Here is a 230,686-nt window from a genome sequence, read left to right as displayed (position 1 = left end):
GACATTCTTGGTCACGGACTAACCGGTCCCGATCCGAAGGAGCGTTATGCGCCAACCGAGCGGGCGGAGTTTGTGGGGGAGGTGCTCGATAGTCTGGGGCTGGAGCGCGCGACGATTGTCGGCAATTCTCTTGGCGGACTTGCCGCATGGCGGTTTGCCCATGACCACCCTGAGCGCGCTGTTGCGTTGATTCTGATTTCGCCGGGCGTCTTTTCGTTGAATGGCGTTAGTGACGAACCGGCGGAGATTCCGGCTGCGATGAAGGCGTATCTGATGACTGCGCCAGAAGCGGGGGTCGCAGCCAGCGCCGGTATTATTTATGGCGATGATTCCAAAATCACGCCGGAGCGCCTGAAAACCATGCGCGATATGATGCGCCGGCGCGGCAATGGAAAAGCGATGATTCGGTCGCTTGAAGAATTTACATTGCCAGACCCGACGACGCTCTTGCACGCCATCGCAACGCCAACGCTGATTGAGTGGGGCGAAGCAGACATTGTGATTCCCGTAGACCAGGGGCAACGCATGCAATCTGCGATGCCGAATGCCGTGTTGGTCACCTATCCCGGTGTCGGTCACGCAGCACAGGAAGAGGCGCCGGAAGCAACAGTCTCGGATGCGCTGGACTTTCTGAACGGACTTGAAGAATCGCGTGACGGAGCAACTGAGTAGATGAGCGCTCCGACACCTTTCTATCGCGCTTACGTTCTGTTTGCGTTGGTCGTCGTCTACACGTTCAATTTCATCGACCGGCAGATTGTCGGCATTCTCGCCGTGCCCATCAAAGCCGAGTTGGCGCTTTCTGACACGCAACTCAGTCTTATGGGCGGGCTGGCTTTTGCGCTCTTCTATACATTTCTTGGCATACCCATAGCCATGCTTGCGGACCGTTCCAACCGGACATGGATTATGACCGGTGCACTGGCCGTCTGGAGCGCCATGACCGCTGCTTGCGGCTTTGCGCAAAATTTCATGCAGCTTTTCCTTGCGCGGCTTGGTGTCGGGATCGGCGAAGCGGGCGGTGTAGCGCCAGCCTATTCGTTGATCTCCGACTATTTTCCTCAGGAAAAACGCGCCCGAGCGCTAAGCATCTATTCCTTCGGCATACCAATCGGTTCGGCGCTCGGCATTTTACTCGGGGGCGTTCTTACGAGTTACCTAGGGTGGCGTGAAGCATTTATGATAGTCGGTCTCGCTGGGCTTGCCATCGTGCCGGTGTTCAGGCTGACCATGCGTGAGCCGGTCCGGGGCGGCCTTGACCGGGTGCGTGCGCCCGCCGCGCCGGCGTCTTTTTCAGACGTATTGCGCACGGTTATTCGCAAGCCAAGTTTTTGGGGCTTGTCGCTCGGTGCGGCGAGTTCCTCAATGATGGGTTACGGGCTGATCTTCTGGTTGCCATCGTTTTTTGTGCGCAGCTATGGGGAGGCATTGCCGCAATTTTTCGCCTGGTTGCCAGAGTTCCTTGTGCCGGAGGACCCGAGCCCATTGCTTTATGCGTCGTATTTCTACGCTGCAATTCTGCTGGTCGGAGGCCTCGCAGGAATCTGGTTTGGCGGCGTTATGGCGGATCGCTTTGGCAAGGATAAAAAGGCGGCATATGCTTTCGTTCCCGCCTGTGCTTTTCTGTTGACCATACCCTTCTTTTTGACGGGAGTGACGGCGACATCATTGTGGGTCGCGTTTCCGGCATTTTTGATGATTCAAGCACTGAGTCTGGTTTGGCTCGGGCCAGTGCTCTCTGCCTTCCAACATTTGGCGCCCCCAATATGCGCGCAACGGCGTCCGCAATTTTTCTCTTCGTCAACAATCTTGTCGGGATAGGTCTAGGCAATCTTGCGATTGGTGCGATTTCTGACGGACTGAATGCGCAATATGGTGACGAAAGCCTGCGTTACGCGATCCTGTCAGGCACAGTGTTTTACGTCTTGGCGGCGGTGCTGCTTTTCGTCACCGCGCCACGGTTGAAGAAAGACTGGGTCGAGTAGGCGAGGGGGAGCGTTAAATGCGCGTCGGCGCGGACTGATTTTCAGTCGATCTGCGCGATAGGGACATATAGTTTTGCAATAGTCCCGCAGCCCTTTTTGCTTTCAAGCGCCCACTGCAAATTTTCATCAAACGCTTGCTTCTCGACGATGGAAAGGCCGACGCCTTTGCCGGTATCCGTTTCGCATGCCTGCGCGCCGCGAACATAGCGATCCTTTACCATTTCAAGTTCGTCTTCCGTCATGCCGGGTCCGGTATCATGGACTTCCAGGCAAAGAACGTCTCCTCTTCGTCTGGCGCCGATCAGAACCCGACCGCCTTCTCCATATTTGATCGCGTTGGAAACAAAATTCGTCATGATGCGCAGCACCGGAAAAGGCCGGCTCTCTATTTTTTGCGATGTGGGGGCGATGATGAGCTTTACGCCTTGGTTTTGAGCATCCGCTGCAAACATCGTCTCCAGCGCGGAGAAGAATTTCTCCACGTCAATGATTTCCGGTTGGTTTGTATCGAAACCGTGGCCGGCTTCATCATCTTCGATCGCGCTTTCGAGCGCTGCTTCCACCAGTTCTTCTATGTAGTTGAGAGATTGTTCAATCTCAGTAACGCGTTCGCCAGAATTCTTTTGCGAAATCACGTCACCCATGGCGGCGCGCAGCGCGTAAAGCGGTTGGCGCAAATCATGTGTCGTATCGACGAGAAGTCGGTTGTTGGTTTCGGCAAGTGTTTGCGCCAGGTGGTATTTCTGTTCCAGGCGCGCCAGCCTGTTGTGTAATTGCAGATTGGTGTCCAGAACCGCGATGCGATCCTGGTTTAGCGTCTCCCTGTCCCGCTGCAGGTCCACCACGATGAAAACGCTGGCCATTCCCATCATCAAGGCGTCGAAGACCATGGCGACGCGCATCGTGTCGAGAGATTGTAGCCTGGTGATGTCGATATTGATCCAGTGAACCACGGTCATTGTTACGGACGCAGTCAGTATGCCTAGCCAGCCAATGACAAAAAACAGAGTCCGGCGCCCGTATTTTTTATAGGCGGCGACGCCGATTGAGACGAATATGACAATGCTTACGGTTGTTGTGAGAACACCCAGTTTCTTCGCCGCTGACGCTCCAATAATAACGGCGGAAACGACAACCAAAATTTGCGTGACGACCACGCCGATAAGTAATTTATCAATCAGCGGGTGAATGGTTTTGGTGTTCAAATAGACTCTGGTGAACAGAGCGGCGAGGACTGGTAGTGCGCAGCCGATCGGCAAGGAAGACAGGTTATTCCATTCGGGATAGTTCGGCCAAAGATATTGGAAGGCATAGCCGTCGCGCTGGAAAATAAAAAGGAGGACGCCGCCCGCATAAAACGCATAGGCGACAAAAGTGGCGTTTGCCCAAAACATTCTTCCCGCGATGCTGGCGATGATGAACATCGCCATGACGCCGTAAAACAGAAAATCAATTACAATGCGTTGGTTTGATGTGCCGGCGAAGCTGAGCGGCGTCTCAAGGGAGAGTGGTAAGACCGTGTTGCCCTCTGATGTATAGCGAATGTAAAAAGCGCCCTGCGAATTTCCCGCCAGGGTAAATGGCGCAACCGGTTCGTGATAAGCGACCGGCCGGGAACCGAATGTAGAATCCCTTTTCTGGTCCAGGGATAGGTCGACGCCCGAGGGGGTCACGACAGCGACCATGATTTCCGGCATAAAGTTGGTATGCATGACGAGCATACGGTCTTGCGGCGATGCGCTGGTGTTTTCGAACGGCACCTTCAGCCAGATTCCCTTGGTGTAATAGTTGAAATCTGGTTCTGAAGTTTTGATGGCTTCGAATTGACTCTGGATTTCTGGCGAGAGGATTTGTTCTATGGTGAGAGGCGCGTCCTTTTCCAGATAAGCTGAAACATATTCATTGATGCTGCCTGACGGCTTGTTGTTTTCGATCAGCAGAGCGTCGTTTGCACGGGCTTCGGTCGGTGCTGCATAGAGTGGGTGGGTTGGCGCGCCGAACAGGCAGGTTCCCAAAGCCGCCAAAAATATGTAAAGACGCTTCAGCATGGCCAATGGGTGGAGGGCTGAGCATTTTGACGTATTCTGTCGTAATCGCTGATGATCATATGCTTGTGCGGCAAAGCATAAGGCATATCCTTGAATCCGCTAAGACGTTCAACATTGTCGGGGAGGCCGATAATGGGGTGTCAGCGGTGACTCTTGTCAAGTCGCTTCAGCCATATTTGCTGGTTCTCGATGTGGTGATGCCTCAGGCTACCGGTGTCGAGGTGATTGAAGAGACGCGTCGGTGGAGTGCAGACACCAAGATTGCGGTCATTACGGGCATGAGTTCGAACAGCATGCTTCAACATGTTTACGAAAGCGGAGTAGAAGGAATTTTCCTCAAAGCCGGCGATACGTCCGGTTGGGTTGAGGATTTTGTCGCAATTTGCGAAGGCGAGCGCCGGGTTAACGAGTCCGTGCTGCAGCTATTAGACAAAAATGGCGGTCAGAACGCGCTCACAGGGCGCGAACGCCAGATTCTTTTTGGCATTGCGCGAGGCGAAACAAATGCACGTATTGCGGACCGTCTCGGCATTAGCGCCAATACAGTGGATAAGCACCGCACCAGCATCATGCGCAAGCTGGGCGTGCATTCCGCCGCGGAATTGCTAGCCCGTGCGCTGCGCGACGGCCTGCTCGAAGGCGCCAATCAGAACTAGCGCCGGCCTGAGGGTTTCACTCATAAGTTGAAATGTGATTGTGACATTGTCACGCTATTTGGTTGGGTGACGGTTCATATGGTGTGATTCCACCATTGAGAGCTTGCCCGCATCCCCGCAATTTGCCCGCGCTGCTTGGGAATACCCCACGCAGAGCTGATGCTTCTTGGGGAGAGCGTTCATGAACACGACTGTCAACACCGCCCGCCGTTGCGCCGTTCGGCGCGCTCTACTTGCTTCAACTGGCGTTGCAGCCCTTTCGCAAGTTATGACGGGCGCATATGCGCAGACAGTCGTTGAGGAAACAGCAGTCGAACTGACGCGCCGTTCCGATACGCGAACCCTAACAGATGTAACGTTGGATGTTCAGGAATCGACAAACCTCCTGGGCGTCACGCCAGATATAATCGCAATTGGCGTTGATGGTGATTACGGCAATGACCGCCTTACGCTAACCGGGGCGGGCGATGTTCGCGGGCTTGTCGAAAAGAACAATTATTTCGGACTGCTGGATGGTCTCACCGAGCTGGTTTCGTATTTTACGGACGCCGACAATATCACAGAGATCAGCGTGTTCGGCGTTGAAGGCGGTTATGGCGCGAACACACTCAAACTTGAGGGCGATCTGGTTGTTGATGCGGCGTCCTCCGTTATTCAGGATGGTGTTGATCTCCTGACATCCGCAGATGCTGGCGATACGCCGACGCCATTTTCGCTTCGCGCTGGCGCAGCAGCAAATGCGCTTGGGTTCACCAGCACGCGCGGCAGGTCAACAACAACAAATTCCGGCGAGCTGATCGTTGGGTCGCTCTCTGAGTTTGCCAGAACAAATTTCAACATTGATGTTGCGGGACTAGACGTCATCTCATCGCTTCGGACCAGCGATGCCTTGTCGATCGGGTTGGCGGGTGACCGATACACGGACAGGTTGACGAATGACCTGGGCGGCGTGGTGACTACTGATGCGACTGCAGAAATCACCCTAACCGGCATCGCTCTGCAAGGGGTGAAACTCGGCGCCGTACCTGATGCGTCACAAGCGACGGCGACGAGCACCGCAATGGATGGCGGGCAAGGCAATGATATTTTGGTCAACCAAGGCGCATTGATCGCGAATGCGACGTCAAAATTGGTTGAGACCGACATCGCCATTGTCGTGAAGGAGCTTTCTCCACCTAGCAGCTTGCTGCCGGACGCAGAGGAAAACTCATTCTCTCTTGCTGTCGCGACGGGCATGGATGGCGGACTCGGCGCCGATCAAGTGACGAATAATGGCGCAATCGATCTGAGCGCGTTTGCGGACTTCAATCAGGTCGGGATCGGCCTTTCTGATGGCGGCATCAGCAGCGATGCAATTGTCACGGTCATTGATCATTTCGGTGCTGAAGAAAGCGAAGAAAATCTGCGCGAAGGCGCAATTGCAGAAGTCGTCGGACTGCGCGGCGATGCGCGCGGGGTCGCTGGCGGCGGCGCCGACAAATTGAACAACACTGGTAGAATCACCGGCGTCGCCACGGCAGACAGCGATGTGGTCAGTATTTCTGTCGGCGTTCCACTCAGCGAGCAATTCGACGCTAAAAAAGTCGGTGGCGCTTCTAAGGCGCTTACCGCAGCGCATGTGGCGCTGAGTGTTTTTGGGATTGGCCTGCTCGACTATAGCAGCGACGCAGCGGCTTTCGCCGACGGCGTTCGTGGCGGCGCTGGCAATGACGATATCGACAATAGCGGCGAAATCGATGTGACCGCGAACTCAACGTCTAACACCGTTGGCGTTTCGGTTTCCGGTCTTGATGCGGGCGCGGATTCAGGCGACGGGCCGGACGAACCGCTCAGCATTAACGCCACCGTGCTGAACGCGTCCGCAAACGCGGTATCACATAGCGTTGGCCTGGCGGGCGGAGACGAAGACGACGCAATTGATAATGATGGGTCGGTGACGAGCCGCGCCGATGCTCGTGCGGGCAATGTGGAAGTCACAGCGAGTCTCGCCATCGAAGAGAAGGCGTTGCAGATCGAAGTTCCCATAATTTTCTCGCAGACGAGCGCCACAGCCCAGGCCGACGGTATTGACGCCGGCGACGGTTTTGACACGGTCAACAACAATGGGGATTTGACCAGCATTGCGGATGCGACCGCGACCAGCGCGGACGTGACCGTTGGAGTTAGCATCGTATCCGGCGGCGGCGGCATTAATGCTGCGATAATTGACAAAGACATTGTCGCAACATCTGCAGCGACAGGCATTCGCGACGGTCTTGGGACTGATACCGTCAACAATGCGGGCGATATTACTGCGACGGCGACGTCCACTGCGGGTTCGAGTTCGGTTGGCGTCGATCTGGCGGTCAACACGACGGGCATATCTGTGGCGAGCGGGCTTGCGAATGCGGCGCAAACCGCCACCTCGCGCGCCTTCGGCGTCGAGCGGATTCTTGATGACCGTGATTCCGATGCGAGCTTTACGAGCACCGGTGAAATAGACGCGACGGCGACGGCGATTTCGACCCGGACTGGGGTGTCGGTTGATCTCGCATACGCAAATACGGGTTTGAGCATCGCAGCGCCGATCATCAGCGCAAACAACACCGCCGATGCCGACGCAGGCGCATTGATCAGCTTTGAAGCCGATGATGTGTTTTCCGGCCTGGCCGATATGACGGCGACGGCCGACGCAACGGCGACCTCAACCGGCGTTGGGGTAAGCGGCGCAGTCAGCCTGGTTGGCGTGGGCGCCGGCGTTAGCGCGCTCAAATCCTCCACCATCTCAGATGCTGACGCTACATTGCTCAGCTTCGGTACGGGGGCGGATACGGTCGCAAATGGCAGCATCTTGCTCGCGGACGCCGATGCGGTCAGCCGCGCGACGGATGTAAGCGTAGGCGTTGGCGGGACAACCAAAGGGCTCGCCATAGGCGGCGCTCTGGTCGAAAGCACAACGGATGCAATCGCGAAAGCGACAACCATCGCCACCGGTGATGATGACGATGTGGTCGTCAATGAACATGCCGCGCTGTGGGCCGGCGAGGGAGCGGGCGACGGTATCGGCGAAATCAAGGCCGATGCATTTGCGGATGCGAACTCTACCGGCGTTGGCGTCGCCGTGTCCGCTGTCGTCGGGACGCCGGAAAATCCCGGCGTTGGCGTTGGTCTTGCCGCGGCCTTGTCCCGCGCGGGCGTGCTTGGTGACGCGGACGCAGTCGCTGTAGATCTTGGTGCTGGCGAAGACCATTTAACAAACACCGACAAATTATCCGCTATTGCCGAGGGCAAGGCGCGCAATGAAACGGTCAATGTCGCCCTTAGCGGATCGATGGTTGGAGCGGCTGTCAGCGGTGCAATTGCTGACACCTCCGTTGATGCTGACGCCAATGCGACGGGCGCGGAAGGCGGCGCCGATGCGGATGAGCTTTACAACAGCGGGGCACTAGTCAGCGATGCGACCGCAGACGCCAATACGGTCGGCGTTGCCGCTAGCGGAAGCATCGCCGCAGGCTTTGCAGCAGGGGCGGCGGCATTGCTCGCCGATACGACAGCTGATGCGATGGCGCTCGGCATGAACGGCGGCGAAGGCGAGGATACGGTCGAAAATTCGGGCGAAATGACCGTCGACTCCGATGCAGACGCCGCAAATGCTTCGATCGCGGTCAACATCAACGCGACGCCCTCCGGCCTATCTGTCGGGGCGGCCGTGGTCAGCGCGCGCACTAATGCATATAGCGACGCTGTTGGTCTCAGCGGCGATGCGGAGGGCCTGACCGAGGATGATGAACCCACGCTGCTGGCAAGCGAGAATGACACGGTCAGAAATAGCGACGGTTCGCTAACGGTTACATCGCGCGCAGACGCATCGACGGTGAGTGTCGGTGTCAATGGTCAGTATTTTGGGCTTGGCGCCGTTGCAATTGTCGCGGACACAATTTCGGACTCCTCGGCGATCGGTATGTTTGGCGGCTCCGGCGCAGACTTGCTCTTTAACGAGGCGACGATCACCACCACGGCGAACGCTTTCGCCAATGGCCCGTCTGTTGCGATCAACCCTATTGGCGCAAATATCGGCAATGTAAACACCGAAGCGAGCGCATTTAGTTTTGGGCTCGATGGCGGCGTTGGCGATGACAATCTGTTCAATACGGGTTCGATCACGTCGAATGCAAATTCCACCGTTTCCGGCGAACTGGTCCAGGTTACGCTTATCGGCGGCACGCTTGGCGATCTTTCGACCAAATCAAACAGCACAGCATTTGGTCTGTTCGGCGGCGAGGGACATGATGGGCTCTTAAGCACGGGCGTGATCAACACGGCGTCTACAGCCACCGTCACGGGCACGTCAGTAGCGGTCGACCTTGTCGGCGCTTCATTCGCTGATGTCACGACGCAGGCGACGGCAATCGCGGCGGGACTTTCCGGGGGCGCAGGCGCGAATATTTTCGACGTGGCGGGAACAATCAACGCCACGGCGACGGCGAATGCGCGTTCAACAAATGTAGCGGTGGTTCTGGCCGGCGCCGCTTTTGCTGACTCTGCAGACGCTTCCACAAAGGGAACTGCTAAAAGCTATGGCTATCTTGGCGGCGACGACGCGGATACCGGCGTCTTAGGTGGGGCGGCTACGGTCAAGTCTTTTGCCGATGCCCGCAATGACGGGGCGAGCGCGTCCGTGGCCGGTGCGTCATTCACCAAGACAGCGCCTGAAGCGATTGCGTTCGCGAGCGTATTTGGCGGCGGCGACGGAGATGACAATGCAACACATAGCGGCATTGGCAATGTAACCGCGGATGCTGACACGATTGCGGGTGGCACGGCAGTGTCTTTGATTGGCGCTTCCAGCGCGAATGCAGATCCGCACGCGAAAGCGACGGCATACGGTCTGAGCGGCGATGGCGGTATTGATACGCTATTAAACACCGGATCCTTGACCACCACCGCTGACGCCGATGTAGATGTTGGCCGCTACAGGGTCACGCTTGCCGGCGCCAGTATTGGTTCTGTTTCAAGCACGAGCGAGGCAACGGCGGCAGGCATTGCGGGCGGCGCTGACACCGATAGTCTTTCCAATGCAGGAACACTGACGAGCAACGCATATGCGAAGCTCGATAGCGACGGCGTTGACGTTAGTTTCGTTGGCGCCAATGTCGACACAGCTTCTGGAGATCAGCTGGCGACAGCAAGCGCGAGAGGCATTCGCGGCGGAGGGGGCGGCGACGTTCTTTCAAACGCTGGCTCCATCGTGAGCAATACCGTGATCACCGGCAGCGCCGGACAGGTGGGCGTTACTGTTGCCGGTGCGGGGCTTGTTGATGCGAAGACCATTCTAGATGCGGCTTCAATCGGACTTGATGGCGAAGCTGACGGCGACACAATCACCAATAATGGCGCGATCACCTCTACCTCCACGGTAAATGGCGACAATACCAACACTTCTGTGGTGCTTGCCGGTGCGTCCAAGGGCGATACGAGCGCAAATTCTAAGGCCCGTTCGCTGCTTATTGAGGGCGGCGCGGGTGATGATAATATTTTCAACAACAACGCCGGGACCAGCACCGCGACTTCGAAAGGCAGCGCCTTTAATGTCGAAGTTACGGTGGGCGGCGCGCTGCTGGGCAAGGCGGAAAGCATTACGTCCGCGGAAGCCAATGGGTTGAGCGGCGGCGATGGCGATGACTATGTTTCCAATGCCGCCGCGCTGGATTTGAACGCTACGGCGACAGGCAAAGTAGGGCGGACCAGCGTCGCTGTGGCCGGCTCCGATGGCGGCGCCTCGCTTGAATCCGACGTCGTTGCGAGCGCCATTGGCGTTTCTGGGGGCGAAGGGGACGACGGGTTAGAAAACAACGCGCTTGTGGATATTGACCTGTCTTCAAAGACAACCGCGAATTCCGCGAGCCGGGTGATTGCGGGGGCGTCCAAGGTCAATGCGGGGCTGTATTCGACGATTGACGGCATCGGCCTGGATGGCGGCGAAGACGATGATGAGATCGTCAACGGCTTACTCGGCGACCTCGACATTCGCGGCGCCGCGACCATCGAAGCAAACAGCAGTAGCTTCAACATTGCGGGCGTCTCTGCCGTCAACGGCCTAATGCGCAGCCGCGGCAACGGCACAGGAATCGCCGGCGGCGCGGGCGATGATGACCTCTATAATTTCGGCGAAATCTATTTGAACATAGACGGCATTGCTTCGGCGAGCGGATCGACTTTCACGCTTGCGGGCAGCGCAGTGAGTGGCGGTGACGTCAAAGGGACGACAAATGTCTTCGCGATGGATGGCGGCGATGGCGATGACATGTTGTTCAATGCGGGCACGATCTATGCGCGATCAGATGCGCGGGGCACGTTCGGATCCGGATCATACTCACTTGCGGGATATTCAGGATCTGGCGGTGCGGTAGGCGCAACGTCAACGACGACAGGCCTCTTTGGCGGTGCCGGTTTCGACGACATTTTTGTGGATGGGACTGTTACCAGCATCGCCGACGCCAGGTTGACCGTAAACAGCAATGTAAATGTTACGTTTGGCGCATCAAGCACCTCGCGTTCTCCGCTTGGCGCCGAAGCCTATGGTCGCGGCGTCAATGGCGGCGACGACGATGATGTGATCGAGATCGCCGGTACGTTGAACACCTATGGCTACTCTCAGATCTCGATGTCGAACACGAAGTTCGCCGCGGTTGGTTCCGCAAGCGGAGAGAACAGCGCCACTGCGCGGTCTGAAGCGTATGGCGTGCTTGGCGGGGCAGGCAATGACGTGCTGCGCAATGACGGTGTGATGCTTGTCGATGCAGAATCAAAAACCACCGGCTCAGGTTCAGCAGGCGCGGCAATCGGGACGACCAACTCGGCGGCGGAAGTTGTCGCCCGCGCAAACGCGATTGGGCTCTATGGCGGCGCCGGGATCGATACATTGATCAACACCGGGACCATTACCGGACAAGTTACGAATACGACGAAATCTGCGAATACAGTATCCAGCTATGCGATCTTCTCCAGCGGTCAAGCTAAATCCACCAGCCGAAATTATGGCTATGGGACCCTGTTTTACGATAGCCAGGAAGATACAGTCGTCATCAATGAGGGCAGCGCAAAGCTTACATATTATGGCGATCGCGGAAGCCTTCGTGGTCTCGCACGCTCTGAGGCGACAGCAAACGGCGTGACTGCTGGGGTGGGCACAGACGCTCACGCAGAATCGCGATCCTATTCTTACGTCAACCTGCGCGGCGTGCGTTTGGGGGATGGCGCGCACACGGTCATCAACAACCGCAGAATTGAACTCATATCGTACGCGACCTCTTCCGCGAGTGCGACTGGCAACGGCAAATCCGCAATTAACGGTCACGCGACGGGTATTGCCCGCGCTTACGCTAATGGCGGCGTGCTTACAGGCGTCGAAAGCCTGACGGGTTCTCTGAATTTCATCAATAACTGGTATCTTAGCGTAATGAACAAGCCGAAGGCGGCGTCGGCCGCCTACGCGAACGCTACTGGTGTGAGTTTTATTGATCCCGATGCCCGTGCAACATCTACGTCTTATCTCGATGATGTAACTGCGTATGGCGTGCGGAGTGGCGACGCTGCGGATACAATCGAAAATTACCGTACAATTACCGTACGCAGTCAGCCTGAAATCAACCGCGCGCTGGCGCGATCAAAGTCGGGCGGCGGATATAGTTTTTCCGTTGACTCCTTCTCGGATGCGTATGCCAGAGCAAACAATGCAACGGCCTATGGCATTCATGCGGGCGATGGTGACAATTTCGTTCTCAACAACGGGACGATCACAGCCGTTTCGGACCCCTACGCCAAGGCGAGTGCGGAAAGCACCGGTCACGGCCGGGACGGCGACGTCTGGTCGCGTGCGAGAGCTTACGCACAGAACGCCACGGCGTATGGAATTGTAACGGGCGAGGACGATGATACGATCATCAACAATGGGACAGTCACCGTCTCCGCAACGCCGAGTGTTTCTACAACCACAGTCGCGTCACGCGGCAGCTATTGCTACATCTCTACGCCGGCATTGATCATTGGCGGCAAGGTCATCATTCCAGCCGTCAGAGTCTGCGAATATGGAGAGGTCGACAAGAATGAAAAAACAAGTTCCACCAGCGGCAAAGTCACGGTCGGGATTTCGTCAGGCGGCGGAGACGATGTTGTCACCAACAACGGAACAATCAGCGCCAGTGGCGGGACGGCGATTTCGCTTGGCAGCGGCAACGATACGCTGATTGTCGGTGAAGGCGCGAGCTTTGTCGGCGCCATTTCCGCGGGCTCAGGAAGCGACACGCTTCATTTTGTTGGAAACCACAGCTGGAATGCTTCCGGCCAGAGTTTTGAAAACTTCTTCAAGAGCGGAGCTGGCACGGCGACACTGTCCAATGCGGGGACATTGGGCGGAGAGACAAAAGTCTTTGAGGGCGTCCTCCGGATTAGCGGCGGCGCATCTATGAATAACAACAGCCGCGTTACGACGTCGATTTTCGGCGATGGGCGCATTGGTCAACTGAGCAGCACTTCCACAATGGCTGTTGATGGATGGCTTACTGTTGTCGCCGACAATGGCGTCTACACGGATGGCGCCGTATACGACGTCGTGCGCGGATCAACACGCTCGGGCGTTTTTGATGCAATCGACCTTCCATCGGCGACAGCGCTTCGCGATTTCAGCGGCGCCTATACATCCAACTCATACCGCGTTACGGCGAATGTGGCGCCAGTAGCGAGCCTGATGTCCGGTTCGGGCGCGACAGCATCTTCCTTCGCGGCGGCGCTTGATGGAGCCACCGCATTTGCTGAGGGCGGCGTAGCGACGACTTTGTCGGTGCTACAGTCCCTTCCAGAAGAAGAGCAGGTGCGAAGTGCTGTTGAAGACATTTCTCCAGAGCTCTCGACCGGCAATGTCAAAATGGCCAGTGCCTCACTCGATGCGAGCAGCACGGCCATGCAACAGCGCCTGACAAGCTTCCGCGCCGGAAACGTCAACAGAGCCACTCAACACGCGCTTGGGTTTGATTTTTCTGAGGGGCAAAAATCCACAAAGGGTGCAACATCCTGGGCGGCAAACTTCCAGGGCGCCAGCGCAGCGCCGGCATTTGCTAGCGGATTTTCGGGCGATGTCGCTGGCATGGCTCGCGGACTGGACTTTGAAACGAAATCCGGCGCCTTGCTTGGTGTCTCAATGGCGCATTTGCAGGGAAATGGAACGCTGGACGCCATTTCCTCTTCGGCGGGGTTTGTATCGACGACGACGACGCTCTACGGGGCCGCGCCGATTGGCGACGCGGGTTACGCGACCGGTTCTTTGAGCTGGGGAACCACCGATATCACCGGCGGACAGCCGATCTACGGCAATGGCGCTGCTGATTACGGCGCGTTTGAGCGGAGCAGCCAGGCGCTTGGCGTCAGCCTGGAGGCCGGGAAGGTTTTCCGGAATGCGCCTGGTGCACCGGAAATGTTCGGCGCGCTCAACTATCAGACGGTAAAAGGCGCCGCTTTTGCACTGAACAAGGTGTCAGACCTCTCTCTCAATGTTGAAAAGGGGCAGGCGACACAACTCGAGAGCGAATTCGGCGTACGGATGATTAAAGAAATGAATATTCGCGGCTCAAATCTCCGTCCGCATCTGTCTCTCTCCTGGGTACACCGCTATGGTGAGGGGGAGAGCGTCTCCGCAAGCTTTGCGGATATGCCGGACTATGAATTCCGTCTGCTGGGGCAACGTGAGAATCGCGATGCTTTCCGCGCGCAAGCCGGGTTCAACCTTCTGTCCGGGCCGCGCTATGAATTGACGGCGTCGGGGGTAAGCGAGTTCGGCGCCGAGCGGGATGAAGCGAGAGGCGAGTTACGCGCGGTCGTGAAATTCTAACGGGGAAGAGTATTAAAGGGGTGTATCATGAGTAAATTTCTTCGGATGAGTCTGATAGGCGGGATCGCCAGCGTATTTGCGGCTTCGCCTGCGCTCGCAGTGCCGGTCTTTCAGTCTACGATTGATGCATCCTTGTCGCTAACCGGCGTTACGGTAACGGATGGCACTGGTGACGCGGATATTGACGTGGAGGTGGCGGAAACGGGCGCAGACTTTACTGACAAATTTTCCGATGGGGACGCCAGTAGCGATTTCACTGAAAGTTTGTCGCCTGCGGTCGGCGTGTCCCTGACTGACGAGCCGGTCGAATTTATGTTGAGCGCGGTCGGCGGAACTTCGGGTATTGGTGAAGCGGGAGCGACAGCAGAGGCAGATACGGTTATAAGCATAATCAATAATTCAACGACGAATACAGTGCGCCTGGACTTCGCGCTTGATTTTGCACTTGCTGCGCTGGCGCAGGTTGAAGATGATTTCTTGCAATATGCAACCTCGTCTCTTTTTTTCACGCTTGAAAACTCGCAAACACCAGACCTGATTGTTGAGTATGACTGGCTCGCAGATGCGATAACGCCGGACAATGATTTTTCCGCCTCAGATTTGATGATGTTCAGCATTTTTGTCGCGCCGGAAAGCGGCCTTACCTTGAAGATTTCTGGAATTGTAGATGGATTTGTACTATCGGAGCTAGAACGCACGGTTGGGGAAGTGCCCATTCCATCCATGGCCGGTCTTTTCGGGCTCGCGGCGTTTATGGGGCTTAAGCGTCGCCGTCGCGCGAAGTCTTAATGCGTCAGGAGAAATGGATTGAGACCACTGAAACGAACCTCGTCTCAGTGGTGCGCATCCAGTATGTCTCTCGTCACTTCATTTAAGGTGCGCGCGCCGGTCAGCGCCATGGCGACTTTTATTTCGTTTTCGAAGGTTTTCAGGAGTGATAATACGCCTCGCTCGCCATGCGCGGCGAGGGCGTAAACCCACGGCCGTCCGATCAGCACCGCCTTTGCGCCGCTGGCGACGGCTTTCACCACATCAAGTCCGCTCCGCACGCCGCCATCCATGAGAATGGTTGTTCGGTCGCCGACCGTATCGGCAATGCGAGGCAGCGCGTCTATGCTGGAGGAAACACTGTCGAGTTGGCGCCCGCCATGATTGGAAACGATGATTGCATCGGCGCCAGCGTTCACTGCTTCTGTCGCATCTTCCGGTGTCAGCACGCCCTTGATCACGAGGTCGCCATCCCAGACGGAGCGCAGCCACTCAATATCTTTCCATGTTACAGAGGCATCGACCTGACTCATCAGCCAATGTGCGTAGTCCGCCGGTGACTTTCCGTCAGGCACAAAACCCGAAAGATTTCCAAAAACCAGCGGCTTTCCTTTGATCCCGACATCATAGGTCCAGCGCGGGTGAAGCAGATAGGAGAGCAGGCCGCTGCGCAGCTTGCCCCAACCGCCAACATCGCCAAGAAGTCCGTTGCGGACATCGCGCCGGCGCGATCCGGGCACCGCGAGGTCCACCGTGAAAACCAGCGTTCTGACGCCGGCCGATTTTGCTCGCGCCAGCAGGTCCGTCACGACGCTTCTTTCGCGCAACATGTATAATTGAAACCAGACTGGGGTTGCCGACTTGCGCGACACTTCCTCAATCGAGCAAAGTGCGACTGTGGACAAGCAGAACGGAATGCCTTTCGCGTCTGCCGCATGCTTTGCTTGGGTTTCTCCGCGTCTGGCCGCCATGCCGCCAATGCCGATCGGCGCGAGCGCCAGCGGCATTTCCATCCGTGAGCCGAAAAGTTCGACGGAGGTATCAAGCGCTGAGACATCGCGCATCACCTTTTGGCGCAAGCGCAACTTTTCAAAGTCTGCGACATTGGCGCGCAAGGTGTTTTCGTCATTTGCGCCGCCATCGAGGTAGTCGAAAAATTGCCGGGGCAGGCGTTTTTCAGCGAGAAGGCGGTAATCTTCGGTGGAGGCGGGCGCAAGGTTGAGGCTGGGCATGATGTCTCTATATGTTGGCGGCGTCAAAGCCGCCGGAGAATATCAACAATGTTTCAATCTATGAAACAATGGGATGCAGCGGCAGGCGGCGCACATTGTCTTTCGGATCGCAGAGCGATAGGTGTCTTCTCTCTAAGAACGGCAATGGCGCAAGCCGCGACGCCCCCAACCAAAGAGCATATTTATGACCACGACGACCGGCAAATCTGATGTTGTGATTATTGGCGGCGGCCATAATGGGCTGGTCTGCGCCTTTTATCTGGCTCGCGCTGGTCTGAGTGTTCGCATCTGCGAGCGGCGTGGCGTGGTCGGCGGCGCCGCCGTGACCGAAGAGTTTCACCCGGGATTCCGCAACTCCGTCGCCAGTTATACGGTTAGCCTGCTCAACCCTGTCGTGATCGCCGATATGAGCCTGGAAGCTCATGGGCTTAAGGTCATCAATCGGCCGGTTTCAAATTTTTTGCCCACGGAAGACGGGCGGTATTTGAAGATTGGCGGGGGGCTTGAAAAAACACAGGCTGAATTCCGCAAATTTTCTGAGGCCGATGCGGATCGCTTGCCGGCCTATTATGAGCGGCTTGAGGGCGTCGCCGATGTGCTGCGTGATATTTCGCTGAAAACCCCGCCCAACCCCAAGCGTGGGCTTTCCGCGGCACTATCCGCCGCCTCGCAATTATGGCCGGTGGCGAAGGGTGATTCGCAACTGCATCAGGATGTGCTTGACCTGTTCACCAAAAATGCCCGGACCTTTCTCGATGCGTGGTTTGATTCCGATCCGGTGAAAGCGGTTTTCGGTTTCGACGCAGTAGTCGGCAATTACGCCAGCCCAGACACGCCCGGCTCGGCTTATGTTCTGCTCCATCATGTGTTTGGCGAAGTGAACGGGGTCAAAGGCGCATGGGGACACGCCGTCGGCGGCATGGGGGCAATTACGCAAGCAATGCGCAAGGCCTGCGAAGGGGTGGGCGTTGAAATTTCGACTGAGTCGCCGGTGAAATCGCTATTGCTTGATGGCGATGAAGCGGTCGGTGTTGTGCTTGAAAATGGCGAGGAGATTCCCGCCGGACGCGTCGCCTCGAACGTTAATCCGAAACTGCTTTATAGCCGTTTGACCCCGCCGGATGCGTTGGATCCGGAATTCCGTCGTCGCATGGAAGGGTGGCGCTGCGGCTCCGGCACGCTTCGTATGAATGTGGCGTTGTCAGAGCTGCCGGACTTTACGTGTCTTCCGGGTGCGGGAGAGCATCACCAGTCTGGCATCATCATCGCGCCGACACTCGACTATATGGACAGAGCGTTTTCTGAGGCCAAGCTCAATGGCTGGTCCAGCCGGCCGATTGTCGAAATGCTCATTCCGTCGACAGTCGATGATACGCTCGCGCCGGAAGGCCAGCATGTGGCGAGCCTGTTCTGCCAGCAATTTGCGCCTGAATTGCCGGATGGAAGATCATGGGCCGACCATCGTGAAGAGGTGGCTGACCTCGTGATCGACACGGTCAACGAGTATGCGCCGAATTTCAAACAATCGGTGCTCGGACGGATGGTGATGACGCCGCAGGACCTCGAAGATAAATTCGGCCTGATTGGCGGCGACATCATGCATGGTGCGATGACGCTTGATCAGATGTGGGCGGCGCGGCCGGCGCTTGGGCATGGGGATTACCGCGGGGCACTGAAGGGCCTCTATCACTGCGGCGCGGGGGCGCATCCCGGCGGCGGCGTAACGGGCTTGCCCGGACGCAATGCGGCGCGGGAAATCCTCAAGGATGCGCGAAAGCCCTTTGGGGCTTAAGCCTGACCTCTCGTCGGATTAACCTTCATGAGTTGCGGGCATTGCTTGCGCAGCCTAGAGTTCTTTTGAGCTAAAAAACGGGCGGTATGAGCACTAACGACGCGCAACAAAATGAGCAGACAGGAACTTTGGCGACAGCGCTGGCGCAGGGCGCCTTGTTACTCGAAAAATCGCCGAAGCTGGCCATAGAGCAGGCAAAAGCCATCCTTGCAGCCATTCCCGGGCAGCGCGATGCACGTATTTTGCTCGCTGCGGCGCATCGCCGCCGGGGGGATGCCGCAAGCGCAAGCGAACTCCTTAAACAGATGCTTGGAGAGGATTCTAAATGGGCGGAAGCCTATTATGAAATGGGCCTTGTGCTGGGGATGCAAGGCGACGGCAAGGCGGCAATCCGAACGCTTGAGCGTGCGTTGGCATTAAACCCGGCGCTGACAAATGCCTGGCGCGCATTGGGCGATCAACTGACGCTCGCCGGGGATGAGGCGGGCGCTGATCGCGCCTATATGCGCCACATTAAGACAGCCTCTAAGGATCCAAGGCTTATGGAAGCGGCGGATGCGCTGACTCGCGGCGATATTCCTGTCGCGGAGCGATTGCTAAAGCAATATCTTAAGCAGCACCCGACCGACGTGACAGCGATTAGAATGCTCGCCGAACTTGCTGCGCGTATCGGGCGCTATCAGGATGCAGAACATCTGCTGGAGCGGTGCGTCGAACTTGCGCCGAGCTTTGCGGCGGCGCGACACAATCTCGGCATCACTCAAATGCGGCTTAACAAGCCGGGCAAATCCTGCGAGGCGGCGCGCACGCTCCTGGAAAATGATCCAGGCAATCCGAGCTACCGAACACTCTACGCGGCAGGACTTGTGCGGCTTGGAGAATATCAAAAAGCCATCGACAATTATGAGAAGCTGCTGAAGGATTATCCTGGCCAGCCGAAAGCATGGATGAGTTTTGGTCATGCTCTGAAAACGGTCGGCCGTACTCAGGAATCCATCAATGCATACCGTAAAAGCATTGATCTAACGCCCAGCCTTGGGGAGGCGTATTGGAGCCTTGCGAGATCTGAAAACCTTCCGGTTTGAGCCCGGCGATATTGAAATGATGCGATCCCAACTGGCGCGCACAGAGCTTGAAAATGACGACCGGTTGCACATGCATTTTGCGCTTGGCAAGGCGCTGGAAGATGCAAAGGAATACGAAGAATCCTTTCAACACTATGCCAAGGGCAATGCGCTCAGAAAAGACGATGTTGTTTTTGATGAAAACGAGTTTGCGTTTCGCCTTGATCTCACGAGAGAGGTGCTTACGCCTGCGTTGTTTGCGGAAAAAGGCGGGAAGGGTCACGATGCGCCGGACCCCATTTTTGTCGTCGGCCTTCCGCGCGCCGGCTCGACGTTGCTTGAACAGATCCTGTCAAGCCACTCGCAGGTCGAGGGCACTATGGAGCTGCCCGACATTATCGCGATCGCGCAGCGGTTGGGCGGGAAAAAGAAGCTCAGCGACAAGTCAAATTACCCCGAGATTTTACAGGATCTGACAGAAGATCAGCTAAAGGAACTTGGCGCGGAATATATTGAGCGCACGCGCATTCAGCGCAAAACCGACAAGCCGTATTTCATCGACAAGATGCCGAACAATTTTACGCATGTGGGGTTGATCCATTTAATCTTGCCCAATGCGAAGATCATCGACGCACGGCGACATCCCATGGCTTGCTGCTTTTCTGGTTTCAAGCAACATTTTGCAAATGGGCAAGGCTTTACCTACGGGCTTGAGCGGATTGGGCGCTACTACCGGGACTACGTGCTTTTGATGAAGCATCTCGACATGGTTGCGCCTGGGGTTGTCCATCGGGTGATATACGAAGAGATGGTGGCTGACCCTGAGACCCAGATCAGGGCTCTCCTCGATTATTGCGGGCTTCCCTTTGAGGAGTCGTGTCTCAATTTCCACAAAACAGAGCGCGCTGTTCGCACGGCGAGTTCCGAGCAAGTTCGCCAGCCGATCTATGCGAGCGGCGTTGATCAGTGGAGAAACTACGAACCGTGGCTTGGTCCGTTGAAAGAAGTGCTCGGCGATGTGCTCGGCGCATATCCCGAAGCACCGTAGGTTCTCAGCTATAAAAGCATTCTTGATTTGAATGGTATGGCGATATTCATCCAACTGATAGGCGCGGATTGGCAACACTCGCCACATATATGGATCGAATTTCTTCCTCGCTGATTGCCGCGTCGCACAAGTTCATAATACCGTCACAACAGAGCTCATTAGCGGCGCGGACTGATCGACGCGTGGTTCCGGGCATAAACTCCTAGCAGGCGAGTGGTGACGAAATGGAAAAACTGAATTCAAGAGTTGAATTCTTGAGACAGCGCAATTTCTTGAAATCGGCGCTTTTGGCTTCGTCAATGTGGACAGGCGTGACCGGTGTAGTTTTAACGCAAGCCTCCGCGCAGGACACCATCGTTGTGACCGCGCAAAAGCGCGAACAAAACATTCAGGACGTGCCGATTTCCATTATCGCACTGGGTACTGAAACACTGGAAAACCTCGAAGTTTCTTCATTTGAGGACTACGTCAAGTTCCTTCCTAGCGTCAGCTTCCAGTCAACGTCTCCGAACTCCACCAATGTCTATTTCCGCGGCGTCGTCAGCGGCGGCGACGGCAATCACTCCGCCTCACTGCCGAGCGTCGGCGTCTATCTTGATGAACAGCCGGTGACGACCATTCTTGGCTTTCTGCCGCTCCACATTTACGACATCGAACGGGTGGAAGCGCTTGCTGGACCGCAAGGGACGCTGTTCGGCGCCAGTTCGCAATCGGGCACGCTGCGGATCATCACCAACAAGCCCAAGATTGATGAGTTTGAAGCAAGTTTTGATGCTGAAGTGAATTCGATCAAAGACGGCGAGATTGGCTATCAGCTTGAGGGAATGGTCAACCAGCCGCTCGGCGACAATGCGGCGGTTCGTCTGGTTGGCTGGTATACGCGCGACGGCGGGTACATTGACAACGTCCTCGATAGCCGCCAGTTCACCGGAACAGCAACGACGGCGGGTATTTATAAAGATAATGCGGCGCTGGTTGAAGACGATTTCAATGATGGTGAGACCTTCGGCGCGCGTCTGGCGCTCAAAATCGACCTCAATGAAAACTGGACAGTGACGCCAACCTTGCTGGGGCAAAAGTCTGATTTCGAAGGGCGGTCGACCTTCAACCCCACGCTCGGGGATCTCAATGCCGGCAGATTCTATGACGAACAGAACGAAGATCGTTTCTTCCAGGCGGCGCTAACCGTTGAGGGGAAGATCGGCAATTTCGATGTGACCTATGCTGGCGCTTACCTCAAGCGTCAGATCGATTCGTTCTCTGACTACACTGATTATGCCGTGTATTATGACCAGTATTATGCGGGTTATTATTCAACGGTCGCCTATGCTGGTTTCTATTATTTCGGCGGGCGTTTCTTGGATAATTTCGGCGATCCGGTTGATCCGTCTCAGACCTATCAAGGCGATGACAGTTTCGCGAAATATTCGAATGAAATCCGGATTTCAACGCCGCAGGAAAACCGGCTGCGCGCTGTTTTGGGCTTTTTCCAAAACCATCAGAACCACTTTATTCACCAGCAATATGTGATAGCCGATCTCGACGATACGCTGGAGGTGCCGGACCATCCCGATACGATATGGTTGACGGAACAGCAAAGGACTGACCGAGATCTCGCCATCTTCACTGAAGTTGCATTTGACATTACTGATCGCTTGACGTTCACCGGCGGTGTTCGAGGATACCGGTTCGAGAACTCGTTGCGCGGGTTCTTTGGTTACGGCCAGGGATACCAAGATCTGGTTGGGTTCTCATCGGGAGAGGGGCTGTGCTTTGCTGCGCCCGTTGTCGATAATACGCCGTGTACAAACCTTGACAATATCGTGAAGGACACGGGCGAAACCCACAAGCTGAATCTGACATACGACATTGATGACGACAAAATGGTCTATGTCACATATTCCACAGGCTTCAGGCCAGGCGGCGTCAATAGGCGTTCAACGCTTCCGCCTTATCTTGCTGACAACCTCGTCAACTACGAGGTTGGTTTCAAGACGGCGTGGGCGGATAATCGAGTGATCTTAAACGCCTCATTCTTCCGTCAGGAATGGAAGGACTTCCAGTTTGGCATTCTTGGACAGAACGGCCTGACTGAGATTAAAAACGCCAACCAGGCGCGGATTAAAGGTATTGAAGCAGACATTTCGCTGCGTCCGGTTGAGGGCCTGACGATAAATGGCGCCATATCTGTGATCGACGCTAAACTCACAGCAAATTACTGCGGCTTCGTGGATATCGATACAGGCATACCAGTGACGGACTGCGCTTCGCCGCCGGCGCCTGAGGGGCGCAGCTTGCCTGTTGTGGCGGATTTCAAAGGCACGCTGACTACCCGCTACGATTTTCCGGTGGGACAGCTGAATGCTCATGTCCAGGGTTCGCTGAGCGGACAAACGGAGTCCGCCCAGGGGCTGACAGACTCAGATATTGCACTGCTTGGCGTGTTGCCGGGTTATGCGGTGTTTGATTTTAGCGCCGGCATTCGCTCAGACGACTGGGAGATTGTCGCCTATATCGCCAACGCCTTTGACGAACGTGCTCTTCAGCAGGCATTCGTTCCCTGCGGTGTTTGCACCAACACTCAATATTCAGTGAACGCCCCACGGACGATCGGCGTTCGCTTCGGCAAAGATTTTTAGGATTGTCGATAGCCAAAGTTAAAAAAGCCGACGCTCATCGCGTCGGCTTTTTTTATCTGCTAGCACCAAGCTACTCATGTGTCCGTCCCAACAAGGAGTCCCGCGCTTGACCGTACAACATGCCGCTGGCGCAAAGCCAAAAACTGATAAGTCTATGGGATTTTGGATGGCGACAGCGCTGGTTGTCGGCAACATGATTGGCTCGGGCGTATTTTTGCTACCTGCGGCGCTTGCGCCCTTTGGCTGGAGTTCAATCGCAGGCTGGGTGCTGACGATCGCCGGTGGGATTTGTCTCGCCGCAGTGTTCGCCGCGCTCGCGGGCGCTTTCCCGCGCGCAGGCGGGCCATATGCATATACGCGCGAGGCGTTTGGCCAGGCGCCCGCCTTCATGGTCGCGTGGAGTTATTGGATCTCAATCTGGGTCGGCAACGCCGCCGTGGCGACCGGCGCCGTCAGCTATCTCAGCGTTTTCTTCCCGCAAATTGCGGAAACCACGGGTCTGCATGCGTTTATTACATGTGGCGCGATATGGCTGTTGACGGCGGTTAACTGCCGGGGCGCATTTCTGGCGGGGTCGGTGCAGTTGGTTACTACAATTTTGAAGGTGTTGCCGCTTCTCGCAGTGGTCGCGCTTGCGGTGTTCGTGCTTGCCGGATTCAGTGACACGCCGGCGTCGCTCCCCGAGTTTTCCGGGTTTTCAGATTTCAAACTAGCAAGCGTGACGGCGGCCGCAACGCTGACTTTGTGGGCGTTGCTTGGTCTTGAATCCGCAACTGTGCCGGCAGAACACGTTAAGGATCCTGCCAAAACAATTCCCCGCGCTACGATGACTGGAATGATTGTAGCGGGCGTTATCTATTTGTTTTCCTGCTCTGCGGTCATTCTTCTTCTGCCTGCTGATGAGGTGGCGGCATCCAACGCGCCTTTCGCTGATTTTGTCTCCACATATTTGAGTGATGGCGCTGGAAGATTGCTGGCGCTGTTCGCGGCGATTAGCGGTTTCGGGGCCTTGAATGGCTGGATCATGCTGCAAGGTGAATTGCCCTATGCCATGGCGAAGGGAGGTGTTTTTCCGCGCTGGCTTGCAAAGGAATCTGAACGGGGCTTGCCGGTGCGCGCTCATGTCGTATCGAGCCTTTTGCTGACCGGCGTTGTGATGCTCAACTATTCGAAGTCGATGACTGAGCTGTTCACCTTTATCGTGCTGCTCTCAACGACAGCATCGCTGTTCATGTTCCTCGCCAGTGCGCTGTCGGCGCTTCAGCTACGCCGCGTCGGCAAGCTCAAAACCTCACCGCTTTTGCTCGCTGCGGCGCTGACTGCCGTTATATATTCCATCTGGACGATCTACGGCGCCGGGGGCGAAGCGGTTTTATGGGGCGTTGCGCTGCTGCTTGCCGGGCTTCCCGTCTATTGGATAGTCCAACGCCAACAGCGCAACACAGCGCGCTGATTATTCCCCTCCGGCCAGCTCGGTCAGCAGCGTATGCCAATGGTCGAGCGCGCCGTCGACGGTGGCGACAGGCACCCGCTCATTGAGACCATGGGCATACATGTCCGATGGTTTCATGAAGATGCCCGACACGCCATAGCTGTCGATTCCATGTGCGCGGAAGTGGAGGCTGTCTGACGCGCCAGCCGACATTTCCGGTACGATGGGGAGGCCGGGATAGCGCCGGTCGACCGCTTTTCTTACTGCTGCAACGACGTCGTCGCGCAACGGAGAGGCGTCGGAAAAATGCACTTCGTCAGCAAGCTCAATTGTCGCTTGTGGATTATCTATCACTTTGGCCAAAGTGGACTGCACGTCGTCAGGAGAAACGCCCGGAAAGATGCGGCAATTGACATTCATCTCCGCCCGTTGCGGTAGAGCGTTGAGCGCGTGTCCGCCGTCGAGCATTGTCGCAACGCAGGTGGTGCGTAATTGGCCCACATATTCCGGACGCTGGGCAAGCAGCTTGATCGCCTTTTTGTTTTCGGGATTCGCTGCAAAATCGCGCATCGCTTTGCCAATTTCGCCTTCGGTTTTCAGGCCGCCCTGCCGGAAAGACTCGAGCGTAATGTCGCTCCACATTACCGGGAATTCGTAATTTGAAATGTTGAGCGCGGCTTTCGCCAAGTCGTAGATCGCATTCTCTTTTCGCGGCATGCTGGAATGACCGCCAGGATTGGTGAAGGTGATCGTGTAATCCGCATAGGTCTTTTCGGCGCCTTGAAGATAATAGGCGACCGGCGCGCCATTTTCATCGAGACCGCCGCCGCCGCCGTCGCTATTGAGCACAATCTCTGCGCCCTCAAGCTTTTCCGCCAAGACCATGGTGGTCGCCATTTGAGTTTCCTCGTCGCCGGAGAGCGCAAGAACGAGATCGCGGTTCGGCGTGAACCCTTCCTGCTTCAGACGAATGAGCGTTTCCACCATCATCACCAGTCCGAATTTGTTGTCTGTGACGCCGCGGCCAAACAAAAAACCATCTTCGTTGATCATCGTGAAGGGATCGCGGGTCCAATCCTCCGGATTGGCGCCGACGACGTCCATATGCGCGGAAAGGAGGATCGGTTTCTTTTCGCCCGTACCTTTATAGGTCGCCACAAGCGTTGCCGTTTCGCCATGACGCTCTATCACGATATCGCTGGGGGCGAAGCCGCCTTTCGTCAGCTCTTCAGCAATCAGTGCTGCGACAGCGGGCACGCCTCCTTTGCCTTCGACGGATTCGATGGCGATGGTTTTTCCGAGCAATTCGATGGCGCTCGCCGTCATCTCGGGCGGCGTCAACGCATCATCCGCTGCGGCGCTGATGAATGGCAGGGCGCTGGTAAACAGCATAAGGGCGAATAGGGACGATTTGCGCATGACAGATCCTTTGTTGTTCGGAAGCGCCTTGCCCGCCGGCGTGGGCAGGGCGTAGGGTTCGTTGAAGTCATTCTAGCGCAAAGTCGAAGTCCAAGGGAGTTTTTCACAATGTCGCATAGTAAGTTTCGCAAGGCCGCATTAGCCGCCAGCGCTATCACGGCATTCGCCTTGCCTATGGCTGTCAATGCGCAGGAGGTGTCCTATATCCGCGCCGGCAAGTTGATCGACGTCGAGCAGGAGACTGTGCTTGTCGATCAGATGATCCGCGTCGAGGACGGCCGGGTCGCGGCGATTGCGCCCTATGACGCCGCGCCCGCCGATGGGCCGGTTACTGACTGGACGGATTATACGGTGTTGCCCGGCCTTGCAGACATGCACACGCATCTCGTTGGCGATATTCAAGGGGGCATTATCGATCCGCTGCTGTCCTCCGGCGCACAAGACGTGCTTGCGGGCGCGCACAACGCCAAATTGACGCTATGCGCGGGATTCACATCTGTGCGCGATGTGGGCTCGTGGCGCGCCTTTACCGATGTGGCGCTACGTGACGCTATCAACAAAGGTTATGTCGAAGGCCCGCGCATGGCGGTGGCGGGCGGTTATTTCACCATTCCGGACGGCGGCGGCGCCATGACTGGTCTCGCTTATGACGCTAAAGTTCCCGAGGATATGATGAGGGGTATTGTGCGCGGGCCGGATGACGCCAGACAAAAGGCGCGCGAATTTCTGCAGCATCGCGTCGATCTTTTGAAGATGATCGCTACCGGCGCCGTGTTGACCGTCGGCACCGATCCTGGCCTGCCGGAATTATCCGAAGAGGAAATGCGCGCAATTGTAGAAGAAGCTACAAAATATGGGAAAAAAGTGACGGCGCATGCTCATGGCGCGGAAGGCGCGAAAAATGCGGTGCGCGCCGGTGTCGCCTCGATCGAGCATGGTTCGTTGCTCGATGATGAGGCCTTGCGCATGATGAAGCGCAACGGTGTCTTCCTTGTCGCGGACATCTATAATGGCGATTACATCAACGAAATCGGCGCCAAGGAGCACTGGCCGGAAGAAACCATGCAGAAGAATCGCGACACTACCGATACCCAGCGCGAAGTCTTCCGCAAAGCAGTGAAGATGGGTGTGAAGATCGCCTTCGGCACTGACGCCGGGGTCTATCCCAACGGCCTTAATGCGCGACAGATGCCCTATATGGTGCGTTACGGCATGACGCCCATGCAAGCGCTGCAATCAGCGACCACAAGCACGGCTGAACTTCTCGGTTGGCAGGACGATACCGGAGCGCTTTCGCCAGGTCACTATGCGGACATGATCGCGGTCGAGGGCGACCCGCTGGAAGACATGTCGGTCTTGATGGGCATTAAAGGCGTCATCAAGGGAGGCCGCGAGGTCAATTGCGAGTAGGGGGCATATGAAAAAGTTATTTCTCCTGGCGGCGTTGGCCGCGCAGCTATCTCTCGTTTCCGCAGAAGATGCGCCGCGCGCCCGTGATCTCGGCATTCCGTTTTCCGGCTCGCCGGGCGCGCTCAACGCGATTACCGATGTTGATGGCGTGACGGTTGGGCATGAAACGATCATGCGGGATTTCAGGGGCGGGCATGCGGCGCGAACCGGTGTGACGGCGATATTGCCGCGCGGCCGTGATACGCTGCACGAGCCAGTCTTTGGGGGGCTTTTCTCCCTGAATGGCAATGGCGAAATGACCGGCGCCCATTGGATTGAAGAGTCCGGCTATCTTGAGGGGCCGGTGATGATCACCAACACCCACAGCGTCGGCGCGGTGCATGACGGCGTAATAAAATGGCGCGTTTCGCAAGGAGGGGCGGACGCTACAGGCTATTACTGGTCGCTCCCGGTTGTCGCAGAAACCTGGGATGGTCATCTCAACAACATCAACGGCTTCTATGTGGAGGCGAAGCATGCCGCCCTGGCGATCGAGGCCGCGAAATCCGGTCCGGTGGTCGAGGGCAATGTCGGCGGCGGCACGGGCATGATCTGTCACGAGTTCAAGGGCGGCATCGGGACGTCATCCCGTCTCGCAGGCGACTATACGGTCGGCGTTTTGGTGCAGGCGAATTATGGGCGACGCGATACGCTGATGATCGCAGGCGCTCCCGTTGGTCAGCATTTGCGGAATGATCGCGTCTACACGGAGGCGGACCCGGATGCTGGCGATACCGGCTCTATCATTATCGTCATTGCAACGGACGCGCCTTTGCTGCCGCACCAACTGAAGCGTCTCGCAAAGCGTGCCTCGCTCGGAATCGCTCGCGTGGGAAGCTATGCGGGAAATGGCTCAGGCGATATCTTTGTTGCCTTCTCAACGGCGGAAGCGAAGGGCGAAGGCGCGGTGAAAGATGCGCCCTTCGTCATCAATGATGAACTTGACCCATTATTTCTCGCAACCGTTGAGGCGACGGAAGAGGCGGTAGTCAACGCCCTTGTCGCGGCTCGCGACATGACGGGCGATGAAGGGCGATATGCGAAAGCCATAGACCATGACGCGCTTCGAGCTGTCCTGAGCGACTACGGACGGCTCGAAGAGTAGGCGTCAGTTTCCGGCTTTAAGATATTTGTCGTACCAGGCGAGATTGCGCTCCATGCGGTCATACAGAAAGCTTGGCCGCGTCAGCCCGTGATTTTGATCCGGATAGACCACAAGCGTCGTGTCGATTTCCTGCGACCGCAGCGCCAGATACATTTGCTCTGACCCAATGCATGGCACATTCCAGTCAGCGCTGGCGCACTGGAACATTGTGGGGGCGGTGATGCGGTCTGCATTGAAGAACGGATAGCTGACGCGCTCGAAAGCCTTTTTGTTGCCCCAGGGCGTGCCCAGTTCTTCTTCATAGACGAGGGCGTACTGATCGGCGCCATAACCGGTTACGAAATTCGCCATGCCCGCGCCGCTTATGGCCGCTTTGATGCGCTTGTCGCTCGCGATCATATAATCCGTGAGGATGCCGCCATAGCTCCAGCCGCCGACGCCGATGCGATCAGGATCTGCGACGCCCATATCGATAACATGATCGAACCCTGCGGAAATGTCTTTCACGTCCACATTGCCCCAATCGGCGTAGATTGCTTTGGCGAAATCGAAGCCGCGACCCGATGAGCCGCGCGGGTTGATGGCGAGCACCGCATAGCCATTGGCGGCGTAGACCTGCCAGTCGAACAAAAATTCATGGCTGAACTGATAAACCGGTCCGCCATGCAGGCGCGCGATCACCGGATATTTTTTGCCTTGCTCGTAGTCCGTGGGTAGCGTCAGGATGCCGTGAATTTCCTCCTTGCCGCTGCGGAAGGAGATGTCGCGGGTTTGCGCGAGATGGCGCTTCGAAAGCCAGCCATTATGATTTGTCAGTTGGCGCACGCCGCCTTCTTCTGCGGCGCCGAGTTCATAGGGTTGTTCCCCGGTTCCGTCGAGAACAGCGACGCGGCCATTGGACGAGACGGCGAGGTCGAAAGCAAAGCGCGGGCCGGAAGTGATGTAGGAGACTTCATCCGTCTCAAGATCGATCTTTGCGGCCCAGGTGTCGCGGTCCTCTTCGACAAGCGCGTAGACTGACTTACTGTCGGGCGCCCAGCGCGGCGCATACATCCAGCGGTCGATGCGTCCCAACGGTTTCACCTCGCCGGTTTCGAGATCCGCGTAGGTCAACTCGAAGGGAGCATAATAAATCCACTTGTCCTCGCCATTTTGCAGCCAGGCGATTTTCTTGCCGTCAGGCGACCATTGCGGACGGTAGCCAAGCTCCGGATCGGAATCGGCGCCGGGAAAGTCGCTTATCTTGCGGGGATTGGCACCCTTGCGCGGCGCCATGACATAAACGTCAAAGTCGAGATGACGATCCTCGCGCTCCTTGCGGGCAGTGACATAAGCGATCTGCGTGCCGTCAGGCGACCAGGAAGGCAAATAGTAGTCGGCGCCGTTTTCAGTGATCTGTTCTGTGTCGCCGCTTGCGACATCGACCCGGAAGAACTGGTAACGCCGGTCGTCAATATAGCCACGATAGTCCGCCTTGAATTGAAAGCGCGTCATGACAATCGGTTTCGGTTTGTTTGGATCGGCGCCGACCGACGAACCGACCTCGGCGACCGCGATCAGCGTCTTGCCGTCTGGCGAAAGCGCATAATCGCTGACGCCGCCGGTGATCTTGGTTACCTGTCGCGCCTTGCCGCCGCCAGCCGGCATGACAAACACCTGCGCTTCTTCCGTTTGCGTCCCATCGCTCAAAAAAGCGAGCATGTCGCCGCCATAGGCGGGCGACCATTCGCTTGTCGCTGGCGTTGTGGTGAGCGCCGCCGCTTCGCCATCCCAGGAGACGCGCCAGATATCGCTCACGGTCGCGTCAATTTTGAGATTGTGCGTTGACGCGGTGTAGGCGATAGCGTCGCCGTCGGGTGAAAACACCGGCCCAGAAAGGTCAACGAGTTTGTGAATATCGTCGAGCGATATGGGCGTTTTTTCCTGTGCGGCAAGCGGCGAGGCGGCGGCGGAAAGCACCGCAATCAAGACGGGAAAACGCATTTGACTAGCTCCTTACATGCTGCCGGAAACTAACGCCGGCTTTGATAGCCTCCGAGGAAAGCGACAAGGTTGGATCCGAGTTCGTCGCAAGGATAACCACCCTCTTGCACAATAACCGTAGGACGATTCAACGCAGCGCCGATTGCCTCGCCGATGCGGGCGAAACCGTCCGTCGTGACCGCGAGACCGGCAATAGGGTCGCCTTCATAAGCGTCGAGTCCCAGCGCGATAACGACGGCGTCTGGCGAAAAATCGGATGTTTTTTGCAGAGCCAATGCAAGCATTTCAAGGAATGCGTCGTCTTTTGATCCGCGCGGCAGGGGGAGGTTGAGATTGGCGCCAGCGCCTTCGCCCTCGCCAGTTTCATCCGCATAACCCCAAAAGAACGGATAAAACCGAACCGGATCTGCATGAATAGAAACAGTCAGCACATCGCCGCGATCATAAAAAATATCTTGCGTGCCATTGCCGTGATGAAGGTCAACATCAAGAATCGCAACGCGCGCATGATTGCGGCGTAAGGTGGATGCTGCGATGGCTGAGTTGTTGAGGTAGCAAAAGCCGCCAGCGGTTTCCATGCCTGCGTGATGACCTGGCGGTCGGCACAAGGCATAGGCTGCCCTCTCTCCCTTGAGCACGAGTTCAGCGGCATGCGTTGCGGTCCATGCGCTCCACTGCGCGCTTTCCCATGTGTCAGCCGAAATCGGTGCGGAGGCGTCGATCATGTGCCATCCGGCTTGTGCAACAACCGATGCCGGATATCCGCCGCGGCGCAATGGGTGGGTGTTCGGCGTCACCGCTTCGGATGCTCCGGGAATTCGTGACCAGCGTTCATGGGCGCGGGCGAGAAAGTCGAGATAGCGCCGAGAATGCGCGGCGAGGATTGGAGCGTCGCCATAATTGTCAGGGCGAGTGATTTCGCAGCCAGCATCCGTCACGCCTTGAAGCAGCATTTCGATACGTTCCGGCCGCTCCGGATTCTCCTCCATAACGCCATTGACGAGGTAGGAGGGTGGGTAATGTCTTTTTTGTTCATCAGCGGCGAGAACGGCCTTCATATTTCTATCCGTGTACTGGTAATTTCAGCTCGCGTGCGAGCCGTTCGAGGGCGATGGACAGCTTGTCGATGATTTCATCCACATGGCCCGTATTTGTGACCATGGGCGGGCAGACCAGGAAATGATCGCCCTCATATCCGCCGCGTGTGCGCCGCGAGTAAATGATCAATTGCTCTTCATAGGCATATTCAACGAGTTTTGCGAAGGCGTTCGAGTCTTTCGGCAGCGGCGCCATGGTTTCAGGGTCGGATACAAGTTCAAAGGCGAGCAACAGACCCTTGCCACGGACATCGCCAATAAAAGGAAAACGCGCGCATAGGCTTTCCAGTCGTGATTTCAACAACGCGCCGATTTGCGTGGTGTTCGACATCAAATCCTGGTCGTAGATTTCACGGATGACGGCGAGGCCCGCCGCGCAAGCGAGTGGATTGCCGGCATAGGTGTATCCGTGCATGAAGCCGCCCGCACTGACGACTGCGTCTACTATATCGCGACGCGCAATCATCGCGCCGAGCGGAATGTAGCCCGCGCCGAGCCCTTTCGAGAGTGCGATGAGGTCCGGCGTTTGATTCCAGTGCTCTGCGGCCAGAAATGTACCGGTTCGTCCGACGCCGGTCATGACCTCATCATAGATGAGAAGCACGCCATATTGGTCGCAAATATCGCGAACGCGCTGGTAATAGCTGTCGGGCGCCACCAGCGCCCCTGTCGAGGCGCCGCCGACCGGTTCAATCATGAACGCCAATACGTTTTCAGGTCCTAACTCTTCGATCTTGTCGCGCAACATGTCTGCATAGCGAAGACCGCGCGCTTCTTCGGAAAGGTTGTCATGATCGAGATAGGTCTGCGGCGCCGGAATTTTCGGCATTTTCCGCACCATCGGGTCGAACGGATCATTCAATGGGCCATAACCGGTAACAGCAAGGGCGCCAAATGTGGATCCGTGATAGGATGGGAAGCGGGTGATGACTTCTGTGCGTTTCGTTTCGCCTTTTGCGATCGCGTATTGGCGCGCGATTTTTATGCAGGTCTCCACAGTTTCCGAGCCGCCGGATGCGAAAAACACCCGGTCCAGTCCCTTCGGCGAGAGCTTTGATAGCACTGAAGCGAGGCGTTCCGCCGGCTCGTTCTCAAAATGAAGCCGGTAGCCAAAGGTCGTCGTGTTCATCTGCTCGCGCATGGCGGCGAGGACGCGTTTGTTGCCATGGCCAATATTCGAAACCATGGCGCCGGAGGACCCATCGAGGAAACGGCGTCCTGTGTCGTCCCAAATGTAAACGCCTTCCGCGCGGGCGATAAATGGTCTGCGTCCGCCGGATTGATAGAAGAGGTGAGAGGGCGCGCCTTGTGACCAATTAAACAAGCGAGAGACGTCGGTCGTCATAGAAGCTCCATGGGACGGAATCGATCAGGCATGAGCAGATTGTTTACCGGCGGGTGGTCCGCCCCCGTAAACCCGGTCTGCAAGCGGTGTGGTCGCGATCTTCTCGATTAGCATATGGAGGAATTCATGCTCGGCGCGATTGAGCTGCGTCTCAGGGTTGCTGACCGCGTAAATATCAATTTCCGGCAGATTTTCGTATGGTGGTAACTGCCAGAGCAAGCCGTCGCGCACGTCGCGGTCCACCACATGCACTGGCAGAGCGGCGATACCCAGTCCGGCGATGGTCATCCGCCGCACTTCTTCCAGATTGTTGGAAACGCCGGCTGGCGGCCATGCAAAAGCAGTGCTTTCGCGCAGCATGGCGACCGGACGCAAGACATCTTCCAATCTGTCGGTGTCAAAGGAGACACTGCGTTCGCCGTTCAGTTGGTCGACAGTCAGACCGGCCTTTCCGAACAAGTGGTGCGGCGGTCCGCAAAAAAATCCGAAGCTCTCCCGGAACAGGTGATGATAGTCGAGAGCCGGGTCCTGCTCCCGCACCAGACACACGCCGATTGCGCTGCGCCGGGCGCGAATCATGTCGACGATGTTGCGGCTGGAATTCACATTTATTGAAATCGTGGTGTTGGGGTAGCGCGCCTGAAACTCCGTCAGTGTTTCATCGATGAGCGGAGTGGTGACGTGGGTCGCCATCGCGATTGCAACCGTTCCGCTTACATCCTCGATTTCATCTTCAAGAATGGCGGTCAGGCGTTCAATAGAGCCGAACATCTGGGTGACCTGCTCGTAGAGCGCGCGACCGTGAGAGGTGGGCTCAAAGCTTCGGGGGCCCCGGTCGATCAACCGGCGGCCAAGCGTTTCCTCAAGTCGGCGCAGCGCATTGGAGACGGTCGGTTGTTTCAGATCGAGCCGGCGGGCCGCCTCGGTAATGCTGCCCACATCCATGATGACCATGAACGAACGCAGCAGGTTCCAATCAAGTCGCCAGGCGAGGTCTTTTACGTCTCGTTTGAACTCGGCTTCGTTCACCGGCGTCATGGTCGCATTCCCTTATTCTATATTTGAAAAGCGCTTCATTGATTGACAGAATGCATGAAAGACATGCGATCAGGCAACATGAAAAATACAACAAACAACGATTTAACTCGAGAAATTCGCGGAAAGTCTCCAAGAAAGGTAATTATTACCTGCGCGGTGACAGGGTCGATCCATACGCCGACCATGAGCAATGCGCTGCCGGTGACCGCGGATGAAATCGCGGATGCTTCGATTGAGGCGGCAAAAGCTGGTGCGGCGATTATTCACCTGCATGCTCGCGATCCTGAAACCGGTCAGCCAAGCGCCGATCCGGCGCATTTCAAGCCATTTTTGAAGCGTATTCACGCGGAAACCGATGCGATCATCAATATATCCACCGGCGGAAGTTCGGTGATGCCGCTCGATGTGCGTCTGGCGCCGGCGCGCGATGCCGAGCCCGAAATGTGCTCACTGAATATGGGCTCCATGAATTTCGGCACTTTTCCCATGGCTGATCGGTATACAGACTGGAAGCACAATTGGGAGCCAGCATTACTCAATGCGACGCATCGCACAGTGTTCAAGAATACTTTCGAAGATATCGAAACGATTGTTGAAGATTTAGGGGAACGCCGTGGCGCCAAGTTTGAGTTTGAATGCTACGATCTCGGTCAGATAGAAACGCTCGGTTTTTATGTGCGCAACGGGCTCATTAAGGCGCCAATATATATTCAGTTCGTTCTGGGCGTGCTTGGCGGCGCTGGCGCGACAGTTGAAAATCTGGTGGCGATGAAGAATTGTGCTGACCGCGTTATTCCATGCGAATATCATTTTTCCGTGCTTGCCGCCGGGGGGAAACAAATGCCGATGGCGACAATGGGTGCAATTATGGGCGGAAATGTTCGGGTGGGACTTGAGGACAACCTTTCCATAGCTCCAGGCGTCCTCGCTCAATCAAATGCGCAACAAGTCGGAAAAATTCGAAGCATTATTGAGGAATTGGGGTTGGGGACGGCGACGCCCAATGAAACCCGCAAACTGCTTGCTTTGAAGGGGCGGAACAGGGTCAAATTTTAAGCCTATGAACAATCCTGTCACTATTCGCGCGGCGACGGAGAGCGATGCGGGGGAAATCCAGGCGATGATCGCCGCCTTGGCGCGTGATGTCGAAGGGCCGGCGAAAGTTCTTACCGTAGATGACGTGAGGCGGCACGGCTTCGGTTCAAATCCGGATTTTTACGCGCTGATCGCCGAGGCTGACGGCGCTATAGTTGGCGTCGCGCTTTACTTCACTGAATTTTCAACCTGGCGCGGCAAGCGCGGCGTCTATCTGCAGGATATTTACGTCAAACCAACGGTGCGAAGTCGCGGCGTCGGCGAAATGCTGATCAAGCGTCTGGCGAAAGAAGCCAAGGCTTTAGGCGCGACGTATCTGCGCCTCGCTGTGGATCGCGAAAATCTGGGCGGCGCGCGTTTCTATGAACGGATGAACTTCACGGAAGTTGACCGCGATCGAATCTTTAAGCTTGACGGCGCTGCATTCGATGCGTGCGCGGTGTCTGATTAGGCGCATAAGGCGCGGGAGTGGGTTATGGCTAGAGCAATTTTACTTTCCGCCTTGATTTCCGCAGCGCTTGCCGTTCTGCCGACTACCGGCGCTCAGGCGAGCGGCAGAGAACCCGTCCTGAAGCAAGTCAAGGTTCCGCATTCGTATTACTGGCGCGAAATGTACATTCCGCATCTGACTAGCGGGCCATCTTCGCTCGATTGGACCGCGGATGGGAAAAGCCTGATTTACACAATGCAGGGCCGCCTTTGGCGCCAGCGCATCGGCGGTGGCGCTGCGACGCAGATTACGGGCGGGGCGGGATATGATTTTCAGCCAGATGTTTCACCTGACGGACGGAGCGTAGTTTTCACCCGTTATGAAAACGACGCCTACGAACTGGTGATTCGTGATTTGCGCAGCGGCAAGGAAACCAGGGTGACGTCGAACGAGGCCGTCAATGTGGATCCGCGCTGGTCGCCGGACGGAAAACGCATCGCCTATGTGACTAGCGAGGACAGTGGCCATTTCCATATCGCAATAGCTTCTGCGGAAAAGGGCGAATGGAAAAGCCGGCGCTGGCGCCAGGAGCGCACCAGTGAGGCCCCACGTTATTACTACTCGCAAATTGATCATGAACTGAGCCCCGTATGGTCTCCAGACGGCAAGGACCTAGCCTTCGTCGCCAACCCGGAAGTCGGCTACGGCACTGGCTCCCTTTATCGTCAACCGGTTGACCAAAGCGCCCCGGCGGCACTGCTGGTCAGTGAAGAAACCGCCTGGAAAACGCGGCCCGACTGGTCGCCCGATGGTCATCGCATCGCATACGCGTCATTCGCAGGGCGTCAGTGGCATCAGCTCTGGATGACACATGCAGAATCTGGCGGTTATCCACTGGCGTTTTCTTACGGCGCGTATGACGTGACCAATATGCGCTGGTCGCCTGACGCGACGCGCATCGCCTATATCTCAAACGAAAGCGGCGGGCTTGGCATTGTCGTGCAGGATGTGACGAGCGGCGCCAAAACTACTGTTGAAGTTAGCGAGAAGAAATATTCCTCACCAGTAGGCGCGCTGCAGTTACGCATTGTCGACGGGGAGGGGGAGGCCGCACCAGCGCGCATATCGGTCAAAGGTCCCGATGGCCGCTACTATGCGCCAGACGGCGCAATGATCCATGCAGATGACGCCTATGATCGCGCGATCTCCCATAGCGAACCGCGCTATTTCCATTCCGATGGCGAAAGCTTCGTCGTGCTGCCCGAAGGTGAAAGCCAGGTGACGGTCTGGCGAGGCGTGCGCTACGGAGTGGAGACCCATTCAGCCAACATAACGCGCGGCAAAACGGAACCTGCAACAGTTACGCTCGCAGCTCTCTTTCATGCCGATACGTTTGAAGGATGGCGTTCTGGCGACGTGCATGTGCATATGAATTATGGTGGCGCCTATCGTATGACGCCGGACAAACTCGCAAAGCAAGCTGATGCAGAAAACCTCGATCTCGTCTTCAATCTGATCGTCAACAAAGAGCAGCGAATTCCTGACATCGATTATTTCTCGCCCAAGGCGTTCACCCCCGAAGGCTCGGACGTGACCATTCTCAACGGCCAAGAATATCACACCAGCCTGTGGGGCCATTTGGGATTAATCGGCCTCAAAGAGCATTATCTACTTGGCGACTATGCGGCATATCCGAAAACGGCTCTGCATTCGTATTATCCGGACAACTCGACAGTAGCCGATATTGCGCATGCGCAAGGGGCGCTAGTGGGGTATGTTCACCCTTATGATCCGCCGGCGCCAGATCCATTCTCCGACCGCAAGCTTTCGCATGCGCTGCCCGTTGACGCTGCGCTCGGCAATGTCGACTATTTAGAAGTTGTCGGTTTTTCAGACCCGCTTTCAACGGAGAGCGTTTGGCACAAACTGTTGAATACGGGCCTGCGCATTCCTGCTGCTGGCGGTACGGATGCAATGACGAATTACTCATCATTGCGCGGCCCATTGGGGCTAAACCGGACGCTTGTCAAAGCGGAAGACTCTGCCGAACCGGGCGTTGAAGCACAAAACTTCATGGCGGCGTTAAAGGCGGGCAAAAGCATCGCCACCAATGGACCTTTAGTAAGCCTGACGCTGGGTGGCGCAGAGCCGGGCGATGAATTGAAGCTAGGCAAGGGAACTCACAAAGTCGAGTTCAAGGCCGTGCTCGCATCAATTACGCCTGTCGATTCACTCGACATCATCGTCAACGGTGCGGTCGCAATGTCTATTCCGCTCTCTGGAAACCGAACCTCAGCTTCCGTGGAAGGCGAACTCGCGCTGGACGCCAGCGCCTGGGTGACCTTGCGCGCAGTGTCGAAAAACGCAGTGCCGGAAGTCTTCGATTTGTACCCATATGCAACGACATCGCCGATCTATGTCACGATTGGCGGAAAACCAGTGCGTTCGCGCGAAGCCGCGGAACACTTCATCGCCTGGATAGGCAAGCTGGAAGCTATTGCTGAAGACGGTTCATACAACACGAAGCGCGAGCGCGATGCGGTATTAAGCAATTTACGGAAAGCACGCCGGGAATTTGAAAAGCGCCGATAATATATGGCGAGGAAGCCACGCATGATGAAAGACGCGCCATTCGCTGTTGCGCTTATTCCGGCTGTCATTTTAATTGGATTGATGGGTTGCGCGGTCTGGCTGTTCGGCGATGCGTCCGCGGCCGGTCCGGCGCAGATCGTGCTGCTCGTTGCTGCCGGCGCCGCAAATATCATCGGCTTGATCTACGGCATGAAATGGCCGGCGCTTGAACAAGCGGTTGTTGATTCGGTGTCACGCGCGATACCAGCCTCGCTCATCCTGCTCGCCGTCGGGGCGCTGATCGGCACATGGATGATGTCGGGAACAGCGCCTGCAATGATCTATTACGGGCTCGGCCTCATCAGTCCGCAATGGTTTTACCCCGCCGCAGCACTGATTTGCGCGAGCGTTTCCGTATCCATCGGAAGTTCCTGGACGACCGCTGGCACTGTGGGTCTCGCGCTGGTTGGCGCAGCTACAATCATGGGGCTGTCGCCGGAAATTGCAGCGGGCGCCGTGATCGGTGGTTCCTATTTTGGCGACAAGCTTTCACCGCTTTCCGATTCCACCAATCTTGCGGCGGCGGTGGTGGGTGTCAATCTTTTCGACCATGTGCGCCACATGCTGACGACAACGATCCCGTCGCTGGCGATCGCGACATTGATCTTCGCCGGGTTTTCACTTGCGCAAAGCGGCGAGGCCGCGCCTGTCGAAGCGATTTCGCACACACGCGAGACGTTGAAGGCGGCCTATGACCTCGGTCCTTTCACCATGCTTCCTCTCATCGTTGTTTTTGTGTTGGCTATTCGAAAATTCCCGCCATATCCGACGATCGCGATTGGCGCCTTGCTCGGCGGGGGCGTGGCGGTCTTTCGTCAGCCGGAAATCGTACACGCCTTCGCCGATCCGGCGGGCGGGCTGCCTTATGCTGCGGCGATGTTGAAAGGCGTGTGGCAGGCTTTATCGACGGGGTTTCAGTCCAGCCTAGGTGTTTCTGAACTCGACCGGCTTTTAACCCGCGGCGGCATGGCGAGCATGATGCCCATCATCTGGATGGTGATTGCAGCCCTTAGTTTCGCCGCGTCTATGGAGGCGACCGGATTGCTTGAGCGCCTGACCGCACCGCTCATCGCGCGAGTCCGCGGCGTTGGCTCGCTGGTCACGACAACAGTTGTTAGCGCGATTGCGATGAACATTTTTTCCGCCACGCAATATATGGCGATCATTATTCCTGGCCGCATGTATGCGAAGGAGTATCAAAAGCGCGGTCTGGCGCCGGTGAACCTCTCACGGACAGTAGAAGACGCCGGAACGATGACGTCGGCGCTGGTGCCATGGACCACATGCGGTGTTTTTATGGCTGGTGCCCTTGGCGTGCCAACGCTTGATTATCTGCCGTTTGCATTCGTGAATTTATTAAACCCGCTGCTGGCGATCCTTTACGGGTTTTTGGGCGTCGCGCTGATCAGAGAAAAGAAAACGGCGCCCGAAGGCGCCGCTGTTTCCGCTTAAGCGTTGAACGCTTCCTGCATTTTCTCGGGTGAGGGCTTTTCGCGAGACCGCGCAATCGGCATCGACTCGCGCATTTGTTTGGCGAAATGGCGCAGGCAGATTTCCGACGTCCCGAGCGGACCCTGCTCAAAGCTCATGGAGCCCATGCCGGCCTGCACGCGTTCGATAAGGTCTTTGTCTTCGCGATTCACATTGCGGTTGATGCGCAGGTTCAGATAGCGCGCGAGCTTCATTTCGCGGCGGTCGTCATCAAGCGCGTAAACATTTTCGCGCAGAATGCAGCTCGTCGGCGTCAACGGGATGAACTGCATGAAGTCGATCTGGTCTGCATAGACATCAAACATCAGATTCGGCCAGAGCTTGTAATACGTCCACATGTGCTGACGATCCTCGGGCAGGTGGTCAACATGGGGTAAAAATTTGCGATAGGCGTTGTTCGATAGAGACGCCATTTCACCGCTTTTTAGCTCGCTGTAAATCTTGTGCACATCCCGGTCGAGCGTCAGCGTGTAGCTGTCGCCGAGCAGGCCATGAAGGCCGTCATGGGCGACGCGGATATGCAGCGCATCGACATAATTGTCGGTGGCGTTTTTCCAGTTCACTTCGCGCACGCGCGTTCCCACATGGCGCAGCGGCTTCATGTCCTTGGTTTTGTAGAGCGCGAACTCTTCCGCCACAGGCTCCATATATTCCTTGAGCGACGGGCCGCCGGAAACGAAGCGGATGAAAACAAAGCCGGCGAAGGTTTCCGTCTCAACCGGCGTCAGGCCGTGATCGGCGCGGTCGAAATTCTCATATTGCTCAAGATAGGGAACGCCGGAAAGCGTGCCGTCGAGCTGGTAGGTCCAGGCGTGATAGGGGCATACGAGGCTGCGCCCGCAATTTCCGTAATCGCCGTCGACCATGCGCGCGGCGCGGTGGCGGCAGACATTGTGGAAGCCGCGAAGCGCGCCGTCCTTGCCGCGCACCACAAAGGCGATCTCGTTATACATCTTGAAGGTGAGATAATCGCCGATGTTCTGAAGTTCGCTTTCATGGCCGATCAGGTGCCATGACGGCAGGAAAACCTTTTCCCGCTCCAGCGCGAAAAAGTCAGGATCGTTATAAAGCCATGCCGGAAGACTCTGGGCGTCTTCATCGGCGACAAGCACCGGTTTCGTATAATCTTTGGCTGTATGGCTCATACGTCACTCTCCTTGCGGGCGTTAGAAGGTTTAATCACTAGCACCTTTTCCGTCGCTTGCCGATATGACGACAAAGTCACCGGCGGAAAAAGCAGGCAGAATGCCGCGCACGTCATCAAGGGTGACGGCGTTTACGGCGGCCGAAAAGTCTTCAATCGTGGTTAAGCCGGGGCCCGCCCAATCGCGGGCGAGGGCGGCGGTGATTTCATCATTGCTCTGGGCGGCGCTGATTTTGCGGCCGATTAGATTGCGTTTGGCCTCGGCGAGTTCCGCTTTATCGGGCGGCTCGGCCAGGAAACGCGCCAATTCCGCCTTTAACGACTGGAGCAAAGCTTCCTGTTTGCTTGGGTCGACGCCAATATTCAGCGTGACAAGGCCGGCCCCCTTATCGCCGCGATAGGCCGCGCTTATGTAGTAAGCGAGGCCGCGCTTTGAAATGGCTTCGTCGCCTAAACGTCCGCCATAACCATGCGAGAACATATAAAGGGCGAGACGCCAGGCGAGCGCGTCTTTCGCATTAAGGGCGGGAGCATCGGCCATATAGCCAAGAGCAGTTTGCGCTTTTTCTTCGGGAAGTTTGACAGGGATATCGCCAATCGACGGGGCTAGCTTTGCTGGCCGGACGGCGCCATCGGGGACGCCAAGCGCATTCGAAACGAAATTCCTCATTTCGTTTGCATCGACATTGCCGGAAACTGCAATGAAGGCGGGAGAAATTTTCTCCGGATTTGCGGCGGGAACGAACCGCGCGGTGAAAATTTGCTCTAAACGCGTATAGGGATCGCTGCTGTCCGCCGCGCTCGCGGCGCCCGGCATCGCCTCGTCGATGGCGGAGCGTATTTTATCGACCATCGCATCGAGTTCACTGGACAAACCTGTCACGGCGACGCTTGTCATGCCCGGCGCCGGGGCGTCCCGCGTGCACAGATTGCAGTCATAAAGCCCAGAAAAGACGACGCGCAAGGAAGCGGTCTGCGACATGCTTGACGGAACAATGATGAAGTTCTCATCCGTTTGAATGTAACGGTTGTCAGTGTCAATTCTTTCATCGCCGGCGCCATTTCGTTCTTGCGCCATATTTAACTTGCTGGCGGAATCGATGCGTTGAGGCGCGCGTCCCGCATTAGGAACCATCCAGCCGACAGTGCGGCGGTTGGCGTTCAGGTAGGTTTTTGCGATGCGCGCAACATCTTGCGCTGTCACGGCATTGACGCTTTCCTCAAGAGAAAGGAGTTGCTCCAGCGCGCCTATGCCTTCAAAAAATGCAAGCTGGTGGGCCGCGTCTTCGGTTGTCTCAACATCAAGAACAAGTTCGCGCAATACTTCTTTCTTCGCGGCAGACAGGCGTTCATCGCTTATGGGCGCTGTCGCGAAACTTTCGAGCGCGCGCTGCACCGCAACTTCGATCTTTTTCTCATCGCTTTCAGGCTCAGCGGCGCCGGCGACAAGAAAAATATATGGCTGTGCGCTTGGCGTGAACCAGGTCGAAATATTTTCGGCGACGCCTGCAAGAGCGGAGCCTTCCGCGGCAGGCGTTCCCCAGTCATTTTGCAGAAACGAAACACCGCTGGAGGCGCCAGCAAGTGCTTGCATCACGAGAAACGCCGGAAAGTCCTGGCTCGCGGCGGCGGGTGCAGGATATGCAATGCGGAACAACTTTTCATCGGTCGCGCCTTCAATGCGAACGCGCTTTTCGCCCTGAAAACTTGGTTCGCTAAGGGGCGGTAATTGTGGTTCCGCATTCGCCTTAAACGCACCAAAGAGCTTGCGCACGCGCGCTTCAACCACATCTGTCTCTACGTCGCCTGCAATGGCGAGCACTGCGGTTTTGGGGCCGATGCGCATTTCGTAGAACGCAACGATGTCTTCATGGGTTATGGCTTCGACGTCGCCAGCGAACCCGATGGTGTTTTTGCGATAGGGATGGACCTGAAACGCCGCCGCGACCGTGGCGTCAAAAAGAATAGTTGAGGGGTCGTTGGCGTAACTGTTCATTTCCGAGATGACAGCGCCAGTTTCCGCCTCGACATCGTTGGGATCCATTTTCAAGCGTCCGAGCCGGTCAGCCTCAATCCGCAGAAGCAAGTCGAGATCGGCCTTTGGCGCCGTGGCGAAAAAGGTAATGTGGTCGATCCAGGTATAGCCGTGCCATTCACCGCCAACCGCATAGATGTCGCCCGCAAGCCTTGTGCCCGGAAAGTTTTTCGAGGAGCGAAACGCCATGTGCTCAAAGAAATGTGCGAGCCCCATACGTCCTTCCGGATCGTCGCGTCCGCCGGTTTTGTAGGCCATTTGAACACTGACGACAGGCAGCGCGCGTTCTTCCAGAATGAGCAGCGTCAATCCGTTTTCAAGATGCGTAACGCGCACCCGGTTAAGATCGATAGCGTTCGCCGCGCAGGGGGCAAGCGCGAGCGCGAAGAGAGCTAAGCTGTGGAGAAGCCGTCTCAAAGTGCGGCGGCGCGCATTGGTGATGCGCGCCCCTTGCCGATATCGCGCAGGATTTCCCGCGCTGCATTATGTCCCGGCATGCCGGTGACGCCGCCGCCCGGATGGGCAGACGAACCACACATGTAAAGCCCTTTAAACGGGCCGCGATAATCGGCATGGCCAAGCACCGGACGCGCGCTGAACAACTGATCGACGCCGAGTTGGCCGTGGAAAATGTCACCGCCAACGAGCGAAAGCTTGCGCTCAAGGTCAAGCGGCGACAGCGCCATTCGCCCGATTACTGATGATTTGAAATTCGGGGCATAGTCATTGATTGTGTCGATGATGCAATCCGCCGCTTCGTCGCGATGATCGTCCCAACTGTCGCCATTGGGAAGTTGCGGCGCGAAATTCTGACAGAAGAGGCTCGCCACATGCTGGCCCGCTGGTGCGAGCGTATCGTCGATTGTTGACGGTATGTGCATCTCGATAACCGGCTTTTTCGCCCAGCCGGTACGCCGCGCATCGGTGTATGCGGTATCGAGATAGTCGAGGCTTGGTGCGATCATGATGCTCGATTGATGATGGAGTTCGAGCCCAGCAGACGGCCGAGTGGTGAAGTTTGGCAGCTCTGACAGCGCGACATTCATCCGGAAGACGCCTGAACCAGAGCGCCAGTTGCGGATGCGCTCTGCAAATTCCTCTGGCAGTGCGTTTTCGGGGATCAGTTTGCCGTAAAGCAGTTGCGGGTGAATGTTGGAGGCGACGACTTTCGCCCGTATCGCTGCTCCGTCATCGAGGACCACGCCAACTGCGCGTTCATTTTCGACGATGACTTCGCGCACCGGCGCGTCGACGCGAGATCTCGGCGCCTGCTTCTGCTGCTGCTGCGGCCATCGCCTGCGTGATCGCACCCATGCCGCCGACCGCATGCCCCCATGCGCCTTTGATTCCGTTCACCTCGCCGAACACATGGTGCAGGAGGACATAAGCGGAGCCTGGCGTATAGGGACTGCAATAGGCCCCGGTGATTGCGTCGAAACCCAGAATGCCCTTGATCGAGATCCAGCTCGAACCAGTTGTCGAGGATTTCGCCGGCGCTTTTGCCGAAAAGATCGATCAGATCGCGCTGACCTTCAATACCCAGCTTGTGCGCGCGTTTTGCGAGCATCGCCGCGCCGAACATATCGCGTAATCCGCCGCCGAGATTAGGCGGCGTTTCAAGAAGGGTTGATCGGAAAAGGTCGACAAGCCGCTCCAGGCGTTCGTGATAAGCGGGATAGGCTTCGGCGTCTTTCGGTGACAATTTGCGGATGGTTTCGAGATTTTCTTTTTCATCGCGCGTCAGGAACAGATGCTTGCCGTCCGGAGAGGGGGCGAAATAGGAGGCCGGGCGGATGAGCACTTTCAGCCGGTGTCGCGCAAGCTCCATATCGGCGATGATTTTCGGATTTAGAAGGCTTACCGAATAGCTGGCGACGGAGTTGCGGAAACCGGGATGAAACTCCTCCGTAACCGCCGCGCCGCCGACGATGTCTCGCTTTTCCAGGATAAGCACGCGCCGGCCGGCCTTCGCGAGGTAAAAGCCGCAAACAAGGCCGTTATGGCCGCCACCGATAATGATCGCGTCGTACTGTTCAGACATGAAAACCTAACCGTTCCGGGAATGACCGCATTCACGGGAATAATAAATTCCCTTGTTTTTCAGTATATTACGGCTATTTCGAAAAAGAAAGGCGACGCTGTGTCGTAGCGGTTAACCCGCGACGTAACCGCTGAAGCCCGGCATTTCAGACGGCGGCGCGCCGTTGGATTGAAGTCCTGCGCTGCAACTGACCGTCAAGGACCGGGCTTCTGCGGGGCGCCATTTCACAGATGTTTTTCCAAGATTGAAAACGCACAGAAGTGAATTGTTTTTATACGTTCTGGAAAAAGCGAGCACGCCTTCTGGCGCCTCGATAAAACGCATGTCGCCCTGACGCAGGGCTTCTGAATTGCGGCGAAGTGCAATCACCTTGCGCACGAACTGTAAAACTGAAGCGGGATCGTTTTCTTGCGCATCGACGGCAAGCGAGAGGTGGCGGGCGTCCAATGGAAGCCATGGGGCGCCGCTTGAAAAACCGCCATTTGGCGCGGCTTTCTGCCATGGGATCGGTGTGCGGGCGCCGTCACGACCGAGCGTTTCTGGCCAGTTGGCGATGGCTTCGGGATCGCGTAGGGCTTCAAACGGAACATCGGCCTGAGGCAGTCCGAGTTCTTCTCCCTCATACATAAATACATATCCGCGCAGCGCCATCAGGAGCATCAAGTAGAGTTTCGCTGCTTGTTTTTCGTCTGCGCCCTTCGCCCATCGAGAAATGCAGCGCGGCGCATCGTGGTTAGCAAAGGCCCAGGAGGGAAATGCTTCGCCTGGAGAGTCTGACCAGTCAGACAAGGATTTTCTGACCATTGCCGGCGTCACTTCGTCCGCATAGAGAAAATCGAAATTATACGCCGTCGTTAAGTGTGCCTCGTCCGCCGTAAACGCTTTCATTTCACCGAGCGGGTTGGGGCCAACGACTTCAGCGACAGTGAAAATATTTTGGTACTCGTCCGTCACAGCGCGAATTCTCGACAGAAATTTCGGAATGTCCGGATGTGACTGGTTATAGCGATGCTCTTGAAAGTCGAAAGGACGTGACGGCTTGCGACCAGTTGATTTCGCTGGGGGTTATCGCGCAATAGCGGGTCGTGCATCGCGAAATTCAGCGCATCAATCCTGAACCCGTCGACCCCGCGGTCGAGCCAGAATCTTGCGACCTCCAATAGCGCGTCTTGCACTTGGCGATTGTGCACATTGAGGTCTGGCTGGCTGGCGAGGAAATTATGCAGGTAATATTGTCCGCGGCGCGTGTCCCACTCCCAGGTGACGCCGCCAAAGACGGACATCCAGTTATTGGGCGGCGAACCATCGGGCTTCGGGTCCGCCCAGACATACCAATCGGCCTTCGGGTTTGTTCGGTTGCTGCGGCTTTCCGCAAACCAGGCATGCTGGTCCGACGTGTGGGAATAGACTTGATCGATGATGACCTTGAGGCCGAGCGAATGCGCTTTCGCAATCAGCGCATCGAAATCGGCAAGCGTCCCGAAGATCGGATCCACGTCGCAATAGTCGGCGACATCATAGCCAAAGTCCCGCATCGGGGAGACGAAAAATGGAGAGAGCCAGATTGCATCAACATCGAGGCTCGCCACATGGGCGAGCTTTTGCATGATGCCGTTGAGATCGCCGATGCCGTCACCATTCGAGTCGAAGAAACTGCGCGGATAGATCTGATAGATCGTCGCGCCTTGCGGCCACGGTGTTGTGTGCGAATGATCGGCTTTTCCCATGAGATTACTTGCCGCGATGCGGCGAGGCCCGTCAATCGAGAACGATTCAATTGACTTTGCGGCAGCGAGAACAGGTCTATGATCAGTCCCATATGAAACGCTTTGAAAAGACCATTTTGCAGGTAGTGCCGCGACTCAATGCGGGCGGCGCTGAGCGCACGACGCTGGAGATCGCGGAGGCTGTGGTGCGCGCCGGGGGCCGGGCGCTGGTCGTCTCTGAAGGCGGCCGGCTGGAGCAGGAAATTGAGTATTCAGGCGGTGAGGTCCTGCATGCCCCGGTCGCATCCAAAAACCCGATCACCATCTGGGCGAATGCAGGATGCCTTGCGGACATTGTCCGCCGCGAAAAAGTAGATCTGATCCACGCCCGGTCGAGGGCGCCCGCCTGGAGCGCGTTTTCCGCCGCCCGGCGTACTGGCGTGCCTTTCGTCACCACCTATCACGGGGCCTATTCCGCGAGCGGGCGGCTGAAACGATTTTACAATTCATCCATGTTGCGCGCCGACCGGGTGATCGCCAATTCGCGCTTCACTGCGGAGCGGATCATGGAGCTTGGCGGAGTAGATCCAGCGCGCATGGCGGTTATTCCCAGGGGGGTCGACATCGATCTCTTTGATCCCAAAAAGGTTTCGGCGGGCAGGGTTAATCAGGCGACGTCCGGCTGGGGGCTTGGGGAAAACCCGGGATTAAAGCTGCTGCTGCCGGCCCGGATGAGCCCCTGGAAGGGGCATGAAACGGCGATTGCCGCGATTGCCATGGTTAAAGGCCGCCTTGGCGAGGCCGGCGCCACTGGCCAAGACCACGGTTTGACGCTAGTTTTTTGTGGGGGCGCGCAGGGACGGGAAGCGCTTGAAAAACGACTGCGCGCGGTGAGTGAAGAGTCTGGGGTTCGGGCCATGATCCATTTTGTTGGCGATTGCGCCGACATGCCGGCCGCTTATGCGTGGGCGGATGCGGTTCTTACGCCGTCGACCGAGCCGGAAGCTTTCGGTCGCGTCGCAGTAGAGGCAGGGGCTATGGAAAAGCCGGTAATCGCCAGTCGCCATGGTGGTGCGCGCGAGACGGTTATTGACCGTGAAACCGGATTTCTTTCAGCGCCCGGAGACGCCAAGGCCTTGGCTGCCGCTATAGAGCAGGTTTGGGCGATGCCGCCTTCAGCGAGACGGGTTATGGGTGAAAAAGCGCGCGCGCGGATGGCGAGCCTGTTTTCTTCGGCGGCGATGTGTGATGCGACGTTAGGGGTGTACCGTTCGCTTTTGGCGGAGCGGGCGTGATGGGGCGACATGTTGGGGCGTAAACAGAACAATATTCTCGTTGTGAAAACCGACGGGCTGACAGCATTCGTTGATGCGGATCCTGTGTTCGAGGCCATTCGTCAGGCCCATCCCAAAGCGAAAATCAGCCTTTTGACCACGCAAGGCTTGCAGCGGATTGCGCGCGCATCTCCCTATTTTGATCAGGTCGCCGCGATGCCGAATATGCGCGATGGCGAGGCCCGCAAAGAGTTTGTGCGTCAGCTTAAGGCGTCAAAATTCGAACAGGTTTATGATCTTTCCGGTGATGACCTCGCGCGCCGCCTGAAAGGCGCGATGGGGATGTTTGGACCAAAGTGGTTTTCGGCGGAGCCGGCATCCAAGCCATCGAGGGGATTGTCGGCGGCGAGCCCGCGTTTCGATAAGCTGGCCGAAAGCGCCGGTCTGGAAATAGCCAGCCGTCTGCCGGATCTCAGCTGGGCGGTGGCGGCCCGTAAAGACAGCGCCAATATGCAGCCCTCCTGGTACGGCATTTCAGGCCCGTTTGGCCTGCTGCTGCCGGGAGAAGCGGCGGATCGGCGATGGAGCGCCGCAGGTTATGCCGGAATAGCAAGCCAGATGGTGCAGGATGGGTTCATGCCGGTGCTGGCTGGGTCGAAGAGCTTGCATGCATTCGGCGACGAAATCGCCCATGAAACGCCGCAACTGGTGGACCTCACCGGAAAAACGGACCACCTGCAATTGGCGGCGCTGGCTCAGGAAGCGGCGTTTTTTGTCAGTGATGGCGCCGAAGAGCTTCAATTGGCGCTGAGCGTTGGCTGCGAAGGGGTGGTAATCGCTCCGGCGAACAAGCCTTTCGTCGCCGAAGGCCGCCATATTGTCACCATGACTGCGCCTGCTGACGCCGGAAAAGCCGGTCTTGAGGCTGTAGAGCCGGTTTTCGTCTGGCGCACGCTGATCAATATGGGGCTCGTCGATTTAAGCCAGGGTGAGCCTCGATCCGCCCATGCCCGTTGATTGATGCCGGGAAACCCTTATATATCCACGCCTCTGTCGCATTTTGGGAATACGGTTAACCGTTTCTCACCGAAATGGCGGCAGGAATTTGTCCTCTAGCAACCGATGGAGAGAAGTCCATAGCACGCAGACCTTTTGCAGCCCCGCCGTCGAAATCCGACGGTCCGCGCATCAATGAAGATATCGAAGTTCCACAGGTCCTGTTGATCGATCATCACGGCGAAAAACGCGGTGTGGTTAAGACGCCGGAAGCGATCGCCATTGCAGTTGAGGCCGGTCTTGATCTTGTGGAAGTGTCGCCAACAACGACGCCGCCTGTGTGCAAGATTCTTGATTACGGCAAATTCAAATATCAACAGCAGAAAAAGAAGGCGGAAGCCAAGAAGAAGCAAAAAGTCGTTGAGATCAAAGAGATCAAGATGCGGCCGAATATCGACGCCCATGACTATGAAGTGAAGGTCAAGGCGATGCGGCGCTTCTTTGATGAAGGCGACAAGGTCAAGGTGACGTTGCGCTTTCGCGGCAGGGAAATGGCGCACCAGGATCGCGGTGCGGATTTGCTCAAGCGCGTTCAGGACGATTTTGACGATATCGCCAAGGTCGAGCAGTTTCCGAAAATGGAAGGCCGCCAAATCGTCATGGTTATGGCGCCGCGCTAGCGCTTGCGCGATATTGAAGGTTAATGCCGCCCGCATTGCCAATGCGGGCGGTTTTTCTTTGCGGCTTTGCTATTCTGGCACAGATTGGCCCGGCCCTTGCTTCGCGGTGAGGCGGCGCAAAGGATGCGCGCCGAGCCTTCGGCGCTTGTGGCGCACGGATGGCGGAAAGCAATGGATATGAATGCGCTGACGCAAATGCTCGCCAATGGATGGCCTCTGGCGCTCGCCGGTTTCGTTTTCGGCGTGATCGCTGGCGGCTTGGCTGCGCGCAAGGCGGTGTCTGACCAGGGCGGCGACCAGCGCGCGGCGCCCGACGACGCAGCGCTTTCAGCATTGGGCGCAGAGCTGAAGGCGGCCAAAGACCTTCTTGAAGCGGAAGAAGCTGAAGCAGGCGAAGTGGATGAAGCGCTCAAGCAGCTCGACGAAGCTGTTAAGCGCGCCAATGGCCGGTTAAAGCTCATCTCAAAGGCGCAAAACCTCTCAAATTGACCTACGCTCGCGACAAACATGATTGTTTGCTGCTATAGAAATTGCGTGAGGGTCTATGCAAAGCGCCGGCATTTTTCACCAGCTTCTGATCAACTGTTTAATCATTTCTGCGACGACGTTCATTCACGGTATATTCGTCGCAGCCGCCGCTGCTGTATTTCGCGCCGCCAGGAGTCGCGCGCAAGGCGTTGTCCGGTTTTTGCGCGACACGGCTGTGCTCGTCCTGCTGGTGCTCTGGCTGATGTTCGCTCACACACTCGAAATCGGAATTTGGGCGTGGGTGTATGTGCAATATGACATGTTTGAGCATTGGGAAACGGCGCTTTATTTTTCCGGCGCCGCATTCACAACACTCGGCTTTGGCGATGTGCTTTTGCCTGATGAGTGGCGTTTGTTATCCGGCGCGACGGCGGCGAACGGGCTGCTGCTCTTCGGGCTTTCGGCCGCGTTTATGTTCGATGTCGTGAGACAGCTTCACCTCGGCGGTAAACCAGGCGGGTGATTACAGCGGCCGGCAGGACACGCCTTCCAGTTCAAACTCCGCGCCTGTATCGCGGCGCACTGCGTAGCAGGCGGTTCCTCGCAGGATCAGGTCAAACTGGGTCGGCGTCGCGGGGCTGCGATCTTCATATTGCCCGGGCCTCGGCGGCAGCACCGAGATTGTCGGGGATTGCGTGGGGTCTCCCGGACCGAGTTCGACACTGGCGACATTCATGGCGTCAGCGAGAGCAGACTTTACGATTGTCATGGTCTCAGGATCTGAGGCGCTCAGAACGGCCGATTGTGAGGCGACTCCCGTCTGGCAGGCCGTGACCAAGACCGCGCCGATGAGGGCGGCAATTTGTGCTTTGTGCAATCGTCTCATTGCCAATTCGCTTTCACGTTAATCCGGTGTCCGCAAGTCGCGATTGTGCTGCATGACATTCAGGCCCGGCGTAAGATCAACCGGCGGCGATTCAGCTTGTCGCGACGCACTGGCCGTGATGCCTGAAGGCGCTTGTGAAACCGGTGTCGGGCAGGCGCCCGTCGCGCGAAACTGAAGCGCGGCGGCAAGCATGGCTTCCGCTTCGTCTCCGAGCTCATTGTTGAAATCATCGGCGACCGAACAGCCTGGAATGCGCACGCCGCTGGTGGCGTTCGAATTATTTGGAATAAAGCCGTCAGCGTAGTCGCCGAAATCCTTGTCATTCACGCCTTGAAACTGGATCGAGTAATAGGTCTCCCCGCAATTGCTTTCAGGGTAAAAGCCGAATGGCTTGCCGCATGTTGTGCCGCCTATCAATATCACTTCGACATCAATCCCGCGCAGGCCGTTAACAACAGATTCGCTGGCGCTGCAGGTGTTGCCGGTCGAAAGAACGAACACACGCGGAAGGTCCAGGCTCGTCAGAGGCGCGCCATTGGCGAGCGAGAATCCCAGCCCGGTGCTGTAAAACGGGCTGGGCGTATTCGGCTGACCGGTGACGGGATTGGTGTTGCCGGCATCCGCATTGAAGCGAAACCCTTCAAATACTTTGCCGCTGGATTGCGTGTCGCCGGCTACCATATAGCCAAGTTGGGCGGCGACGGCGACCAATCCGCCGCCATTGTAGCGCAAATCAAGAATCAGATCTGAGATGCTTTCGGTGCTGAGTGACTCAATTGCGTCTGCAATCTGCTTTTCCGAGGCGAACGGGCTAAATGTGTTGATCAGCGCGTACCCGACCTTGCCGCTCGGCGTGTCAATCACCCGCAACCGATTAACCGCGTTGGGCGCAATATCGGCGGAGATCAGCATGACAGTCCGCGTGCCGGCGCTGCCGGGATCCTGCACCACGAAACTATGCATCTCGCCGGCATTGGCCGGGAATAAACCGGCATTGATCGCATCGATCTGCGCCTGGCCATTAGCGTTGACGATATCGACGCCGTCCACTTCCAGAAGCTTGCTGCCTCGCTGAAAATTCGGTTGCCCCATGATTTCTTCGGAGGCTGGCGAATTCGGCTCTGTATATCGCACCCGGAAATCGCGCGGCGGCGTTGTAGAAAACGCGATGAAGCTGGCGCCATAACCCGAGACCGGCGCAGAGTTGCGCTCCGCCAGATATTCTTCGGTCGGCTGGCTGAAATGAAACTGGTCTTTGTCTTTGCCTGAGGGCGTTTGCGCCGTGGTCCGCAAGAGATCGAAATATTGGAGGCGGCTATTGTAGTTTGCAGGATTGCGATCGACGACTTCATCGTTCCACAAATAGGTTTCGTGGGTCCAGGACCGCAGCCAGAAATTCTCCAGAAGCGTCGATCCCGACTGATCGGGAAAGGGATTGCCTTCAATGTCGAGGCCGGTCCGAACGGTTTGGCACCGGTTCACGAACTGACTGGAAGGTTGAAAAACGCCGGAAGTCCAGGTCGGACCAGTGCCGCCCCCGCCTGTCGGTGGGGGCGTGGTTCCGCCGCCTGCCTGAGAGCCGCCCCCGCCGCCGCTACAGGCGCTCGCAAGCATCAGCGCCGCAATAAAAAACGGAGCGTAGGCCGTTCTAAAGGCGGAGTTTTTCCTCATTATTGATACTCACAACAGGATTATTAAGGTTATCTCCCCATGTAATTTGAAATCGTGGGCATTTGGCAAAAATAGTCAAGCCAATGCTGCGGTTCCGGCCGCCAAGGCGACAGGGGCCGTGGCGGCCAGAAACAGCGGTTTTCTGTGAGCTGACCTCCAGGGCGGCCAATTTGCATGCCTGTCTAGGACTGGAGCCTGCTTTCCAGTAAAGCCGGGGCATATGAGCTATGCCGTTAAAGAACTTTTCTACACATTACAGGGCGAGGGCGCACAGGCCGGCCGCCCGGCTGTGTTCCTGCGCTTTGCCGGGTGCAATCTCTGGTCGGGGCTGGAACGCGACCGTCTAAGCGCTGTGTGCACTTTTTGCGATACGGATTTTGTCGGCGTCGACGGGCCCGGCGGCGGCAAATTCAAAGACGCAGCGGCGTTGGCGTCGGCGGTGGCCGCTGCATGGCCGGGCGGCGGGCGGCCCTATGTCGTGTGCACTGGCGGCGAGCCCTTGCTGCAGCTGGATGCGCCGCTGATCGCCGCGCTTCATGAAAAAGGCTTCGAAATCGCGGTGGAGACCAACGGCACGGTCGCCGCGCCGGAGGGGATTGATTGGCTCTGTGTCAGCCCTAAATCAACCGCGCCGCTGGTCCAGCGGCAAGGGAACGAGCTGAAGCTTGTTTACCATCAGTCGGACGCCCCGCCGGAGGCGTTTAGCGGTCTCGCATTTGACTTTTTCTTTTTGCAGCCTATGGACGGGCCCTCGCGCGCTGCGGAGACCGCCGCCGCGATTGAATATTGCCGCAAGCATCCGCAATGGCGCCTTAGTTTACAGACCCACAAAATTCTGGGCATTCCCTAGGGCGCGCGGACAAATGAGAACGAGGAGCCCATGCGCATCGTCAAGTCGATGAGTTTCGACGCCGCGCACTATCTGGATCACGACCCCAATGCGCGCCCCTATGCGCGCATGCATGGGCATTCCTTCACCATGGAAGTGGTGATTGAGGGTGATCCGCAAGAGGCAACAGGCTGGGTGGTTGATTTCGCGGATGTCGCGGACGCCATGCAAGGCCTTCACGACGCGCTAGATCACCGGCTCCTCAACGAAGTCGAGGGTCTGGAGCGTCCGACGCTTGAAAATATCTGCCAGTGGGCGGCGGCGAAGCTGAAGCCGCGTTTTCCAGGCCTTGCTGAAGTGCGCGTGTCGCGCCCGTCAAATGGCGAGACCTGCATTTTCACTGTTTAGACGAATTCTCTAGGCCGCGTTGTTGGCGAGTTCCGCCTTCATTCGCGCGATGAGATATTGCGCGTCCCGGCAATAGCTGGCGGCGGCGCAATCAGCGCGGCCCAGCGCCTTGTCGAGCTGGGTGAGCACATTGTCGATTTCATCATAACTCGCGAACGCATCCACCGGCGGGGGAAGGTCGAGACCCTTTTCGCCAATATCCAGACGAATGGGCGAAACCGAATATTTCGTGCGTCCGCCGAGCATCACATCGATATGGCGCTGCCCTTTGCCGATCAGCACTGCGGCGCGCGGGTCGATTTTGTCGAGCGATTCATTGATCGAAAGCCGCAGCTCGTCATAGCTCTCTGCAAGGAGCGAGCGTCCGCCGACATCTTCAACGTCCTTGGCGGAAATCGCGACCTCGCACGCCTGCTCGAGAATGTCGCGCACCCGGTCAATGGCGTAGAGCGCCGCTTCAATTGCGGTCAGCGCATCGCGAACCGGGTTTTCCCGGGTTTCGGGATCGGGCTCTTCGATATTCGCCTTGCGATTGCGCAAAGCACGGTCGAGGCCGGCCGCGACATCCATCGCAGGGATTTCGTCCTGACCCGCATCATTCTTTTTTCCGAGCCAGCCGGCAAGCGGGCTGCGCCGCTTGGCCTGGTCACTCGATTGTTTGTTGATCGCAAACGCCACGCGCATGCTCCCTCTGACATTATGTGCCTTTTGGGCAGAATAGGCCTGCGCGATTTTCAGCGCCGTTAAACAAATAGATAAATTTATTTTATCAGCAGGGCGGCGAAACAGGGTTGATGCCCGTTAACCCTGCTTGCGCCGAAGCTGAATGCGTCCGCCCTCTATGGCCCAGGCGGCGAGGAGCGATAGCGCCAGGACAAGCAACCAGAATATTGCTGGCGCAAGCGGCGCATCTTTAACATTCTCTACCCGGGCGGCGTTGCGTTGAAGGACGCCAGCCCAGCGCTCACCGGCCCGGCTCGTCACGTCACTGCGCAGGCGTCTTATCTCCGGCAAGGCGACGCCGTCGCCGCTGCGAATTGCGAAAACGCCGCCGCCGGTGCCATCGGAAAGCGGCGCTAATTGCGCGCCGGTTGATACGACATTTTGGAATTCAGGCGCAGCTTCAACGCCGACAACGCCGATTGCAAACAGCTCATCTGAAGACGCCCGGTAAAGGCCGCGCGGGGCGTCGCTGATCCGGGCCGTAAAGTGACCCGGGTCGGATTCAGATAGCTGCAACTCCTGTATGTCCCCGTCGGGGAAGGTGAGGGCGACGGGCGGCGCTTCTTCTGCAATGGTGCGCCGCTCGATGATGAGATCGTTTTGTTCAGCATGCAGCGCCAGCGCTTCTTCTTCCAGTTCAGGCTCTTTCATTAGCCAATGCGCGATGCGCCGCAGCAGTTCTGCATGCGGTCCGCCGCCGTCGAAGCCGCGGGCCCACAGCCAGACGTGGTCTGAAAGAAACAATCCGACGCGTCCTTTTCCGATGCGGTCAAGAATGAGCAATGGCTCGCCATCCGGTCCTTGCATCAAGGTTTGCCCACGCATTTGCGTCACTGGCATCAAGCGCAGCCAACGTCCCCAAATATCAGAATCCGGAAGATCTGCAGTCACCGGGTGGCGTAAGCCGAGATCAGTGATTTCAGGCCGGTAGGTCTCTTCGATCGCGGGGCCCGCTGGCAGGGCAGGCAGAATGAAGGAAAGGTTGCGGCGGTTCGCAAGACTGAGCGGCCCATTATACTCCGGACCGGACGCGATCAATACAGCGCCGCCGCCATCAACAAAGCGCGCGATATTGTCGAAATGGAACGACGACAACACGCCGCGATAGGCGTAGCGGTCGAAAACCAGAAGATCGAATTCATCAAGCTTGTCGATAAAGAGTTCATCTTGCGGAAATGGAATCAGCGCCAATTCATCCACCGGCGTGCCGTCATTTTTGTCAGTGGGGCGCAAAATGGTGAAGTGCACCAGATCGACAGCAGGGTCGGACTTAAGCAGGTTTCGCCAGACACGTTCCCCAGGATGCGGCTCGCCCGAGATCAACAGCACGCGCAACCGGTCACGCACTGCGGTGATAGGGAGTACGGCGATATTGTTGCGCGTGGTTAGCTCTCCGTTCCGCTCAACGACTTCAAGCTCAATGATTGTCTGTCCTGGCCGGTCCAGCGGCACGTCGAAACCGGCCTCCGAACCAACGGGCACGGCTTCGCGCAAAATTTCCTCGCCGCCGATCCGCAAGGTGACCATCGCAGACCCCGCATTGCTGATCGGGATTTCTTCCGGCCCCAGATCATCGACCTGAAAACTCACCCGGACAGACTGGCGGACAATGCCATAACGCGGCGCGCTGATGAGACTGATCTTGCGGTCCGTTTCCCTTGGGTTGCCGGTGGCGAGCAAATGCACCGGCGCATCGATATTCATGGACTGGGCCGCATCTGCTGCGTCAGCGGCTTGTCCGTCCGTGACTACGAACGCCGCGCTTAGCCGTTGATGCGGCGTATCGGCAACGGCTTGTCGCAAAGCGTCGACCGTATGGGTTTCGTCATCTCCGGAGAAAGGTATGACTTCAACATCGATGCCGCCGATCGCCTCAAGCCTTGCAGTAAGCCGTTCCACAACGTCTTCTGTGACGCGGTCGCGCCCGTCGAGCGACTGGCTGGCGCTTTCGTCGGCGAGGATTAGAGCAATGTCGTTTAGCGGCGCGGTTTCTTCTTCGCGCGTCATTGGGCCAGCAAGCAGGCCCAGCAGCGCGGCAATGGCGAAAAGGCGCGCGATCCCGCTTTTCCAACTGCGGACAAGCGAGAGGATAGTGAGAATGGCGCCAATGACCGCTACGGCGATCAGGCCCCAAAGGGGCAAAAGCGGATCGAGAATAATGTTGTAAGGAAGGGTGATCACTTGCCGAGGCGCTCCAACAAGATCGGCGTGTGCACCTGGTCGGATTTGTAATTTCCGGTGAGAGCAACCATCACCATATTGACGCCAGCCCGATAGGAAAGTTCGCGGGCCCGTGGTCCGCCGGCGCCCATAGGCCTGACCGGCCGGCCGAAACTGTCCGCCGCCCATGCGGCCGCCCAGTCACGCCCACCGATAATGACCGCTGTCACCCCGTCATTTGAGCCGCTGGAGTCAGCCTCCACCCAAACCGGGTTGTTATTGCTGCGCCCATTCAGGGTGTCGATAAGATAGAAAGAGCGTGTGAGGACATGCGTGTTGTCCACGGGCGTTAAAGGCGGAATGTCGAGCGCACTGAGAATGCGCTGCAGCGCAGCGCTTTCGGGTGTCGAGCCCGCGCCGACAGAGCGTTCGTCGTCGCGTGTATCGATCAACAACAAACCGCCGAAGCGCATGAAATTTTCAATATTAGCGAGGGCGGTGTCCGAAGGCGTGGGCGCTTCCGGGGCGATCGGCCAGTAAAGGAACGAGTAGACCGAGAGGTCATCGATATCGGGGTTTACGCTTTCAGGCGCAGCAGGCTCAACCGCCGTCCTCCGGTGCATTTCCCGGCTTAACGCCGCGAGGCCCTGTTCCGTAAGCGTGTCGATAGAAGGGTCGCCGGACTCGATGAATGCCAGCCGGGTGGCGATAGCAGCTTCCGCCGTTTTCGCTTCTATCGGCGGATCGAGCGGCTGCGCAGTTGCCTGATCCGGCGAAAACGGAACGATGAGTAACGCGGCCATCGCCGCCGCTGCTGTGTGCCAGTTCAATCGGCCGCTGATGAACAAGGCAAGCAAGCCGTCCGCCAGCAACAAAAGCAGCGCGACAATGAATAGCGGCGGGCTGAGCGCAACCGGCGGCGCGGCTTCATAGGGGAGAGTTTGTACGCCGGGAATGGAAATCGGTTCGAAGGAGGCCTCCGCCGGTACAGCGTTCAAGGCGAGGGGCGCCTCAGGAGCGCCGTAAAATCCTGGCGCTCGTTCCGGCGAGGGGGCGAGCGCAAGCTCCGCCGCCGTCAACGCGCGTGCCCCATCACCGGGCCGGGTGAGCCGGCCTTCGCCGCTAAGCAGCCGCAATGGGGCGTAGAGCGCGTCGGCGCCATCCTCGGATGCTTCGGGGCCCAAAGAGGACAGGAAAGTCAGGCGGCGAAGCATGTCCACAAACAGTCCAGACAGCGGCAGGTCGGACCATGCTGGCGTCGCGGTCACATGAAAAAGCGCGATAACGCCGTCGCCTTGCCGCAAGCCCGTCACTAGCGGCGTGCCATCCTGGAGCCGCGCCCATGTACGGTTGGTGGTTGTGCCGCCGGGTTCAGCAAGCACTTGGCGGCGGATGAGAACATCGCCTGGTACTTCAAGTCCGGCAAACGGGCTTTCCGGCGCGAAGGCGTCGAGGCGCTGCGGCGTGTCCCAGGTGAGCGCGCCGCCGAATGCGCGGCCGCCGCCACGCAGGGGCGCAGGCGTTAGTTCTGGCGACCGGTCTTGCGCCGCCTCCGCCAGCACGGGGCCGGCGAAGCGGATTAGAACGCCGCCGCTTTCTACCCATTGGGTGAGATCCTGCGCTTCGCTGGCGCGCAAGCGTCCGACATCATCGAGGACGATGACAGAGACATCGGATGCGATGAGTGCCGAGAGTTCGCCATCCAGAAACGCCGCATAAGGCTGTAGCGCTTCTCGAATATAGTGATCGCCGGAAAGCAAATTGTCGCTGGCGCTCTGCGCATTGCGTGCAAGGCCGATAAGGGCGCGCCTGTTGCGGGCGTCGCTTAGATATACGGCGCCCGCGGACGGGATAGATTCTATCCGAACCGTAGAAAGTTCATTCGCAAGCGCCAAAGGCAGGTTCAGCGTAACGTCACGCGAGCGTTCTCCTGGCGCCATTTCAAAGTCGCTGCGCGCGAGTTCCCGGCCATCGCGGGCATTTGCAACGATTGCGCCTTCTGCAGTTGCACCCGCATCAAGCCGTTCGACCCGATAAGAGGGCGCATCATTGCCAAGTGGAAGATCGCGCAGCAGAAATTTCGGCGCGCGCAAATCTGCATAAAGGGAAAGCGCACCTTTCTCGCGCAATGCGATCGCCAGTGCTTCATCGTCTTCGCCAGCGATGCCGTCAGACAACCACCGGACTTCTGCGTCACCAGCGGAGAGATAGCGGTCGAGGTCGGAAAGCCTCGTCAAAGTGTCGGCGCGGTCAGCAAAATATGGCGAGGGGCTGAGGCTGTCGGCGGTGGATCGCAGCGCCTCGCCAGTGATGGGTTCCAATGGTGATGGAATTCTTTGCGGTGCGGTGGTGATTAGAAAGACTTGCCGATCTGCTTCGATGGCTTGCGCAGCGGCCTCGCGCATGGCGTCGCGGCGGACGCGCCATTGTTGCGCTGCGCCTAAGCTATCATCAACTACAAGCACGAGCGGGCCAGCATGTGTGCTGGGTTGAGGTGCGTTTAGGATGGGGCCCGCAAGCGCTAGAATGATCAAAGCGGCTAGCAAGAGGCGCATTAAAAGCAGCCACCAAGGCGTGCGGTCAGGCGTTTCTTCTGCGGTCTTCAGTTCACGGAGGATGATGAAGGCCGGGAACCGTTCGCGTTTCGGCGCTGGCGGTGTCGCCCGGAGCAAGATCCATATTAGCGGCAATGCGCCGAGCGCCAACAGAATGAATGGTGATGTGAAGCTCAGGGCGCCCATGGGTCACGCCTTCCAGACGCGCATATCGGCAAGCGCTGCGAAGAGCGCGAGCAAAGCCGTTTGAGGCGTGCGATCCGTTCGGTGTGCGATAAAGCTCCACCCATTCTTTTGGGCGATCGCCTCGAGGGCGCGGCGGTGCGCGGAAAATTTTTCTTTATAGGCGTTGGCTAAAGATCCCGTCTCGCCGAATGTCAGCTTGTCTGCGCTTTCGAGATCTCGAAACTCCACGCGCCCTTCAAACGGGAATTCTTCTTCCGCTGGATCACAAATTTGCAATAGCACGCCCTTTGCGCCGGCGCCCGCGAGAGTTCCAACTGCGCGCTCTACACCTTCCGGCGCTGTATAAAAGTCGCTCGCCATGACGACCCGAGAACCGACAGGCGTCGCTGCAATGGGCGGCGCGCCTTTCTCGTCATCAAAGTTATCTGCGCCAAGCGCTTCAAGCATTCGTTCCGGTGCGGTCCGTCCCTGAAACGGCCTTCGGGACCCGATATTGGCGTCATCGCCGAGCAAGCCGATGCGTTCGCCGGCCTGGGACAGCAGGATTGTCAGCGCGGTCAGCAAAGTATCCGCTCTGCGCCTCTTGGTCGGCCACTCTTTGCTCGACGCGTAGTCGAGCGAATGTGACGGGTCGCGCCAGAGATAAGCGGCGGCGGAGGACTCCCATTCATTCTGGCGCACATAAAGCCGACCCGACGCGCGCGCCGATTGCCGCCAGTCAATGGCCGATACTGAATCGCCGAAGACGTAAGGTCTGTGCTGCCAGAAAGTTTCGCCGGGCCCGGCGCGGCGGCGTCCGTGAAGGCCAGCGGAAACGGATTGCGCGATGCGTTCAGCTTCCAGCAGCATCGCAGGAAAATGCGCGGCGGCCTTTTCCGCTTCATGGCGGATCGCTGGCAAGTGAGGCCCGGAAGCTGTCATCGGACGCATCCTTCCTTTTCCGGTCAGGCCCCCGCCATCAATTCCTTGATGAAGTCATCGGTGCTGATGCCTTCAGAGCGCGCAGTGAAATTGAGAGCCATCCGGTGACGTAAGACCGGACCCGCCAATCGCTCAACATCGTCCAGAGACGGCGCATGCCGTCCGTCGATCAGTGCGAGCGCGCGCGCTGCAAGTGAGAAGGCCTGACTGGCGCGCGGGCCCGGGCCCCAAGCGACAAAGTTTTTGACCCGCTCCGTCGCTGTCTCAGTCGGGCGAGCGGCGCGGACAAGCTTGAGTATCTTTTCAATAACCTGTTCGCCGATTGGCATTTGGCGAACCAATTGCTGCGCCGCCGCCAGATCGTCCGCCGTCATCATGGCTTCTACTGTAGCGGCGCTGGCGCCGGTCGTTGAGGCGAGCATTTTACGCTCTGCGTCGATATCCGGGTATTTGACATCAATCTGCAGAAGGAAGCGGTCAAGCTGGGCTTCCGGCAGCGGATAGGTGCCCTCCTGCTCAATCGGGTTCTGGGTCGCAAGAACGTGAAAAGGGACCGGCAGGTCATGTCGCGCCCCAGCGACTGTCACATGGTGCTCCTGCATGGCTTGCAGGAGCGCAGACTGGGTCCGGGGCGACGCCCGGTTGATCTCGTCAGCCATCAAGAGCTGGCAAAAAATGGGTCCCGGAATGAAACGGAATTCCCGCCGCCCTTCGGCGCTCTCTTCCAGCACTTCCGACCCCAATACATCGCCTGGCATCAGATCGGGCGTAAATTGCACGCGTTTGGCCGAAAGCCCCATTAAATCAGCGATTGAAGTGACCAGAAGGGTCTTCGCCAGCCCTGGCGCGCCCACCAGCAGGCCGTGTCCGCCTGCTGCAAGTGTAGCAAGGGTGAGGTCGATTACCTTGTCCTGGCCAAAGACAACCTTTCCTAATGCGGCGCGCGCACGCCCGAATTTTACCGAAATCTCATCAAATTTTTGCAAAAGTTCCTGGTCAGGCTGGGTGTTGGTCATGGGGCTCGCATCAATCCTGGGGCTTGAGGTAACGGGCTGTGATTCTGGTCTAATCTTCCAGATAGCATGGCTTCATGGTGGTTAAAGAACCACTTGGCAAGGAAAGCGAACGCATTGTCGAAAATGTCTTGCCCCTTGCGGGCCTGCGCCCAATGTAATTACGATGCTTTGCATGGCGTCAGGTATGTTTCACTTGGCGCTGGCGGGGCATTCGTCGACAGGGCCGCACGCCGGAAGGCGAGGGCGGACGAATGGATGGGAGCAGGCTTCTTCAGCCGCGCCCTTGATGCCGGCATGGCGCCGGCTGTGTGGTAAAGGGGACGTTTGTGTCTGAACACGAGTCGCATTTCACGGTCTGGGGTTTCATCAAAGGGTTCGCCAAGCTGGTGATCGGTTTCTTGCTTGTATTGCAGGGCCTCATCGGACTCATCATTTTGCTCCTTTTTGTCGGCGTCCTTATCCAGGTCACGAACGGCATCGCCGGCAGCAATGACCCCGTTTCAATTTCCATCCCGGACGAAGCCGCGCTGGTTATCGATCCAAATGGCGTGCTGGTTGAAATGGCGGAAGACTCGAGCCCGCTCGAAGTTTTGCGCGAGGAAGCATATGGCATTTCCGAACCATCCCAGATTGAAGTGCATGATCTCGTCAAGGCGATCCGCGCTGCAAAAAATGACAAGCGCATAAAGGGGATCGTACTCGACCTCGGCGCGCTTGGCGCATCACCTTCCAGCGCAAGCAAGCTTCATTACCTCGCCAAGGAAATCGACAGCTTCAAGGAAAGCGGCAAATCCGTTGTCGCGGTCGGAGATTATTACAGCCAGGATCAATATCTCCTCGCTGCCCATGCCGACAAAATCTACATGAACGATTACGGAAACCTGTTGATTTACGGCTATGGCGCTTACGGAACCTATGTGAAGTCGTTCCTGGAAAAACTGAAAGTGACGACGCACGTCTTCCGTGTCGGGACGTTCAAGTCGGCGGTGGAACCGTTCTTGCGCGATGACATGTCGCCGGAAGCCAAAGAAGCCAATATCGCATATCTCGACGTGCTTTGGAGCAAATACGCCGAATCCGTTGAGGGCGCGCGCGGTCTGGCGCCGGGGTCGGTCGAGAATTACGCCAATAATATGAGCGCGATCATGAAAAGCGTCGAAGGCGACTTCGGCAAGGCGGCGCTTGATTCAGGGCTTGTCGATGAATTGCTGTCGCGCGCTGACATGAATGCGAAACTCATTGAAGCCTACGGCAAATCGAAAGACGGCAAGACATTCAAGAAAGTCGGTTTCCGCCGCTATCTGGCGTCGCTCGACAAAAATGAAGATGACGGCGATCCAAATATTGTCGTCATCACCGCGGCCGGTACGATCATTGATGGCGAAGCGCCTTCTGGCCGCGCTGCTGGCGGGGACACGATTGCAGAACAGCTGAGAAAGGCGCGCGAGGACAACAAGATCAAAGCGGTGGTGCTGCGCATCGACAGCCCGGGCGGTTCCGCTTTCGCGTCGGACATTATGCGCGACGAGATTATTGCGCTGAAAGCCGCCGGAAAGCCAATCGTGGCGTCCATGGGGTCGCTTGCAGCATCAGGCGGCTACTGGATCGCCGCTGACGCCGATGAAATCTGGGCGTCCCCGACGACCATCACCGGTTCGATCGGCATTTTCGGATATTTCAACACTTTCGAAAACACAGCCGCAGAAGTGGGTGTGTTTGTAGATGGCGTCGGCACCACTAATTTGTCGCCAATTCTCGCGACCGGCGTGGGGCCATTGCCGCAGAGCGCTGCGGATATTCTACAGCAGTCGACGGAAAACGGTTATGACCGGTTCCTTACGATTGTCGCTGGCGGTCGTGACCTGGAAAAACCTTATGTGGATTCCGTGGGTCAGGGCCGGGTTTGGATTGGCGAGCGAGCGCTTGAGCTGAAACTTGTCGACCATCTCGGTGACTATGACGATGCGATTAAAGCGGCGGCTCGCCTTGCAAAGCTTGAAAAATATGATGTGGTTGACATGAAAGAAAAGCGCACCACGTTTGAAATGTTCTTGAGCAACCTTTCAGGCGAGGTTCTGTCGGCGATGGGATCGGGACAACCCAAGCGCGCTGAAGGCGCAATCGCCAAATTTGTCCGGGCTGCGGATGATCAGGTGGAATTCTTCGCCGAGTTTAATGATCCGAACGCTGCCTATGCGCGCTGCATGACTTGTGATTAGAGGCCGGAGCGGCCTAGGCCCATCGGGGCGCAAGTAAAATAGGGGCCGGCGCCGCGCTAAGTGCGGCGCCGGTTTTTTAATATGACCGATCTCATGCGATATGCTGCGGCGCTGGAAGGCGCGGGAAGCAAGTCCCTGCCGCCTGTTGAGAAATGGAATCCCGATTTTTGCGGGAAGATCGACCTTGTCATCAAGCGCGACGGAACGTGGTTTCACGAAGGCACGCCGATCGGCAGGGCCCGGTTGGTGCGCTTGTTTTCCACCGTGTTGAGGCGCGAAGAGGATGGCTTTTATCTGGTGACGCCGGTCGAAAAGATGGCGATTTCCGTGGAGGACGCGCCCTTTATTGGCGTCTTGATGCGGCGGGAGGGCTCTGGCGCCAGTCAAAGGCTGTGGTTCACCACCAATCTGGGTGATGAAGTTGAAGCAGGTCGCGAGCACCCTATCGATTTCCGTATGGTCGCTGAAACCGGGGAGATCGCGCCCTATATAGACATTCGCAACGGGCTCGAAGCGCGCATTTCCCGGGCGGTGTATTATGACCTTGTCGAACTATGCGAAACCCGCGAGATAGATGGCGAAGAAACGTTTGGCGTTTTTTCGGGAGGCGTGTTTTTTCCATTTGGGCCGGCAAGCGAAGTTTATGCATAGCATGACGAACAGTTCTGAACGACCGGCGGACGAATTGCGCGCATTGATTGAGAGCAATCTGAAACATGCGACTGCTGCGCGCGTCCGCGAGCTGTTTGGGGAAATCAACCCGCATCTCGTTGGAGAAAAACTGTTCGAAAAACGCTGGAGCGACAAGCGTAAAGACGCTGCTGTTTTGGTGCCTCTTGTTCGCCGCCGGGAGAGCGTCAATGTCATCCTTACGGTCCGCGCCTCGGACATGCCGTCCCATGCCGGACAAATCAGTTTCCCTGGCGGCAAAACGCAACCGGAAGATGATGGTCCGATTGCGACGGCATTGCGAGAGACGCATGAGGAAGTGAACATTCCGCCGGAGGCGGTGGATGTGATTGGCACGCTTGGCGTCCACAAAGGCGGACTTGGTTTTTCAGTCACGCCAGTCATTGGCTTGGTGGCGCCGGATGCGCCATTGAAGCCTTGTCCGAGGGAAGTCGGCGAGATCTTTGAAGTGCCGCTCGATTTTGTCGCGGATTTGTCGAACCATGTGACAGAAGACAGAACGCTTGACGGCGTCACCTACAAAATGTTCGCCGCGCCTTACGGCCGCTATCACATTTGGGGGCTGACAGCCGGCATATTACGTTCTTTCGCTGAAATAATTCAGCCGGAGCAACGCCGATGAGCGCTGATGCGGCGCTTCGTCCGTTAACGGAGGAACAGCGTGCGCATTTCTCCTGGCTCGATTGGCTGCATCTAAAAAAAGTCATTGCAGCATTGGAAGCGGTCGAGCCTGGGAGCGCGCGATTTGTCGGTGGGTGTGTGCGCGACAGTCTGGTCGGGGTTGCTCCCAAAGATTTCGATGTAGCGACGACCTTGCCTCCAGACGCTGCCATTGCGGCGCTGAAACGCGCGGGCCTCGGTGTCGCGCCGACAGGGCTAGATCACGGCACCGTCACGGCGATTATTGATCATCAAGGCGTTGAAGTGACGACGTTGCGCGCGGATGTTTCTACTGACGGGCGCCGCGCGAGCGTTGCTTTCACCAAGGAATGGGCGGTGGATGCGGCGCGTCGCGATTTTACGGTGAACGCAATCTACCTTACCCCGGATGGCGAATTCTACGATCCACAAGGGGGCTTGCAGGATGCGATCGCCAAGCGCGTCCGGTTCATTGGGGCGCCAGAAGCGCGCATACGCGAAGACTATTTGCGGATCCTGCGGTTCTTCCGTTTTTCGGCGCGGTTTTGTTCAACGTTCGATAAACCCGGGCTGGCCGCTTGCGCCGCATTGAAAGAGGGGGTGCGGCAATTGTCCGCCGAGCGCGTCGGTGCGGAGTTTTCGAATATCTTGTCTTTGCCGCGCGCTTCGTTTGCACTCTCGGCGATGCGGGAGAGCGGCGTGCTCGCCGAAATTTGGCCAAGCGAGCCCAATCTGGCCGCCGCTGCTACGATGAAAGCGTTGGAGCCGGCGGCGGCGGCGCCATTGATGCTCGCGGCGATTTATGGCGATGAGGGCGCCGGGCTGGGGCGTGCTCTCCGGTTGTCAAACGCTGAAAAGGCGATGCGCGCCAGGGCGCTTGAAGGTGCGGCAAGCATCACGCCGGAAATGGGCGAATCGCTCATTCGCGAACGGTTGTACCGGCATGGACGCGATGGATTTTCTGATGCGATTTTGGTTGCCGTTGCGCGAGGCGGAATAAGCGATAGTGAATATCAGCAGTTGAAGGTGAAGGCGGAGGCGTTGCCTGTGCCGGTTTTTGAGATATCCGGACGACATGTGGTCGACGCAGGCATCGCGCCGGGGCCGGCGGTCTCCAAGATACTCAGCGCGGTTGAGGCTAACTGGATAGCCGAGAATTTCCCTCCGGCGGACCGTCAACGGGAAATTCTGGCCGCGGAAATCGCCGAAATCCGGCAATAAACTACATAGAGCAGCGCCAACGGCGCCCGGCATTTGACCCGGCGTGCAAGAACCGATTTTATGGCGCGACTGAACGCCAGGGAGGAATACGGCGATGCAAGGCTTAATGATGGACCGGCCGCTTTTGACGACCGAGATCCTCAAACATGCGGTGCGGAACTACCGCAACACCGAAATCGTTACGCGCACCGTTGAGGGGCCAATTCATCGCTACACAATCGCCGATTCCGAACGGCGCATTCGCAAGCTTGCAAATGCGCTTGTAGAACTTGGCGTAAAAGCCGGCGACCGGGTCGGTGTTATTGGATGGAATACCTATCGCCAATTTGAAATGTATTACGCCGTTGGCGGGATCGGCGCTGTGCTGCACACGATCAATCCGCGGCTAGGGCCGGAGAACGCCGCCTTCGTAGTCAATCATGCTGCAGACGAATATCTCTTTTATGATCTGACATTTGCGCCGCTTGTCACCGCGCTAAAGCCGCATCTGAAATCGGTAAAACATTTCTGTCTCATGACGGACGCTGACCACGCCAGTGATGCTGGCGACGGTGTGCTGGTCTATGAGGACTTTGTCGAGGCGGGCTCTGAAGCTTTTGAGTGGCCGGAGTTTGATGAGAACACAGCGGTAGCAATGTGCTACACTTCGGGGACCACAGGCGACCCCAAAGGTGTTGTTTATTCCCATCGCGCGCTTGTGCTGCAGGCATTCGCATGCTGCCTGCCGGCGGCGCTTGGCCTAAAAGAAGGCGATTGTCTGTTACCCGTTGTTCCAATGTTTCATGTGAACGCATGGAACACGCCATATTCGAGTCTGATGACGGGTGTGAAGCAGGTGTTTCCCGGCCCGCGTCTGGACGGCGAGGGGCTGTATGAATTGTTCGACAGCGAGAAAGTGACCTATAGCGCTGGCGTACCGACGGTCTGGCTGGGATTGCTTCAATATCTCGAAGCAACCGGCAAGGAGTTGCCGCATCTGCGTATGGGGATGAGCGGCGGTTCCGCATTGCCGGAGGCGTTGATACGCGGCTTCGAAAAGTATGGCGTTGAGTTGCAGCAAGGATGGGGAATGACGGAAATGTCGCCGGTGGGCACCGTAAACTCCCTGCCGCCACATATCAGAGCATTGCCGCTTGATGAGCGCATTCCCTATCAATTGAAAGCCGGTCGGGCGTTGCCATTTGTCGATATGCGAATTGTCGACGCCGCCGGGCATGTGCTCGATTGCAACGGTGTTTGCGAGGGGCAATTGCAGGTTCGCGGTCCATGGATCATTGGTGAATACTACAAGGCCGACAAGCCAACGCTTACGGCTGACGGCTGGTTCGATACAGGCGATGTCGCCAATATCGATCCTGACGGGTTCATGCAGATTACTGACCGCTCGAAGGACGTGATTAAAACCGGCGGCGAATGGGTGTCTTCAATCGAAGTTGAAAACGCCGCACTCCTTCATCCCGGTGTTGCACAGGCGGGCGTCATTGGCGTGTATCACCCAAAATGGCAGGAACGTCCCTTGCTGATCGTTGTAAAAAAAGAGGGGCAGAACCCGAGCGCCGATGAGATCAAAGAGTTTCTGAAAAACAAGCTGGATAAAATCGCTTGGCCCGATGCTGTTGAGTTCGTAGAGGAAATACCGTTGGGCGCGACAGGAAAGGTCTTGAAGACAGAGCTAAGGAAAATCTTCAAGGATTACCAACTCGCTGTTTAGCCTCACGGGCTGTCCGTCAATTGGTGTTTGACGGCGTAGAGCGCTGCTTGCGTTCTGTCGTCGACGCCAAGTTTGGACAGGACAACGCTGACATACCCTTTCACGGTGCCTTCAGTCAGGCTGAGGTCGTAGGCGATTGCTTTGTTGCTTTTCCCGCGGGCGATTTCCTTTAAAATGTCGAGTTCGCGCGGCGTTAGCTTTTCGTGAGGCTGTTGTTCGCCTGTCGCGCGCCGGAGTAATTGTTTTTGAACGGCGGGGTGAAAAACCGGCGCGCCGCGACTGGCGCTTTCGATGGACCAGAGTAACTCGCCCTTTGAGACGTCCTTTAAAAGATACCCCATCACCTCAGCATCAATCGCCGCCTGCAAATGGAGGTCATCTCCTAGCGCGCTGGTGAGCAGAACGATTTTGGCGCCATGTCCCTTTGCTTTGAGTGAAATAGCAGCATCAACGCCGCTGCGCCCCGGAAGGGCGACATCCATCAAAACCACGTCCGGATTTAGTTCTTCGATCACGCCTTCGGCGACATCCGCGTCGCCGGCCTCGCCGACAATCTCGATGCCCGGCTCGTCGCCAAGCAGTGTGCGCAGTCCCTCCCGCACGATCGGGTGATCGTCCACAATAACGATGCGTATGGGCTTGCGAGCTGACATGCCGATTTCTCTCTCCAAGGCCATGTTAGGCCAGCGGGAAGAGAACCTCAACGCACACGCCGCGGGAGGGCAAAGCGGAAATGTTCAAGATTCCGTCAATGGTCGCGGCGCGCGCTCGCATGCTGGCGACGCCGATGCCGCTGGTCCCCGGCGCGGCGGACTTCATAGCGTCCTCTGTTATGCCGTCGCCGTCGTCCTCAACCCGAAACCGGGCTTTTTCACCTTCTCCGTCCAGGGAAATCCGCACCGACTGCGCTTTCCCATGGCGGAAAGCATTCGCCATGGCTTCCTGTGCGATCCGCAATAACGCTTCGGTCTGCGCCTCATTGAGTTTGTTGTCGTTTATGTCGATGTGAACGACGGTGTTTTCCGCTGCGGTGAGGGCGCTATGGTGTTTTAAAGCCTTGGCCAGCCCGTTTGCCCGAGCATAAGCGCCGAGAGAATCGTGTTCGGATTCTGTGGGCAGGCGCAGTTCCGCCAATAGCGCTTTCATTTCCCGTTGCGCAAGGCTGGCGATTTCCAGCAGCCTGGCCGTCCGCGCGTCGCCTTCGGTTTTGCTGCGCGCGTATCCCGCACCGATCGATTCAGCCACAAGTGATAGTGAAAAAATCAGCTGGCTGACATTATCGTGCAGGTCATGGGCCAGGCGTTGACGCTCCTTAAGCGCCGCATATTTTTTATTTTGTTCGTAAGCGCGCGCATTGTTTATCGCGATTGCCGCATGCCGCGCGAAAGTGCCCAGCATGCGCACATCATTGTCGCCAAACCGCTTGGGCGGACCGGCGCCGATGCCGAATGTGCCGATAATGTCGCCGCGCCACATGATCGGCATGCCGATGACGCTGTCCTCGTCCATGCCTGGTAGGGGCGGTGCGGCCAGCTCTCCATAGCGGTCGAGCAAAACCGGCGCCTGGTCGGCATATACGCGGCCTGCCAGACCTTCTCCAGCTTTGGCAATGGAGCCGAGTTCCTCTCGCGGCATTTTGTAGACAGCTTCGATACGAACAATACCTTCCGCAGGTTCAACCAGGCCGATGGATCCGCGCTCCGCGTGCAACAGCTCGCAGGCTTTTTGAACGATTACGGTCAAAAGCGGGCGTAGCTCCAGTTCGCCGCTAATGACCTCGATCATCTCGCGCAAGTGATCTTGGTCGATCATGGGAGAGCTAGGATCAGACATCTGGTTTTGGCGTGCTATGCTGTTTCGACAGGGACGCTTCCCTGACATAAGTTAGGAGAAGGAAAACGCAGATTGCACCACCAATATCCCGGCGTGGCAAGGCGCGCCTATGGCTGGCCTGCGTTCGTATCGAACTTCCTGAATTGATCCATGAGGCACTAATTTTGGATGATCGTGCGAACCGGTCCGCCGGCTTCTTGCATGGAACGGGATGAAGATCGAAGCTGCCAGAGCCTGAATCATAAAAAACGGGAGGGTGGCGATGAAATTCATCAAGGCTGGCAGAGATTTTGTGATCTTGTCACTCGCCATATTGCTTGCCGCCTGTAGCGCCGAAAACGACGCTGAGACGATATCGCCGCCAATAGCGGGGCTGGATAGTCTGGCGCGCGATGTGGATCGCGTGCAATCGCTGCGTGCGGTTAAAGATTTGCAACGCAGCTACGCTCAATATGGACAATTCGGTTTGTGGTCGGACATGGCCGACCTTTTCGCGGCGGACGCCCAGGTCGAATGGGGTGACGATCAGGTCAAAGGGCGTGAAGCGATTGAGGATTGGCTGAAACAGAGAGGCGGCGGCATGGACGGCCTCGCGTCCGGCGCGCTCAACACCGAATTCATCGACGAGCCGCTGGTGAACCTGTCCGTCGACGGCGAGAGCGCAAAAGGACGCTGGATGAGCCTCGCTTTCAAGGGTGATGGCGAAGGCCGGGCATGGTTCGAGGGCGGCCTTTATGAAAATGAGTATGTACGCGAGGGCGGCGCCTGGAAGATCGCCGTGATGCGTTACTTTCCGCAATATGAAGGCGACTACGCTGATGGTTGGACGAATGTGAATGGCGAAGACCTGCCGCACATTCCTTACCATTTCACCATCGATGAAACCGGCATTGCAATTCCGCAACCTGAAGGGAAGGCGCCGGCAACCACCGAGACGCTTGAGAGCCTTGAAAAGCATATTGCCGCGTTAAACGACGAGGATGCAGTACGAAATCTGCAAAACGCTTACGGCTACTATGTTGACCGTAAAATGTGGAATGATGTTGTCGATCTGTTCGCTGCCGATAGTGCTGTCGAGATTGGCGGCGTCGGCGTTTTTCACGGCCGTGAGGGCGTACGCAGCGCCATGGAGCGGATGGGGCCTGCGGGGCTTGAGCATGGGGAGCTCAATGAGCATCCTTTGTTCGACACAATCGTCAAAGTTGCGCCGGGCGGGAACGAAGCACTAAGCCGCGGCATCGAACTCGCCATGCTGGGCGATGCCGATGAAGGCGCCGCGCAGTGGGAGATCAATGTTTATCGCAATCGTTTCGTCAAGGAAGATGGCGTCTGGAAGTTTAAAGAGCTGCGTGTCTACCCCGTAATGAAGGCCGATTATCACGACGGTTGGGGAAGCGGTGAAACCGTTGAGCGAAATGTTCCTGCGTTTATCGGCCCCAATCCTGCTAGCGAGCGTTCGGTGGAAACAGGGGATTATGTTGTCCTCGCAACAGAAAATCTGACCGGGCCGATTGCAGCGGTGAGCGATGACATATTGTCTGCTGATGCAGCCGAACGCCTTGCTGATGCGCGTCGCCGATTGAAGCGCTCTGAGGCCTATGACAATGTTGTCAATGTTTCGGCGGCATACGGATACTACCTTGATGACTTCCAGTGGACGAATTTGTCGTCAATTTTTGCAGAACAGGGCAACAAACAATCCCCCTTCGCCGGCTTTTATCTTGGGCGCGACCGCATTATGGGGGCGGCGAATGCGTCCTGGGGCCCGCCGCGCGAAATGCGTCCTGCCATTTCGTTTCACTGGCGCACGCAACTGGTCATCCACGTCTCGCATGACGGGCGCTCGGCGAATTTGCGCACGCGGCTGTTTCAGCCGCGAACGACCAAAGACCCCGGTGCGCCCGCCTATTTTTACATGGGCGGATTTCACGGCGGCATGTATCCCAACGATCAGCTTGTTCTGGAAAACGGGATTTGGCGATTCTGGAGTCTGACCATCGACGAACATTATTTTTACTCGCCTGATTGGAAAGGGGGTGGTCGGCGGCCAAGGATCCTGAAGGCAGTGACGAGCGGCCGCCCAGCAAGCTTCTCACCATTTATCCGCCTGATATTTTGCTGCCCGATCTGGGGCGCCGGATGGAAGGATTTCGCGGCGGCGGCGGCGAAACGATCGATTGGCCATCCATTCTGCCCATGTGGTTCCATTATCGAAATCCGGTCAGTGGACGGACGCCTGAAAACTACTGGCCCGATTGTGTGCCGTGCGAGATGCTGCCGGAGGCCAGCATGACCGAGCATGGCTACCAATCGCCGCCTACAGGACCAGAGATCGACGGGATCAACTTGCGCTGATCAGGGATAAGGTTGTCGGAGGATGGGGCAAGTTTGTGCGCCTCTCGGGGCAAGACCGACCCGGCGGAAACTGGCTAGGAAATTGACGATTCACCGGTACCGGAAAATCATTGTGCTGTTTACGCCGCACTGCGCAATACGCATCGTCAAAGCAACATGAAAGCTGTTGGCCGCCGCATGCACAGGCTTTCGCTAAAGATCAAGGTCCCCCGCCAATGCCATTGAAGCGCAATAATTATGTTTTCCTGCGTCTCGCAGCGACCGGTTTTTGTGCGTTAGCGGCGGTAGCTTGCGCGCAGGCGGATGGTCAGGACACTTCTCAAAAAGAAGCGATTGCGGAGCTGACGGTATTGGAGCCGGACCCGCCGCATATCTGCGATTTCTGTGAGCGGTTGAATGCGCCCGCTGAACCGTTTCGGATCTTTGGCGATACTTATTATGTGGGCACGGCCATGATCACCTCGGTATTGATTGCGTCAGATGACGGGCTCGTGCTGGTGAATGGCGGGATGACGCAGACTGCGCCCCTGATTGCGTCGAGCATCGAGGAACTGGGTTTTTCTCTCGCCGATCTGAAGTTGATTTTAAACACCCACCCTCATTTCGATCACGCCGGCGGGATTGCCGCCCTTTCACGCGCGACCGGTGCGAAAGTTGCAGCGAGCGCCCGCGCGGCGGAAGCGCTGGAGCAGGGACGCCCAACCGAAGACGACCCACAACGCGGTCTCGCCGAAAACGTCTTTCCCGCCCTGCCGCAAGTGCAAATTGTTGCAGATGGCGAGACGCTTGCAGTTGGCGGCATTGAGGTCACGGCGCATTTGATGCCCGGTCACACGCCGGGAAGCACGGCATGGACCTGGCGCTCATGCGAGGCAGGGAAATGTGTGAACGTGGTCTTTGCGGACACATTCGCCACGCGTTCCGCCCCGGGATTCCGTTTTACCGGCGCCGATGATTATCCGAGCCGGGTGGAGGCTTTTCGTAAGTCGATTGCGACTGTCGCCGCGCTACCCTGCGATATCCTGCTCGCGCCATCGCCGCTGTCTTTTGGCGTCGAGGCGAAGCTGGCTGCACGGGTGGAACATCCTGAGGTCAATCCCTTCATCGACGCAGAAGCCTGTAAGGCCTATGCAGAAGAGGGTGCGGCAAAGCTAGATAAACGCATCCAGGAAGAAACGACCGACTAATAGCGTCGGAATGCGTCTTAAAAGAACAGGCACAGTAGATGAGCGTGACAGACAGCATTGAGCAATCCCGGCAGGGCGGGTTATTCGCTTGGTACAGGGAAGCCGACAAAAAGGTCAGGCGCGTCTTCTGGACCTGTTCCGTCGCCTGGACACTCGATGCGATGGATGCGCTGGTCTATCAGTATCTCATCCCGACATTGATCGTCGTATTCGGCATGAGCCTGGCGCAGGCGGCCGCGATCGCCAGCGCAAGTTATTTCGCATCGGCGATTGGCGGCTGGTTCGGCGGTTGGCTTGCCGACAGATTCGGTCGCGTGCGTGTCTTGCAGATAACCATTTTGTGGTTCTCGTTTTTTTCATTCCTTTCCGGTTTCGCGCAAAACTATGATCAGCTGATGATCATTCGCGTTCTGCAGGGCATTGGTTTTGGCGCAGAATGGGCGGTCGGGGCGGTGCTGCTGGGTGAAATGATCGCGCCCAAGCATCGCGGCAAGGCGCTTGGCTCTGTGCAGACCGGTGTCGCCGTCGGTTCGGGGATCGCCGCTCTTTTGGCCGGTCCATTTGTTGCGCTTTTTCCGCCAGATCTGGGATGGCGCATCGTGTTCTGGATCGGGCTTCTCCCGGCGGTGCTGATCTTTTTCGTCCGCCGCGGCGATGATGAATCGGAGATTTTTAAAAAGAGCAACGCAGCGCGTATTGAAGAAAAAGATCGGTGACTCCGCTGGAGATTTTCCGGCCGAAATATTTGCGCGTAACCTTGCTGGCGGCGTTGCTGGCGCTTGGCGCGCAAGGAGCGGGTTATTCGGTCAGCAGCTTTCTCACCACATTTCTGCAAAATGAGCGCGGCATTACCGCGTCAACGGCTGGCGTCTTTGTGCTGCTGAACAGCGTAGGCGCGTTTTTCGGGCTCCTCACCAACGCCTATGTGGGAGACCGGTTCGGCCGGCGCATGGCGTTCAGATTGTTCGGCGCAGGTTTTATCCTTGCAACAACCTTTTATCTTTGCGCGCCGTTGGGCAGTCACGCCTATACGCTCATTCCCGCAGGGTTCATTCAGGCGTTTTGCCAGTTCGGCATGTATGCGTCCTTCGGCCCCTATTTCACTGAACTCTTCCCGACAGAGGTGCGCGCGTCAGGGCAGGCCTTCGCCTATAATTTCGGGCGGGCGGCGAGCGGCATTTTCATACAGAGCGTCGCTTTCCTGGCGGTTGGGTTGTCGCTGAATGTGTCCATGACGGTGATGGGCGTCATCGGCGTGGTCTGTGCGCTTGTCGCAACGCTGCTACTGCCGGAGACAGCAGGCCGCGACCTTAACGAACTCGACCAAAAGCCCGCGCCGGCGGGCGGCGGATGACGACGCTCCTGACGATACAAGTCCAGAGCAAGCATGGCGCAACGCGTAACGACGCAATTGCTCGCCAGTAAATGAATTGAGGTTGTGATGAGCCAGACCACTGATCCCCGTTCCCGACTTTCCACCAGCGGCGCGCCGGCGTCGGGCGGTATGGCTTTTTCCAGCGCCGTCTATGCGCGGTTTTACGAAATGCCGCCGCAGATTGAGACCGATAGCGAGCGGACCTGGCTGGCGCGCGGACAAAATTTCATTGTTGCTTTTTCGGAAGTGAACGCGGGGGCTACATTCGACCGCAAGAATCAGCCTGATGAGTTCGTCCTTATTCTTTCCGAAGAAGCAATGAGCGCGACGATCGTTGCTGGCGGGGAAACCAGAGAAGTTGAGGGATATACGATTAACATCATTCCCCCTGGCGACAGCACAATCAAAATTACAGCGGCAGGTAACATCATTCGCTTGTTTTCAACGCAATCGCAGGATCTGGCGCGGGAATGCGCCAATGTTGACGACTATCTTGAGCCGCACCCGCATATTCCGCCATTTAAAGCCTGGCCCGATCCGAAGGACGGTTACAAAATCCGCAGCTACAGCCTCGATGCGCCGGAAGAGGAAGGGCGGTTTGGCAAGATCTGGCGCTGCACGACTTTCATGGTGAATGTGTTTCCGCCGCAGCACGGGCCGCGTGATCCTTCTAAACTCTCGCCGCATCATCATGATGATTTCGAGCAATGCTCACTCGTGATCGGCGGCGAATATATGCATCATTTGCGCTGGCCGTGGACGGCCAATCTCGCCGACTGGCGCGATGACGATCATGAATTATGCGGCGCGCCGTCAGTCACCGTCATACCGCCGAAATCCATCCATACATCCGCGGCGGTCGATCCGGGCGTCAATCTGCTGATCGATATTTTCTCGCCGCCGCGCGAGGATTTTTCGAAAATGGAAGGTTGGGTGCTGAACGCCGATGAATATCCTATGCCAGAAGAAAGCGGAGACTAAAACGCTGTGCGGTCGGCGCCCTTGAGGCCCAGCAGTTTGCGGGCCTCGTCAGGCGTGGCGATTTCTAGGCCTAACGCTTCAATAATTGTGCGCACCTTGCGAACCTGCTCTGCGTTAGAGCGGGCAAGCTTGCCGCTCCCGATATAGAGGCTGTCTTCAAGACCGACGCGGACATTGCCGCCTAGCAATACAGACTGATTGCAGAAAGTCATCTGATTGCGACCAGCCGCGAAAGCGGAGAACACATAATCGTCGCCAAACAGGCTATCGGCGATGGTCACCATATGAGCGAGGTTGCGCGGATCGGCGCCGATGCCGCCGAGAATGCCGAAGACGCCCTGGATCAGGAAAGGCGGCTTGATCAGTCCGCGTTCGGCGAAATACGCGAGCGTGTAAAGGTGCCCGATGTCATAGCACTCGAATTCAAACCGCGTGTTGTAGGCTTCGCCAACGTCGCGCATGATCCGCTCGATATAGCTGTTCGAGTTATACATGATGCGATCATTCGAGGTTTCGACATAATCGCGCTCCCAATCATGCGTCCATTTTTCGACTTTCGCGCCGGCGGCGCTGAAATCGAAAATCAACGGCCCCATATTGAGCGAGCAGATTTCCGGTTGCGCTGCATGCGCGCCCTCAAGGCGGGCGTCCAAGGACATGTTCGCGCTGCCGCCGGTTGAAATGTTGATGACGGCGTCGGTCGCCTGTTTGATGCGCGGCAGGAAAGCCATGAAATCCTTCGCCGCCGGACTGGGCTGACCGGTTTTCGGATTGCGGGCGTGCAGATGCAGTATCGCCGCGCCGGCATTCGCCGCATCGACAGATGCGTCGGCAATCTCGTCCGGCGTCACCGGTAAATAGGGCGACATTGACGGCGTGTGGATCGATCCTGTCGGCGCGCAGGTGATGATGACCTTACGGCTTTTGAGCATGAGATGCGTTTCCTAAAGCCCGGCGTGGCAGAGATATTTGAGATTCAGATATTCCGCGAGGCCGTGTGACGAGCCTTCGCGGCCGAGGCCAGACATCTTAACACCGCCAAATGGAACGACGGCAGTCGAGATGAGGCCGGTATTGATCCCCACCATGCCGCTTTCGATCCGGCGCCCGACACGGGCGATCGTCGCCGGATTTTCAGAGCACAGATAGGCGGCAAGACCGAAGGGGGTATCGTTGGCGAGGGCGATGCCTTCATCCTCGGTCTCGAATGGAATGACGCCGGCGAGCGGCCCGAATGTTTCCTCGCGCGTGAGCAACGCATCCGGGGCGACATCGCGCAGCAATGTCGGCGGCATGAGCCGACCGTCAGGCGTCCCGGCGCTGGCGAGGATCGCAGCGCCGCGATTTACCGCGTCATCCAAATGTTCTTTCACCTTCGCCACGCCGGGCGCATCGATTAAGGGGCCGATATCAGTGCGTTCATCAAATCCATCGCCAAGGACCAGCGCGCTCACGCGCGCAGCGAAGGCGGCGAGGAACGCTTCATAACAGCCCTTTTGCACATAGATGCGGTTCGCTGCGATGCAGCTCTGGCCACTATTGCGGAATTTCGCGACAAGGGCGGTTTCAACCGCCGTCTCCAGATCCGCGTCATCGAAGATCAACAACGGCGCATTGCCGCCCAATTCAAGGGACAAGCGTTTGATGGAGGGCGCCGACGCCGCCATCAGTTGCGCGCCAATTTCGGTCGAGCCGGTGAAGCTGATTTTGCGGATGACTGGCGAAGCAGTCAGGAGCCCGCCGATCATGCTGGCTTTGCCGGTGATGACGTTCAGCACGCCAGCGGGAAGGCCGGCCTCCTCGGCCAGCACGGCCAGCGCAAAAGCCGAAAGCGGGGTCTGGCTCGCTGGCTTCGCCACCATTGTGCAACCGGCGGCGAGCGCCGGCGCCGCCTTGCGTGTGAGCATGGCGAGGGGGAAGTTCCAGGGCGTGATCGCGGCGCAGACGCCGACCGGTTCCGGCTCGACCAGCAAACGCCGCCCCGGAACAGGCGAGGGTATAGTTTCGCCAAACATGCGGCCGGCTTCTTCGGCGTAGAATTCAATAAAGCCGGCGCCATAGGCGACTTCTGCGCGCGCTTCCTTGAGCGGCTTGCCGTTCTCCAGCGTGATCAGGCGGGCGAGGTCTTCCTGGTTTTCCATGATCAGCTCAAACCAGCGGCGCAGGATCGCACCGCGTTTGCGCGTGAGTTCGCCGGACCAGGCCGGGAAAGCCCGTTCAGCTGCGTCAATGGCGGATTGCGCCTGTTGCGCAGACAGCGCCGGCGCCTGACCGATCACATCGCCAGTGAAAGGGTCGTCCACATCGATAAAGGCGCCGCCCTCGCCATCGACCCATTCCCCATCAATGAATGCCTTGTCGCGGACGAGGCCGGGCCGCGCCAATTGTCCGCGTGCGAGCGGTGACGTTTCATCTGGTTGGGACATGCGGTTCAAACCCATTTCTACTTGTCGTCGTCGAGATTGGGATTCGTCACCGGCGTGTCGCCTTCGAACCAGTGCTCGAATCGGCGATAGGTGCAAAGCCAGCGTCCTTCCGCGCTGCGCTTGTATCGGTCTGTAGCAAGTGAGATTGTGATCGGCGGATGGGTCGGCAAAACCTTTTCGCCATTGGCTGCATACAGAAACAAAAAGTTCGTCGCTTCCGCTGTGTCAGGGCCGGTGAAGCGGGCGCGAAAATTTGTAAAAGAATGAACTGAAAGGCGCGGCCCTTGTTTCACGCGCCAATCATAGAACGCCTGAATTTTCTCGACGCCATGATAGGACGCGAATTGTCCGTGAAATTCGGCGTCCTCGGTATAATAGGAAGAGGCGTTGCGGCCGCCATTCGTATCGATCTCGTGCCAATATTCTGCAAGCTGGAGAGACAGCTCCGCATTTAGCCTGATGACGTCGTTCTGATACACGCAGCGCTCCTTAAAATTTCCGCGGCGATGGCCGCAGAGAAGCAATGCGATCTATTCGCGCCAGGGTCTTGTTTGGAGAGGCAAAAAGACTTGAGCGGAGCGGCGGCGCTCAGTTATGTGCAACTGCGAAGGCGCCCCGATATTCGCGCGGGGCCATCCCGAATTTGTCGCGGAAACAGCGCGTGAAATGCGCGGCGCTGTTAAAGCCCCATGAGAATGCGATCTCAGTCAGGGTGTGGCCATTCCAGGCAGGGCTCTTCATCTGACGTGCGCACTCTTCGAGCCGCCGCCGCAGAATAAAGGCCGAGATTTTCTCGCCCGAAACGGAGAACACCGCGCGCAAATATCGCGGTGAAAGGTTGAGGCTCGAGGCGATTGAGGCGGATGAGAGTTCCGGGTCGCGCAGATTATCCTCGATGAAGGAAATCACGTCATTTCGCCGCCGCCACAAAATCGCGGACTCGCCGGAGATATCAAAGCCGGCCGTGTAAGACATTGAAATCATCTCGAGCAGATGCCGGGCGACGCGGTCTTCATGGTCAGGGCTGATCCCGTTCCCGACGCTTTCGCTCAGCGATTCCACCATGGCGCCGAGCGTGCCGGCCAGGCCGACCGCATGACCAAGGCGCAGCCCGCTGAATTGTTCCGGTGTCGGAAGATATTCACGAAGCAGCGACGGCAAAACGCGCACCATGATCGTGACCGAAAAATCCTTGGTGTCGAAAAAATGCGGCAAACCGGTGTCGACCAAGACGAAATCGCCTTCATCGAGATTTGATTCATGGCCACAATGGTGAATTACGCTGCTGCCCTTGGCTTGCAGGAGGAGTGAAAAAATTCGCGGACGGTTATCGTTGATGTGATCTTTGCTGCGCTCGACGCAATAGCTGTCCATGGTCAACTTTGCGAGCTTTACGGGACCAAGCGTTCCGATGCTCAGTTCCGCCCCGAAACCTTGCTGGTCAGCGGGGGTGAACTCGACCTGACTCATCCGCGTAGCGTACAGAGCGTTCCATGCTGCGGCGCGACCGTTTGTCGGCAAGCTGATCGTGCTATATTTTTCCACGTCTACTCCTCCCACGTGATCCGACTTATGCTTGCCGGTTCCACAGGCGACTTTTTGTCGCCAATTATAGACTTTTGCACTGACTTTTAGCGGCGTCAAGGCAAGAAAAAACGAGGCATGCGGAGAGTAATCGCGCGCCGGGATTTGCAATAAACGTCATCGTTCGGTCCGCTGGCGTTGCGGTCCGACTATGTTGTGTTAACGCTGAACAATCCTGAAACAAAAGGCTGTTTCAAAGGGCTGCTTCATATATTTCGACTGCATCCGGCAGGGTCAGCGGACGGGGGTTGCGTTCAAGGAGGCGCGTGACCGTCATCGCCGCTTTCGCCATGCGCGGAATTGCATCGGCAGTGATGCCAAATGGAGACATGTGTTGTTCGATGTTGCAGCGCTCAGCGAGGTCTACAATTTTGACGATACCGCGCAGCGCGGTTTCTGTTTCGTCGCCCGCCTCGCCAACGCCGAGTGCGCGGGCGATCATTGCGTAACGGGCTGGATCGGCTTCTAAATTAAATTTCAGGACATGGGGCAGAAGGAGCGCGTTGGCGACGCCATGGGCAATATGAAATTCTCCGCCCAAAGGATAGGCCAGCGCATGGACCGCAGCGGTGTTGACGGGGCCCAAGCACATGCCCCCATATAGGCTGGCGAGCAGCATCGCCTCGCGTGTGTTCAGATCGTCGCCATGTGTGCAGGCGCGCTCAATATTGTTCGCGATCAGGCTGATCCCCGCAAGCGCATAGGTGTCCGCAATCGGGTGCGCGAATTTGTTCGCATAGGCCTCAATACAGTGGGTGAGGGCGTCAAACCCAGTGGCTGCGGTCACCGCTGGCGGCATGGTCACCGTCATCAAGGGATCGAGATATGCTGCGTCCGGCGTGAGGAAACGGCTGACAACGCCTTTTTTTAGGTCTTCATCTTCATCGCCGAGAATCGCGATGGGCGTAACCTCGCTGCCGGTGCCTGCTGTTGTCGGCACGCAGGCAAGCGGCAGCGTCCGGTTTTTCAGCAGATCGACACCGATCACATCATCTATGGTTTGCGCGCCGTCAAACAGAGCGGCGACGAGCTTTGCAACATCCATTGCGCTACCGCCGCCAAGGCCCACCACGCAATCCGCGCCGAATGCGCGCGCGGAATCCAGCGCGGCAGAGAATTCTTCCAGAGTCGGTTCGCCTTTGAGGTCGTCCCACAATTCAGCCTGGCCGCCCCTGCCTTCGATGGCGGAGAGCAGCGGCTCGCACAGGCTCCGGGTCGGCGGCGTCGTCACAATGAATATGCGCGTCGCGCCGCGATCCATCAGATCTTCTGGACAGCGCCGCGCCGCGCCGCGTCCAAAGCTTAATGTACCGACATTGAATAGCGTAAGAAGGCGTTCACTCGGCCGCGTCATTCGCCGTCCCTACAAATCACTGGCGTCCTTGCGCCCCAGCTTTCATGCGGAGGGCGCGCATACGAAATCCGAAACAGCCTATTATGTTTTGTAACTCGGCATTTGATCTATTCGGCGTAAGGATTTGAGCGATCGGCAATATTTCGAACGGAGGGGGATCTGACTTGCCATGCTGCTTTCTGCGCCATTAGAGGAATAACCCCGGATGACCGACCCAGACGAAAGGTAGCGCCATGACTGACCCGCTGTTCTCAATTGCCGGCAAAATTGCGCTCGTGACGGGCGGGACAAGCGGTATCGGCTTGATGATCGCCCGCTGCCTTATCCGCCGGGGCGCAAAAACCTACATTTCCGGGCGGGATCTCGGCGAAAACGGTGGCGCTCGCCGAGAGACTTTCCGCCGAAGAAAAGGGCGAATGTGTCGGGCTCGCCGCCGACCTTGCGCTTGAAATGGGGCCGCAACGCCTTGCCGGGGCGATCGCGGAGCGGGAGCAACAGCTTCATATTCTGGTCAACAACGCCGGCGCCGGCGAAACGGCTTCCTTGCCAGAGGTTTCAGTCGAAGCCTGGGACACGGTCTTGGATGTGAATTTGCGGGCGCCGTTTTTCCTGGTTCAGAGCTTGCTGCCGCTCCTGGAAAAGGCCGCAAGCGATACGGATCCGGCGCGGGTGATCAATCTGGGATCTATAGGCGGACTTCATATTCCGAACTGGGATGCATTTCCCTATGGCGCATCCAAATCCGCAATTCATCACCTTACCCGTGCGCTGGCGAAGCGGCTCGGCGCAAGCCGCATCACGGTAAACGCCATTGCGCCCGGACCGTTTCCATCCAGGCTGACCGACACAAGTTCAGATGCTGTGAAAAAGAGCATCGCGAGTTATGTGCCGCTGGGACGACCGGGCGAGCCGGAAGACATCGAAGGGCTGGTGGTCTTTCTGGCGTCGCGCGCGGGCGCCTATGTCAACGGCAGCACAATCGCGCTTGATGGCGGCTATGTCGCCGCACTTTAGGCTGTCGTAGCCCGCGTTTTCCTCGCCAATCCTTTCAGCTTTGTTTTCGGCGACGGTTGTCGCCCGCATCATTGCGACAAATCGTGCCTCCGTTTCAGGCAAGTTACCCACATTTTCCCTGAATACCTTTCTCCGGAAAAACAAAAACGATGAGGGGAGTGGAGAGTGATTTGTTCTCATATGCGCAAATGTCAGCAGGCCCGCCAGCGACCGAATTTTTTCCAATTGGCTCATGCCCGCAAATGAGAAATGGATGCTGAGAAATTCCGCCGGTCAGCAATCCTTCCATGCTGTGGCCGGCCGCCATCCCAGCCGAACAGGGCAAGCGCTTGAGCGCGGCTGTGTTCGGTCTGGGATGGCGCATTTTGTGTCGAGGCGGGCCTTTTGCGAATTCGAGGGCGCGCTGAATTTGCCGGCGCTGGACCTACCTTTCAGTGAAACGCGTCGGCCTTGTTGAAGGCATCAATGTCTGTGACCGAAACTAGTAGTTCGAAAGGGCGCGTCAGTGACTATTTCGTTGTTTGATACGCATGCGCACCTGATTTCAGATGACTGGGACGCGTATAAACCGACGCCTCTCACGGCTGGATTGCCCACGCCGGAACGGCCGAACTATTCGGTAACAGTCGAATCGCTGATCGACATGATGGATGCAAACAAGGTTGAACGCGCCTGTCTTGTTCAGCGCGGTCATGTCTATGGTTATGACAACAGCTACATTATCGACTCTGCCGGAAAATTTCCTGACAGGCTGTATCCCGTCGTTATTCTGGACACGCAGGATCCCGACACGCCGAATGTTTATCGAAAGATGGTCAAAAATGATCATGTGCGCGGTTTTCGGATGGCGAATGCGCGACCCTGGCTGCTTGACACAGCTTGGATGAGTTCACCTTCTGCGATGGAAGTGTGGAAAGCCTGTGCGGATCTGGGCACGCCGATGACCCTGATCTTTTATCAAAAGCAACTGTCTTATAATCTGCCGTTGCTCAAAATTATTGCGGCTCAATTCCCGGACCTTCCTATCATTGTCGATCATGGCGGCATGCCATACGGCATGACGCAGGTAGAGGTCGGTTATGCGGAAGAAGATGGCGAGGACATCGTGATGCCGCCGCCGCCGGATTTCGGCATTAACGAGACGATCAAAATCTTCGAGGACGTGCCGAACATATTTTTCAAGTTTACTGAAATAAATATAGAACGCCTTACGGCGGAAAAAATCAGGCCGGCGCATATTGTCCGCCGCATGGTCGATGGTTTCGGGCCCGACCGGCTGATGTGGGGCTCGGATATCGGCCAAAGCATGTTGTGGCCGTATGATCAGAAGGTTGAGATGGCGCGCCGCGCCGCCGATTTTCTCACCGATGTTGAGGCGAGCAAATTCCTCTACGAGAACGCTGCGCGCATTTTCAGCAAGGCCTGAATAGCGCGGGCCGTTTTCAGGGCGCTCGCCGCAAGGGCGCCCTGACGCGCAAAGCACGGTATTTGGTCAATAATCCCCTATGCCGCCACGGCATAAGCGGCGAGGTCAGACGGTCAGCTGTTGCCAAAAGACTACGGGAGTTGCGGTGAAGTCCTCCACAAAATTTTGATCCGATTGGATCAAGCCGCGTTTCTGCGGCTCAGATAGTGGTTCTGATAACTACAACAATAGACTTCAGTAGGAGGGGTAGGAAATGCTTAAGAATTTAGCGATGGCGTCCATTTCAACGGCGGCCTTGATGACCGCCCAGGGCGCTTTGGCGCAACCGGTCTCAGAAGGCTCAGACAACAGCCGTCGCGCTCGCGGCGGCGATGAGATTATCGTCACGGCGACAAAGGTCGAGACAAATCTGCAGGAAACGCCGATTGCGATTACGGCGGTGACCTCGGAAACATTGGCGCAACGCGGCCTGACAACAACAGCGGATCTGGGCAAGATTGTGCCGAACGCGGACTTCCAGAAAGCGCAAGGAATTTACGGACCTGCGGTTACAGTGTTTTTGCGCGGCGTCGGCCAGCATGATCCACAACTAAATGGCGAACCAGCGGTCGCTTACTATATCGATGACGTCTACTACCCGCATCTGTTCGGTTCGCAGTTTGACCTGCTTGATCTGGATCATGTGGAAGTGCTGCGCGGCCCGCAAGGCACACTCTTCGGGCGCAACGCCATTGCAGGCGCCGTCAACCTTGTCAGCACGAAACCAAGCCTGACGGAAGCAAGCGCCTCGATTGAGGCGACGATGGGCGCTTATGAGCGTCAGGACTTCCGCGCTTCTTTCTCTGTTCCTGTTACCGACACGCTCGCGGTCGCCGTCACGGCGCTTTCGAAAAAGCGTGAAGGCTATCAGGAGATGATCGACTTCACCTGTCAGATGCACATGAACGGCACGCCGGAACTCGCCGGATCGTTCCCGTTCCAGACCCCGGATACGACCTTCGCCGGCGGCACGGCGCCCGACAGTTGCGTCATCGATCATCTGGGCGGCGAGGATACCCGTGCTATTCGCGGCTCGGTGTATTGGGAGCCGACCGACCGGCTTTCCATCTCGTTCAGCGGCGACTACATGGATCAGGATGACGATATTCCAGCCGAATACATCATCGATACCGATTACGCGCAGACACAGTCGCGTGCGAATTTCGTAACGGCGTTCGACCAATTTTCGGTCGCTGGCGATCCGCCATTCCAGTGGGATGAGCGTTTTGAGACCGGAGATCCGTACAAGACCTATGACAATTACTGCGATGCATTCCCGGCCGGCACGCTGATACCCGGCAACTCTTACTATAACGGGTCAGTTTTCAAAGGCGGCAAATGTTACGGCAACACTGTGCCGCTGTCGAACTGGGGTTTCCAGGGTAAAGCGGTCTATGGCATTTCAGACAGCATCGACTTCTCGCTGATCGGCGGTTATCGCAAGCTTGAGTTGAGCTTTGGCGCTGCTTCTGACGGCACGCCGCTCAACGATCTCGATCATCTATCATGAATTCGATGAAACCCATTGGAGCGGCGAAGCGCGATTGACCGGTCAGCATGACTGGATCGATTGGGTTGCTGGCTTCTTCTACTACAAAGGGGATGCGTTCCATCTCGGCCAGCCGCAGGGGGTACGCGCCGGCACGCAGCGCTTTCAGGTCGATACTTACGAACCGACAGCATGGGCCGGCTATGGCAATGTGGTCATCCACCTTATGGACGACCGTCTCAACCTCACAGGCGGCATACGCCGGTCGGATGACGAAAAATTCGTCGACTTCAACAGCCTGACCGACGCTACGCCTCCCGGACAGACGACATTCGTTCCGTCAGCCGCCAGCACCATTTTTGATGTGACGATCGCGACCGATCGCTGGGACTGGAAAGCCGGCCTCGATTACCGTGTCACCGATCAGTTCATGGTGTATGCCTCGGCCGGCACCGGATACCGCCTGCCGGGCTTTAATGTGCGCCCTTCGCAGCCGGGACAGGAAGGCCAGACACCTGGCGAGGCGCTGCGCAGCTATGAACTTGGCTTCAAATCCCAAAGCTTCGACAATCGGCTGAAGGTCAATTTCGCTGCGTTCCTCATGGACTTCACCGAGCGTCCCGCGACCTTTGCGGGGCAGGAGGCTCAGCTTACTGACGACCTTTCCGGCAACGTGCCCGGCGGATCGACGGTTATTCCCGGCGGTCCCACCGGAACGAGCTACGCGGACACATTCACGACTTGCCGGGATTACGACATGGCGCTTGACGGGGCTGCAAACCCGGCTGCCGGCGTCGGCGTCAACTGTGTCGCGCGCAGCTACTATTATAGCGTCGCCGGCAAGGTCAAAGGCATCGAGGCCGAAGTCGAAGCCGAGCCGATCGACAATCTTCGCTTCACCGGTTCCATGGGGTATGTGGAATGGGACGCGGAAGACATCACGCGGGTCGTGCGTGTTCCCGACTGGACGGCAAGCGCCGGCGTCTCCTATGAGTTTCTTGATGTGTTGGGTGGGTCGATCACCCCTCGCCTTGACTGGTACTACACTGGCCGGACAGCGTATAACGCCAACCTTCCGGAGTTTGACCAGCTGGCATACAGCCTCGTGAACACTCGGATCACCTATCACAACGAAGAACATGACTTCGACATCGCTGTCGGGGCCACCAACCTCTTTGACAAATTTTACTACCGCAACAAAATCGCGTTCCAGGCATTTGGTTTGCCGACCAATCTTGGCCAGCCGGCGGCGCCGCGCGAGTGGTATGTAAGCGTCAAGAAGCGGTTCTAGCTTGCCCTCGCTGCGAGCATTTCCATTTGGGACTGCTCGCAGTAAATTTGTGATAGAATGGCGCCGGGGGGCTTGGGGCGAAACCCTGAACTTCACCGGCGCCTTTTCAGTGAATAACAATGCATGCTGGGAGGCGTCAGCAATAAAATGAACGTCTCCAGGACAATGGGAGAAGTATTATGATTGAACGGCGCACTGTGCTGGCGTCCGCACTGGCGGCGACGGCGTTTGGCTCCATGACCGGGACCGCCGGCGCCATGGGGGCGAAACCAAAAAACAGGCCTTTCAAGCTTTTTGATTGCCACGGTCATTTCTATACAGATGACTGGAGGAAGTACCCATTTAACGCCAAAACCGCGCGCTATGGTCCAGAGCGCATGGTCGCCAAGGCCATGGAAAATCCCATGACGGCGGAAAAAGTGCTTAAATTCTGGGATGAAGCCGGCATAGAGCGCGGACTTGGCGTTCAATATTCAAGCACTTATTTCACCGACAATAGCTATCTTCTGGACATTTCCGAAAAATACGATCGCATCACGCCGATCGTCATTCTGGATGCGACCGCAGAAGAAACGCCGGCAACGCTCAAGAAAATGGCGAGCGAGAACGGGATAGCAGGCGTCCGCTTTATGGGGCGGCCCGACAGTTCAGGCGTATTTCCATTCATGAGCGAGGCGGCTTATCCCTCCTGGGAGATGGCGAATGAGCTCGGTCTGACGATCACGCTCATGCCGCTGGCCTTCGACAATCCGGGCGCGCCCATACGGCGCGTCGCCGAGATGGCGGTGCTTTATCCGAATGTGGGCATTGTCATGGATCACATCGGCTTTCCGAGATATGGCGAAAGACCTGATGCATTCGGGTATTTGCCCGAGCATCTGGCGCTCGCTGTGCATAAAAACATCTACTACAAATATACGACCTTCCTGATTGAGATGTTGCTGAATGACGACACGCCGCTTCAGGAGTTCCTGGAATATACCGTCGGTGTGTATGGCGCGAACCAGATGATCTGGGGCTCCGACATCGGAAATAGCGAGGTCGATGATCTGGAGTTTGTTCAGCACGCACTCAATTCCGCAAAGGGGCTTTCCCTGGATCAGCAAAAGGCGATCTTTTATGATACGGCCAAGGGATTGTTTATTCCCGGCGGTCGCGGCGCGGCGTAGTCGCTTGAGATTTCCTCGCCGTTTTTTACCGAGCAGAAAAAAGCCCGCTTTGTGAAGCGGGCTTTTTGTTGTTTCAAAAAGTCTCAGGCGGTGACGATCAATCGACCGTGAAGATACTGCGCGCAATATGGCGAACGCCGCCTTTGCTGCCGCCAACCACCTGCATGGGATCGTTCTTGCTGTTGAAATAGTAAATTGCGCCGATTTTTCCCGGCTCGACTTCGTAAGCGTTTGGATAGCCTACGTCCCAGCTGCCGCCATCGTCGCGCACAATGATTTCATTGCCCCAGCTTTTGCCTTCGTCTTCGCTCACGACAGCGCGGATGCCGAAATTTTTGAGGCGATAGCCATAGACAACGACAAGCCGGCCGTCGCTCATGCGCACTAGGCTGCCGGGCGCGCCCCAATCATTGACCCGCGACAGGAAACCCCAGGTTCTGCCGCCGTCATCACTGTAATAAATTTCAGACCACATGGTGCCCCGCGGATCGCGCTGGCAACGCAGAATGCAAAGAATGCGGCCGTTCGGAAGCATAATCGCGCGTGGATAGAACCAGCGATGACCGCCAAAGGCGTGACTGGTTGTCCAGTCGCCGGACGCCTCGGCTTTCGGATCATGCTGGGGAGTGATGAAAGACATGAAACGGAATTCGGTTCCGCCATCGAGGCTGCCATAAACCAGCGGCCGTCGATTCCAGCCATCCTCAGCAGACTCAAACATAAAGAGGAGGCATCGTCCGTCCGGGCGCACCAGATAGGAATTGAGCCCTGTAAGCGAGCTTAGCCCGTCAAGCGGCAAGGGAGAGCGCGGTGACCAGCTGCGTCCGGAATCCCTTGAAACCTGGATGGAAGTGCGCGCTTCGGGCTTGCCGAAATTCTGTCCGAAATTGCTGATCAGCACGTTCTTGTCGAGATAGTCGACCGGCGCCCAGTCTGCGCTGTCTTCCGATGTCTCATCGTTTTGCTGATCCACCATGTTGATGATGGGGTTGTCGCCATTCCAAGTCCGGCCACGGTCAGTTGAGCGCACCGTCACCATGCGCCGGTCGGTGGCCCGGGTGGCGAGGTTGTCGTGATTGATATTGTTCGGGTCGTTATAGACGACGGTCAAAGACAGAAAGCTCTGAAGGAAGTCGCCATTGGCGGTCTCCCAGAAGCCCATCGTATAGGGCCAGGAGCAAAACTCGTCTTCGCGGCGATACACGATCGAATGATCGACGTCCTTTGCGCCGCGCGGCGCTTGATAGCGTTTGATCACCGCGGACTTTTTGCGCGCCGCAGCTGGCGTCGACGCCAAGCCGGCGCCGATAAGCCCGGAAATAAGCACGTTGCGTCGCTCGATCATGAACATTCCTCCCGTAGTCGCAGCGTATCGTTAGACCTATCCTTGGTTGAAGGCGTGCTCGCTTGCAACAAGAGAACGAGCGATGTCCGCGATGATCCAAATTCAGCGCCTGCTCGGTCAAATTTCGCGCTGCAGCAAGGGCTTATGATCCGGCCTGCAGCAAAATTTGGAGCCTGTCGGGGCAAGTGGACGCGCTCACAAGCGCCCTATGTTTGTGGTGCGCCGCCGAAGATAATGGTGAATATATAATGATAGAACGCCGCAGCGTGCTCATCTCCGGCCTGGGGGTGTCTGCACTTGCATCATGCGCAACGGGCGCGCCGGCAATTCACCGGGGCGGATCCATCAAGGACCAGTTTCGCCCGCCTCGCGAAGACTTAACTGCTGAGCATGGAATCGTTTATCGCAATGAGAACGAGTTTTGCGGCTGGCCGTTTTATTGCGGGTTTTGGAAGACGGGCGATGACTCGCTGCTGGCAAGTTTCAAACGTATTCCAACCGAATACAACGCCTATAACGATGTCGACCACAACAACCTGACCAGGAACAAGGGCGCCCTTTGGACGATCCGTTCGCGCAATGGGGGCGAGAGCTGGGACCCGGCGACGTTTCAACAGATCTTCGACATGACCATTCAGGAGGAGAGGGACCTCCCCGGCGGCGGCGCGGCGGACTGGTCCGGCGAGGCGCCGCTTGATTTCCTCAATCGCGATACGTTGCTGATGGGCGGCGGCATTCCGCGCCTGTTCTCTCCGGATGGTCAGGCCTGGTTGCGCGCCTCGAGCGACGGCGGGCGTAGTTGGCGCCGGGCGATGCTGCTTCCGAAATATGAATTGCCCTCGCTGACCGCTTTTGGCTCGTCGATGTACGCCACGCGAGAGGACGGCGTTCACATTCTCGGGCTCAATACAGCCGCACCCGGAACACTCGGCCCGCGCCCGCTGGTCTATCAATCGAATGACGGCAAGAACTGGCGCTTTCTTTCCTTCGTCACCGAGGAGCGTCCGCCATCGCCTTTCTATCCGGGTGGTTCGCCCTTCGCACCGGCGCCGCATTTTTATCCGCGCGTGACGATCTTGAAGAGCGGGCGCATGCTGGCGTCGTTGCGCTATCAACGCGACCCGCGCGACGTGATCTGGACCGAGATTCATGAAAGCGAGGATGGCGGACGCACCTGGCGCTATCTCTCTCGCGTCAATGATTGGGGCGCGCCGGGCGATCTTGTTCCCATGCAAGACGGGCGGGTGGCCTGTGTTTATGGCTTCCGCATCGAGCCGCAGGGCATTCGCTATCGGATCAGCGAAGATAAGGGGCGCAGTTGGGGAAGCGAGATGATCCTGCGCGATGATGGCGGCAGTTGGGATCTGGGTTACCCCCGCGTCATAGAGGTCGAACCCGGACAGTTGATGACGATCTACTACATGAACCTCAAAAGCGATCCGGTGCAGGTGAATGGCGGCGTGCGTCATATCGCGTGGACCAAGTTCCGCCCGTGAATATCGATGACCGCCAGCTCAAACCGGACCTTGTGACAGATGACTGATAGTTTTAAGCCGCCGCGCCATGCCTCTCATGCAGAGCATGGCGTCGTCTATCGGAACGAAGCGGAATATTGCGGATGGCCATTTTATTGCGGGCTCTGGCAGACAAATAATGGCGATATCGTCGCGAGTTTCAAACGGGTGCGGAACAATTACGCCGACGCCGATGATGTAGATCATGGTCAGATCGCGCGAAAGCCGGCGCATCTGGTGACCATCCGCTCCACCGACGGGGGAGCAAGCTGGGATCGGGCCAGCGTTCAATCTGTCTTCGATATGGCGGCGAAAGGCCCGGAAGATTTCCCCGGCGGCGCATCCGCTGACTGGTCGGCGTTGCCGCCGCTCGATTTTTCAAGTCGAGACACGTTGATCATGGGGGGCGGCTTGCCGTCGCTATTCGGCCAAACCGCACAAGCATGGTTGCGCGCATCAAGCGATGGCGGCGTAAGCTGGCGGGCGCCGATCATATTGCCGCGATACAGCCTGCCGTCCCTAACGAATTTCGGCTCACCCATGTATGCTACGCGTGATGACGGCGTTCACTTGCTCGGCTGTCAGACCAATTCCCCGGAAGCATTGTCACCGCGCCCGCTTGTCTACGCCACAACTGATGGGTGGCGTTGGCGGTATCTTTCCTTCATGACTGAGGAGCGTCCGCCGTCGCCTTATTATGAATTGAAGTCGCCATATTCGCCGCTGCCGCATTTTTATCCGCGAATTATTGTGCTGCCCAACGGAAAGGTTCTCGCATCGCTGCGTTATCAGCGCGATGCGCGCAGCGTCATCTGGACAGAGATTTATGAAAGTCTGGATGGCGGGCGGAGCTGGGGGTTTCTTTCCCGCGTGAATGACATTGGCGCGCCCGGTGACCTTGTACCCATGCGTGATGGGCGCGTGGTCTGCGTTTATGGGTACCGCACGATGCCGTCTGGCGTTCGCTACAGAGTAAGCGAAGACGATGGACGCACATGGGGCCGGGAAGTGATCCTGCGGGATGATGGCGGCAGTTGGGATTGCGGGTACCCGCGCGTGATCGAAATCGAACCCGGCAAGTTGCTGACTGTGTATTACATCAACCGGAAAGATGACCCGATGCAAATGAATGGCGGCGTTCGCCACATCGCGTGGACAAAATTCCGCCCTTAGCCAACGCGGTTGAAAACCCAGCCCGTCATAATACGAGCTGGGCCTTGTGCGCGGTGCGTCTTAAACAGGAACTTCGTCAAGCTGGCGCGGCGTTTTGAAGAGTTTCTCCGCGCCATTTTTGGTGACGACAACGCTGTCGCCCAGCACATGATAGCCGGCGATCGGCGTGTATGTGTTGGGATGGACGATAAGTACGGAATTTTCTTCAAGCACGGTTTCGACGCCCTCGAGAATAAGGACCTCATCTAGATAAAGACCCAGGCAATGACCGCGCACGCGGGTATATTCCGCCGTGCAATATTCGCCATATCCGTATTTGCGGAACACGTCGTTTTCCGCTTTTGCAATGTCATTTGCAGTAACGCCGGGTTTGATCACGTCAATGCCGGCAGCGACAGACTCGTCGAACAGGTCGAATGATTTCTTCTGTGCGTCGCTGGCAGGCCCCATCACGGCGGATCGGCAAATTTGCGTCCAATAGCCGTCCCATTGCGGCGTCAGCTCCGTTCGGACCATGTCGCCTTTTTGAAGCTTGCGGTCAGTAGGCGGGGTCATGCCGCGCACATCGTCGCCGCCAGACGCGATCAGCATGAAATTGTCAGCGCCGCCCATGCTGCGCAGCTTGGCCTCAACATTGGCGACAATGTCGAACTCATGGGCGCCGGGCACGATCGCTTCCAGGAAGGCGAGCCACGCCGCATCACAGATTTCGCCGGCGCGACGGAGCTTTTGGATCTCCCAATCGCTTTTCACTAGGCGGACCTTGTCGCCAATCATCGTGCCGTTGACGAAGGCGGCGCCGGGGGCGGCGGCTTCGAGGCCTGAAAGCAGGTTTTTCGGGAGAAAATCCCAGCCCGCAACGCCGATCTTGTCGGGCGCGCCGCCTTCGCGCAGGCGCGCGGCGATGTCGTCCGGCGAGGAAAGCGTGACGCGACGCACATCGTCGACAAACCCGGCGGCTTTTGTCGCGCGTTCATCTTCTGCGGAAAGCACAAACGCGGTTGGCGCGCCATTGGCGGGAAGATAGGCGAGGGCGACGCTCGACTGGATAGCCGCGCCCGTGACATAGCGGAAATTCTCGCGCCGCCAGGATGGCGCATAGATAAGCAGACCGCCCAGGCCGGCTTTCTCCATTTCCTTGCGAATGCGTTTATAGCGCCACTCACGCTCTTCAAGGGGCGGTGCGGCGATTGCTGGTTGCGCCATTAGGGTCATGTGAGAGTCTTTCTTTAGCTATGCGGCGATGATGTTCAGGCTGCCGGAGAGAAGACGCACGGTTGCGGCGGATGCGAACACGCCAGCCGGTGTCTTCAGTGTGAGGCGAGGGGCCACGACTTCGCCCTCGACAAATGCTCGATTGGCGTCTGCAGCCAGGCGATAGGCCCCGCGTGTTTCGATATCGACATGCGACCAGCAGGAAACGGTGAGGTTTTTCTCGCCGGGAAAGGCTTTTGCAATAGCGGCTTGCAGGGAGCTTTCGCTTGCGCCGGGTTTCAGTGCGCTGAACAGCGCGTCTCTGGCGCGTTGGAGGATTTTTCCGGCGTCGCCGCCTTCCGTACGGGCTGCTTCCATCCAGACATAGCGATACTGGCCCCAGGCGTCGATGAGCCGCTCGCCACTATCGGCAGTTCTGCAATGGACTTCGAGATCCGCATAGCCGGCGCGCCGGCCATCGCCAACCATGAGAGAAAGACGCGCGCCATCTTCGGTTTCATGCGCAGCTTTTTCGATGACGCCGGAGAGAATTTGTCCTGCGTCTTCGAGCAGGGCGAGTTCTTCCGGATCGGGAACGCGGCGCGCCTCTTTTACAAGGCTTCCAAGCGGGCGCAATTCTGCTTCAGGCGCCGCCTCGCTCAACTGCGTCAGAAGCGCGTTTGGCCACCACTCGCTGTCAATAAGACCGACAACTGCTTTCGCGCCGCCTTTGTGTTCATCAAGAAATCCAGCGATGTTTTTCGCCGCATTGGGGCCGCTGCGAATATCGTCAAGAATTGTCGTGCGCTTAATCCAGGGGTTTACGCGCTTGGACAGTTTCATGATGAGCGCGGGAGCGCCGTCAACCGGCACAGCCAGCACCGCTTCGTTCCAGTAGAGGCAGAAATTGGTCAGATAGGCGAGGTCGCCGCCGCGCGATATGTCGGCATAGACGAGGCCGACGGTGCAGCCTTTTTCCTTGAGTTGGGCGCGCAACTGATCGAGGCGGTTTTCATAAGCCGTATGAGGCGTTTCATTGATGTCGAGTTTAACTAGGCCGCGCTTCATGCTGCGCCTCCTGCGAGTTGAGGGCCTATGGCGATAATGCCGCCGCCGCGAATCATGTCGAGAAGAAACGGATCGACGGGATTGCCTTGCAGCGTTTCTCCCGTGCGCTTGTTGAGGATACAGGCATTGGGAAGGTCTACGAACACCGTATCGCCTTCTTCAACACTGGCGGTGACGCCGGGCACTTCAAGTATCGGCAGGCCGATTTCGAATGCGTTGCGGTAAAATGTTCGCGAAAAATATTCTGCGACCACGCAGGAAACGCCAGTCGCAATCATTGCTTTCACCGCGACGGCGCGCCCTGATGATTGTCCGAAATGTTTTCCGGCGATCAGGACGTCGCCTTTTTGAACTTCCTTGCCGAAGCGGGGATGCTCGTCCTCCAGGACAAATTTCGCCGCTTCTTCCAGCGGCTGGTACACGCGCCGCGTTTTAATGATCTGGTCAGTTGGAATGTAGTCGCCGACTTTCCAGCAACGGCCTGTGAATGCAAAATCGTTCATGCGTCCTCTCGAATGTCTACGATGCGTCCGGCCTTCGCAGAGGCGGCGACGGTATGCGCTGATGCAAGGAACATCTTGGCGCGGGGGCTGCCATTGCGGCCGGGGAAGTTCCGTGAATGGGTGGAAATCATCGCTTCGCCGTCTGCGAGCGCGCCCATATTGACCGCCTGGTTGGAGCCGGTGCTTGGCGGGAACCACAAGGCGCCGGCATTATGCAGCTTTTCAACGAGGCCTTCTTTTAAGGCGTCCGCGAAGGCGTTTCGGCTCGACGGCACGATGTTGAAACGCACTTGCGGATTTACGCTGGCGTTTTCGAAAACCTGCGCTGCGGCGCGAATGTCTTCGATACGCCCGCCGCCATGTCCGCCGAGTTCGGCATATTGTATGGTCTCGCCAGCGACTTCGCGTGCATTTTTGACATTGCCGACCGTGGGCGGACAGGCGATCTGCGGCCCGACGCCCGAAATATCGAAGTCCAGCGTTCTCTCAAAATCTGCATCGGTCGTTTTCGGGATGTCGAGATCGCGCCATGATCCCATCGCGCCGACTTTTTCCGCAAAGTCAAAGACTTTTTGATCCGGCACGATGTAGCTGCATTTGGCGCCGACATCGACATTGATGAGGGGAAACAGCCAGCGATCAAACAGGCTCAGTCCGTCAATGAACGGGCCGCCAAATTCAAGCGCCTTATAAACGACGCCGCCTTCGCCGATCTGCGAGACTAGCCACAAGGCGATGTCGCGGGGCGTTGCGCCCGGGGCGAGTTCCCCATGCAGATTGATGCGGATCGTGCTCGGGACTTTGAACCATGCCTTGCTGTAGGGAAATACGGTGCCCGCATGGGAATCATTGCCGAGTGCGGCGGCGAAAGATCCCATCACCCCATAGACCGGCGTATGGCTGTCTGAACCGACCAGCACCATGCCCGGTCCGATGGCGCCGGCTTGAAAGACGGCGTTGTGAATGTTGCCGCTGCCGCAATCGTACAGATTGATCGCGTTTTTGCGCGCCCAGACGCGATCGGCCTTGAGCATTTCCGCTTCATGTTCGCGGGGAGGCGAAAAAATATGATCGAACACCATATGAAGACGCTCGGGGTTTTTCAGCGGGCGGTCGATCTTTTCATCATAGAGCTTCGTGGTCAGGTAGCCGCTGATTTCGTGCATCACCATGCCGTCGACTTCTGCGACAACCACTTCGCCCGGCGCAGCGGATTTACGCCCGCTGGCGCGAGCGAGGATATTCTCGATAAGTGTTGTCATTTGAGCACCTCGCGCGGATCAGTAATGTGTCCGGTCAGCGCAGAGGCGGCGGCCGTCGCCGGACTCGACAAATAGATATCGGACTCATAGCTGCCCATGCGTCCCCGGAAATTGCGGTTTGCGGTCGACAACGTTACTTCGCCGTCGCCCATGGCGCCCCCGTCGCCGGCGCAGCCGCCGCATCCGGGGTTGGTGATCAATGCGCCCGCATCGATCAGGGTGCTGAGCAGGCCTTCCTCGGTTGCGCGTTTTAAAATCCCGCGCGAACCCGGCGTCACCATCATCCTGACATTTGGCGAGATCTTGCGGCCTTTCAGGATCGCCGCGACTTCCACGAGGTCGTCATATTTCGCATTTGCGCAGGAGCCGACGAAAACCTGATCCAGCTTCAGACCGGCGACGGCTGAAATTGGTTTCACATTGTCGACTACATGCGGGCAGGCGATTTGCGGCTCGAGGGTTGAGACGTCCAGCGTGATCGTCTCGCTATAGGTGGCGCCTTCATCCGGATAGAGCGCCGTGCTTTCGGGGTCTTCGACTCCGGCCGCGCGGCAAAACTCGAAAGTTTTTTTGTCCGGCGGCACATAGGCGTTCTTGCAGCCCATCTCCATGGCGAGATTACACAAAGTCATGCGTTCGGAAACCGAGAGGCTCCGGGTTAGGCTGCCATGAAACTCTATTGATTTATAAGTGGCGCCGTCGGCGGTAAGATCGCCGATCAGCTTCAGCATGATATCCTTGGGGTAGACGCCTTTGGGCAAGCGGCCCTCAAGAGTGATCTTGATCGATTCCGGCGTCATCATCCAGATCGTGCCTAGCGCCCAGGCGGCGGTGATTTCGCTGAAGCCGACGCCGGTGCCAAGCGCGCCGAGCGCGCCATAGATCGTCGAGTGAGAATCGGTGCCGATTATGACATTGCCGGGGCGGATGCAGCCGTTTTCCATCAGCGCCAGATGGCAGATGCCTTCCTGCACGTCGAAAAACTTTTTGATGCCTTGCGCTTCGGCGAACTGGCGGCTGCGGCGGTGCTGACTTGCAACGAGGCTCGTGCGGGCGGGGGAGATGTGGTCCATCACCATCGCCACGCGTTCAGGGTGTTTCAGAACCGCGCCGTCGAGTTTTTCGAAGGCGGCGATGCAACGCCAGCTTGCGGTGTGGCTCATGTAAATATCCGGCGCCACATCGGCGATGTCGCCCGGTTTCAAGTCATTGACGCCTGATGCGCGTTCAAGCGCTTTTTGCGCAAAAGTCTTTGCTGATGTGCTCATTGCGCCTGACTTTGCTCCTCTTTCAATTTTCCGGCGACGAATGGCATAAGCCCGCCAGCGTCCAGAATGCGTTGCATGTTTTCCGGGTAAGCGCTGAACCCGTATGTTTTACCTTTGGCGGAAATTTTTCCGGCGGAGAGGTCGATAAAGATCTCGTCCCCGTCGCTGACGTCTTCAACAAGCTCCGGGCATTGCACGGCCACAAGCCCTGTATTGATGGCGTTGCGGAAGAAGACGCGCGCGAAGGAGGCCGCGACGACCGCTTTGACGCCGGCGCCGATCAGACAGGTCGCCGCTTGCTCGCGCGCACTACCGCAGCCGAAATTCCGGCCAGCAACGAGCACACGCGATTTGTAAAGGCGCTGCTGGAACTCCTCGCCCAGCGGCTCGAAGGCGTGTTTGGCCAGCTCGACTGGATCGATGCTGACAAGATATCGGCCCGGAATGACCACATCCGTGTTGACGTGATCGCCCACAGAAATGCAGGGTCCGCCGAGTTTTTCCTCTGCGTTGCTCATGGGGTTGTCTCCTCAAGGAACAGGTCAGTCGGCACGTCGTGACCGACGCCGGCCTTTTTGGCGGCTTCGAGCGCAAAGGCGCCGACGGCTGCGAATTGCAGGCCCATGCCGGTGTTGTTTGCGAAGATCGTGACTTCGTCGTCACTGTCGCGGCCGGAGACTTTTCCGGACAACAAATCGCCGATCGGCGCGATATCTTCGAATTTGATGTGCCCGCGCTCAACAGGGCCGAGAATGTCGCTCTGGCCGACCTTCTTGATTATCGGCACGGAGGTCACTGCAATACGCGCGGCCTTGTCGAAGCTCGCATCGTCGAGTTCGCGGCGATCATTGGTTTCGTCGGGCGAGGTAATCGACGTCAGATGCGTGCCGGGCTCCACCCAGGAGCCGTCGAAGCAGGGCTCCATCGCCGCCGTAGCGCAAGTGACGATATCGCAACCGGCGACCGCGTCGCGGCGATCTTTTGCAACAACGACCCGTCCGTCATAGCGGTCTTTATATTCTGCGACGAAGCGTTCGCAGTTTTTTGTGGTCGGGCTGAACACGCGCAGTTCTTCGAGATCAGGGCGGACGTGGAACATGGCTTCGAGATGAGCGCCGGCTTGCCAGCCGGATCCGAAAAGCCCCGCGACCTTTGCGTTTTTTCGCGCCATTTTGTCGATCGCCAAAGCAGAGGTCGCGGCGACGCGCCATTTCTGCAAGACGCTGTCATGGATAATGCAGAGCGGCTCCAGCGTGCGAATGCTATAGAGCGTCACAAGCCCGCAATATTTTTTTCCAGGGGCCGCCGGGATCAGACGGCGGCGTTGTTCACCGCTTGGCAGCGTTTCAACGCCGGCGATGTCGGATGTGATGCGCAAGGCCCACACGCCGCTCGCCAGATTGGCGCCTTCCTGGGATTTGAATCTGTAACGAAAGCCCGGATATCTGTCGTCTTCTACCGGGAAGAAGGTGTGCGTGCGTTCGCGGTTTACCGCTTCCTGACGCTCTAGTTCGATATAGGCCTGCTTGAGCGGATCAAGACAGTCCGCAAGCGTCATTATTTGTTCAATCTCTTCGTTCGAGATGACCAGCATGAAAAACTCCGATTTTTTTGTTTTTCTTCAAATACCGGCCGCCGCCAATTCTGCGTGAGCAGCGCCGGCGGCGGCAGTGTCGTTAAGTGTGGGCGCTGACCAATGGTCTGCGCCGTCCGCAAGTTTTAGAACTTGTGGGTTAGGCCGAGAACGAACTGGCGGCCCGTTCCGTCATATGAGCGCTCGTCAAATGTGAAGAGCGATCCGATGATAAGCGGCGGCGCCTCATTGAAGAGGTTGTTGACGCCAAACCGGACGACTGTGTTGCTATCTTGCGAACCCGAACCAAGGAGATTGTCGAGCGTTGCAGACAGGGCGAGGTCGACAGTTACGAAGTTATCATCGACGCTTTCATTCTGACGATCGACGACCGTCGAAACGAGGCGCGTCGTGACAGCAGCCCGGTAGTTAAAGTTCGGTCCGAAATTGAGCGCCGCAGAATAGTTGCCGCGCCAGCGTGGCAGGGGTTCAGCGACACCGCTCGTGTCATTGCGGTATCCCACGCCATCAATGATTGGACCGTTCAGCTCTTCCTGATACTCATACTTGTTCACAAAAGACGTGCTGGTCTTGAGTGTAAGTTGACCCCAGTCACCCAGTTCCGCTTCGTAACCGAGTTTGAAGTCTACGCCATTGGTTTTGACTGATGACGCATTGATGATGGGCAAGGTGATCTGAATCGGACGACCGCTGCCATCACGCACAATCAGCGGGCTGGTCGGGTCGTTTTGAATCAGAAGTTCAGGGTCGAGCTGGATCGCGATCCCGGAGAAATCGTAGTTCCAGAAATCAGCACTGACCGAGAAGCCGTTCCATTCGTAATCCGCGCCAATATTGTAGCTCTTGGATTCTTCCGGATCGACATCACCGCCTTGCTCAATCGACTGAACCGTATCCTGTTCGCTGGTGACCGGATCAACCGTCACGTTCACAGCGCCAATACGGGTGCCGTAAACCTGATTGAGACTGGGCGTGCGGAATGCAGTGCCCCATGATCCGCGCAGGGTCAGACCATCGACAGGCTGCCAGACAAGTCCGACCTTCGGATCGAAGCTGTTCAGGCGACCGCCGAAATCTTCATACCGGCCAGCGACAGAGAGTTCGAGCGTTTGCAGAAGGGGAGCGCGCACTTCGAAGAAAGCGGAGATAGCGTCGCGGTCACCACTGGCGTCGACTTCACGGCCCTGAAACACAAAGCCCGGAGACTTGCTGAGTTCCGAAACGTTGCGGCGCCAGCTTTCTTCACGATACTGGAAGCCAACCGCTGCGCCCAATGTGCCACCCGGCAGTTCAAAAAGCGGCGCAGAAGCGACAAATTCAGCCGTGAACAGTTCCGTGCGCCCGTCCTGAACGAGTTCAGGGGCAAGCCATTTCACCACTTCGGGATCATTGTACTCAGCATCGCCCGGGCTTGCCAAAAATGCGCTGGCAAACGGGTTAAAATATGAGCAATCGCCGATGCCCGCCATTCCGGTTGTCGGATCGCATTGCGCGCCACCAAAGCCGTTGAGCGCAGCGGCCCATCTTTCTTCGACAACGTCAGAGCGTTTCACCATCGAATCGCTCGTCGCCCAGGTGACATCGCCTTCAAGCAGAAGGCCGGAGTCAAACGGGCGGTAGTCAAAGCCGGAATTCAGTCGAATATAATCGGTTTCGAGCTGACCGGGCCCTTCGCGAAGACCCACTGACGGGTTTCCGTTGAGAATGCCGCGCTGGAATGTTGCGACGACTTCTTCGCCGAACACGTTGCCGGGGTTGGAAATCGGCACCGTCGATGCAGAGCGTGATGTACGCGGGAAGGCGGTCGGCACGGCTTGCGTGAAGCGTTCAAAACGTCCGCGGCTGATGCCGGCCTCGTAATGCGTCTCAAACGAGTCTGTAACGTCGTAATTGGCGCGGACCATCGCATTGAGGCGTGTCTCTTTAGAGTTATAGCCACGCCCTTGAGCAAAGATTCTGATGCAGCGGTCGCCGTCAATAATACTGACGGGGTTTTCGCCGGTGATGCCCGGATAAAGGTCCGCAGCCAGATCATCGAGTGCAGGGCTCGCGCAAAGCGGATCAGGCACGCGGCCTGAGCTCGTGATGAAAGAGCCTGGCGTACTGAAGCTCGAGGTCGCGCCATAATCGAAGATACGGTCCGAGAATCTGTTGTCCAGGAAGTTCGGATCGCGTTTTTGGAATTCGATCGCAGAGACGATGCCGCCGCGATCACCCTGCATGCCCCAAATGGCTTGCGCGGAGACGTCGTCTTTGCCGCCGAATTGCGCACGCTGCCAGTTGGCGTCAATTTCGAAACCCTGGAATTTGTCGCGCGTGATGAAGTTGACCACGCCGGCGACAGCTTCTGAACCGTAGAGCGCTGCGGCGCCGTCTTTCAGAATTTCAAGACGCTCCACCATGATCGATGGCATGAGCGAGTTTACGTCAACCATAGTGACGTTTTTCTTGCCTGGCTCTGGCGTGTCGACCTGGCGCTGACCGTTAATCAGGACCAGTGTTGAGCGAACGCCGAGACCGCGCAGGTTAAACGCGGTCGCCGTTGAATCGGACTGCGTTGATTGTTCGTTGTTGTGAAAGCTGCCCGAATTTAGCGTCGACGTGATGACAAACTGGCCAATGGTGGCCCTGTTTGCGCCGGTCAACTCATCGCGGGATACAAGCTCTAGAGGCGAAGATAACGGAGTATCGAGGCCGGTAGAGATACGCGAGCCCGTTACTGTGATTATGTCCGCCGATTCCGTAGGGTAGTCGGAAGACGCCGCCTCGTTTCTCTGGTTGGAAACCGTGTCAACTGCGGCGGGACCGTCTTGCGCCTGCGCATATTGCACTGCCGACACATATTGAGCGCCATTTGCAGCTTGAGCCGAACGAATGAGAATGACGCCCGAGTCTGTTTCTTCGTAAGTAAGGCCAGTATCGCCCAAAAGTTGTTGCAACGCTTGATCGCGTGTCAACTCGCCTCGCAATGGCTGACTGACGCGGCCCTGAACAATGTCGCGTGAATACAGAAGTTGAGATTGGGATGTTGTCCCGAACGCATTCAGCGCTGTCTCAAGTGACTGCTCAGGTATGTCAAAGTCGCTGACAGTGTTGTTCGCCTGCGCCGACCATGCAGGCATTGCGGCGTGTACGGCGAATGCCGCAGACGTCGCATATAGGTATAGTCTAAGTTTTTTGATTCCGTGTTTCATATTCCCTCCCAATACCCGGATGTTTCGGTGTTTTTTTGGAATTTAGCCCGGTATCGTAAATAGTAAGACGCGCCAGGTTGTTCTTACCTCAGCAAGTATGAGTAACTATTTTTCTGAAAAAGAGTTTTTGCAATTGCGCAGGGAAAGATGAAATTACGAGCGCAAGGCGCTCGCAGCGCATTCGCTGATATTTAAAGGCGCTTTAGCTGAATGTCGCCATTCTGCTGCATGGATATGTCGACAGGGAAATATTGAGAAAGAGCTTCTACAAAGGCTGTTGTGTCGCCTGTGTTGAAAATACCGCTAATGCGAATATCGGAAATGCTCTGGTCTGACAGTACGACTTGTGTCTGCGAATAGCGGTTTATTCGAGCAATCGCCGATGACAACGGCTCGTCTTCAAAAATAAGTTGACCGCGCGTCCATGCGACAGTGTGAGACAGCGCCACCTGTCGACGCAACACCGCATCGCCGCGACTGTCCACTGAAAGTTGTTCGCCCGGCGACATCTGTTGTTCTTTGCCGTTATTTTGCAGATGAGGCAGCGCATCGGAGGGCTTTTTCTTGTCAGCGCCAACATGCGTTTTGACGCCATGGACGGCGACGCGCCCCTCCAACAGAGTGACGAGTGTTTCTTGCGGCATTCTCTCGACATTAAACGCCGTCCCGAGGGCGACGATGGTCTGGTCGCCCGCCATCACTTTAAAGGGCCGCAGCGTATCCTTGGCGACTTCGAAGAAAGCCTGCCCGCGCTGAAGCTGTATGTTGCGGGCTTCGGCGGAGTAGGAGACTTGCAGCTTTGTGCCGGCGTCTAGCGTAACCTTAGAATTGTCGGCCAGTGTAATGACGCGGCGTTCGCCGATGGCGGTTTCGTAGGTGTTGTTATTGAGCTTTCCAAACGCCCACAGCCCCGTAGCGGCACAGAATATAGCGCCAAGGCCGGCGAAGGCGGCGGCGCGCCTCGTGACTTCAAGCCCGCGAGGATGGCGATGTGAGGCGCTGCGCCGAAGGGCGAGCCCGCGCAATTCCATCACTTCCGGCTCGGAGGCGACATCTCCGACGGCGCTCCATGACTCTTCGGCCGATGCGAAAGCCTCAGCGTGATCATCGCTCGCACGCAGCCATTGCCGGAAACGCTCCTGCGTCTCCGGGCTTGGCGAGCCCAGATTCACCTGCATAAACCAGTAGGCGGCCTCGTCAGACAGGTCGCCATCGGGCGCGCCTTGTCTGGAAGCTGAATCGCTATGTCCGGTCTTGTCTACCATTCTTCCCTGCTGCGGATCAGATGCGCTATCGCCTTCATCATGTGCTTTTCGACAGCGCTCTGAGAAATGCCGTAAAGGCTGGCTATTTCTTTGTATTTCATGTTCTCCAGCCGATGCAGAATAAAGATGTCTCTTGTGACCTCGCTCACGGAATCCAGCGCGGCGAGGATCGATTTGAGGCTTTGCTTGCTTTGTAAGACGCGCTCGGGCGAAATCACCTCAGTAGTATTCGACACATCGGCGAAAGAAGACAGCGAACTGGCCTGGGTGGCTTCGCGTCTGGCGTGATCCCGGAGCAGGTTGGCGGCGGTTTGAAAGAGAAAAGCCTCGGGGTTTCGAATTTTTTCTCCGTCTGAGCGCCGTATAATTCGATAAAATGTTTCCTGAACCAGATCTTCGACTTCAGCGCTATTGCGCGTGCGTTTTAGGAAGTAGGCGATCAGCGGACGTCTGAAATTCTTCGACAAGTCCTCAAGCAATGCGGAGTGTTCCGTTTGCGCTGCCTTCGCTACTTCATTCATGAGCTGTCCCCAGTAGATATGAACCCGCACACCGGCGGAACGGACGCATTTCTCCCTATTCGGGCGGGAAGCTATCACACCATTTTTCTTTTTACGAGAGAGCGCCGGCATTTGCTGAGGTAAATCCGCTATGGCGCGTCTTCCTTCATGCGCTGCAACTTTCTTCGTGCTTCGGGCGGCCCGTTGGTTAAGGGCCGTCTGTGCGGGAGGGGCAAAAAAATATCGCTGCTTGTTTTGTGCAAAGCGGCGAAACGGCGCGCAAGGGAGTGAAGGTCGGAATGGGAAGTCTTTTCAGCGACGGTTGGTGCTGGCGTAAAAACGGGCTGCGAAAGCATATAGCATGACGCGGGCCGCCCCTCGGCCGCCCGGGGCCAAAGCTTCCTCGCTGCACACGGATTCCGCTTTCAGCTGGCTGATGGCGTTTGCGGGATTTCTTTGTGTCATGTGCACCTATGGCGCGGTGACGGGATCGCTGCCGCTTATCTATGGGCAGGTGATCGACGAATTTGGCTGGTCGCGCACCAGCGCAGTGAGCATCGTGGCGCTCAAAAATCTGTTCTCGGCTATAACATCGATATTTCTGGTGGGCTTTGCGATCAACCGGTTCGGGTTGAAGGCGGTGATGATCGCGGCGAGCGTGATTACGGCGCTCGGCATGGCGTCGTTTTCCTGGATTGGAAGTCTTTACAGCTACTATTTCGCAGGCGCGTTGATCGGCCTCGGCGTCATGCCGGTCATGATCTCCTGTCAGGTGCTGGTGTCCCGATGGTTTACGCGCAATCAGGGGCTCGCTGTCGCCATTGTTGCATCAGGGGTCAGCGCCGGGGGCATCGTTTTTCCGTTTGTCACCAGTTTCCTGATCGAACAAATCGGCTGGCGGCTCGCCTTTGTCGTGATTAGCGCGCCGATCTGGGCGATCGCGCTGCCGCTATTTGTATTCCTGGTGAACGATAAGCCCGACGGCGTTAAAATCGCCAAACATGATAGCGAGCGCAAGGCGCAAGAAGCCGATAAAGCAAGACTGGATGCGGCGGATCTGGAGGAGACTTTCTCCGATGTTCTTAAAACGCCCGGCTTCTGGATTGTGGTCTCAGGCCTGTTCCTTGTATCCGCGGCGGACTCGGCGGTTTTGCAGCACACCTATCTGTTCCTTGAAAAGGAATTAAATCTCAGCGCCAGCGCAGCGGCGGCCGGTCTTTCGAGCATTTTTGGTTTGGGAATCGTCGCCAAATTGATGGCGGGGAAATTCTATGACGCCTTTTCAATTCGCGGTGTCTCCGCCTGGTATCTGCTGATCGCGTTCTCCATTTTTCTTGCTCTGCAGATAAGCGGCGCCGGGTGGCTGGCTGCTTTTGCGATTGCGCGGGGCATCGCCCATGGCGGCTTTGTCATCGTCGCCCCGGTCGTCGCCAAGCATTGCTACGGACCGCGTCTGATCAACAATGTCATGCCGGTTTATATGGGCGCCTTCGCAGTCGGTAATGCGATTGGGCCGACCATCATGTCGGCGATTTACGACGGCGCCGGTTCTTACAATCTTGGGTTTGGATTGTCGGTTGCGGCCTGTGTCCTGTCGGCGGCATCCCTGTTTCTTGTCCGGCCAAAGTATTGGGATCGTGTTCGCGCAACAGAACACGGACAACCATTGAAGGAGAGTTCGTCATAAAAAATAAGATCTTTTTCGGCTGGGTGCTTGTACCCGTCGCCGCGCTCGGCATGTGTTTCGGCTATCCCGGCGCGTTTATTTTTGGATTCAGTTCCTTCGTTATTCCGCTTTCGGAGCAATATGGGTGGGGACGCGGCGATATCGCGCTCGCTATCACCGTGTCCAATATCTCAATGATGGCGATGCTTCCCATATTGGGGGCTGTCGTAGACCAAAAAGGCGTCCGGGCGTTGCTGGTGCCGGCGACGATTATGTTCGGATTGATTTTCGCATTGTTCTCCCAGATGTCGCATCTCTGGCAGTTTTACATCGGCGCTTTCGCTTTGACGGTTCTTGGCGGCGGCGCCTCGACCATCGCCTATGTTCCGCTGCTGACAGGATGGTTTGACAAATACAAGGGACTGGCGCTTGGCCTTGGTATTTCCGGCGCGGGGATTGGCGCCATCATCATGCCGCGTCTTGTCAACTGGATTACGATCCATGCGAGCTGGCGAGAGGCCTATATGGCGATCGGGGCGGTCAATCTGCTGATCGTGGCGCCGCTGGTGTATTTCATGGTCCGGAACAAGCCCGCCGATATCGGGCAATATCCTGATGGCGTTTCGCAACAGGAATGGCGCAAATCCGGCGAGGCCAAGCTCGCAGCGGGATACACATTTTCCGAATGTCTGCGCCAGCCGACCTTCTGGAAGCTTGTCATCGCCAGTTTTCTTTTGGGCATTGCGCTTACCGGTGCGGTTTCGCAAATCGTTCCCCTGCTGGTCGATCGCGGCATGACGCGCGGCGAGGCGGCGGGCGCAGCATCAATGCTTGGCGTATCGATCATCACAGCGCGCATTATCTCGGGATATTTGATGGACAAATTCCACGCGCCCCATGTGGCCGCGCTTGCGTTGATGACAACGGCGGCGGGCTTTGCGAGCCTCGCCTTTGCGCCGAGCAACGCAACCGCGATCATGACGACAGTGGCGATCGGCATCGGCTTGGGTGTGGAATTCGATGTGCTTGGCTATCTCTGCGCGCAGTATTTCGGTCGCCGGTCCGTCGGGCGGACATACGGCTTTATGTACATGCTGTTTAATGTCGGCGGCGCCGCAGGCGTCTATTTTGCGGGCCTGAGTTTTGACCTGTTCGGATCTTACCATTCGGGCCTGATCGTCGCTTCGATTGCGACGCTCATTGCAATCCTCATGCTCCTTTTGATCGGCCCATATCCAATTTTGCCTTCGAAGGAATCCTCACCAAAAGAGGGGGAAGCAGCGTGACGAACGAGAAAAAGAAAAAACGCTCTCGGTTGATCGGCGCCGGCTCTTGAAATCCGGCCTCGCAGGCGGCCTGGCGGCGGGGGCGGCCGGCCCGGTCGCCGCACGCGCGCAGGCGCAGGAAGCGAACACAAAGGCGCCTGCGCCGACCCGCGCGGAAAAACAAATGGAAGAGGGCGACATCGCTTCCGTTGACCAATATGGCCCGGAATTGTCGGAGCGCTATTTCGTCGATCGTCCGGGCTCTGACGTCATGGTCGATGTCATCCGCTCGGTTGGTTTGCCCTATATCAGCCTCAACCCCGCATCGAGCTTTCGGGGCTTGCAGGAATCGATCGTCAATTACGCCGGCAATGAAAACCCTGAGATCATAACCGCGACCCATGAAGAGCAGGCGGTCGCCATCGCCCATGGCTACGCCAAGGCTTCTGGCAAACCCATGGGCGTGCTCGCTCATGGAACGGTCGGCATTCAGCACGCTGCGATGGCGGTCTACAATGCGTATGTCGACAGAACGCCGATGATCATCATGGGCAGCACCCATGCGGACTCCACCAAACGCTCCAGCTATATCGACTGGAACCATTCCGCGCATGATACCGGCAAGATTATCCGCGACTTCACGAAGTGGGATGCCGCGCCGCTTTCCTTGCAGGGTTTTGCAGAAGACTTCTCCCGCGCGATGAAAATTGCGCTGACACCCCTTACGGTCCTGTCTATCTGGCGCTTGATGCGCATATCCAGGAGGAGGAGGCGTCTGATCTCGCCATCGACATTCCCAAATTCACCAAAGGCGCGCCGCCGGTGGGGGATGAAAATGCAGTCGAAGAAATTGCGAAGCTGCTGGTCGAGGCGGAAAACCCGGTCATCGTTGCGGACATGTTTGCAAACACGCCAGCCGGCATGTCGCTGCTGGTGCAGATCGCGGAAGCGGTGAACGCGCCTGTGGTTGATCTTTGTGGCCGGATGAATTTTCCGACGACCCATTATCTGTGTCAGACCGCAGCGGAAGACGACCTCATCCTCGACGCCGATTTCATTCTCGGTCTGGAAGTGCAGGACCCGTGGGGCGTGGTGAACGCCATGACGGGAGGGCGCCGTCATGGCGCGCCCAGACGCAAGGCGCGCGATGACGCCAAGGTGGCGTTGATCGGCGTCAATGATCTGTTTTTAAAATCCAACTACCAAAGTTTTCAGCGCTATTTCCCGGCGGATATTTCAGTTTCCGGCGACGGCGAAGCGACAGCGCCGCTGCTATTGGAAAAAATCAAAGCCGCAATCACGCCCGCGCATCGTGCGAGATATGATGAGCGTGCACAGAATTGGCGTGAGGCGCACAAAGCCCAGCGCGAAGCGTCGCTGGATGCGGCGCGCTATGGCTGGGGCGCATCTCCGGTGAGCCTGGCGCGGCTCTGCGCGGAACTTTGGCCCAAGATCAACGATCGCGAATGGATGCTGACGCCGAGAGGCGGTGGCACATTTTTGAGCCGCTGGCCGCAGCGGCTTTGGGACTTTGACAAGCACCACAATCATATTGGCGATTCCGGCGCGGCCGGCGTCGGCTATGGGGCGCCGGGTTCGGTGGGGGCGGCGCTTGCGAATAAAGAAGCAGGACGCCTCACTGTGAACATCCAGGGCGACGGAGACTTTCTCTATGTGCCGGGCGCCTTCTGGACAGCGGCGCACCATAATCTACCCTTGTTGACGATCATGCATAACAATGGCGGCTACCATCAAGAGGTCATGCATTTGCAGCGCATGGCGACAGAGCGCCGTCGCGGCGTCGGCGGACCGGTAACCCATCACGGCCTGAAATTTGAAAATCCGAAGGTCGATTTTGCAACAGTCGCTAAAGGCCTTGGCGTCTGGTCGACAGGCCCCGTCGATAATCCGAACGATCTTTCGCGCATCCTGGATCGTGCGCTTGATGTTATCGATCAGGGTGAGCCGGCCTTGATCGACGTGCTCTGCCAACCGAGATAGGCCCCTTATGTTTGAACAGATGAAAACCTTTTCGCGCGTTCTTTTTGTTGTGCTGGCTTGCATTGCGCCGGCCTCTTGCAATGCGCAAACGCGCGATGCCGCGCAGAACGAGCCGCACCGCGCGGTGTTCGTAAAATATGGCTGTTATGAGTGCCACGGATATGAAGGGCAGGGGGCGGAAACGGGGCCGCGCCTTGCGCCTGATCCCCTGCCGCGGGAAGTCTTCATGTATTATGTGCGTCATCCGGCGCGGCGAATGCCGCCCTATGCGCCAAGCGTGCTTCCCGACGAGGACCTCGAAAAAATCTACCAGTATCTCCTCTCGCGGGCAGACGCGCCGGCGGTGGAGAACATTCCGTTATTATCGCAGAGCGAGAAATAGCCCGTCTTTCATCGCCCATACGTTGCGCTGAAATTTTTATAACTCACGCAATTGGTGGGTTGGCGCCGGCCGACTCGCTGGGCTGACTGGCGGCGAGACGCCAGTCATGCTCGGGCCGGAACATGCGCGGGCAAGGTTTTTGGATGCACCCTCAACCCTTAGACGTCTCAGAATTTAAAACGGCCGAGCTTTTCAAAAACAATTCTTAAAAGCCCGATCGTGGCTGGATAAATACGAAATTTTGCCGCCTAATATGTCCTTAAGACGGGGGACAGGGCGTAGATGTCGGCATATGTCTAAAATATTCGGGGCTTTTTTGAGTAACGAGACCGCAATAAGGCGGGTTTTTGCGAGATACTTCCGCCGGTCGGAGGATGTTGAAGACCTCACCCAGGAAGTTTTCATAAAATGTTTCGCAGCGGAGATGAAAACAGAGATCCTTGAACCCAAGGCGTTTCTCCTGCGATCCGCTAAAAACCTGGCTTTTAGCGAACTGAAAAAAAGTACGGACCACCACCGATTCTATCGAAGATTCCGGGGGTCAGACGTCTATATGGATGAAGCCGGGATCTCAGCGGAAACCCAGCTCGATACGAAGAGGAAACTAGCGGCCCTGTCGCAGGCTATAGCCAGCCTGCCGCCGAACTACCGCAGGGCTTTTTGGATGCGGAAAATAGAGAATTTGAAGCTCGCGCAGATTGCCGCGAGGCTGGATGTGTCAGTGAGTACGGCGAAAAAGCATGTGGCCGAGGCCCTGTTGATGTGTGAAGCTCACCTGCGCAAGCAGGGGTATGAGCCAGGAGAATTTGGCGCGATTCCTGCTGTAAATAGCGGGCGCCCAACCGGCGGTAGCGCGGTTTACGCAATTGCCGGTGGCGTAAGCGACGCCAATGAAAGCGATAGTGATGCGTAAATCGGAAACACTTGCAACGATGCCGGATCAAAAGAGCATCGACGCCGAGGCGGCGGAGTGGCTTGTTCTGCTTGAGGAGGACAATGTCTCGGCGGCGGACCGCGTTGCTTTTCTGGCCTGGCGTGGCGCGAGCGCCAGGCATCGGGATGCGTTTGAGCGGCTCGTGGCGCTCTGGGGCGCTTTCGATGAAGCCAAGGTTTTAGCGGACTACGCGGTCTCGGAAGAAAACAAGGAATTGCTCGCCAAAGATGCAGCGCAGGCCCGGTTCGGAATATTTGGGCGGCGCTCCGTTCTGACTGGCATGGCGGCGTCAGTCGCTGTGCTTGGTGCTGTCGGCGCATCAATCGTGATGAGCGGAAAATTCGCTGACCCTTATCCCCATTCATTTGAAACCGCGATCGGTGAGCAGCAGACCATAGATTTGCCTGACGGTTCGATCATCGAGCTTAACACCAACAGCCTAGTCGAATACGCCTATCTCAAAGACAGCCGCGATATTCGATTGTTGCGCGGCGAGGCTTATTTCAAAGTGGCGTCCGACAAGGACCGTCCCTTCACAGTGAAAACGCCCGGCGGCCGCGTGGTGGCTGTAGGGACGGCATTCACCGTTCGCCTTAACACCGGCAGCGAATTGGATGTTGTTGTTTCGGAGGGTCGCGTCATTTTTGTGCCCGAGGACGCTGCGTCGGCGCAGTCAGCCGCGCCGCAGGAAATAACCGCCATGGCCCAAACAGCGACCGCGGTAAGCGCCGGGCAAACCGCTGTTATCAGGGAGGACGTCGAGAGCGTCGATCTAATCGAGCCAGACGCGCTTGCCCGCAAGCTGTCCTGGCGGCAGGGGGTGCTGGCGTTCTCTGGCGACCCGTTGTCTGAAGTGATCGCCGATGTCGGCCGGTACACGGATATCGCTATTGAAATTGACGATCAAACGCTCCGCGATCTCCCGGTGTCCGGTTTTTTCAAAATAGGGGAGGTCGATGAAATGTTCGAAGCCCTTGAAATCATGGCGGGCCTGCAGGCGGAAAAAATCGACGCCAAGAGGGTGCGCCTTGTACGGATGACTGACAGAGGCTGACATGCGCCGCGTTTTTTGCATCTTTTTCTGTCGGGGGGCAGAAGCAAAATGGAGGCTAAAAATGCGTAGCGTGTCGGGGCTAACAACAAAAAAAACGTAGAGGGAAGAAACGCTGCCAGGACCGATGTAATATAAATTACATAAAAATCGGAAGGATGGTCGGCTGTTTTGGTTTTTGAAAAGTCTTATCCAGCGAGGCCGGATTGAATATCTCCAGCGTGTGTTGTTGGCGAGGCCAATAGGCGGGGATTGGCTGGGTTTGGGGCAAATGAACGTACTCTGCCGAATTTTGGCGGTGTCCATATTATTTGCGTCGAGTGCTTTCGCTCAGGATTCTGATGGTCGATATGCGTTCCATATCGAGCGCTGCACCCTGGGCGTTGCGCTTAATCAGTTTGTTGAGTTAACAGGCTCCAGACTCATCTATCCTGAAAAGCTCGCAAATGAAGGCGGGGTAAACCCCGTCATCGGTCAGTACACGGTTGAAGAAGCACTCGTTGCGTTGCTCGACGACACGGAGTTTTCCGGCGGCCTTACTCAGGGCGGGGTGATTGTCATCTCGCTCAAGAAAAGCACAAAGCTGGAAAGACGAGGGGCAACTGTGTCGAATAAGAATTTAAAACGAACATTGTTGGGTGGCGTTGCGGCGCTGTTCAGCACCGGAGGCGTGTTCGCGCAAGACGCGGAAACGCAAGCCGCCGCTGCAGATACGGTGGTTGTCACCGGGTCGCGCGTCGCCCGTAGCGGATTTGATACGCCGACGCCGACGACCGTAATCTCAAATGATCAAATCATGCAGACCGGTCTTGTCGACACCGGGGCTATCATCATGCAAAGCCCGCAGATAAGCGTCGGTCTCGGTTCTTCAAACGATACATTCAACCGCGACATCGGATCGAGCTTCATCAATCTCCGGGGCCTCGGTGAGAACCGAACGCTTGTTCTTATTGACGGGCGCCGCCGGGTTTCCGGTTCGCGCGAGGGCTCACAAGTCGACTTGTCCTCAATACCGCCGGGCATGATCGAAAGCATTGAAATCATTACCGGTGGCGCGTCAGCGGTGTATGGCGCCGATGCAGTCTCCGGCGTTGTCAACGTCAAGCTCAAGAAAGACTTTGAGGGTCTTGAGGCCACGGTTCGAGCAGGCATTTCACAGGAAGGCGATGCAGAGACCTATGCTGCTTATTTGAGCGGCGGCGGCGAGTTCGCGGGCGGCAAGGGCTATGCGAGCTTCGGACTTTCGGCGCAGGAATCGAAAGAACTGAAATATACAGACCGTGACTACGCTTCTGGCGCCGGCGCATTCACCTTCGTCAACAACCCGGCCAATACCGGCCCGGATGACGGCATCCCTGATCGCTTGATCATCTCTGACCCGCATTCGGTCTCGATTTCCTACGAGCCGACATTCGTAATCGGCGGTCAACGGTATTTCTATGATGGCGGCGTTGTGGCGCTGGACAATCCCAATTGCTATGGCAATAGCTGTTCAGGCGGCCCGTATGGCTACAACAGCAAAGAGCGCAACCTGCGCACGCCGCGGACTGTTTTCTCTGCAATATCCAATATGAGCTATGAAGTGGCGCCGTCGGTGCGCTTCGTCGCCGGCGTGGATTTCTCTTTCGCGGAAACCAAGACCAATGGCCAGAGCTTCTTTGACTCCGGCATTGTTCTCAGCCGTGACAATCCGACAATCCCCGCCGAAGTTCTGGCGCTGATGGGCTCTGCTCCCACGCTCACCATAGGCACCGAGCAGGAAGACCGCCTTGGCAACAAGCAATACGACAATTCGCGTTATACTTTCACAACCAATGTCGGTTTTGAAGGTGAAATTGCGGATCGCTTCAATTGGGAAGTGTTTTATCAATATGGCCGTCGGACGCAGAACTATTCGATCGCCAACACCCGCATTGAGTCGCGGTACTTCCAGGCTGTCGATGCAATTTCTGATGGCATGGGCGGCGCTATCTGTGCGGACCCGGTCGCAGTCGCTGCAGGCTGTGTGGCGCTCGATCTGTTTACGGGCGGTTTGATCCCGGAGGAAGACAAGGCCTATTACGCCTATACGCTGTCACGTAAAGTCGACAACGAGCAGGCTGTGGCGGGCTTCCAGATTACCGGTCCGCTGCTTGAGCTTCCTGCTGGCGCGCTTAGCGTTGCAGTCGGCGCTGAATACCGAAAGGACAAGCTGGCGGCGCAGGATGACGGTCTCGCCGCGCGCGGTGAGCTGTATCGTACTGACAATGGCGCACAGCCGGTTGAAGCCAGTACGTCGGTAAAAGAAGCCTTTGTCGAAGCTGTGGCGCCTATTCTCAAAGACCAGTTTCTGGCGGAATCGCTGGAGATCGAAGGTGCGCTGCGCTTTTCCGACTATAGCAGCATTGGCTCCACGCTTGCCTGGAAACTTGGCGGCGGCTGGGCCCCGACCGAGGATGTCCGGTTCCGCGTCACACGTTCGAAGAGTGTTCGCGCGCCGAACATTGTCGAGCTCTACGGACCGGAAAGCAGGGGCACGCTGAATATCACGAACGACCCTTGTGATGCGAGCCAGATCAATCTCGGATCGCCAACGCGTGAAGCGAATTGCCGTTCGTACGGCGTGCCTATGGGATGGGTCGATCCGGCATCGACGCTTGCGCTGCTGACCGTAATCGGCGGCAACGAAAACCTGTCCGAGGAAACCTCCAATTCCTGGACCTTCGGCGGCGTGTTCACGCCGAGCTTTGCGCCGGGGCTTCGCCTCTCGGCCGACTACTGGACTATCGAGATCGAAGACGCCATTCAGACGCTGGACGGCAACAAGCTTGTCGACAATTGCGTGGATGCGCCGACCACCGACAACGTGTTCTGTTCGCTGGTCACACGCGGCAACTTCCCTGGCCTTGCCGATCCGTATGTTGTGTCGCGGATCGACCTTCGCCAGGTCAATATCGGCAAGCTCTCCGCTAAAGGCATCGACTTCTCCGCTGCCTACAGAATGGACCTTGAAGATATTTCCGGCTCGCTTTCAGGCGGATTGGGCTTTGACCTGTCGCTGGTCTACCTTCTGGAGCTTGAGGAGCTGGTTGACGCCACGGACCCGACTTCCTTGCAAATCGAAGACGGAGAATATGACGACCCGACATGGCGCGGCCGCTTTTCGGCAAGCTACAGTCTTGATGATCTGACGGTCGTCTGGAACATGCGCTATGTTGGTTCGGCAGAACTCGATGTTCAAAGAACGCGCGAATACAACGTGATGCGCGTTCCTTCCAGACTCTACCATGATCTGTTTGTCGGTTATGAGCTGCCTGATCAGGGCATCACCCTGCAGGTCGGCATTAACAACCTCCTGAACGCACATCCGCCGCGCATGCCAAGCGTCTATGCCGGCACGTTTGACGGTTCTCTTTATGAGAATGTTGGCCGGAACTTCTTCCTCGGTGTGACGAAGTCGTTCTAACCCCGCATGACGAATTGGTCGGCGCCGCTAAGCAGCGCCGGCCATCGCTGCCGAAAATCCAATAAATCACATATGTTTTGAGAGAAACGCCATGATCATCAGATCCAGAATTCCGTCTATCGGGTTCGTTTTGTTTGCGAGCCTTTGTTCTACGGCTGCTTTCGGGCAGGAAGGGTATCGCACCCCTCCGCAAGCGGCGGTTGACGTGCTTGACATTCCACCGCCGCCAGCAGCCAGCGTCAGTCCGGACGGTCGATGGATGGTGGTGACGCCATTGAAGGCGATGCCGTCAATTGAAGATCGCGCGGCGCCGATGGCCAAACTTGGCGGCGTGCGCGTCAATGTGACGACGAACGGTCCATATAATACGCCCCGTTATGATCTGAACTCATCTTACACCGGCACCGGCACGTCCTATCAGCTTCTTGATCTGAGTGACGGCGGGGAGACTGCGATTAACGCGCCGAACCAGAAGCTTGGTCCGCCACTTTGGTCTCCGGACAGCAGCCGCTTTGCGTTCCTGCACACCGCCGAAACCGGCATTGAGCTTTGGGTCGCCGATGCGGCAACCGGAAAAGCCAGTAAGCTGTCAGGCCCTTCGATCAACGCGGCGCGCAGCATCGACAATGAGTCTGATGCGCCTTGCGCCTGGTTGGACGAAAATGCGCATTTGCTTTGCCATTTCGTACCGGCAGATCGCGGCGCTGCGCCGAAGCCGGGCGTCCCGGCAGGTCCGGCCATTCAACAGACCGATGGCGTTGAGGCGCCGGTCTGGACGTTCACCAATTTGCTGACGAACACCTATGACGAAACGCTCTACAAATATTACATGACCTCCCAGCCAATGGTGGTTGATGTTGAAACCGGCGATGCGACGGCGTTTGGCAAGCCGGGAATTTATCAGGAGCTTTCGCAATCGGACGACGGAAAATACTTTCTCTCGATCCGCATCAACGAGCCTTATTCTTATCTTGTGCCGGCGAGCCGCTTCCCGAAAGAAGTTGAGATCCTCGACAGCAAGGGTAAGGCCATCAAACATGTGGCGTCCTTGCCGATGAACAATGCCGGTCCGGAATCCATGGGCTGGGCGCCGGCAGGCGCGCGCGGCTTTCAATGGCGCCCGGGCGCAACTGCGGGCCTGGTATATGTGGAGCCGCTGGATGGCGGCGACCCAAAGAACGAGGCGAAGTTCCGCGACAGCATCAAAATTCTCGACGCACCGTTCAAGAGCAAGCCAAGAGAATTGATGCGGACTACAAGCCGCATGGTCAGCCCGGACAGCAACTGGCGCTCTCATGCGCTGTTTAAATTCACCGAGGACGGCAGCGCCGCCATGGCGAAGCAATTCGCATGGGCGACCCGCGCCAGCACGATGTGGCTCCTGAAATTTGACAAAGGCGCCAAGCCGACAGTTCTGTGGGAGCATAATGACGACGACTGGTATGGCGATCCTGGTTCCCCAGTGGCGAAATCGGGCGGAGACGTTCTCCTTCAGGATGGTGACTGGATCTATCTCGCCGGCGAGGGCGGTTCTGCGGATGGCGACCATCCGTTTTTAGACCGTTATAATCTCGCGACAGGAAAGACCGAACGTCTGCTTGCGACTGAAGGTGAAAACTATGAGGAGGTCATTGCGGTTCTCGATGACAGCGCGTCGAAAGTCGTCACCAGCTATGAAACCAGCATTGACTATCCGAATTATTATCTGCGCGACCTCAATAGCGGTGAACGAACAGCATTGACCGATTTCAGCCAGCCAAAATCGGCGCTGACAAAAGCGATCAAACAACAGATCAACTATGTTCGCGAAGACGGCATTCCGTTGAGCGGAACGCTCTACCTCCCGGAAGGCTACAAAAAGGGCACGCGCCTGCCGACATTGATCTGGGCTTACCCGCGTGAGTTTGCGAACAAGGATGGCGCAGGCCAGGTTCGCGGTTCCTCCTATAAATATTCGGGCATGTCGCAGTCGACCGGGACAGACTACATGCTGTTCATCACGCAAGGATATGCTGTGCTTGCGAACGCCGCCATGCCGATTGTCGGCGGGCTGGAAGCCAATGACACCTATGTGCCGCAGCTAGTGGCCAACGCAGAAGCCGCCATCGACAAGCTTGTCGACATGGGCGTTTCCGATCGCGACCATATCGGCGCTGCCGGTCTTAGCTATGGCGCATTCATGACGATGAACCTTCTGACCCATAGCGACCTGTTCGCTTCGGGCATCGCCATGAACGGCGCCTATAACCGGACGTTGACGCCATTCGGCTTCCAGCGCGAACGCCGCACCTTCTGGGAAGCAGAAGACGTGTACATGACCATGTCGCCCTTCATGCATGCGCCGGATGTTAATGAACCGGTTCTGATGTTCCATGGCGAAATCGACAGCAACACCGGCACCTATCCGATCCAGTCGCAACGCATGTTTCATGCGTTGAAAGGTCTGGGCGGCAACGCCCGCCTGGTGATGATGCCATATGAAGATCACATCTATGCAGCACGCGAGAGCAGGTTGCATGTGCTCGCCGAAGAGTTCGACTGGTTCGACAAATACGTAAAGAAAGCCGGCAGGAAGTAAGCCTGTATTTCACAGCCCGCGGCGGAATGAAAAGACAACATCATTCCGTCGCGAGCCCGTGGAAAATAACTGCAATCGAGCTGCCTTGACCGGCGGCGTTTCTGATCGACATCAAACAGCCTGCCAAGGCAAAGATAACAATCCGGGGAATTAGATGAAAGCGAATTTGCTAGCGCTGTCGGCGGCGTTCATTGCGCAGGCCGTGCTCTTTCCGCAGCTCGGCCATGCGGCGCCGACCACTCCTGAGGAATTCTTCAAGCAGCCGCCGGGTACGGACTATTATCTTGCCGACTACACCGAATATGAGGGCTATCTGAAACGCCTTGCGGGCGAATCAGACCGCATGAAGCTGGTCGATATCGGCAGAACCGCGGAGGGGCGCACGCAATGGATGGCGATCGTTTCCAGCCCGGATAATCTTGAAAACCTCGATCAGTACCGCGCGATTTCGGAGAAGCTGGCCCGAGCCAAGGATCTGAGCGTAGAAGAAGCCCGACGCCTTGCCGCAGAAGGGAAGGCGGTCATCTGGATTGACGCAGGCTTGCACGCCACCGAAGTGGTGACCTCCCAGGGGCAGATCCAGATTCTCCACAAAATGCTGAGCCAGAATGATGCAGAGACGATGCGGATGCTTGACGATGTCATCATTCTCTTCGCCCATGACAATCCTGACGGCATGGAGCTGGTCAGCGACTGGTATATGCGTAAATCAAAAAAGGAAGACCGCGAATTCGAACATCTGCCGCGTCTCTATCAGAAATATATCGGACACGATAACAACCGTGACAGCTTCATGGTGCAGATGCCTGAGACGGAGAACATCAACCGCGTACTCTTCCGCGAGTGGTATCCGCAGATTGTCTACAATCAGCACCAGACCGGCCCGGAAGGCATGGTGGTGTTTGTGCCGCCGTTCCGTGATCCGTTTAACTTCAACTATGACCCCATCGTGATGGCGCAACTTGACGAAGTTGGTTCCGCCATGCATTCGCGGCTCCTTTCCGAAGGAAAAGCGGGCTCGGGCAAGCGCGGCGCGGCGCCTTACTCCACCTGGCACAACGGCATGGTGCGGTCGGTTTCCTATTTTCACAATGCGGTTGGCTTGCTGACGGAAATCATCGGCGGGCCTACGCCGACGAAAATTCCGCTCGCACCATCCACCCAATTGCCGGGCGGCGATGAAATTATGCCGATTCCACCGCGCGACTGGCATTTGCAGGATTCACTTGACTATCAATGGACTCTCAACCGCGCAGTGATTGACTACGCCTCGCGCAACCGCGAGCGGCTGTTGTTCAACATCTATCGCATGGGCGCCAACAGCATAGAAAAAGGCAGCCGCGACAACTGGACGGTGACGCCGTCAAAGATCGCTGAGCTTGCAAGCGCAGCGCCTTATGTTGCTGAAGGAGATGAGGACAAGTTTCGCCGCCCCACCGCGCCGAAGCTGGTGGATCCCGCGCTTTATGCAAAGGTATTGCAAGCGCCGGAAGACCGTGATCCGCGCGCTTATGTTATTTCGCCTGAACAGCGGGATTATCCGACGGCGATTGCATTCCTCAATGCGTTGATCAAGAACGGCGTTGATGTGGAGCAGGCCGAAAGCGCTTTCAGCGCCGGCGGCAAAACCTATCCGGCTGGCGCCTATATCGTGCGAACGGCGCAGGCCTATCGCCCGCATATTCTCGACATGCTTGAGCCTCAGGATCATCCGCATGATGAGGAATATCCCGGTGGGCCGCCCAAGGCGCCTTATGACATCACCGGCTATACGCTGGCCTATCAGATGGGTGTGGAATTCGACCGGATATTGGACGGTGTTGAAGGCGATTTCGCGCTGGTCGCGGATTTGATTGCTACACCGGCTGGAAACATTTCCGGCCAGGGCAATGCCGGATGGATCATCAGCCATGACGCCAATAACAGCTTCATTCTCACCAACCGTCTGCTAAAGGCCGGGCTTCATCCCGCCTGGCTGACAGCGGGGGTGAAAGCGAGCGGTATAGATATGCAGCCCGGCGCCATTTGGGTTCCCGCTTCTGATGAGGCGCGTTTGATCGTTGCTGCAAGCGTCACGGAGCTTGGGCTAACCGCTATAGCTGTGGACGCTGCGCCTTCTGGTGAGATGATCGCGCTCAAGCCGGTTCGAATCGGCCTTGTCGACCGTTATGGCGGCGTGATTCCAGTCGGCTGGACACGCTGGTTGCTGGAACAATTCGAATTTCCGTTTGAAACTGTTTATGTCCAGCGTCTCGACAAGGGGAATCTCGCCAAAGACTTCGATGTCCTGCTCTTCGCTGACGGCGCCTTGCCTGCAGGCGGCGCATGGGGTTCGAGCAGACCTGAAATCCAACCCGAACGAAAAGACATTCCAAGCGAATTTCGCGGCATGCTTGGCGAGTTTACGGAAGAAAAAACGTTGCCGGCGATTGACGAGTTCGTGCGCGGCGGCGGCGCGGTCATTGCGCTTGGCAGCGCCGGCCGTTTCTCGCAACTTCTGGAAACGCCGTTGGAGCCGGCGCTCGCTCAGACGGTCGACGGCGTTGATGCGCCGCTCGACAGCAAAAAGTTTTTCATTCCGGGCTCAATCTTGCGTGCGAAGGTGGACAATAGTGAGCCGCTCGCCTTCGGTTTGCCGGATGAGGTGGATATGTTCTTCAACCGCTCGCAGACCTTTGTGTTTGCTGCGGATGCAGATGATGTGCGTACGGTTTCCTGGTTCGAAGGGCGCGACCTCTTGCGCAGCGGCTGGGCGATCGGCGAGGAGCAACTTGCAGGGACGGTTGCGATCGCGGATGTTTCGGTCGGAGATGGCAAGCTCTTTGTACTAGGCACGGAAGTGGCGCAGCGCGCCCAGCCTTACGGCACATTTAAATTCCTGTTCAACGCTCTCTTATATGGCGGCGCAGAACGGAATTAAGGCTTGGTCAGTGTCTGCCAAAAGCGGCGCTGAGCGTGCGCCAACTTTTGTTCAATGACGCCCGGCGGTGTTTGCCTGCCGACTCTTCTGTCTGCTGGCGCCGCCGCGCGTTCGGCGGCGGCATAGCTTGGCGGGCTTGCCGGTTTCATCACACCGGTCGCCCCTGGCCTATGAACCGAAGAGGGCGATCTCCAGCTTGTAATATTCCCCGTCGTATTTCTGCAGGCCAGAGTTTTAAAAGGCCGCCCTTATGCGTTGTCTCGATCCTCACTGGCGCCGGAGAGCCTGATAGGCGGGGTAGGGGCTGACAGTCCGGACCTTTGCTTGCGGCCGAAATTGTGGCGATGCGCCATCGCCGCCACTCAGCCGCCGACATGCAAAATTCGAGACCGCTGCTACCTGATCACGCTTGCGCTTTCGGGGCGAGCTTTGCGGTGTAGTATTTACGCTCAGGCAAATGCGTTCGGGTCCCTACGGATACTAGACGCCAGGCTTGGTTGGGCGCCGCTTTTCCGGATAGGCTTGGAGCCGGGTCCCAGTCATCAGGTCGCCAAAACTCGCGATCCAGATCGGCGACGCGGCCATCGCTGCGGATATTGACGCTTGCCGGTGGAAACGTGGGGGTGAGGGTAAAAAGTGTTGTGAATACAGCGCATTATGGCGACGCTAAACAAATTTCAGCGTCGATCCACAACCTTGAGAAAGGCATTTTGGTGCCAGGAGAGGCATCCTACCTAGATTTCCATAGCTGAACATACGAGCCATTTAAGCAATTAATTCAATTAGGTAATTTGGTTCCGGAAAATCATCGCTGAACATAGAAACACCCTGTTTCGCATGCTATGAGTGGTACTGAAGGGTGGGCTGAATTTGGCCCATTTGTTGGGGGACCGGGGTGGGCTGTGCTGTTTAATGCGCTCAACAACATGAAAGCTCAAAAGCTCGACGCAGGCAAGTTTGCGGACGGGCAGGGCTTGTGGCTCATCAAGCGCAACCGGCAACACGGGAAGTGGATTTTGCGGCTGGTGGCGGCTGGCCGTCGTCGCGAGATGGGCCTGGGCCGCTGGCCGGATGTTTCAATTGCTGAAGCGCGGGAACGGGCAGCCAAGGCGCGTCGGCAGGTACGGGACGGGCTTGATCCCATCGAGGAGCGCCTTAAGGTACGATACAAGCCCAAGCGCCTGACCGTGCAGGAAGCGATTGTTGGTTGCCATGCGGCCAAGGAGGCGGAACTAAAGGGCGAGGTGAACTCAAATCGCTGGTTGTCGCCACTGTCGGTCCACATCGTTCCGACTATTGGCAAGGAAGCCATCGAAGACCTCGATCAGCACATGCTCATACGGGCGCTCGGGCCAATTTGGCACGAGAAGCCGGAGGCGGCGCGCAAGGCCATGAACCGGCTGGCGATCACGCTGCGCCATGCTGCTGCGCTGGGGCTTAAGGTTGATTTGCAGGCCACCATGAAAGCCAAGGCGCTGCTCGGTAAAGCCCGCTATGAGGTGACGCACATTCCCTCGCTTCCCTATGGCGACGCGCCCGCCTTCTACCAAATGCTCTGCACCAAGAAGTTAACGAGCTGCCTGGCGCTCCGGTTCCTGATCCTGACGGTGGCGCGAACCAGCGAAGTGCGATTTGCGACGGTTGATGAAATTGATGACGATGTCTGGACACTACCGGCGGCGCGCACGAAGTCGAACCGGGAACATCGTGTTCCGCTTACGGATGATGCGCTCAAGGTAATTGAGCTGGCGCGCAAGAAATCAGATAACAGCCTGCTGTTTCCTTCACCGTCAGGCAAGGGTTTGTCTGACGCCGCCATGGCAAAGTTTATGAAAGATAGCGGCCATGATGCTCGCCCGCATGGATTCCGGGCGACGTTCCGGACGTGGGTCGAAGAACAAACTGACGCTGACTATGAGACCAAGGAAGCCGCGCTGGGACACGCCGTCGATTCTGGCACTGTGCGTGCCTATCAAAGGTCAGATCGGTTTGAAAAGCGGCGCACGGTTATGAAGCTTTGGGAAACTTTTCTGACCGGACCAAACAGGGCGTAAGTTTCGAGTTTTGGACAGTCGTCTCATCGTGGCCTTTCGGCATCAAGCCCTGGCGTTTCCGCGCCAGATACCAACAAAAGTACCAACAATTTCTTTTGCTGCAGGAGTGCGAGTCCCAGGACGCACTGCGTCTACTTTTCAATAGCTGAACAAAGCGGACACTCAGTCATCTAATTAAATGAGATATCTTCGTTTTTAGTTCTTCATCCGTAACATAGATTCTCTTTAATTTGCACTTTAGAGAGTGGGCTAGTAGTTGGTTTTTCGGAATGCGCTGAATAACCTGAAAGCTAAGCGGCTTGGCGCGGGTAAGTCCTCTGAACGACGGGGGCTTTGGCTCGTGAAGCGCGATCCTGACAAAGGTGAATGAATATTGCGCCTCTATTTTGGCCGCAAGTGCCGTGAGGTGGGGTTTGGTCAATGGCCTGATTTGTCGCTGGCTGATGCCCGAAAGCGCGTTGCGGCGGCCGAGAATCCTAGTCGGTGACGGCACTGATGCAATCGAATCACGTGCCAAGGCGCGGTTCCGAACTGCGAGGCCACACGGTGTTCGTTAGACTTTCCGAGATTGGGCGGAAGAGAGCACCAATGCAGATTTTGAGACCAAAGAAACGGTGCTTGGGCACATGTCTGAAATAGTGTTCATCGAGCTAATCAACGTTCAGAGTTGGCGGAAAAGCGGGGCGAAATGCTCAGAAAGTGGAAAAATTTCCTGCCGACGATCAGATCCAGCTTATGCCTATTCGATGTGTTGTCCGAATATAGTCATATTATATGCGAGCCCCCACGAAATATCGTTGAATTTTTGGTGTTAAAAGACCATGTTTCAGAAGTGTTTAGTCTCGCCCCATAATGTCGAAGGGGATATAGATGCACGAAACCAATGAATAGGATAACTTAGATTTTGAAATTGCGGTACGGCAAACTGCTGGCATTGTGCCAGCGACCGTGAATGTGAAAACGCCGCGTAAAGAGTACCTCGACGTGAAGCTTGTACCAATAGACATGGTCCGGGCGTTTGAGGAAACGAACTCTGACAAGAATCTTTATATGAACTTGACGCTGATGTTGTGTGGCGCGATCCTTGGCGTCATCGCAACGATGGTATTGTCGCCGCCTTCAAGTGGTTGGGGCGACGATGCATATGTACTTTTGGCTTCGCTCGTCATCTTTTCGACAGTGATGGCGTTCGTATGGCGACGCGCATCAAAGAAAGCGTCAAAAGTGCAGAAACAGCTCTTTGACAAACAAATGCATGATTGACGTCAATGGTTGCGAAACGTTTCAAAGTTTCTCTAAACCGTATGATTGGAAGCATGTCAGGCTTTCCGCAGTTGAATTGGGATTTTGAAAAATGGGACGCTAAGCGCGTTTCTTTTGAACCCTTCGAAGTTGATCAGCAAATTAGTGGTATCTCGAACACTTTGGATTCCGATGGAGTGGCAATATTCGATCTTTCCTTCCCTTGCCTTGGTAGATGAAAATTGTCCGTCCATCGATATCTACGTCAGTATTTCTAAGATTCAGGAGCTCGGTCTTACGCAGTCCCGTAAAAATATAGGTCGAGAATATTGCGTGATTGCGAAAGCGCAGATAGTCGTTGGGGTAGGGGTAATTGTATACGGTTTCGAGAATGCGGTGAGCCTGAGCGGCGCTCAAGTCTTTGGGAATGCTCACGGCCCGGCGCGGCAATTCGATATTGAGTGCTTGGTTTGCGGTAAGATATTCACGGCGCACACACCAGGCAAAAAACACCTTGAGTTTTTTGCAGTAGGTATGGGTGGTGCCAGGCTTCCAGCTGCGCTTGGAACGGCCATGCATGATAAAGGCGCGAACAGTATCTGTCGTAGCCTCTTCAATTGAGGATAGCTCTGCGAATTTTACATAGGCACGCAGCACAATTCGGTAGTTCTTAATGGTCGCAGCCGTATAACCGCGCAAGTGATTGCATTCGTGCAGAAATTGCTGCACGAGGAATTCTGGATCGTTCATGTTTGATGTTGGTTAGTGCAGTATCCCGTTGCACAATACAAATGGCGCTTCGTCAACGCTCTACTTTCGTTGAAAGGTGGTCCACGAATTCAATTTTTTCTCAAAAAAGAATTGTAAAACAACAATAAAATACAAAAGAGGGGTAGCCTTACTTACATCCTGGAAATCGGGGTTCGATTCCCCGTGGGATCACTATATTTTAAGCCGTATATTCGCAATATTGGTGATAAAACAAAGGTGGTAAGGTCGACCAGTTTCCCTGTGTATTTTAACTCAAATGTGGGTTGAGAACGAGATACTGCAGATTAATTAATTGGTACGTCTACTAACCATCATACAGTGGCATCACAATCTATCAAGCGACAACGCATGAACAGTGTCGCGTACATCTTCAACGCCGAGCGAGCGCATATAGACTTGTGTCATTTGCAAATTGCGGTGTCCAAGCAGGCTTTGCACCTTTACCGCCGACACATTCCCCCGTCCCAGCATGCAGGCGAACGAATGTCGGAACTGATGCAGGTGGAAGCGCACGCCTGAAGCAGCGCGCATTTTTTTCACCCAGTGAAGGAAGCCGTGTTCGGTCCATGGCTTGCCGCGGAACGACAACCACAGATCTTCGCATGCTAGCCGCTACCTACGCCGCTCAGCGATGTATTCTTCCAGATGCATCGCTGTTGCTGCTGTGATTGGGAGTTTGCGCGTGCGCTTCGATTTTGAAGTCTCGCCATTGATGCGGAGTATTTTGTTAGTCAGATCGACGTCCATCAGACGCAAAGATAGCATTTCGTTTTTGCGCAAGCCGCAGAACAACAACACATGCAAGATCGCCATATCGCGCTTGTAGAGGAATGGGCTCTGCGCACATTGCGTCACGGCACCAAAGATCTTCTCTATTGCATGTTTCGTCAGTGCTCTATGATCAGAATAGTCTGCAGTTGGCAGGCTCCGCTTCGTGATGGGGTTCACTTGCAATTGGCCGCGCGTACACAGCCAATTGAAGAAAGCATGGAGTTTCGTGCCATAGGTGCGCAGCGTTGACGCTTTCAGGCCATTATTGACGATATGCGCACCGATTTTCTTTGGGCGATTTCTTAGCCGGAGGAAGAAATCATCAATCGTCTGATGCGATATCTGATCAGCGGTCTCGATCTCAGGCAAGATGGTTCGAAAATGACGAAACACATCGCGATAGCTTTTGATCGTCGTTGTGGACAGGCCCTTTGTATTGATGCAGTGCGAAATAAATTGATCGAATTGTGTTGTGAGCTTTGTTGTCATCACGCTATTTTATTCGCATCACCAATCAGTCATAGAACCAGAATTTTACTCATGCTGGATATCGGCGGATAGGTGCTTGCTGAAAAAAGTTTCGGTGCGACGTCCATCCACCATCAAACGAACAAAGGCCTGATAGTTTGGGAGATTGATGAGGTCGTGCTCAGTGGCGGTTTCTAGCTGCCGGGAGAACAATGGCGAGTCATGCAAGCCAATCCGGAAGACAATCATGCTTCCAACGTTGCCGATCACAGCCTCAAATACTGATCGGTCAATTTGAAATGCATATTGTTGGGACAGAATGAGCCCCAATCCAAATTTTCGCACTTCCGATAGCATGTCCGCAAATGCTGTTGTTGCAAAAGAGTGAAACTCATCGACATAAAGATAGAAGGGACGGCGCTGTTGCTCCGGCGTATCATGACGCGAAAACGCAGCATTCATGATGCTTGACGCTATCATCCCGCCGAGCACATTCGCCGTATCAGCGCCTAGCTTTCCTTTTGCCAGGTTTATGATCAGCACGGTGCCTTCATCCATGATTTTGCGGAAGCGCAGTGGTTTTTCAGGCTCACAGATTGCACGCCGCACGACTGGATGCGCCAGAAATGCGCCAAGCTTGTTCCCAATCGGTGCAAAGCCGTCAGCGGCGTTTTTGTAGTTCATATTGCGATATTCTTGCGTCCAGAAATATCGCACTTGTGGATCGCTGATACGGTTGATGATGTGGTTTCTAAAGCTGCGCTCGACAAAGAGTTTCGGGATGTCGCTCATATTCGCTTTCGGTTGCTCCAACAGCGCCAGGACTGCATAGCGAAGCAAATGCTCCATGCGCACGCCCCACGCATCAGCCCATTGTTTTTTGAGGGCGTCAATTAAGCCCGACGCCACCAATGGCCGGTATTCCGGCGATACTCGGGTCAGTGGGTTGTATCCATAGGGTGAGGTCGGGTCAGCCACATCCCAGTAGAGGCAATTGTCGTCCAGATGATGTCGAAGACCTTCCGCTAAATCTCCATGCGGCTCTATCAAACACAAGCCATTTCCACTCCACGCATCCTGCAAAATAAGATTGTGCAGCAACGTCGATTTGCCGGTTCCAGTCTGCCCCACCATAAAGCAATGGAATTGCCTATCGGTCTGCTTAATGCCGAAGGGCGTATTTTTGTAGCGCCCATAAGCGACGCCGATATTGGTTATATTTTCGCGGGGCTCGACCATCACGACACTCTCGCTGTCATTCAGCGTTGGTGCGAGACCGTGCAATATCTGCATGGAGATATGTCGTGAATTTCAAAATTTTCGAGCAAGCTCGAATTTATCCGTGGTAATACGGTATACTATAATACAGCCAAATTTTTGCAGCCGTTGATATTTCGCTGTCCAGCGTTCCGGCCTGTTGCATTGATGACCCACTCATCAGGAGAGATTAGCAGTATATTCCGCTCACTCTACACAACATAACTTGGAAAGGTTGACACCTTTCCGTCTTTGCCATGCCGAGTAGGCGGTTTTGGTTCTCTGTGTGCAGATATCCGTATTGGGATATTCCACACCCTAGTGCGTAAATTAGCGAACGCTTAGACTGAGCTCATATTATTCATAATCAAAAATAATCATGACAACCGAATTTGCCATGGATTTGCGTCTTGCCAGGCGTAAAGCCGGTCTCACTCAGCGCGACTGCGCGCATTTGCTTGGCGTACCGCAATCGAGGGTTTCAGCGTTTGAAAAGGGCCAATTGCTTCCCTCGATACAACAGTTGGTTCAATTGGCGCTGATATTTGGTCGAAACTTTGAATGCCTGTTCTCGCAGCTTGCAGCCGACAGCAAGCTAACAATCCGAAAACGCATCGCATCGCTTCCAAAAGAGGTCAGAAGCTATGTTGGCACCTTTAATCGAAGCAGTACGATCGATCGCCTGACGCGGCGATTAGCTTCTAAACCCGATAATCATGGCAGCGCTTAGGGTATTAGCAATCGCCGCTGCAACCGGCCGTGTGGCCTGCGTATTTTTGTCGACGGCCGCTTGCTTGACTGGCGTGTGTCGGAAAAGGCTGCAAAATCGTCAGAGAACGCCGCTGAAGTAGCGCAAACTTGGATCAACGAGCTGCAACCAAATATTGTTGTCACCGAAAAGCTCAACGACGGCTGTGCAAAAGGGGGGCAAGACAAGACAACTTGTTGACGCCATCATAAGAAACGCCGCGCAAAACTATCTGCTCGATGTTTCGGTGAAGCCAATACGTCATCACGAAAACAAATATCGTGAAGCTCAGGCGCTCTCTGAAAGGTTTCCGGAAATTGCGTCATGGCTACCCAAGCCGCGCCGCTTCTTCGATAAAGAGCCTCGCAACATCGTTTTGTTCGAGGCGATAGCTCTGGCGCTCGCGGTACTGCAACGCCCCACCACGACGCTGGCTGCTGCCATGTTGTAGACTGGCAGATCAGCCCCAGTGTTCTTTTGGTTGCTTTTACTGACGGCACTTCCCTGTCTCGATCATTTTCAAACTCCGTTCGTCGCCGAGTGCGCCCGCACTCAAGGGGGCGCACTCAACCGGCGAAAGGAGCCCAACAATGACAAATGATGAAAAAGAAGACGAAGCGCAAAAAGTAAAAATTCGTGCGCTAAACGACAACTTCCGAGAAAATGCTATTGGAAATGGATCAATCGTGATCACGTCTGGCGTGCAGGCGCTTGGGCAAGGCACAATGACTGAAGTGATCGCTGCAGTCCAAACCTACACTGCCTTTTCAGAAGACAATGATCCCTATCGTGAGCACGATTTCGGATCACTGGAAATTGCAGGCGAAAAGTTCTTCTGGAAGATCGACTATTATGATCTTTCGCTTACGGCGCACTCGCCAGATCCGACAGATGAATCCGTCACGCATCGTGTCCTGACGGTGATGCTCGCGAGCGAGTATTGAGATGGATCGCCCCTCTAGAAAGGGGGGCGATTTTTATTTGTTCGCCTGGCAAGAGCGATCGAAACGTTTGCTATGAACCTAACAATTACATGCTGGCCTAGTCGACGCTCGCGGCGGGCCGATCCGCAACACCGATGCGCCTAAATTAGCGTTTTATGAAGAACAAAGTTATTGCCGATTCGGTATAGTACATATATTTTTATTTATTCGTCATTTTCTCTGCTGGGGTATAGAGATGGGATCTGTACAAAAGGAATGGGACCCGTCCATTCCCGGTCAAAATGTCAGGCTGCGGAAGAACCCTGGCGTCCAAGGGCGAACGACTGGAAAAGTCAGACCCAGTGGAACCAATACATTGGTGCAGGTGGAGCTCAGTCCCACCGAGAAGAAATTCTACGACGTTTTGACACTGGAGCGCGTTGTCGCCTCACAAGACCCGCTCGAGCTTTTTCAGGGCGGTCGCTTCGGCAACCCGAGCGATCTTCGAAGAGCGCTAACCTTCGAGAAGCTTAATGGTGAGCTCACAAACATTTTCTACTCAATGGAGTCTAGCAATACAGACTTCTACCCCCACCAATTCAAGCCGGTCTTGCGGTTTATCGAGATCCCCAGTTGGGCGCATGCTAATCGCTGATGAGGTCGGTCTCGGGAAAACGATCGAGGCGATCTACATCTGGAAGGAAATCCAAGCGCGCTACAACGCACGCCGTTTGCTCATTGTCTGTCCTGCGATGCTACGCGCAAAATGGATTGGCGATCTCAAAGAGCGGTTCAATATCCGCGCCGAGCAGGTCAACGTCCACGAGTTGCACCGCAAGCTCTCGGACATCGCTCAGGATCGAAGCGAAGATTCATTCGCCTATGTCGTGAGCCTTCAGTCCATTGGAGCTCCTGCCGGTTATGCGGACAGTGAAGATAGGTCGTCTCGCACCAAGTTGGCCCAACTCTTAGACCGTCATCCGGCCAACCCATCTTTTGCTCTTCTAGACCAAGTCATCATCGATGAGGCGCACTACCTGCGCAATCCGTCGACAAGCTGGAACCGTGTCGCACATCTTCTGAGGGATGCGACACGCCACCTGGTTATGCTGACGGCGACGCCAATACAATTGAGGGACAACAACCTATTTCAACTAATGCGCCTCATCGATCCCGATGAGTTTCACGATACGCAAGTGTTCGAAAGTATGATTGAAGCCAATCGCCATATAGTGCGCGCGCAGCGCGCTCTATGGCGGCAGCCAGCGCAACAAGCGGAAGCGATTGAAGCAATCTCGAATGCTCAAAGTACAGAGTATTTTCGGGACGACAAAGGGCTCGATCGACTGCTTGGCGTCGTGGCGGCACAGGAGGTTTCGAACCAAGATCGAGATCGACGTATTGCGCCACTTAGAGAGCCGTTCATTGCTCTCGCAATACATGACGCGAAGCCGAAAACGGGAAGTCCTGAAGAACCGCGTTGAGCGGCATCCGATTGTGCTGCGCTTGCAGTTCACGGAGGAAGAAAGCGCGGTCTATTCGCGTGTGACGGATCGCATTCGAAAACGCTCATTTGGTCAGTCAGGCGCCCATCTGTTCTCGCTACTCGCCCGCCAACGTCAAATGGCAAGTTCAATTGTCGGCGCGCTGGAAAGCTGGGAAGAAAAGGGCATCTCGGACGAATTGTTGTGGGATGACTTGGGCGAGCTCGATCTCGACTTTCTTGGTCTTCAAGGAGGCGATCAGGAAACGCTCGATGTGGAGGATAGCGAAACTGCATTCGGAGAGAGCTTTAATATCGCGACGCTAGAACGTGGCGACACCAAATACGAAGCGCTGCGCGATTTTCTAAAAAAAGAGCTTGCCAAAAACCCCAGTGAAAGATTCGTTGTATTCGCCTTCTACCGGGGCACGTTGAAGTATCTGCATCGGCGCTTGTATGCTGACGGGATCAGCTCAGTAGTCATGATGGGAAACAGCGATGTCAGAAAAGACGAGATTGTAGCCCAGTTCAAGGCTGCAAATGGCCCCTCAATTCTACTTTCATCAGAAGTCGGAAGCGAAGGAATAGATCTGCAATTCTGCCGCTACCTCGTGAATTATGATCTGCCATGGAATCCAATGAAAGTAGAACAACGCATCGGTCGACTTGACCGCCTCGGGCAGATGTCTGCGCGGATTTCAATTGTGAACCTGTACGTCGAAAACACTGTTGAGGATCGAGATCCTGGAGCGGCTGTATAACCGCATCAACGTGTTCCGTGAGAGCATTGGGGACTTGGAGGACATACTCGGAGAGATTAGTGAGAAGATACTGCCTGATCTGCTCAATCCGAATCTAACCGATGCCGAGCGCGAGCGGAACGCGAAGGACGCCGAATTGGCGGTCGTGAATACGCAACAGCAACGTAAGGAGTTGGAAGAAGAAGCCGTTAATCTGATTGGGTTTTCGGACTATATTTTGGAGAATATCACGCAAAGCCGTGAGCGAGGTCACTGGTTGAGCGGCAATGAAATATTGTCGTTTATCGACGACTTTTTTGCCAAGAATTTTGCCGGGTCGAAAATTGAAGCGCATCCCGAAATGCACAGTGCGCACATTCAGTTATCCAGAGATGCGCAGCTGGAGTTGGCGCAGTTCATTGACAGCAAAAAGCCGGCCACTCGAACCAATCTTCATAGGGCCGGCAAACCGATCGCCTGCATTTTTGATCCGCGTAGCACACAATCTGTCCCGCTAGGAGATGAGTTCCTAGACCCATCGCATCCTCTTATCCAGTGGATCAAGGACCGCTATCGCCATGACGCCCGGCAGATCTATCAGGTGGCGTCAGTGCGAGTGAGCGCGGAGAGCGCCGGACTTGCTGCAGGAGACTATGTTTATTGCATTCAGAAGTGGACGCTGAAAGGGATTAAGTCTGAAACAGAGCTTGCCTTCACTGCTATGCGCATGGGTGATGACGGGCTAATTTCAGGGGCGGAGGCCGAAGCGCTTGTCTATGCCGCCTCGCGTGCAGGCACTGCGATAGCCAATGCGGCGAACGTGCTCGGAAATATTGATAACCTCGCCCTTATCGCAGAGCACTGCGAAAACGAACTCTTCAATCGCTTTGATGAGCGGCGCGAGGCGTTCGAGACGGAGAATGCGGTGCGATGTGCTCAACAGGAAACCAGCACCCGCAAATATGCCGAGCGGCGGATTGCCGATTTTAAGGGGCGCATCGAACGGGCGCAGGCTGCTGGCCGACCGAACCTCATCCCGATGAACCGGAAACAGTTGGAGAACGAAGAGAGCTACAGAGATGAGAAGTTCGCGCGCATCCAAAGAAACCGCACGATTGAACCATCAGCGGCAACGCTGGCTATGGGTGTGATTCGAGTGGAGGCGCGCAATGGTTAGCAAGCTCTTCAGCAAACTGCTCGAAAAACTGCGCAGTCAGAAACTGACTGCGCCCGCAGCGAAGACAAATAGCGACGCACTGCGTGAAGTACTTCGTATCAACCTCGGAATCGATTTTGGAACCAGCTATACCAAGGTCTGTTTTCGCGATTTGAGTGAAGAAATTTCAGGCATTGCTCGGCTGGATGGATCCGGAATTATCCCTTCTGTCGTACGTGAGGATGGCTCGGGTCGCCTATCGATGGAGCATCATGACGCTGCATGTCCTATGGCGCACACCCATCGTTATCTCAAAATGCAGTTGGCGGGTCGTACGGAGTCAGAAGGCACCAATCCCGAAGAGTGCAAAGCACTGTCGGCGTGGTTCCTCGCTAACGTGCTGCGAGAGGCTCAGGATTGTTTGAAACGAAATGAGGCGGATCGCTTTGTGGGGCGTGACGATCAGTGGTCGGCGAATGTGGGCGTGCCGGTCGAATGGTACGATACGACGGCGCTTGGCGTGTTCGAAGAAGTTCTTCGTGTCGCTTGGAGCTGGAATCTTAACAGCCGCATTCCGACTTCCAAGCTTGACGCGGTCGCGAGCTATCGCAGCGACGCGGCGCTCGCCGAAAATTATGCAACTGACTTCCATGCGATTCCAGAGATCGCGGCGGCGGTGCAGTCCTTTGTGATTTCGCGGGAAGCCTCACCGGGGCTGTATCTTTATTTCGATATCGGAGGCGGCACGGTCGATGGCGTCTCCTTCAATTTCGAGAAGGAACAAGGCGAACCTGAGATCAAATTCTATTCAGGTAAAGTTGAGTCTCTGGGTATGGCGCATCGCCGCGATACACCTGAATTCTGGATCGCACTGCAGCGTCTGGTGAGCCACGTCATTCAAGGCGCAAAAGAGAAGGACAAGTGGAGCAACTGGAGACATCCTCGCGGAAGGCGGGATGTAAAGAGCATCCAGCCCGCCCACCTCATTCCAGATGACAAGCTTGAGCCCTTGCCAGTTTTCCTCGGCGGGTACGGTTCGAGTGATAAACAGTATTGCGAGCACCTTGCGGCGACCTACAAGGCTTTCAATCATGGTAACGCCGGAATCCCGCCCTATGCCTTGCGCACCGTTCCCACGCCGAATGATCTGTTAGGCAATCACGAGTGTGATTTTCGTCGCTTCGCGATCGCCTATGGGCTCTCCATCCAACATGGCACTGGACCTGAGATTCGATTGCCAAGCGAGCTGCCGGATTATGATCTCCCCAAGCCGCGCGGTGCGACAGATTTAGACAGTTATATGGACAGCAAGGACCTATGTTGACAGGGAATCATCGATCAACCCCGATGGGTGGCTTTATCAAAGAAAACTCGAAAAATGCTTCTCGATAGCGGTGGCAACGGCTCAATTGTGATCACTTCAGGCGTTCAGGCGCTAGGAGAGATGGCGGTGTCGGCCGCGCCAGCATCAGTCGCCAACGCATCAAGCGCGGACAATCCCGCTTTAGGCGTCAGCCAGCCCGGTTCGATTTCTTGAGATTGAAAACGGCGCAAAATAGCTTGCTCTAGTTCTCTGCGATCGCCTTCCGCCAAATATTTTGCATCAACCTCATAAATGAGGCGTCTCGCCAAAGCCTTCAATCGCGTATCATCAAAAGCATTAGCAATTTCTGCGCGGTCGGCCCAAGGCACGGCATGAAACTTATTGATGCGGTGCTCGTCACTTTTGGAATAGAAGCCCTCATAGATGCGCTCTTCGATTTGCGCTTCTGGATCGTCTTCATAATCAACCTCAACCTCCAACATTGCCGCAATCAACCGGTCGCGCAGCGCGACATCGCTCTGAAGGTAGGTCGCCCGCTGTCGTACAGCGTCGGCATCGAGGGAGTTAAATTGTGGATAGGCGGCGAGTTTGTCGAAACTAGTCAGGAGCGGTGAGGCGTTGGTTTTAATTCTTCGGATGGGGCGGGGCGACTTGAGAACCTCCTTTTCGAGCTGCTCGGGTGTCATAAGGACAATCTGATCAAAATAGTCATCAAGCACAGCAGCGAATGCGAGGCTGGAACGTTGCGGATGATCGCCAATCCAGGCGACCGGATAATAACTGCCTTTATTGTAACGAAAATCGGTGAACAGAAACGCTTCACCGGTGGTTATGAAAGTCTGGACGGTGCGCTTGTGCGCCGCGGCGCGCAGGCGTCGCCAAAGATCAGGGACGACATGGGCGATTTTCTTGGTCATGAAGATGGTCGCTTCAACGTCGACGAGAGCATCATGAGCATTGGCGTGCGCAAAGCCATTTTCCGGAGCGAGGTTTTCGAGTTTAAAACTTGGCTTGTCATCAATTTGCGGAATGTTCAGCGTATCAGGCGCGAACACGCTCGCCGCCTGCATGAGACGCAGGGCGTCGGTGCGTCCATTGCCGTTGGTATTGGTAAGATAGGTTGGGTGCAGCGTTTGATAGAAGGCGGAGCGTAACATCGCCTCGTCGTAGTTTAGGGAGTTGTATCCGATATAGATTGCCGTTCCCCATTCTTCGAGTTTGGCGCGAATGGATGTCATCATTTCATAATGGCTGGGCAGCGAACGGTCGGTTAGCATCTCGGCGGTGACGCCAGTGACTAGCATCGCTTTAGGGTGCGGTACGATATGCAGCAACAAGCGACAACGAAAATTGAACCGGTCAATTTCGTTGAAGTCGGCGTCGGTCTTGATTGCTGCAAATTGCAGAATCTGATCAAAAAATGGATCCAGCCCGGTCGTTTCGGTATCGTAGAATATCAAATCCATTAAGAAACACCGATGGTTGGAGTCTCGGGAGACTTCTGCGCTAAAGAGATCGCGATGCCGAAATGATCGCTAAGCACTCGGTCATCATCTGTCATGTTTGGGATTGCGTGAAGGTGTGAAACTTTAAAATCAGAAGTAATTGCGACATGGTCGATCGTGGGAGCGGACGAACCTTCAATTGGGCCGCTGGTCACTATTCTAAATTTTTCTCCCAACGCATCCATCAATGCCTCATAGGCGTTTATTGGTGCGCGTTTACGCGGTATGGTTTGATTGAAGTCGCCAAGCAGGATCGCTGGCCCATCAACGCGTTTTAAGACCCTCTGCAATCCCGCCAAATATTTCAGATGTTCTTCCCAAACATGACTATCGCGCCGACCCGTCGACACATGTGCGCTCATCCACGGAATACACACACCGATAAGCCTAATGGTACCGATGTACGATTCCGCGTTTGCGGCGACAAATCGACCAGGCGGCAGGAATGGATCACCGATTTGATCGATTTCCGAGAGCTCCATCCGGTTCAGCAAGCGAACTTTGCGCCGCCCAGCTGTGATGGGGTAACCGTAGTCAGATTGAGCGTCGATGCTTGTGAAACCGGGAAGCTCAAACGAAGTGTTCGACTCGGTGAAACAGACAATATCGGGTGTGCACGCGTTAATCCGGTTTAGAATTTCTTCACCGTGTCCGCCATTTGCGCTTCGCCAAGCGATATTCCAATTGACTATTGTGAGGCCAGCATTGGCCATCAGAGTTGAAACTTAGAAATCATTTGTGAGATCGAAGCCGAATCGATCCCGCCTTTTTCGTCATCATATGTGACGATGAGCGATCCGGACGGTCCGCCACCTTGCGCGTGATCAATTATGCCCTGCGTCTCATACCAAGTGCGTTTTTCTTCCCAGCGCCGTAGATATTCGGGGTCATGCATCAGGCCGCAATGTTCCCAATAGTAGGTGCTCCCTGTGTCGTCATCTTCGATCGTGAAATCGGGATACTTAACAACCCCGCTTAGTTCCAAAGGATATTCGTAGTGATAATCGACGCCAGCGGCATGCAGGAGATTGGCTATGATTACTTCGGATTTGGATCGTACCGCATCGCCGCGGGTTGTCCGATGGATCAAGCGCTCTTCAAGGAACTGGCCGGCTATCTCAACCTGGGAAGGAGCTTTGAAGAGGTTGGTGAGGCGCGTTGCACGCGCTGAGTGCCATTCCGCGCTTAAACTCTGTATGTCGACTGCAGAACCCTGATGCAGGATCACGACCTTATCTTTCTGTCGCGTGAGCGCTGTGTAGATGAGCTCGCGCGTCAGCATCAAAGGCGAACGCGGCAGAATTAGAAAGACGGTGCCGAACTCGCTGCCTTGCGCTTTATGAACGGTCAAAGCGTAGGCGAGGTCGAGGCTGAAATCGTTATCGTCGCCCTTGGGCTCATAAAATGTAATGGACGAACCAATTTGCGTTGAGAATTCAACGTTCAGATGTTTGGGGACGCCTTTGAATTTTCCGGCGCGCAATTGTCCGATGACAATACCGATTTCTCCATTTGCGAGATAGGCGTCGCTTTCCGGTCTCGGGTAAACGCGGTTCTTTCTGACCTTCTGGTTTTGATGATTAATAACTTTGTCGCCATAAATGATTTGTGCATCGCCAAAGGGACGTGGAATTTTCCGCTGCCAAGGCGGAACGTTCTTACGCGCGAACTCCAATTGAGTTGATTTGAAGCGATTATGAAGAAGTTGGTTAACCTGATCCACGCCCCACGGCTTTTGGCGAACGGGTGTTAGGATTTGCCAATCCTCCGCATGCTTGCCAGATCGGTTCCAATTGAAATACGCGTAGCCGCCCTTAAGTGCTCCGCCAAGACTACATGCGAAGGCCTGCCAATCCTCGAGTAACGGGTCAAACTGTAAATTGCGAGCAAGCGCCTCCGGCAGAAGGCGTTCGAGCTCGTCCGGACTTTCCCAGCGAATAAATTCGATAGTCTCGCTTTGCCGTTGGCCAGACAAAATCTCAAAAACACGATCGTCGCCGGGGCTGATTGCTCCACCGCCAAACCAGGCCGCGAGTTGCAAATCTTCTCGTTCGCCGGCGTTCTGCCGGCGTGGGATGGTCAGTTCGGCATAATTTGCTGCGACTCTTGGAAACCGGGCCTCGATATCATTCGGTTGCAACTCGGTGATAATGTCTGCGAAAGGGCGACCTGCCCCGATGGGTGGTAATTGCCAGGGATCGCCAACCAATATTAGACGATGTACGCCGCTCAATGCTTCAATGAGCGCTGCAAGCATCTCTTCCGTGAGCATAGAGCATTCATCGACGATCACCGTGCGCGCGCATTTTTTCCCGGTCTCGCCAGTGAGCACGTAGCGTTGCAAATGCGGGTCGAAGTGTTTGGTTGGTAGTAGGAATTGAGCGAGCGTTTGCGCGCTGAAGTTGGAAACGCCAGATTTTCGAGCGATGTCTTCCATACGCACGCGCGCCTTGCCAGTCGGCGCTAGCATGACGATGTGGCCGTCATGGATTTCAGGGCGCTGACACAATACTGATAGCAGTGTTGTTTTGCCGGTTCCGGCCGAACCGATGAGAACGCTGATCCGCGCTGCCGCGATTTCCGACAACGCGGCGGCTTTTTCGTCGCGGGCTCGTATTTCGCGATCACGCTCCTCTCGTTCTACCGGCAAGACTGGCAAGTGCTTGTCGAGTTCGGCGCGCCAGTCGATTTCAAAGTCGTCGAAACGCTTACCGGTTGCACGCTTTTGCACCGTTTGACGTATTTTTTCGCCTGCGCTCGCCAACCTTACCAGTTGATAAGCACTCTCGCCGTTCGCCATTTCCACGATGCTGATTTCACCGCTAAAACGTTCGTCTTCTGCAACGGCAAATGTGTCGGCGGTAACGTTCGCTCCTTCTGTTTCATCAGTGCGTGTGCGTAGGGCGGTAATAATCTCAGCTTGGCGGCGCAATGTGTCGCCTTGATTCTGCTGCCATTTCAAGCTCGCGGATTGTTAAAGCGCGAAGGCGACGACCATCGCTCGGCGTGTTAACAATTGTGGGCGCAGAAAGTGGGTGATTTTTCCGAATGAACGCAGTCGGAAAAACTCCGCGATCAACGCCATCAACACTGAGCGGCGTCCTTAGATGCCGTGTCGTTTCATAAAAGAGGTAGGGGTTTTCGACAAATGCGGCATCGCCGAGCTCAATGCCAGCTTCAGCTCGTTCTTCAGGCACGGCAAGTAGGTTTGCCTGTTCAGGCGAAAGGTCCATCCGACTGAGAAGCTCAAGGAACCGGCGTCGCTCGGGCGGCATCCGTAGCCAGGATTTTGCGACCGTGCAGTCAAGTTGACGCGCCAAGACAGGCCCAAGCTTGGCGGCCGGATCATTCAGCGCCACCTCCCACGCTTCCCAAGGATTGCCGTCTTCTCCCACGTCGTCATAGAGCGCTTGCGCAACGAAGTGACCAAGATCTATACCTGTCGCCCGCAATACAGCGCCGATGCCCGGAAACGCGCCGCGCTTTTTCCAAAGCCGATCGAGCTGTTGATCGATCCATTTGGCCTGACGCTCTATAGGATGGTTGAAATGGTCGCTTGCGCGATCCAGCGCCGCCCGACAAGCGCTTAGGGCGCTGATCGCTGTGTCGTCACTTACATGCTCGGTTGCGAATGAAAATTCTTGAAAGCGGTCCTCTGGCGCGAAGGCGACAACGTCCTGCGGATCAAAAGCGCGGCCCTCGGCGCTTTTCAGAATAGCTTCTTGGTATGGCAGCAGGAATCCATCGCTGAAGTCAGGACGAATGGAGTGTGTAACCATGCGCTCCCAAATGAGACTGCGCAATTTTCCTTCTGGCGATCCGTCGTAGGCGTACTCTGTAAGGCCACCGATCTTTAAGATGCGCCCAGCGCCGATCAAAACTCTCCGGCCAGTGTCTTCGACGAGCGGCACCTGCTTGGCATAGTAGAACACTAAAGACTCTTCGACACTAACATGCCGCCAGAAACACTCGAGCAACGCTTGGTGATTGCGTTTATCTTGAACCCAGTAGGACTCGAATTTCAGATCGGGTTCGAATGCGAGGTCCACATTTTCAAGCGGATACTGGTTGACGAGACCGGGTTCTTTCGCCCTAGCGTCGCCAAAAACAACGGGGCGCATCATCCAACGAAACGGAAGCGCAGCCGTTGCATAGGCTGGGTGCTTTAGCGGCGTCGGCCGGAAATGCGCGTGAGTTTCAGAGTTATTGCGCGCGTATGGATGCTCACGAAGCACCTCAATTGGAAAACTCGCCATGAAGCTTCCGCGTTCTTTGACACATGGTGGAAGCTCGTCTTGCGCCAGTTCACGCATAGATTTGCCGGCAAGAGTTTCCTCAAGCGCCACGTTCTTGCTTTCAGCAATATTGAGAAGCTTGCAGCAAGCGGTATTCTGTTTTGGGTTGCGACAAACCGATCCGTTCCACGCTTGGTCGTGCCAAGGGACCCGAACAGATATGTGACGAGCTGGGAATTGAAGCGTCATATTTTTCTCCCCGACAAGACTTTAAACGGGGTTCCAGTCCTTGCCTAGAGTTTTGTATGTTCCTTTACGGTATGCTGTTATTGACAGAATTGGAGGATTGAAATCAAAGGAGACTGATTTCTGTCTCCCGACCACGACGCCAATCTCCTTTGATTAAGTTCGGGTTTGGCCGCGGCGGCCGGAATGGTGTGCCGAACTCCTCCCAGGTTTGAAATAGCATATAAGGATTTCCATCTGGGCTTTGCTCGCTGACCAGCTTGAGCATGCGCTCGGTGCGGGCCAAGTCGCTTGAAACGTTCAGCCCCAACAGCGGTGTGGATAATTTTAGATGCTCCTTATACGCGCCGTCAGCGATGTAAGCGCGGTACTGTAAAAGGTTTTGGAGCGCGCTCTTGCGATTGAAATTCTTTGATATGAGCGGTTCGGTAGCGCGGTCCGCTTCGACCGCAAAAAACCGATATCGGCTTCCTTCGGGTGTTTTGTATTCCAGTCCGAATAGAGCGTCGGGGTTCAGATCTTTGGTCATCTGCCGCTTTGCTACTGGATCGACAATCGTTACCGGGCAGGACAAATCAGCCTTTGCGCGGTCCAAAATATCGGCTTGCGAAATAAACTGAAGATCGTCGCGTGCGTCGACCGCCAATTGGATCGATGCCGTAATTGAACTCACCATGAATTGGTGTAGCCATGGCCCGCCACTAGATGTGTTTTTCTCGCGCCATTGTCTAGTGGCTTTGAGGGCTCGCTCCCCGGCTGGGGTGAGATCATAGACGAGTTGATTGTAGCGACTGTCGAGCGTCAAAAACTGCTGCGGCGGCCGCGTCAGATACGCGCCGCCATGAGGCGTATTGTCTTCATTGAAGAGATCCGTGAGCCGTTCTTTGGCGCGCTTTTCGCTCGCGTGGCTGTGTTTGGTCGCCTTAAGTAGAAATGACGAGGCGAGGGCCCCATGCCTATGGATCAGTTTCAACCACGCCCAATCACGCGGCAGCAGCGTCACGCGTTTTCCCGTCGACTGAGGTGTTAGACGTTTGCGACGTCCACGACCGTCGCGCGTGGTGTTGATTGTTGTCGATGAATGCTCGTGCATGGATGTCATTTGCTGGTCGACAGGCAAACGACGCATCACTCCTGCAGTGCGTTGCCCTGCCGCTCCTCTGTTTTAGCGATGGCAGGAGTAAATACTGAATTCGCGCCGATGTAACCGTGCCGCGTAAGGCGCTATGGGCAGGAGCGTTTCCTATGATCAGCTATGTGCGAAAAAAAATCTCACCACTTGTCGCCGGGCTCAATAGAGATGTCGTCGGGACCCTTGGCCCCCGGTTTTGGGCGCGCTTTATTCTGATCGGGTGTTTCAGTGACGTTTCCGTTTGAGTGGATCTCATCTGAGGCGGTGTCTTGATCTAGTTCAGTGTGGTGAACAGCGTATTTCGTCCGTGTCGCGTCCTGGAGCACAGCCCAGTCGGTCTCGTCCATTTGGTCCTTCTGCTCAAGATGGCCAAATGAGAAGGTTAGTGGAACAGCACCATTAGTGGTCCCGCGGATAGCGGTTGCGAACGCGCCTTTTGGCAAGCGCTCTATCAAGTCGGGATCGCAATGGAGCATCGGCGCAAGGGCGCGGGCGTCTTTCGCGGAAACGCCGCCCGCCAGTTTGATCGCGGTGTTGGCGGCGAAGGCGTCTTGGAGTTTCGGATCGAGCTGGCCCAAATATTGGTGCGCCAAGATCATGCCGACTTTGTATTTTCGGGCCTGGGCGAGGATGACGCTGATATTACGATCAAAATAATCGGCGGCTTCGTCAATATAGACAAAGGTTGGTTTGCGCTTGCCTTCCGGTAAGGTCGCCCGCTCCTGGGCGGCCTGTGCGATGAGGGCGATGAAGAACCGCCCGAAGATTTGCGAGCCTTGTTCTTTGAGAAGGTCCTTCGCGGTATTGATCAAAACTACCTTGCCAGTGTTCATCTCAGCGAAGAGATCGAGCTTTGAGCGTGGATGGGAAAACATGCGCTCAAAGGTTTGGTTTTCGAGAATGCCCCAAAGGCGGCGGAGGACTTGTTTGCGGGTTGCAGTAAATTCTTTGTCTTTGAACTCAGTCTCGAAGAATTGCCGCGCGGTGCCGGAGAGTTTGGCGATTTGCGGTGCAAATTTGATGTGACTATTCGGCTCCATCAACTCGCGCAGCGTGTGAATAGTCGCGTCCGGGATATACAGCATCAACCGCGTCACATAGCGGAAAATGACGTTCTGCTTCTGCGTCATCTCGGCGGAGAGAAGCGATCCAAGAACGAAGTCATAAAGTTCTAGGATCGAATTTGTCAGGCGTTCGCGTTCAAGCGGTGCATAGCCTTGCAATCGTTCAATGCCGACATCGAACAGATTGAGCGAGACAGGCCATTCGACATCGCTTGGATCAATCAGCACAACGCGGTCGTGCAATGGCCCGCCGGGTGCGAATTCGGCGAGATGGGCGATGTTCTTGATAAGATCGCCCTGGCTGTCGATGACGATAATAGAGCGCTCGCCTTTCGCAACGGCGGGCAGGTCGCGACAGATGAGATATTGCAATGTCTGGGTTTTACCGTGACCCGACCCGGCAACGATATGTGTGTGTTCGAAACGTGCTTCGGTTGGAATGACGAAGTCGAGGGTCTGGTCGAGAAAGTCGAGGAGGGGCGTTGCCGCCAAATAGGTCTCAGCCAATTCAACCGGGTTTTTGATGGATGATTTCTGGGGCGTGACGGTGGCGCGCGAAAACCCGCGTGGATCGGCGGGATTGCCGCCTGACGCGGTGATAAGGTTGCGCTCGAGTTGCGCATTGAGCCGCGTGAACAGGCCAGCCTCTTTCAAATCCTTGGCGAAAGCGATCGTCATAATTTCGTGAATGACGTCGCGCGGCGCGCCGAGACTGTGTAGAAGCGGGGTTTGGACGGTGAGGGCGTCTTTGGCCAAAGAGGGTGCCGCGAGCGCTGGCGCGGCGTTGACGATCGGACGGACGAGTTCGGTGAGCGCCGCGCGGATTAAGTCGATATTGGCGTCGAAGCCGGCGATGGTTTGCTTCTGGACGTTTAAGGCTTCGCGGATTTCCCACCATTGGGAGGTGCTGCGCCGATCACGCCAATTGATCTCTGGCAAAGCAAAGAGGTTCTCATAGTCGAACAAGCGTGTGATGAGCTTTTCAACAGGCCTAAATTGAGAGCTGCCGATGGCGATGTTGAATTCGCCAGCGACATCTTCCGTCAAGCGGCGGATGAGGGCTTCGCGCCCGCCTTCGACGCGCAGATCCTGCTCGTCGAACATCGCCGCGACATCGTCAAAAAGCGTTTGGGCTTCGATCTCATCGGTCGACCGAAACAGGCCGTGGACGAAAGCGTGCATCCGTGCGGCAAGTTGGAACGCCACCTATAGGCTCGCGACGAGACGCCGGGCTTCTTCCTTGGGGAGCGCCTCAATTGTATGACGCTCAGTGCCGTCCCAATTTTTGGCGCTTTCCATAATCTGCCGGAGGATTTCGACGATGGAGGTCAGTTGCGCTTCCTTCTTCGAAAGATCAATGATGGAGTGACAAGTTGAATAACGACCATGCATGAGGTCGCGTACGAAAATCGTTTCGCGCTTGTCGTGATACCACCAATAGCCGACGCCGCCGAACGCCAGAAGCGCCAAGATCGAAGCGATTGATCCGGGCAAGAAAGAGTCAAAGACGATGTAGACGATTATAACGGCCCCGAGACCGAGCAGGCCGGAATTACGGATCAGGTTCGGCGTATCTTCATAGAGCAAGACCGACTCATCAAATTTGTACCGCTTGACCAGCGCTTGTTCATCATCGTTGAGTTCAATCTTCGCCCAAAGCTTAAACGCTACCCGGCTCATTTTGCCGGCAGTCTGTTCCCTTTTGAACAACAGTTCCATGGCGCTCCCCTTGCTTCTGTTCTTGACCTGTATTGGTAATGAAAGCGCACGGCGGGGCCTGGGGCAAGTCATTTCACCCAATCTGAATGACCTGCTCCAGGCCCCGCGGGACCGGATTCATAGCTTGAAGGGCTATGAAGTCACGTAATCAGCGATCGAAAACAGCACTACAGTGAGCGATGATGATTATGTATGAATGGGGATCGAAATTGAGGATTAATGGGGATACTGCACTCTGGGGATCTTACCAGTAGAAATGCAGAAGACCTCGAGACACATATGGCCTTCTTGGAAGGGTGCACGTAAGTGTCGAAACGCCTAACTCGGCTGGGCCTCGCGAACGTAAGTGACATAGAAGTTCTTGAGCATCCGATGCTCCTGCAGCCGGTCTCCGAGCGCAAATCCTTCCGTCTTGATCGGCGGCTGGAAAATGTCCAAGCCGCGATCAAGTACAATCTTCCAACCGGTGTCCGTAACGATATCGCGGGCATGCGCAGTGCCTGAAGTGTCGAACGCCCAGCTGAAACTTATCCCCGTGCCGGTGCAAGCTGTCGTGATGGAATCGAGAAGTTCTCGTTGACGCGCAATGTTCCCATCGTCAGACCCTGTGACAAGATGAATCGCGACCTGATCTTCGGGAGCTTTTCTCCTAATCACCATTTCAACAAATTCCATCATGTTTCGGGTCTGATAGAACAAGCGGATATAGGGATCAGTGACGACGATGCGCTCGGCGCCGGTGATATAGGGCCCGAAAAGTTTGTCGTAACTTAAGCCTTTGCGGTTCTCGGCGAATTCGTGGTGTCCTTCTGTCAATTCATCGGAAGGTGGATTCTTTGAAACGCTATCGACAGCCGTCGTTTCCGCCATTGCTTCTATTGGGCGCGCACCATCGGTTGTGTCGCTGCCCTTCAGGAGTGATGGCTTCGCCGTAGCATCAGGCGATTGGCCCTTATAGTAAAACTGTGGATACTCCTGTTCTTCCACCGTCGCGATTTGGCGCTTTTCGCCATTATTCCCTAAATAATGAAAATCAACTTCCGGATAAGTGCTGTCGATCCGCGCCAGCTGATCTTTCACCCGCTTTCGGCTCTCCATGGCGAGCCTTAACAATTCCTCGACCTCGTCTTCCGATTGGCCTCCAGCCGGGAAGATAAGTTTCAGGAAACCAGACATCGTTTTGTAGATGGCGTCCCGATCGCGGGTCGAAATCTTTTGACTGATACGGAAATATTCATCCAGCCGGTTCGCGAAATCTTCGGAGCGAAGATGTCGGAGGATCTCGGCAAGATAGTCCACGATGAACCCGTAGCCGCTGGTGAACATTTCGCTGCGGATGACGTCCACCTCCCATCCTGGCAGATAGGCGTGCAAACGGTCGATGAAGGCGGAGTCGTGAAATTGCGGCGGCAAAGCTTCGAGTAGGTCGCTGTTCTTCAGCATGTACGGAACATTATGATCAGTATTGCCGACAAAGACGAAACTTGCTTCGGCTCCCATGGGGGTAATGCCCCGTGAAAATGTTTTGTTCGCCATATAGTTTTTCATGATGTCGACAAGGGCTTTGTTCGCCGTCTTTTCGCGACCCGCAAATTCGTCAAAGGCGACGACGTCCCAGTATCCCACCAGACCAATCCGGCCATTGGCGTTGTTCACGAAAAGCTTCGGCACGCTCACTTCACCCCCGGAGATGAGCTGACCATGCGGTGAAAACTCGGAATAGATGTGCGACTTGCCTGTCCCCTTGGGGCCCAACTCGATGATGTTGTAGTTGCGCTCCAAAAACGGGATGAGGCGCATCAACTGAAGAAGCTTGCTGCGGCGTCCGAATGCTTCTGGATTAAAGCCGATGCTTTGCATGAGCATGTCGATCCACTCGTCAGTGGAAAATTTTTCACGAAGCCCACGATACTGATCATAATCGACCTTCGCGATCTGGATTGGCTTGATCACCTCCAGAATCCAAGGCGAGATTCTCGCATCGTCATTGAACTCGTACTGGACGTCGGCGATACACCAGACACCGGTGACAAGCAGTTTCGGATGCGCCTTCACCGTGCCGCTATCGACGGCGACTTTCTTGATGCCGAGATTTTCGAAAACTGCCTCGTAGCTGTCCGTCTTTTCGTTCAACGCGACGCTGACCTGGTCAATGACTTTGTAGCGCCCCTTTTCGCGGATCGTGGACTGGATCAGTCGCGACTCACTGCGATGCACATAATGCATGCGCAGGATGTCCTTGACGGTTTCGATGCCCGTCGCAATCGAAGCTTCGTCGTCCGTTGCGCAATATTGTCCGAGCAGATATTCCAGCACATAGGTCGGAACAATCGCGTTGCCCTTGACCGCCTTGACCAGGTCTTTGCGCACAACGAACCCGGCAAAATGTTCATTGATCTTGTCGTCAAGCGCCGTCATGGGCCTTCCCCTCAAAAATCGAAATCTGTTGTGATCCCGCGCCGCAGCTGGAAGCCGTGGGTCGCATAATCCTGGTAGTGAGAAGTTTTGCCGACGCGCTCGCGCAATTTCAGCACAACCTCCTGATTATTGTATCGGTCCGCTTCCCTAGACAGAAGGAGTTTTAATGGCATTTCGCGCTCGCGCGCATTGGTCGACACAAAATCGAATGTCAGCTGATGCTCATCGGAGATGAGCGTATCGTCGAGCGCATAGATTCCCGCTAGCAGTTCGCGAGGCTGGATTTTCTCCGAAACGGCCTGTGCCTGATACAGTGCAACGGCGATCTGTCCGGATGTAATCAAGCTGCGGCCGGAGACGATGATCTGAATATCAACCGCAGCGATGTCGGCCTCTCTTCTTTTTCCAACGCGGAGCACCGGTACGACGATTTCCTGTAGCGTTGCCCCTCCGTGCACGAAACGGGCACCGGCGCCCTGCCGACGCAATCGATTGATCGAATTTGAGATCAGCACGTCCATGTCGCCAGATAGGCCAAGCTGTTCAGCTGAAAACATCGTCATGCCCGGCGTCGGTTTCAGCCCGCGCCCGATAACGAAACGGCGATTTTTGACGATGATCCCGTCGCCCTGCGGATCGGCGATCGAATAGCTCGTCTCATCGAGTGGGCGGTGCTGATAGAGAAAGCCATGATCGGCGGTGATCAGAATGTTCGAAAAGTTCGCCGACGTCAGCTTGCGGACCAGTAAGGTCAGATCTTCAATCGCCTTTTGCGCCGCTTCTGGTAGGCGATCCTCTGTCGCAGCCTTATCGGCAATCGCATCGATATGGTTGTGATAGACATAAACGATGTCGTGATCTCGAAAGAGTTCCTTTCCCTCGTCCGAACGCATATTCATCATGTCTTCGAAGGAGATGACTTTGCTCCGGTCGCCTTTGCGGCCCTTGGCAAGTAGCTTGCCACGCGCGGCGAGTCCGCTGGTTTCCTCGCCATCAGAGAGCACCAGCGCGCCATCGCCCTTGAAAGAGAGTTCTCCATGCGGCAGCAACGCGGCCATCCCGAGCTGCGTATAGCTTGGCAAGACCCCAATCATGGCGCTGAGATCGGCATCAAAACGGTTGAGCTTGCGAATCTCGCGCAACGTTTCTTCGGCGACCTCATAACGTAATGCATCCGAGATGATGACGACGACCTTTTGGTCTTTCCGGCGATATGAAGCGGCATGGTCATTATAAAAATCAAGCTGCCGGCCATAACTCGGGATGCTCCATTGCTGCAGTTTATTTACCTGATCCTGCCAGGCGTCATTGACCGCGAGCACGAAGGAATTCGCGTAGCGGTTTTCGACGGCTTCGAACAGTTCCGCCAAGAGAGACGGCTGACCGCTGCGCTGCAAGTGGAAGAGAAATTTTCGGTAGAGCTGATCGAGCCGATACCAGCTCGACACATAACGCTTTACGCCTTCTTCCGGCGAGGTCATGCGTAGGTCCGCTTCCGCCAGCGCCTGTTGGAATTCCGTTGCGAAGGCGATCGCCTGATAGATGTCCTCATACGTCCCATACCAGTGGCTTTGGCGACGGGCGCGCACCCAGCCCAGCACATCCGCCGCGCTCACGGTCTGGGTCGACATGGCGTGCACCAATGAGCGGATAATGTATCGGTCGATCTCTTCGAAATGATCGGTAGCGACGAGATCGCGGAAGTCACGCGACTTCACATCGTCTTCGATGCGCAGCACAGCCTGATAACGCGATGACAGCGTGCCGAAGGACTCAAGCGAGGTGCGATTGTTTTTCCAGCGGGAGAAGAGTAGCGCCGCCTCGGTATTGAGCTTTCCGTCCTCCTGCAGGGCGCGGCCATAGGCTGACTGAAACAGCGCGATGGCGAAGTCTTCAAAATCCGGCTCGTCGCTCTCGTAGCCGTAGAGCTGGCCCAACTGCGTCCAGAAGAACTTGGTGAGTCCAGCCCGTTCAATCAGCCGCAGGCCGTCATCGCGGCTCTCAGCAAGCTCGCCCAGCAACCCCTCGATTACTGTGTCAAAACCATCTTCTGCGCCCGCGCAGACCGCAAGCATCCGCAGTCGCAAACGGATCGCTGTGTCGCGCGGATCGGCAAGCTTCTTCAGCGCTTCCACTCGAGTCTTAGCGCGGAAGAATTCCATATGCTCGCGCACTACGGTTTCGAACTTGGCTGGCAGACCCAGTTCCGCGAGCCAGATCGCCGCCTGATCGGCCTTGAACACCGACGTGGCGAGCTGCACATCGAGCAGCCAGTTCTCCGCCATCGGCGGTTCCGGTCCGTCCTTGTAGAGAAGGAACCGCCGCTTCGGCTCCTGCCGCAGTATGCGGTATTTCAGGCCGAACTCATTATTGGCGATCTCGATCTTTTCGACATCATCGTGTGCAAAAGACTCGAACGCCTCACGCATGTCGCGGTCGCGATCATACCAGAAGATGATGCGGTGTTCGTCGAACATGCGCGCGAGGCTGGCGTGGAGGCGATCATTCATCTTTCGCCTCCAATCCTGCTATTTTCTTCAGGGCGCTGCCGAATTTTGGATAGTTGGCCTTCACGCCGTCATCGAGGTCGATCTCAATCTTTTGCTGCGCCAGCGGGAAGATCACGTCGCGCTCCCACTCGTTCAGCTCATCGAGTTGCGTGGCGATTTTCGCGACGTCCTTCAGTGCCTTGGTGCGCTGCGCCTGGCTGGCGCCACCATCGTCTGAGAGTTGTTCCAGCCGCTTACGCTCCCCTTCGAGTTTAATGACGAAGGCGCGCAAATAGTCGTTGAGCAAAATCGATACCGTGTCGCTTTGATAGCGGTGCATGTAGATCAGCGCGTTGAACGTGCCCTTGGGGCTGGAGAACATCCAGTAGATTGGGCGTTTCTTGTAGCGCTTGACGTGGTCTGCATAGAAATCCTTGGTGAAGTATTTGCGGATCTCTTTGCCAAGTGCGTCTTCGATATAGCGCAGGTTCTCGCGGAAATGCGCCTCGCCGAAGGTGGTGCGCAGGAACAGGCGGAAACGTTCGGTGATGTCGTCGGGGAACCAGTCGGCGTCGAGTACGGGGATGACGTTGTCTTCGTCGGGCATGAATGTTGGCTCCGGCACGCGGGCGAGGTAGTCGGCCAGCGTTTCGCCCTGATTGGCGAGGATCAGGCCCTCAGCGTCGAGGCTGTAGCGGCCGAACATGCAGCCAACGGCGTAGGAGAGGAACTCGGCCATGGTGTCGGCGCGCAAGCGAACCTCCCGCTCGGCCTCACTGGCCTTTCCACCATAGCGATAGGCGGGGTTGCAGGTCAGGGTGATCTCCTCGATCGGCACTTGAGCGGACAGCTCGTCCTGCAGACCATAGGCGTCGATGAAGATGCGGTTGTTCTCTTCTTCCAGCCGCTGCATCTCGTCCGTCATGGACTGCCAGTGGACGCGGAGGGTGGCGTAGCTGTCCTCCAGCGTCTCGGCACGGTGGTCGGATTGGAGCAGCGGGAGCGTTGTGAAATCCCAAGAGGTTTCGTAGGCGTCCCAGTCGGATTTAGTATTTCTGACCAAGGCCGATGCTGGAGTCTTCTCCTTTAGATTATTAACTCCCCTAGGAACTGGAACGCGATCAATGTCTCCGCTTTGGAAAGCCATGGTTGGGTTCAACACCTTCAGCGTTTCTTGCGCAAAACGTGAGTTCAATAGAGCGACGCCGAACTCTTCCGTCACTTCATCAGTCAACGAAAATGCGGACATTCCATTCGTATCAAAAACAAAGCCATTTGGCCTGAACCGTGTGCATAGAATGCCGCTTATCGATGTTAGGCTCCAGGTGATGGCGGGCCTAAACATGAAGGCAAGGTTCTTGAGAGTTGAGAGCCGGTTTCCATCGTCGTCCTTGAACTCTTTGAGTGGTTCGCCGTTGTTTTCCCAGTTGATCAGAAGATCATGATTGCCATACCACTTTCGAGCTTCGCCGCCCTTGCTATAAGGAAACCACTTTTTCGTTGAGTTGAAATCATCGCTCAGCTTTTGGGTGCAATCCGTTTTGCACCAAGCTGGTTCATGCCAAAAACGAACAAACCGGTCATTATTCCCTGTCGCAAGGCCTTGTTTTGCTGTGAAATATTCATTGAATGAGGCATTGTCCGAGAAGGTCGAAGTGAACTTATCGCTAAGCCAATAGGCCATCGGAGTGCTCGGAATTCGAAGCAGGTCACGTTGATAGGTGCGAAACGAGTTGTAGTCGAACTTCAAATAAAGCCGTTCGATCTCTTCGGGCTTTCGGACATTCACCTGATTTTCAAAGAGTCGACGGTACACCGCTGTAGTATCATTCTTGGGCTGCGCGCTTTGAACCGTGAACGCCACGGTTCCAAAATCTGGACCGAAAAGACCACGCCCAAGCTGAAGGAGACTGGTCACGCGTTGTTTTGTTAAGAGATGCTGTCTGATGCCTTCATAGGTTCCCAAGAACATCCACGAAGGCAAGTTGATCATTGACCAGTAGCCATTTGCCAAACTCAAACTGAAGCATCGCTCCATGAAGCATGTCATCAGATCAGACTTTCCAGCGGGGAACTCTTGCTTAAGCCAGTTCTTAAGGCGCGGATTCATCCCTTTCCCACCCATATACGGCGGGTTGGCCACCACCACATGATACTTCGGCGACAGCGCCTCGGCCATGCGCAGCACGGCCACAACGCGTTCTTGCACCTCGCGCAACATCAGATCCCCACCGAAATCCCGCGCCTCCACCACCTTCAGCGTCTCTGCCGGGTCGCGCAGCTTAGGCATGATCAGCGAGCCGAAGTTTTTGGCCTGCTCGAACTGGCCCAGCGTCTCGCGCAGCTCATCGGTGAACAGATCCTTGCCCACCACGGCGGCCACGTCCTGCATCTCGGCATCGGTAAACGCCACGTTCTGCAACACGCAGATGTCGGGCCCCGAACCAGAATTAATCTCCATCCGCAAAAATCGCCGCCGCCCCAGCTTTGCTGCCGCCTTCATCGCCAGCGCAAACGCGGCGAGCGCCCCCGCGCGGTCGTCGATCTCCACCCCGGTCAGGTTGTGCGTTAGGATCAGCGCGGGGATCGTGGTCGCGTCATAGCCCTCTTCCTCGTAGATCGCGTAAAGCAGGTCGAAGGCATAGGTCAGCATGTGCCCCGACCCGGCGGCGGGATCGCAGATGCGGATGTCTTCGGGGCGGGAGATGCGGAGGAAATCCGTCTCGGGCTCTTCCGGCGCGATATAATAGTCCATCTGCGCGGCCAGACGGCTTTGGGGCCGGTTGAGCAGCCAGAGCCGCCCCAGCGAGTTCTCCACCAGATAGCGGACGATCCAGTGCGGGGTGAAAAGCTGCGTCGCGGCGGGGATGTTCTCGGCCGTGATCTTCTGGTTCTTCTTGAGGCCCGCGAAGACCTGGTCCTTCTTTTCCGAGATGTAGAACTGGTAGAGCCAGCCGATGATCTCGACATCCTGACAGGCATCCGGCGTCATAGCCTCGCGCAGGTAGGCGAGGATAGAGGCATTGGATTGCAGGTCTTCGGGAAGCAGCAGTTCTGTATAGTCGTCGATCCGCTCAAAGAGGAACGGCATCACCTTGTGCCAATAATTGCACACGGCCATCAAAAGCAGCCTGTATGCTTCAGCTTGCGGATCGGAACTCGGCACACGACCGTCAAGCAAGGCTCTGACTCCCTGCCGCGTTTTCTCAGGGATCAGCACCTCATCCAGATTTCCTGCTTTCGCTTCGGTCAGGATTTCCGGTTGGAACTGCCCTGGCAGCGGGGACACAATGCGCACAGCGTTTAGCTCGTTCAGATCCATGAATCGCAACGCGGAAAATCGATTGAACCAGGTGTAAGCCGCACGCTCGATAACTTGCTCCTTGCCGTCATGCGATACCGCAGATTCGAGCTTCGCAATTGCTTCGGGATGTTCCCGCCGCATAGTGCTGGCCGGGTCGAGCACGAGATCGAGTTTCGCGCCCACCTGCTCCAAAAGGGAGCGCCGCGCGAACTGGGCGACTTTCTTGAGTTTTGAGGTATCCATTACGCAACGGCCCCCTCATCATCTCTTGCGATGGGGAGCCTTGCCACTGGCCAGTCAGTGAACGCCTTGTTCCAAGCTTCGACCGATAAAACGACGCAATCTGCTATATGCTGGCGCTTCCAGGGTGAATCTGTTTCACATCTGATATCCGCGAGCAAACGATCCTTGAAGCCGGTCAGTAACGCCTTTTGCTTTTCTGAGTCATAGGCCTCCAGTCCCAGAAGAACGATGTATTTGAATGGCTTGTCGTCACGCTCCATAAGGTGGAGGAACGTGTATGAGCTGCGCGCTTTGGGTGTCAGCTCCTGAGTGAGAACGGATTTATCCGACAGTCTTTTGAAATATCTATCTCGTTCCTCGGGCGGCGTTCTCTGGTTGGACGGATCTTTAACTTCCACCAACAAGACATCAGCGTCTCGTTCGATAACAAGATCTACGAATTTCATCTGCACTGGAAGTTTAACCCCCTGACAATCCAGCTCATCCCAGATTAGTTCATCCGGGAATGTGAATTCGAGGTCTGCGTTCGGTTCCGCTCTGTATTGAATCATGAAGTACCGTCCCCGAGCGCCCGCTCTAGATCTTCATCGAACAGCTCAGCAAATGTATCGGAAATCGCCGATTTGGAGATCAGTGAATAGCTGTCGGCACTTTCCATTTTTATGCTACCCGTATCCGGATCACGCAAGAGCACATGGAAGCGTACGTGATCTTCCTTTTCAGTATCAATTAAGAGATCTAGCCACTTTAAGAGCACGTAGTCGTGCGTTGCGAGAACGACTTGTTGCCCATTCCGAGAAAGCTCCAGAAGCACTTGCACAAGCTTCTTCATGAGCTTCGGATTAAGATTGGCCTCAGGCTCGTCCCACAAAAGAGGACCAGTCACGCCTGGATTGACCGAACCATTGCACAGCAATCTGTGAAGAACGCCAATCTTCCTATACCCCTCGGCCGTCATGCCGCTTGAGAATGATTGTTTTCCGTTGGCCTCGAAGCGCCAGACGGTTGAATCCTGATACATCTGCGCCGTCTTGGATTTCGAACGGTTTGGATGTGGCTTTTCGAGGTACACGCCAGGTTCGAATCGAAACGTCCCATCCTCTTGCCAGCGATACCTGCCTCCAACGAGGTCTACCAACTCGCGGATGATGCTCGAAAGCCTTGGGTCTTCAGATAAGTCCGTCGTCTCATCTTCGAAATCCGGACGAGCCAGCAGCGTCGCCAGGTCTATGTAACCGTCATCAAAAATGCTTTCGACAGTTTCGCGGTGAAAGTCCGGGTGACGCATACCGCGAACCAGAGATAAGACTTCCTTAGTTGGAATGAGGACTGCTTTTGATTCATGAGAAGGGGAGGTCCCGCTACGGATTATCTTCAGAACGCTGGAACGGCCTGAGAAGGAGATAGCGACACGAGCTCCCCCACTGGTATCCAAGCTAAGCTCGGCAGGGCTTTTAGAACCCTTGGCGTGTAAACTTCCAATTTTTTCCTCGTCAGGTGAAAAGACCCGCATGAACTTTGCCGTGGTAACGGCAGTAAAATCCTTCTTGGACTGCCCTGATGCCGCATTCTGCCCAGCTAAAACTAATCCGTATATTGCCTTCAACAGATGTGTTTTACCTGTGCCGTTAGTCCCGACTATCACATTGACTTTCGGTGACAGCGACAATTGCACGTTCTGAAAAGCCGTAAAATTCTCGATATTCAGATCGGTAATCATTACACGATCACCTTCTTGCCCGCGCGGATTTCGGTAAGCAGGCTCGCGCGCATCGTTTCGACATAGGCGTCGACATCGCCTTCATCGGCGAGATATGGCTTAGCAAAATTCACATTGATCTGACCGACATCGACCATGGCAGCGGGTTGTGGCATGGCGGCGGTCGCCTCCGCCATCCCACCCGGCTTCGTTGGAGCTGGTTGCGGCACCGGGTGCCTCATTCGCTCGATCTCGGCCAGCAATTCCGGTATAAGCGAGGTACGCACGCTCGCGCCGAGATCGCGCAGCACGGGGATGAGCTGCGTCGTATTGATGCGGGACGCCATCTGATCAATCCGTCCGCGGATGACATCGCGCAGTGCATCACTAAGTGCGGTGTACTCCTCAAGCGTCTCGATCTTGGTCCGGCAGCCTTCGATTGCCGTGCGCGCGGCCTTGCGTTCCTTGAGGAGCTGCAGCTCCAGCGTTTCCTTCAGCTGATAGAGGTCAGTCTTCAGCGTCTGGATCGCCGTGCCTTTGTAACAGTCGGGCGAGCCAAGCATGTCCCGAAGCTTCGCCACGCCAGCGGCATCGGCGTAAACGAGATTGCCTTCCTGATCGTGGAGGAAGGCGCGCGCTTCGTCATAGATCGACTTCTGCGGCCCCGCCATGAAGCTGCGGACCTTGTCGAGGATGTCCTCTTTCGCAGTGACCAGCGCATCTTCCCGTTTCGCTGGCTCGGTCATGTACCAGGCCGCCGGTTTGTCGCGAATCGAATCGATGTCAGTCGCCAAGGGCGCAAGGGCGGACAGGAAAGGATAATCCCGTACCCGGTTCATGAGCTTGTCGAGTTCGTTCGAGAGCTCGCGGACGGCGTCGGTCCATTCTGCGCCCAGGCTGCGAGCGTCCGCGCCCTCCGCGGGTTTTCCGAACAGCTCCCGGTAGAGATCTTTCGCCTTGCGCAATTGCGCAGGCGTATACTCCGCCTGCGGAGTAATAAGAATATTCGCGAGCAATTGTGAATTGCGCAGGGCCTTGGCGAGGTCGTCGCGCTCGAGCACGGTGCTGTCAGAACGTGCCTCGATCTTACCCTTCCCAGATAGGCTCGCAGCCAAACAAAGGGTCGCCGTTGTTGGCCAGCCATAGGGCTTCTCGCCAAACCGTTCGACAAGGTACTTCGCCGGAACCTTTTGGCCATGAACCGCCTGTCGTTGCACAAAGTTGTACACTTCAAGCTCTGCCTCTGTAATTTCGCCGGAAAACTCTCCTTCCGGAGTTGCTAGTTTGGCGATGTCAGCTTCGGAATAGACGACGCCTCGAAGCATCGGCAGGTTGACATAGATCTTGTCGATCAGCGCCTGGAATCCTTTGACTACGCGTTCCTGTGCGTCTTCACCCCCGACATCGATCTCGTTGCCCCGGACAAAAAACCGCGCCTCCGCAAAATGCTTTCGCAAGCGCGCCTCAAGGTCTTTCAGGCGACGCGCGTTCTGCTCGCCCTTCTCGGCAATAATTCGATCACGGCCCGGCTGAGAAGCGCCGCCACGCGTCTGTCGAATGAACTTGTCGGTCTGCTTGAACAGCCTCAGATCATGGATCAAGCGTAAGTCCGGTTTGAAAAGAACCGCTAACTCCTCACTGACGAGATTTCGCCTCTGGACGGCCTCAGGGGCTTCGATATCATCGCTGAACGGAGTAATGATATTGATTGCTAACTCGTATTCCCGACCCAGCAGGCGGTCGTCCAGCTTGCGGCTGAAGGGATAGTCATCGCCGGTAGAGACGTGCCGGATCTTGCGGTGCTTTAGCACAGTGTCGAAGGCAAGCGTCTCAAATTGCTTGTCGAGCTCCGCGGGATCAATGTGTAGCAACTTAATTTCCGCTTCGACGTCCTTCTCCTCATTGGTAAGGAACTCGTAGACATCGCCGTTTCGCTGGATCAGCGTATTGCGCTCGAGCAGAGCGAGGGCTTCCTCGACATCGCGGCGAAGCTTGGTCTGGTCCGCCTCAAACTCCGGCAGCATCAGAATGCCGATATTCCGAACAGACGGCTTGAACTCCTTCACATATTTGACAAGAAATAGGGCCTTGAGGACCCGAACGGCAAACGGGTTTTCTACGTTACCCTCGGCGATTTGTATGGACTGCTGTACCGCTGATTTCAGCGCCGTGCGAATGCCCTCGAACATGAGGTCGAAGGTCGCTAGCTCGCCCAACTTGTGCGCCGCCAGCGTCTTGGCCACCTCCTGAAAGACGCCCAACATTGATCGTTCTCCGACGGAGCTATGCTTGCCTTCGAACGCATTGTGTTGCGAAAGACCCATAATCGCACGCTGGAACAATTCATACTGGTAGGACGGAAACGGATAGCTGGCGATGAAATGTTCTCGCCCCGAAAAAGGCTTAAACCTGAAAGATCCATCGGAAAAATCGAATAGCGTTTTGAGATTGTTCTCTTCGCGCGCGTATAGATTACCCAGCCGGATTTCCCCGTCTTCGGTCTTCGCAAGCAAACGCCGCTGAATGACTTCCGCCACATCAGCTGAATTGAGGGGCATGCGGATTCCGAACCGGGCCTGTATCTTGGAAAAATCATGTTCCTGCTGAGCAGTCCTGTCGCCAACGACTTCGGTGATGGCCTGCTGCGCTGTGACAATGACCCAGGCTTGTCCTTTGCACGTTGTGTTCAGACTCTCCGCGATCGTCTGGAGATTGGTCATCAGTTTGACATTGTCAGCAATATATTGGCCGACCTCATCAACGAAAAAACTCAAGCGGAAACTCGGCTCCTGCCTATCGATCCAGGCTTTGACGGACTTTGCAAAATCCTCAATCGAGACCCGAGTATCTTCCCTGTACTGATCGAGGATGTATTTTGCGTCATCTGGGCTTCCGCCGGTAGCGGCCGCAAAAGCGCTGGCGACATTGCCCGCTTCAAATTTGGCTTGGTCGCGCCGATCTTCCCAACGACTGCTCTTGGGCGTCCCGAAAGGTTTCGTCTGCTCAAATGCCACCTTGAACTTTGCCAATACGCCTCTTTCATCTAGGTCCCTTTCGAACTGAGCAATATGCGGTTGCTTGCCGTAATACCCGCACATCTCGTCGAAGACCTTCTGGAACACGGACAGAAGTGCGTCGACATCCGCCTTTGATATGACGTCCGCTTTTTGGTCGATGTTAAAAAGAATGGATTTGGTCGGGATTGAAACCGCTTTGCGAAGGCCGCCGGCAAGCATTGGGTCATCTTTCAGTTTCTCGATGAAGATGTCGAATGACCTGACGCCGTCTACCTCCCTATTCTCGAGCAGAAGCGCGAGAATTTTCAGCAGATGGGATTTGCCAGAACCGAAAAAACCAGAGATCCAGACGCCATTGGCTGTACTGTAGTTGTTATAGGCGTCAAGAAAGTGACCCAGCCGCTGCGCTATCTCACTCGTGATGACATATTCGTCCAGTTCAACTCGGAGGCTGGCTTCGTCATCCGCCTTGATGACCCCATCTATCGGGCGATCGACTGGCTTTAGGAAAATTTCGCTCAAAGTGGCGGTCATCGGGTTAGACCTCGTAGTTCAAAATGTTGAAGGCTCGATAGTACTTGTCGTCATGCAGGAGGCCGAACAAATCGAGCGATGCGCCGGTCGCCAAGGCATGGGTGTACTCGCCGGGAAAAAAAGAACGGTGGGTTTGTCTTTTGCCGTGCTCTGAAGATTATTGAGCACATTGTGGGAGCGGATATAGGGATAGACCTCTCCGACACCTGAAAGGAAAATTACATCATGCGCCTCTGTTTCGATCGCTTTTCCGATACGAGGGATCAGGTGAGCCTGCGGATCGAGAATTCCCTGAAGCAGCGCGTTAAGTTCGTCCTTGTCCGTATCCGCTTCTATCGCAAGCACTTCGTCCAGAACGCCTCGCTCCTCCAAAATGGCCAGCGACATATCGTAGAGACTGAGATTGAGAACACGAACGCCAGCGTGACGAATGCGGGCGATAAGGTCCTCACGATCGAGATGCATCGAAAGACCTTCACGTGCCGGATAAGGGCAAATGAAGAAGGGTACTTCATTGCCAAGTCCCTGCTTTGAGAGAAATCGTGAACTTGTCACCACCTTGAACAGATGTTCGCTTCGTTCTTTTGACGTCAATTGCGATGATATCACGGGGCCTCCATTGAGAGACCGGGGAACAGACCCAGTTCCTTCGGGTCATTTTCCTTGATGATCGTCTTCAATTTGGGTGAAATATAGGTCAGCTGAATTCGGTTTTTATCTGTAAGAATATTGGCGTCACGCATCATTCGGAACATAACTTGCCTCAGCTTGTTACGCGTTAAGGGGCTAATTGCCGCCAGCTCATCACACCACTCAGCCTTCTCATTAAAGAATATATCGAAGCTCTCAAGTGGCAGCTCGAGCTGATAAGACAAGAATCGGTCCTGGATGACTTCGGCTACAAACTCTTTGGCGAATCTATAGGCTCGACAAATCGCTATCCATAACAGGGCCTGCTGATCCGTTCGATCTGCCTCCTCTGCGAGAAACTCGATTTCCATTGGCGATAAAGTGGAAATGCGATTCACGATTTCCCGCAAAGCGCGTCGCTGCGAGGCGTTTTTGGGGGAGGTGACAATTCCCGCTTCGAAGGCCCGAATGATCGTTGCATCCCAATCTTTTTCATAGAGGCTCATCCGCGCCACCTCGACACTTTCATTGAGAAAAAGTCCACCAACTGTAAACGACATTTTATAGGCTGGCGGTGAATTTTTTTTCATCGAATGATTCACCTTTCCGGCCTGACAGTGCTGGGGCTGGCCAGCACTATTTGTTGCTCGTGTGGACGGCGTGCAGTATGTCTCATATCGAACCTAGCCGCGTTGAAGGAAAGCGCCAATGTCCTGTTTGTTCGGCAAAAGAATTTTGTAGCGCTGGTCGTTCCTTATTTGGCTAGTCGATAATAAGCGCCAACTCGCACTTTAAATTGTCGAGCTCATCAATTTTTCGAAACTTGCCAACATCCACAGCTTATTTTTCTAATACTGCAATTTCGCACTAGTCATTTCTTGATTCGTCGCCTCCGCTATACAAGTGGCAAGCGCAGCCAAGAGTTTAGCGGTTGTTTTGTTAAAGAGCGTTGCCGAATGACTCGACGAGCCCGATAGAAAATGAGTGACCGGGTTGTGCACACCCGGTCACCCTGAGCTCCCTCGCGGGAGTGTCGGTTAGGTCGCCTCTCGGCGTTCCAGCCTTTGTTGCAGCCAATCCAATACTTCGCTTTCTACCCATCCCACTCTGTTGGGGCCAAGCTGTACCCGCTTGGGGAACTGGCCCGCCCGTTCCAGGCGTGCGACGTGCTGCGGCGAGTAAAGGACCAACTCCTTCAGTTGGCGCTTTGAAAGTATCCTCATCACGATGTCTCCACGAATGAAGAGCATCGCGATGCCCAAGGTTACGACAATACCCAGGCGGGCTCAGCCTAGCGGCCAAAGCGGAGGGTTGTCACGGGGCACATAGCTCCACATTGCTGCGCAATTTTTGGAGGGGGTAGAAAGGTGGCTCAAGCTTTTTTCTTTAAAAATTTGCCAGTAAAAACAATATGTTATAAGTTTTTCTGGTGCCCAGGAGAAGACTCGAACTTCCACGTCCTTGCGGACACCAGCACCTGAAGCTGGCGCGTCTACCATTCCGCCACCTGGGCAGGTGAAGGAGGGCTGACTTACGGACGCGCGGGCTGGATGTCAATTGCCGTTGAGGCCCCGGCGCGGCGATTGAGGCGATTGTCCCCGGCGTTAAATTCGGATAGGGCCAAGGCTTGAATATGAAGGCAATTCTACAGGCCGCGACGATGAGCGGCGGAGGCGATGGCGCGTGACGGGAAAACTGGCGGTAGTCTTTGGCGGATCAGGCTTTTTGGGCCGAAATGTGGTGCGTGAGCTGGCCCGGCGCGGCTGGCGGGTGCGGGTCGCCGTGCGCCGGCCGCATCACGCCCAGTTCCTGCGCACCATGGGAGCGGTGGGGCAGATTCAGCTCAAGCAGTGCAATGTCCGTTACCAGCCTTCAGTCGCCGATGCGCTGACCGGTGCGGACGCGGTCGTCAATCTTGTGGGCCTGCTTTACCAATCCGGGGCGCAGCGATTCGATACGGTTCAGGCGCGCGCCGCTGCGACGGTGGCCAAGCTCGCCGCAGAGGCCGGCGTCAAAAATTTCATCCAGGTCTCGGCGATTGGCGCGGATGAAGAGAGCGACAGCCTCTATGCCAAGTCAAAGGGTGAAGCAGAACGCGCCGTGCGCGAAGCGGTTCCCACGGCGACGATTATCCGGCCGTCAATTATTTTTGGGCAGGAAGACGAGTTCTTCAACAAGTTTGCGACGATGGCGGGTCTGTCGCCGGTATTGCCGTTGATCGGCGGCGGCAAAACCAAGTTCCAGCCTGTCTATGTGGATGACGCCGCCGATGCAATTTGCGCGGCGCTGGAGCGCCCCGAAGCGGCGGGCAAAGTCTATGAGATTGGCGGCCCTAGCATTTACACCTTCCGTGAACTGATGGAATTGATGTTGTCTGAAACCGGCCAGCGCCGTGTGTTGGCGCCGGTTCCGTTTCCTGTCGCATCCCTGATGGGGATGGGGGGCGAGATCGCCGGCTGGCTTCCATTTGTCGAGCCGCCGCTTACACGCGATCAGGTGAAGCTGCTCAAGCATGACAATATCGTTGATATGAGCGGCGCAGTCGGCACGCTTGCCGATCTTGGCGTCGAAGCGGAAACGGTCGAATCTATCCTGCCGTCATATATGGTGCGTTACCGGCGCTACGGACAATTCGCCGAGCACGCCTCTTAGCCTTTGTATCCCTCAGGATTTTGGCTCTGCCAGCGCCAGTGGTCGGCGCACATGTCTTCCAGTGATTTTTCCGCGCGCCAGCGAAAGAGTTTTTGCGCGCGTGATGGATTGGCGTAGATCTCGGCGATGTCCCCATCGCGGCGTGGGGCGATGGCGTATGCGATGTCGCGATTGGACGCGCGTTTGAAGGCGGCGACTGCTTCGAGAACGGAGTAGCCGGTGCCGGTTCCGAGATTGACGTCAAGCGCGCATCCGTCAGTTTGATCGGCAAGATAGTCGAGCGCTGCGGCGTGTCCGCGCGCAAGGTCAGTGACGTGAATATAGTCGCGCACGCCGGTCCCATCGCGCGTCGGGTAGTCGTCGCCGAAAACGGAAAGCTTTTCGCGTTTGCCGACCGCGACTTGCGCGATAAACGGGAACAGATTGTTGGGTATGCCGTTTGGGTCTTCGCCAATGCGGCCGGATGGATGGGCGCCAACCGGGTTGAAGTAGCGCAAATTGACCGCTTTCCATTCCGGGTCAGAGCGCGCAATGTCCTTCAACATTTCCTCAATAAAGAATTTTGTTCGCCCATAGGGGTTTGTCGGGCCGGTTGCGCCGTTTTCTGCAACAGGATTGGCGTTCGTCTCCCCATAGACGGTGGCCGAAGAGGAAAACACGATTGTCTTGGCGTTCGCCGCTTCGAGCGCTGCAATCAGCGTCAGCGCTGATCCAAGATTGACGCGATAATAGCGCGCAGGCTCGGCGACCGATTCGCCGACAGCCTTGAGGCCGGCGAGGTGGATTGCGCCGTCGGGCTTAAAGGCTTTGACCGCGTTGATGATGGTTTCGCGTTGCGCCTCATCCGCCATGTCGGCTTGCAGAAGCTCTAATTCGCCCTTCGCCAATTCACGAATACGATCGACCGCTTGCGGGTGAGAGTTGGAGAAATCGTCGATGATGAGAAGCGAGTCGCCGCGCGATAAGAGTTCTACGCAGATATGGCTGCCGATATAGCCGGCTCCGCCAGCGACGATAATGCGCGCATTCATGATGACTGCTCCGGGTGGCGGCGCAATTGTTCGCCGTGGTAATTTTTCAAGGTTGATGCGATTTGCCGGCGCATAGCTTTGTCGACAGAGTTCACCAGGCGCAGCAAGGATTGCTCATCCCGCGTAAGTCGTGCCGCTTTGGCGCTGGCGATGTCGTTTTTCGTCGTCATATGCATAGCGGGTCGCGAAAGCTGTTCTCCTGAGACCGATGATCGATGCGCTGTTTGCGCGTTCACTCAACCGTAACCGATTTTGCGAGGTTGCGCGGCTGATCAACATCCGTGCCCTTTGTCGTCGCCGTGAAATAGGCGAGCAATTGAATTGGAACCGCGTAAACGATCGGCGACAGCATCGGGTGGGGTTTCGGGGTTTCAATGCTGGCCCAGGCTTTGCCGCCAGCTTCTGCGATGCCGTCTTTGCAGGAGATCAACAAGGCTTTGCCGTCGCGCGCCATGACCTCCTGCATATTGGAGACCGTCTTTTCAAAATGCGCGTCCATCGGCGCAATGACCGCGATGGGCAGGTTTTCGTCGATCAGCGCGATCGGCCCATGCTTCAGTTCGCCGGCGGCGTAACCCTCGGCGTGAATGTAGGAAATCTCTTTCAGCTTCAACGCGCCTTCCAGCGCAATCGGGTAGGATACGCCGCGGCCGATATAGAAAATGCCGGTCGCCTTGGCGATGTCCCGGGCGATGGTTTCGATCTTGTCGCTCTGCTTCAACGCTTCCGACACGAGGCGCGGAATCTCCAGGATGCCGCCCACCAGTTCTCGCTCTTCCTCGGCGGAAAGTACGCCGCGCGCACGCCCCGCGGCAATTGCAATGCAGGCGAGCGATACGAGCTGGCAGGTAAACGCCTTAGTAGAGGCGACGCCGATTTCGGGTCCGGCCGCCATTGGGAAAATCACATCGGACTCGCGCGCGATGGAGGATTCCGCGACATTCACCACTGTCGCGATTTGTTGCCCGTTGGCGCGCGCCTCGCGCAAAGCGGCGAGCGTGTCAGCGGTTTCGCCGGACTGTGAAATGAATAGGGCGCCGCCATTTTTTGTCCACGGCACGTCGCGATAGCGCAGCTCGGAGGCCACATCGATCTCGATCGGCAGGCGGGCCCATTTTTCGAACCAGTATTTGGAAACAAGGCCCGCATAATAGGCAGTGCCGCACGCAGAAATCGTCAGGCGGTCCAGCGCGGAAAAATCGAACGAGCCTTTCGGCAATCGCACGCTCATTTCCGAAGGATCGACATAGCGCGAAATCGTATGGGCGATGACTTCCGGCTGTTCGTGAATTTCCTTGGCCATGAAGTGACGGTGGCCATCCTTGTCGACAAGGCCCTGGCTTGCATTCGAAATTTTTTCGGGGCGGGTGACCTTCGCGCCGGATTCATCGCGCACTTCAATTGTGCTGCGAGAAAGGACCGCCCAGTCGCCTTCCTCAAGATAGACCACACGGTTGGTGAAGGGCGCCAACGCATAGGCGTCCGAACCGAGGAACATCTCTCCATCCCCGAGGCCGATGGCGAGCGGGCTGCCCTTGCGGCCGCAGATCATCAGATCTTCCTCGCCCGAGAATATGGCGGCGAATGCGAAAGCGCCGCGCATTCTGCTGATCGCCTTTTTGAAGGCTTCAGCAGGCGCCAGGTTTTCGTTTTCCAGATAATAGGTGATCAGTTGCGGGCAGACTTCGGCGTCGGTCTCCGATTCGAAGACGGCGCCTTTTTCTTCAAGCTCGCGGCGAAGCTCTGCGAAATTCTCAATGATGCCATTGTGAACGACCGCTACGCGATGGGTCGCATGCGGATGGGCGTTGGTCTCGTTCGGCGTGCCATGGGTCGCCCAGCGCGTATGGCCGATGCCAGCGGCGCCGGGCAGGGGCTTGCTCGCGAGGACAGCCTCGAGATTGCCGAGCTTTCCGGCGGCACGGCGGCGGTCGAGGCGACCATCATGGATGGTGGCGACCCCGGCGGAATCATAGCCGCGATATTCGAGCCGCTTCAGCCCCGCCAAAATCCGGGGCGCCGCGTCGCCATTGCCCAGAACGCCGATAATCCCGCACATATTCCGTCTGCCCCGTCTCTCGCTCTGTCTCGCGCCTTGTCCAGCCGCCATATGGACGGCATTATCCGTTAACTGCGGCCTAACTATAGCAAAAATCCGGCCATGAGCGGGGATAGGCCCCCGGCAGCGCAGCCTTTCCTTTAGTTAAGCCGCCGCAGCGCCGTTGTACACGGGGACTGCATTTACTTTATGAACGGCTTTGCTATTTCCTCGCCGATTAAGGGTGAGGCGGACGACCTCTGGAGGCGATTGATGAATTTCTTGCGTTTGATTTGTTTTTGCCTGGTTGGTCTGGCGCCGGTAAGCGCCGGCGCAACCGAGGAAGAACAGCGCGGCGAGCCCACCACGCTCGGCTATATCGAGAATGTTGCGGTGGGAAATCTCGGCCTTGAAATGAAGGGCAAGCTCGACACCGGCGCGGATACCAGCTCGGTGCACGCCTATAATGTGAAGGTCTACAAGCGCGGCGAACGGGACAATTGGGTGCGCTTCCGCCTTATTGGCAAAGACGGTCGCGCCATTCGCTATGATCAGAACGTGATCCGCTTCGCCAATATCAAAACAAAGACCGGCGGTCTGATCCGCCGGCCGGTTATTCATCTGCCGCTTTGCGTCGGCGGCCGCTGGGGCAAAGCGGAGCTCAACCTCGCGGATCGCGGCGACTTTGAATACGACATTTTGATTGGCCGGGAATTCCTCGCCAACCGGGTCCTGGTCGATTCCGGCCGCACCTTCATTTCCGAAGAAGAATGCGAATTGCCCGATGAAGATTAAAATCAGTCAGGCGGTCATATTGGGCTTTGTCCTGATCGCCGCCGGTTTCGCAATTTTTCTGATAAAGTCGGCGGTACTGGGCTATCCGCTGTCACCTGGCGAACGCACCACCCTCTGGGACTTTGAGCTGTATCTCGAATTTGACGGACGCAATCAACCGGCGCGGATCGAAGCTTATATTCCGGCGAGCGATGTGGAGCGGGCGTTCCCGCAAGAAGAGTTTTACAACGGTTCGTTCGGATTAAGCCTTGTCGGCGAGGCCAGCACGCGCAACCGCAAGGCGGTGTGGACCTATCGCTATCCGGCGAACAAAAAGGTTCTGCGCTATGCGACTCAGACATTGGGCGAGACGCAATCGACTCCTTTGCCGTTGTCCTTTCGCGAATCCAGCGCGCAGGTGACGCCGTTTGAAGCTGATCCGGTTAAGCGGCAGGCGTTTATTGTCTGGTCCGGCAATCTGCGCCAGCGTTCCGCCGATGACCGGTCCTTTGCGGATCTGGCGATCGCCGAGGCCTTTGGTGAGCGCGCGGGCGTTGAACAATATGCGGATGAAATTTCTGCATTGCTCGATGAAAGCGGCGTTTCTGGCCGGCTTGAACTGGTGCGGCAATTGTTGAATTCGCAAGGCGTTCCGGCGCGGATCGCCGGCGGGGTCTATCTCACCGAGGCGCGCCGCCGCGATGAAACCCATCGATGGCTCGAATATCATATTGACGGAGATGACTTCCGCTATTTTCCCGATGGCGCGCCGGCGCGGTTCTTCACCATCTGGTATGGCGGCGAGCCCTTGGTGGATGCGACGGGCGTTGACAATCTTGATGTTCAAATCGCGCTGAAAGCGCAGGAAGCTTCCGCCGCCGATATCGCTGAAAATGCGCCGGGCGCGATGGGCGCCTTTGGCCGTGCGGTTGGTTTTTCCGGCCTGCCGCTCACGACCCAGCTTGTTTATCAGGTGCTCGTGACGATTCCGCTGGGGATCACAATCCTGGTTTTCTTGCGGCAGTTTGTCGGCTTCAAGACGCTCGGGACATTCATGCCGGTCCTGATCGGCATTGCGTTCCGTGAGACGGCGCTGATCAATGGCGTTTTGTTGTTCTCATTGCTGATCGCCCTTGGTCTGGCGCTTCGATTCTATCTGGAACGGCTGCAATTGTTGTTGGTGCCGCGACTGGCGGTGGTGCTGATTTTCATCGTCATGCTGATGGGCGGGTTCGCCGTGCTGATGGCGGAGACCAATCAGGCGATGGGGCTTTCCATTTCGCTCTTCCCGATGGTGATTTTGACCATGACCATTGAGCGCATGTCCATTGTCTGGGAGGAAAACTCGGCCAGCGAGGCGATCAAACAGGGGGTTGGCTCGGTCATGGTTGCCGCGCTCACCTATCTCGCCATGACCAATGGCCAGATTGAATATGTGATGTACCGTTTCCCCGAATTGCTCCTGGTCCTGATGGGGCTATGCGTCCTCATGGGCCGCTATACCGGGCTGAGACTTTCTGAACTATGGCGCTTCAAGGCGCTGGCGGGCTAGGCGATGCTGAACACCTACAAAGCGCTGCGGGCGAATGGCGTGATTGGCATCAATGAGCGCAACGTCAAATATGTGAACGCGCTGAACCCGCGAAAACTGCTTGTGCGGGTTGATGACAAATTGCTGACGAAACAACTTGCCGAGCCCGCGGGAATTCCGACGCCGGCGCTTTACGGGGTCATTGAAAACGCCCGCGACATGAAACGTCTCGGCGAATTTATCGACCACCCGGATGGCTTCGTCATCAAGCCGGCGCAGGGTTCGCAAGGCAAAGGCATTATCGTCGCCGACGGGCCGTTAAAAGGAGGCTGGCGGCTGGCCTCCGGCCGTCGCATCGACCTCGACACCATGAAGTTCCAGATCAACAACATGTTGTCGGGCATGTATTCGCTTGGCGGCCAGCCGGACAAAGCGCTGATTGAATATCGCGTGAAGTTCGACGATGTGTTCGGCAAGGTTTCCTATCGCGGCGTGCCAGACATTCGCGTTATCGTGCTGAAGGGCATTCCTGTATTTGCGATGCTGCGTTTGCCGACAGCGGAATCCGACGGCAAGGCCAATTTGCACAAGGGCGGCGTTGGCGCGGGCATTGATCTCGCCACCGGGCGGACAATGCAGGCGATGCAGCATGACCAGTTTATCGATATCCATCCCGATACGGCGCATCCGCTCGAAGATATTCAGACGCCGTATTGGGACGACATCTTGTTGATGGCTGCGAAGTCTTATGAGGTGACGGGGCTCGGCTATATCGGCGTCGATGTGGTGCTTGATCGCGAGAAAGGGCCGCTCTTGCTTGAGCTCAATGCGCGACCGGGCATTTCCATCCAGATCGCCAATCGCAAAGGGCTCGGCTTCGTTCTCGATAAGGCAATGCTGCTCGGCGATGAAAAACGTACGCCTGAAGAGCGGGTGGCGTTGTCGAAGTCCCTATCGGATGCTGCGCCGGTTAAACCGGCGATGATCCAGCCGCCGGTTTCCTAATTCGCCTTGATCAGATCCGCGGCTTTTTCCGCAATCATGATGGTCGGCGCATTAGTGTTGCCGGAGATCAGGAAGGGCATCACTGACGCATCGATGACGCGAAGCCCTTCAACGCCATTCACCCGCAATTGAGTGTCGACCACGGCGTCGGCGTCGGCGCCCATGCGGCAGGTGCCGACCGGATGATAGATCGTGTCTGAGCGATTGCGAATGTCGGCTTCCAGCGCCGCGTCGTCAGCCGGTTCATCAAGATACAGGCGTTTGCCGCGTATCGCTTTCAGGGCGGGCGCATCGAAAAGGCGTTCTATAATGCGCGCGCCTTTTTTCAGTCGGCGTAGGTCATCTTCATCGGAAAGGAAGTTCGGGTCTATCGCAGGCGCCGCTAACGGATCTGGCGACGCCAGGCGCACGCTCCCGCGCGACTTCGGACGCAGAACGCAGACATGACCAGAAATGCCGGCGCCAAGATGTTTCTTGCGTCCGTGATTGTCGACAATAGCAGGCAGAAAATGCAACTGAATGTCAGTCTCTGATCCTGACGGGTCGGTTTTCAAAAAGCCGCCGCACTCGGCCAGATTGCTGGTGAACAACCCTTCATGGCGCTTTCGGTAGGCGTTTAATGCGGGCAAGGCGCGCATCGCCATGGGCAAGTGCATGCCAATCGCGTCAGATGATTTTGATTTATAAAGCGCCGTCCAGTCGAGATGGTCCTGTAAATTCTCGCCCACTTGTTTGCGGTCCGCCACCACATCGACGCCAAGCTCGCGCAGATGCGCCGCCGGGCCGATGCCGGACAGGAGCAATAGTTGCGGCGATTGAAATGCGCCGGCGGACAAGATCACTTCGCGTTTGGCGGTGACGGTGCGCGCTGAACCTTCATGCGTAAACTGAACGCCCGTTGCGCGGCGCCCATTAAAGGTGATGCGCTCGCTATGGGCGTTGGTGATCACCGTTACATTGGGGTTTTCCATGGCCGGGTGGAGATAGGCGCGCGCCGCAGAGCAGCGTTGTCCATCGCGCTGCGTCACCTGATAGTAACCCATGCCCTCCTGAGTGCCGCCGTTGAAGTCAGGGTTCATCGGAAGCTGCAATTGCTCGGCGGCTTCCAGAAAAATATCCGACAGCGGATTTTTAAACCGCAAATCAGAAACACTGAGCGGTCCGCCGACGCTATGATGAGGGCTTGAGCCGCGTGAATTGTCTTCTGCTTTCAGGAAGTAAGGAAACACATCGTCCCATGACCATCCCTCTGCACCATGAGCGGCCCAGCGGTCATAATCTGCGCGCGTCCCGCGAATATAGATCATTGCATTGATGGAGCTTGACCCGCCGAGGGTTTTGCCCCGCGGCTGATGGCCATTGCGTCCGTTCAGGTGTTTTTGAGGCGTTGTTTCAAAGCGCCAGTTCATCGGATTTTTGTCGCCAAAAAAAGCGAAGCCGATGGGCGCGTGAATGAAAGGGTGGTCGTCCGGCCCGCCTGCTTCAAGCACGCAAACCGAAATTGCAGGATCTTCAGAAAGGCGCGCCGCCAGAGTGCACCCGGCCGATCCGGCGCCAACAATCACATAATCGAAGTCACCCAGCGTTTCTCTCATCTTGTTGTCCGTTTTTTATTTTTTTCGTCGCCAGTCACGGCCCGTCGCGGATGTTAAAACCGGAAAGGCGGCGCCTAAAGGATCTTGCGCACAAAAGAGATGATCTTGTCGGTTTTTGAGGAGTAGGGCGGGTGCAACATGGCGCCGCTTGAAAACCGGCTTTGATACAGCACCGGCTTTAGATGCGAAAAGGTGTTGAAGCCAGCTTCCCCGTGATAGGCGCCGATGCCGCTTTTGCCGATGCCGCCAAAAGGCAGATTCTCCTGGGCGACATGCCATAGCGCATCATTCACTGTTACGCCGCCGGAGACAGTTCTTTGTAAAACGCGGTCGCGCGCCTTGTCGTCTTCGCCGTACCAGTACAGCGCCAGCGGACGGTCGTCTTTATTGACATGGGCGATGGCTTCGTCTGTCGAGCCAACAGGCAGAATTGGGAGGAGAGGACCGAAAATTTCCTCTTTCATGACATCGGCGTAAAAAGGCGGATCAACAATTAGAGTGAGCGGCATTTTGCGTTGCGGATGCAAAGCATTCGAGGAACCGACCTCAATGATTTCGGCGCCGCGATCGCGCGCATCATTTACCAGTGAGTTCAAACGGGCGAAATGCCTGTCGGAAATGATGGAGGTGTAATCATTGGTGGTGTCGATGGATGGATACATTTTGCGCGCGGCGGCGGCGATCGCCTGGGCCGTGGCGTCCAGCTTGTCCCGCGGGGCCAGCACATAATCCGGCGCGACGCAGGTCTGGCCGGCATTGAGCATTTTGCCGTGTGCGATAGAACGCGCTGCGATTTCAATATCAGCGCTTTCATCGATGATCGCCGGCGATTTGCCGCCCAGCTCAAGCGTCACCGGCGTCAGATTTTTCGCAGCGGCCTGGGCCACCCGCATGCCGACTGGCGTTGAGCCGGTGAACAGCAAATGGTCGAACGGCGTTTCGGTAAATGCCTGACCGGTTTCAACGCCGCCGGTGACAACGGCGCAGACGCTTTCATCGAATTCGGAGGCAATCGCCTCGCGCAAGGCTTCCGCCAGGCGCGGGGTGAGTTCACTGGGCTTAATCAACACGCGGTTGCCGGCGGCAAGCGCTGCAATTGTCGGCGCCAGCGCAAGCTGCAACGGGTAGTTCCACGGTGAGATGACGCCCACCACGCCGAGCGGCTGCGGTTCAATGCGGCTGCGCGCCGGCAGCATGTGCAAAGGCGTCGCCACGCCCCTTGGCTGCATCCAGGTCTTGAGATGTTTCTTCGTCAGTTTGGCGCCGGAAACGGTGACGATGATTTCCGCAATAACTGTTTCCTGGCGGGCGCGATTGCCGAAATCTTCGCTGATCGCGCGGATAAAACGCTCTTCATTCGCTTCGGTCAGGCGGATGATGCGATCGAGATTGCCGATGCGCTCTTCATGCGAGGGGAACGGCGCTGCAGCGTAAGCTTGTTTTTGCACCGCAAAGAGGCGTGCAAGCTCCTTCTCGCCATCTGATTGTCCTGACGCAGGACCCGAAGTCGGGTTAGGGGCGGAGTCTGCGGGCATGGAGCCTCCCAGCTGAATGTATCGGCCAAGTGTAGCTGCTGAGGCGGGTCTGTCCAGCGGCTTCGGCGCCCGGATTCAGGCGGGTGTCGGCGCAATGAATTTCAAATTTGCGTAAAGCGATTTGCCCGAAAATAATGCGTGCAAAGAGCAAATATTGCGCAGGCCGGTCAGCAATGCGGCTGCTTGCGAAAGCAATCTGGTGGAGCTGAGCGGAATCGAACCGCTGACCTCGTCATTGCGAACGACGCGCTCTCCCAACTGAGCTACAGCCCCGAACCGAGACGAAGCGGGAGCAAGCCGTGCGGCTGCGCCCCGCGTGGGAGATCGCGTCATAAATCTTCACAAGGGGCGCTGTCAATCGGCCGCTTCGGGCGGGCGTCGCGGCGTGTAAAAGCTGGCCCGGCGGCCGATACGGGGCTAGGCTTTGCGCGCCGCCATGGAAAGGGACGCCCGCATGCTGACGCTTCTTCTCGCTGCTTTACTTTCATCCTCCAAATCGGAAATTCCCCCGGATGTTTGGGACTGCGCCAATGACGTGGAGGTTTGGTGTTCGGTCGATAGCTGCGAAGCCATGCCGTCTGGCGAGACCACGCCCATGTCGATTACGGCGCGGCGCGATGGCGCGTTTTCCGTCTGCGCCTATACGGGCTGCTGGGAAGGGACCACAGAAGTGGCGGATATTGCCGGTCGGCTGCTCTGGGCCGCGGATGAGGCGCCGTTCTCCACCCGCCCGGATGGTTTCGCTGCGGACATTTCGCTGCTCATTATCGAAAAGGATGGGGTGGGTTTTGTCCGGGCGGGCGGCATCGCCAGTCCGCTGCTCTGCACCCGCCGTCCGGTGGATGAGGGCGCGGTCAAATAGCCCGTTCGCGGTTGCACCCAGGGGCGACGCGCCTTACATGCCGAAGCGTCGCTTTACAAATAGGATCGCCCCCAAGAAGGGCCAGCATTTAAGGACTTTCCGCACATGGCCATGATCGCTTACATCGTGAATGCGCTGATTGATCTATATGTACTGATCTTGTTTGTGACGATCATTCTGAGCCTGCTGATTTCGTTTAACGTGATCAACCGGCACAATCAGATCGTGGATATGATCTATCGCACCGGGGTTTCGCTAACCGAACCGCTTTTGCGTCCGGTGCGCAACATGCTCCCCGCCATGGGCGGCCTCGATATTTCTCCGATCATTGTGCTGATTGGCTTGCGCGCGGTTCAGATCGGCCTTCAGACCTATGTGTTCGCGCCAATGCTCCGCGCAGGACTGTAGCCGGTCCGCTCGGACGTTGTGACGAGGTTCGCCATTCGCGTCCGCGTGACGCCTGGCGCATCGAAAAACAAGGCCGGCGGCGCCTGGACCGGACCAGACGGTGCCGCGCGACTGGTGGTGAAAGTGACAGCTCCGCCGGAGAGCGGACGGGCCAACAAGGCCGTCGAGTCAGTTCTCGCTTCCGCTTTTGACTTGTCGAAATCTTCGGTCTCTGTAACGTCCGGCGCGAAAAACCGATTGAAAACGGTGACGCTGGACGGGGCCGATATTGCGGCGCTGCAACAGCGATTAGAAGACTTACTGGGAGTGGGAAACGAATGAGCGCAAGTGTAATTGACGGAAAAGCTATTGCTGCGGAAGTGCGCGAGAAAGTCGCCGGCGCGGTCGCGAATATCAAATCAAAGCATAACGTCCAGCCAGCGCTTGCGGTGGTGCTTGTCGGTGAAGATCCGGCGAGCGAGGTTTATGTGCGCAACAAACATGTCGCGACGGAAAAATCTGGCATGCGTTCCCTCGAGCACAAGCTCCCTGAAAATGCGAGCGAGGATCAAGTCGTCGCGCTGGTGCGCAAGCTGAATGACGATGACGCCGTCGATGGCATCCTGGTCCAGCTTCCGCTGCCAAAGCACATCTCCTCCGACCGGGTCATCAATGAAATTCATCCCGACAAGGATGTGGATGGTCTGACCGAGGTGAATGCGGGCAGGCTCATTCTTGGTACAGAAGGGCTGGTTCCATGCACGCCGCAGGGCTCGGTGATCCTCGCAAAGACGGTGAAGGAAAGTCTTTCAGGTCTCAATGCGGTGGTGGTCGGCCGCTCTATTCTGGTGGGCAAGCCGTTGGCGATGCTGCTGTTGGCGGAAAATTGCACGGTAACGGTTGCGCATTCGCGCACCAAAGACATCGCCGCCATATGCCGCGAGGCCGATATACTCTGCGCCGCAGTCGGCATCCCCCGTTTCATCAAGGGCGACTGGGTTAAAAAGGGCGCGGTCGTAATCGATGTCGGCATCAACCGCATTGAAGAAGACGGCAAGACGCGCCTGGTCGGCGATGTCGACTATGCGGAGGCGCAAGAGGTCGCCGGCGCGATTACGCCAGTGCCCGGCGGCGTTGGCCCGATGACCATCGCCTGCCTCTTGCGCAACACGGTGCTCGCCGCCGCCCGCCGGCGTGGGCTTGGCGACGTGGACGTCTGATTTCTTACGGGCAGGGGTTTTGGATATGGCCGTGAAGTTCGTTCACGGCCTTTTCCATTTCGTCTGTCCATTTCAGGTCGATGGACGCGAACACCGCATCGAGCTGCTCGAGATTGCGCACGCCGAAAATGTTTGAGGTCACAAAGGGGCGGGTCGTGACGAACTGCATGGCGAAAGAAGCGCGGTCGACGCCGAATTTGTCCGCTAGCGCAATGTAGCCGCGGATCGCCTGTTCTCCCGACGGTGTTTCGTATCGCTGCAAGCGGTCGAACAACGCGCCGCGCGACCCCGCAGGCTTTGCGCCGTCAAGATATTTTCCGGTGAGCGCGCCTTGTGCGATCGGCGAATAGGCGAGGAGGCCCACTTGTTCTTCCAGCGCAATCTCGGCGAGCCCGCTTTCAAAGGTGCGGTTTAATAGATTGTATCCGTTCTGGATGGAGGCGACGCGCGGCAGATCAAGCTTTTCTGCGGCGCGAAGGAAGCGCATGACGCCATAGGGCGTTTCATTTGATAGGCCCACATGACGAACCTTGCCTTCCATTACCAGATCGCCAAGTGCGCCGAGCGTTTCTTCGATAGGGATGCCGGGATCGTCATAATGGACATAGCCGGTGCGAACGCCGCCAAATAATTGCAGCGTGCGGTCAGGCCAGTGCAACTGGTATAGGTCGACATAATCCGTCTGCAGATTTTTCAGGCTGCGCTCCAGCGCAAAGCGGATTTGTTTCGGGTCAAGCCGCGTCTGGCCGCCTTCCGGGCGCATATAGGCGGCGGGCGAGCGTCCCGCGACTTTGGTGGCGAGAAGGATTTTGTCGCGGTTGTTGCGCGATGCGATCCAGCGCCCGACAATGCGTTCGGACTCCCTTGCGTTTCCGGCTTTGGCGGGACGGTGTACATCTCGGCGGTGTCGAGAAAATTGATGCCGCGATCAAAACAAGCGTCCATTTGCAGGTCTGCGTCTGCGTCGCTGATCTGATCGCCATACATCATCGTCCCGAGACAAAGTGCGGGAACTTCCAGGCCGGTGCGTCCAAGGCGTCGTTTTTCCATGTCTTTCCTCATTGTCGGCGGTAAACCGTGGTCGATTCCGCCCTTGTTAGCCCCGCTGCATGGGAAACGTCACCATGTTGAAAGCGTGCGTCTCAGTCCCCATTTGTTAATCAAATCATCCCGGAGGACGGAATGTTGAAAATTGGCAAGGGCAAGGCGGCCATGATGGCTGCCGTCTCGGTGATTGCAGCCTCGGCGGCGTTGTCGCCTGCTGGCGCGAGCGATTTTGACCCGGTCGTGAGCCCGGCGACGATAGCTGTGGAAGCCCCGGTGGCGCATGCGGCGGATCATGCCGACGAGCAAAAACCCATTGGCGCCAAGAAGTGGGCGCTTTTGGCTGTCGCTGCGGCGGCGCTGGCCGGCATTGTGAAACTCGTCGGGGCGCGCCGGGTGGCGGAGATCGTCACGGAGGGTGCGGTCAGGACCGCCCGCGTCGCGGCCACGGGCGCATCTGTCGCCGCAAAAGCAGTCGGCCGAGCCGTCTCCTCGCCATTGCGCTTTCTCGCCGTCCTGTTTGGCCTCGGCTTGTTCGCGCTGACCGGGATTGGCCTTTTTGACGTGGAATGGATCGCCGGGTTGATCTCCGGCGCGGCGCTTTCGGGCGCGGGCCTTTATGGCTTGTGGAAAACCCGGCGCGCATTAAAGCCGGTGAAGGTAAAGGCGAAGCCGGAATCGGTTATGGATAACGGAAATTAACCAGTAAAAACAACATTTTGAACATATTTGCTCGTGTTTCGTCTTAGTTTTGCCCGATTTGCTGTCTAAAACTCTCCTCATCAGCGTTGGCGCAACAGCACGCAACTATCTTCCAGCGTACGTCCCTGACGCTCTTGCACGCACCACCCACCCCCAGAAAAACCCCGCCATTTGGCGGGGTTTTTTTGTGCCGTCACGAACGCTTTTCGAAGCTATTCTTGTTGCGCGGCGAAGGCGCATCACGATACCTCAATGCTATGAGCCGCGTTCTGATTGCCCCGTCCATTTTATCCGCAGATTTCGCCCGTCTTGGCGACGAAATCGCCGCCGTCGCCGCTGCTGGCGCGGACTTCATCCATGTCGATGTGATGGATGGTCATTTTGTGCCCAACCTCACCATTGGGCCCATGGTGGTCAAAGCGATTCGGGCGGCGACAGATCTGCCCTTCGACGTCCATTTGATGATTTCCCCAGTCGACCCCTATATCGAGGAATTCGCTGCGGCGGGCGCGAATATCCTGACGGTCCATCCTGAGGCGGGCCCGCATCTGCATCGCACCCTGCAGTCGATCAAGGCGGCAGGCGTCAAAGCCGGCGCCGCGCTCAATCCGGGGACGCCGGCCAGCGCGGTCGAGGCGGTCATTGACGATCTCGACCTGGTTCTGATCATGTCGGTCAATCCCGGCTTTGGCGGCCAGAAATTTATTTCATCGCAACTGAGAAAGATCGAAGCCGTTCGCAAGATGATCGACCGCACGGGCCGCGACATTCATCTTGAAGTCGATGGCGGCATCGATCCGAAGACCGCGCCGCAAGCGATCAGCGCAGGCGCCAATGTGTTGGTGGCGGGCTCCGCCGTTTTCCGGGGCGGGCAGGACGCCTATGCGAGCAACATCGCCGCACTTCGGCCGGGGGCCTAAGGCGATGGCGCGACCCGCGCGGCATTCAGGCAATGGTTCTCGTGATGTGCTTGCGCAGATGCGCAGAGTCTGGGGCGAGAGCCCGTTTTATCAGGCGCAGTTAAAAGGGCCGGCGCCGGATCGCCTGTTGTTCCAGCCGGATGATCCGTATGCGCCGGACAAGGCCCTGGCGGTCGCGCTGGCGCGCGGGCGCATCATCATTGGCGATGAGCAGGCTGACTGCGAAAACGAGATTGAAAAGCTTTGGGATCAGGCCGAGCCTGGCGGCGCCTTGTTCGGCTATATGCAGGAATTTTCCTGGCTCCGTCATTTGGCGGCGTTAGGCGATGAGGGCAGGGCGCCGGCGCGGGCCTTGATGCGCGGCTGGCTTGACCGCAATGAGCGCTGGTCTTCCGAGAGTTGGGAGCCTTATTACGTTTCCGAACGGCTGGTGCAGTTGTGCGCCCATCACCCCTTATTGCTTTCGGGGACTGACGCCTTGTGGCGCAGCCGGGTTCTCGCCTGTATGGCGCGCCAAACACGGCATCTTGCGCGCGCGGCGCCGCAAGCGGCGAACGGATATGACCGGCTGATGACGGCGCTCGGTCTTGGTGTCGCGGGATATTGTTTGCCGGGTTGCGAAGGTCCGGCCGAGCGCGGCCTTGAAATCGCGCGCCGCGAATTGCGCTTGCAGCTTCGCCCCGATGGCGGCCATGTGAGCCGCAACCCGTCGCGTCAGTTGAAACTCGCTTTGCGTTTGCAAGCATTGTTGAAAGCAATTTCCGCGCGTGGATTTCAGCCGCCAGGTTTTCTGCGCCATCAAGTGCAGCGGGCGAGCGCGTTAGCCGCGTTTTTTCGCACGCCGGATGGCAAGCTCGCCGTCTTTAATGGCGGTTATGAAGATGACCCCAAAGCGCTGATCGCTGTGCAAAATGGTTCGGATGCGGACATAGCGCCGGCGGATTTCGCCCGTCATTCCGGATATCACAAGCTGACTGCGGCGCGTGCGTTGGCGATCGTCGATACGGCGGACGATAATGGCGCAGCCTACAAGAGCGCCGGGTCCATACATTTTTCTTCAGGGCGCACGCGCTTGATCGTCAATTGCGGGAGCGGCGCGCATCGCGGGTCCGATTGGCGCAAGGCGCTTGAACAGCGCAGCGCCCATTCCGCGCTTTCGTTCCTTGATGGCGGCTCGCAGCCTGTATTCGGCGAGGTCGCCCATCGCCGGGGCGAGGAAGCGTCGGGACATCTGCTCGAATTTGAGCGCCGCATCGTCACCGCCAATCCTGAAGGCGCCTCCTATTTGCGACGGTTGTTTTTGTCGCCGGCGGGCGCCGATCTGCGCGGTGAGGAAATGCTGGCTGGCTGCGCGCCGGGCGAGATCGACCGGGCGGTCTGGCGATTTCATTTGCACCCCGGCATCAGGGCGTCGCTCGCCCGCGATAAAAAATCCGTGATCTTGTTGTTGCCCAACAAGGAGGGCTGGCGGTTCAAGTCGAACTGTCCGGAGCTTGTGCTCGACAAGAGCGTGTATTGCGGCGGCGGCGGCGCGCCCGCAGCATCTGAACAAATTGTCATCCAGGCGGGCGCCTATGACAGGCGCGATGATACGGCGATCAATGTTAAATGGGCGCTGGCCAGACTCGACGCCGTTTAGAGGCGCCATGGCTGTTGCGGCGGCCACCGGTGTACATGGATTAACCAGTGTGCATAAATGAAGACGAGCGGAGCGGCGGCGTCCTATGGCCGGAATGATCGACAAATTTCAGCGCATTTTCGGGGCGACGCCAACACTTGGCCGGCGCAGTGCGGATATTGATCCCGCGTCCTTGCTGCCGCGGGCGCCGCGCAAGATCGATTTGCGGGCGGCCCGGAAAATGGTGGCGGGCAAAAGCGTCCTCGTCACCGGCGCCGGTGGGACCATCGGGTCGGAACTTTGCCGCCAGATTGTAGAGTTTGAACCGGCGCATCTGTCGCTTGTCGATAATTCCGAATTCGCGCTCTATCAGATTGATCTTGAACTGAAAGAGGGCGGTCACGGCGGGATAATTTCCTCCGATCTTACGGATGTTTGCCGCAAGGAGCATCTTGGCCTGGTCTTCGACCGGGCGATGCCGGATGTGGTCGTGCATGCTGCGGCTTTGAAGCATGTCCCCATTGTTGAGGAAAATCGTTGCGCCGGTGCGATGACGAATGTGCTTGGCGCGAAAAATGTTTTCGATGCGGCGATCGAACATGAGGCCGAGTCGGTGGTGTTCATCTCCACGGACAAGGCGGTCAATCCCACGAGCTTTATGGGCGCGACGAAGCGGATCGCCGAACTCTATGCGCAGGCGCTTGACGTCGCGCAGAATGAAACGCGCTTCGTTACCGTCCGCTTCGGCAATGTGCTGGGCTCGACCGGCTCCGTGGTGCCGCTGTTCACCCGCCAGATTGAGCGTGGCGGGCCGGTTACGGTGACCCATCCGGAAATCATCCGGTATTTCATGACCACCCGCGAAGCCGTGCAACTCGTGCTGCTCGCCTCCAGCCTGGATGTGGCGGAGGAGACGATTGTCACTCATGACGGCCGGGTATTCGTGCTCGACATGGGCGAGCCGGTGAAAATCCTCGATTTTGCAAAGCGCATGATAGAGGCTTACGGCCTCACGCCCGGCAAGGATATTGAGATCAAATTTTCAGGGCTCCGGCCCGGTGAAAAGCTGTTTGAGGAAATTTTTCTCGACTCCGACGCCTTGATCAAGACCGGTGCGGACGGGGTTCTGCTTGCCTCGCCTGCGATGATCGACCTGCCGCTGCTCAATCCGCGCCTGACGGATGTGATCGACGCGGCGATCAACTGCGAGGAAGCGACCCTTGATGAGGCGGTGCACCATCTGGTGCCTGAGTTCAGCGCCCTGAAACACGCCGTTTCCCGCGCGCCGAACCAGTCGAATCGGTAAATCTCGCCTGCGACTTGCCCCGGCCCGGTATGAGCGCTAAGGCGGCGGCATCCGAAAAGGGGTTTTCCGATGGCTGACGTAACGCCTGTGCGCCGGGCGCTGATTTCTGTTTCCGACAAGACCGGTATTGTCGATTTCGCCAGCCGGCTGGCGAAGGCCGGCGTTGATCTGGTTTCCACCGGCGGCACGGCGAAAGCGCTGCGCGAGGCGGGGTTGCCGGTGCGCGACGTTTCCGAGATCACGGAATTTCCCGAGATGATGGACGGGCGCATCAAGACGCTGCACCCGCGCGTGCATGGCGGACTGCTCGCTTTGCGCGACGATGAAGGCCATCTCAAATCAATGAGCGATCACGGCATTGGCGGTATCGAATTGCTCGTGGTCAATCTCTATCCGTTCGAAGAGACTGTCGCGAAGGGCGCGGCCTTTGACGAATGCGTAGAGAATATCGACATTGGCGGCCCGGCGATGATCCGCGCGGCGGCGAAGAACCATCGCTTTGTCGGTGTAGTCACGGACCCGTCTGACTATGAAGGCGTTCTGGGCGAAGTTGAAACGGCGGGCGGCCTCACGGACGACACAAAGAAGCGCCTCGCGGCGAAAGCCTTTGCGAAAACCGCCGCCTATGACTCTGCGATCTCGACCTGGTTCGCGGCGCAAAACGGCGAGACCTTCCCGACGCAATTCACTCTGGCGGGCAAACGCGGCGCAGTGCTGCGCTATGGCGAGAATCCCCACCAGGAAGCGGCCTTCTATCATTCGGGAGAGGCGCGTCCGGGCGTTGCGACGGCGACACAAACGCAAGGCAAGGAGCTGTCTTACAATAATCTGAACGACACTGACGCTGCTTATGAGTTGATCGGCGAGTTCGGAACCGAAAGACCGGCGGTCGCCATCATCAAACACGCTAATCCCTGCGGCGTCGCGACAGGCGATAGCATGCTTGAGGCGTATCTGGCGGCGCTTCGCTGCGATCCGGTGTCGGCATTTGGCGGCATTGTGGCGCTGAACCAGAAACTCGCCGGGCCGGTCGCCGAAAAAATCGTCGAGGTTTTCACCGAAGTGGTGATTGCGCCGGACGCGGATGACGCGGCGAAAGAAATCTTTGCGGCGAAGAAAAATCTGCGCCTGCTGATTGCGGGGGCGGTGCCGGATCCGCAAACGCCCGGCATGATGATCAAGCCCCTCGCAGGCGGGTTTCTGTTGCAATCGCGGGACGCAAAAGTGACGCGCGCGCAGGATCTGAAAGTGGTCACCAAGCGCCAGCCGACAGCGCAGGAACTTGCTGACATGCTGTTCGCATTCAAGGTGGCGAAGCACGTCAAATCGAACGCGATTGTTTACGCCAAGGACGGCGCCACGGTCGGCGTTGGCGCGGGGCAGATGAGCCGCCTCGATTCAAGCCGTATCGCTGCGCGCAAATCCCAGGATGCGGCGGAGGCCTGCGGGGCGTCCGCGCCGTTGACGCAAGGCTCCGTTGTGGCGTCTGACGCGTTTTTCCCGTTTGCGGACGGATTGCTGGCGGCGGCGGAAGCTGGCGCGACGGCGGTTATCCAGCCAGGCGGGTCAATGCGCGACGAAGAAGTGATCGCCGCCGCCGATGAAGCGGGTCTCGCCATGGTCTATACGGGCGTCCGGCATTTCCGCCACTGATTTCAGCGCGCAGTATCCGCCGCTAAAGCGTCAAGCTGGCGAATGAACAGCGTAAATTTGCCGACGCTGACAGCGCCAGACAGATCAAGCTCGCTTGTGGCTTCTTCAAAGAGACCTATCTCGGCTTCCGCACCGGTGCGCCATTTGGCGATGACCTTCTCTGTCCATTTCGCCGGGACGCCTTTTGGTTCTGCGCCTGAGGTCGCAATCACCCGGGCTGTCAAAATTCGCTGACGCGCTGTCAGGTCTTCGATGATCTGGCGGATCGCGATTTTATCGAAATGGTCTGCGGGTGGTTCTCTGCGGGCTTTGTCACGCACTGTGTCGATGCCGAACAGGCGCCCGATCGCAAAGAACACGCCGCCGACGCCGGGATTTGACCAGCCGGTTTCTCCGGCGAGATTGACGATATCGAAGGCGAATTCGAGCGCCGGGATCGCGGCGGCGAGACGTGCGGTCGCTTCGGGCGCGCCGTCGCCCGCCCAATTTTGAGTTCGTTCTTCCAGCGCGGCGGCGTCTTCTTCCGGCAGGATGTCGGGCAGGGCGGTTTTAAATTCCGCCACTGGCGCCTGATATTGATCAACCACCGATTTCAGCCCGCGTGTCATCAGGGAGTCCCGTGCATTGGGGTCGCCAAGCAAATGGAATGTCTGTTCACGGAGCAGCCGCGAGGCTTCGAGATAAAGCGAAGTCTGCAATGATGCAGGCGCCTTGTTGTCCAATTCATCAATTGCGGCTGCGTAATCGTTCAGATTGTAGATTCTGCGGACGGCTTCATAGGCGAGTGCGATGGTCGCAAAGTCCGCGCCGCTTGTTTCCGCCGCACGTTGAACGAAACTCACCCCGCAAGTGTCGACAACCTCGTTCGACAGGCGCGTCGCGATGATCTCGCGGCGCAATTGGTGGCTGACAACCGAATGATTGAATTTATGCAGGGCGTCGGGGAAGTATGCGAAAAGCTCGCGCTCGAATAGCGGATCGTCCGGCGCCTCAGAGGTCGCAAGCTCATCGAACAACCACATTTTCGCATAGGCGAGCAGTACTGCGAGGTCCGGGCGGCTTGGCCCCAGCCCATGCTGACGCATATAGGCAAGGCGTTCATTGTCCGGCAGGTTTTCAATAGCCCGGTCAAGCCGGCCTTCACGCTCCAGCGTCGTCATGAAGCGCGCATAGACATCGAGTTCTTCCGCCGCGTGCATTTCCATCTGGCTGATGGCGCGGGTCTGGTCGTAATTGTGCCGCAACACATGCTCCGCGACTTCGTCGGTCATCGATGCGAGCAGCGCGTTGCGGTCTTCGCTTTTCAAGTCGCCATGTTCAATCGCGCCCGACAGCAAGATCTTGATATTGACTTCATGGTCGGAAGAATCGACGCCCGCCGAATTGTCGATAGCGTCCGTGTTGATGCGGCCGCCATTTCGCGCATATTCAATGCGCGCAAGCTGGGTGAGGCCGAGATTGGCGCCTTCGCCGATGACCGCAGCGCGGATTTCGTCGGCATTGATGCGCACGGCGTCATTTGCGCGGTCGCCGACGCGCCAGTTTTCTTCGTCTTCCGCTTTGAAATAGGTGCCGATGCCGCCGAGCCAGAATAACTCCACCGGCGATTTCAAAATCGCCCGGATGAGTTCGGCCGGCGTCAGGGTCTTGTCGGTGATGTCGAGCAAGGTCCGCATTTCCGGCGTGATGGCGACGGACTTGGCGCTGCGCGAAAATACGCCGCCGCCTTTGGAAATGAGTTTCTTGTCATAGTCGGCCCATGAACTGCGCGGCAGGTCAAAGAGGCGCTTGCGTTCCTTCCAGGAAATCGCCGGATCGGGATTGGGGTCGATAAAGATATCGCGGTGGTCGAAGGCGGCGACGAGTTTTGTTTGTTGCGACAGCAGCATGCCATTGCCAAACACATCGCCAGACATGTCGCCGACGCCGGCGGCGGTGAAGGGTTCGCTCTGGATGTCTTTGCCAATTTCACGGAAATGGCGCTTCACCGCTTCCCAGCCGCCGCGCGCCGTAATGCCCATGACCTTGTGGTCATATCCGACGGAGCCGCCGGATGCGAAGGCGTCGCCGAGCCAGAAACCATATTCCTCGGAAATCGCATTGGCGGTATCGGAGAAAGCCGCCGTGCCCTTATCGGCGGCGACGACGAGATAGGGATCGGGATCGTCCCAGCGCACGATTTTCGCCGGTGTCTTGGTTTCGCCATGGACGATATTGTCGGTGAGGTCGAGCAATCCGCGGATGAAGATTTTATAGGCTTCGCGGCCTTCTTCGTAGATTGCAGCGCGGTCGCCCGTTGAAGGCAGTTGCTTGGGGTAGAAGCCACCCTTCGAACCGGTGGGGACGATCACAGCGTTCTTTACGCGCTGTGCTTTGACCAGGCCCAGCACTTCCGTGCGGAAATCTTCGCGCCGGTCCGACCAGCGCAAACCGCCGCGCGCAATCGGGCCAAAGCGCAAATGAACGCCGTCGACGCGCGGACCGGAAACGAAGATCTCGCGATAGGGTTTGGGCTCCGGTATCTCCGCCACTTTAGAACTGTCGACCTTGAAGGAAATGTAGGTTTTGACCGAACCGTCCTTCTGGCGCTGATAGTAATTGGTGCGGGTGATGGCGGCGAATAGATTGCGGAACCGGCGAATAATCCGGTCCTCATCAAGGCTGGCGACATCGTTCAGCGCTTCGTCAATGGCTGCGTCCGCGGCCTCTACATCCTTGATGCGCGCATCGGCGCTGGAGGGTCCATCGGGGTTAAACCGCGCATGGAACGCGCTGATCAACAGCCGGGCGATATCCGGGTGATTTGACAGCGCCTCTTGAATATAGGCCAGAGAATACGCGAAGCCGGCTTGCATGTGGTGCTTTGCGGCTGCGCGCAGCAGCCAGGCTTCGCGCCAGTTGACGCCAGCGGTGAGAACCAGTTCGTTGAAAGCATCGTCCTCGGTGCGTCCTTCCAGCACGGCGAGAATGGTTTCTTCAAACGCTTCTTTGACGTCGTTAAGTGCGACCTGCTGGCGGTCGGTCTGCTCCGTGTTGAAATCGTGAATCCAGAATGCATCCTTGCCGCCGCCAAAAGGCGAGACCTGATCGCTCGATTCCTGGAGCACGCTCAGCCCCAGATTTTCAATCGTCGGGATCAAGTTCGACAAGGTCATCGGCTCGCCGCGCTTGTAAATTTTAAGCCGCACGCTTTCTTTGCCATCCTGGCGCTTGCGATAAGCGCGAACAACCAAAGGCTCGCTGTCCAGTTTTTCCAGCGCAGCGATATCGGCCAGCGTTTCTTCTGGCGCCGTGCGTTCGCGATAGCCCGCATCGAAGGCTTTTTCATATTTCGCGTAAAGCGCAGCGGGTGTGGCGCCGTCATGGGCCTCGCGCATCGCCTCAAGCAGCCCGTCATTCCAGGTCCGGCAGATTTCACGTATCTTGTTTGTGAGTTCCGGCAAGCCCGGCCCATCAGGCGCGCCAGGTTTGATCGCGATGATGAAATGCACGCGAACCAGCGCCGCATCGCCAAAGAATGGCGCAAAGGACATGATCTTGCCGTCAAACGTGTCGGCCAGCAATTGCCCCGACCGCTCGCGAATGTCGGAATTAAATCGATCGCGCGGCACGAACAGCAATGCGGAAATAAACCGGTCAAACCGGTCGCGCCGCAAGAACAGCTTTACGCGCGGGCGCTTGTATAAACGCAAAATGCCCAGCGCTGTTTCCGTGAGCGTGTCGACATCAACCTGGAAGAGCTCGTCGCGCGGGCAAGATTCGAGAATGTTGATGATGGCTTTTTCATTGTGCCCGCCGGGCGTGAAATTTGTCTGCTCCAGCACGGCGTCGATTTTTGCGCGGATCAACGGAATATCAGCGGCAGGGCGATTATAGGCTTCGGCTGTGAACAGGCCGACAAACAGTTCTTCACCGATTGCGCTTCCGTCCGGCGCAAAGCTTTTCACCGCGACATAATCCATATAGGCGCGGCGATGCGTCAGGGATTTGGTGCTGGATTTAGCAATCAGGATGGGCTCATTCGACGAAAAGAACGCGGCCACCGCAGGGGAAAGCTTGCCGTCCGGCTGGAAGGTCGAGGTCAGCACATTGCGGCCAGGCATTCTTAAAATGCCGAGATCTTTTTCCGGATCGACGACAAGCTGCAAATCGCCGCCATCGCCGACAAAATTGAAATGACGGACGCCGAGAAAGGCGAAGCGGTTGTCCCACAGCCATTTGAGGAATTGCACCGCTTCGCGCTGCTCATCGACTTTGACGCCGGGAAGCCGCGAGCGTTCAAGTTGCGCGATGCAGGCGCCGAGGCGCGCGCGCATGCTCTCCCAATCATTGACGGCGATATTGACGTCATTGAGGACTGCATTGATTTCATCGCGCAGCGCATCGAGTTCATTGTCGATGACCGGCGGGTCCATCTCTACATGGATCATAGATTCGCGGATGCCGGCCTGCGCGCCCGGTTCGCGTTTGCCGGCGGCGTTGCGTGTGACGCCAACGACAGCATTGGAGAAAAAGCTTACTGGTTTGCCGGCGTCGGCCAGTGCGGCGGAAACGGAATCCACGAGGAAGGGTTTGTCGTCAGTGACAATGTCCAGCACCATGCGCCGGTCTGACCAGCTTTTGCCTTCTTCGATGCGGAGCGAGACCTTGCTTTCACCGGCTTTGCGCGTCAGCGCGTGTTTCCAGGCTGCGGCGGCGCGGTTCAAAAGCGATTGCGGCTCGGACCAGACCTTGTCTTCGCCGGTGGCGTAGAGGACCAGCTGCTCAAGATAGCTTTTAAAGGCGGGCGCAAGCGCGCCATTCTCATCGACATCGCCTGCCTTCTTTTTTTGCGCCAGCGAACAGACCTGTTCAAGAATTTGGCTGTCGACGTCAGTGATAAAGCCCTCGGGCATATCGCTTCCTTTGCGATGTTAATAGTTGATGCGTCTTAACGCGAAGACTTTGAAATTGTCTAACGAAATACAACAAAACGCGGCGCTTGCTGGCGCCGCGCATCAGATGCGTCAGAAAGGCTGCGAGAGCGCGGTATTCAGGCTTGCAGCGCTGAATTGGAGGTAGAAGCGTCCGCTGCGCCAATCGTGCTCTGGCGCAAGGCTTCCCGCCGGACCAGCATGGTGCGCGGATAACGCCGTGCGGCGCTCTTTTCAAGGTAGCGGTTGGCTAGATAAAGACCTGTTAATCCAAGCACGGAAGTTGCGAAACTTGCGATGAGAAGGCCAGAATCGCCTGCGCGAAGCCCGGTCAGCACGGCGAATATCGCGCCGGGTATTGCGAGTGCGGCCGCGCTCGGCAAATGCGCGGCCAGTAGCAGCGCGGTCGCGAAGCATGCGGTGACGGTCAGGGCGAGTATCTGAGCGCCGAATATGGCGGTCGCTTGCGCCGGCGCCAACAGGATCGGCGCGCTGGCGAGAATCACGCCCAGAACGGAAAGGCTTGCGGTGAACGAGGCCCGCCAGCGGAACGGGCGGGAGGAAATGCGGCTCCCGGCGCGAAATTCACTGCGCAGGCTGCGCGCGACCCAAAGCGCCGCAAGCATCATCAGCGCCCAGGCAGCCGCGCGCGCGGGAAAGGCGCGGCCCGCAACAACGGCCATATAGACCGCGACGCCGGCGGTGAGGGCCAGGCCCGGACCGCTCCAGCGCGAGAGAATATCAATCAAGTGAAGGCGCGCGGCGCGCGACAGGCCGGCGTGACGTTTGCGCCGCTGGACCGGCGCCTGTTGGGCCAGTTCCTGTAGTTCGCGTACAGTCTTTGCTTCCAGCGATGCGCTTGTCATATGCGCCGTCCTTTTCAACGGTGAAATGCCTTGCGGCCATCGGATGCCGCATTCGTTAATCAAAGATTAACAAGCACCTACCCTTTGGCTTTGGGCTGATTTTTCAGTCGCGTCGAGGAAAAATTGACGTCAGGGGCTACTGGCGCGCAGGGGCGTCGAAAAACACGTCGATGGTGATTCCCACCTGGGCGAGGTCGCCGCGCAGCACCAGCGCGTCGATATTCACCGGATCGGCGGACAGGGCGGCGACCACGTCGTCCGCCGCGCGCTCATAGGCGCCGATCACATATCGCCCGCGTCCGCGCAGCACATAGGTTTCCGCGCTTGCAAAGCCGCCTTCTTCGGCGGTGTTCACCGCGTTGACGACTTCCTGCCAGCGCTCCTCAGCAGCGTAAACTTTAGCGGCTGTCAGGAACAGTTCGGCGCTGTCAGGCACCAGCGCCAGCGCCTGATCCAGCGCCTTTTTTGCATAAGCCGTTTCGTTTGTGGCGAGCCAGGCCTCGGCGGCCTGTGAGTAGAGGCGCGCGCGCACATAGTCATCGCCTGCGTCTTTGCGCTGGGCGAGATCCTCAAGCTCCAACGCTGCGAGTTTTGGAAAGCCGGCTTTCAAATTGGCGACCGCGAGACAATGATGCGCTTCCGGGCCGCCGCCATCCGTCACCCATTGCTGGGCGGCGATGCGTCCCAGCTCAAGGTCAGCGTTTACAAACTCTACGCAGTCCGCATAGCGCGGATCGAGCAGGGCGGGCGCGCCGTCTTGCGCCGGGGCGGCATTGGCGGCGGCGGCCAGCATTGCAGCGAAGGCGGATACGGAAATGGTGCTCAACAACATGGGGCGGAGCATAGCCGACTATTTCGGGCGGAAAAGAGGCGCCCTGCGGTTTCGGCGCTAATTCTATTCAGCGGCCTGTGGGCGCGCTGACGCTGCGTCTTTGGCCTTTGTCTTGGCGCGGCTGCGGGCGGCTTTCTTTTTCGTTGCAGGCGCTTTTTTGCCGGCTGGCTTGGCGGCTGGGGCGGTCTCATCTGTCGTCGGCGCCGTTGCGGCCTCCTCGGCGGGCTCAGGAATGAAGCAGGTGACGCAAGCGCCCTGGCCCTCATTCGATTCCATGCGCACCCAGCCCTGATGCAGCTTCACAAAGCGCTCAACCAGCGCCAGGCCGAGCCCTGCGCCAGCGCTTGGGCCGCGGCTTTCAAACGCGTCGAAGGCGCGGGCCTGGTCCGAGGGGGAGAGGCCGCGACCGGTGTCCGAGACCCAGATCTTCACCGCCTTGCCGACGCGGCGCGCGCCAAGCGTGACCGCACCGCCCGAGCCGGTATAGGCGAAGGCGTTTGAGAGCAGATTGAACAGCACTTGCTTGACGCGTTTTTCGTCGAGCGCCGCCTCGCCAATGTCTTTCGGGCAGTCGACCTTCAGCGCGACCTGCGTGTCTTCAGCCTTTAACGCCGCAAAAGTCGCGGCGTTTTCGAGCAGTTTGCGAATGTCGGTCTGTTGGACATTGAGGTCCATCTGGCCGCCATCAATCGCTGCAAGGTCGATAATGTCATTGATCAGATCACGCAGATGATAGGACGCGGAAAGGATCGATGCGATGTAGTCCTTCTGGCGATCGTTCAGCACACCGAACATCTGACCATCGAGCATTTCAGAAAAGCCGATGATCGTCGAAAGCGGCGTCCGTAATTGATAAGAGACGTGATCAACGAATTTCGATTTCAACCGGTCTGCGTTTTCAAGAATCGCATTGCGGTCTTTCAGTTCTTTTTCGCGTTCCTTGGAATCCGTGACGTCGATGAAATGCGCCAATGTCGCCCCATCGGGCAGCGGCTCGGCGCCGATTGCGATGGTGCGGCCATCCGCAAGGCGGATCTCGCGAAACTCATAGGTCTGCCGGTCTTCATGGGCTTTGGAGACGATGCAGCGGCGCAATGCGTCGAATGACGCATCGGCGTCCCGTGCGAGTTTTTTGAGATTGTCGACAATGGAATCGATATGCGGCTTGGCGTCGAGATGGCGCGCATCGAGCCGCCAGAGCTTTTGAAACGCCTTGTTATAGAGCCGCATCGTGCCGTCTGCGGCGAACACGGCGACACCTTCGGAAAGATTGTTCAGCGTCGCTTTCTGGACGCTGATCTGAGTATTGTATTGCGCCTCAAGCGAAATCTTTTCGGTGATGTCCTCAAAGGCGAGCATGACGCCGCCAAGCGGGTGGCGCAGACGCGCGACGCGCAACGTCCGTCCGTCGGGCAAATGCCAGATTTCATCCGGCGGGCCGCCAAGACGTTCAGAGCCGGATTCCGTCAGCCCGTCCGTATAAAGCGCAAGTTGCTGCTCCTTCCATTCGTCATAGTCGGAAGGCTCAGGCAGTTTGCCTTTCATGCGCAGCTGATCAAGCACTTCGCTGTGATAGACCCGGCCTGAAAGCTCTGCGTCGTCGAATGACCACAGGGTTTGAAAAGCGCGGTTGTGATAGATCAGGTTCTGGCTCGCGCCGAAAATGACCACGGCGGTCTGGATCTGGTCGAGCGTGCGCTGGTTCGCGTCGATCTGCTGCTTGAGATCGCTCTTGGCTTTGTCGAGTTCCGTTACGTCGATGGCGACGCCGCCCATCGCCGCATCGCCGGAGCCATGCAGAGGGGTTTCCACAATGCGGAAAACGCGCCGCTCACCGCGCGCATTGATCACGGCGCGGCCTTCATGCGCTTTGCGCTCGGATGCTGCAGTCGCTGCGAGCTTTTTGATCGTGTTGTCGAGTTCGGTTTGTTGCTTGATGACGTCGGCGACGCTCGGCGCCTCAACCATTTCCGCATAGGCGCGGTTGACCCAGACGAGTTCCAGATTGGCGCCGCGCCGCCATGCGGGCACCGGCGCGCGCTCAAGCAGCGCATGGGCGCCATGAAGATCGACAGCGCGCTCACGGAAGGCGCCGATCACGGCGCCGTCTTCGGCCATGCGCACCGCAGGGTCGGTGATCCACAAGGCGACCTGACCGCCGGCGACGCGCCCGTCCACTTCGATGGAGCGCCCGTCGGGCGTCACCACATTGCCGGAAAAGGCGACGCCATGGGCGCGCAGGTTTTTCACCTTCTCGCGCAACGTCTCTGGCTTGTCCGCGTCGTCATCCTGCAAGGGCAGGGCGCCGAGGGCGTTGAGCAATCGATCGACCGGCGAAGATTTGGCCTCATCGCTGTCTTTCGAAAACGACAGCAGAGAGGCGAGCGCAGCAGGCCCGCCGAGAATTTTCGGTTCGCCCCAGCCGGTGCTCAAGGATTCGGTGTCATCTTCCCAGACGAGCACGAGGCCCGGATGCGCGGAGAGCACCGAGTCGGATTTCTCCAGCCGCGCTTCCATTTCGGCGAGCTTGTCGGACCAATGCAGGGATTGGTGGCGGGTGGCGGCGGAAACCCGGAAGGCCCAGATAACGGCGGCGACGGCGAGGGCGATAGCGCCGCCAGCGCCGGCGACCAGCGGATCAACTTTCGTCAGGAGCGAAGCGGCGCTTTCAGATTGCGCCAGAGCTGGTGAGGCGAAGGACAAAAGGGCGCCAACGCCCCCCAGACAGGAGCCAGCCATCAGTGATTTAGCGAAACGACGCATTTAGCAGCACCCTGTTCGCGCCAGCGACACGCGGTGGGTTCTCCCCTGACGCAAACCCTAGACAGATTCTGCGACATTTTGCGTCGCCGACGTTGAATTCCACAATATGTACTGTGTTCGTCTGGTGTCGCTAGGGCAAAAGGGGGAGTTTGGGCCGCCGTAAAGATGAAGTTTTCAACAGACGGCGACCCGGAATGCGGTCATAAATTCACCGATTATCGCGGCTAGCCTTCGAGCTGGAAATTGAAGTGCTCGATCACGCCGTACCGCATGCCGCCATTGCCCGCTGGCGGATATTTCCAGCCGGAAACGGTTTTGAGGACGGTTCGGTTGAAGCATCCATGGGCGGACTGGACGACCCTCGGATTGACCACATTGCCTTCCGGCGAGACGTCGAACTCGACGATCACTACGCCCTCTACGCCGCGCGAACGGCAATTTTCCGGATAGGGCGGCGGGATGCGGATGATCGGGCTGACAAGGGGGTCGGTCCAGGCGGTGTCGGGTCGATCTCCACCTTTCCCGGCCTTGGCGCCGTGTTTTCGCCTGGTCCGGTAGGGGCCGGAAAATCAATCTCCGTCTCAGGCATTTTCTCCGGAATAGTCTGGTCAGGCCGTTTCCAGGACTCTGTCTCGGAGTCTTTTTTCTGCGGCGTGATTTTGAAGTCGATTGAGGGCTTTTCCGGCGGCAAATCCACCGCTTTATCCCTGATAAGCTGGGCCATCATGATGAACAGCCCGGTTGTCACAAGGGCTGCGAAGGGAAGGCCAAGAATCCATCGAAACAAAGGCATAGCGCATTCCTCTCATGTCCTGGCTCACTTGAGAGCCGTCCGGTGGAGGGCGCGATCTGGAACGCGAGATTGAGCACGCCCGTGCAAGCATCTCTTGTGAATATCTCGTGATGCTACAACAGTCGCATGATAGGGTATTGCTACATTTGTAGCAAGAGGGCGCGCAAAAAAACGCGCCCTGCGAAGGGGCGCGTTTTTTCTGATTAGAGGCGCTTGCTAGTAGCGATACTGGTCGGATTTGAACGGACCTTCGACCGGCACGCCAATATAGTCGGCTTGCTCCTGGCTCAGCTTGCTGAGCATGGCGCCAACCTTGTTGAGGTGGAGTTTGGCGACCTTCTCGTCGAGATGCTTCGGCAGCACATAGACTTCGTTCTTGTACTGGTCGCCTTTGGTCCAGAGTTCGATCTGGGCCAGCGTCTGGTTGGTGAAGGACGCCGACATCACGAAGCTCGGATGGCCCGTGGCGTTGCCGAGATTCAGCAGGCGGCCCTGGCTGAGCAGCAGCATGCGCTTGCCGTCAGGGAAGGTGATCATGTCGACCTGATCCTTGACATTCGCCCATTTGAAATTCTTCAGGCCTTCGACCTGAATTTCGTTATCGAAGTGACCGATATTGCCGACGATCGCCATGTCCTTGAGGGACTTCATGTGATCGACAGTCAGCACGTCTTTGTTGCCGGTTGATGTGATGACAATGTCAGCGCGCGGCGCGCCTTCTTCCATGGTGACCACTTCAAAACCGTCCATCGCAGCTTGCAGTGCGCAGATCGGATCGACTTCGGTGACCATGACGCGCGCGCCAGCGCCTTGCAGCGAAGCGGCGGAGCCTTTGCCCACATCACCATAACCGGCGACGAGCGCGACTTTGCCGGCCATCATCACATCGGTGCCGCGGCGGATGCCGTCGACCAGTGATTCTTTACAGCCATATTTGTTGTCGAATTTCGACTTGGTGACCGAGTCATTGACGTTGATCGCCGGGAACGGAAGCGTGCCTTTTTTCTGGCGCTGATAAAGCCGCAATACGCCGGTCGTGGTTTCTTCGGTGACGCCTTTGATGTTGGCTTTGACCGTCGAATACCAGTTTGGCTGTTTGGCGAGGCGGCGCTTGATCGTGTCGAACAGCGCGGTCTCTTCTTCATTCGACGGTTTGTCGAGGATCGACGGATCTTTTTCCGCGTCCGCGCCGAGCAGGATGAGCAATGTCGCATCGCCGCCATCATCGAGGATCATGTTGGCTGTTTCGCCATTCGGCCATTCAAAGATCTTGTCGGCGAGGTCCCAATATTCCTCAAGGCTTTCGCCTTTGAAAGCGAAGACCGGCGTGCCGGCTGCGGCGATGGCGGCCGCCGCGTGATCTTGCGTCGAATAGATGTTGCAGGACGCCCAGCGCACATCCGCGCCCAGGGCCTGAAGCGTTTCGATGAGAACGGCGGTCTGGATCGTCATGTGCAGCGAGCCGGCAATGCGTGCGCCTTTAAGCGGCTGGGCTTTGCCATATTCTTCGCGGGTCGCCATCAGGCCCGGCATTTCGGTTTCGGCGATTTCAATTTCGCGGCGGCCGTAGTCGGCGAGATTAATGTCTTTGACGTGATAATCGTGGTGCGCGGGCGCGGTCATGACGGATGGTTCCCTGATCTGCTGAAAGCTGAAATATGTGGGCGGGCTATAACAGGGCGCCTTGACGGCGCCAAGGGCATATAAGGATTTCTTTATGTCCCCGGGGCGAAGCGCCGCCCAACCTGGTGCGCCAATCGCGTGAATGTGTGGCCTGATCGGGCGAGAACCGTATTATAAAGGCTGTGGGCCGGGCTGCCACTCAAGGAAAGACGAATATGATCAAGCAATTATCAGGTCTCCTCACGGCCAGCATTGCCGGCGCCGCCATGATGTCCGTCGCTTTTGCGGACCATCATGAATCCGGCGAGGCCATGGATGTGGATCCGCGCCTGGGCGAGGAAACAAATCGCATTTGCTTCGCCAGCACGATCAATGGATGGCGCAGCGTCAAGGGCGAGGATGACGTGGTCCTGCTCGAGCGCGGCGTAAACGACTGGTATCGCGTTGAGCTGTCTGGCGGCTGCGACGAGCGCATCCTCCGTTCCGCCTTGGCGATCGGCATAGACAGCCGGCCCGGCGGCGGCTGCGTCACCCGCGGCGATACGATTATTGTCGAAGACAGCCCGGGCTTTTCCCGCCGCTGCATGATCACCCGCATCTACAAATGGGATGAGGACGCCGTGCTGGAAGATGACAAACCGGCCGATGAGAGCGAAGAGTCCCACTAAAACATCCGTGTAAGCCCTGTATTGGCGGGACGGCAGAGGCAATCTGCCCGCAGCGCTTTGATATAAGTGCTGCGGGGCGTATCATTCGTGCACTCTCCGTGTGCGCAATGATTACGCGCCGCCACCGGGAGATAACCGGGCGACTAGAATGAAAATTATAATTGCGATTGCTGCGGCGTTGGCCGCTGCAAGCACCGCCTATGCAAAAAAGCCAAAACAGGAGGAAACACCGCCGCCGCCAGCATCCGTCAGTTTCGAAATGAATGACCAATCAATGGGGGAGGTGCTGGATCAGGTGTGTCTTGCCGACCCGCTTGTTTCAGAAACCTACGATTCTGAAAGCAATATGCTGATTGTTGCGACTGCTGACGGCGGAAAAGCATTCCTGCATCTTGAGGGCGACTGCGATATAACCACTCTTATGTTTTCTGACACGGCAAGCGGCGGGGAAAACGGATGCCTGAAGACGGGAAGCGATATCACCTTTTCGGCAAGTGGCGGGCGCGCTAAAACGTGCAAGATCACAGCGATCCATAACTGGACGGAAACGCCCGAAGACGATTTCTACAAATACTAACGCGTGTTTTTCGCAATCGCTTCCAGCCCCTCTCGATAGGTGGGGAATGTCAATGCGACGCCCAGCGCGTCTTTCATCCGCTTGTTCGAGACGCGTTTATTGTCCGCGTAAAAACTTTTCGCCATGTCCGAAAGGTCCGCTTCCTCAATCGGGATGAGCGGTGGCGGCGTGACGCCTAATAGCGTGCAGGCATGATCGATGACGTCTTGCGGCGGGGCCGGCTCGTCATCGGCGAGATTGTAAATGTTGTGCAGGCGCGGGCTTTTCATGCTCGCATCCAGCGCCGCCGCGATGTCGGCGACATGCATGCGCGAAAACACTTGGCCTTCCTTATAGATGCGCCGTGCTTTTCCCGCCCGCACGGTGGCGAGGGCCGAGCGACCCGGTCCGTATATGCCGGGGAGACGAAATATTATCAGCGGCAAGTCATGAGCGCGCGCAAGCTCCAGCCAGTCCGCTTCGGCTTTGATCCGGCGCAAGGCGCGCGGCGCGGTCGCGCGTAATTCGCTTTCTTCATTGACCCAAGCGCCGTCATGATCCCCATAGACGCCATTGGTGGACAGATAGCCGATCCAGCGGAACTGCCGGGCGCGTTCGGCGATCGCCGATCGCGCCGCCGCAAATGTCGGGCAGCCTTGCTCTCCGGGCGGGGTCGAAATCAGCAGGGCGCTGGCATTGTCGAGCCATTGCGCCTCGAATTCACCTTCCTTCCAAAGATGCGCCTCTATGCCGCTATCGCCTAGTCGTGCGATCTTTTCAGGCGTGCGCGCGGTGCCGGAGATCTTCCAGCCAGCATGGTTCATGCGCGCAGCAAAGAAACGCGCCGTATAGCCAAGGCCGAAGCAGAAGAGATGTTGATCGTTCATATTGTTCGCATATGCTGGACTGAGTTGCTCGACAGCGGCGGAAAAGCCGCCTATGGCGGGACCATAGTCGAACTGTTTTAATATGCCATGCACCGTTTATTTGTTGCGCTTGAATTGCCTGAAATTGTCGCTGACGCGCTGACTGTATTACAGTCAGGCATTGACGGCGCGCGCTGGGTAAAGCCCGAGAATTTCCATCTCACTCTGGCTTTCATTGGGAAAACCGACCGGCATGGATTTTCCGCCGCGCTGGACGCGCTTGCGGGCATTTCTGCGCCGGCCTTCGAAATGCGGCTTTCCGGCGTCGGCGTGTTTGGTGATAAAAAGCCCCATGCGGTGTGGGCAGGCGTTGCATCCTCGCCGGAACTCATGCATTTGCAGGCGAAGGTTGAAACAGCATTGCGGCGCGCTGACTTCGCACTCGAAAAGCGGAAATTCAAACCGCATGTAACGCTCGCCTATTTGAAAAACACCTCGCAGGAAGCAGCAGCGTTATACGCCGCCCAGCATGGACTTTTTTCCTGCGGTCCGTTTCCGGTTGATGCGTTGCATCTTTATTCATCGGAACTTGGAAATGACAGCGCCCATTACGCAATTGAAGCGAGCTATGCGCTTTCATCTTCGAGGTGATCGAGAAATCCTTCGGCGCCGCGTTCGAGAAGATCGAGCACGCGCTCAAACCCGTCGCTTCCGCCGTAATATGGGTCAGGCGTTTCGCGCGTATCGCAATCTGCGAAGTCAAGAAACAGTCTGAGGTCTGCTGTACGGTTCGGCGGCGCGAGGTCGAGCAGGTCGGCATGGTTCGACATATCCATCGCGAGCAAATAGTCGAACTGATAAAAGTCCGACAGGTCGACTTGCCGCGCCCGCTGATAGGAGATGTCGATGCCGCGCTTTGCGGCGGCCTTGATCATGCGCGCATCCGGCGGATCGCCGGCATGCCAGCCGCCGGTTCCCGCAGAATCGATGCTCAAGCTGAGGCCGCGCTGTATAGCGCGGGCGCGCAACACGCCTTCCGCCGCTGGAGATCGGCAGATATTGCCAAGGCAAACAAAGAGCACCGTTGTCGTCATCGCCATCACTTCAATGTCACGTCACCAAAATTTGATCGGACGGAACCGCTTTCAGATCAAGGTTGAAAGGCGTAAAAGTTCGCCGGTCAATAGCGCCTTCATATGTAAAGGAACTTCTATGAGCTTATCCATATCATCAATCGCCCTGACGGCGACGGGCCAGATGTTCGGCGGCCTTGAGCGCGTGCTGAACAAGGGCGCCGCGCATGCGGAAGCAAAGAAAGTAGAGGAGGGCGTTTACCTCGACTGGCGTATCGCGCCTGACATGTTCCCGATGAAGCGTCAGGTGATGATTGCGACTGAACTGCCTGCGCGCGGGCTTGCACGACTTGCCGGCGCTGCATTGCCGTCATTTGACGACAAGGAAGAAAATTTTGCGGATCTGTTGGCGCGGATCGAGAAGTCCCGCAGCTTCATCGCTGGATTGGACAAGGCCGCCATCGATAAAGATCCCGATACGGATATTACCGTGCCCTTCGGTCCGCAGGAAATGACCTTCAAGCGCGCCGGATATTTTCAGACCTTTGTGCTGCCCAATCTCTATTTTCATGTGACGGCAACATATCTGCATCTGCGCAATATGGGCGTCGATGTGGGCAAGCTCGACTATATGAACGCGCCGGCGCCGTAAGCGGCGATGCCTGCTTTCGCAAATATCGTCATCCTCACCGGCTCCGGCATATCGGCGGAGTCGGGCGTGGCGACATTTCGCGACAAGCAAGGGGTCTGGTCGAAATATGACTATCGCGAGGTGGCGACGCCGGAAGGCTTCGCCGCCAATCCGGCGCTGGTGCATGAATTTTACAACCAGCGCCGGCGCGCCTTGCCGGAGGTCGCGCCAAATGCCGCCCACATAGCGCTTGCCGAGCTTGAGCAAGGGATGAACGCATGCGGCGGGCAAGTGACGCTGGTTACGCAGAATGTTGACGACCTGCATGAGCGCGGCGGGTCTGCAATGGTTCTGCATATGCATGGTGAATTGTTGAAAGCCGAATGCGCCTCTTGCGGGGCAGTGGCGCCTTGCGATTTTGATCTGTCAATCGAGCTGGCTTGCGCGATCTGTTCTCGCGCCGGAGGCATGCGGCCGCATGTGGTGTGGTTTGGCGAGGCGCCGCGCCATCTGGACGAAGCCGCCGATGCAATCATGGCCGCCGATCTCTTTGTCTCCATCGGCACATCCGGCTCGGTCTATCCCGCCGCCGGGTTTGTCGCGGAAGCAAGAACGATTGGTGTACCGACGATGGAGCTCAATCTGGAGCCCTCTGAAAATGCACAGCTTTTTACCGAAGCGCGCTACGGGCCGGCGGGCGAGATCGTGCCCGAATGGGTCGCGGAAGTTTTGCAGTCATAGGTTCTGCGCTGAATCAGCAGGACCTGTCGTTCAGATTTGCTGGAACGGCATAATCCGCTCATCGCCGGGTGATCGCCCCCTGCTAGGCTTGTAACGGCGGCGCCAGACGACCTAGGCTCATCGCCAACAGGGAATCATCCGGGGTTTATCCATGAAAAAGACGATTGCGTTTTTCGCCGCGCTTGCGCTCACGCCTGCTTTGGCGGCGGCACAGGCGGAAGAGAAAAAAGACGAGAAGTGGGACGTGTCCGCGCCGCCATTGACGACGCGCGACATCCCGATCGACGTCGAGGAAGGCACCTGGATGAGCCTCGATGTCAGCCCGGATGGGCGGACCATCGCCTTTGACATGCTGGGCGATGTTTACACCATGGCGATCACTGGCGGAGAGGCGCGCTCCATCGCAAGCGGCATGGCGTGGGAGATCCAGCCGCGCTTTTCGCCGGATGGCAAAAAGATCTCCTTCACGTCCGATCGCGGCGGCGGCGACAATATCTGGATTATGAATGTCGATGGAACCGACAAGCGGCAAGTGACGAAAGAAAGCTTCCGCCTTCTCAACAACCCCACCTGGTCGCCGGACGGCCAATATATCGCCGCGCGCAAACATTTCACCACGCAGCGCTCGCTCGGCGCTGGGGAAATCTGGCTCTACCACATAGCTGGCGGTGACGGCGTGCAACTCGTCAAGCGTCCTAGTGAAACGCATCAGAAAGAACTCGGCGAGCCGATTTTCTCAGCAGATGGAAAGTATATTTACTACAGCCAGAACATCACGCCGGGGTCGACCTTTGTTTACGCGCAAGACTCCAATGGCGACCTGTTCCACATCAACCGCTATGAAATGGAGACCGGTGAAATTGAAACTGCTGTCTCCGGTTTCGGCGGCGCGGTGCGGCCGGCGCCGTCGCCTGATGGGCGGCACATGGCGTTCGTCCGTCGCGAGCGGGCAAAATCGAAGCTCTATCTGAAGGACCTTCACTCCGGCGCCGAACGCAAAATCTATGACGATCTCGACCAGGATTTGCAGGAAGTCTGGGCGGTGCACGGCGCCTATCCGAATATGGACTGGACGCCCGATGGCAAGGCTCTGGTCTTTTGGGCCGGCGGCAAGATCCGCCGCATCAATATCGCGACCGGCGCCGTTTCGGTTATTCCTTTCCATGTTGCAGATACGCGCGCAGTGGTTGATCCGCCGCGACCTGAAGTCGCCGTTGCGCCTGATAGTTTCAAAACCACCATGCCGCGCTTTTCGGCCGTGTCGCCGGATGGCTCGCGCGTGGTGTTTGAATCAATCGGCAAGCTCTATGTGAAAAACCTCCCCGACGGCGCGCCGAAGCGTCTGACCAATGGCCGTGACGGGTTCGAATTTTTCCCGTCCTGGTCCTATGACGGCCGCAGGATTGTTTATGTGAGCTGGACCGATACCGGCTTGGGCGTGATTCGTACTGTGGGCGCCGGCGGCGGCGCAGGGCGCGCAATTACGCGCGAGCCGGGACATTATCGCCGCCCGCGTTTCTCGCCGGACGGCAAAACTGTCGTTTTTGAAAAAGGCGAGGGCGGTTATCTCACTGACGGCGACTGGTCGGAGTCTGCGGGCGTATATGTCGTCGCGGCGGGCGGCGGCGCCATGACGCGCGTTGCCGATAGCGGATCATTCCCGCATTTCGGCGCAGAGAATGACCGTATTTTCATGACAGAATATGACGGCGATACCGGCCAGCTCGTCAGCGTCGATCTCTCCGGTAATGAATCGCGCAACCACGCTTCGGGCGATCTGGTCACGCAGTACCAGGTCTCTCGCGACAGCAAGAACGTTGCTTTTGTCGACAATTACAGCGCGTTCGTCATGCCGCTTACGCCGGGGCCGCAAAATACCGGCGCAGGCCGGTCTGCATCTGCGCTGCCGGTGACAAAGGCCAGCGGCGACGGCGCGAGCTATATGAACTGGTCGCGCGGCGCCTTGAACTGGACGCTTGGCCCGACGCTTTTTTCGGCGAAGGTCGCAGACATGACGCCGTCAGCACCGAAAGGCGAGGATGACGACGCCAAAGGATATGAGCCGCCAAGCACCGGCGCTGACCTTTCCATGCGCTTCAAGCCGGACACGCCGTCCGGTGTTGTCGCGCTTGTGGGCGCCCGCATCATCACCATGGCGGATGATGATGGCGGCGTCATCGAGAACGGCGTCATCCTGATTGAAAACAACCGCATCACGGCGGTCGGCTCTTCTGCGGCGATGACTTATCCCGCGGGCACGCCAACGGTTGATCTTGAAGGCAAGACCATCATGCCGGGCCTTATCGACGCCCATGCGCATGGTCCTTACGGGACCGACGACATCATCCCGCAGCAGAACTGGTCAGTGATGGCGCATCTGGCGCTGGGCGTGACGACGGTGCACGATCCGTCCAGCCAGGCGAGCCATGTTTTTTCCGCGTCGGAATATCAGCGCGCCGGAGAAATCATCGCGCCGCGCATCTATTCGACCGGTGAGATTGTTTATGGCGCCAAGGCGCCCGGCTATTACGCCGCTGTCGATAAATATGAAGACGCGCTTGCGCATGTGCGCCGCCTGAAAAAACAGGGCGCCCATTCCATCAAAAACTATAATCAGCCGCGCCGCGACCAGCGCCAGCAAGTGACGGCGGCGGCGATCAACGAAAACATCGCGGTCGTGCCTGAAGGCGGTTCGCTGTTCCACATGGATCTGTCCTTGATTGCGGACGGCAACACCTCGGTTGAACATAATCTGCCGCAATCCATGCTCTATGAAGATGTGCTGAGCTTCTACAGCCAGACCAAGGTCGCCTACACACCGACGCTCGTCGTCACTTATGGCGGCGCGGGCGGCGATCCTTACTGGCGTCAGGCGACAGATGTGTGGCTGCATCCCATCTTGTCGAAACACGCGCCGCCACGCCTGTTGCAGGCGACATCGGTGCGGCGGGAAAAAGCGCCGGAAGAAGACTACGCCGACCAGGTCAGCGCGCGCACCTCAAAGCTGCTTGCAGATCGCGGCGTGCTGGTTTCCATCGGAGCGCACGGACAGGAAGAAGGTCTCGCCGCCCATTGGGAGCTGTGGTCCTTCGCTCGCGGCGGGATGAGCCCGGTTGAGGCGCTCAAGACGGCGACAGTCGCGCCGGCGAAGCATCTTGGTTTCTTCAAAGACATAGGTTCGATCGAGGCCGGAAAACTCGCCGATCTGGTGATCCTTAACTCAAATCCGCTGGAGGATATCCGCAATTCCGACGACATCAGCGAGGTGATGTTGAATGGCCGTCTCTATGATGCGGCGACCCTCAATGAAAAAGTGACCGGTGAGCGCCGCCGGGAGTCTTATTGGTGGGAATAGAAAAAGGGGCTCCCCAATGAAGAGAATGCTTATCTGCGCCGCATCAGCGCTGGCGCTGACTGCTTGTTCGCAAGCGCCCACGCAAACGCCGGCCGAATTGGGTGGCGGGCATGACGCGCCGCTTGAGAATTATGCGGCGGAAGGCGTCGCCGCGATGACGCTTCCCGAACTCGCTGCGGCGATCAAGGCCGGTGAAGTAAGCTCAGTGGAGGCGACGACGGCTTATATCGCGCGCATTGAGGCGGTGGACTGGGCCGGACCGGAACTGCAAGCGGTGCTGACGATCAATCCGAACGCGCTCGACGATGCGGGTGCAGCAGACGCCAGGAAGCAGTCAGGGGAATCGCTCGGCGCGCTTCATGGCGTGCCGGTGTTGTTGAAGGACAATATCGAATCCGCCGACCCGATGGCCACGACCGCCGGCGCGCTGGCGCTCAAAGACAATGTGACGGGCCGCGACTCGCCGCTGGTTGCGGGATTGCGCGCGCAAGGCGCGATCATTCTCGGTAAAACCAATCTGAGCCAATGGGCGAATTTCCGCTCTAATGATTCCATGAGCGGCTGGTCGGCGCTGGGCGGGCAAGTGAAAAACCCGCATATGCTTGATCGCAATCCTTGCGGTTCGAGTTCGGGCTCAGGCGCAGGCGCCGCCGCCTCGCTCGCCGCCGGTGCGGTTGGCACCGAGACCAATGGCTCGATCATCTGCCCCTCCGCCATTAACGGCGTTGTCGGTTTCAAACCGACGGTCGGCCTCGTCTCGCAGCAATATATCGTGCCGATTTCCCCGTCGCAGGACACGGCGGGACCGATGACCAAAACGGTGACCGGCGCGGCGATGATGCTCGATGCGATGGCGACCGGTGATGCGAAGACTGACTATGTCGCCGCGCTTGACGCAGACGCGCTGGAAGGCGCGCGGATTGGCGTATTGCGCTATGCACAGGGCGAAAACGCGGATGTTATCGAGCGCTTCAATGCGGCGCTCGATGCGATGGAGGCGGCCGGCGCCGTGCTGGTCGATATAGACGACTTTAAACCGGCGACGGAGAACGCCGGCGCAAAAGGCTACACGGTTCTGCTTTATGAATTCAAAGCCGCGCTGAACGATTATCTCGCCGACGCCGCGCCGGAAGTGACGACGCGCAGCCTCGGTGAGTTGATCGCCTTCAACGAAGAGCACGCCGAAGTAGAGCTCGCTCTCTTTGATCAAAGCATTTTCGAAGCGGCGGCGGCGAAGGGCGGCCTTGACGATCCGGATTATATTTCCGCCCGTGACGATGTTCAAAAAGCGTCTGGTCCGGATGGAATCGACGCGATGCTGGCGGCGCATGACGTTGATGTTCTTGTCTCGCCATCGCGCCCGCCGGCGCCGCGCGTCGATCCGATCAATGGCGATGTCTGGCCCAGCGGCGTGGGGGCGGGATCGCTCGCCGCTATCGCCGGCTATCCGCATCTCACCGTGCCCATGGGAACCGTTCGCGGCGTGCCTGTCGGGGTGTCCTTCATCGGCGCCAAGGACGCCGACGCCAAGGTGCTGTCCTATGGCTATGCTTACGAACAGAAGACGATGGCGCGGGCCGAGCCGCAATATCTGCTGAATGCGCAAGCTTTGCCGGAAATCGCCGCCGCGATGAAGCGCAAGGCCGGACAGTAAGACAAAGCGGCTTTCCGCCTCGAATGTTTCCGGCGTCAGAGAATGCCGCCGGAGATTTTTCTGCGCTGATGATCGCGGTCAGAACCGGTCAGATCGAGCCGTGGCAGTGCTTGTATTTTTTGCCTGACCCGCAAGGGCAGGGACCATTGCGCGGCACGCGGCCCCAGGTTTCGGGATTGTTCGGATCGACGCCCTGCGCGCCAACGAGGCCGCGCATGGTGCCGATGCCGGCGGAAGGACGCGCGCGCGATGCTTGCTCCGCCATTTCGTTTTCGCCGGTGCTTGGATTCACATGGCTTTCGGTCATCGGCAATTCGGGGCGTTGCGGCACGGCCTGTTCCGGCGCGCGCACCTGAACATGCATCAGCATCCGTGTGACGTCGCGGCGCAACCCGTCCAGCAGCCCTTCGAAGAGCGCGAAGGCTTCGGTTTTGAACTCGTTGACCGGATCGCGCTGGCCATGACCGCGCAGCCAGATCACCGAGCGAAGATGGTCGAGCATTTGCAAATGTTCGCGCCAGCTCGAGTCGAGCACATTGAGGAGGATCGCCTTTTCAACCCGGCGCATCGTGTCCGTGCCGACTTCGACGGCGCGGGCGGCGGCGAGCTTGTCGGTCTCCTCGATCAGCCTTTCAGCGATCTCGCTATCGGCGACGCCTTCTTCCTTGGCCCAGTCATCGACCGCGAATTCCTTGCCGAAGACATCGGCGAGGTCTTTTTTGAGACCTTCGACATCCCATTGCTCCGCATAGGATTTGGGCGGCAGATGCGCGGCGACAAGGTCGTCGACCAGTTGGTTGCGCATGTCGAGAATGATGTCATCGACAGTGTCGGTCGACATGAATTCAATGCGCTGTTCGAAAATCGCCTTGCGCTGATCGTTGATGACGTCGTCGAATTTGAGAACGTTTTTGCGCATGTCGAAATTGCGCTGCTCGACTTTTTTCTGCGCGGTCTCGACGGCCTTGGTGAACCAGGGATGCTCGATGGATTCGTCGGGCTGGATGCCGAAACGCTTCAGCATTTTTTCCATGCCGTCGCCAAAGATGCGCATCAGGTCATCTTCGATCGAAAGATAGAATTTTGTCGTCCCGGGATCGCCCTGACGGCCGGAACGGCCGCGCAACTGATTGTCGATGCGGCGGCTTTCATGGCGCTCTGTGGCGAGCACGAACAACCCGCCCGAATCGAGCGCTTTTTGTTTGTCGGCGGCGATCTTGGTTTCGATTTCCGCGCGTTTGCGCTTGATGGTTTCTTCGTCGTCGCCTTCTTCAAGCGAGGCCATCAATTGGAGATCTACCGATCCGCCGAGCTGAATGTCCGTGCCGCGGCCAGCCATATTGGTGGCGATGGTGACGGCGCCCGGCGCGCCTGCTTGCGCGACAATTTCAGCTTCCTGCTCGTGATAACGCGCATTCAGCACATTATGGACGATGGGGTCTTTTTTATCGCCGAGTTCGGAAAGGTAAGCAGCCTGTTCCTCAAGCTTGTCCTTGAGGTCCTGCTCTTTGTCTTTCAGCGCCTTGGCGCGTTCGCGCAGCGTTTTGGCGAGGTCCTTGAAAAACTTCTTGTCGCTCAGCATCGAGGACAAAAGTTCAGACTTTTCGATTGAAACCGTGCCAACCAGCACCGGTTGACCGCGCTTGACGCAATCAGCGATCTGCAAAGCGATGGCTTTGTATTTCTCCTCCGCCGTCATGTAGAGCTCGTCGTCCATGTCATCCCGCGCGATTGGGCGATTGGTCGGCATTTCAAAGACATTGAGCTTGTAGATATCGGCGAATTCAGACTCTTCGGTGAGCGCTGTGCCGGTCATCCCGGCGAGCTTGTCGTAGAGGCGGAAATAATTCTGGAAGGTGATTGAGGCGAGGGTCTGGTTTTCCGGCTGGATCGAGACGTTTTCTTTCGCCTCGCAAGCCTGGTGAAGTCCGTCGGACCAGCGCCGGCCTTCCATCATGCGGCCTGTGAACTCATCGATAATCGTCACTTTGTCATTGCGAACGATGTAGTCCTTGTCGCGCTGGAAAATCGTATGCGCTTTGAGCGCCTGGTTGACATGGTGGACGAGGGAGATGTTGACGGAATCGTAGAGGCTGTCGCCTTGCAGGAGGTCAGCCTCTTTCAGCATCGCCTCGATTTTTTCGTTGCCTTCCTCGGTGAGAATGACAGACCGCGCCTTTTCGTCGATCTCGTAATCTTCTTTGGTGAGCTGCGGGATGAGCTTGTCGATGGCGATATACAGATCGGATTTGTCGTCGGTCGGGCCGGAGATGATCAGCGGCGTTCTGGCTTCGTCGATCAGGATCGAATCGACCTCGTCGACGATGGCGAAGTGATGTCCGCGCTGGACCATCTGATCGAGCGAGGATTTCATATTGTCGCGCAGATAGTCGAAGCCGAATTCGTTATTGGTGCCGTAGGTGATGTCGCAGGCATAGGCCGCGCGCCGTTCCGTGTCATCGAGCCCGTGGACGATGACCCCGGTGGTCATGCCGAGCTGGGCGTAAACCCGGCCCATCCATTCCGCGTCGCGGCTGGCCAGATAGTCGTTGACGGTGACCACATGGACGCCGCGGCCGGTCAGGGCGTTGAGATAGACGGGCAGGGTGGCGACAAGGGTTTTGCCCTCGCCGGTCTTCATTTCCGCGATATCGCCGAAATGCAGCACCATGCCGCCGACCATCTGGACGTCATAATGGCGCTGGCCAAGGGCCCGTTTTGCGCCCTCCCGGACGGTGGCGAAGGCTTCTTCGAGCAATTTGTCGAGAGATTCGCCGTCCTTATAGCGCTGTTTTAACTTTTCAGTCTGAGCAATCAGGCCATCATCGGTCAGCTTGGCGATCTCGTCTTCCAGCGCATTGATCGCTTCCACGCGGCGGAATAAAGGCTTGAGGCGGCGATCATTGGATGAGCCGAAGATTTTTTTTGCGATACCGAGTAACGCCATGAGGACTTGGCCTTCGTGCTGCGATGAAAAGCTCGGCGGCGCCCTCGTCAGACTAGCGCGGGCGCGCCTTTCATCGTCCGGGTTGGAATTGCGGAGCCCCGGAGGGGGCGCCGGAGAGATAGTGAGCGCCTCTGGTCCTGTCAACGAAAGCAGGGCGGAGGAGACGCAATGAGCGGAATATGATGGAAACGCCGGACGGACAGCGGATGGAACCCGAAAAGCGCGCCAGGCCTTTGGCGGCGGGTGGCGCTGTGCTGGCCGCGATACGGGCGGTGGGCCGTGCTGTGTTGAATGGCGTCGTTATGGCGCTGCGGGCGGCAGGCAAGGTGGCGATCACCACCTGGCGGCTGGCTGCGGCGCTCGATCTGGCGCTATGGCGCGCGGTGAAGCTTATGGCGCGCCGCCTGCTGGAGGGGCTCGCCTATGCGGCGCGCCTCGCGGGCGCGGCTTTTCGCGGGCTCATTGTCTGGCTGCCCACGCGTACAGGGCGCGCCTATAGCGCCCTGTCCGGCGCTTTTCTGGTCATTGCCGGCCTGTGGATCATTGATGTGCTGCGCACGGTTCCCTCGCTGGATTCTGCCGGCGCCGCTTCCGCGCGTGCGCCTATTGACGCAGAGGACCCGATCCTCGCCCGGATCGACGGGCGCTATGTGCATTTGTCGGAGATTGAAGCGACAGCCCGCGCCGGCGGGTTTTTGCGGCCTGACGAGGTTCTGACGCCGAAATCCGCGTTTGAGCGGAATCTGGTGGAAGCCTATGTGGAGCAACGCCTTCTGGCCCGGGCCGCGCTCGACCAGGGATTGCAGCGCAGCCCAAGCGTTTCCCGCAAGGTGAATGCGGCGCGTGACCGGGTTCTGGCTGCTGCTTTCATGGATGTGCAGGTAAAGGACGCTGTCACGCCTGAAACGGTGGAGCGCCTTTACGACGCCCAGTCAGGCGTGACCCGGCTCGGCGACGAAGTGAGGGCGCGCCATATTCTGGTGGCGACCGGCGAGGAAGCCGAAGAAATCGTGACGCTCCTCAAGGAAGGCGGCGATTTCGCCAAGCTGGCCCGCGCCCGTTCCCTGGATCGCGCAACTGCGCCTTTGGGCGGCGAGGTCGGCTGGTTCACCAAGAGCATGATGACCCCGGTCTTTTCCCGCGCTGCGTTCGGCGCAAAGGAGAGCGGGGTCGTGCCGCCCTTCCAGACCGAATTTGGCTGGCACATTCTGGAGGTGCTCGATCGCCGTCCGACCAGCGTCGTGCCTTTCGATGAAGTGCGCGAACCGATCGAAAATTTCCTTCGTATGCGGACGATAGAAAATTCCCTGCGCGAGCTCGAGGAAGAAAGCCAGGTTGTGTATTTCCGCCCGGAAGCCGCCAGGGCCGCGCCCGCCAGCGCGCCGCCGGACCTTTCCGACCCGGCGCTGACGGATCCGGATTTCACTTTGCCGGGCGGCGGGCCTGGTAATGGACCTGGCGGGGGCGCTTCGGAGGATAACGGAACCGAAGACACGATTGAGTAGCCAATATGGTAAACGAAAACTAACGCTGGCGCTGTCGGCGAAGTCGATAAAATTTTATCGGGTTTGGCATGAGACTGTTAAAAATCATCCTCTAGAAATTAAGGCGAGATTATGGCGGAGCTATTGCTCGTAGCGGCTTGCGCGCTCATCGACCGGGACGGAAGAGTCCTGATGGCGCGGCGGCCCGAAGGAAAGGACCACGCTGGATTGTGGGAATTTCCAGGCGGCAAGCTCGCAAAAGGCGAGACGCCGGAAGCGGCATTGGTGCGCGAGTTAAAGGAAGAACTCGCGATTGATACTGAGGCGTCTTGTTTGGCGCCAGTGGCCTTCGCGTCGGAGACTTTAGGGGAATTTCATCTTTTGATGCCCCTATATATCTGCCGAAAGTGGAAGGGCGCGCCACAACCGCTTGAGGGGCAAGAGCTCCGATGGGTGCGGCGCGACGCGCTGGCCGGAATGGAGATGCCGCCGGCAGACAAACCGCTGGCGGCGCAGTTAAGGGACTTGTTGTGATGGGCGAAAAATCAGCACACACCACAAAGCGGCGCGGTCTGACAGCGCTGGTTGATCGTTTTCGCCGTGATGATGATGGCTCCACTGCAATTGAGTACAGCCTGATCGCCGCGCTGATCTTTCTGGCGATTGTCAGCGCAATTCGCAGCTATACGGCGTCGACAAGCGCCATGTATAACGACATCAGCGAAACGATTGAAAACGGCTGATCTCGGCGTCTCAGGACGCGCCTTCAATCGCATCCTTCAGTGAGGTTTTTCCCGAGCCGGGCTGCAGCGGTTTTTGCTGGCTTTCATGCGGCGCCCAGCCGGTCAGAAAAACAATCTCGAATTTTTCCACCCCGCCAGCCTCGGCAAACAACGCCATGGCACGCATCAACACGTCACGGCGCAACGGCGCCGGATGGTTCGCCAGGGCGCTGGTTTCTCCCATGCCGCGCAAATCGCGCAGGAGTTTGAATGGCGCATCGTAGCTGACGGTGACCTTGTCGGTATCGACAACCGGCAGGGCGAAGCCGGCGCGCGACAGCGCCTGACCGTAATCCTGAATGGCAGCGAAAGGCGCGATCCGCGCAGAGACGCCGCCAGTGAGTTCAGCTTCTGCGGCGTAAAGCGCGCGCCGCAACCCATCCAGGGTTTCTTCACCGAATATCGCCGCCATGAACAGCCCGTCGGGCTTTAAGGCCATGCGAGCCTGCGCAAGGGCGCCGACCAGATCATTGGCGGTGTGAAGCGTCAGCAGGCTGACAAACAGATTGAGGCTTTGAGGCGCCAGCGGAAGCGCTTCCGCGTCAGCGGCGACCCGCAATTGCGACTGCGGCAGCCGCGCCGGCGCGCTGTCGATTGCAATCACGTCGCCAACTTCGCAGGCCGGCGTCAGCATGCTCGTCAGTTCGCCGGCGCCGTCAAAGGCGGCTGTCGCGAATTGCCGCTTCACGATCTCCAGCCTTTCGACGATGTCTTGCATCGCCCGCCGGTGGAGAAAATCGAAATCGCCAAAGCGCTTCGCCGCTCTTGCGCGGCGGCGGGCATACAGATTTCTGTCGAAAATGCGGGGCGGCGCTTTCATGCGCGTCATCTAGCCCTGCGGCGGCGGCGGGGCAACCGGCGCGGCTTGCCAGCCCGGGCTAGAGCGGGCAGGCTTGGCCCATGCTGGCGGCGTCTGCACCGGACACTTTGCTGGCGATGAAGGGGTGAGGGTTTTACGACATGATCCGCGTAAGGCGAATATGGACGCGCGCGCTCGACCTTGCCTTGCCGCCGCATTGCCCGGTGACGCAGGAAGAGGTGGCGTCGGCTGGCGTGCTGGGCACCGCCGCCTGGGGCGCAGCGCATTTTATTGAAGATCCCAGATGCGGGCGCTGCGGCGTTCCCTTTGCTGCTGATTATGGCGAAGAGGTTGAATGCCCGTCCTGCATAGCTGCGCCGCCGGATTTCGACAGCGCCAGAGCGGCGGTCGTCTATGACGACGCCAGCCATGCTTTGGTGGTCCGGTTCAAACATGGCGACCGGACGGAGCTGGCGGAGATGTTTGGCCGCTGGATGGCGCGCGCGGCCGGCGACATGCTGACCGTTTCGTCGCTGCTCATTCCGGTGCCGCTGCATCCGCGGCGGCTTCTGGCGCGGCGGTTCAATCAGTCCGCCTTGCTGGCGCGCGCGGTCGCCAGTGAAACCGGCGCTCTGCTGGCGGTGGACGGGCTTGTCCGGCGCCGGTCAACGCCGCCGCAGAAGGACCTGTCGGCGGAGGCGCGCAAGCGCAATGTCGCCGGAGCCTTTGCGCCGCGGAACGATCAGGCTCGCGCCTTGATCAAAAACGCCCATGCGGTGTTGATTGACGATGTGATGACAACAGGCGCAACCTTGTCCGCAGCGGCGCGGACGCTGCGCCGCGCCGGGGCTGCGCGCGTGGATGCGCTGGTGCTGGCGCGGGTTGTAAAGGGCGGCATCGGCGCCATATAGCGCCATTGCGCAAAGCTGGAGACCGGAATGAAAGACGTCGTCGTATATACAAAACCCCTGTGCCCTTATTGTTTCCGGGCCTTGGCGTTGCTTGAAAAGAAAGGCGTCAAAGCGACCGAAATCTCCGCCGCCTATGACAAGGACAAGCGCCAGGAGATGCTCGCCAAGTCCAACGGCAAAACCACCTATCCGCAGATTTTTATCGGCGACACGCATGTGGGCGGCTTTGACGATCTCGCCGCGCTTGAGCGCGCCGGCAAGCTGGACCCGTTATTGAATGGCTGAACCGGGCTCATTCCTTGCGGCATGCGTTCAGATGCGCTCGACCGTCGACCGGTCGCGCAATGTCGCGGACGCTTGCGCGCTGATTGACGATGCAGTGGGACAGGGCGCGCGCTTTGTCGCGACGCCGGAAATGACCAATGTCGTTGATCGCAACGCCAAGCGCTTATTCGAATCCCTGCCGGAAGAGAGCGAGTTGACCGAGCTTGCTGCATTCTCCGATGCGGCGAAGCGTCATGGCGTCTGGTTGTTGATCGGTTCGATGGCTGTGAAAATCGCCGACCGCCGCGCCGCCAACCGCAGCTATCTGTTTGCGCCGGACGGATCTGTCGCCGCGCGCTATGACAAAATTCATATGTTCGACGTAGACCTTCCCAATGGCGAAAGCTGGAAGGAATCGAATGTTTACAGACCCGGAGATCAGGCGGTGCTGGCCAGCACGCCATTCGCAAAACTTGGACTCACGATCTGTTATGATGTCCGATTTCCGCGGCTTTATCGCGAATTGTGCCAGAACGGTGCAGATGTGCTTTGTGTCCCGGCTGCTTTCACGCGGCAAACCGGACTGGCGCATTGGAAGACCCTGCTAACCGCCCGGGCGATCGAAAACGGGGCGTTTGTCATCGCGCCGGCGCAAGGCGGCGCCCATGAAGATGGCCGCGAGACCTATGGTCACTCCTTGATTATCGGCCCCTGGGGCGATGTGTTGGCGGAGGCGGCCAGCGATGAACCTGGCGTCATCCTCGCGGAAATCGATCCCGCAGCGGCCGTCAAGGCGCGACAGCGCATCCCCAATCTGGCACTTGAACAATCCTACAAAGTCTCCATTCTAAATATATGATAAAATACCGATTGACCTGCAACGCGGACCACGAATTTGAAGGCTGGTTTCGCGATAGCGCGGATTTTGATTATCAGGCCGAAAAAGGTTTGCTGGATTGCCCATGCTGCGGGTCCGGCGATGTGCGAAAGGCTGTGATGGCGCCGGCGGTGGCGCGTTCGGACGGCTCACGCAAGGCGCGTCTGGCCGCCATCCATCACGACATGGCCCGCGCAGTCGTGCGCGCCCGCGATTATGTCGAAAAGAACTTCGACTATGTGGGCGAGAAGTTTCCTGAGGAAGCACGAAAAATCCATTACGGCGAGTCCGAAGAGCGCGGCATCTATGGCGAGGCGACCGGCAAGGATGTCAAAGAGCTCATGGAAGAGGGCGTGCAGATCGCTCCCTTGCCGAATGCTCCCAAAAAGACGGATGCGGCCGGCGAACCAAAAACCCCGCCGGCGACGAAGAAGCTTAACTAGACCCCTGGCGATTTGCCCGCTGGCGCGGCGTTTCGAACCCGGCTACTGATCGCGCGCATTATGGAAAGCATCCGCGCCCGTCTACGCAATTTGCCGTTCTTCGCCGGTCTCGGCGCGGAAACGTTGAATGCTATTGCTGAGGCGAGCACCTGGCAGTCGCTCGCGGGCGGCTGGGAAGTGTTTTCACAAGGCGCTGTTTCCGACGCGCTCCATATCAATCTCACCGGGCGCCTCATCGTTGTGCGCGAAAGCGCTGACGGCGAAGACGAGGTTGTCGGCTATGTGCGCGCCGGCGAGCCGGTAGGGGAGATGTCCATCCTCTCTGGCGAACCGCATTCGGCGAATGTGTTCGCGCTGCGCGACACCGAACTTCTGACCATCCCCCGTGAAAATGTGGATCGTCTAATCAATGACCATGGCGACTTCGCTGCGGCCCTGGCGCGCATCGTGCTGACCCGTGCGCGCCACCCTGAAGCCAGCTTTCAGCAATCAGCGCCGCGCATTTTTGCGTTCATCGCGAGTTCGCCTTCGATTGACGTGGATGCGCGAGTGAAGGAGCTCGCAAAACGTCTCGCGGCCTACAAGGTCAATGCGACCTGGTTCTCCTGCAATCACGAACCGCCAGAGACCGGCGAATTTGATCTCATTGAAAACGCCCATGATGTGGTGCTGCTCGCAGCGCGAGTTGATCACAGCCCTTGGTATCGGTTCGTGCTTCGGCATGCGGACCGCTTTTTGGTCATGGCGCGCCGAGACAGCCGTCCGTCAAAGCCGTTCCCGCTGACGGCGGAGGACGGCGCGCGCGCCCGCAAGTTCCGCCTTGTTGATTTGGTGCTGTTGCATGAGGGCGCTCATAGCGGCCGGACCGCCGAATGGATGGAGGCGATCGGCGCAACGCGCGTGATCAATGTTTACAACGAAGCCTGCGTCGACCGGCTGGCGCGGATCATCGCGGGCAAGTCGGTTGGGCTCGTGCTGTCCGGCGGCGGCGCCCGTGCTTACGCGCATATCGGCGCCGTAAAAGCCATGCGTGATGCGGGCGTTCCGATTGATTTCATCTGCGGCGCCTCTATGGGGGCGGTGGTCGCCGCATGCGTCGCCATGGGCTGGTCGCAGGAAGAAATGGAAGCGCGCATTCGCGAGGCGTTCGTCATGTCGAACCCGCTGGGCGATCATGTGTTGCCGGTCGTTGCCTTGACCAAGGGCGGGCGCGTTGAAGACCGGCTAGCGCAACATTTCGGCGAGGCCTTGATCGAGAATCTGGATGTGCCGTTCTTTTGCGTCTCGTCGGATATCGTCAACGGGTCGGCGCGCATCCACAATCGCGGCTTGTTGCGTGATGCATTGCGCGCGTCGATTTCCCTGCCGGGCATTTTGCCGCCGGTGATCGATGATCATTCGTTGCTGGTGGATGGCGCCGTCGTCAATAATTTCCCGACCGACATCATGACCAAGGTGCATCGCGGACTGACGATCGGCGTTGATGTGGCGCGCGAAGGCGTCATCGACATCGAAGCGTTTCGTGATCCGCCGGGTTTCTTCACCTGGATCGCGAATAACGGCTTTGCGGCGGCGCCGCCAATCATTTCTCTGCTGATGCGCTCGGCGACAGCGCGGCGCGAGCATCTTGATCTGGCGCGGCCTGCCGACATCATGATTGCGCCGCTGGTGCCCGGCGTTGAGCTGCGGGACTGGAAAAAATACGAACTTGCAATCGAAGACGGCTATCGCGCTGCGAAAATCGCCATAGACGAAAATTGGCCGACGCTGGCGCCGATCATCTCCGCGGCCAGCCAATAGACTTCGCTTGCCGGGTGAGGGCTGACATTGGGGCGGTGACGTGGCCGCAATTGCGTATTTCCATTGCCGCTGATGAAGTTTCGCGACAGCAAGCGTAAAACAGGCGCGCCTGAAGCGGAGCCTGTCATGAGATTATTTTGCGCCTGCATGTCTTTCCTAACGATTGCGGCGGTCCCGCTCGCCACATTCGCCCAGCAGACGGCGGGAGCGGCGACCCCGGCGCCATGCAGCGCGGACGCCTATCGACATTTCGATTTCTGGATTGGCGAATGGGATGTGACGCGGGCGGGCGCAGAAAAGCCCAGCGGTGCAAACACCATATCCGTGCAACATGGCGGCTGCGTGATTTTGGAAGAATATGTAGCCGGGGCCTATACCGGCATGAGCATCAATTTCTATGACGGCGCGGCGGCGCAATGGCGGCAGACCTGGATCGCGAATGATGGCGCGCCGCTCTATCTCGCAGGCGGGCTCGACGATAACGGCGCCATGGTGCTGTCGGATAAAGGGCTTGCAAGCGGCGATGGCTCGGCGCCGATCAACCGCATTAGCTGGACGCCGAATGACGACGGCAGCGTGCGCCAGCTTTGGGAGCAGTCGTCAGATCAGGGCGAAAGCTGGGTCGTGGCGTTTGACGGTATGTATACGAAGAAAGCTGAGTAGGGCTAAGTCTAGCGAGTCGGGTTTATGTTTTGCTCGTATTCTTTAGCTTTTTCCTGACCCAGGCCGCCCCAATAATATTGGCCAATGTCAATAACGAAAAGACTATGCCAAATGCAGCGCTGCCTTTAGAAAAATGGAAAATAGCAGCGGGAACGCTGATGATGTTGGAAAGCAGTAGCCCGTGAAGATGCTTTTTCTGGTATTCCATAATTTAGGCTCCCGCAGAAATTATCCTCTCACCGCCGTCAGCATGTAGTTGACGCTGGTGTCGTCGGAGATGCGCCACAAATCCAGCAAGGGGCTGTAGCTGACTCCCGCTTCCGCCGTGACGGTGAGGCCGGCGCGCGTAAGGAGGGCTTTCGCTTCTTCCGGTTTGACGAATTTGCGCGGGTCATGGGTGCCGGCAGGGAGCCAGCGCAACACATATTCAGCGCCGAATTTTGCAAGTGCGAACGCTTTTAATGTGCGGTTGATCGTCGCCATGACCATCATGCCGCCGGGCTTGAGAAGATCTCGCCGAGGTTTCGAGAAACATTTCCACATCCGCGACATGCTCGACCACTTCGAGATTGAGAATCACATCGAATGGTTTGGTGTTTTCTTCCGCCAGCGCTTCCACGGTTGTGGCGCGATAATCAATGTCGAGATTTAACGGGCCAGCATGCGCCATCGCGGTTTTGATGTTGCGCTCAGAGGCGTCAATCGCGGTAACGCTTGCGCCAAGCCGCTTCATCGGCTCGGCGACGAGGCCGCCGCCGCAGCCAATATCGAGCAGCCGGAGCCCTTCAAGCGGAGATTTTGCACGCCGGTCCCGGCCGAAATGCGCGCAAACGCCATCGCGAATATAGGCGAGGCGGACAGGGTTGAATTTGTGCAGCGGTTTGAATTTGCCGAACGGATCCCACCACTCATCAGCGATGGCTGAGAATTTTCTGACCTCATCAGGGTCGATAGTAGTCGCGCCAGAGGCGGATATCGCGGCATCTGGGGTGTTGGTTAACCCGGGCTGCGCCATTTTTGAAATTTCCTCGCTTGCGTCGGCAGGCGCCGCTTTCTAGAGATACGCCAACATTCGCGCCTCCGATTGGCGGGGGCAAGAGGGCAAGAGTTCGCAGGCGCAATAAACATGGCCCGCATAGTGATGAAATTCGGCGGCACGTCTGTCGCCAATCTGGACCGTATTCGCGCGGCGGCTGCATTTGTGCGCCGTGAGGTGGATGCCGGCCATTCGGTGGCGGTTGTGGTGTCGGCCATGGCCGGCGAGACCAACCGTCTGGTGGGCTTGTGCCGTGAGGCGGGCGATCCCGCGCCGGCGCTTGATGCGCGCGACGTGGAATATGACGCGATTGTCGCTTCCGGGGAGCAGGTGACGTCAGGGCTGCTGTCGCTGGTGATGCAGAATCTCGGCTATCGCGCGCGCTCATGGCAGGGCTGGCAAATTCCGCTCAAGACCGACATGGCCCATGGCAAGGCGCGGATCGCCGATATTGAAGGCGACGAGCTTGGCGATGCGATCGACAATGGCGAAGTCGCCGTCGTTGCTGGTTTTCAGGGCATCGCGCCGGACAAGCGAGATCGCCACGCTCGGTCGCGGCGGCTCGGACACCTCCGCTGTCGCGCTGGCTGCCGCCATTGGCGCAGAGCGCTGCGACATCTACACCGATGTGGATGGCGTCTACACAACCGATCCGCGCTTGACCAAACAGGCCCGGCGAATTGAAAAAATTTCATTTGAGGAAATGCTGGAAATGGCGTCCCTCGGCGCCAAAGTCCTGCAGACGCGTTCGGTTGAACTCGCCATGGCGTTCAAGGTGCCGGTGCGGGTATTATCGAGCTTTGATCCGCCGGATGCGCCCGGACCAGGAACGCTCATCTGCGATGAGGAAGATATTGTGGAACAAAACATCGTCACAACCGTTACGCCTGATTTCGACGAAGCCAGCGTCACCATTCTCGCTGTGCCTGACGAGCCGGGACGCGCCGCCGGGATTTTCAATGCGCTTGCGGCGGCGAACATCAATATCGACATGATCGTTCAGAGCTCGTCGCGCGAGCCCGGCTTCGCCAATATTTCGTTCACCACGAAAGAGGGCGATCTTGATCGCGCCGTAAAGGTGCTGACGGGAGAGCAGTCAAAAATCGGCTTCAAGGCGCTGCAATCGGACCGCAATGTGGCCAAGGTTTCGGTCATCGGTCTTGGCATGCGCAGTCATGCAGGCGTCGCCGCAACGATGTTCCGCACGCTTGCGGATAAAGGCATCAACATTCAAAATATTTCGACATCCGAGATTAAAATCAGTGTACTGATAAATGCAGACGCGGCGGAGTATGCGGTGCGCGTTCTGCATGAGGCCTATGGTCTGGACAAACCGGTTCAGGCTACGCGAAGCTGAAAAGGCTGCGATGAACATTGAGAAAACACGTCCGCCGCATGGCGGACATGGCGAGCAAGGCATTACTGTGCTCTTGAAGCGCATGCGTGATGCTGTTGCGCAGGATTCAAGCGCCCAGGAACGCCTCGACTTGCTGACGAAAGTCATTGCGAGCCATGTGGTCGCCGATGTCTGCTCAATCTATTTGCGCCGCCCCGACGATCAGCTTGAGCTGTATTCAACAGAAGGTCTTAACCCCGGTGCGGTTCACAACACCCGCATGCAATGGGGCGAGGGGCTTGTGGGTCTCGTGGCGAAACGCCATAGCCCGATGGTCACATCCGAGGCGCCGAAACATCCGTCCTTCGCCTATCGTCCGGAAACGGGCGAGGATCCGTTGCAATCTTTTCTGGGCGTGCCGCTGATCCGGTCAGGAAAGACGCTTGGCGTGCTTGTGGTGCAAAACAAGGCGGCGCGCGAATACACCCATGAAGAGATAGAGGCGGCGCAGGCGGTTGCGACCTTGCTTGCAGAGATCGCCGCATCGGGTGAGCTGCTTAGCCAGGAAGAAACCGAGGCGGTTGGGGCGATGCTCCACCTGCCGGAGAAAATCAAAGGCTTCGGGATCGTTTCCGGCATCGCGCTGGGCAAGGCGGTGTTCCTGCAGCCGCCGGCGCCCAAGCACAAAGTTTTCGCCAAGAACCCTGCGGCCGAAGCTACGCGTCTCGAAGAAGGGCTTACCGATCTGCGCCAGTCGGTTGACGATATGCTGGCGACCAATTCCCTGAGCGGCGTATCGCGCGAAGTGCTCGAGACCTATCGTTTGTTCGCCTATGATCGCGGCTGGAAAGACCGGTTGCGCGCTGCTGTTTTCTCCGGCCTTACGGCGGAATCAGCGGTCGAGCAGGTGAAATCCGAAAACCGCGCGCGCCTGTCGCAATCGCGCGACCCGTATTTGCGCGAGCGGTTGCATGATCTCGATGATCTGTCGAACCGGTTGCTGCGTCATCTCGCCGGCGACAAAAGCATCGGCCAGCGCGCTCTTTATGACGAGACAATCCTGTTCGCGCGGACCATGGGTCCGGCTGAGCTTCTTGAATATGATCGCAAGCGCCTGAAAGGCCTCGTGCTTGGCGAGGTTTCGGCGACCTCCCATGTGGCTATTGTTGCGCGCGCCCTGAAACTGCCCATGGTCACGGGCGCGCCCGAGGCGATGGAACTGACCGAAGAGGGCGATCACGCGGTTGTCGATGGCGATGCGGGCGAGATCTATATTCGTCCGACGGCGGATGTTCAGGAAGACTACCGCGCCAAGCAATCGCGATATCATGATGTGCAGGCGAGCTACGCCAGTGAAAGGTCGCTGCCGCCGGTAACCAAGGACGGCGCCGCCGTTGCGATTTTGATGAATGCCGGCCTTGCGCTCGACTTGCCGTTTCTTGAGCAAACCGGCGCCACCGGCGTGGGCCTGTTCCGCACCGAGCTGCAATTCCTGATCGGGTCGCAACTGCCGAGCGTCGCGATGCAGGAAGCGCTCTATAGCGAGGTGCTTGATCTCGCCGATGGCAAGTCGGTGATTTTCCGCACCGCTGATATCGGCGGCGATAAAACCGCGCCCTATATGGAACACGGCAATGAGGCGAACCCGGCCATGGGCTGGCGCGGCGTGCGTATGGCGGTGGACCGCCCCGGCATGATCCGTCCGCAAATGCGCGCGCTCCTGTCGGCTGCGGCTGGCCGCACATTATGGGTGATGTTCCCCTTCCTCACGCTGACCGGCGAGGTCGATGAGATCCGCGAATTGCTTGACCGTGAAATCGATCGCGCCAAACGGCGCGGCAAGGCGCTGCCTGTCGATATCAAGGTTGGCGCGATGATCGAGACCCCGGCATCGGCGTGGCGTGCTGACCTGATCGCGCAAAAGGTCGATTTTCTGTCGATTGGCGGCAATGACCTCGCGCAGTTCTATTTCGCCGCGGATCGCGATTCTGGAACGGGTGCAGCGTCGCTACGATCCGATGAATGCGGGTTTCCTGAGCTTCCTGAAGGCGACGGTCGATAAAGTGTCCCGCACCGGGACTCCTCTGTCATATTGCGGCGAGCAGACGGCGGACCCGGTTACGGCTGCGGCGCTGCTGGGAATCGGCGTGCGGCAATTCTCGCTGCCGGCGGCCTTTGTCGGGCCGTTTCGCCGTCTGGTGCGCTCTATCGAGGCCAAGGTCGTCAGCGATTGGCTCGACGAGCATATGATGACGCCGGAAGTGACGCTGCGGCCGGCCTTCACGCAATTCCTGAAAGACAGCGGCGCTGTCCTCGAATAAAGCGCAGATTAACGCTTCCTGTTTAGAGATTGTTCTTTCACCAATAGGGTGCGTTCCGGCGCTGCTTTCTGTATGCTGTACGCGCCGGATGTGAAGCGGAAGGGCGTAGCGTGGCGACGGCGAGCGGGTCAGCAGAAATTGTCGATATGGCGGATGCACGGGCGCGCCTTGCGGCCGACGCCGGAGAGTTTGAAAATATCGGCGCGCGTCTTACCGCTGTGCGCGAAAGCCGCGGGATCACGCTGCAGGAAGCCGCCGCCCGCACCCATATTCGCGAAAGCCACCTGACCTCTATCGAAGCGGTTGACCGGAGCACCTTGCCGGCGCGTCCCTATGCGCTGGGCTTTGTTCGCACCTATGCCGAATTTCTCGAATTGGACCCGCGCCCGGTTGTTGAGCAATTCAAGTTCGACGCGGGCTACGACGCGCCTGCGCCGGTTGAAGCGGAACGCTTCGCCAGCGCAGAGGAAACGCACGAGTCCGATGGCCGCGATATGTCGCTGCCGGTGTTTATCGCGATTGCGGCCTTCATCATCTGGTGCGCATGGCAGATTACGCTGACCGCCAAGGTGACGCCGCTCGGCGACCGCCAGGGCGAGGCGGCGCCAGTCATAACGACGCCCGCGCCGGCGCCAGTCACCGGCAAGCTGGTTGAGGCGCGCGTCGTTGAGACGGTTGATCCGGTTTATCCCTATAGCTGCGCCCCGGCGGCGCAGGCGACGGAAACGGTCACGATCGCCTTTACCGTCACCTCTACAGGCCGGATTTCAGGCGAGCGGGTCACCGGGTCTTCCAACCCCTGTTTTGACGCCGCCGCACTGAATGCTCTTCGCCGCTGGCGCTATGCGCCGCGCACGGTCGACGGCGCGCCCAAGCCGGCCTATGATCAGGTCCGGACTTTCCGCTTCGAACGCCCGTAAGGCCCGCCTTTAGCTGGGGTTTTCGCCTTCCGGACCGGCTTTTTCCAGCGTGGCGGGGCCGGGGCTTGACTTCGCCGCCGAGCGCGCAATCTTGGCGGCGGAAAACCCCCGTGTTTTAAAGGCCCGGAAACCCAAAGGCGAAGGCAGGTCCCATGTCGTTACGACCCTGGCGCGATATTGAGCGCCGCAAAAGCCGCCAGATCATGGTGGGCAAGGTGCCGGTCGGCGGTGATGCGCCGATCGCCGTGCAATCCATGACCAATACGCTCACCTCTGACGCACAGGCGACCATTCGCCAGGTCAACGAGATTGCGGAAGCGGGCGCGGATATCGTCCGTGTTTCCTGCCCCGACGTCGAATCCACCAGGGCGCTGAAAGAGATCTGCGCCAATGTGCCGGTGCCGATCGTCGCGGATATTCACTTTCACTATAAGCGCGGCATCGAAGCGGCGGAGGCGGGCGCGGCGTGTCTGCGGATCAATCCCGGCAATATCGGCTCGGAAGCGCGCGTGCGCGAAGTCATCAAAGCGGCGAAAGACCATGGCTGTTCCATGCGCATCGGCGTCAATGGCGGCAGTCTTGAAAAGGACCTGCTTGAAAAATATGGCGAGCCTTGCCCCGATGCGATGGTCGAGAGCGCGCTGGATCATGCAAAAATTCTTCAGGACAATGATTTTCACGAATTCAAGATTTCCGTGAAAGCATCCGACGTCTTCCTGACGGTCGCGGCTTATCACGCGCTCGCCGAGGCCATCGATTGCCCGTTGCATCTCGGCGTGACCGAAGCGGGCGGATTGCGCATTGGCTCGGTGAAGTCAGCGATTGGCATGGGCAATCTGCTTTGGGCGGGTATTGGCGACACGATTCGCGTGTCGCTCTCCGCCGATCCGGTCGAAGAGATCAAAGCCGGGTTCGATATTTTGAAGTCGCTCAATCTGCGCCATCGCGGCGTCAATGTGATTTCCTGCCCGTCCTGCGCGCGGCAGGGATTTAACGTGATTGATACGGTCGAGACGCTGGAAAAACGCCTCGCGCATATCACAACGCCGATGACGCTGTCGGTGATCGGCTGCGTGGTCAATGGACCGGGCGAAGCGCGCGAGACCGATATCGGCTTCACCGGCGGCGGCGCCGGCAAAGAACATGGCATGATCTATCTCGATGGCGAGGTCGATCACCGCATCGACAATACCGAACTGGTCGATCACCTCGTCGAACTCGTCGAGAAGAAAGCCAGCGAAATCCAGGCGGAAGAAGCCAAACAGTCCGTCGCCGCAGAGTAGCGCATCGCCTTTGTAATCCGCGCGTAAGGGAAATTCCTTGCGCGCGTTTTTCTTATTCGAATTCATAATGGAAACACTCCCTTGATCCCTCAGGAAAAACTCGACGCGCTGGTCGCGAAATTCGAAAAGATCGAAGCCGCCATGGCCACCGAGTCCAAGGTCGAGGAAATCGTGCGCCTGTCGAAAGAGCATGGCGAACTGAAAGACGTCGTGGAGAAGTCTCGTGAGCTGACGTCGATCCGCACGCAGATGGTTGAGCTGAAAGAGCTGTCTGAGGGCGATGATAAAGACATGGCCGAGATGGCCTATGACGAGTTGCAGGAGCTGAAGGAAAAAGCGCCGGAGATCGAGCACGAATTGCAGATCATGTTGCTGCCGAAAGACAAGGCGGATGACAGCTCGGTTATTCTCGAAGTGCGCGCTGGCACGGGCGGCGACGAGGCCGCCATTTTCGCGGGCGATTTGTACCGGATGTATCAGCGATACGCCCAGCTTCAGGGCTGGAAAGTGGAAGTGCTGTCCGCATCCGAAGCGGAAATGGGCGGCTATAAGGAAATTCAGGCAAGCATTTCCGGCGACGGCGTGTTTGCCAAGATGAAATTTGAAAGCGGCGTGCACCGGGTGCAGCGCGTGCCCGAGACAGAGACGCAAGGCCGGGTTCACACATCCGCCGCGACCGTTGCGGTGCTGCCTGAGCCGGAAGAGGTCGATATCGAAATTAACGAAAGCGACCTGCGCATTGATGTTTTCCGTGCGTCGGGTCCAGGCGGTCAGTCGGTCAACACTACCGATTCTGCGGTGCGCATCACCCATATCCCGACCGGCGTCGTCGTGATCCAGCAGGATGAAAAATCCCAGCACAAGAACCGCGCCAAAGCGATGAAGGTTCTTCGCGCGCGGCTCTATGATGCGGAGCGCGCCCGCGTTGATGCGGAACGCGCGTCAGCGCGCAAAGGCATGGTCGGCACTGGCGACCGTTCCGAACGCATTCGCACTTATAACTATCCGCAAAGCCGCGTCAGCGATCACCGGATCAATCTCACCCTCTACAAACTCGCTGAGATTATCGCGGGCGACGGGCTGGAGGAAATGATTGAAGCGCTGATCACGCAGGACCGCGCCGACCGGCTTTCCGAGATTCAGGAAAGTGCATAAAAACGCGGATCGCGTGCCGGCTACGATTGGCGGCGCGTTGCGCCATGCCGCAAAACTACTGCCCCATAGCGAAACGCCGCAGATTGATGCGCGCATTTTACTGAAGCATGTTTTGCAAACCGATGATGGCGGGCTGATCACACGCGCCAATGATGCATTGGATGCTGACGCCGCCGCACATTTTGCATCGCTGATTGAAAGGCGCGCGCAGGACGAACCCGTGGCCTATCTCACCGGCGTCAAGGAATTCTGGAGTCTCGCCATTCAGGGTGACGCCGGATGTGCTGATCCCGCGCGATGATTCCGGCGCCCTGATTGAAGAGGCGTTGAAACGCCGGGGCAGGGAGGAACGGTTGCGCATTGTCGATCTGGGAACCGGATCGGGTTGTCTGATCTGCGCGCTGCTTTCTGAATTTCCAAATAGCGAGGGGGTGGCCGTCGACCGCTCCGCGCCGGCGCTCGCTATCGCGCATGCGAATGCCGCCGCACTCGGCCTGTCGGACCGGGTGCGGTTTGTCGCCGGGGATTGGCTGGCGCCCTTGTCCGGCGTGTTTGACCTTGTGATGGCCAACCCGCCTTACATCCGTGAGGGGGACCGGTCAGGGCTTGCCCGCGATGTGACCGCCTATGAGCCCTCAAGCGCACTGTTTGCCGGGGCGGATGGCCTCGATGCTTATCGGGCTATCCTCGCCGGGCTGCCCGGGCGTTTGAGTGAGGACGCGCTCTTATTGATGGAATGCGGCTTCGATCAGACTGAAGCGTTGAGGGCGCTGCTTGCGCAATCAGCCCCTCAACACAGCCTGTTTACCATGAAAGATCTTGCCGAAAGGCCGCGTGGGGCGGGATCTGACCTCAGAAAGGGATAAAAAGGGATTGAATTGCGCGGGGTACACACTATCATGATCACCAAGACAGGGGTTCAACGCCTTCGACGCTCTTGAATCATCGGCGGCCCAGTCTTGCATCCGACCATCGTCCGGCTTTGGCGTGATCCGCTGGGGATCGCTTTATCCGGAAACAGTCGGGCCCCGACGGGCGCTGAAGCCGCAGCAAGGCTGCGACAGGAACAAGACATTCGCATGAAGATATGGGCGATCTGAATCGCCATTAGCTCGACAGACCACTTTCATCTCGAAAAGGCGGACGTGTGGCCGCTTTTCGGAAGGGGAATTGTTAAAGGTACGATTATGAAGCGTGGCCGCAATCAACGTCGCCGTCCTGGCGGGTCCAATCCAAACAGAGCGCTCGATTCCAACGGGCCCGATGTCCGCATTCGCGGCACCGCCAATCAGATTTATGACAAATATCTCGCGCTTGCGCGCGATGCGTCATCCTCGGGCGACCGGGTGAAGGCCGAAAGCTACCTGCAGCATGCGGAGCATTATTTCCGGCTGATCCGCGCCATGCAGCCTGCCCAGACGCCGAATCAGCAGCCTGACTCAAATGAAGCTGACAATGATCAGCCTGGCGTTGAGGATGGCGGCGATAATGAATCGCGTCCATCGCGCCAGTCCTCTCGCCAGCAGCCTCGCGAAGAGCGCAGCAATGGCGCAGATGCGGCTGAGGCTGAAAACGGCGACAATAATGGCGCCAGTGAAGAGGCGTCCGCGTCTGAAGCTTCCGCGCCGGCGCAAGCTGGTGAAGGCGAGCCGGAAGAAGAGCGCAAGCCGCGCCGCCGCCGGGCGCCGCGCCGGGCCAAAAAGGCGGATGATGACGCCGCGGAAAAACCTGTCGCCCCTGCGGCGGCGGAGTAACGTTATCCCGGCTCATGATGTCGGGCGAACCGATTGATCTGACGCCGCAAGCAGCAGGAGAGCCGCATGGGGTCGTCAGACACGCTTCCCGCATTATTCGATCTCACGGGCAAAGTCGCTATCGTCACCGGCGCCTCGCGCGGCATTGGCGAGGCCATTGCGCGGCGTCTCGCCGAGCATGGCGCCAAGGTCGTTGTCTCCAGCCGCAAGGTCGACGCCTGCCAGACCGTCGCAGACTCCATCAATGAAGCGGAAGGCCGCGAGGCGGCGTTCGCCATTGGCTGCAATATTTCCCACAAGGAGGAATTGCAGCGGCTGATCGACGAGACCAAAGCGAAATGGGGACCCGCTGACATTCTCGTTTCCAACGCGGCGGTCAATCCATATTACGGCCCGTCTTCGGGCATGAGCGACGAACAGTTCGACAAAATTCTGTCCTGCAATGTCAAAGCCTCGCATTGGCTTGCGCAGATGGTGCTGCCGGACATGCGCGCAAAGAAGGACGGCGCCATCATCATCATCTCTTCGATTGGTGGTTTTGTCGGTTCATCGGTCCTCGGCGCTTACAATATTTCCAAGGCGGCTGACCTGCAGCTGGCGCGCAACCTCGCCGTCGAAGCGGGGCCGGATAATGTGCGCGTCAATTGCATTTGCCCGGGCATTGTCAAAACCCGTTTCGCTGAAGCGCTCTGGAAAGATCCCAAGATCGAAAAGATGATGACGCAGAGATTGCCCCTGCGCCGCTTTGGCGATCCCGATGACATTGCCGGCGCGGCGGTCTTTCTGGCGTCGAAATCCGGCCAATGGATGACCGGACAGGGCATGGTCATCGATGGCGGCACATTGATCGGGCTTGGAGAGCTATAAGGGGGCGGGGTTTGAACGATCCTTCAACCAATTTCGGCGAAGCGGCGGACCGCTATGCCAGTTTTCGGCCCGATTACCCTCCCGATGTTTTTGAGTTTTTGCACCGTCACCTGGTGAGCGGCCATGCGCGCGCCGTTGATCTGGGCGCCGGCACGGGCCAGGCGACTCGCGTCCTTGCGGGCCGTTTTGATCATGTGACCGCGATCGAGCCCGACGCACGCCTAGCTGATGCGGCGGTGCTTCCTGACAATGTGGAGCTAAAGGTCAAACCGGCGGAAGCGGCGGCCTTTGCCGATGGTTCGATTGATGCGGTGATATCTGCGACGGCGTTTCACTGGATGGATCAGGCGCGTATCTGCCGCAATGCGCATCGCTGGCTGAAACCCGGCGGCGTGTTTTTTCCATTTGCGTTTGATGCATTCGATGTCGAAGGCGCGGCAGGAGAATTTTACCGGGCCGAATTCGAAAAATGGACCAGTGTCCGCGATCAGCGGCTTGTCGCCTGTTATGATTACCAACGCGCGATAAAAGAAAGCGGGGCGTTCGGCAGCGTCATCCCCTATGCGCAGGAAATTCTCCATGTGCTTCCGGCGGACGCCGCAGCGGGACTGGTATCGACTTTTTCTTTCGTGCGCGACTATGCCCGCGCCAATGGCGGCGATGCTTATCTGAAGTCTATCCAGGACAATTTTGCGGGAGCCGGGGGCGCCATCACATTTGTCGTGCCGATCATTGGTGCGCTTGGGGTGAAGGGTTAGATCGCCCGCGTCGCCTCATCGAACCAGTCTTTGATCTCCGCCGGCAGCAATGGCGAAAGCGTTTCGCGCACGCGCGCATGATAGGCGTTCAACCATTGGCGCTCGCTATCGGTCAGCAGGTCCGGTTTCACAAGCGCAAGATTGATTGGCGCCAGGGTGATGGTTTCGAATTCCATCATTTCGCGCTCGCCGCCCGGAACCGGCTTTGGCGGCGTCACCACAATCAGATTTTCGATGCGGATGCCATATTCGCCGGTTTTATAGTAGCCGGGCTCATTCGACAGGATCATGCCGGGTTTCAGCGCTTGCGTGTTCGCCGCCTTGGCGATGCGCTGCGGGCCTTCATGAACGCCGAGGAATGATCCAACGCCATGTCCGGTGCCGTGATCATAATCGAGACCGGCGTCCCAGAGCGGTTTGCGCGCAATCATATCGAGCTGGTGTCCGGTCGTGCCCACCGGGAATTTCATGGTGGCCAGCGCGATATGGCCCTTCAGCACGCGCGTGAAGCGGTCGCGCATTTCATCGCTCGGTTCGCCAATCGGCGCCGTGCGCGTAATGTCGGTTGTGCCGTCGGGATATTGTCCGCCGGAATCGATCAGGAAAAGCTCGCCGCGCCCAAGTTTGCGATTGGACTCCGTCGAAACGCGATAATGCACGACGGCGCCGTTGGGACCGGCGCCCGAGATTGAATCAAAACTCAGATCGCGCAGGTCAGGGGACACCGCGCGAAATTCTTCGAGTTTTGATGCCGCAGTGATCTCGTCGATCTCGCCGGTTTGCGCCAGCGTATCAAGCCAGTGGAGATATTGCGTCACCGCGGCGCCATCGCGAATATGCGCGGTGCGCGCGCCGTCGATCTCCGCCTTGTTCTTGGTCGCGCGGGGCAGGGCGCAAGGATCGGTCAGTTCGATGACCACCCCGCCCGCCGCACTCAGATCGTCAGCATATTTCGATGGCGCCAGCGCCGGATCGACCGCGACTTTCGCGCCGGCCTTGCCGAGTTTCGCAAGCGCGTCGGCGACATCGCTTTCCGCGCGAATATCCACATCGTCGCCAAGAAAGGCGGGCAGGTCATTGCCGACTTTTTCCGGCGCCACGAACAAGGTCGCGGTTCCGTCCTTGTTGATCAGCGCGCGGCCAAGCGGCAATGGCGATCGCGACACATCTTGGCCGCGCACATTGAACAGCCATGCGATGGAAGGCGGCGCGGTGATCAATGCGGTGTCGGCGCCAGCCTTGGCGAGGGCGGCGGCGATTTCCTTGCGTTTGTCGGCGGACGGTTTGCCGGCGAATTTAAGATCATGCGGCTTCACCGGCGCACTCGGCGCGGGCGGCTGGTCCTTCCACGCCGCATCGACGGGGTTATTCGCCACTGCGACCAGCTCAAATCCGCCCTTTTGCGAAGCGGTCTTTAGGTTTTTGACGCTTGCACCTGTATGCAGCATCGGATCATAGCCAATGCGCGCTGCTTTTGGCGCATTCTCCGCCAGCCATGCATGCAGCGGCGTTTCGGTCATGTCTTCATAAGTGAAGAAATCGCTGTCGGCTTGCTGGCGAATTTGCAGCGTGTAGCGCCCATCGGTGAAGGCGACGGCCTTGTCCTGAAAAATCAGGGCGGCGCCGGCAGAGCCGGAAAATCCGGTGGCCCACATCAATCGCTCCGCATAAGCGGGGATATATTCGTTTTGATATTCATCGTCATGAGGGATGATGAAGCCGTCGAGATTTTGCTTTTTCATCTCCGCGCGCAAAAGCGGCAAATGCTTGCCGGCGAAACTGCGGTCGGAAACGGGCTCGAAAGTCTGGAACATGGGGTGTCCGATCCTAAAGGATGTTCAGGGGTGAATATCGCGCTTCGCAGGCTCGCTCACAAGGGCGAGCGAGTGTCCTACAGCTTCACGAAAAGCAGCACTGGCCAGACCGGCTGGTCGTAACGGTTGATCAGGCGGAAGCCTTCGGCCTCATAGGCGGCGATGACGCCGGCTTCCTGTTCGCTCATCAGGCCCGCCAGCATGACGCGGCCGCTTTTGACCATATGCGCCGCCATGTCGGGCGCCAGTTCGGCGAGCGGGCCGGCGAGAATATTCGCAAAGACAAAATCAAACGGCGCGGCGAGCGTGATGTCCGGATGCTCGAATCCGGCGGCCGTCAGCGTCGTCACCTTGTCGCCGACGCCGTTTAGCGCGGCGTTTTCAGCGGCGATCGCCACAGAGTTTTCGTCAATGTCGCTGGCGAGAACCTCGCGGCCCCACAGTTTAGCCGCAGCGATGGCGAGCACCGCAGAGCCGCAGCCAAGATCAAAGATCGCCCGCGGCGCCCAGCCGGAAAACCGGTCGAGCAAGGTAAGGCACCCGGCGGTCGTCGGATGATGGCCAGTGCCAAACGCCATATTCGCGTCGATACGGATCGGTATGTCGCCTTCGTCATCCGGCAGCTTGTCTGCGTCATGCACGCCATACAGCACAAACCGCCCGCAACGCACCACGCCGAGCCCTTCAAGCGCGTGGGCGACCCAGTCAATATCGGGAAGTTCTTCAACGCTTGCGTCGCCTGCTTTGTGTTCAGCGGCGACAGTGTTGACCGCGTCCATATCGGGCGCCGCTTCAAAATAGGCGTCGAGCCGCCAGGCGCTCGCCCCGTCTTCGACAGTTGCGTCATCCTTGGTGAGACTGACGGCGCCGGCGGGCGGCCACAAGACCTCGCCAAGGGCGTCGCCAAGCAATTCCAGCGCAGGTTTCTCGCCGGTCCAGGTCAGTTTGTATGATGTAGCGCTCACGCGGCCTCAATGAATGTGTCGATGACTTTTTTCGGTCCGGAATGCTCAAAATTCACAGTGAGCTTTTGACCCTCAATGGCGGAAATCTTGCCGTATCCGAATTTTTGATGAAACACCCGCTCGCCGACTTTGTATTTCGACTTGCCCGGTGCGGAGACTGACAGTGTTGCGCCGCGGCCTTCAATCGTCGGCGCTTGCGTTCTCTGCCGTGAGGATGCGGCTCGGGCGCGCTTCCAGCCGGGATTGTCGTAATAATCGTCTTCTTTCAGCTTCATGCCTTCAAAGGCGGAGTGGCTGGCGAGCGAGGCGGCGGAGTTGCCGTAAAGGCCCGGCTCGGACACCACCTCCACATGTTCTTCAGGCAATTCATCAATGAAGCGTGACGGGATCGCCGCCTGCCAGCGCCCGTAGATCATGCGGTTTGCAGCGAAAGAAATGCGGCAGCTTTGTTCTGCGCGGGTGACGCCCACATAGGCGAGGCGGCGTTCTTCTTCCAGCGCGGCATTGCCTTTTTCATCGAGCGAACGTTTCGACGGAAAAATTTCTTCTTCCCAGCCGGGCAGGAACACCACGGGAAATTCAAGTCCCTTCGCGGCATGCAGCGTCATCAGCCAGACCTGACCATCGGCGGAGCTGTCGCTCAGCTCTGAGACCAGCGCCACATGATCGAGATAGGCTTCGAGCGTGTCGAATTCCGAGACAGCCTGAATAAGTTCTTTGAGGTTATCGAGCTTGCCCGGCGCCTGCGGGCTTTTGGAATTCTTCCACATTTCGATATAGCCGGACTCTTCCAGCATCAGTTCGGCGAGGTCGGCGGGCGGCATGTCTTTGGCGTCGCGGGCCCAGCGGTCGATTGTGTCGAGGAAATTCAACAGCGATCTGCGCGCGGCGGTGGTAAGCTCATTGCTTTCAAGCGCAAGGCGTGACGCAGCCATAAGCGGCATGTCATTGGCGCGCGCAATCTTGTGCAGGGTTTGCAGCGCCTTGTCCCCAAGGCCGCGTTTCGGCTTGTTGACCACCCGGTCGAAAGCGAGATCGTCATCGGCCGACCGGATAAGGCGCATATAGGCGAGGGCGTCGCGCGACTCTTCGCGTTCGTAGAAGCGCGGGCCGCCGACAACTTTGTAAGCAAGGCCGAGCGTGTTGAAGCGTTCTTCAAAGGCGCGCATCTGAAACGAGGCGCGCACCAGCACGGCCATATGGGAAAGCGAGCGGCCCTTATGCTGCTCCGCCTCGATATCGTCGCCTATCAGCCGGGCTTCCTCTTCGCCGTCCCAGACGCCGCGCACCTTCACCTTTTCGCCGTCTTCAGCGTCGGTCCACAAGGTCTTGCCGAGCCGTTCGGTGTTGCCGGCGATCAGTCCGGAAGCTGCGCCAAGAATTGACGGCGTCGAACGGTAATTGCGTTCGAGCCGGATCACTTTCGCGCCGGGAAAGTCTTTTTCGAAACGCAGGATGTTTTCAACTTCCGCCCCGCGCCAGCCATAGATCGACTGGTCGTCATCGCCGACGCAGCAGATGTTCTTGTGTTTCTGGGCGAGAAGGCGCAGCCACAAATATTGCGCGACATTGGTGTCCTGATACTCGTCCACCAGCATATATTTGAAGCGGCGCTGATATTCCTCCAGCACGTCCGGATTGTTCTGAAAGATCGTCAGATTGTGCACGAGAAGGTCGCCGAAATCGGCGGCGCTCAATGTGGTCAGCCGGGACTGATACGCCTTATAAAGATCGACGCCGCGTCCGTCGGCGAAATGCCAGCCTTCATTGGCGGGCACCTTGTCCGGCGTCAGGCCGCGGTTTTTCCAGCCGTCAATGACGAAGGCGAGGCCGCGCCCGGTCCAGCGTTTCTCATCCAGATTGGCCGCCTCAATCACCTGTTTGGCGAGGCGCGACTGGTCGTCGGCGTCGAGAATGGTGAAGTTCGATTTCAGGCCCACAAGCTCGGCGTGCCGGCGCAGGATCTGCGCGCCGATCGAGTGAAATGTGCCGAGCCATTTCATGCCCTCGACCGATGATCCCACCAGCGTCTGAATGCGTTCGCGCATTTCGCGCGCCGCCTTGTTGGTGAAGGTCACGGCGAGAATCTGCCAGGGCTGGGCCCGGCCGGTATGGAGGAGATGGGCGAGGCGCGTCGTCAGCGCACGGGTTTTCCCCGTGCCCGCGCCGGCGAGCATCAGAACCGGTCCCTCAATCGCCAGCACCGCCGCGCGCTGCTCCTCATTGAGGCCTTCAAGATAAGGCGCATCTTCGCCGCCATGAGCGCCGCTCAAGGGCAATTGGGCGTCTCGCGCCGCCCCCATTGCATTGAGGGCGCGCTCGGAAATGGACATTTTGCGGTCGGATTGGGAGGCCATTGAAACTCTTTACCGAAACGAGAACGATTCTGGAACATTAAGAGATATAGAGGCTTGGCGGAATTGCAATAATTGCAGGAATCGCGACACTGGAGGGTGGGGAGAATAGGCCCGGATTGCATAATCGGGCCCAAATAGGAGTTTTAGCCCATGGCAGGCAAATTTGAGCTTTATAAAGACAAGGCGGGTGAATTCCGCTTCCGGCTGAAGGCCGGCAATGGTGAGAACATCCTCGCCAGCGAAGGTTACAAAGACAAAGGCGGCGCGGAAAACGGCATCGCTTCGGTCAAGAAAAACGCCGCCGACAAGGCGCGGTTCGAGATCAAGGAATCTTCCAGCGGCAAGCCGTATTTCGTCATCAAGGCGGGCAACCACCAGGTGATTGGCCAGTCGCAAATGTATGACAGCACGTCGGGCTGCGAGAACGGCATTGAGTCGGTCATGAAAAACGCGCCGGATGCGGCGACGGACGACCAGACCGCGTAGACGCCCCGTGCGTCTTGAGTTTTGAAACGCCGTCCTGTTCGGGGCGGCGTTTTTTTTGCGTGTATTTTCCGGTTTTGTAAAAGCGGCGGCGCGCGCATACTGGGGCCATGACGGACCCGACCCCATTCACGCACAGACTTGCGACCGAAGCGGACACAGACGCCATCGTAGCGCTAATGAAATCGTCCATCGCGGAGAATATGAAAGGCTTTCTGAGCGAGGCCGAGATCATCGCCGCCCAGGAAACCATGGGGCTAGATACGACGCTGCTTGAAGACGGCACCTATTTTGTCATTGAGGCGCAACAAGGCGGCGAGACCGTCATGGTCGGTTGCGGCGGCTGGGGCAGGCGCAAGACACTCTATGGGGGCAACCACACCAAGGGGCGCGATGACAGCTATGCGGACCCGTCGAAAGACGCCGCGCGCATTCGCGCCATGTACACGCATCCGGGCTGGACGCGCAAAGGCATAGGCACGCTGCTGCTAGACCTCGGAGAGGGCGCCGCGCGCGAGGCGGGATTTAAAACCATCGAGCTTGGCGCAACCTTGCCGGGCGAGCCGCTTTACCGGGCGCGTGGCTATGTCGAGATCAGCCGCGAAACCCAGACCGCGGCGAACGGCTCCGTCAATGTGATTATATTGATGCGCAAGGCGCTATAGCCGGGCGAATTACGACCCTTCGAGGAGTTGCGCCTCGGTTGCGGCGTCTTCTGCATCAGCAAACCCCGCAAGCACCTCGTCACAGCCATCCTGCACAAAGGCGAGATCGTCGATCAGATAGCGCAACACGTCGCCCGCTTCCGACGCCGTGCCGCTCTTCATACTGACGGTGATCTTTTTGGCGCGACCGCCGAGATAATAGGCGCCGGCCATATGCCGCCAGCGGACCGTATATTTGGTCCATTCAAATTCGGCTTTGGCGGAGGGGAGCGCGGCGCCGTTTTCATCCCAGCCATTGATCGTGACGGTAAAGGGCTCTTCCTGCTGTCCGCCGGTCGGATAGATCGCCATGGTGACGACACAGACCGGGCGGTCAAATTCGATAACCAGCGGCGCATTGAGATAGTTGATGTAACCGGCAGCATAATCGCCGCTGGGCGCCGCCTCATATGTGCAAAGAGAGTCATAATAAAAACGCCGCTGCCCTTCGCAAATCTGCCGCGTCAGTCCGCGTCCGAATTTGACGCCATAGTCTTTCTCATATGCCTTGCGAATGACGTCGCCATGGGCGCCCGGCGGCGCTTCAAAGGTGATGACGCGGTAGGGCGCATCGTCCGCCGCTTTTTCCGCGTCGCCGACGCGCTTGATGACGCCGGTGATTGTGGCCGGATTTGTGTCATGATCCGGGTCCGGACCAATGCCGTTTTCATGAACATAGTTGCTGTCTGCGCTTTGCGCGTTGACAGCCGGCGCCGCGCCGATAAGCGAGGCAGTAAAAAAGTAAAATAGCCTTGTTCATGGCGACATGTTCTCCCTGTATAACAATACAGGGAATGCGAGTTGGTTCCAATTGTTCCCGCCAATTTGCATTCCGGTCCGCTCATGGCGGAAAAATCGTTGCAAAATCACATCACTACGCATGTCGCAGCATCTTGGGGCGCGCGCATTGCCGTGAAGGGGGCGCCCGCCTGGTTGACGCTGCCGGATGGCGCGAGGCAAACCCTTTGCACGCTGACAGGAGATTTTGATGCGGGTTTTCCTAACTCGTCTGGCGGCTTTTGCGCCGCTGCTGATATTCGCAGCTTGTGTGAGTCTCGGGCCCGCCGGTTTCGATTCCGAGATCGAGGCGGCGGCGGCCGCAACTGAGGCCGCCGACACCGCCGCAGGCCGCATACAGGCAGACATCGCCTGGCTCGCCGACGATGCTCGCGAGGGCCGCGAGGCCGGCACGCAAGGATATCGCGACGCCGCCGAATACGTCGCCGCGCGCATGTCGTCGATGGGCATGTCGCCGGGCGCCGATGGCGGCTGGTTCCAGGAAGTCCCGTTCATTTCCGGCAAGCAGATCAGCGAAGCGTCAGCCCTCTCAATCACCGGGCCAGACGGTGAAACCACGGTGCTCTCGAACCTGGATGACTTCCGCATATTCCCGTCACTCGCGGCGCCGTCTTTCAAAATTGAAGAAGCGGAAGCAGTGTTTGTCGGATTTGGCGTGCACGCGCCGGAATTCGGACATGACGATTATGAGGGCGTCGATGTCGCCGGAAAAATTGTCGTATATTTCTCCGGCGTGCCAGATATTTTCGATAATGAAAGCAATGCGCATTTCAAATCCGGCAGCTTGAAAGCGAAAGAAGCTTCCGCGCGCGGCGCCATCGGAACGATTTCCCTTTTTACGGCGGCGTCGGAAAAAAATTATTCCTGGGAGCGGTTCACCGCCAATCCAAACTATTCAGCGACAAGCTGGGTCTGGCCGGATGGACGCCCGGAAACGTCCGGGCCGACGATTTTGGGCCGCGCAACGGCGCATGCAGATAAGGCGCCCCTGTTGTTTGCTGATGCGGCGCACAGCTATGCGCGGGTGCGCGCCGCCGCGGATGGTGAAGCCGCTGCGACCGGAAGCTTCCCGCTCGCCGTAAAAATTTCGATGGCGGGCGCGATGGAGACTGAAGAGTTCTCAAGCCCGAATGTGGTGGGGCTCATTCCCGGCGCAGATGCGGAACTCAAAAACGAATATGTCATCCTGACCGCGCATCTCGACCATGTCGGGCTGAATGAACGCCTGATCGAAGAAGGCAAAGACGGGATCAATAATGGTGCGATGGATAATGCGACGGGCGTTGCTGTCCTGCTCGAGGTCGCGCGCGGATTTCTGGACGGCGTCCCGCCTGCGCGCAGCGTGTTGATTGT

The 230,686-nt window shown here is 57.3% G+C and carries 170 protein-coding genes, 2 tRNA genes and 8 pseudogenes (2 of these 180 only partly in view); 102 read left to right on the top strand and 78 right to left on the bottom strand.

What is annotated here, in order from left to right; translation table 11 throughout:
* Both AC0L8G_RS17845 and AC0L8G_RS17840 read left to right on the top strand, forming a co-directional pair.
* On the top strand, nt 1-672 hold the 3' portion of the coding sequence (locus AC0L8G_RS17845) for an alpha/beta fold hydrolase (protein WP_473385505.1). The gene continues 288 nt to the left of window position 1, outside the view; the window shows 672 of its 960 coding nt (coding positions 289-960); the start codon falls outside the window, past its left edge; it ends in the stop codon at nt 670-672.
* Nucleotides 673-1,985: pseudogene (locus AC0L8G_RS17840) on the top strand (spinster family MFS transporter).
* A 41-nt stretch (nt 1,986-2,026) separates the two neighbouring features.
* Here the strand turns inward: AC0L8G_RS17840 and AC0L8G_RS17835 are convergent.
* Nucleotides 2,027-4,033 carry a sensor histidine kinase gene (locus AC0L8G_RS17835; RefSeq protein ID WP_473385504.1) on the bottom strand — a complete coding sequence of 669 codons (2,007 nt, stop codon included), beginning with the start codon at nt 4,031-4,033 and terminating at the stop codon, nt 2,027-2,029.
* Nucleotides 4,034-4,038: 5 nt separating this feature from the next.
* Here AC0L8G_RS17835 and AC0L8G_RS17830 point away from each other — a divergent pair, with 5 nt between their 5' ends.
* The 3 genes from AC0L8G_RS17830 (at nt 4,039) to AC0L8G_RS17820 (ending at nt 15,340) form a co-directional block, all read left to right on the top strand.
* Nucleotides 4,039-4,689 (top strand): response regulator, encoded by a 651-nt coding sequence (locus AC0L8G_RS17830; RefSeq protein ID WP_473385503.1) that lies wholly within the window; start codon nt 4,039-4,041, stop codon nt 4,687-4,689.
* Nucleotides 4,690-4,870: 181 nt separating this feature from the next.
* Entirely contained in the window at nt 4,871-14,551 is a 9,681-nt protein-coding gene (locus AC0L8G_RS17825) for a hypothetical protein (protein WP_473385502.1), read from the top strand.
* A gap of 132 nt (nt 14,552-14,683) precedes the next feature.
* Nucleotides 14,684-15,340: a hypothetical protein gene (locus AC0L8G_RS17820; RefSeq protein ID WP_473385501.1), complete on the top strand. Its 657-nt coding sequence runs from the start codon at nt 14,684-14,686 to the stop codon at nt 15,338-15,340.
* 44 nt (nt 15,341-15,384) lie between these two features.
* Here AC0L8G_RS17820 and AC0L8G_RS17815 read toward each other — a convergent pair whose 3' ends face one another.
* Nucleotides 15,385-16,551, bottom strand: a complete 1,167-nt coding sequence (locus tag AC0L8G_RS17815; RefSeq protein WP_473385500.1) for an L-lactate dehydrogenase — start codon at nt 16,549-16,551, stop codon at nt 15,385-15,387.
* Between the two features lie 184 nt (nt 16,552-16,735).
* On the opposite strand from AC0L8G_RS17815, the gene AC0L8G_RS17810 reads away from it, so the two are divergent.
* The 5 genes from AC0L8G_RS17810 to AC0L8G_RS17790 all read left to right on the top strand — a co-directional run bounded on the left by AC0L8G_RS17810 (nt 16,736) and on the right by AC0L8G_RS17790 (nt 24,547).
* Nucleotides 16,736-18,343, top strand: a complete 1,608-nt coding sequence (locus tag AC0L8G_RS17810) for a phytoene desaturase family protein (RefSeq protein ID WP_473385499.1) — start codon at nt 16,736-16,738, stop codon at nt 18,341-18,343.
* Nucleotides 18,344-18,429: 86 nt separating this feature from the next.
* A complete protein-coding gene (locus tag AC0L8G_RS17805) occupies nt 18,430-19,428 on the top strand; it encodes a tetratricopeptide repeat protein (RefSeq protein WP_473385498.1) in 999 nt (332 codons plus the stop codon).
* Nucleotides 19,400-20,455, top strand: a complete 1,056-nt coding sequence (locus AC0L8G_RS17800; protein ID WP_473385497.1) for a sulfotransferase family protein — start codon at nt 19,400-19,402, stop codon at nt 20,453-20,455. Before AC0L8G_RS17805 ends, AC0L8G_RS17800 begins: the two co-directional genes overlap by 29 nt.
* 224 nt (nt 20,456-20,679) lie before the next feature.
* Nucleotides 20,680-23,094 carry a TonB-dependent receptor gene (locus tag AC0L8G_RS17795; RefSeq protein ID WP_473385496.1) on the top strand — a complete coding sequence of 805 codons (2,415 nt, stop codon included), beginning with the start codon at nt 20,680-20,682 and terminating at the stop codon, nt 23,092-23,094.
* Nucleotides 23,095-23,260: 166 nt separating this feature from the next.
* Entirely contained in the window at nt 23,261-24,547 is a 1,287-nt protein-coding gene (locus AC0L8G_RS17790; RefSeq protein WP_473385495.1) for an amino acid permease, read from the top strand.
* Here AC0L8G_RS17790 and AC0L8G_RS17785 read toward each other — a convergent pair whose 3' ends face one another.
* Nucleotides 24,548-25,945 carry a M20/M25/M40 family metallo-hydrolase gene (locus tag AC0L8G_RS17785; protein WP_473385494.1) on the bottom strand — a complete coding sequence of 466 codons (1,398 nt, stop codon included), beginning with the start codon at nt 25,943-25,945 and terminating at the stop codon, nt 24,548-24,550. It lies immediately after the preceding gene.
* A 108-nt stretch (nt 25,946-26,053) separates the two neighbouring features.
* Between AC0L8G_RS17785 and AC0L8G_RS17780 the strand changes: the two genes are divergently transcribed.
* Both AC0L8G_RS17780 and AC0L8G_RS17775 read left to right on the top strand, forming a co-directional pair.
* Nucleotides 26,054-27,355, top strand: a complete 1,302-nt coding sequence (locus tag AC0L8G_RS17780) for a metal-dependent hydrolase family protein (protein ID WP_473385493.1) — start codon at nt 26,054-26,056, stop codon at nt 27,353-27,355.
* A 7-nt stretch (nt 27,356-27,362) separates the two neighbouring features.
* A complete protein-coding gene (locus AC0L8G_RS17775) occupies nt 27,363-28,499 on the top strand; it encodes a DmpA family aminopeptidase (RefSeq protein WP_473385492.1) in 1,137 nt (378 codons plus the stop codon).
* 3 nt (nt 28,500-28,502) lie between these two features.
* Here AC0L8G_RS17775 and AC0L8G_RS17770 read toward each other — a convergent pair whose 3' ends face one another.
* The 4 genes from AC0L8G_RS17770 to AC0L8G_RS17755 are packed head-to-tail and all read right to left on the bottom strand — an operon-like array spanning nt 28,503 to nt 33,962.
* On the bottom strand, nt 28,503-30,482 hold the full coding sequence (locus tag AC0L8G_RS17770) for an alpha/beta hydrolase family protein (RefSeq protein WP_473385491.1): 1,980 nt from the start codon (nt 30,480-30,482) through the stop codon (nt 28,503-28,505).
* A gap of 29 nt (nt 30,483-30,511) precedes the next feature.
* Complete coding sequence (locus AC0L8G_RS17765) at nt 30,512-31,540, bottom strand: histone deacetylase family protein (RefSeq protein ID WP_473385490.1); 1,029 nt, start codon at nt 31,538-31,540, stop codon at nt 30,512-30,514.
* A gap of 4 nt (nt 31,541-31,544) precedes the next feature.
* Nucleotides 31,545-32,924, bottom strand: coding sequence for an aminotransferase family protein (locus AC0L8G_RS17760; protein WP_473385489.1), 1,380 nt, complete (start codon nt 32,922-32,924; stop codon nt 31,545-31,547).
* A 24-nt stretch (nt 32,925-32,948) separates the two neighbouring features.
* A complete protein-coding gene (locus AC0L8G_RS17755; protein ID WP_473385488.1) occupies nt 32,949-33,962 on the bottom strand; it encodes a LysR family transcriptional regulator in 1,014 nt (337 codons plus the stop codon).
* Nucleotides 33,963-34,040: 78 nt separating this feature from the next.
* Here AC0L8G_RS17755 and kce (AC0L8G_RS17750) point away from each other — a divergent pair, with 78 nt between their 5' ends.
* The 4 genes from kce (AC0L8G_RS17750) to nhaC are packed head-to-tail and all read left to right on the top strand — an operon-like array spanning nt 34,041 to nt 39,570.
* On the top strand, nt 34,041-35,018 hold the full coding sequence (gene kce / locus AC0L8G_RS17750; RefSeq protein WP_473388903.1) for a 3,5-dioxohexanoate:acetyl-CoA acetone transferase: 978 nt from the start codon (nt 34,041-34,043) through the stop codon (nt 35,016-35,018).
* A gap of 4 nt (nt 35,019-35,022) precedes the next feature.
* Nucleotides 35,023-35,508 (top strand): GNAT family N-acetyltransferase, encoded by a 486-nt coding sequence (locus AC0L8G_RS17745; RefSeq protein ID WP_473385487.1) that lies wholly within the window; start codon nt 35,023-35,025, stop codon nt 35,506-35,508.
* 24 nt (nt 35,509-35,532) lie between these two features.
* On the top strand, nt 35,533-38,079 hold the full coding sequence (locus tag AC0L8G_RS17740) for a CehA/McbA family metallohydrolase (RefSeq protein ID WP_473385486.1): 2,547 nt from the start codon (nt 35,533-35,535) through the stop codon (nt 38,077-38,079).
* A gap of 21 nt (nt 38,080-38,100) precedes the next feature.
* Nucleotides 38,101-39,570 (top strand): Na+/H+ antiporter NhaC, encoded by a 1,470-nt coding sequence (gene nhaC / locus AC0L8G_RS17735; RefSeq protein ID WP_473385485.1) that lies wholly within the window; start codon nt 38,101-38,103, stop codon nt 39,568-39,570.
* Here the strand turns inward: nhaC and AC0L8G_RS17730 are convergent.
* From AC0L8G_RS17730 to AC0L8G_RS17715, 4 genes and pseudogenes are all read right to left on the bottom strand, one after another.
* Complete coding sequence (locus AC0L8G_RS17730) at nt 39,567-40,754, bottom strand: aromatic ring-hydroxylating oxygenase subunit alpha (RefSeq protein ID WP_473385484.1); 1,188 nt, start codon at nt 40,752-40,754, stop codon at nt 39,567-39,569. The two genes, nhaC and AC0L8G_RS17730, sit on opposite strands and share 4 nt — an antisense overlap.
* Before the next feature lie 30 nt (nt 40,755-40,784).
* A complete protein-coding gene (locus AC0L8G_RS17725; RefSeq protein WP_473385483.1) occupies nt 40,785-43,124 on the bottom strand; it encodes a M16 family metallopeptidase in 2,340 nt (779 codons plus the stop codon).
* A gap of 77 nt (nt 43,125-43,201) precedes the next feature.
* Nucleotides 43,202-44,829 (bottom strand): annotated as a pseudogene (locus AC0L8G_RS17720) (phytoene desaturase family protein).
* A gap of 111 nt (nt 44,830-44,940) precedes the next feature.
* Nucleotides 44,941-46,556, bottom strand: a pseudogene (locus tag AC0L8G_RS17715) (alpha-glucosidase).
* Nucleotides 46,557-46,648: 92 nt separating this feature from the next.
* Here AC0L8G_RS17715 and AC0L8G_RS17710 point away from each other — a divergent pair.
* The 5 genes from AC0L8G_RS17710 to AC0L8G_RS17690 all read left to right on the top strand — a co-directional run bounded on the left by AC0L8G_RS17710 (nt 46,649) and on the right by AC0L8G_RS17690 (nt 50,476).
* Entirely contained in the window at nt 46,649-47,830 is a 1,182-nt protein-coding gene (locus AC0L8G_RS17710; protein WP_473385482.1) for a glycosyltransferase family 4 protein, read from the top strand.
* 9 nt (nt 47,831-47,839) lie between these two features.
* A complete protein-coding gene (locus tag AC0L8G_RS17705; RefSeq protein WP_473385481.1) occupies nt 47,840-48,826 on the top strand; it encodes a glycosyltransferase family 9 protein in 987 nt (328 codons plus the stop codon).
* A 74-nt stretch (nt 48,827-48,900) separates the two neighbouring features.
* A complete protein-coding gene (infC, locus tag AC0L8G_RS17700) occupies nt 48,901-49,485 on the top strand; it encodes a translation initiation factor IF-3 (RefSeq protein ID WP_473385480.1) in 585 nt (194 codons plus the stop codon).
* Nucleotides 49,486-49,656: 171 nt separating this feature from the next.
* Nucleotides 49,657-49,974, top strand: a complete 318-nt coding sequence (locus AC0L8G_RS17695; RefSeq protein ID WP_473385479.1) for a hypothetical protein — start codon at nt 49,657-49,659, stop codon at nt 49,972-49,974.
* A gap of 199 nt (nt 49,975-50,173) precedes the next feature.
* Complete coding sequence (locus AC0L8G_RS17690; RefSeq protein WP_473385478.1) at nt 50,174-50,476, top strand: ion channel; 303 nt, start codon at nt 50,174-50,176, stop codon at nt 50,474-50,476.
* On the opposite strand, the gene AC0L8G_RS17685 is transcribed toward AC0L8G_RS17690, so the two are convergent.
* Together AC0L8G_RS17685 and AC0L8G_RS17680 are read right to left on the bottom strand one after the other, a co-directional pair.
* A complete protein-coding gene (locus tag AC0L8G_RS17685) occupies nt 50,477-50,722 on the bottom strand; it encodes a hypothetical protein (protein ID WP_473385477.1) in 246 nt (81 codons plus the stop codon).
* A gap of 135 nt (nt 50,723-50,857) precedes the next feature.
* A complete protein-coding gene (locus AC0L8G_RS17680) occupies nt 50,858-52,321 on the bottom strand; it encodes a S41 family peptidase (RefSeq protein WP_473385476.1) in 1,464 nt (487 codons plus the stop codon).
* A gap of 409 nt (nt 52,322-52,730) precedes the next feature.
* Between AC0L8G_RS17680 and queE the strand changes: the two genes are divergently transcribed.
* Nucleotides 52,731-53,360: a 7-carboxy-7-deazaguanine synthase gene (queE, locus tag AC0L8G_RS17675; RefSeq protein WP_473385475.1), complete on the top strand. Its 630-nt coding sequence runs from the start codon at nt 52,731-52,733 to the stop codon at nt 53,358-53,360.
* A gap of 30 nt (nt 53,361-53,390) precedes the next feature.
* Nucleotides 53,391-53,747: a 6-carboxytetrahydropterin synthase QueD gene (queD, locus tag AC0L8G_RS17670; RefSeq protein ID WP_473385474.1), complete on the top strand. Its 357-nt coding sequence runs from the start codon at nt 53,391-53,393 to the stop codon at nt 53,745-53,747.
* 9 nt (nt 53,748-53,756) lie between these two features.
* On the opposite strand, the gene AC0L8G_RS17665 is transcribed toward queD, so the two are convergent.
* The 5 genes from AC0L8G_RS17665 to AC0L8G_RS17645 all read right to left on the bottom strand — a co-directional run bounded on the left by AC0L8G_RS17665 (nt 53,757) and on the right by AC0L8G_RS17645 (nt 61,308).
* Nucleotides 53,757-54,425, bottom strand: a complete 669-nt coding sequence (locus tag AC0L8G_RS17665) for a hypothetical protein (RefSeq protein WP_473385473.1) — start codon at nt 54,423-54,425, stop codon at nt 53,757-53,759.
* A 123-nt stretch (nt 54,426-54,548) separates the two neighbouring features.
* The gene (locus AC0L8G_RS17660; RefSeq protein WP_473385472.1) at nt 54,549-56,651 is read right to left on the bottom strand and encodes a hypothetical protein; all 2,103 of its coding nucleotides are present in this window, start codon (nt 56,649-56,651) and stop codon (nt 54,549-54,551) included.
* A complete protein-coding gene (locus tag AC0L8G_RS17655; protein ID WP_473385471.1) occupies nt 56,648-59,371 on the bottom strand; it encodes a DUF4159 domain-containing protein in 2,724 nt (907 codons plus the stop codon). Before AC0L8G_RS17655 ends, AC0L8G_RS17660 begins: the two co-directional genes overlap by 4 nt.
* Before the next feature lie 3 nt (nt 59,372-59,374).
* Nucleotides 59,375-60,292: a DUF58 domain-containing protein gene (locus AC0L8G_RS17650; RefSeq protein WP_473385470.1), complete on the bottom strand. Its 918-nt coding sequence runs from the start codon at nt 60,290-60,292 to the stop codon at nt 59,375-59,377.
* Between the two features lie 23 nt (nt 60,293-60,315).
* Nucleotides 60,316-61,308 (bottom strand): AAA family ATPase, encoded by a 993-nt coding sequence (locus AC0L8G_RS17645; protein WP_473385469.1) that lies wholly within the window; start codon nt 61,306-61,308, stop codon nt 60,316-60,318.
* A 326-nt stretch (nt 61,309-61,634) separates the two neighbouring features.
* Between AC0L8G_RS17645 and sppA the strand changes: the two genes are divergently transcribed.
* The 5 genes from sppA (at nt 61,635) to AC0L8G_RS17620 (ending at nt 67,788) form a co-directional block, all read left to right on the top strand.
* Nucleotides 61,635-63,527, top strand: a complete 1,893-nt coding sequence (sppA, locus tag AC0L8G_RS17640) for a signal peptide peptidase SppA (protein ID WP_473385468.1) — start codon at nt 61,635-61,637, stop codon at nt 63,525-63,527.
* A gap of 81 nt (nt 63,528-63,608) precedes the next feature.
* Nucleotides 63,609-64,178: a DUF1285 domain-containing protein gene (locus AC0L8G_RS17635; protein ID WP_473385467.1), complete on the top strand. Its 570-nt coding sequence runs from the start codon at nt 63,609-63,611 to the stop codon at nt 64,176-64,178.
* Between the two features lies 1 nt (nt 64,179).
* Nucleotides 64,180-64,839 carry a CoA pyrophosphatase gene (locus AC0L8G_RS17630; protein ID WP_473385466.1) on the top strand — a complete coding sequence of 220 codons (660 nt, stop codon included), beginning with the start codon at nt 64,180-64,182 and terminating at the stop codon, nt 64,837-64,839.
* Complete coding sequence (locus AC0L8G_RS17625; RefSeq protein ID WP_473385465.1) at nt 64,836-66,077, top strand: CCA tRNA nucleotidyltransferase; 1,242 nt, start codon at nt 64,836-64,838, stop codon at nt 66,075-66,077. The genes AC0L8G_RS17630 and AC0L8G_RS17625 overlap by 4 nt, the downstream gene beginning before the upstream one ends.
* 94 nt (nt 66,078-66,171) lie before the next feature.
* Nucleotides 66,172-67,788: a long-chain fatty acid--CoA ligase gene (locus AC0L8G_RS17620; RefSeq protein WP_473385464.1), complete on the top strand. Its 1,617-nt coding sequence runs from the start codon at nt 66,172-66,174 to the stop codon at nt 67,786-67,788.
* 2 nt (nt 67,789-67,790) lie between these two features.
* Here the strand turns inward: AC0L8G_RS17620 and AC0L8G_RS17615 are convergent, their stop codons facing one another.
* Both AC0L8G_RS17615 and AC0L8G_RS17610 read right to left on the bottom strand, forming a co-directional pair.
* Entirely contained in the window at nt 67,791-68,441 is a 651-nt protein-coding gene (locus AC0L8G_RS17615) for a response regulator (RefSeq protein WP_473385463.1), read from the bottom strand.
* Between the two features lie 25 nt (nt 68,442-68,466).
* A complete protein-coding gene (locus AC0L8G_RS17610; RefSeq protein ID WP_473385462.1) occupies nt 68,467-69,600 on the bottom strand; it encodes a GAF domain-containing sensor histidine kinase in 1,134 nt (377 codons plus the stop codon).
* A gap of 283 nt (nt 69,601-69,883) precedes the next feature.
* Here AC0L8G_RS17610 and AC0L8G_RS17605 point away from each other — a divergent pair, with 283 nt between their 5' ends.
* From AC0L8G_RS17605 to AC0L8G_RS17585, 5 genes are all read left to right on the top strand, one after another.
* Nucleotides 69,884-71,914 carry a nuclear transport factor 2 family protein gene (locus tag AC0L8G_RS17605; RefSeq protein WP_473385461.1) on the top strand — a complete coding sequence of 677 codons (2,031 nt, stop codon included), beginning with the start codon at nt 69,884-69,886 and terminating at the stop codon, nt 71,912-71,914.
* A gap of 277 nt (nt 71,915-72,191) precedes the next feature.
* Entirely contained in the window at nt 72,192-73,163 is a 972-nt protein-coding gene (bla, locus tag AC0L8G_RS17600) for a subclass B3 metallo-beta-lactamase (protein WP_473385460.1), read from the top strand.
* Between the two features lie 38 nt (nt 73,164-73,201).
* The gene (locus tag AC0L8G_RS17595; RefSeq protein WP_473385459.1) at nt 73,202-73,879 is read left to right on the top strand and encodes an MFS transporter; all 678 of its coding nucleotides are present in this window, start codon (nt 73,202-73,204) and stop codon (nt 73,877-73,879) included.
* Nucleotides 73,876-74,517, top strand: coding sequence for an MFS transporter (locus tag AC0L8G_RS17590; RefSeq protein WP_473385458.1), 642 nt, complete (start codon nt 73,876-73,878; stop codon nt 74,515-74,517). The genes AC0L8G_RS17595 and AC0L8G_RS17590 overlap by 4 nt, the downstream gene beginning before the upstream one ends.
* A gap of 87 nt (nt 74,518-74,604) precedes the next feature.
* The gene (locus tag AC0L8G_RS17585; RefSeq protein ID WP_473385457.1) at nt 74,605-75,519 is read left to right on the top strand and encodes a cupin domain-containing protein; all 915 of its coding nucleotides are present in this window, start codon (nt 74,605-74,607) and stop codon (nt 75,517-75,519) included.
* Here AC0L8G_RS17585 and kce (AC0L8G_RS17580) read toward each other — a convergent pair.
* The 5 genes from kce (AC0L8G_RS17580) to AC0L8G_RS17560 form a co-directional block, all read right to left on the bottom strand.
* A complete protein-coding gene (gene kce, locus AC0L8G_RS17580) occupies nt 75,516-76,451 on the bottom strand; it encodes a 3,5-dioxohexanoate:acetyl-CoA acetone transferase (protein WP_473385456.1) in 936 nt (311 codons plus the stop codon). The genes AC0L8G_RS17585 and kce (AC0L8G_RS17580) overlap by 4 nt on opposite strands.
* Nucleotides 76,452-76,463: 12 nt before the next feature.
* Nucleotides 76,464-77,945 (bottom strand): NAD-dependent succinate-semialdehyde dehydrogenase, encoded by a 1,482-nt coding sequence (locus AC0L8G_RS17575; protein WP_473385455.1) that lies wholly within the window; start codon nt 77,943-77,945, stop codon nt 76,464-76,466.
* A 17-nt stretch (nt 77,946-77,962) separates the two neighbouring features.
* A complete protein-coding gene (locus tag AC0L8G_RS17570; RefSeq protein WP_473385454.1) occupies nt 77,963-78,424 on the bottom strand; it encodes a Cif family virulence factor in 462 nt (153 codons plus the stop codon).
* A 109-nt stretch (nt 78,425-78,533) separates the two neighbouring features.
* A complete protein-coding gene (locus AC0L8G_RS17565; protein WP_473385453.1) occupies nt 78,534-79,490 on the bottom strand; it encodes a helix-turn-helix domain-containing protein in 957 nt (318 codons plus the stop codon).
* 232 nt (nt 79,491-79,722) lie between these two features.
* The gene (locus AC0L8G_RS17560) at nt 79,723-80,883 is read right to left on the bottom strand and encodes an iron-containing alcohol dehydrogenase (RefSeq protein WP_473385452.1); all 1,161 of its coding nucleotides are present in this window, start codon (nt 80,881-80,883) and stop codon (nt 79,723-79,725) included.
* A gap of 375 nt (nt 80,884-81,258) precedes the next feature.
* Here AC0L8G_RS17560 and AC0L8G_RS17555 point away from each other — a divergent pair, with 375 nt between their 5' ends.
* From AC0L8G_RS17555 to AC0L8G_RS17535, 5 genes are all read left to right on the top strand, one after another.
* Complete coding sequence (locus AC0L8G_RS17555; protein ID WP_473385451.1) at nt 81,259-81,897, top strand: SDR family oxidoreductase; 639 nt, start codon at nt 81,259-81,261, stop codon at nt 81,895-81,897.
* Between the two features lie 505 nt (nt 81,898-82,402).
* Entirely contained in the window at nt 82,403-83,323 is a 921-nt protein-coding gene (locus AC0L8G_RS17550) for an amidohydrolase family protein (RefSeq protein ID WP_473385450.1), read from the top strand.
* A 253-nt stretch (nt 83,324-83,576) separates the two neighbouring features.
* Nucleotides 83,577-84,872, top strand: a complete 1,296-nt coding sequence (locus AC0L8G_RS17545; RefSeq protein WP_473385449.1) for a TonB-dependent receptor — start codon at nt 83,577-83,579, stop codon at nt 84,870-84,872.
* Complete coding sequence (locus AC0L8G_RS17540; RefSeq protein ID WP_473385448.1) at nt 84,820-86,142, top strand: TonB-dependent receptor; 1,323 nt, start codon at nt 84,820-84,822, stop codon at nt 86,140-86,142. The genes AC0L8G_RS17545 and AC0L8G_RS17540 overlap by 53 nt, the downstream gene beginning before the upstream one ends.
* Before the next feature lie 179 nt (nt 86,143-86,321).
* Nucleotides 86,322-87,311, top strand: coding sequence for an amidohydrolase family protein (locus AC0L8G_RS17535; protein WP_473385447.1), 990 nt, complete (start codon nt 86,322-86,324; stop codon nt 87,309-87,311).
* 97 nt (nt 87,312-87,408) lie between these two features.
* Here the strand turns inward: AC0L8G_RS17535 and AC0L8G_RS17530 are convergent, their stop codons facing one another.
* Nucleotides 87,409-88,656, bottom strand: a complete 1,248-nt coding sequence (locus AC0L8G_RS17530) for a sialidase family protein (RefSeq protein ID WP_473385446.1) — start codon at nt 88,654-88,656, stop codon at nt 87,409-87,411.
* A 248-nt stretch (nt 88,657-88,904) separates the two neighbouring features.
* On the opposite strand from AC0L8G_RS17530, the gene AC0L8G_RS17525 reads away from it, so the two are divergent.
* A complete protein-coding gene (locus AC0L8G_RS17525; protein WP_473385445.1) occupies nt 88,905-90,152 on the top strand; it encodes a sialidase family protein in 1,248 nt (415 codons plus the stop codon).
* A gap of 39 nt (nt 90,153-90,191) precedes the next feature.
* Nucleotides 90,192-91,343, top strand: a complete 1,152-nt coding sequence (locus AC0L8G_RS17520) for a sialidase family protein (protein ID WP_473385444.1) — start codon at nt 90,192-90,194, stop codon at nt 91,341-91,343.
* 60 nt (nt 91,344-91,403) lie between these two features.
* Here the strand turns inward: AC0L8G_RS17520 and AC0L8G_RS17515 are convergent, their stop codons facing one another.
* The 10 genes from AC0L8G_RS17515 to AC0L8G_RS17470 form a co-directional block, all read right to left on the bottom strand.
* Entirely contained in the window at nt 91,404-92,558 is a 1,155-nt protein-coding gene (locus tag AC0L8G_RS17515) for a M24 family metallopeptidase (protein WP_473385443.1), read from the bottom strand.
* An 18-nt stretch (nt 92,559-92,576) separates the two neighbouring features.
* The gene (locus AC0L8G_RS17510; protein WP_473385442.1) at nt 92,577-93,605 is read right to left on the bottom strand and encodes an aminopeptidase P family N-terminal domain-containing protein; all 1,029 of its coding nucleotides are present in this window, start codon (nt 93,603-93,605) and stop codon (nt 92,577-92,579) included.
* Nucleotides 93,602-94,108 (bottom strand): LeuD/DmdB family oxidoreductase small subunit, encoded by a 507-nt coding sequence (locus AC0L8G_RS17505; RefSeq protein ID WP_473385441.1) that lies wholly within the window; start codon nt 94,106-94,108, stop codon nt 93,602-93,604. Before AC0L8G_RS17505 ends, AC0L8G_RS17510 begins: the two co-directional genes overlap by 4 nt.
* The gene (locus AC0L8G_RS17500) at nt 94,105-95,370 is read right to left on the bottom strand and encodes an aconitase family protein (protein ID WP_473385440.1); all 1,266 of its coding nucleotides are present in this window, start codon (nt 95,368-95,370) and stop codon (nt 94,105-94,107) included. The genes AC0L8G_RS17505 and AC0L8G_RS17500 overlap by 4 nt, the downstream gene beginning before the upstream one ends.
* The gene (locus tag AC0L8G_RS17495; RefSeq protein WP_473385439.1) at nt 95,367-96,638 is read right to left on the bottom strand and encodes an aconitase/3-isopropylmalate dehydratase large subunit family protein; all 1,272 of its coding nucleotides are present in this window, start codon (nt 96,636-96,638) and stop codon (nt 95,367-95,369) included. Before AC0L8G_RS17495 ends, AC0L8G_RS17500 begins: the two co-directional genes overlap by 4 nt.
* Nucleotides 96,635-97,156 (bottom strand): LeuD/DmdB family oxidoreductase small subunit, encoded by a 522-nt coding sequence (locus AC0L8G_RS17490; protein WP_473385438.1) that lies wholly within the window; start codon nt 97,154-97,156, stop codon nt 96,635-96,637. The genes AC0L8G_RS17495 and AC0L8G_RS17490 overlap by 4 nt, the downstream gene beginning before the upstream one ends.
* On the bottom strand, nt 97,153-98,232 hold the full coding sequence (locus AC0L8G_RS17485; protein WP_473385437.1) for an ornithine cyclodeaminase family protein: 1,080 nt from the start codon (nt 98,230-98,232) through the stop codon (nt 97,153-97,155). The genes AC0L8G_RS17490 and AC0L8G_RS17485 overlap by 4 nt, the downstream gene beginning before the upstream one ends.
* A gap of 125 nt (nt 98,233-98,357) precedes the next feature.
* Nucleotides 98,358-101,189 carry a TonB-dependent receptor domain-containing protein gene (locus AC0L8G_RS17480; RefSeq protein WP_473385436.1) on the bottom strand — a complete coding sequence of 944 codons (2,832 nt, stop codon included), beginning with the start codon at nt 101,187-101,189 and terminating at the stop codon, nt 98,358-98,360.
* Between the two features lie 428 nt (nt 101,190-101,617).
* Nucleotides 101,618-102,691: a FecR family protein gene (locus AC0L8G_RS17475; protein ID WP_473385435.1), complete on the bottom strand. Its 1,074-nt coding sequence runs from the start codon at nt 102,689-102,691 to the stop codon at nt 101,618-101,620.
* On the bottom strand, nt 102,685-103,212 hold the full coding sequence (locus AC0L8G_RS17470; RefSeq protein ID WP_473385434.1) for an RNA polymerase sigma factor: 528 nt from the start codon (nt 103,210-103,212) through the stop codon (nt 102,685-102,687). The genes AC0L8G_RS17475 and AC0L8G_RS17470 overlap by 7 nt, the downstream gene beginning before the upstream one ends.
* Before the next feature lie 340 nt (nt 103,213-103,552).
* On the opposite strand from AC0L8G_RS17470, the gene AC0L8G_RS17465 reads away from it, so the two are divergent.
* The 12 genes from AC0L8G_RS17465 to AC0L8G_RS17410 all read left to right on the top strand — a co-directional run bounded on the left by AC0L8G_RS17465 (nt 103,553) and on the right by AC0L8G_RS17410 (nt 122,750).
* A complete protein-coding gene (locus AC0L8G_RS17465) occupies nt 103,553-104,878 on the top strand; it encodes an MFS transporter (protein WP_473385433.1) in 1,326 nt (441 codons plus the stop codon).
* Nucleotides 104,879-104,901: 23 nt separating this feature from the next.
* On the top strand, nt 104,902-106,143 hold the full coding sequence (locus tag AC0L8G_RS17460; RefSeq protein ID WP_473385432.1) for an MFS transporter: 1,242 nt from the start codon (nt 104,902-104,904) through the stop codon (nt 106,141-106,143).
* Between the two features lie 46 nt (nt 106,144-106,189).
* Nucleotides 106,190-107,077, top strand: a complete 888-nt coding sequence (locus AC0L8G_RS17455; protein ID WP_473385431.1) for a thiamine pyrophosphate-binding protein — start codon at nt 106,190-106,192, stop codon at nt 107,075-107,077.
* The gene (locus AC0L8G_RS17450; protein WP_473388902.1) at nt 107,020-108,123 is read left to right on the top strand and encodes a thiamine pyrophosphate-dependent enzyme; all 1,104 of its coding nucleotides are present in this window, start codon (nt 107,020-107,022) and stop codon (nt 108,121-108,123) included. Before AC0L8G_RS17455 ends, AC0L8G_RS17450 begins: the two co-directional genes overlap by 58 nt.
* A gap of 7 nt (nt 108,124-108,130) precedes the next feature.
* Complete coding sequence (locus AC0L8G_RS17445) at nt 108,131-108,505, top strand: c-type cytochrome (protein ID WP_473385430.1); 375 nt, start codon at nt 108,131-108,133, stop codon at nt 108,503-108,505.
* A 292-nt stretch (nt 108,506-108,797) separates the two neighbouring features.
* Nucleotides 108,798-109,418 carry an RNA polymerase sigma factor gene (locus AC0L8G_RS17440; protein WP_473385429.1) on the top strand — a complete coding sequence of 207 codons (621 nt, stop codon included), beginning with the start codon at nt 108,798-108,800 and terminating at the stop codon, nt 109,416-109,418.
* Nucleotides 109,411-110,493, top strand: a complete 1,083-nt coding sequence (locus tag AC0L8G_RS17435) for a FecR family protein (RefSeq protein WP_473385428.1) — start codon at nt 109,411-109,413, stop codon at nt 110,491-110,493. Before AC0L8G_RS17440 ends, AC0L8G_RS17435 begins: the two co-directional genes overlap by 8 nt.
* A 295-nt stretch (nt 110,494-110,788) precedes the next feature.
* Nucleotides 110,789-113,935, top strand: coding sequence for a TonB-dependent receptor plug domain-containing protein (locus AC0L8G_RS17430; RefSeq protein ID WP_473385427.1), 3,147 nt, complete (start codon nt 110,789-110,791; stop codon nt 113,933-113,935).
* A 205-nt stretch (nt 113,936-114,140) separates the two neighbouring features.
* Entirely contained in the window at nt 114,141-116,513 is a 2,373-nt protein-coding gene (locus AC0L8G_RS17425; RefSeq protein WP_473385426.1) for a S9 family peptidase, read from the top strand.
* 154 nt (nt 116,514-116,667) lie between these two features.
* Nucleotides 116,668-119,433, top strand: a complete 2,766-nt coding sequence (locus tag AC0L8G_RS17420) for a M14 family metallopeptidase (protein WP_473385425.1) — start codon at nt 116,668-116,670, stop codon at nt 119,431-119,433.
* Between the two features lie 902 nt (nt 119,434-120,335).
* Complete coding sequence (locus tag AC0L8G_RS17415; RefSeq protein ID WP_473385424.1) at nt 120,336-121,487, top strand: tyrosine-type recombinase/integrase; 1,152 nt, start codon at nt 120,336-120,338, stop codon at nt 121,485-121,487.
* A 984-nt stretch (nt 121,488-122,471) separates the two neighbouring features.
* Nucleotides 122,472-122,750 (top strand): hypothetical protein, encoded by a 279-nt coding sequence (locus AC0L8G_RS17410; protein ID WP_473385423.1) that lies wholly within the window; start codon nt 122,472-122,474, stop codon nt 122,748-122,750.
* Nucleotides 122,751-122,891: 141 nt separating this feature from the next.
* On the opposite strand, the gene AC0L8G_RS17405 is transcribed toward AC0L8G_RS17410, so the two are convergent.
* From AC0L8G_RS17405 to AC0L8G_RS17395, 3 genes and pseudogenes are all read right to left on the bottom strand, one after another.
* On the bottom strand, nt 122,892-123,479 hold the full coding sequence (locus AC0L8G_RS17405) for a tyrosine-type recombinase/integrase (RefSeq protein WP_473385422.1): 588 nt from the start codon (nt 123,477-123,479) through the stop codon (nt 122,892-122,894).
* 345 nt (nt 123,480-123,824) lie between these two features.
* Nucleotides 123,825-124,760: pseudogene (locus tag AC0L8G_RS17400) on the bottom strand (tyrosine-type recombinase/integrase).
* Nucleotides 124,761-124,805: 45 nt separating this feature from the next.
* Nucleotides 124,806-126,032, bottom strand: a complete 1,227-nt coding sequence (locus tag AC0L8G_RS17395) for a type IV secretory system conjugative DNA transfer family protein (RefSeq protein ID WP_473385421.1) — start codon at nt 126,030-126,032, stop codon at nt 124,806-124,808.
* Between the two features lie 343 nt (nt 126,033-126,375).
* Between AC0L8G_RS17395 and AC0L8G_RS17390 the strand changes: the two genes are divergently transcribed.
* The 7 genes from AC0L8G_RS17390 (at nt 126,376) to AC0L8G_RS17360 (ending at nt 132,370) form a co-directional block, all read left to right on the top strand.
* On the top strand, nt 126,376-126,726 hold the full coding sequence (locus AC0L8G_RS17390) for a helix-turn-helix transcriptional regulator (RefSeq protein ID WP_473385420.1): 351 nt from the start codon (nt 126,376-126,378) through the stop codon (nt 126,724-126,726).
* 154 nt (nt 126,727-126,880) lie between these two features.
* A complete protein-coding gene (locus tag AC0L8G_RS17385; RefSeq protein WP_473385419.1) occupies nt 126,881-127,195 on the top strand; it encodes a hypothetical protein in 315 nt (104 codons plus the stop codon).
* Nucleotides 127,196-127,334: 139 nt separating this feature from the next.
* Nucleotides 127,335-127,688 (top strand): DUF3768 domain-containing protein, encoded by a 354-nt coding sequence (locus AC0L8G_RS17380; RefSeq protein ID WP_473385418.1) that lies wholly within the window; start codon nt 127,335-127,337, stop codon nt 127,686-127,688.
* Between the two features lie 620 nt (nt 127,689-128,308).
* Nucleotides 128,309-129,151 (top strand): SNF2-related protein, encoded by an 843-nt coding sequence (locus tag AC0L8G_RS17375; RefSeq protein WP_473385417.1) that lies wholly within the window; start codon nt 128,309-128,311, stop codon nt 129,149-129,151.
* A complete protein-coding gene (locus tag AC0L8G_RS17370) occupies nt 129,093-129,911 on the top strand; it encodes a helicase-related protein (protein WP_473385416.1) in 819 nt (272 codons plus the stop codon). Before AC0L8G_RS17375 ends, AC0L8G_RS17370 begins: the two co-directional genes overlap by 59 nt.
* The gene (locus AC0L8G_RS17365) at nt 129,880-131,067 is read left to right on the top strand and encodes a hypothetical protein (protein ID WP_473385415.1); all 1,188 of its coding nucleotides are present in this window, start codon (nt 129,880-129,882) and stop codon (nt 131,065-131,067) included. The genes AC0L8G_RS17370 and AC0L8G_RS17365 overlap by 32 nt, the downstream gene beginning before the upstream one ends.
* Nucleotides 131,060-132,370 (top strand): Hsp70 family protein, encoded by a 1,311-nt coding sequence (locus AC0L8G_RS17360; protein ID WP_473385414.1) that lies wholly within the window; start codon nt 131,060-131,062, stop codon nt 132,368-132,370. The genes AC0L8G_RS17365 and AC0L8G_RS17360 overlap by 8 nt, the downstream gene beginning before the upstream one ends.
* Nucleotides 132,371-132,474: 104 nt before the next feature.
* Here the strand turns inward: AC0L8G_RS17360 and AC0L8G_RS17355 are convergent, their stop codons facing one another.
* From AC0L8G_RS17355 to AC0L8G_RS17275, 17 genes and pseudogenes are all read right to left on the bottom strand, one after another.
* Nucleotides 132,475-133,836 carry an exonuclease domain-containing protein gene (locus tag AC0L8G_RS17355; protein ID WP_473385413.1) on the bottom strand — a complete coding sequence of 454 codons (1,362 nt, stop codon included), beginning with the start codon at nt 133,834-133,836 and terminating at the stop codon, nt 132,475-132,477.
* Nucleotides 133,836-134,588, bottom strand: coding sequence for an endonuclease/exonuclease/phosphatase family protein (locus tag AC0L8G_RS17350; RefSeq protein WP_473385412.1), 753 nt, complete (start codon nt 134,586-134,588; stop codon nt 133,836-133,838). Before AC0L8G_RS17350 ends, AC0L8G_RS17355 begins: the two co-directional genes overlap by 1 nt.
* Nucleotides 134,588-136,837 carry an ATP-dependent DNA helicase gene (locus tag AC0L8G_RS17345; protein ID WP_473385411.1) on the bottom strand — a complete coding sequence of 750 codons (2,250 nt, stop codon included), beginning with the start codon at nt 136,835-136,837 and terminating at the stop codon, nt 134,588-134,590. The genes AC0L8G_RS17350 and AC0L8G_RS17345 overlap by 1 nt, the downstream gene beginning before the upstream one ends.
* A complete protein-coding gene (locus AC0L8G_RS17340; RefSeq protein ID WP_473385410.1) occupies nt 136,791-138,359 on the bottom strand; it encodes a hypothetical protein in 1,569 nt (522 codons plus the stop codon). Before AC0L8G_RS17340 ends, AC0L8G_RS17345 begins: the two co-directional genes overlap by 47 nt.
* A 103-nt stretch (nt 138,360-138,462) precedes the next feature.
* A complete protein-coding gene (locus AC0L8G_RS17335; protein ID WP_473385409.1) occupies nt 138,463-139,485 on the bottom strand; it encodes a replication-relaxation family protein in 1,023 nt (340 codons plus the stop codon).
* A gap of 143 nt (nt 139,486-139,628) precedes the next feature.
* Nucleotides 139,629-141,758: a type IV secretory system conjugative DNA transfer family protein gene (locus AC0L8G_RS17330; protein WP_473385408.1), complete on the bottom strand. Its 2,130-nt coding sequence runs from the start codon at nt 141,756-141,758 to the stop codon at nt 139,629-139,631.
* Complete coding sequence (locus AC0L8G_RS17325) at nt 141,759-142,271, bottom strand: hypothetical protein (protein ID WP_473385407.1); 513 nt, start codon at nt 142,269-142,271, stop codon at nt 141,759-141,761. It abuts the gene before it with no gap.
* Nucleotides 142,272-142,589: 318 nt separating this feature from the next.
* Nucleotides 142,590-144,689, bottom strand: a complete 2,100-nt coding sequence (gene brxL / locus AC0L8G_RS17320) for a BREX system Lon protease-like protein BrxL (RefSeq protein ID WP_473385406.1) — start codon at nt 144,687-144,689, stop codon at nt 142,590-142,592.
* 11 nt (nt 144,690-144,700) lie between these two features.
* Nucleotides 144,701-147,199: a BREX-1 system phosphatase PglZ type A gene (pglZ, locus tag AC0L8G_RS17315; protein ID WP_473385405.1), complete on the bottom strand. Its 2,499-nt coding sequence runs from the start codon at nt 147,197-147,199 to the stop codon at nt 144,701-144,703.
* Nucleotides 147,192-150,725: a BREX-1 system adenine-specific DNA-methyltransferase PglX gene (gene pglX / locus AC0L8G_RS17310; RefSeq protein WP_473385404.1), complete on the bottom strand. Its 3,534-nt coding sequence runs from the start codon at nt 150,723-150,725 to the stop codon at nt 147,192-147,194. The genes pglZ and pglX overlap by 8 nt, the downstream gene beginning before the upstream one ends.
* On the bottom strand, nt 150,725-151,276 hold the full coding sequence (locus AC0L8G_RS17305; RefSeq protein WP_473385403.1) for a hypothetical protein: 552 nt from the start codon (nt 151,274-151,276) through the stop codon (nt 150,725-150,727). The genes pglX and AC0L8G_RS17305 overlap by 1 nt, the downstream gene beginning before the upstream one ends.
* On the bottom strand, nt 151,273-152,445 hold the full coding sequence (locus tag AC0L8G_RS17300) for an AAA family ATPase (protein ID WP_473385402.1): 1,173 nt from the start codon (nt 152,443-152,445) through the stop codon (nt 151,273-151,275). Before AC0L8G_RS17300 ends, AC0L8G_RS17305 begins: the two co-directional genes overlap by 4 nt.
* Nucleotides 152,445-155,975, bottom strand: a complete 3,531-nt coding sequence (brxC, locus tag AC0L8G_RS17295) for a BREX system P-loop protein BrxC (protein WP_473385401.1) — start codon at nt 155,973-155,975, stop codon at nt 152,445-152,447. The genes AC0L8G_RS17300 and brxC overlap by 1 nt, the downstream gene beginning before the upstream one ends.
* Before the next feature lie 4 nt (nt 155,976-155,979).
* A pseudogene (locus AC0L8G_RS17290) lies at nt 155,980-156,581 on the bottom strand (DUF1788 domain-containing protein).
* Entirely contained in the window at nt 156,581-157,195 is a 615-nt protein-coding gene (locus AC0L8G_RS17285; RefSeq protein ID WP_473385400.1) for a DUF1819 family protein, read from the bottom strand. Before AC0L8G_RS17285 ends, AC0L8G_RS17290 begins: the two are co-directional and overlap by 1 nt.
* A 447-nt stretch (nt 157,196-157,642) precedes the next feature.
* Nucleotides 157,643-157,828 carry a helix-turn-helix transcriptional regulator gene (locus AC0L8G_RS17280; protein ID WP_473388900.1) on the bottom strand — a complete coding sequence of 62 codons (186 nt, stop codon included), beginning with the start codon at nt 157,826-157,828 and terminating at the stop codon, nt 157,643-157,645.
* 204 nt (nt 157,829-158,032) lie between these two features.
* Nucleotides 158,033-158,118, bottom strand: a tRNA-Leu gene (locus AC0L8G_RS17275).
* Nucleotides 158,119-158,288: 170 nt separating this feature from the next.
* Between AC0L8G_RS17275 and AC0L8G_RS17270 the strand changes: the two genes are divergently transcribed.
* Nucleotides 158,289-159,257: a complex I NDUFA9 subunit family protein gene (locus tag AC0L8G_RS17270; RefSeq protein WP_473385399.1), complete on the top strand. Its 969-nt coding sequence runs from the start codon at nt 158,289-158,291 to the stop codon at nt 159,255-159,257.
* On the opposite strand, the gene galE is transcribed toward AC0L8G_RS17270, so the two are convergent.
* Together galE and glmS are read right to left on the bottom strand one after the other, a co-directional pair.
* Entirely contained in the window at nt 159,254-160,288 is a 1,035-nt protein-coding gene (galE, locus tag AC0L8G_RS17265; protein ID WP_473385398.1) for a UDP-glucose 4-epimerase GalE, read from the bottom strand. The two genes, AC0L8G_RS17270 and galE, sit on opposite strands and share 4 nt — an antisense overlap.
* Before the next feature lie 232 nt (nt 160,289-160,520).
* Nucleotides 160,521-162,347, bottom strand: coding sequence for a glutamine--fructose-6-phosphate transaminase (isomerizing) (glmS, locus tag AC0L8G_RS17260; protein WP_473385397.1), 1,827 nt, complete (start codon nt 162,345-162,347; stop codon nt 160,521-160,523).
* 252 nt (nt 162,348-162,599) lie between these two features.
* On the opposite strand from glmS, the gene AC0L8G_RS17255 reads away from it, so the two are divergent.
* The 3 genes from AC0L8G_RS17255 to AC0L8G_RS17245 are packed head-to-tail and all read left to right on the top strand — an operon-like array spanning nt 162,600 to nt 165,636.
* Nucleotides 162,600-163,121 carry an ATP-dependent zinc protease family protein gene (locus AC0L8G_RS17255; RefSeq protein ID WP_473385396.1) on the top strand — a complete coding sequence of 174 codons (522 nt, stop codon included), beginning with the start codon at nt 162,600-162,602 and terminating at the stop codon, nt 163,119-163,121.
* Nucleotides 163,111-164,652 carry a UUP1 family membrane protein gene (locus tag AC0L8G_RS17250; protein ID WP_473385395.1) on the top strand — a complete coding sequence of 514 codons (1,542 nt, stop codon included), beginning with the start codon at nt 163,111-163,113 and terminating at the stop codon, nt 164,650-164,652. Before AC0L8G_RS17255 ends, AC0L8G_RS17250 begins: the two co-directional genes overlap by 11 nt.
* 3 nt (nt 164,653-164,655) lie before the next feature.
* Nucleotides 164,656-165,636 (top strand): alpha-L-glutamate ligase-like protein, encoded by a 981-nt coding sequence (locus tag AC0L8G_RS17245; RefSeq protein WP_473385394.1) that lies wholly within the window; start codon nt 164,656-164,658, stop codon nt 165,634-165,636.
* Here AC0L8G_RS17245 and AC0L8G_RS17240 read toward each other — a convergent pair.
* The 3 genes from AC0L8G_RS17240 to AC0L8G_RS17230 all read right to left on the bottom strand — a co-directional run bounded on the left by AC0L8G_RS17240 (nt 165,633) and on the right by AC0L8G_RS17230 (nt 169,039).
* Nucleotides 165,633-167,231 (bottom strand): GMC family oxidoreductase, encoded by a 1,599-nt coding sequence (locus AC0L8G_RS17240; protein ID WP_473385393.1) that lies wholly within the window; start codon nt 167,229-167,231, stop codon nt 165,633-165,635. The two genes, AC0L8G_RS17245 and AC0L8G_RS17240, sit on opposite strands and share 4 nt — an antisense overlap.
* 74 nt (nt 167,232-167,305) lie before the next feature.
* Entirely contained in the window at nt 167,306-168,766 is a 1,461-nt protein-coding gene (locus AC0L8G_RS17235) for a coniferyl aldehyde dehydrogenase (RefSeq protein WP_473385392.1), read from the bottom strand.
* 197 nt (nt 168,767-168,963) lie between these two features.
* Nucleotides 168,964-169,039: transfer RNA gene (locus AC0L8G_RS17230), tRNA-Ala, on the bottom strand.
* Between the two features lie 181 nt (nt 169,040-169,220).
* Here AC0L8G_RS17230 and AC0L8G_RS17225 point away from each other — a divergent pair.
* From AC0L8G_RS17225 to folD, 4 genes are all read left to right on the top strand, one after another.
* On the top strand, nt 169,221-169,628 hold the full coding sequence (locus tag AC0L8G_RS17225) for a hypothetical protein (RefSeq protein WP_473385391.1): 408 nt from the start codon (nt 169,221-169,223) through the stop codon (nt 169,626-169,628).
* Between the two features lie 105 nt (nt 169,629-169,733).
* The gene (locus AC0L8G_RS17220) at nt 169,734-170,036 is read left to right on the top strand and encodes a YggT family protein (RefSeq protein ID WP_473385390.1); all 303 of its coding nucleotides are present in this window, start codon (nt 169,734-169,736) and stop codon (nt 170,034-170,036) included.
* An 18-nt stretch (nt 170,037-170,054) separates the two neighbouring features.
* Nucleotides 170,055-170,357, top strand: coding sequence for a DUF167 domain-containing protein (locus AC0L8G_RS17215; RefSeq protein WP_473385389.1), 303 nt, complete (start codon nt 170,055-170,057; stop codon nt 170,355-170,357).
* Nucleotides 170,354-171,235: a bifunctional methylenetetrahydrofolate dehydrogenase/methenyltetrahydrofolate cyclohydrolase FolD gene (gene folD, locus AC0L8G_RS17210; protein WP_473385388.1), complete on the top strand. Its 882-nt coding sequence runs from the start codon at nt 170,354-170,356 to the stop codon at nt 171,233-171,235. The genes AC0L8G_RS17215 and folD overlap by 4 nt, the downstream gene beginning before the upstream one ends.
* Before the next feature lie 4 nt (nt 171,236-171,239).
* On the opposite strand, the pseudogene AC0L8G_RS17205 reads toward folD, so the two are convergent.
* Nucleotides 171,240-172,285 (bottom strand): annotated as a pseudogene (locus tag AC0L8G_RS17205) (aldo/keto reductase).
* Between the two features lie 132 nt (nt 172,286-172,417).
* Here AC0L8G_RS17205 and AC0L8G_RS17200 point away from each other — a divergent pair.
* The 5 genes from AC0L8G_RS17200 to purH all read left to right on the top strand — a co-directional run bounded on the left by AC0L8G_RS17200 (nt 172,418) and on the right by purH (nt 178,478).
* Nucleotides 172,418-172,981: a hypothetical protein gene (locus tag AC0L8G_RS17200; RefSeq protein ID WP_473385387.1), complete on the top strand. Its 564-nt coding sequence runs from the start codon at nt 172,418-172,420 to the stop codon at nt 172,979-172,981.
* A gap of 257 nt (nt 172,982-173,238) precedes the next feature.
* Nucleotides 173,239-173,901 carry a ribulose-phosphate 3-epimerase gene (rpe, locus tag AC0L8G_RS17195; protein WP_473385386.1) on the top strand — a complete coding sequence of 221 codons (663 nt, stop codon included), beginning with the start codon at nt 173,239-173,241 and terminating at the stop codon, nt 173,899-173,901.
* Between the two features lie 4 nt (nt 173,902-173,905).
* Nucleotides 173,906-175,540 carry a heparinase II/III family protein gene (locus AC0L8G_RS17190; RefSeq protein ID WP_473385385.1) on the top strand — a complete coding sequence of 545 codons (1,635 nt, stop codon included), beginning with the start codon at nt 173,906-173,908 and terminating at the stop codon, nt 175,538-175,540.
* An 85-nt stretch (nt 175,541-175,625) separates the two neighbouring features.
* Nucleotides 175,626-176,825 (top strand): UDP-N-acetylglucosamine 4,6-dehydratase family protein, encoded by a 1,200-nt coding sequence (locus AC0L8G_RS17185; protein WP_473385384.1) that lies wholly within the window; start codon nt 175,626-175,628, stop codon nt 176,823-176,825.
* 69 nt (nt 176,826-176,894) lie between these two features.
* The gene (gene purH, locus AC0L8G_RS17180) at nt 176,895-178,478 is read left to right on the top strand and encodes a bifunctional phosphoribosylaminoimidazolecarboxamide formyltransferase/IMP cyclohydrolase (RefSeq protein ID WP_473385383.1); all 1,584 of its coding nucleotides are present in this window, start codon (nt 176,895-176,897) and stop codon (nt 178,476-178,478) included.
* A gap of 2 nt (nt 178,479-178,480) precedes the next feature.
* Here the strand turns inward: purH and AC0L8G_RS17175 are convergent, their stop codons facing one another.
* The 6 genes from AC0L8G_RS17175 to ahcY all read right to left on the bottom strand — a co-directional run bounded on the left by AC0L8G_RS17175 (nt 178,481) and on the right by ahcY (nt 190,268).
* Nucleotides 178,481-183,373, bottom strand: coding sequence for an NAD-glutamate dehydrogenase (locus AC0L8G_RS17175; RefSeq protein ID WP_473385382.1), 4,893 nt, complete (start codon nt 183,371-183,373; stop codon nt 178,481-178,483).
* A gap of 137 nt (nt 183,374-183,510) precedes the next feature.
* Nucleotides 183,511-184,257: a hypothetical protein gene (locus AC0L8G_RS17170; RefSeq protein WP_473385381.1), complete on the bottom strand. Its 747-nt coding sequence runs from the start codon at nt 184,255-184,257 to the stop codon at nt 183,511-183,513.
* Between the two features lie 136 nt (nt 184,258-184,393).
* Nucleotides 184,394-185,089, bottom strand: a complete 696-nt coding sequence (locus AC0L8G_RS17165) for a tetratricopeptide repeat protein (RefSeq protein WP_473385380.1) — start codon at nt 185,087-185,089, stop codon at nt 184,394-184,396.
* A gap of 63 nt (nt 185,090-185,152) precedes the next feature.
* The gene (locus AC0L8G_RS17160; protein WP_473385379.1) at nt 185,153-187,852 is read right to left on the bottom strand and encodes a sensor histidine kinase; all 2,700 of its coding nucleotides are present in this window, start codon (nt 187,850-187,852) and stop codon (nt 185,153-185,155) included.
* A 224-nt stretch (nt 187,853-188,076) separates the two neighbouring features.
* Nucleotides 188,077-188,262 (bottom strand): TonB family protein, encoded by a 186-nt coding sequence (locus AC0L8G_RS17155; protein WP_473385378.1) that lies wholly within the window; start codon nt 188,260-188,262, stop codon nt 188,077-188,079.
* A 599-nt stretch (nt 188,263-188,861) separates the two neighbouring features.
* Nucleotides 188,862-190,268 (bottom strand): adenosylhomocysteinase, encoded by a 1,407-nt coding sequence (gene ahcY / locus AC0L8G_RS17150; protein ID WP_473385377.1) that lies wholly within the window; start codon nt 190,266-190,268, stop codon nt 188,862-188,864.
* Between the two features lie 215 nt (nt 190,269-190,483).
* Between ahcY and AC0L8G_RS17145 the strand changes: the two genes are divergently transcribed.
* Together AC0L8G_RS17145 and AC0L8G_RS17140 are read left to right on the top strand one after the other, a co-directional pair.
* Nucleotides 190,484-190,936, top strand: coding sequence for a DUF6491 family protein (locus AC0L8G_RS17145; protein ID WP_473385376.1), 453 nt, complete (start codon nt 190,484-190,486; stop codon nt 190,934-190,936).
* Between the two features lie 100 nt (nt 190,937-191,036).
* Nucleotides 191,037-191,513: a hypothetical protein gene (locus AC0L8G_RS17140; protein ID WP_473385375.1), complete on the top strand. Its 477-nt coding sequence runs from the start codon at nt 191,037-191,039 to the stop codon at nt 191,511-191,513.
* Here AC0L8G_RS17140 and AC0L8G_RS17135 read toward each other — a convergent pair.
* Complete coding sequence (locus AC0L8G_RS17135; protein ID WP_473385374.1) at nt 191,510-192,379, bottom strand: SDR family oxidoreductase; 870 nt, start codon at nt 192,377-192,379, stop codon at nt 191,510-191,512. The two genes, AC0L8G_RS17140 and AC0L8G_RS17135, sit on opposite strands and share 4 nt — an antisense overlap.
* An 87-nt stretch (nt 192,380-192,466) precedes the next feature.
* Here AC0L8G_RS17135 and thpR point away from each other — a divergent pair, with 87 nt between their 5' ends.
* The gene (thpR, locus tag AC0L8G_RS17130; protein WP_473385373.1) at nt 192,467-193,009 is read left to right on the top strand and encodes an RNA 2',3'-cyclic phosphodiesterase; all 543 of its coding nucleotides are present in this window, start codon (nt 192,467-192,469) and stop codon (nt 193,007-193,009) included.
* Here the strand turns inward: thpR and AC0L8G_RS17125 are convergent.
* On the bottom strand, nt 192,985-193,458 hold the full coding sequence (locus AC0L8G_RS17125) for a low molecular weight protein-tyrosine-phosphatase (RefSeq protein WP_473385372.1): 474 nt from the start codon (nt 193,456-193,458) through the stop codon (nt 192,985-192,987). The two genes, thpR and AC0L8G_RS17125, sit on opposite strands and share 25 nt — an antisense overlap.
* 112 nt (nt 193,459-193,570) lie before the next feature.
* On the opposite strand from AC0L8G_RS17125, the gene AC0L8G_RS17120 reads away from it, so the two are divergent.
* The 4 genes from AC0L8G_RS17120 to AC0L8G_RS17105 all read left to right on the top strand — a co-directional run bounded on the left by AC0L8G_RS17120 (nt 193,571) and on the right by AC0L8G_RS17105 (nt 199,812).
* On the top strand, nt 193,571-194,083 hold the full coding sequence (locus tag AC0L8G_RS17120; protein WP_473385371.1) for a DUF1993 domain-containing protein: 513 nt from the start codon (nt 193,571-193,573) through the stop codon (nt 194,081-194,083).
* Between the two features lie 6 nt (nt 194,084-194,089).
* Nucleotides 194,090-194,803: an NAD-dependent deacylase gene (locus tag AC0L8G_RS17115; protein WP_473385370.1), complete on the top strand. Its 714-nt coding sequence runs from the start codon at nt 194,090-194,092 to the stop codon at nt 194,801-194,803.
* Nucleotides 194,804-194,954: 151 nt separating this feature from the next.
* Nucleotides 194,955-198,158, top strand: a complete 3,204-nt coding sequence (locus AC0L8G_RS17110) for an amidohydrolase family protein (protein WP_473385369.1) — start codon at nt 194,955-194,957, stop codon at nt 198,156-198,158.
* A gap of 16 nt (nt 198,159-198,174) precedes the next feature.
* Nucleotides 198,175-199,812, top strand: coding sequence for an amidase (locus AC0L8G_RS17105; protein WP_473385368.1), 1,638 nt, complete (start codon nt 198,175-198,177; stop codon nt 199,810-199,812).
* A gap of 88 nt (nt 199,813-199,900) precedes the next feature.
* Here AC0L8G_RS17105 and secA read toward each other — a convergent pair whose 3' ends face one another.
* Nucleotides 199,901-202,759, bottom strand: a complete 2,859-nt coding sequence (gene secA, locus AC0L8G_RS17100) for a preprotein translocase subunit SecA (RefSeq protein WP_473385367.1) — start codon at nt 202,757-202,759, stop codon at nt 199,901-199,903.
* 179 nt (nt 202,760-202,938) lie between these two features.
* On the opposite strand from secA, the gene AC0L8G_RS17095 reads away from it, so the two are divergent.
* From AC0L8G_RS17095 to AC0L8G_RS17085, 3 genes are all read left to right on the top strand, one after another.
* Nucleotides 202,939-204,264, top strand: coding sequence for a peptidylprolyl isomerase (locus AC0L8G_RS17095; protein ID WP_473385366.1), 1,326 nt, complete (start codon nt 202,939-202,941; stop codon nt 204,262-204,264).
* A gap of 111 nt (nt 204,265-204,375) precedes the next feature.
* Nucleotides 204,376-204,777, top strand: a complete 402-nt coding sequence (locus tag AC0L8G_RS17090; RefSeq protein WP_473385365.1) for a (deoxy)nucleoside triphosphate pyrophosphohydrolase — start codon at nt 204,376-204,378, stop codon at nt 204,775-204,777.
* Entirely contained in the window at nt 204,777-204,986 is a 210-nt protein-coding gene (locus AC0L8G_RS17085; RefSeq protein WP_473385364.1) for a Flp family type IVb pilin, read from the top strand. Before AC0L8G_RS17090 ends, AC0L8G_RS17085 begins: the two co-directional genes overlap by 1 nt.
* Before the next feature lie 10 nt (nt 204,987-204,996).
* Here the strand turns inward: AC0L8G_RS17085 and AC0L8G_RS17080 are convergent, their stop codons facing one another.
* Nucleotides 204,997-205,854, bottom strand: coding sequence for a methyltransferase domain-containing protein (locus AC0L8G_RS17080; RefSeq protein ID WP_473385363.1), 858 nt, complete (start codon nt 205,852-205,854; stop codon nt 204,997-204,999).
* A gap of 131 nt (nt 205,855-205,985) precedes the next feature.
* Here AC0L8G_RS17080 and AC0L8G_RS17075 point away from each other — a divergent pair, with 131 nt between their 5' ends.
* The 6 genes from AC0L8G_RS17075 to AC0L8G_RS17050 all read left to right on the top strand — a co-directional run bounded on the left by AC0L8G_RS17075 (nt 205,986) and on the right by AC0L8G_RS17050 (nt 210,782).
* Complete coding sequence (locus tag AC0L8G_RS17075) at nt 205,986-206,735, top strand: ComF family protein (RefSeq protein WP_473385362.1); 750 nt, start codon at nt 205,986-205,988, stop codon at nt 206,733-206,735.
* Nucleotides 206,736-206,762: 27 nt separating this feature from the next.
* The gene (gene grxC / locus AC0L8G_RS17070) at nt 206,763-207,020 is read left to right on the top strand and encodes a glutaredoxin 3 (protein ID WP_473385361.1); all 258 of its coding nucleotides are present in this window, start codon (nt 206,763-206,765) and stop codon (nt 207,018-207,020) included.
* Between the two features lie 31 nt (nt 207,021-207,051).
* Nucleotides 207,052-207,858, top strand: a complete 807-nt coding sequence (locus tag AC0L8G_RS17065; protein WP_473385360.1) for a carbon-nitrogen hydrolase family protein — start codon at nt 207,052-207,054, stop codon at nt 207,856-207,858.
* Nucleotides 207,855-208,319: a DUF1178 family protein gene (locus tag AC0L8G_RS17060; RefSeq protein WP_473385359.1), complete on the top strand. Its 465-nt coding sequence runs from the start codon at nt 207,855-207,857 to the stop codon at nt 208,317-208,319. Before AC0L8G_RS17065 ends, AC0L8G_RS17060 begins: the two co-directional genes overlap by 4 nt.
* Before the next feature lie 60 nt (nt 208,320-208,379).
* Entirely contained in the window at nt 208,380-210,119 is a 1,740-nt protein-coding gene (locus AC0L8G_RS17055) for a patatin-like phospholipase family protein (protein ID WP_473385358.1), read from the top strand.
* A 126-nt stretch (nt 210,120-210,245) separates the two neighbouring features.
* Nucleotides 210,246-210,782, top strand: a complete 537-nt coding sequence (locus AC0L8G_RS17050) for a hypothetical protein (protein WP_473385357.1) — start codon at nt 210,246-210,248, stop codon at nt 210,780-210,782.
* A 22-nt stretch (nt 210,783-210,804) separates the two neighbouring features.
* Here the strand turns inward: AC0L8G_RS17050 and AC0L8G_RS17045 are convergent, their stop codons facing one another.
* Both AC0L8G_RS17045 and ubiG read right to left on the bottom strand, forming a co-directional pair.
* The gene (locus AC0L8G_RS17045) at nt 210,805-210,990 is read right to left on the bottom strand and encodes a hypothetical protein (protein ID WP_473385356.1); all 186 of its coding nucleotides are present in this window, start codon (nt 210,988-210,990) and stop codon (nt 210,805-210,807) included.
* Nucleotides 210,991-211,010: 20 nt separating this feature from the next.
* A pseudogene (gene ubiG / locus AC0L8G_RS17040) lies at nt 211,011-211,758 on the bottom strand (bifunctional 2-polyprenyl-6-hydroxyphenol methylase/3-demethylubiquinol 3-O-methyltransferase UbiG).
* Nucleotides 211,759-211,908: 150 nt separating this feature from the next.
* Here ubiG and AC0L8G_RS17035 point away from each other — a divergent pair.
* The 11 genes and pseudogenes from AC0L8G_RS17035 (at nt 211,909) to AC0L8G_RS16985 (ending at nt 222,212) form a co-directional block, all read left to right on the top strand.
* Nucleotides 211,909-213,175: pseudogene (locus AC0L8G_RS17035) on the top strand (aspartate kinase).
* Between the two features lie 10 nt (nt 213,176-213,185).
* Nucleotides 213,186-215,216 (top strand): putative PEP-binding protein, encoded by a 2,031-nt coding sequence (locus tag AC0L8G_RS17030; protein WP_473385355.1) that lies wholly within the window; start codon nt 213,186-213,188, stop codon nt 215,214-215,216.
* Complete coding sequence (locus AC0L8G_RS17025) at nt 215,104-215,475, top strand: putative PEP-binding protein (protein ID WP_473385354.1); 372 nt, start codon at nt 215,104-215,106, stop codon at nt 215,473-215,475. Before AC0L8G_RS17030 ends, AC0L8G_RS17025 begins: the two co-directional genes overlap by 113 nt.
* 110 nt (nt 215,476-215,585) lie before the next feature.
* Entirely contained in the window at nt 215,586-216,395 is an 810-nt protein-coding gene (locus AC0L8G_RS17020) for a TonB family protein (protein WP_473385353.1), read from the top strand.
* Nucleotides 216,396-216,547: 152 nt separating this feature from the next.
* Nucleotides 216,548-217,678 carry a flavodoxin-dependent (E)-4-hydroxy-3-methylbut-2-enyl-diphosphate synthase gene (gene ispG, locus AC0L8G_RS17015; RefSeq protein WP_473385352.1) on the top strand — a complete coding sequence of 377 codons (1,131 nt, stop codon included), beginning with the start codon at nt 216,548-216,550 and terminating at the stop codon, nt 217,676-217,678.
* An 81-nt stretch (nt 217,679-217,759) separates the two neighbouring features.
* A complete protein-coding gene (gene prfA / locus AC0L8G_RS17010) occupies nt 217,760-218,833 on the top strand; it encodes a peptide chain release factor 1 (RefSeq protein WP_473385351.1) in 1,074 nt (357 codons plus the stop codon).
* Nucleotides 218,826-219,134, top strand: coding sequence for a hypothetical protein (locus AC0L8G_RS17005; protein ID WP_473385350.1), 309 nt, complete (start codon nt 218,826-218,828; stop codon nt 219,132-219,134). The genes prfA and AC0L8G_RS17005 overlap by 8 nt, the downstream gene beginning before the upstream one ends.
* Entirely contained in the window at nt 219,115-219,699 is a 585-nt protein-coding gene (locus tag AC0L8G_RS17000; RefSeq protein ID WP_473385349.1) for a N5-glutamine methyltransferase family protein, read from the top strand. Before AC0L8G_RS17005 ends, AC0L8G_RS17000 begins: the two co-directional genes overlap by 20 nt.
* Nucleotides 219,700-220,020: 321 nt before the next feature.
* On the top strand, nt 220,021-220,587 hold the full coding sequence (locus AC0L8G_RS16995) for a DUF4167 domain-containing protein (RefSeq protein WP_473385348.1): 567 nt from the start codon (nt 220,021-220,023) through the stop codon (nt 220,585-220,587).
* 66 nt (nt 220,588-220,653) lie between these two features.
* Complete coding sequence (locus AC0L8G_RS16990; protein ID WP_473385347.1) at nt 220,654-221,454, top strand: SDR family oxidoreductase; 801 nt, start codon at nt 220,654-220,656, stop codon at nt 221,452-221,454.
* 11 nt (nt 221,455-221,465) lie between these two features.
* A complete protein-coding gene (locus AC0L8G_RS16985) occupies nt 221,466-222,212 on the top strand; it encodes a class I SAM-dependent methyltransferase (protein WP_473385346.1) in 747 nt (248 codons plus the stop codon).
* Here the strand turns inward: AC0L8G_RS16985 and AC0L8G_RS16980 are convergent.
* The 3 genes from AC0L8G_RS16980 to AC0L8G_RS16970 all read right to left on the bottom strand — a co-directional run bounded on the left by AC0L8G_RS16980 (nt 222,209) and on the right by AC0L8G_RS16970 (nt 227,348).
* Nucleotides 222,209-224,026, bottom strand: a complete 1,818-nt coding sequence (locus AC0L8G_RS16980) for an aminopeptidase P family protein (RefSeq protein WP_473385345.1) — start codon at nt 224,024-224,026, stop codon at nt 222,209-222,211. The two genes, AC0L8G_RS16985 and AC0L8G_RS16980, sit on opposite strands and share 4 nt — an antisense overlap.
* Nucleotides 224,027-224,103: 77 nt before the next feature.
* A complete protein-coding gene (locus AC0L8G_RS16975; protein ID WP_473385344.1) occupies nt 224,104-224,991 on the bottom strand; it encodes a 50S ribosomal protein L11 methyltransferase in 888 nt (295 codons plus the stop codon).
* Entirely contained in the window at nt 224,988-227,348 is a 2,361-nt protein-coding gene (locus AC0L8G_RS16970) for a UvrD-helicase domain-containing protein (RefSeq protein WP_473385343.1), read from the bottom strand. The genes AC0L8G_RS16975 and AC0L8G_RS16970 overlap by 4 nt, the downstream gene beginning before the upstream one ends.
* A 150-nt stretch (nt 227,349-227,498) precedes the next feature.
* On the opposite strand from AC0L8G_RS16970, the gene AC0L8G_RS16965 reads away from it, so the two are divergent.
* Together AC0L8G_RS16965 and AC0L8G_RS16960 are read left to right on the top strand one after the other, a co-directional pair.
* Nucleotides 227,499-227,834 carry a YegP family protein gene (locus tag AC0L8G_RS16965; protein WP_473385342.1) on the top strand — a complete coding sequence of 112 codons (336 nt, stop codon included), beginning with the start codon at nt 227,499-227,501 and terminating at the stop codon, nt 227,832-227,834.
* 107 nt (nt 227,835-227,941) lie between these two features.
* Nucleotides 227,942-228,496 (top strand): GNAT family N-acetyltransferase, encoded by a 555-nt coding sequence (locus AC0L8G_RS16960; RefSeq protein WP_473385341.1) that lies wholly within the window; start codon nt 227,942-227,944, stop codon nt 228,494-228,496.
* Nucleotides 228,497-228,505: 9 nt separating this feature from the next.
* Here the strand turns inward: AC0L8G_RS16960 and AC0L8G_RS16955 are convergent, their stop codons facing one another.
* Entirely contained in the window at nt 228,506-228,847 is a 342-nt protein-coding gene (locus tag AC0L8G_RS16955) for a hypothetical protein (RefSeq protein ID WP_473385340.1), read from the bottom strand.
* Between the two features lie 676 nt (nt 228,848-229,523).
* On the opposite strand from AC0L8G_RS16955, the gene AC0L8G_RS16950 reads away from it, so the two are divergent.
* Nucleotides 229,524-230,686, top strand: the 5' portion of a protein-coding gene (locus AC0L8G_RS16950; RefSeq protein WP_473385339.1) for a M28 family metallopeptidase. It continues 514 nt past the right edge of the window; the window shows 1,163 of its 1,677 coding nt (coding positions 1-1,163); the start codon lies at nt 229,524-229,526; the stop codon falls past the right edge of the window.

The sequence above is a fragment of the Hyphococcus sp. D3-15 genome (assembly GCF_055809375.1).
This window is presented reverse-complemented; position numbering and strand designations above follow the sequence as displayed.

Bases quoted from the DNA above. Each gene is read 5' to 3' on its own strand.
- AC0L8G_RS17835 (WP_473385504.1), bottom strand. From the start codon at position 4,033: ATGCTGAAGCGTCTTTACATATTTTTGGCGGCTTTGGGAACCTGCCTG.
- AC0L8G_RS17830 (WP_473385503.1), top strand. From the start codon at position 4,039: ATGGGTGGAGGGCTGAGCATTTTGACGTATTCTGTCGTAATCGCTGAT.
- AC0L8G_RS17825 (WP_473385502.1), top strand. From the start codon at position 4,871: ATGAACACGACTGTCAACACCGCCCGCCGTTGCGCCGTTCGGCGCGCT.
- AC0L8G_RS17815 (WP_473385500.1), bottom strand. From the start codon at position 16,551: ATGCCCAGCCTCAACCTTGCGCCCGCCTCCACCGAAGATTACCGCCTT.
- AC0L8G_RS17810 (WP_473385499.1), top strand. From the start codon at position 16,736: ATGACCACGACGACCGGCAAATCTGATGTTGTGATTATTGGCGGCGGC.
- AC0L8G_RS17805 (WP_473385498.1), top strand. From the start codon at position 18,430: ATGAGCACTAACGACGCGCAACAAAATGAGCAGACAGGAACTTTGGCG.
- AC0L8G_RS17795 (WP_473385496.1), top strand. From the start codon at position 20,680: ATGGAAAAACTGAATTCAAGAGTTGAATTCTTGAGACAGCGCAATTTC.
- AC0L8G_RS17790 (WP_473385495.1), top strand. From the start codon at position 23,261: ATGGCGACAGCGCTGGTTGTCGGCAACATGATTGGCTCGGGCGTATTT.
- AC0L8G_RS17785 (WP_473385494.1), bottom strand. From the start codon at position 25,945: ATGCGCAAATCGTCCCTATTCGCCCTTATGCTGTTTACCAGCGCCCTG.
- AC0L8G_RS17780 (WP_473385493.1), top strand. From the start codon at position 26,054: ATGTCGCATAGTAAGTTTCGCAAGGCCGCATTAGCCGCCAGCGCTATC.
- AC0L8G_RS17775 (WP_473385492.1), top strand. From the start codon at position 27,363: ATGAAAAAGTTATTTCTCCTGGCGGCGTTGGCCGCGCAGCTATCTCTC.
- AC0L8G_RS17770 (WP_473385491.1), bottom strand. From the start codon at position 30,482: ATGCGTTTTCCCGTCTTGATTGCGGTGCTTTCCGCCGCCGCCTCGCCG.
- AC0L8G_RS17765 (WP_473385490.1), bottom strand. From the start codon at position 31,540: ATGAAGGCCGTTCTCGCCGCTGATGAACAAAAAAGACATTACCCACCC.
- AC0L8G_RS17760 (WP_473385489.1), bottom strand. From the start codon at position 32,924: ATGACGACCGACGTCTCTCGCTTGTTTAATTGGTCACAAGGCGCGCCC.
- AC0L8G_RS17755 (WP_473385488.1), bottom strand. From the start codon at position 33,962: ATGACGCCGGTGAACGAAGCCGAGTTCAAACGAGACGTAAAAGACCTC.
- kce (WP_473388903.1), top strand. From the start codon at position 34,041: ATGAAAAATACAACAAACAACGATTTAACTCGAGAAATTCGCGGAAAG.
- AC0L8G_RS17745 (WP_473385487.1), top strand. From the start codon at position 35,023: ATGAACAATCCTGTCACTATTCGCGCGGCGACGGAGAGCGATGCGGGG.
- AC0L8G_RS17740 (WP_473385486.1), top strand. From the start codon at position 35,533: ATGGCTAGAGCAATTTTACTTTCCGCCTTGATTTCCGCAGCGCTTGCC.
- nhaC (WP_473385485.1), top strand. From the start codon at position 38,101: ATGATGAAAGACGCGCCATTCGCTGTTGCGCTTATTCCGGCTGTCATT.
- AC0L8G_RS17730 (WP_473385484.1), bottom strand. From the start codon at position 40,754: ATGAGCCATACAGCCAAAGATTATACGAAACCGGTGCTTGTCGCCGAT.
- AC0L8G_RS17710 (WP_473385482.1), top strand. From the start codon at position 46,649: ATGAAACGCTTTGAAAAGACCATTTTGCAGGTAGTGCCGCGACTCAAT.
- AC0L8G_RS17705 (WP_473385481.1), top strand. From the start codon at position 47,840: ATGTTGGGGCGTAAACAGAACAATATTCTCGTTGTGAAAACCGACGGG.
- infC (WP_473385480.1), top strand. From the start codon at position 48,901: ATGGCGGCAGGAATTTGTCCTCTAGCAACCGATGGAGAGAAGTCCATA.
- AC0L8G_RS17695 (WP_473385479.1), top strand. From the start codon at position 49,657: ATGGATATGAATGCGCTGACGCAAATGCTCGCCAATGGATGGCCTCTG.
- AC0L8G_RS17685 (WP_473385477.1), bottom strand. From the start codon at position 50,722: ATGACAATCGTAAAGTCTGCTCTCGCTGACGCCATGAATGTCGCCAGT.
- queE (WP_473385475.1), top strand. From the start codon at position 52,731: ATGAGCTATGCCGTTAAAGAACTTTTCTACACATTACAGGGCGAGGGC.
- queD (WP_473385474.1), top strand. From the start codon at position 53,391: ATGCGCATCGTCAAGTCGATGAGTTTCGACGCCGCGCACTATCTGGAT.
- AC0L8G_RS17655 (WP_473385471.1), bottom strand. From the start codon at position 59,371: ATGGGCGCCCTGAGCTTCACATCACCATTCATTCTGTTGGCGCTCGGC.
- AC0L8G_RS17650 (WP_473385470.1), bottom strand. From the start codon at position 60,292: ATGACAGCTTCCGGGCCTCACTTGCCAGCGATCCGCCATGAAGCGGAA.
- AC0L8G_RS17645 (WP_473385469.1), bottom strand. From the start codon at position 61,308: ATGACCAACACCCAGCCTGACCAGGAACTTTTGCAAAAATTTGATGAG.
- AC0L8G_RS17635 (WP_473385467.1), top strand. From the start codon at position 63,609: ATGACCGATCTCATGCGATATGCTGCGGCGCTGGAAGGCGCGGGAAGC.
- AC0L8G_RS17630 (WP_473385466.1), top strand. From the start codon at position 64,180: ATGACGAACAGTTCTGAACGACCGGCGGACGAATTGCGCGCATTGATT.
- AC0L8G_RS17625 (WP_473385465.1), top strand. From the start codon at position 64,836: ATGAGCGCTGATGCGGCGCTTCGTCCGTTAACGGAGGAACAGCGTGCG.
- AC0L8G_RS17620 (WP_473385464.1), top strand. From the start codon at position 66,172: ATGCAAGGCTTAATGATGGACCGGCCGCTTTTGACGACCGAGATCCTC.
- AC0L8G_RS17615 (WP_473385463.1), bottom strand. From the start codon at position 68,441: ATGTCAGCTCGCAAGCCCATACGCATCGTTATTGTGGACGATCACCCG.
- AC0L8G_RS17610 (WP_473385462.1), bottom strand. From the start codon at position 69,600: ATGATCGACCAAGATCACTTGCGCGAGATGATCGAGGTCATTAGCGGC.
- AC0L8G_RS17605 (WP_473385461.1), top strand. From the start codon at position 69,884: ATGAAATTCATCAAGGCTGGCAGAGATTTTGTGATCTTGTCACTCGCC.
- bla (WP_473385460.1), top strand. From the start codon at position 72,192: ATGCCATTGAAGCGCAATAATTATGTTTTCCTGCGTCTCGCAGCGACC.
- AC0L8G_RS17595 (WP_473385459.1), top strand. From the start codon at position 73,202: ATGAGCGTGACAGACAGCATTGAGCAATCCCGGCAGGGCGGGTTATTC.
- AC0L8G_RS17585 (WP_473385457.1), top strand. From the start codon at position 74,605: ATGAGCCAGACCACTGATCCCCGTTCCCGACTTTCCACCAGCGGCGCG.
- kce (WP_473385456.1), bottom strand. From the start codon at position 76,451: ATGCTCAAAAGCCGTAAGGTCATCATCACCTGCGCGCCGACAGGATCG.
- AC0L8G_RS17575 (WP_473385455.1), bottom strand. From the start codon at position 77,945: ATGTCCCAACCAGATGAAACGTCACCGCTCGCACGCGGACAATTGGCG.
- AC0L8G_RS17560 (WP_473385452.1), bottom strand. From the start codon at position 80,883: ATGACGCGGCCGAGTGAACGCCTTCTTACGCTATTCAATGTCGGTACA.
- AC0L8G_RS17545 (WP_473385449.1), top strand. From the start codon at position 83,577: ATGCTTAAGAATTTAGCGATGGCGTCCATTTCAACGGCGGCCTTGATG.
- AC0L8G_RS17535 (WP_473385447.1), top strand. From the start codon at position 86,322: ATGATTGAACGGCGCACTGTGCTGGCGTCCGCACTGGCGGCGACGGCG.
- AC0L8G_RS17530 (WP_473385446.1), bottom strand. From the start codon at position 88,656: ATGATCGAGCGACGCAACGTGCTTATTTCCGGGCTTATCGGCGCCGGC.
- AC0L8G_RS17525 (WP_473385445.1), top strand. From the start codon at position 88,905: ATGATAGAACGCCGCAGCGTGCTCATCTCCGGCCTGGGGGTGTCTGCA.
- AC0L8G_RS17520 (WP_473385444.1), top strand. From the start codon at position 90,192: ATGACTGATAGTTTTAAGCCGCCGCGCCATGCCTCTCATGCAGAGCAT.
- AC0L8G_RS17515 (WP_473385443.1), bottom strand. From the start codon at position 92,558: ATGACCCTAATGGCGCAACCAGCAATCGCCGCACCGCCCCTTGAAGAG.
- AC0L8G_RS17510 (WP_473385442.1), bottom strand. From the start codon at position 93,605: ATGAAGCGCGGCCTAGTTAAACTCGACATCAATGAAACGCCTCATACG.
- AC0L8G_RS17505 (WP_473385441.1), bottom strand. From the start codon at position 94,108: ATGAACGATTTTGCATTCACAGGCCGTTGCTGGAAAGTCGGCGACTAC.
- AC0L8G_RS17500 (WP_473385440.1), bottom strand. From the start codon at position 95,370: ATGACAACACTTATCGAGAATATCCTCGCTCGCGCCAGCGGGCGTAAA.
- AC0L8G_RS17495 (WP_473385439.1), bottom strand. From the start codon at position 96,638: ATGAGCACATCAGCAAAGACTTTTGCGCAAAAAGCGCTTGAACGCGCA.
- AC0L8G_RS17490 (WP_473385438.1), bottom strand. From the start codon at position 97,156: ATGAGCAACGCAGAGGAAAAACTCGGCGGACCCTGCATTTCTGTGGGC.
- AC0L8G_RS17485 (WP_473385437.1), bottom strand. From the start codon at position 98,232: ATGCTGGTCATCTCGAACGAAGAGATTGAACAAATAATGACGCTTGCG.
- AC0L8G_RS17475 (WP_473385435.1), bottom strand. From the start codon at position 102,691: ATGGTAGACAAGACCGGACATAGCGATTCAGCTTCCAGACAAGGCGCG.
- AC0L8G_RS17470 (WP_473385434.1), bottom strand. From the start codon at position 103,212: ATGAATGAAGTAGCGAAGGCAGCGCAAACGGAACACTCCGCATTGCTT.
- AC0L8G_RS17465 (WP_473385433.1), top strand. From the start codon at position 103,553: ATGACGCGGGCCGCCCCTCGGCCGCCCGGGGCCAAAGCTTCCTCGCTG.
- AC0L8G_RS17450 (WP_473388902.1), top strand. From the start codon at position 107,020: ATGTTTGCAAACACGCCAGCCGGCATGTCGCTGCTGGTGCAGATCGCG.
- AC0L8G_RS17445 (WP_473385430.1), top strand. From the start codon at position 108,131: ATGTTTGAACAGATGAAAACCTTTTCGCGCGTTCTTTTTGTTGTGCTG.
- AC0L8G_RS17440 (WP_473385429.1), top strand. From the start codon at position 108,798: ATGTCTAAAATATTCGGGGCTTTTTTGAGTAACGAGACCGCAATAAGG.
- AC0L8G_RS17435 (WP_473385428.1), top strand. From the start codon at position 109,411: ATGCGTAAATCGGAAACACTTGCAACGATGCCGGATCAAAAGAGCATC.
- AC0L8G_RS17420 (WP_473385425.1), top strand. From the start codon at position 116,668: ATGAAAGCGAATTTGCTAGCGCTGTCGGCGGCGTTCATTGCGCAGGCC.
- AC0L8G_RS17405 (WP_473385422.1), bottom strand. From the start codon at position 123,479: ATGAACGATCCAGAATTCCTCGTGCAGCAATTTCTGCACGAATGCAAT.
- AC0L8G_RS17395 (WP_473385421.1), bottom strand. From the start codon at position 126,032: ATGCAGATATTGCACGGTCTCGCACCAACGCTGAATGACAGCGAGAGT.
- AC0L8G_RS17390 (WP_473385420.1), top strand. From the start codon at position 126,376: ATGACAACCGAATTTGCCATGGATTTGCGTCTTGCCAGGCGTAAAGCC.
- AC0L8G_RS17380 (WP_473385418.1), top strand. From the start codon at position 127,335: ATGACAAATGATGAAAAAGAAGACGAAGCGCAAAAAGTAAAAATTCGT.
- AC0L8G_RS17375 (WP_473385417.1), top strand. From the start codon at position 128,309: ATGCTAATCGCTGATGAGGTCGGTCTCGGGAAAACGATCGAGGCGATC.
- AC0L8G_RS17360 (WP_473385414.1), top strand. From the start codon at position 131,060: ATGGTTAGCAAGCTCTTCAGCAAACTGCTCGAAAAACTGCGCAGTCAG.
- AC0L8G_RS17355 (WP_473385413.1), bottom strand. From the start codon at position 133,836: ATGGATTTGATATTCTACGATACCGAAACGACCGGGCTGGATCCATTT.
- AC0L8G_RS17350 (WP_473385412.1), bottom strand. From the start codon at position 134,588: ATGGCCAATGCTGGCCTCACAATAGTCAATTGGAATATCGCTTGGCGA.
- AC0L8G_RS17340 (WP_473385410.1), bottom strand. From the start codon at position 138,359: ATGACGCTTCAATTCCCAGCTCGTCACATATCTGTTCGGGTCCCTTGG.
- AC0L8G_RS17335 (WP_473385409.1), bottom strand. From the start codon at position 139,485: ATGCGTCGTTTGCCTGTCGACCAGCAAATGACATCCATGCACGAGCAT.
- AC0L8G_RS17325 (WP_473385407.1), bottom strand. From the start codon at position 142,271: ATGGAACTGTTGTTCAAAAGGGAACAGACTGCCGGCAAAATGAGCCGG.
- brxL (WP_473385406.1), bottom strand. From the start codon at position 144,689: ATGACGGCGCTTGACGACAAGATCAATGAACATTTTGCCGGGTTCGTT.
- pglZ (WP_473385405.1), bottom strand. From the start codon at position 147,199: ATGAATGATCGCCTCCACGCCAGCCTCGCGCGCATGTTCGACGAACAC.
- pglX (WP_473385404.1), bottom strand. From the start codon at position 150,725: ATGGATACCTCAAAACTCAAGAAAGTCGCCCAGTTCGCGCGGCGCTCC.
- AC0L8G_RS17305 (WP_473385403.1), bottom strand. From the start codon at position 151,276: ATGATTCAATACAGAGCGGAACCGAACGCAGACCTCGAATTCACATTC.
- AC0L8G_RS17300 (WP_473385402.1), bottom strand. From the start codon at position 152,445: ATGATTACCGATCTGAATATCGAGAATTTTACGGCTTTTCAGAACGTG.
- brxC (WP_473385401.1), bottom strand. From the start codon at position 155,975: ATGACCGCCACTTTGAGCGAAATTTTCCTAAAGCCAGTCGATCGCCCG.
- AC0L8G_RS17285 (WP_473385400.1), bottom strand. From the start codon at position 157,195: ATGAAAAAAAATTCACCGCCAGCCTATAAAATGTCGTTTACAGTTGGT.
- AC0L8G_RS17280 (WP_473388900.1), bottom strand. From the start codon at position 157,828: ATGAGGATACTTTCAAAGCGCCAACTGAAGGAGTTGGTCCTTTACTCG.
- galE (WP_473385398.1), bottom strand. From the start codon at position 160,288: ATGAATGCGCGCATTATCGTCGCTGGCGGAGCCGGCTATATCGGCAGC.
- glmS (WP_473385397.1), bottom strand. From the start codon at position 162,347: ATGTGCGGGATTATCGGCGTTCTGGGCAATGGCGACGCGGCGCCCCGG.
- AC0L8G_RS17255 (WP_473385396.1), top strand. From the start codon at position 162,600: ATGAATTTCTTGCGTTTGATTTGTTTTTGCCTGGTTGGTCTGGCGCCG.
- AC0L8G_RS17250 (WP_473385395.1), top strand. From the start codon at position 163,111: ATGAAGATTAAAATCAGTCAGGCGGTCATATTGGGCTTTGTCCTGATC.
- AC0L8G_RS17245 (WP_473385394.1), top strand. From the start codon at position 164,656: ATGCTGAACACCTACAAAGCGCTGCGGGCGAATGGCGTGATTGGCATC.
- AC0L8G_RS17240 (WP_473385393.1), bottom strand. From the start codon at position 167,231: ATGAGAGAAACGCTGGGTGACTTCGATTATGTGATTGTTGGCGCCGGA.
- AC0L8G_RS17235 (WP_473385392.1), bottom strand. From the start codon at position 168,766: ATGCCCGCAGACTCCGCCCCTAACCCGACTTCGGGTCCTGCGTCAGGA.
- AC0L8G_RS17225 (WP_473385391.1), top strand. From the start codon at position 169,221: ATGCTGACGCTTCTTCTCGCTGCTTTACTTTCATCCTCCAAATCGGAA.
- AC0L8G_RS17220 (WP_473385390.1), top strand. From the start codon at position 169,734: ATGGCCATGATCGCTTACATCGTGAATGCGCTGATTGATCTATATGTA.
- folD (WP_473385388.1), top strand. From the start codon at position 170,354: ATGAGCGCAAGTGTAATTGACGGAAAAGCTATTGCTGCGGAAGTGCGC.
- AC0L8G_RS17200 (WP_473385387.1), top strand. From the start codon at position 172,418: ATGTTGAAAATTGGCAAGGGCAAGGCGGCCATGATGGCTGCCGTCTCG.
- rpe (WP_473385386.1), top strand. From the start codon at position 173,239: ATGAGCCGCGTTCTGATTGCCCCGTCCATTTTATCCGCAGATTTCGCC.
- AC0L8G_RS17190 (WP_473385385.1), top strand. From the start codon at position 173,906: ATGGCGCGACCCGCGCGGCATTCAGGCAATGGTTCTCGTGATGTGCTT.
- AC0L8G_RS17185 (WP_473385384.1), top strand. From the start codon at position 175,626: ATGGCCGGAATGATCGACAAATTTCAGCGCATTTTCGGGGCGACGCCA.
- purH (WP_473385383.1), top strand. From the start codon at position 176,895: ATGGCTGACGTAACGCCTGTGCGCCGGGCGCTGATTTCTGTTTCCGAC.
- AC0L8G_RS17175 (WP_473385382.1), bottom strand. From the start codon at position 183,373: ATGCCCGAGGGCTTTATCACTGACGTCGACAGCCAAATTCTTGAACAG.
- AC0L8G_RS17170 (WP_473385381.1), bottom strand. From the start codon at position 184,257: ATGACAAGCGCATCGCTGGAAGCAAAGACTGTACGCGAACTACAGGAA.
- AC0L8G_RS17165 (WP_473385380.1), bottom strand. From the start codon at position 185,089: ATGTTGTTGAGCACCATTTCCGTATCCGCCTTCGCTGCAATGCTGGCC.
- AC0L8G_RS17160 (WP_473385379.1), bottom strand. From the start codon at position 187,852: ATGCGTCGTTTCGCTAAATCACTGATGGCTGGCTCCTGTCTGGGGGGC.
- ahcY (WP_473385377.1), bottom strand. From the start codon at position 190,268: ATGACCGCGCCCGCGCACCACGATTATCACGTCAAAGACATTAATCTC.
- AC0L8G_RS17145 (WP_473385376.1), top strand. From the start codon at position 190,484: ATGATCAAGCAATTATCAGGTCTCCTCACGGCCAGCATTGCCGGCGCC.
- AC0L8G_RS17135 (WP_473385374.1), bottom strand. From the start codon at position 192,379: ATGAACGATCAACATCTCTTCTGCTTCGGCCTTGGCTATACGGCGCGT.
- thpR (WP_473385373.1), top strand. From the start codon at position 192,467: ATGCACCGTTTATTTGTTGCGCTTGAATTGCCTGAAATTGTCGCTGAC.
- AC0L8G_RS17125 (WP_473385372.1), bottom strand. From the start codon at position 193,458: ATGGCGATGACGACAACGGTGCTCTTTGTTTGCCTTGGCAATATCTGC.
- AC0L8G_RS17120 (WP_473385371.1), top strand. From the start codon at position 193,571: ATGAGCTTATCCATATCATCAATCGCCCTGACGGCGACGGGCCAGATG.
- AC0L8G_RS17115 (WP_473385370.1), top strand. From the start codon at position 194,090: ATGCCTGCTTTCGCAAATATCGTCATCCTCACCGGCTCCGGCATATCG.
- AC0L8G_RS17110 (WP_473385369.1), top strand. From the start codon at position 194,955: ATGAAAAAGACGATTGCGTTTTTCGCCGCGCTTGCGCTCACGCCTGCT.
- AC0L8G_RS17105 (WP_473385368.1), top strand. From the start codon at position 198,175: ATGAAGAGAATGCTTATCTGCGCCGCATCAGCGCTGGCGCTGACTGCT.
- secA (WP_473385367.1), bottom strand. From the start codon at position 202,759: ATGGCGTTACTCGGTATCGCAAAAAAAATCTTCGGCTCATCCAATGAT.
- AC0L8G_RS17095 (WP_473385366.1), top strand. From the start codon at position 202,939: ATGATGGAAACGCCGGACGGACAGCGGATGGAACCCGAAAAGCGCGCC.
- AC0L8G_RS17090 (WP_473385365.1), top strand. From the start codon at position 204,376: ATGGCGGAGCTATTGCTCGTAGCGGCTTGCGCGCTCATCGACCGGGAC.
- AC0L8G_RS17085 (WP_473385364.1), top strand. From the start codon at position 204,777: ATGGGCGAAAAATCAGCACACACCACAAAGCGGCGCGGTCTGACAGCG.
- AC0L8G_RS17080 (WP_473385363.1), bottom strand. From the start codon at position 205,854: ATGACGCGCATGAAAGCGCCGCCCCGCATTTTCGACAGAAATCTGTAT.
- AC0L8G_RS17075 (WP_473385362.1), top strand. From the start codon at position 205,986: ATGATCCGCGTAAGGCGAATATGGACGCGCGCGCTCGACCTTGCCTTG.
- grxC (WP_473385361.1), top strand. From the start codon at position 206,763: ATGAAAGACGTCGTCGTATATACAAAACCCCTGTGCCCTTATTGTTTC.
- AC0L8G_RS17065 (WP_473385360.1), top strand. From the start codon at position 207,052: ATGCGCTCGACCGTCGACCGGTCGCGCAATGTCGCGGACGCTTGCGCG.
- AC0L8G_RS17060 (WP_473385359.1), top strand. From the start codon at position 207,855: ATGATAAAATACCGATTGACCTGCAACGCGGACCACGAATTTGAAGGC.
- AC0L8G_RS17055 (WP_473385358.1), top strand. From the start codon at position 208,380: ATGGAAAGCATCCGCGCCCGTCTACGCAATTTGCCGTTCTTCGCCGGT.
- AC0L8G_RS17050 (WP_473385357.1), top strand. From the start codon at position 210,246: ATGAGATTATTTTGCGCCTGCATGTCTTTCCTAACGATTGCGGCGGTC.
- AC0L8G_RS17045 (WP_473385356.1), bottom strand. From the start codon at position 210,990: ATGGAATACCAGAAAAAGCATCTTCACGGGCTACTGCTTTCCAACATC.
- AC0L8G_RS17030 (WP_473385355.1), top strand. From the start codon at position 213,186: ATGAACATTGAGAAAACACGTCCGCCGCATGGCGGACATGGCGAGCAA.
- AC0L8G_RS17025 (WP_473385354.1), top strand. From the start codon at position 215,104: ATGACCTCGCGCAGTTCTATTTCGCCGCGGATCGCGATTCTGGAACGG.
- ispG (WP_473385352.1), top strand. From the start codon at position 216,548: ATGTCGTTACGACCCTGGCGCGATATTGAGCGCCGCAAAAGCCGCCAG.
- AC0L8G_RS16995 (WP_473385348.1), top strand. From the start codon at position 220,021: ATGAAGCGTGGCCGCAATCAACGTCGCCGTCCTGGCGGGTCCAATCCA.
- AC0L8G_RS16990 (WP_473385347.1), top strand. From the start codon at position 220,654: ATGGGGTCGTCAGACACGCTTCCCGCATTATTCGATCTCACGGGCAAA.
- AC0L8G_RS16980 (WP_473385345.1), bottom strand. From the start codon at position 224,026: ATGTTCCAGACTTTCGAGCCCGTTTCCGACCGCAGTTTCGCCGGCAAG.
- AC0L8G_RS16970 (WP_473385343.1), bottom strand. From the start codon at position 227,348: ATGGCCTCCCAATCCGACCGCAAAATGTCCATTTCCGAGCGCGCCCTC.
- AC0L8G_RS16965 (WP_473385342.1), top strand. From the start codon at position 227,499: ATGGCAGGCAAATTTGAGCTTTATAAAGACAAGGCGGGTGAATTCCGC.
- AC0L8G_RS16960 (WP_473385341.1), top strand. From the start codon at position 227,942: ATGACGGACCCGACCCCATTCACGCACAGACTTGCGACCGAAGCGGAC.
- AC0L8G_RS16955 (WP_473385340.1), bottom strand. From the start codon at position 228,847: ATGGCGATCTATCCGACCGGCGGACAGCAGGAAGAGCCCTTTACCGTC.